Annotated in this window: 221 protein-coding genes, 1 tRNA gene and 1 pseudogene (1 of these 223 cut by a window edge); 140 read left to right on the plus strand and 83 right to left on the minus strand. The window is 60.2% G+C overall.

The annotated features are described in order from the left end of the window. The coding region (locus AC1Q5O_RS00005; protein WP_492561498.1) for an inorganic phosphate transporter at positions 1–783 on the minus strand (783 nt) is incomplete at its 3' end. 131 nt (positions 784–914) lie between these two features. Here AC1Q5O_RS00005 and AC1Q5O_RS00010 point away from each other — a divergent pair. Together AC1Q5O_RS00010 and AC1Q5O_RS00015 are read left to right on the plus strand one after the other, a co-directional pair. Continuing rightward, positions 915–2,039 (plus strand): beta-ketoacyl-ACP synthase III, encoded by a 1,125-nt coding sequence (locus tag AC1Q5O_RS00010; RefSeq protein ID WP_492561499.1) that lies wholly within the window; start codon positions 915–917, stop codon positions 2,037–2,039. A 1-nt stretch (position 2,040) separates the two neighbouring features. Further along, positions 2,041–2,793, plus strand: coding sequence for a YiiX/YebB-like N1pC/P60 family cysteine hydrolase (locus tag AC1Q5O_RS00015; RefSeq protein WP_492561500.1), 753 nt, complete (start codon positions 2,041–2,043; stop codon positions 2,791–2,793). Here AC1Q5O_RS00015 and AC1Q5O_RS00020 read toward each other — a convergent pair. After that, on the minus strand, positions 2,778–3,401 hold the full coding sequence (locus AC1Q5O_RS00020) for a TetR/AcrR family transcriptional regulator (protein WP_492561501.1): 624 nt from the start codon (positions 3,399–3,401) through the stop codon (positions 2,778–2,780). The genes AC1Q5O_RS00015 and AC1Q5O_RS00020 overlap by 16 nt on opposite strands. 91 nt (positions 3,402–3,492) lie before the next feature. Here AC1Q5O_RS00020 and AC1Q5O_RS00025 point away from each other — a divergent pair, with 91 nt between their 5' ends. Beyond that, positions 3,493–4,284, plus strand: a complete 792-nt coding sequence (locus AC1Q5O_RS00025; RefSeq protein ID WP_492561502.1) for a crotonase/enoyl-CoA hydratase family protein — start codon at positions 3,493–3,495, stop codon at positions 4,282–4,284. 7 nt (positions 4,285–4,291) lie between these two features. On the opposite strand, the gene AC1Q5O_RS00030 is transcribed toward AC1Q5O_RS00025, so the two are convergent. The 6 genes from AC1Q5O_RS00030 to aceA all read right to left on the minus strand — a co-directional run bounded on the left by AC1Q5O_RS00030 (position 4,292) and on the right by aceA (position 9,714). Further along, entirely contained in the window at positions 4,292–5,578 is a 1,287-nt protein-coding gene (locus AC1Q5O_RS00030) for an NAD(P)/FAD-dependent oxidoreductase (RefSeq protein ID WP_492561503.1), read from the minus strand. 176 nt (positions 5,579–5,754) lie between these two features. Then, on the minus strand, positions 5,755–7,188 hold the full coding sequence (locus tag AC1Q5O_RS00035; RefSeq protein ID WP_105736357.1) for a glutamine synthetase family protein: 1,434 nt from the start codon (positions 7,186–7,188) through the stop codon (positions 5,755–5,757). A gap of 155 nt (positions 7,189–7,343) precedes the next feature. Further along, a complete protein-coding gene (locus AC1Q5O_RS00040) occupies positions 7,344–7,637 on the minus strand; it encodes an addiction module antidote protein (protein WP_288192023.1) in 294 nt (97 codons plus the stop codon). Beyond that, positions 7,634–7,936: a type II toxin-antitoxin system RelE/ParE family toxin gene (locus AC1Q5O_RS00045; protein WP_492561504.1), complete on the minus strand. Its 303-nt coding sequence runs from the start codon at positions 7,934–7,936 to the stop codon at positions 7,634–7,636. The genes AC1Q5O_RS00040 and AC1Q5O_RS00045 overlap by 4 nt, the downstream gene beginning before the upstream one ends. Before the next feature lie 149 nt (positions 7,937–8,085). Further along, the gene (locus AC1Q5O_RS00050; protein WP_027230260.1) at positions 8,086–8,319 is read right to left on the minus strand and encodes an SMc00767 family acetate metabolism repressor; all 234 of its coding nucleotides are present in this window, start codon (positions 8,317–8,319) and stop codon (positions 8,086–8,088) included. Positions 8,320–8,424: 105 nt separating this feature from the next. After that, positions 8,425–9,714, minus strand: coding sequence for an isocitrate lyase (gene aceA / locus AC1Q5O_RS00055; RefSeq protein WP_492561505.1), 1,290 nt, complete (start codon positions 9,712–9,714; stop codon positions 8,425–8,427). A 250-nt stretch (positions 9,715–9,964) separates the two neighbouring features. Between aceA and AC1Q5O_RS00060 the strand changes: the two genes are divergently transcribed. From AC1Q5O_RS00060 to AC1Q5O_RS00085, 6 genes are all read left to right on the plus strand, one after another. Next, complete coding sequence (locus tag AC1Q5O_RS00060; protein ID WP_492561506.1) at positions 9,965–11,386, plus strand: helix-turn-helix domain-containing protein; 1,422 nt, start codon at positions 9,965–9,967, stop codon at positions 11,384–11,386. A gap of 96 nt (positions 11,387–11,482) precedes the next feature. Further along, on the plus strand, positions 11,483–12,430 hold the full coding sequence (locus AC1Q5O_RS00065; RefSeq protein ID WP_492561507.1) for a DMT family transporter: 948 nt from the start codon (positions 11,483–11,485) through the stop codon (positions 12,428–12,430). A gap of 167 nt (positions 12,431–12,597) precedes the next feature. Further along, a complete protein-coding gene (locus AC1Q5O_RS00070) occupies positions 12,598–13,689 on the plus strand; it encodes a polyamine ABC transporter substrate-binding protein (protein ID WP_464662775.1) in 1,092 nt (363 codons plus the stop codon). 67 nt (positions 13,690–13,756) lie between these two features. Continuing rightward, positions 13,757–14,902 carry an ABC transporter ATP-binding protein gene (locus AC1Q5O_RS00075; RefSeq protein WP_426136737.1) on the plus strand — a complete coding sequence of 382 codons (1,146 nt, stop codon included), beginning with the start codon at positions 13,757–13,759 and terminating at the stop codon, positions 14,900–14,902. A gap of 9 nt (positions 14,903–14,911) precedes the next feature. Beyond that, on the plus strand, positions 14,912–15,823 hold the full coding sequence (locus tag AC1Q5O_RS00080) for an ABC transporter permease subunit (RefSeq protein WP_492561508.1): 912 nt from the start codon (positions 14,912–14,914) through the stop codon (positions 15,821–15,823). A gap of 1 nt (position 15,824) precedes the next feature. Continuing rightward, a complete protein-coding gene (locus AC1Q5O_RS00085; protein WP_223611740.1) occupies positions 15,825–16,643 on the plus strand; it encodes an ABC transporter permease in 819 nt (272 codons plus the stop codon). Between the two features lie 12 nt (positions 16,644–16,655). On the opposite strand, the gene AC1Q5O_RS00090 is transcribed toward AC1Q5O_RS00085, so the two are convergent. Continuing rightward, positions 16,656–18,593 carry an AsmA family protein gene (locus tag AC1Q5O_RS00090; RefSeq protein ID WP_492561509.1) on the minus strand — a complete coding sequence of 646 codons (1,938 nt, stop codon included), beginning with the start codon at positions 18,591–18,593 and terminating at the stop codon, positions 16,656–16,658. A 183-nt stretch (positions 18,594–18,776) separates the two neighbouring features. After that, positions 18,777–21,941 (minus strand): histidine kinase dimerization/phospho-acceptor domain-containing protein, encoded by a 3,165-nt coding sequence (locus AC1Q5O_RS00095; protein WP_492561510.1) that lies wholly within the window; start codon positions 21,939–21,941, stop codon positions 18,777–18,779. A 290-nt stretch (positions 21,942–22,231) separates the two neighbouring features. Between AC1Q5O_RS00095 and AC1Q5O_RS00100 the strand changes: the two genes are divergently transcribed. The 5 genes from AC1Q5O_RS00100 (at position 22,232) to AC1Q5O_RS00120 (ending at position 26,349) form a co-directional block, all read left to right on the plus strand. Continuing rightward, on the plus strand, positions 22,232–22,687 hold the full coding sequence (locus AC1Q5O_RS00100) for a phasin (RefSeq protein ID WP_105736338.1): 456 nt from the start codon (positions 22,232–22,234) through the stop codon (positions 22,685–22,687). A gap of 225 nt (positions 22,688–22,912) precedes the next feature. Next, positions 22,913–22,989, plus strand: a tRNA-His gene (locus AC1Q5O_RS00105). A 207-nt stretch (positions 22,990–23,196) separates the two neighbouring features. Beyond that, on the plus strand, positions 23,197–23,874 hold the full coding sequence (locus AC1Q5O_RS00110) for a response regulator transcription factor (RefSeq protein ID WP_223612394.1): 678 nt from the start codon (positions 23,197–23,199) through the stop codon (positions 23,872–23,874). Beyond that, positions 23,864–25,249, plus strand: a complete 1,386-nt coding sequence (locus tag AC1Q5O_RS00115; RefSeq protein WP_492561511.1) for a sensor histidine kinase — start codon at positions 23,864–23,866, stop codon at positions 25,247–25,249. Before AC1Q5O_RS00110 ends, AC1Q5O_RS00115 begins: the two co-directional genes overlap by 11 nt. Then, positions 25,246–26,349: an ABC transporter substrate-binding protein gene (locus AC1Q5O_RS00120; protein WP_492561512.1), complete on the plus strand. Its 1,104-nt coding sequence runs from the start codon at positions 25,246–25,248 to the stop codon at positions 26,347–26,349. Before AC1Q5O_RS00115 ends, AC1Q5O_RS00120 begins: the two co-directional genes overlap by 4 nt. 1 nt (position 26,350) lies before the next feature. On the opposite strand, the gene xseA is transcribed toward AC1Q5O_RS00120, so the two are convergent. Next, positions 26,351–27,934 (minus strand): exodeoxyribonuclease VII large subunit, encoded by a 1,584-nt coding sequence (gene xseA, locus AC1Q5O_RS00125; RefSeq protein ID WP_492561513.1) that lies wholly within the window; start codon positions 27,932–27,934, stop codon positions 26,351–26,353. An 83-nt stretch (positions 27,935–28,017) separates the two neighbouring features. Here xseA and AC1Q5O_RS00130 point away from each other — a divergent pair, with 83 nt between their 5' ends. Further along, positions 28,018–28,587 carry a DUF2585 domain-containing protein gene (locus AC1Q5O_RS00130; protein WP_472461740.1) on the plus strand — a complete coding sequence of 190 codons (570 nt, stop codon included), beginning with the start codon at positions 28,018–28,020 and terminating at the stop codon, positions 28,585–28,587. 4 nt (positions 28,588–28,591) lie between these two features. Here AC1Q5O_RS00130 and AC1Q5O_RS00135 read toward each other — a convergent pair whose 3' ends face one another. Next, positions 28,592–29,548, minus strand: coding sequence for a LysR substrate-binding domain-containing protein (locus tag AC1Q5O_RS00135; protein WP_492561514.1), 957 nt, complete (start codon positions 29,546–29,548; stop codon positions 28,592–28,594). A gap of 206 nt (positions 29,549–29,754) precedes the next feature. Between AC1Q5O_RS00135 and AC1Q5O_RS00140 the strand changes: the two genes are divergently transcribed. Next, complete coding sequence (locus AC1Q5O_RS00140; protein WP_158531265.1) at positions 29,755–30,042, plus strand: DUF1127 domain-containing protein; 288 nt, start codon at positions 29,755–29,757, stop codon at positions 30,040–30,042. A gap of 111 nt (positions 30,043–30,153) precedes the next feature. Here AC1Q5O_RS00140 and AC1Q5O_RS00145 read toward each other — a convergent pair whose 3' ends face one another. From AC1Q5O_RS00145 to AC1Q5O_RS00170, 6 genes are all read right to left on the minus strand, one after another. Beyond that, the gene (locus tag AC1Q5O_RS00145) at positions 30,154–31,113 is read right to left on the minus strand and encodes a DUF937 domain-containing protein (protein ID WP_464662781.1); all 960 of its coding nucleotides are present in this window, start codon (positions 31,111–31,113) and stop codon (positions 30,154–30,156) included. Positions 31,114–31,372: 259 nt separating this feature from the next. After that, positions 31,373–32,311: a phosphoribosylaminoimidazolesuccinocarboxamide synthase gene (locus tag AC1Q5O_RS00150; RefSeq protein WP_492561515.1), complete on the minus strand. Its 939-nt coding sequence runs from the start codon at positions 32,309–32,311 to the stop codon at positions 31,373–31,375. Positions 32,312–32,386: 75 nt separating this feature from the next. Then, positions 32,387–33,130, minus strand: a complete 744-nt coding sequence (locus tag AC1Q5O_RS00155; RefSeq protein ID WP_492561516.1) for an SDR family oxidoreductase — start codon at positions 33,128–33,130, stop codon at positions 32,387–32,389. 23 nt (positions 33,131–33,153) lie between these two features. Beyond that, positions 33,154–34,527 carry a glutamate--cysteine ligase gene (locus tag AC1Q5O_RS00160; protein WP_105736318.1) on the minus strand — a complete coding sequence of 458 codons (1,374 nt, stop codon included), beginning with the start codon at positions 34,525–34,527 and terminating at the stop codon, positions 33,154–33,156. Between the two features lie 107 nt (positions 34,528–34,634). Beyond that, complete coding sequence (locus tag AC1Q5O_RS00165; protein WP_492561517.1) at positions 34,635–35,369, minus strand: 16S rRNA (uracil(1498)-N(3))-methyltransferase; 735 nt, start codon at positions 35,367–35,369, stop codon at positions 34,635–34,637. 46 nt (positions 35,370–35,415) lie between these two features. Next, positions 35,416–35,853, minus strand: coding sequence for an Lrp/AsnC family transcriptional regulator (locus AC1Q5O_RS00170; protein WP_223611716.1), 438 nt, complete (start codon positions 35,851–35,853; stop codon positions 35,416–35,418). Between the two features lie 133 nt (positions 35,854–35,986). Here AC1Q5O_RS00170 and AC1Q5O_RS00175 point away from each other — a divergent pair, with 133 nt between their 5' ends. Both AC1Q5O_RS00175 and AC1Q5O_RS00180 read left to right on the plus strand, forming a co-directional pair. Further along, positions 35,987–36,886 (plus strand): DMT family transporter, encoded by a 900-nt coding sequence (locus tag AC1Q5O_RS00175; protein ID WP_223611714.1) that lies wholly within the window; start codon positions 35,987–35,989, stop codon positions 36,884–36,886. Between the two features lie 86 nt (positions 36,887–36,972). Continuing rightward, positions 36,973–37,500 (plus strand): GNAT family N-acetyltransferase, encoded by a 528-nt coding sequence (locus AC1Q5O_RS00180; RefSeq protein ID WP_492561518.1) that lies wholly within the window; start codon positions 36,973–36,975, stop codon positions 37,498–37,500. Positions 37,501–37,515: 15 nt separating this feature from the next. Here the strand turns inward: AC1Q5O_RS00180 and AC1Q5O_RS00185 are convergent, their stop codons facing one another. Beyond that, positions 37,516–38,121 carry a hypothetical protein gene (locus tag AC1Q5O_RS00185; RefSeq protein ID WP_492561519.1) on the minus strand — a complete coding sequence of 202 codons (606 nt, stop codon included), beginning with the start codon at positions 38,119–38,121 and terminating at the stop codon, positions 37,516–37,518. A 72-nt stretch (positions 38,122–38,193) separates the two neighbouring features. Here AC1Q5O_RS00185 and AC1Q5O_RS00190 point away from each other — a divergent pair, with 72 nt between their 5' ends. Continuing rightward, positions 38,194–38,892 (plus strand): type 1 glutamine amidotransferase, encoded by a 699-nt coding sequence (locus tag AC1Q5O_RS00190; protein WP_492561520.1) that lies wholly within the window; start codon positions 38,194–38,196, stop codon positions 38,890–38,892. 174 nt (positions 38,893–39,066) lie between these two features. After that, positions 39,067–39,207 carry a hypothetical protein gene (locus tag AC1Q5O_RS00195; protein WP_165401767.1) on the plus strand — a complete coding sequence of 47 codons (141 nt, stop codon included), beginning with the start codon at positions 39,067–39,069 and terminating at the stop codon, positions 39,205–39,207. A gap of 8 nt (positions 39,208–39,215) precedes the next feature. Here the strand turns inward: AC1Q5O_RS00195 and AC1Q5O_RS00200 are convergent, their stop codons facing one another. Together AC1Q5O_RS00200 and AC1Q5O_RS00205 are read right to left on the minus strand one after the other, a co-directional pair. Next, positions 39,216–39,953, minus strand: a complete 738-nt coding sequence (locus tag AC1Q5O_RS00200; protein ID WP_492561521.1) for a metallophosphoesterase — start codon at positions 39,951–39,953, stop codon at positions 39,216–39,218. Further along, positions 39,950–40,732, minus strand: coding sequence for an FCD domain-containing protein (locus AC1Q5O_RS00205; RefSeq protein ID WP_288192005.1), 783 nt, complete (start codon positions 40,730–40,732; stop codon positions 39,950–39,952). Before AC1Q5O_RS00205 ends, AC1Q5O_RS00200 begins: the two co-directional genes overlap by 4 nt. 181 nt (positions 40,733–40,913) lie before the next feature. Here AC1Q5O_RS00205 and AC1Q5O_RS00210 point away from each other — a divergent pair, with 181 nt between their 5' ends. Further along, positions 40,914–42,221 (plus strand): DUF3422 family protein, encoded by a 1,308-nt coding sequence (locus AC1Q5O_RS00210; RefSeq protein ID WP_472461728.1) that lies wholly within the window; start codon positions 40,914–40,916, stop codon positions 42,219–42,221. Here the strand turns inward: AC1Q5O_RS00210 and AC1Q5O_RS00215 are convergent, their stop codons facing one another. Continuing rightward, complete coding sequence (locus tag AC1Q5O_RS00215; protein ID WP_223611704.1) at positions 42,222–43,121, minus strand: LysR family transcriptional regulator; 900 nt, start codon at positions 43,119–43,121, stop codon at positions 42,222–42,224. Positions 43,122–43,153: 32 nt separating this feature from the next. Continuing rightward, positions 43,154–44,353 (minus strand): Tet(A)/Tet(B)/Tet(C) family tetracycline efflux MFS transporter, encoded by a 1,200-nt coding sequence (gene tet, locus AC1Q5O_RS00220; RefSeq protein WP_492561522.1) that lies wholly within the window; start codon positions 44,351–44,353, stop codon positions 43,154–43,156. Between the two features lie 68 nt (positions 44,354–44,421). Between tet and AC1Q5O_RS00225 the strand changes: the two genes are divergently transcribed. The 4 genes from AC1Q5O_RS00225 to glcF all read left to right on the plus strand — a co-directional run bounded on the left by AC1Q5O_RS00225 (position 44,422) and on the right by glcF (position 49,262). After that, positions 44,422–45,063, plus strand: a complete 642-nt coding sequence (locus AC1Q5O_RS00225; RefSeq protein WP_492561523.1) for a TetR/AcrR family transcriptional regulator C-terminal domain-containing protein — start codon at positions 44,422–44,424, stop codon at positions 45,061–45,063. Between the two features lie 117 nt (positions 45,064–45,180). Further along, positions 45,181–46,677 carry an FAD-linked oxidase C-terminal domain-containing protein gene (locus AC1Q5O_RS00230; protein ID WP_492561524.1) on the plus strand — a complete coding sequence of 499 codons (1,497 nt, stop codon included), beginning with the start codon at positions 45,181–45,183 and terminating at the stop codon, positions 46,675–46,677. A gap of 46 nt (positions 46,678–46,723) precedes the next feature. Continuing rightward, the gene (gene glcE / locus AC1Q5O_RS00235) at positions 46,724–47,935 is read left to right on the plus strand and encodes a glycolate oxidase subunit GlcE (RefSeq protein WP_492561525.1); all 1,212 of its coding nucleotides are present in this window, start codon (positions 46,724–46,726) and stop codon (positions 47,933–47,935) included. 1 nt (position 47,936) lies between these two features. Further along, the gene (gene glcF / locus AC1Q5O_RS00240; RefSeq protein WP_492561526.1) at positions 47,937–49,262 is read left to right on the plus strand and encodes a glycolate oxidase subunit GlcF; all 1,326 of its coding nucleotides are present in this window, start codon (positions 47,937–47,939) and stop codon (positions 49,260–49,262) included. A 76-nt stretch (positions 49,263–49,338) separates the two neighbouring features. On the opposite strand, the gene AC1Q5O_RS00245 is transcribed toward glcF, so the two are convergent. Beyond that, positions 49,339–50,133, minus strand: a complete 795-nt coding sequence (locus AC1Q5O_RS00245) for a L,D-transpeptidase (RefSeq protein WP_492561527.1) — start codon at positions 50,131–50,133, stop codon at positions 49,339–49,341. A gap of 195 nt (positions 50,134–50,328) precedes the next feature. On the opposite strand from AC1Q5O_RS00245, the gene AC1Q5O_RS00250 reads away from it, so the two are divergent. From AC1Q5O_RS00250 to msrA, 6 genes are all read left to right on the plus strand, one after another. Continuing rightward, positions 50,329–50,976 carry a DNA-3-methyladenine glycosylase I gene (locus tag AC1Q5O_RS00250; protein ID WP_492561528.1) on the plus strand — a complete coding sequence of 216 codons (648 nt, stop codon included), beginning with the start codon at positions 50,329–50,331 and terminating at the stop codon, positions 50,974–50,976. Between the two features lie 143 nt (positions 50,977–51,119). Continuing rightward, complete coding sequence (gene hisS / locus AC1Q5O_RS00255; RefSeq protein ID WP_492561529.1) at positions 51,120–52,634, plus strand: histidine--tRNA ligase; 1,515 nt, start codon at positions 51,120–51,122, stop codon at positions 52,632–52,634. A 6-nt stretch (positions 52,635–52,640) separates the two neighbouring features. Beyond that, entirely contained in the window at positions 52,641–53,771 is a 1,131-nt protein-coding gene (locus AC1Q5O_RS00260) for an ATP phosphoribosyltransferase regulatory subunit (protein WP_492561530.1), read from the plus strand. Continuing rightward, entirely contained in the window at positions 53,768–54,466 is a 699-nt protein-coding gene (hisG, locus tag AC1Q5O_RS00265) for an ATP phosphoribosyltransferase (RefSeq protein ID WP_492561531.1), read from the plus strand. Before AC1Q5O_RS00260 ends, hisG begins: the two co-directional genes overlap by 4 nt. 112 nt (positions 54,467–54,578) lie before the next feature. Then, complete coding sequence (gene msrB, locus AC1Q5O_RS00270; protein ID WP_472461717.1) at positions 54,579–55,073, plus strand: peptide-methionine (R)-S-oxide reductase MsrB; 495 nt, start codon at positions 54,579–54,581, stop codon at positions 55,071–55,073. Between the two features lie 22 nt (positions 55,074–55,095). After that, positions 55,096–55,782: a peptide-methionine (S)-S-oxide reductase MsrA gene (gene msrA, locus AC1Q5O_RS00275; RefSeq protein ID WP_492561532.1), complete on the plus strand. Its 687-nt coding sequence runs from the start codon at positions 55,096–55,098 to the stop codon at positions 55,780–55,782. Between the two features lie 63 nt (positions 55,783–55,845). On the opposite strand, the gene AC1Q5O_RS00280 is transcribed toward msrA, so the two are convergent. Beyond that, a complete protein-coding gene (locus AC1Q5O_RS00280) occupies positions 55,846–56,253 on the minus strand; it encodes a DoxX family protein (RefSeq protein ID WP_464662804.1) in 408 nt (135 codons plus the stop codon). A gap of 108 nt (positions 56,254–56,361) precedes the next feature. Further along, positions 56,362–57,753 (minus strand): class II fumarate hydratase, encoded by a 1,392-nt coding sequence (gene fumC / locus AC1Q5O_RS00285; protein WP_463011682.1) that lies wholly within the window; start codon positions 57,751–57,753, stop codon positions 56,362–56,364. Between the two features lie 159 nt (positions 57,754–57,912). Here fumC and AC1Q5O_RS00290 point away from each other — a divergent pair, with 159 nt between their 5' ends. The 3 genes from AC1Q5O_RS00290 to AC1Q5O_RS00300 all read left to right on the plus strand — a co-directional run bounded on the left by AC1Q5O_RS00290 (position 57,913) and on the right by AC1Q5O_RS00300 (position 59,530). After that, complete coding sequence (locus AC1Q5O_RS00290; protein ID WP_492561533.1) at positions 57,913–58,689, plus strand: helix-turn-helix domain-containing protein; 777 nt, start codon at positions 57,913–57,915, stop codon at positions 58,687–58,689. Between the two features lie 69 nt (positions 58,690–58,758). Beyond that, the gene (locus AC1Q5O_RS00295) at positions 58,759–59,166 is read left to right on the plus strand and encodes an SRPBCC family protein (protein ID WP_223611688.1); all 408 of its coding nucleotides are present in this window, start codon (positions 58,759–58,761) and stop codon (positions 59,164–59,166) included. A gap of 10 nt (positions 59,167–59,176) precedes the next feature. Continuing rightward, complete coding sequence (locus AC1Q5O_RS00300; protein ID WP_492563040.1) at positions 59,177–59,530, plus strand: VOC family protein; 354 nt, start codon at positions 59,177–59,179, stop codon at positions 59,528–59,530. Positions 59,531–59,539: 9 nt separating this feature from the next. On the opposite strand, the gene AC1Q5O_RS00305 is transcribed toward AC1Q5O_RS00300, so the two are convergent. After that, on the minus strand, positions 59,540–60,220 hold the full coding sequence (locus tag AC1Q5O_RS00305) for a glutathione S-transferase family protein (protein ID WP_223611686.1): 681 nt from the start codon (positions 60,218–60,220) through the stop codon (positions 59,540–59,542). A 71-nt stretch (positions 60,221–60,291) separates the two neighbouring features. Continuing rightward, entirely contained in the window at positions 60,292–60,852 is a 561-nt protein-coding gene (locus AC1Q5O_RS00310; protein WP_492561534.1) for an NADPH-dependent FMN reductase, read from the minus strand. A gap of 92 nt (positions 60,853–60,944) precedes the next feature. Here AC1Q5O_RS00310 and AC1Q5O_RS00315 point away from each other — a divergent pair, with 92 nt between their 5' ends. From AC1Q5O_RS00315 to AC1Q5O_RS00325, 3 genes are all read left to right on the plus strand, one after another. Further along, entirely contained in the window at positions 60,945–61,352 is a 408-nt protein-coding gene (locus AC1Q5O_RS00315; protein ID WP_403170093.1) for a winged helix-turn-helix transcriptional regulator, read from the plus strand. 73 nt (positions 61,353–61,425) lie between these two features. Next, complete coding sequence (locus AC1Q5O_RS00320) at positions 61,426–61,680, plus strand: AbrB/MazE/SpoVT family DNA-binding domain-containing protein (RefSeq protein ID WP_492561535.1); 255 nt, start codon at positions 61,426–61,428, stop codon at positions 61,678–61,680. Next, positions 61,677–62,078, plus strand: a complete 402-nt coding sequence (locus AC1Q5O_RS00325) for a type II toxin-antitoxin system VapC family toxin (RefSeq protein ID WP_492561536.1) — start codon at positions 61,677–61,679, stop codon at positions 62,076–62,078. Before AC1Q5O_RS00320 ends, AC1Q5O_RS00325 begins: the two co-directional genes overlap by 4 nt. A 110-nt stretch (positions 62,079–62,188) precedes the next feature. Here AC1Q5O_RS00325 and groL read toward each other — a convergent pair whose 3' ends face one another. From groL to AC1Q5O_RS00340, 3 genes are all read right to left on the minus strand, one after another. Next, on the minus strand, positions 62,189–63,835 hold the full coding sequence (groL, locus tag AC1Q5O_RS00330; RefSeq protein WP_105736257.1) for a chaperonin GroEL: 1,647 nt from the start codon (positions 63,833–63,835) through the stop codon (positions 62,189–62,191). A 65-nt stretch (positions 63,836–63,900) separates the two neighbouring features. Further along, positions 63,901–64,197: a co-chaperone GroES gene (gene groES / locus AC1Q5O_RS00335; RefSeq protein ID WP_105736255.1), complete on the minus strand. Its 297-nt coding sequence runs from the start codon at positions 64,195–64,197 to the stop codon at positions 63,901–63,903. Positions 64,198–64,436: 239 nt separating this feature from the next. After that, entirely contained in the window at positions 64,437–64,811 is a 375-nt protein-coding gene (locus AC1Q5O_RS00340) for a winged helix-turn-helix transcriptional regulator (protein WP_492561537.1), read from the minus strand. 100 nt (positions 64,812–64,911) lie between these two features. On the opposite strand from AC1Q5O_RS00340, the gene AC1Q5O_RS00345 reads away from it, so the two are divergent. Next, complete coding sequence (locus tag AC1Q5O_RS00345; RefSeq protein WP_492561538.1) at positions 64,912–65,925, plus strand: zinc-binding alcohol dehydrogenase family protein; 1,014 nt, start codon at positions 64,912–64,914, stop codon at positions 65,923–65,925. Between the two features lie 44 nt (positions 65,926–65,969). Here AC1Q5O_RS00345 and AC1Q5O_RS00350 read toward each other — a convergent pair whose 3' ends face one another. The 4 genes from AC1Q5O_RS00350 to AC1Q5O_RS00365 form a co-directional block, all read right to left on the minus strand. Then, positions 65,970–67,214 (minus strand): MFS transporter, encoded by a 1,245-nt coding sequence (locus AC1Q5O_RS00350; protein ID WP_492561539.1) that lies wholly within the window; start codon positions 67,212–67,214, stop codon positions 65,970–65,972. Between the two features lie 96 nt (positions 67,215–67,310). After that, the gene (locus AC1Q5O_RS00355; RefSeq protein WP_288191978.1) at positions 67,311–67,607 is read right to left on the minus strand and encodes an ArsR/SmtB family transcription factor; all 297 of its coding nucleotides are present in this window, start codon (positions 67,605–67,607) and stop codon (positions 67,311–67,313) included. A 5-nt stretch (positions 67,608–67,612) separates the two neighbouring features. Further along, positions 67,613–68,608, minus strand: a complete 996-nt coding sequence (locus AC1Q5O_RS00360) for a cation diffusion facilitator family transporter (RefSeq protein ID WP_492561540.1) — start codon at positions 68,606–68,608, stop codon at positions 67,613–67,615. A 133-nt stretch (positions 68,609–68,741) separates the two neighbouring features. Next, the gene (locus tag AC1Q5O_RS00365; RefSeq protein ID WP_492561541.1) at positions 68,742–69,446 is read right to left on the minus strand and encodes a glutathione S-transferase family protein; all 705 of its coding nucleotides are present in this window, start codon (positions 69,444–69,446) and stop codon (positions 68,742–68,744) included. A 133-nt stretch (positions 69,447–69,579) separates the two neighbouring features. On the opposite strand from AC1Q5O_RS00365, the gene AC1Q5O_RS00370 reads away from it, so the two are divergent. The 7 genes from AC1Q5O_RS00370 to AC1Q5O_RS00400 all read left to right on the plus strand — a co-directional run bounded on the left by AC1Q5O_RS00370 (position 69,580) and on the right by AC1Q5O_RS00400 (position 78,135). Further along, complete coding sequence (locus tag AC1Q5O_RS00370; protein ID WP_492561542.1) at positions 69,580–69,915, plus strand: winged helix-turn-helix transcriptional regulator; 336 nt, start codon at positions 69,580–69,582, stop codon at positions 69,913–69,915. A gap of 227 nt (positions 69,916–70,142) precedes the next feature. Beyond that, positions 70,143–70,991, plus strand: coding sequence for a TIGR01459 family HAD-type hydrolase (locus AC1Q5O_RS00375; protein WP_492563042.1), 849 nt, complete (start codon positions 70,143–70,145; stop codon positions 70,989–70,991). A gap of 12 nt (positions 70,992–71,003) precedes the next feature. Then, entirely contained in the window at positions 71,004–71,984 is a 981-nt protein-coding gene (locus tag AC1Q5O_RS00380; RefSeq protein ID WP_492561543.1) for a bifunctional riboflavin kinase/FAD synthetase, read from the plus strand. Positions 71,985–72,088: 104 nt separating this feature from the next. Then, a complete protein-coding gene (locus AC1Q5O_RS00385) occupies positions 72,089–72,937 on the plus strand; it encodes a MipA/OmpV family protein (RefSeq protein ID WP_492561544.1) in 849 nt (282 codons plus the stop codon). 282 nt (positions 72,938–73,219) lie between these two features. Beyond that, the gene (ileS, locus tag AC1Q5O_RS00390) at positions 73,220–76,138 is read left to right on the plus strand and encodes an isoleucine--tRNA ligase (protein ID WP_492561545.1); all 2,919 of its coding nucleotides are present in this window, start codon (positions 73,220–73,222) and stop codon (positions 76,136–76,138) included. Between the two features lie 191 nt (positions 76,139–76,329). Further along, positions 76,330–77,004: a hypothetical protein gene (locus tag AC1Q5O_RS00395; RefSeq protein WP_472461705.1), complete on the plus strand. Its 675-nt coding sequence runs from the start codon at positions 76,330–76,332 to the stop codon at positions 77,002–77,004. A 144-nt stretch (positions 77,005–77,148) separates the two neighbouring features. Continuing rightward, positions 77,149–78,135: an Lnb N-terminal periplasmic domain-containing protein gene (locus AC1Q5O_RS00400; RefSeq protein ID WP_472461704.1), complete on the plus strand. Its 987-nt coding sequence runs from the start codon at positions 77,149–77,151 to the stop codon at positions 78,133–78,135. On the opposite strand, the gene AC1Q5O_RS00405 is transcribed toward AC1Q5O_RS00400, so the two are convergent. Next, positions 78,132–78,563 carry a nucleoside deaminase gene (locus AC1Q5O_RS00405; protein WP_223612392.1) on the minus strand — a complete coding sequence of 144 codons (432 nt, stop codon included), beginning with the start codon at positions 78,561–78,563 and terminating at the stop codon, positions 78,132–78,134. The genes AC1Q5O_RS00400 and AC1Q5O_RS00405 overlap by 4 nt on opposite strands. A 108-nt stretch (positions 78,564–78,671) precedes the next feature. Between AC1Q5O_RS00405 and AC1Q5O_RS00410 the strand changes: the two genes are divergently transcribed. The 5 genes from AC1Q5O_RS00410 to AC1Q5O_RS00430 are packed head-to-tail and all read left to right on the plus strand — an operon-like array spanning position 78,672 to position 84,859. Then, the gene (locus tag AC1Q5O_RS00410; protein WP_492561546.1) at positions 78,672–80,531 is read left to right on the plus strand and encodes a pseudouridine synthase; all 1,860 of its coding nucleotides are present in this window, start codon (positions 78,672–78,674) and stop codon (positions 80,529–80,531) included. 11 nt (positions 80,532–80,542) lie between these two features. Then, the gene (gene rsmD / locus AC1Q5O_RS00415; protein ID WP_492561547.1) at positions 80,543–81,100 is read left to right on the plus strand and encodes a 16S rRNA (guanine(966)-N(2))-methyltransferase RsmD; all 558 of its coding nucleotides are present in this window, start codon (positions 80,543–80,545) and stop codon (positions 81,098–81,100) included. Positions 81,101–81,156: 56 nt separating this feature from the next. Next, on the plus strand, positions 81,157–82,623 hold the full coding sequence (locus tag AC1Q5O_RS00420; RefSeq protein WP_492561548.1) for a M16 family metallopeptidase: 1,467 nt from the start codon (positions 81,157–81,159) through the stop codon (positions 82,621–82,623). Then, on the plus strand, positions 82,620–83,939 hold the full coding sequence (locus AC1Q5O_RS00425; RefSeq protein ID WP_492561549.1) for a M16 family metallopeptidase: 1,320 nt from the start codon (positions 82,620–82,622) through the stop codon (positions 83,937–83,939). The genes AC1Q5O_RS00420 and AC1Q5O_RS00425 overlap by 4 nt, the downstream gene beginning before the upstream one ends. Before the next feature lie 17 nt (positions 83,940–83,956). Continuing rightward, positions 83,957–84,859, plus strand: a complete 903-nt coding sequence (locus AC1Q5O_RS00430) for a patatin-like phospholipase family protein (RefSeq protein WP_492561550.1) — start codon at positions 83,957–83,959, stop codon at positions 84,857–84,859. 44 nt (positions 84,860–84,903) lie between these two features. Here AC1Q5O_RS00430 and AC1Q5O_RS00435 read toward each other — a convergent pair whose 3' ends face one another. Together AC1Q5O_RS00435 and AC1Q5O_RS00440 are read right to left on the minus strand one after the other, a co-directional pair. Then, positions 84,904–85,074, minus strand: a complete 171-nt coding sequence (locus tag AC1Q5O_RS00435) for a hypothetical protein (RefSeq protein WP_492561551.1) — start codon at positions 85,072–85,074, stop codon at positions 84,904–84,906. Positions 85,075–85,155: 81 nt separating this feature from the next. Next, positions 85,156–86,976 (minus strand): monovalent cation:proton antiporter-2 (CPA2) family protein, encoded by a 1,821-nt coding sequence (locus AC1Q5O_RS00440; protein WP_492561552.1) that lies wholly within the window; start codon positions 86,974–86,976, stop codon positions 85,156–85,158. Positions 86,977–87,119: 143 nt separating this feature from the next. Between AC1Q5O_RS00440 and AC1Q5O_RS00445 the strand changes: the two genes are divergently transcribed. From AC1Q5O_RS00445 to lpxK, 6 genes are read left to right on the plus strand one after another with little or no spacing between them, the layout of a single operon-like run. Next, positions 87,120–88,463 (plus strand): TldD/PmbA family protein, encoded by a 1,344-nt coding sequence (locus AC1Q5O_RS00445; protein WP_492561553.1) that lies wholly within the window; start codon positions 87,120–87,122, stop codon positions 88,461–88,463. Next, the gene (locus AC1Q5O_RS00450; RefSeq protein WP_492561554.1) at positions 88,450–89,259 is read left to right on the plus strand and encodes a 3'(2'),5'-bisphosphate nucleotidase CysQ; all 810 of its coding nucleotides are present in this window, start codon (positions 88,450–88,452) and stop codon (positions 89,257–89,259) included. Before AC1Q5O_RS00445 ends, AC1Q5O_RS00450 begins: the two co-directional genes overlap by 14 nt. Before the next feature lie 45 nt (positions 89,260–89,304). Then, positions 89,305–89,553: a DUF4170 domain-containing protein gene (locus tag AC1Q5O_RS00455; protein ID WP_105736221.1), complete on the plus strand. Its 249-nt coding sequence runs from the start codon at positions 89,305–89,307 to the stop codon at positions 89,551–89,553. A gap of 30 nt (positions 89,554–89,583) precedes the next feature. Beyond that, positions 89,584–90,357, plus strand: a complete 774-nt coding sequence (locus tag AC1Q5O_RS00460; protein ID WP_223611656.1) for a lysophospholipid acyltransferase family protein — start codon at positions 89,584–89,586, stop codon at positions 90,355–90,357. After that, the gene (gene waaA / locus AC1Q5O_RS00465; protein ID WP_492561555.1) at positions 90,354–91,676 is read left to right on the plus strand and encodes a lipid IV(A) 3-deoxy-D-manno-octulosonic acid transferase; all 1,323 of its coding nucleotides are present in this window, start codon (positions 90,354–90,356) and stop codon (positions 91,674–91,676) included. Before AC1Q5O_RS00460 ends, waaA begins: the two co-directional genes overlap by 4 nt. After that, on the plus strand, positions 91,673–92,704 hold the full coding sequence (gene lpxK / locus AC1Q5O_RS00470; protein ID WP_492561556.1) for a tetraacyldisaccharide 4'-kinase: 1,032 nt from the start codon (positions 91,673–91,675) through the stop codon (positions 92,702–92,704). Before waaA ends, lpxK begins: the two co-directional genes overlap by 4 nt. Here lpxK and AC1Q5O_RS00475 read toward each other — a convergent pair. The 3 genes from AC1Q5O_RS00475 to mutL all read right to left on the minus strand — a co-directional run bounded on the left by AC1Q5O_RS00475 (position 92,699) and on the right by mutL (position 95,320). Beyond that, complete coding sequence (locus AC1Q5O_RS00475) at positions 92,699–93,154, minus strand: hypothetical protein (protein ID WP_492561557.1); 456 nt, start codon at positions 93,152–93,154, stop codon at positions 92,699–92,701. The two genes, lpxK and AC1Q5O_RS00475, sit on opposite strands and share 6 nt — an antisense overlap. A gap of 3 nt (positions 93,155–93,157) precedes the next feature. Continuing rightward, positions 93,158–93,394 carry a DUF2093 domain-containing protein gene (locus tag AC1Q5O_RS00480; protein ID WP_223611652.1) on the minus strand — a complete coding sequence of 79 codons (237 nt, stop codon included), beginning with the start codon at positions 93,392–93,394 and terminating at the stop codon, positions 93,158–93,160. Positions 93,395–93,460: 66 nt separating this feature from the next. After that, entirely contained in the window at positions 93,461–95,320 is a 1,860-nt protein-coding gene (gene mutL, locus AC1Q5O_RS00485; protein WP_492561558.1) for a DNA mismatch repair endonuclease MutL, read from the minus strand. A 140-nt stretch (positions 95,321–95,460) separates the two neighbouring features. On the opposite strand from mutL, the gene AC1Q5O_RS00490 reads away from it, so the two are divergent. After that, positions 95,461–96,651 (plus strand): acyl-CoA dehydrogenase, encoded by a 1,191-nt coding sequence (locus AC1Q5O_RS00490; protein WP_492561559.1) that lies wholly within the window; start codon positions 95,461–95,463, stop codon positions 96,649–96,651. 2 nt (positions 96,652–96,653) lie between these two features. Further along, positions 96,654–97,505, plus strand: coding sequence for an MBL fold metallo-hydrolase (locus AC1Q5O_RS00495; protein WP_492561560.1), 852 nt, complete (start codon positions 96,654–96,656; stop codon positions 97,503–97,505). Between the two features lie 3 nt (positions 97,506–97,508). On the opposite strand, the gene AC1Q5O_RS00500 is transcribed toward AC1Q5O_RS00495, so the two are convergent. Next, positions 97,509–98,795: an aspartate aminotransferase type Ic gene (locus tag AC1Q5O_RS00500; protein ID WP_492561561.1), complete on the minus strand. Its 1,287-nt coding sequence runs from the start codon at positions 98,793–98,795 to the stop codon at positions 97,509–97,511. 81 nt (positions 98,796–98,876) lie between these two features. After that, positions 98,877–99,215 (minus strand): protein tyrosine phosphatase family protein, encoded by a 339-nt coding sequence (locus tag AC1Q5O_RS00505; RefSeq protein ID WP_492561562.1) that lies wholly within the window; start codon positions 99,213–99,215, stop codon positions 98,877–98,879. 347 nt (positions 99,216–99,562) lie between these two features. Here AC1Q5O_RS00505 and urtA point away from each other — a divergent pair, with 347 nt between their 5' ends. The 12 genes from urtA (at position 99,563) to AC1Q5O_RS00565 (ending at position 114,259) form a co-directional block, all read left to right on the plus strand. Then, positions 99,563–100,867, plus strand: a complete 1,305-nt coding sequence (gene urtA / locus AC1Q5O_RS00510; RefSeq protein WP_223611646.1) for an urea ABC transporter substrate-binding protein — start codon at positions 99,563–99,565, stop codon at positions 100,865–100,867. Between the two features lie 115 nt (positions 100,868–100,982). Then, entirely contained in the window at positions 100,983–102,605 is a 1,623-nt protein-coding gene (gene urtB, locus AC1Q5O_RS00515) for an urea ABC transporter permease subunit UrtB (protein ID WP_492561563.1), read from the plus strand. Further along, positions 102,602–103,789 carry an urea ABC transporter permease subunit UrtC gene (gene urtC / locus AC1Q5O_RS00520; protein ID WP_492561564.1) on the plus strand — a complete coding sequence of 396 codons (1,188 nt, stop codon included), beginning with the start codon at positions 102,602–102,604 and terminating at the stop codon, positions 103,787–103,789. The genes urtB and urtC overlap by 4 nt, the downstream gene beginning before the upstream one ends. A gap of 5 nt (positions 103,790–103,794) precedes the next feature. Beyond that, on the plus strand, positions 103,795–104,541 hold the full coding sequence (urtD, locus tag AC1Q5O_RS00525) for an urea ABC transporter ATP-binding protein UrtD (RefSeq protein ID WP_492561565.1): 747 nt from the start codon (positions 103,795–103,797) through the stop codon (positions 104,539–104,541). Between the two features lie 37 nt (positions 104,542–104,578). Further along, positions 104,579–105,274, plus strand: a complete 696-nt coding sequence (gene urtE / locus AC1Q5O_RS00530; RefSeq protein WP_223611642.1) for an urea ABC transporter ATP-binding subunit UrtE — start codon at positions 104,579–104,581, stop codon at positions 105,272–105,274. A 65-nt stretch (positions 105,275–105,339) separates the two neighbouring features. Continuing rightward, positions 105,340–106,236: a LysR family transcriptional regulator gene (locus tag AC1Q5O_RS00535; protein ID WP_223611641.1), complete on the plus strand. Its 897-nt coding sequence runs from the start codon at positions 105,340–105,342 to the stop codon at positions 106,234–106,236. Between the two features lie 102 nt (positions 106,237–106,338). Then, positions 106,339–106,812, plus strand: coding sequence for a formate dehydrogenase subunit gamma (locus AC1Q5O_RS00540; protein ID WP_463011657.1), 474 nt, complete (start codon positions 106,339–106,341; stop codon positions 106,810–106,812). Continuing rightward, positions 106,809–108,365 (plus strand): formate dehydrogenase beta subunit, encoded by a 1,557-nt coding sequence (locus tag AC1Q5O_RS00545; protein ID WP_492561566.1) that lies wholly within the window; start codon positions 106,809–106,811, stop codon positions 108,363–108,365. Before AC1Q5O_RS00540 ends, AC1Q5O_RS00545 begins: the two co-directional genes overlap by 4 nt. A gap of 9 nt (positions 108,366–108,374) precedes the next feature. After that, a complete protein-coding gene (gene fdhF / locus AC1Q5O_RS00550; RefSeq protein ID WP_464662838.1) occupies positions 108,375–111,254 on the plus strand; it encodes a formate dehydrogenase subunit alpha in 2,880 nt (959 codons plus the stop codon). 2 nt (positions 111,255–111,256) lie between these two features. Beyond that, a complete protein-coding gene (fdhD, locus tag AC1Q5O_RS00555) occupies positions 111,257–112,192 on the plus strand; it encodes a formate dehydrogenase accessory sulfurtransferase FdhD (RefSeq protein WP_492561567.1) in 936 nt (311 codons plus the stop codon). Then, positions 112,185–112,436, plus strand: coding sequence for a formate dehydrogenase subunit delta (locus AC1Q5O_RS00560; protein ID WP_492561568.1), 252 nt, complete (start codon positions 112,185–112,187; stop codon positions 112,434–112,436). Before fdhD ends, AC1Q5O_RS00560 begins: the two co-directional genes overlap by 8 nt. Positions 112,437–112,603: 167 nt before the next feature. Further along, positions 112,604–114,259 (plus strand): OFA family MFS transporter, encoded by a 1,656-nt coding sequence (locus AC1Q5O_RS00565; protein ID WP_403170177.1) that lies wholly within the window; start codon positions 112,604–112,606, stop codon positions 114,257–114,259. 58 nt (positions 114,260–114,317) lie between these two features. Here AC1Q5O_RS00565 and AC1Q5O_RS00570 read toward each other — a convergent pair whose 3' ends face one another. Further along, entirely contained in the window at positions 114,318–114,509 is a 192-nt protein-coding gene (locus tag AC1Q5O_RS00570) for a hypothetical protein (protein ID WP_492561569.1), read from the minus strand. A gap of 111 nt (positions 114,510–114,620) precedes the next feature. Between AC1Q5O_RS00570 and AC1Q5O_RS00575 the strand changes: the two genes are divergently transcribed. From AC1Q5O_RS00575 to pbpC, 3 genes are all read left to right on the plus strand, one after another. After that, positions 114,621–115,517, plus strand: a complete 897-nt coding sequence (locus AC1Q5O_RS00575; RefSeq protein ID WP_492561570.1) for a LysR substrate-binding domain-containing protein — start codon at positions 114,621–114,623, stop codon at positions 115,515–115,517. A gap of 77 nt (positions 115,518–115,594) precedes the next feature. Next, the gene (locus AC1Q5O_RS00580; RefSeq protein ID WP_492563044.1) at positions 115,595–121,042 is read left to right on the plus strand and encodes an alpha-2-macroglobulin family protein; all 5,448 of its coding nucleotides are present in this window, start codon (positions 115,595–115,597) and stop codon (positions 121,040–121,042) included. Between the two features lie 30 nt (positions 121,043–121,072). After that, positions 121,073–123,157, plus strand: a complete 2,085-nt coding sequence (gene pbpC / locus AC1Q5O_RS00585) for a penicillin-binding protein 1C (RefSeq protein ID WP_492561571.1) — start codon at positions 121,073–121,075, stop codon at positions 123,155–123,157. Between the two features lie 46 nt (positions 123,158–123,203). Here the strand turns inward: pbpC and AC1Q5O_RS00590 are convergent, their stop codons facing one another. The 7 genes from AC1Q5O_RS00590 to AC1Q5O_RS00620 form a co-directional block, all read right to left on the minus strand. Next, positions 123,204–123,530 carry an RcnB family protein gene (locus AC1Q5O_RS00590; RefSeq protein ID WP_288194877.1) on the minus strand — a complete coding sequence of 109 codons (327 nt, stop codon included), beginning with the start codon at positions 123,528–123,530 and terminating at the stop codon, positions 123,204–123,206. A 201-nt stretch (positions 123,531–123,731) separates the two neighbouring features. Continuing rightward, on the minus strand, positions 123,732–124,988 hold the full coding sequence (locus tag AC1Q5O_RS00595; RefSeq protein WP_403170189.1) for a D-amino acid dehydrogenase: 1,257 nt from the start codon (positions 124,986–124,988) through the stop codon (positions 123,732–123,734). A 257-nt stretch (positions 124,989–125,245) separates the two neighbouring features. Then, positions 125,246–125,455 (minus strand): cold-shock protein, encoded by a 210-nt coding sequence (locus AC1Q5O_RS00600; RefSeq protein WP_091881096.1) that lies wholly within the window; start codon positions 125,453–125,455, stop codon positions 125,246–125,248. 363 nt (positions 125,456–125,818) lie between these two features. Further along, complete coding sequence (locus AC1Q5O_RS00605; protein WP_105736820.1) at positions 125,819–126,085, minus strand: hypothetical protein; 267 nt, start codon at positions 126,083–126,085, stop codon at positions 125,819–125,821. A gap of 50 nt (positions 126,086–126,135) precedes the next feature. Further along, on the minus strand, positions 126,136–126,333 hold the full coding sequence (locus AC1Q5O_RS00610; protein WP_346307327.1) for a hypothetical protein: 198 nt from the start codon (positions 126,331–126,333) through the stop codon (positions 126,136–126,138). Positions 126,334–126,551: 218 nt separating this feature from the next. Beyond that, entirely contained in the window at positions 126,552–126,692 is a 141-nt protein-coding gene (locus AC1Q5O_RS00615) for a hypothetical protein (RefSeq protein WP_171974043.1), read from the minus strand. Between the two features lie 46 nt (positions 126,693–126,738). Next, positions 126,739–127,005: a hypothetical protein gene (locus AC1Q5O_RS00620; protein ID WP_464662844.1), complete on the minus strand. Its 267-nt coding sequence runs from the start codon at positions 127,003–127,005 to the stop codon at positions 126,739–126,741. Between the two features lie 345 nt (positions 127,006–127,350). Between AC1Q5O_RS00620 and AC1Q5O_RS00625 the strand changes: the two genes are divergently transcribed. Continuing rightward, positions 127,351–127,539: a hypothetical protein gene (locus tag AC1Q5O_RS00625; RefSeq protein WP_492561572.1), complete on the plus strand. Its 189-nt coding sequence runs from the start codon at positions 127,351–127,353 to the stop codon at positions 127,537–127,539. Between the two features lie 56 nt (positions 127,540–127,595). Here the strand turns inward: AC1Q5O_RS00625 and AC1Q5O_RS00630 are convergent, their stop codons facing one another. Then, positions 127,596–128,525 carry a LysR family transcriptional regulator gene (locus tag AC1Q5O_RS00630; RefSeq protein ID WP_403170198.1) on the minus strand — a complete coding sequence of 310 codons (930 nt, stop codon included), beginning with the start codon at positions 128,523–128,525 and terminating at the stop codon, positions 127,596–127,598. 119 nt (positions 128,526–128,644) lie between these two features. On the opposite strand from AC1Q5O_RS00630, the gene AC1Q5O_RS00635 reads away from it, so the two are divergent. The 3 genes from AC1Q5O_RS00635 (at position 128,645) to AC1Q5O_RS00645 (ending at position 131,709) form a co-directional block, all read left to right on the plus strand. Further along, positions 128,645–129,244, plus strand: a complete 600-nt coding sequence (locus AC1Q5O_RS00635) for an NADPH-dependent F420 reductase (protein ID WP_492561573.1) — start codon at positions 128,645–128,647, stop codon at positions 129,242–129,244. 273 nt (positions 129,245–129,517) lie between these two features. Then, positions 129,518–130,981, plus strand: coding sequence for a Ppx/GppA phosphatase family protein (locus tag AC1Q5O_RS00640; RefSeq protein ID WP_492561574.1), 1,464 nt, complete (start codon positions 129,518–129,520; stop codon positions 130,979–130,981). Positions 130,982–131,001: 20 nt separating this feature from the next. Continuing rightward, positions 131,002–131,709 (plus strand): RlmE family RNA methyltransferase, encoded by a 708-nt coding sequence (locus tag AC1Q5O_RS00645; protein ID WP_346307323.1) that lies wholly within the window; start codon positions 131,002–131,004, stop codon positions 131,707–131,709. Positions 131,710–131,717: 8 nt separating this feature from the next. Here the strand turns inward: AC1Q5O_RS00645 and AC1Q5O_RS00650 are convergent, their stop codons facing one another. Then, a complete protein-coding gene (locus AC1Q5O_RS00650) occupies positions 131,718–133,118 on the minus strand; it encodes an MFS transporter (protein ID WP_464662848.1) in 1,401 nt (466 codons plus the stop codon). Positions 133,119–133,367: 249 nt separating this feature from the next. Between AC1Q5O_RS00650 and AC1Q5O_RS00655 the strand changes: the two genes are divergently transcribed. Then, positions 133,368–134,351 carry an MBL fold metallo-hydrolase gene (locus AC1Q5O_RS00655; protein WP_492561575.1) on the plus strand — a complete coding sequence of 328 codons (984 nt, stop codon included), beginning with the start codon at positions 133,368–133,370 and terminating at the stop codon, positions 134,349–134,351. Here AC1Q5O_RS00655 and AC1Q5O_RS00660 read toward each other — a convergent pair. Next, positions 134,336–135,655, minus strand: a complete 1,320-nt coding sequence (locus tag AC1Q5O_RS00660) for a chloride channel protein (protein WP_492563045.1) — start codon at positions 135,653–135,655, stop codon at positions 134,336–134,338. The two genes, AC1Q5O_RS00655 and AC1Q5O_RS00660, sit on opposite strands and share 16 nt — an antisense overlap. 178 nt (positions 135,656–135,833) lie before the next feature. Here AC1Q5O_RS00660 and AC1Q5O_RS00665 point away from each other — a divergent pair, with 178 nt between their 5' ends. The 3 genes from AC1Q5O_RS00665 to AC1Q5O_RS00675 all read left to right on the plus strand — a co-directional run bounded on the left by AC1Q5O_RS00665 (position 135,834) and on the right by AC1Q5O_RS00675 (position 138,491). Next, complete coding sequence (locus tag AC1Q5O_RS00665; RefSeq protein ID WP_464662851.1) at positions 135,834–136,253, plus strand: lysozyme inhibitor LprI family protein; 420 nt, start codon at positions 135,834–135,836, stop codon at positions 136,251–136,253. Positions 136,254–136,429: 176 nt separating this feature from the next. Beyond that, the gene (gene guaB, locus AC1Q5O_RS00670) at positions 136,430–137,935 is read left to right on the plus strand and encodes an IMP dehydrogenase (protein WP_223611621.1); all 1,506 of its coding nucleotides are present in this window, start codon (positions 136,430–136,432) and stop codon (positions 137,933–137,935) included. 16 nt (positions 137,936–137,951) lie between these two features. After that, positions 137,952–138,491: a DinB family protein gene (locus AC1Q5O_RS00675; protein ID WP_492561576.1), complete on the plus strand. Its 540-nt coding sequence runs from the start codon at positions 137,952–137,954 to the stop codon at positions 138,489–138,491. 20 nt (positions 138,492–138,511) lie between these two features. Here AC1Q5O_RS00675 and AC1Q5O_RS00680 read toward each other — a convergent pair whose 3' ends face one another. After that, complete coding sequence (locus AC1Q5O_RS00680) at positions 138,512–139,570, minus strand: SDR family oxidoreductase (RefSeq protein WP_492561577.1); 1,059 nt, start codon at positions 139,568–139,570, stop codon at positions 138,512–138,514. A 124-nt stretch (positions 139,571–139,694) separates the two neighbouring features. On the opposite strand from AC1Q5O_RS00680, the gene AC1Q5O_RS00685 reads away from it, so the two are divergent. Both AC1Q5O_RS00685 and AC1Q5O_RS00690 read left to right on the plus strand, forming a co-directional pair. Continuing rightward, complete coding sequence (locus tag AC1Q5O_RS00685; RefSeq protein WP_492561578.1) at positions 139,695–140,576, plus strand: LysR family transcriptional regulator; 882 nt, start codon at positions 139,695–139,697, stop codon at positions 140,574–140,576. 54 nt (positions 140,577–140,630) lie between these two features. Next, positions 140,631–141,056 (plus strand): MAPEG family protein, encoded by a 426-nt coding sequence (locus AC1Q5O_RS00690; protein WP_464662855.1) that lies wholly within the window; start codon positions 140,631–140,633, stop codon positions 141,054–141,056. A gap of 34 nt (positions 141,057–141,090) precedes the next feature. On the opposite strand, the gene AC1Q5O_RS00695 is transcribed toward AC1Q5O_RS00690, so the two are convergent. Further along, positions 141,091–142,020, minus strand: a complete 930-nt coding sequence (locus tag AC1Q5O_RS00695; RefSeq protein WP_223611616.1) for a hydrogen peroxide-inducible genes activator — start codon at positions 142,018–142,020, stop codon at positions 141,091–141,093. Positions 142,021–142,166: 146 nt separating this feature from the next. On the opposite strand from AC1Q5O_RS00695, the gene katA reads away from it, so the two are divergent. The 5 genes from katA (at position 142,167) to guaA (ending at position 147,911) form a co-directional block, all read left to right on the plus strand. Beyond that, a complete protein-coding gene (katA, locus tag AC1Q5O_RS00700; RefSeq protein ID WP_403170232.1) occupies positions 142,167–143,663 on the plus strand; it encodes a catalase KatA in 1,497 nt (498 codons plus the stop codon). Between the two features lie 115 nt (positions 143,664–143,778). Beyond that, the gene (locus tag AC1Q5O_RS00705) at positions 143,779–145,068 is read left to right on the plus strand and encodes an RsmB/NOP family class I SAM-dependent RNA methyltransferase (protein WP_492561579.1); all 1,290 of its coding nucleotides are present in this window, start codon (positions 143,779–143,781) and stop codon (positions 145,066–145,068) included. A 43-nt stretch (positions 145,069–145,111) separates the two neighbouring features. Continuing rightward, positions 145,112–145,570 (plus strand): TspO/MBR family protein, encoded by a 459-nt coding sequence (locus tag AC1Q5O_RS00710; protein WP_472461671.1) that lies wholly within the window; start codon positions 145,112–145,114, stop codon positions 145,568–145,570. Between the two features lies 1 nt (position 145,571). Continuing rightward, positions 145,572–146,228 carry a 5'-methylthioadenosine/S-adenosylhomocysteine nucleosidase gene (locus AC1Q5O_RS00715; RefSeq protein ID WP_492561580.1) on the plus strand — a complete coding sequence of 219 codons (657 nt, stop codon included), beginning with the start codon at positions 145,572–145,574 and terminating at the stop codon, positions 146,226–146,228. Positions 146,229–146,348: 120 nt separating this feature from the next. Next, a complete protein-coding gene (guaA, locus tag AC1Q5O_RS00720; protein ID WP_472461670.1) occupies positions 146,349–147,911 on the plus strand; it encodes a glutamine-hydrolyzing GMP synthase in 1,563 nt (520 codons plus the stop codon). A gap of 46 nt (positions 147,912–147,957) precedes the next feature. On the opposite strand, the gene AC1Q5O_RS00725 is transcribed toward guaA, so the two are convergent. Then, positions 147,958–148,203 carry a hypothetical protein gene (locus AC1Q5O_RS00725; protein WP_492561581.1) on the minus strand — a complete coding sequence of 82 codons (246 nt, stop codon included), beginning with the start codon at positions 148,201–148,203 and terminating at the stop codon, positions 147,958–147,960. Between the two features lie 188 nt (positions 148,204–148,391). On the opposite strand from AC1Q5O_RS00725, the gene AC1Q5O_RS00730 reads away from it, so the two are divergent. Together AC1Q5O_RS00730 and AC1Q5O_RS00735 are read left to right on the plus strand one after the other, a co-directional pair. After that, positions 148,392–148,937 (plus strand): DUF2867 domain-containing protein, encoded by a 546-nt coding sequence (locus tag AC1Q5O_RS00730; protein WP_492561582.1) that lies wholly within the window; start codon positions 148,392–148,394, stop codon positions 148,935–148,937. Positions 148,938–149,062: 125 nt separating this feature from the next. Further along, positions 149,063–149,416 (plus strand): hypothetical protein, encoded by a 354-nt coding sequence (locus AC1Q5O_RS00735; protein ID WP_492561583.1) that lies wholly within the window; start codon positions 149,063–149,065, stop codon positions 149,414–149,416. 4 nt (positions 149,417–149,420) lie between these two features. Here the strand turns inward: AC1Q5O_RS00735 and AC1Q5O_RS00740 are convergent, their stop codons facing one another. After that, the gene (locus tag AC1Q5O_RS00740; RefSeq protein ID WP_492561584.1) at positions 149,421–151,055 is read right to left on the minus strand and encodes a hybrid sensor histidine kinase/response regulator; all 1,635 of its coding nucleotides are present in this window, start codon (positions 151,053–151,055) and stop codon (positions 149,421–149,423) included. Between the two features lie 211 nt (positions 151,056–151,266). Here AC1Q5O_RS00740 and AC1Q5O_RS00745 point away from each other — a divergent pair, with 211 nt between their 5' ends. Then, positions 151,267–151,929 (plus strand): response regulator, encoded by a 663-nt coding sequence (locus tag AC1Q5O_RS00745; RefSeq protein WP_346307309.1) that lies wholly within the window; start codon positions 151,267–151,269, stop codon positions 151,927–151,929. 22 nt (positions 151,930–151,951) lie between these two features. Here AC1Q5O_RS00745 and AC1Q5O_RS00750 read toward each other — a convergent pair whose 3' ends face one another. After that, positions 151,952–152,569, minus strand: a complete 618-nt coding sequence (locus tag AC1Q5O_RS00750; RefSeq protein ID WP_492563047.1) for a LysE family translocator — start codon at positions 152,567–152,569, stop codon at positions 151,952–151,954. A 344-nt stretch (positions 152,570–152,913) separates the two neighbouring features. On the opposite strand from AC1Q5O_RS00750, the gene AC1Q5O_RS00755 reads away from it, so the two are divergent. Then, entirely contained in the window at positions 152,914–155,673 is a 2,760-nt protein-coding gene (locus AC1Q5O_RS00755; protein ID WP_492561585.1) for an autotransporter domain-containing protein, read from the plus strand. Here the strand turns inward: AC1Q5O_RS00755 and AC1Q5O_RS00760 are convergent. Then, a complete protein-coding gene (locus AC1Q5O_RS00760; RefSeq protein WP_492561586.1) occupies positions 155,656–156,636 on the minus strand; it encodes an AraC family transcriptional regulator in 981 nt (326 codons plus the stop codon). The two genes, AC1Q5O_RS00755 and AC1Q5O_RS00760, sit on opposite strands and share 18 nt — an antisense overlap. A 123-nt stretch (positions 156,637–156,759) precedes the next feature. On the opposite strand from AC1Q5O_RS00760, the gene AC1Q5O_RS00765 reads away from it, so the two are divergent. Then, positions 156,760–157,653 (plus strand): SDR family oxidoreductase, encoded by an 894-nt coding sequence (locus tag AC1Q5O_RS00765; RefSeq protein WP_492561587.1) that lies wholly within the window; start codon positions 156,760–156,762, stop codon positions 157,651–157,653. Between the two features lie 18 nt (positions 157,654–157,671). Here AC1Q5O_RS00765 and AC1Q5O_RS00770 read toward each other — a convergent pair whose 3' ends face one another. Further along, positions 157,672–158,661, minus strand: coding sequence for a zinc-dependent alcohol dehydrogenase family protein (locus AC1Q5O_RS00770; protein WP_492561588.1), 990 nt, complete (start codon positions 158,659–158,661; stop codon positions 157,672–157,674). Positions 158,662–158,763: 102 nt separating this feature from the next. On the opposite strand from AC1Q5O_RS00770, the gene AC1Q5O_RS00775 reads away from it, so the two are divergent. Beyond that, entirely contained in the window at positions 158,764–159,663 is a 900-nt protein-coding gene (locus AC1Q5O_RS00775; RefSeq protein WP_492561589.1) for a LysR family transcriptional regulator, read from the plus strand. A gap of 9 nt (positions 159,664–159,672) precedes the next feature. Here AC1Q5O_RS00775 and AC1Q5O_RS00780 read toward each other — a convergent pair whose 3' ends face one another. After that, positions 159,673–160,290, minus strand: coding sequence for an NAD(P)H-dependent oxidoreductase (locus AC1Q5O_RS00780; protein ID WP_492561590.1), 618 nt, complete (start codon positions 160,288–160,290; stop codon positions 159,673–159,675). A gap of 92 nt (positions 160,291–160,382) precedes the next feature. Between AC1Q5O_RS00780 and AC1Q5O_RS00785 the strand changes: the two genes are divergently transcribed. Both AC1Q5O_RS00785 and AC1Q5O_RS00790 read left to right on the plus strand, forming a co-directional pair. Beyond that, positions 160,383–161,000 carry a TetR/AcrR family transcriptional regulator gene (locus AC1Q5O_RS00785; protein WP_492561591.1) on the plus strand — a complete coding sequence of 206 codons (618 nt, stop codon included), beginning with the start codon at positions 160,383–160,385 and terminating at the stop codon, positions 160,998–161,000. A gap of 93 nt (positions 161,001–161,093) precedes the next feature. After that, positions 161,094–161,684: a 2'-5' RNA ligase family protein gene (locus AC1Q5O_RS00790; protein ID WP_492561592.1), complete on the plus strand. Its 591-nt coding sequence runs from the start codon at positions 161,094–161,096 to the stop codon at positions 161,682–161,684. A gap of 24 nt (positions 161,685–161,708) precedes the next feature. Here the strand turns inward: AC1Q5O_RS00790 and AC1Q5O_RS00795 are convergent, their stop codons facing one another. Continuing rightward, complete coding sequence (locus tag AC1Q5O_RS00795; protein WP_492561593.1) at positions 161,709–162,656, minus strand: PLP-dependent cysteine synthase family protein; 948 nt, start codon at positions 162,654–162,656, stop codon at positions 161,709–161,711. 78 nt (positions 162,657–162,734) lie between these two features. On the opposite strand from AC1Q5O_RS00795, the gene AC1Q5O_RS00800 reads away from it, so the two are divergent. From AC1Q5O_RS00800 to sbmA, 6 genes are all read left to right on the plus strand, one after another. Beyond that, positions 162,735–163,187, plus strand: coding sequence for a MarR family winged helix-turn-helix transcriptional regulator (locus AC1Q5O_RS00800; protein WP_492561594.1), 453 nt, complete (start codon positions 162,735–162,737; stop codon positions 163,185–163,187). A gap of 247 nt (positions 163,188–163,434) precedes the next feature. Continuing rightward, positions 163,435–164,109, plus strand: a complete 675-nt coding sequence (locus tag AC1Q5O_RS00805; RefSeq protein ID WP_472461659.1) for a response regulator transcription factor — start codon at positions 163,435–163,437, stop codon at positions 164,107–164,109. Next, positions 164,109–165,479, plus strand: a complete 1,371-nt coding sequence (locus tag AC1Q5O_RS00810; RefSeq protein WP_492561595.1) for a sensor histidine kinase — start codon at positions 164,109–164,111, stop codon at positions 165,477–165,479. The genes AC1Q5O_RS00805 and AC1Q5O_RS00810 overlap by 1 nt, the downstream gene beginning before the upstream one ends. 134 nt (positions 165,480–165,613) lie before the next feature. Beyond that, positions 165,614–166,204, plus strand: coding sequence for a class I SAM-dependent methyltransferase (locus AC1Q5O_RS00815; protein ID WP_492561596.1), 591 nt, complete (start codon positions 165,614–165,616; stop codon positions 166,202–166,204). A 108-nt stretch (positions 166,205–166,312) separates the two neighbouring features. Further along, positions 166,313–167,464 carry a YbfB/YjiJ family MFS transporter gene (locus AC1Q5O_RS00820; protein ID WP_492561597.1) on the plus strand — a complete coding sequence of 384 codons (1,152 nt, stop codon included), beginning with the start codon at positions 166,313–166,315 and terminating at the stop codon, positions 167,462–167,464. A gap of 107 nt (positions 167,465–167,571) precedes the next feature. Beyond that, positions 167,572–168,822: a peptide antibiotic transporter SbmA gene (gene sbmA / locus AC1Q5O_RS00825; RefSeq protein WP_346308343.1), complete on the plus strand. Its 1,251-nt coding sequence runs from the start codon at positions 167,572–167,574 to the stop codon at positions 168,820–168,822. Between the two features lie 21 nt (positions 168,823–168,843). On the opposite strand, the gene AC1Q5O_RS00830 is transcribed toward sbmA, so the two are convergent. Continuing rightward, positions 168,844–169,836 (minus strand): polysaccharide deacetylase family protein, encoded by a 993-nt coding sequence (locus AC1Q5O_RS00830; protein ID WP_492561598.1) that lies wholly within the window; start codon positions 169,834–169,836, stop codon positions 168,844–168,846. A gap of 198 nt (positions 169,837–170,034) precedes the next feature. Here AC1Q5O_RS00830 and AC1Q5O_RS00835 point away from each other — a divergent pair, with 198 nt between their 5' ends. The 9 genes from AC1Q5O_RS00835 (at position 170,035) to AC1Q5O_RS00875 (ending at position 177,616) form a co-directional block, all read left to right on the plus strand. Next, entirely contained in the window at positions 170,035–170,616 is a 582-nt protein-coding gene (locus tag AC1Q5O_RS00835; protein ID WP_346308341.1) for an NnrU family protein, read from the plus strand. A 152-nt stretch (positions 170,617–170,768) separates the two neighbouring features. After that, on the plus strand, positions 170,769–171,449 hold the full coding sequence (locus AC1Q5O_RS00840; protein WP_223611588.1) for a tetratricopeptide repeat protein: 681 nt from the start codon (positions 170,769–170,771) through the stop codon (positions 171,447–171,449). A 17-nt stretch (positions 171,450–171,466) separates the two neighbouring features. Next, complete coding sequence (der, locus tag AC1Q5O_RS00845) at positions 171,467–172,939, plus strand: ribosome biogenesis GTPase Der (protein WP_223611587.1); 1,473 nt, start codon at positions 171,467–171,469, stop codon at positions 172,937–172,939. 252 nt (positions 172,940–173,191) lie between these two features. Next, the gene (locus AC1Q5O_RS00850) at positions 173,192–174,307 is read left to right on the plus strand and encodes a cell wall hydrolase (protein WP_492561599.1); all 1,116 of its coding nucleotides are present in this window, start codon (positions 173,192–173,194) and stop codon (positions 174,305–174,307) included. 600 nt (positions 174,308–174,907) lie between these two features. Further along, a complete protein-coding gene (locus AC1Q5O_RS00855) occupies positions 174,908–175,318 on the plus strand; it encodes an AtpZ/AtpI family protein (RefSeq protein ID WP_492561600.1) in 411 nt (136 codons plus the stop codon). 35 nt (positions 175,319–175,353) lie between these two features. Next, the gene (locus AC1Q5O_RS00860) at positions 175,354–176,106 is read left to right on the plus strand and encodes a F0F1 ATP synthase subunit A (RefSeq protein WP_223611584.1); all 753 of its coding nucleotides are present in this window, start codon (positions 175,354–175,356) and stop codon (positions 176,104–176,106) included. 71 nt (positions 176,107–176,177) lie between these two features. Then, on the plus strand, positions 176,178–176,405 hold the full coding sequence (locus AC1Q5O_RS00865; protein ID WP_008125314.1) for a F0F1 ATP synthase subunit C: 228 nt from the start codon (positions 176,178–176,180) through the stop codon (positions 176,403–176,405). Positions 176,406–176,498: 93 nt separating this feature from the next. After that, positions 176,499–177,125: a F0F1 ATP synthase subunit B gene (locus AC1Q5O_RS00870; RefSeq protein WP_223611583.1), complete on the plus strand. Its 627-nt coding sequence runs from the start codon at positions 176,499–176,501 to the stop codon at positions 177,123–177,125. Between the two features lie 11 nt (positions 177,126–177,136). Continuing rightward, positions 177,137–177,616, plus strand: a complete 480-nt coding sequence (locus AC1Q5O_RS00875) for a F0F1 ATP synthase subunit B (protein ID WP_223611582.1) — start codon at positions 177,137–177,139, stop codon at positions 177,614–177,616. A 68-nt stretch (positions 177,617–177,684) separates the two neighbouring features. Here AC1Q5O_RS00875 and rnhB read toward each other — a convergent pair whose 3' ends face one another. Continuing rightward, positions 177,685–178,344: a ribonuclease HII gene (rnhB, locus tag AC1Q5O_RS00880; RefSeq protein WP_492561601.1), complete on the minus strand. Its 660-nt coding sequence runs from the start codon at positions 178,342–178,344 to the stop codon at positions 177,685–177,687. A gap of 137 nt (positions 178,345–178,481) precedes the next feature. Further along, the gene (locus AC1Q5O_RS00885) at positions 178,482–179,633 is read right to left on the minus strand and encodes a PA0069 family radical SAM protein (RefSeq protein WP_492561602.1); all 1,152 of its coding nucleotides are present in this window, start codon (positions 179,631–179,633) and stop codon (positions 178,482–178,484) included. A 148-nt stretch (positions 179,634–179,781) separates the two neighbouring features. Here AC1Q5O_RS00885 and AC1Q5O_RS00890 point away from each other — a divergent pair, with 148 nt between their 5' ends. Then, positions 179,782–180,288 carry a glycosyltransferase family protein gene (locus AC1Q5O_RS00890; RefSeq protein ID WP_464662892.1) on the plus strand — a complete coding sequence of 169 codons (507 nt, stop codon included), beginning with the start codon at positions 179,782–179,784 and terminating at the stop codon, positions 180,286–180,288. 3 nt (positions 180,289–180,291) lie between these two features. Here the strand turns inward: AC1Q5O_RS00890 and moaB are convergent, their stop codons facing one another. The 6 genes from moaB to AC1Q5O_RS00920 form a co-directional block, all read right to left on the minus strand. Then, positions 180,292–180,834 carry a molybdenum cofactor biosynthesis protein B gene (moaB, locus tag AC1Q5O_RS00895; protein ID WP_492561603.1) on the minus strand — a complete coding sequence of 181 codons (543 nt, stop codon included), beginning with the start codon at positions 180,832–180,834 and terminating at the stop codon, positions 180,292–180,294. Between the two features lie 2 nt (positions 180,835–180,836). Then, positions 180,837–181,721 carry a 4-(cytidine 5'-diphospho)-2-C-methyl-D-erythritol kinase gene (locus AC1Q5O_RS00900; protein ID WP_492561604.1) on the minus strand — a complete coding sequence of 295 codons (885 nt, stop codon included), beginning with the start codon at positions 181,719–181,721 and terminating at the stop codon, positions 180,837–180,839. Between the two features lie 6 nt (positions 181,722–181,727). After that, positions 181,728–181,913, minus strand: a complete 186-nt coding sequence (locus tag AC1Q5O_RS00905) for a hypothetical protein (protein ID WP_091880998.1) — start codon at positions 181,911–181,913, stop codon at positions 181,728–181,730. An 85-nt stretch (positions 181,914–181,998) separates the two neighbouring features. Further along, the gene (locus AC1Q5O_RS00910) at positions 181,999–182,856 is read right to left on the minus strand and encodes a S49 family peptidase (protein ID WP_223611576.1); all 858 of its coding nucleotides are present in this window, start codon (positions 182,854–182,856) and stop codon (positions 181,999–182,001) included. A gap of 91 nt (positions 182,857–182,947) precedes the next feature. Further along, positions 182,948–183,721 (minus strand): methyltransferase, encoded by a 774-nt coding sequence (locus AC1Q5O_RS00915; RefSeq protein WP_492561605.1) that lies wholly within the window; start codon positions 183,719–183,721, stop codon positions 182,948–182,950. A 3-nt stretch (positions 183,722–183,724) separates the two neighbouring features. Further along, entirely contained in the window at positions 183,725–183,946 is a 222-nt protein-coding gene (locus AC1Q5O_RS00920) for a putative signal transducing protein (protein ID WP_117282345.1), read from the minus strand. Positions 183,947–184,119: 173 nt separating this feature from the next. Here AC1Q5O_RS00920 and AC1Q5O_RS00925 point away from each other — a divergent pair, with 173 nt between their 5' ends. The 4 genes from AC1Q5O_RS00925 (at position 184,120) to glyS (ending at position 190,514) form a co-directional block, all read left to right on the plus strand. Next, on the plus strand, positions 184,120–185,136 hold the full coding sequence (locus tag AC1Q5O_RS00925) for a polyprenyl synthetase family protein (RefSeq protein WP_223611574.1): 1,017 nt from the start codon (positions 184,120–184,122) through the stop codon (positions 185,134–185,136). 153 nt (positions 185,137–185,289) lie between these two features. Beyond that, complete coding sequence (locus AC1Q5O_RS00930) at positions 185,290–187,104, plus strand: tetratricopeptide repeat protein (RefSeq protein WP_464662897.1); 1,815 nt, start codon at positions 185,290–185,292, stop codon at positions 187,102–187,104. A 180-nt stretch (positions 187,105–187,284) separates the two neighbouring features. Next, positions 187,285–188,220 carry a glycine--tRNA ligase subunit alpha gene (locus AC1Q5O_RS00935; protein ID WP_182548896.1) on the plus strand — a complete coding sequence of 312 codons (936 nt, stop codon included), beginning with the start codon at positions 187,285–187,287 and terminating at the stop codon, positions 188,218–188,220. Next, positions 188,220–190,514 (plus strand): glycine--tRNA ligase subunit beta, encoded by a 2,295-nt coding sequence (glyS, locus tag AC1Q5O_RS00940; RefSeq protein ID WP_492561606.1) that lies wholly within the window; start codon positions 188,220–188,222, stop codon positions 190,512–190,514. Before AC1Q5O_RS00935 ends, glyS begins: the two co-directional genes overlap by 1 nt. A 51-nt stretch (positions 190,515–190,565) precedes the next feature. On the opposite strand, the gene AC1Q5O_RS00945 is transcribed toward glyS, so the two are convergent. After that, the gene (locus AC1Q5O_RS00945; RefSeq protein WP_223611571.1) at positions 190,566–190,994 is read right to left on the minus strand and encodes a hypothetical protein; all 429 of its coding nucleotides are present in this window, start codon (positions 190,992–190,994) and stop codon (positions 190,566–190,568) included. 167 nt (positions 190,995–191,161) lie between these two features. Here AC1Q5O_RS00945 and AC1Q5O_RS00950 point away from each other — a divergent pair, with 167 nt between their 5' ends. The 4 genes from AC1Q5O_RS00950 (at position 191,162) to AC1Q5O_RS00965 (ending at position 195,812) form a co-directional block, all read left to right on the plus strand. Then, positions 191,162–192,154: an L-threonylcarbamoyladenylate synthase gene (locus AC1Q5O_RS00950; RefSeq protein WP_492561607.1), complete on the plus strand. Its 993-nt coding sequence runs from the start codon at positions 191,162–191,164 to the stop codon at positions 192,152–192,154. Then, a complete protein-coding gene (locus AC1Q5O_RS00955) occupies positions 192,151–193,566 on the plus strand; it encodes an FAD-binding oxidoreductase (RefSeq protein ID WP_492561608.1) in 1,416 nt (471 codons plus the stop codon). The genes AC1Q5O_RS00950 and AC1Q5O_RS00955 overlap by 4 nt, the downstream gene beginning before the upstream one ends. Positions 193,567–193,852: 286 nt before the next feature. Then, positions 193,853–194,425, plus strand: coding sequence for a DUF6101 family protein (locus tag AC1Q5O_RS00960; protein ID WP_464662901.1), 573 nt, complete (start codon positions 193,853–193,855; stop codon positions 194,423–194,425). A gap of 94 nt (positions 194,426–194,519) precedes the next feature. Beyond that, positions 194,520–195,812: an aminotransferase class V-fold PLP-dependent enzyme gene (locus tag AC1Q5O_RS00965; protein ID WP_492561609.1), complete on the plus strand. Its 1,293-nt coding sequence runs from the start codon at positions 194,520–194,522 to the stop codon at positions 195,810–195,812. Here AC1Q5O_RS00965 and ubiA read toward each other — a convergent pair. Next, positions 195,809–196,819 carry a 4-hydroxybenzoate octaprenyltransferase gene (gene ubiA / locus AC1Q5O_RS00970; RefSeq protein ID WP_472461640.1) on the minus strand — a complete coding sequence of 337 codons (1,011 nt, stop codon included), beginning with the start codon at positions 196,817–196,819 and terminating at the stop codon, positions 195,809–195,811. The genes AC1Q5O_RS00965 and ubiA overlap by 4 nt on opposite strands. Positions 196,820–196,958: 139 nt before the next feature. On the opposite strand from ubiA, the gene purD reads away from it, so the two are divergent. The 3 genes from purD to AC1Q5O_RS00985 all read left to right on the plus strand — a co-directional run bounded on the left by purD (position 196,959) and on the right by AC1Q5O_RS00985 (position 200,285). Then, positions 196,959–198,239 (plus strand): phosphoribosylamine--glycine ligase, encoded by a 1,281-nt coding sequence (gene purD / locus AC1Q5O_RS00975; RefSeq protein WP_492561610.1) that lies wholly within the window; start codon positions 196,959–196,961, stop codon positions 198,237–198,239. A 167-nt stretch (positions 198,240–198,406) separates the two neighbouring features. Beyond that, the gene (locus AC1Q5O_RS00980) at positions 198,407–199,738 is read left to right on the plus strand and encodes a TolC family outer membrane protein (protein WP_464663209.1); all 1,332 of its coding nucleotides are present in this window, start codon (positions 198,407–198,409) and stop codon (positions 199,736–199,738) included. 109 nt (positions 199,739–199,847) lie between these two features. Next, complete coding sequence (locus AC1Q5O_RS00985; protein ID WP_492561611.1) at positions 199,848–200,285, plus strand: VOC family protein; 438 nt, start codon at positions 199,848–199,850, stop codon at positions 200,283–200,285. 1 nt (position 200,286) lies between these two features. On the opposite strand, the gene AC1Q5O_RS00990 is transcribed toward AC1Q5O_RS00985, so the two are convergent. Both AC1Q5O_RS00990 and AC1Q5O_RS00995 read right to left on the minus strand, forming a co-directional pair. Next, entirely contained in the window at positions 200,287–200,919 is a 633-nt protein-coding gene (locus tag AC1Q5O_RS00990; RefSeq protein ID WP_346305756.1) for a LysE family translocator, read from the minus strand. A 118-nt stretch (positions 200,920–201,037) separates the two neighbouring features. After that, positions 201,038–201,436 (minus strand): VOC family protein, encoded by a 399-nt coding sequence (locus AC1Q5O_RS00995; RefSeq protein WP_492563050.1) that lies wholly within the window; start codon positions 201,434–201,436, stop codon positions 201,038–201,040. Between the two features lie 177 nt (positions 201,437–201,613). Here AC1Q5O_RS00995 and AC1Q5O_RS01000 point away from each other — a divergent pair, with 177 nt between their 5' ends. Continuing rightward, complete coding sequence (locus tag AC1Q5O_RS01000; RefSeq protein WP_492561612.1) at positions 201,614–202,156, plus strand: helix-turn-helix domain-containing protein; 543 nt, start codon at positions 201,614–201,616, stop codon at positions 202,154–202,156. 7 nt (positions 202,157–202,163) lie between these two features. After that, positions 202,164–202,694: a GNAT family N-acetyltransferase gene (locus AC1Q5O_RS01005; RefSeq protein ID WP_492561613.1), complete on the plus strand. Its 531-nt coding sequence runs from the start codon at positions 202,164–202,166 to the stop codon at positions 202,692–202,694. Here the strand turns inward: AC1Q5O_RS01005 and AC1Q5O_RS01010 are convergent. Further along, positions 202,691–204,304: pseudogene (locus AC1Q5O_RS01010) on the minus strand (peptidoglycan D,D-transpeptidase FtsI family protein); the annotation flags it as partial. The gene AC1Q5O_RS01005 and the pseudogene AC1Q5O_RS01010 sit on opposite strands and share 4 nt — an antisense overlap. A 433-nt stretch (positions 204,305–204,737) precedes the next feature. Here AC1Q5O_RS01010 and AC1Q5O_RS01015 point away from each other — a divergent pair. Then, positions 204,738–205,802, plus strand: coding sequence for a calcium-binding protein (locus AC1Q5O_RS01015; protein WP_492561614.1), 1,065 nt, complete (start codon positions 204,738–204,740; stop codon positions 205,800–205,802). Positions 205,803–205,871: 69 nt separating this feature from the next. Here the strand turns inward: AC1Q5O_RS01015 and AC1Q5O_RS01020 are convergent, their stop codons facing one another. Then, positions 205,872–207,122 (minus strand): glycoside hydrolase family 25 protein, encoded by a 1,251-nt coding sequence (locus AC1Q5O_RS01020; protein ID WP_492561615.1) that lies wholly within the window; start codon positions 207,120–207,122, stop codon positions 205,872–205,874. Positions 207,123–207,403: 281 nt separating this feature from the next. Here AC1Q5O_RS01020 and AC1Q5O_RS01025 point away from each other — a divergent pair, with 281 nt between their 5' ends. Both AC1Q5O_RS01025 and AC1Q5O_RS01030 read left to right on the plus strand, forming a co-directional pair. Continuing rightward, on the plus strand, positions 207,404–209,176 hold the full coding sequence (locus tag AC1Q5O_RS01025; RefSeq protein ID WP_492561616.1) for an acyl-CoA dehydrogenase family protein: 1,773 nt from the start codon (positions 207,404–207,406) through the stop codon (positions 209,174–209,176). Positions 209,177–209,185: 9 nt separating this feature from the next. After that, positions 209,186–209,938, plus strand: coding sequence for a crotonase/enoyl-CoA hydratase family protein (locus AC1Q5O_RS01030; RefSeq protein ID WP_492561617.1), 753 nt, complete (start codon positions 209,186–209,188; stop codon positions 209,936–209,938). A 7-nt stretch (positions 209,939–209,945) separates the two neighbouring features. Here the strand turns inward: AC1Q5O_RS01030 and pdxH are convergent, their stop codons facing one another. Further along, positions 209,946–210,566 carry a pyridoxamine 5'-phosphate oxidase gene (gene pdxH / locus AC1Q5O_RS01035; RefSeq protein WP_403177461.1) on the minus strand — a complete coding sequence of 207 codons (621 nt, stop codon included), beginning with the start codon at positions 210,564–210,566 and terminating at the stop codon, positions 209,946–209,948. A 144-nt stretch (positions 210,567–210,710) separates the two neighbouring features. Between pdxH and AC1Q5O_RS01040 the strand changes: the two genes are divergently transcribed. The 4 genes from AC1Q5O_RS01040 (at position 210,711) to AC1Q5O_RS01055 (ending at position 213,725) form a co-directional block, all read left to right on the plus strand. Next, on the plus strand, positions 210,711–211,061 hold the full coding sequence (locus AC1Q5O_RS01040; RefSeq protein WP_464662912.1) for an RT0821/Lpp0805 family surface protein: 351 nt from the start codon (positions 210,711–210,713) through the stop codon (positions 211,059–211,061). 216 nt (positions 211,062–211,277) lie between these two features. Then, positions 211,278–212,192, plus strand: coding sequence for a DnaJ C-terminal domain-containing protein (locus AC1Q5O_RS01045; RefSeq protein ID WP_492561618.1), 915 nt, complete (start codon positions 211,278–211,280; stop codon positions 212,190–212,192). Between the two features lie 110 nt (positions 212,193–212,302). Beyond that, positions 212,303–213,121: an enoyl-ACP reductase FabI gene (gene fabI, locus AC1Q5O_RS01050; protein ID WP_091880942.1), complete on the plus strand. Its 819-nt coding sequence runs from the start codon at positions 212,303–212,305 to the stop codon at positions 213,119–213,121. 13 nt (positions 213,122–213,134) lie between these two features. Then, complete coding sequence (locus tag AC1Q5O_RS01055; protein ID WP_492563053.1) at positions 213,135–213,725, plus strand: histidine phosphatase family protein; 591 nt, start codon at positions 213,135–213,137, stop codon at positions 213,723–213,725. 33 nt (positions 213,726–213,758) lie between these two features. Here AC1Q5O_RS01055 and AC1Q5O_RS01060 read toward each other — a convergent pair whose 3' ends face one another. Beyond that, positions 213,759–214,013: a DUF1344 domain-containing protein gene (locus AC1Q5O_RS01060; protein ID WP_182547647.1), complete on the minus strand. Its 255-nt coding sequence runs from the start codon at positions 214,011–214,013 to the stop codon at positions 213,759–213,761. A gap of 171 nt (positions 214,014–214,184) precedes the next feature. Between AC1Q5O_RS01060 and aroC the strand changes: the two genes are divergently transcribed. From aroC to AC1Q5O_RS01075, 3 genes are read left to right on the plus strand one after another with little or no spacing between them, the layout of a single operon-like run. After that, positions 214,185–215,279 (plus strand): chorismate synthase, encoded by a 1,095-nt coding sequence (gene aroC, locus AC1Q5O_RS01065; protein ID WP_492561619.1) that lies wholly within the window; start codon positions 214,185–214,187, stop codon positions 215,277–215,279. A gap of 24 nt (positions 215,280–215,303) precedes the next feature. Further along, positions 215,304–216,407, plus strand: coding sequence for a 3,4-dihydroxy-2-butanone-4-phosphate synthase (ribB, locus tag AC1Q5O_RS01070; protein ID WP_229490889.1), 1,104 nt, complete (start codon positions 215,304–215,306; stop codon positions 216,405–216,407). Positions 216,408–216,427: 20 nt separating this feature from the next. Beyond that, positions 216,428–216,718 (plus strand): helix-turn-helix domain-containing protein, encoded by a 291-nt coding sequence (locus AC1Q5O_RS01075; RefSeq protein WP_492561620.1) that lies wholly within the window; start codon positions 216,428–216,430, stop codon positions 216,716–216,718. A gap of 155 nt (positions 216,719–216,873) precedes the next feature. Here AC1Q5O_RS01075 and AC1Q5O_RS01080 read toward each other — a convergent pair whose 3' ends face one another. Continuing rightward, positions 216,874–217,332, minus strand: a complete 459-nt coding sequence (locus tag AC1Q5O_RS01080; protein WP_492561621.1) for an Lrp/AsnC family transcriptional regulator — start codon at positions 217,330–217,332, stop codon at positions 216,874–216,876. Between the two features lie 125 nt (positions 217,333–217,457). On the opposite strand from AC1Q5O_RS01080, the gene AC1Q5O_RS01085 reads away from it, so the two are divergent. Further along, on the plus strand, positions 217,458–218,741 hold the full coding sequence (locus AC1Q5O_RS01085) for a cystathionine gamma-synthase family protein (protein ID WP_492561622.1): 1,284 nt from the start codon (positions 217,458–217,460) through the stop codon (positions 218,739–218,741). On the opposite strand, the gene AC1Q5O_RS01090 is transcribed toward AC1Q5O_RS01085, so the two are convergent. Both AC1Q5O_RS01090 and AC1Q5O_RS01095 read right to left on the minus strand, forming a co-directional pair. Beyond that, entirely contained in the window at positions 218,716–219,393 is a 678-nt protein-coding gene (locus tag AC1Q5O_RS01090; RefSeq protein WP_492561623.1) for a hypothetical protein, read from the minus strand. The two genes, AC1Q5O_RS01085 and AC1Q5O_RS01090, sit on opposite strands and share 26 nt — an antisense overlap. Continuing rightward, positions 219,390–220,433, minus strand: coding sequence for a hypothetical protein (locus tag AC1Q5O_RS01095; RefSeq protein WP_492561624.1), 1,044 nt, complete (start codon positions 220,431–220,433; stop codon positions 219,390–219,392). The genes AC1Q5O_RS01090 and AC1Q5O_RS01095 overlap by 4 nt, the downstream gene beginning before the upstream one ends. Before the next feature lie 249 nt (positions 220,434–220,682). On the opposite strand from AC1Q5O_RS01095, the gene AC1Q5O_RS01100 reads away from it, so the two are divergent. The 4 genes from AC1Q5O_RS01100 to dxs form a co-directional block, all read left to right on the plus strand. After that, positions 220,683–221,609: a histone deacetylase family protein gene (locus tag AC1Q5O_RS01100; RefSeq protein WP_492561625.1), complete on the plus strand. Its 927-nt coding sequence runs from the start codon at positions 220,683–220,685 to the stop codon at positions 221,607–221,609. A 4-nt stretch (positions 221,610–221,613) separates the two neighbouring features. Then, entirely contained in the window at positions 221,614–221,868 is a 255-nt protein-coding gene (locus AC1Q5O_RS01105; RefSeq protein WP_105736989.1) for an exodeoxyribonuclease VII small subunit, read from the plus strand. A 65-nt stretch (positions 221,869–221,933) separates the two neighbouring features. Continuing rightward, positions 221,934–222,857 carry a pirin family protein gene (locus AC1Q5O_RS01110; protein ID WP_492561626.1) on the plus strand — a complete coding sequence of 308 codons (924 nt, stop codon included), beginning with the start codon at positions 221,934–221,936 and terminating at the stop codon, positions 222,855–222,857. Between the two features lie 102 nt (positions 222,858–222,959). Next, positions 222,960–224,353 carry the 5' portion of a 1-deoxy-D-xylulose-5-phosphate synthase gene (dxs, locus tag AC1Q5O_RS01115; RefSeq protein WP_346306388.1) on the plus strand. It continues 526 nt past the right edge of the window, so the window shows 1,394 of its 1,920 coding nt (coding positions 1–1,394); its start codon is at positions 222,960–222,962; its stop codon lies off the right edge, out of view.

A 224,353-nucleotide genomic window follows, 5' to 3' on the forward strand; every position in this document is an offset into this window, starting at 1 on the left:
GGCGAAGCTGACACCGGTGCAGGTGAAAATCAGCAGGCCGCGGATCCACAAAGGCGGAGGAGTCTGGCCTTTCGGCGCTTCATAGAGCGCTTTGTTTTTGATCAGCAGCCGCATTGCCAGCAGCAGCAGGGCAGCCATGCCGAAGCCGACGAGCGGCGAAATCAGCAGCGACATGCCGACTTCCGTGGCCTTCGACCAGTCGACGCCGCTGGTGGCAGTGCCTGTCGGGGCCAGGAACTGATTGGCGAGACCGACGCCGACGATCGAACCGATCAGCGTGTGCGAGCTGGAGGCAGGCAGGCCCAGATACCAGGTGCCGAGGTTCCACAGAATGGCGGCGGTCAACAGCGAAAACACCATGGCAAGACCGGCGCTCGAACCGACCTGCATGATCAGTTCCACCGGCAGAAGCGAGATGATACCGAAGGCAACGGCGCCGCTTGCGGTCATGACCCCAAGAAAATTGAAAATGCCCGACCAGATCACGGCGATCTCGGCGGGCAGCGAATTCGTATAGATCACCGTTGCAACGGCATTGGCGGTGTCGTGAAAACCGTTGACGAATTCAAAGCCCAGGGCCGTAACCAGTGCAAGCCCCAGAAGAATCCACGGCACGGCGACCGAGCTGGTCAAATCCTGGGTGAGTGAATATCCAACATAAAAAAGGCCGCCGATCAGGATGGCGACCACCGCATAATTAGGCCAATTGCCTAAATTGCTTGGTTTGTCGAGCGGGTGTTCGTCTTTCAACAGACGTGTGTCAGTCGCATTGCTTACCGTCATCAGAAAATCCCCAGTATTTGCTTCAAACACTAGGGGGAACGCTAAGGCCGGCGCGTGAACTCTTGATGACAACTTGCGCGCGGACGTTTGAGCGTCTAACGCTTGAGACAGATAAAAACTATGGAAACGCCATGCATAAGGTTGTCATAAGTGGTACCGGTGTCTTTACGCCGGAACTCTCCATCAGCAATGCCGAACTCGTTGAAGCATTCAACAGCTATGCCGCGCGGCAGAACGAAATCCATGCCGATGAGATTGCGGCAGGCACGCGCGCACCGATGACGATGTCCGCGGAAGACTTCATCGTCCGCGCATCGGGGATCGAGCGGCGCTACGTGCTCAACAAGTCGGGAATTCTCGATCCGGCGATCATGCATCCTGTCCTGCCGGAGCGCAGTGACGATGAACTGTCAGTCATGGCCGAAATGGCGGTCAAGGCGGCAACCGCGGCGCTGGCCAAGGCTGGCCGAACCGCTGCCGACGTGGATGCCGTGATCTGCGCCGCGTCCAATCACGAGCGCCCCTATCCGGCGATTGCCATCGAGGTGCAGGAAGCGCTCGGGATACAGGGTTTCGGCTTCGACATGAACGTTGCCTGTTCGTCGGCGACATTCGGCATTCAGGCGGCTGCCGACATGATCCGCTCGGGGTCAGCCCGTGCCATCCTCATGGTCAACCCGGAGATTTGCTCCGCCCATCTCGAATGGCGTGACCGCGACTGTCATTTCATTTTCGGCGATGTCTGCACCGCAGTGCTGCTGGAGCGCGACGACCTCGCAACCGCATCGGACCGGTTCGAGATCATCTCGACCCGCTGCCTGACCCAGTTCTCCAACAATATCCGCAACAATAACGGGTTCCTGCGCCGCACGCGCGAGGGCCACATGACAGACCGCCGCGACATGCTGTTCCGCCAGGAAGGCCGCAAGGTGTTCAAGCAGGTCGTGCCGATCGTTTCCGACCTGATCCTTACCCACCTTGCCGACGAGAATATCGCACCGGCGCATCTGTCGAGGCTCTGGCTGCATCAGGCCAACAAGGGCATGAACGATCTGATCGGCTCGAAGGTGCTGGGGCGTGAACCGGAAGCGGGAGAACAGCCGAACATCCTGCAGGACTATGCCAATACGTCCTCTGCAGGCTCGATCATCGCCTTCTCCCAATATTCCGACGACCTTGCACCGGGCAGTCTTGGCGTCATCTGCTCCTTCGGTGCCGGCTATTCCGTCGGCAGCGTGATTGTGAGGAAGGTGTAGCTTGGCGGCATCAGAGCCTGTCACCACGGCGAAAACGTTGCGGCCCGATCCGTCGGAGTTCCAGTCAGGTGATTTTGTGTGGCCGAAGAAGCCGGGCGTTATCGTTCCCTATTCCGCGTCCTACGCGCCTGACATGCGGCAGATTCCAACTGATTTTTACGACAGGCAAAAGTTCGAAGCCGAGAAGAGCGCTTATCTGGAGCAGGTAGCAAAATCCGATCCGGATTTCGCCGCATCGCAAGAAGACCGGCTCAATCGGCTGAGTTTTGAAGCGTTCGCCAGACAATATCACGGGTCGCAAACCCTGAACGCGGCGTCATTGGGGACGGGATCGATCGTCTACGTTGGACATGTGGCTATCCTCGAAATTTGCGATGGCGCGCCGTTTGTGATTGAGGCAGTCTCGGGCCAAGGCGTGATCAGGCATTCCTATGAAGACTGGCTTGCTTCCCGCCCGGGCGAAGAAGTATGGCATGGCCGCGTTGACGACTTGTCGAAAGAGCAGCGGTCCGAAATCCCAGCTGAAGCAAAAAAATATCTTGGCCGCCCCTATGAATTCTTCAATCTGGATTTGAACGACGATTCCGGTTTCTATTGTTCGAAACTCGTTTGGCTGGCCATTTTCCGCAGCCTGCAATTTGCCATCGATGACGATCCGCAGAGCGAGAGATTTTTCTGGTTCTCTCCCAAGCAGTTGATGAATGCCAGGCGAGTCCAGCTTCTCTACAGTCCCGGAAGCTATCTGGACAACTGAGGCTTGTTTGCAAGCGAATATCGCTCGGCATCCCTGATTTCAGACAGGTGAACAAGTGCCGCCGCCGCTTTGCCCGCCGCCTCGACATAGCTGGCATCGCGATGGACAAGCATGATGGAAAAGGCCCCGTCCATCAGCAGCACGATCTGCCGGGCGAGGCCTTGCGGCTCTTCCACGCCGGCTGTTGCCAGAACATCCGCCAGCCACGCCTCGAATTTCTTCTTGTGCGCGGAACCGACCTTGATGGCCGGGTGGCCGGGCATGTTGGCCAGTTCGGCAGCTGTCCGCAGGAAACCGCAGCCCTTCCATTTTTTGTGCCGCGCAGCCCTGGCCAGATGGGTGAAGATCGCTTCGACCTTGTCCGCAATCGTGCCGTCCGCCGCGTTGAACCACTTGGCAAACAGCGCGAGATTGGGATGGTCGCGCGATTGGAGATAGGCGGCAACCAGATCGTCCTTGCTCTTGAAATGATAGTACAGCGTCCGCTTTGTGAGCTCCGCCGCTTCCGCAACGGCATCCACGCTGACAGCACGAATGCCCTCCGCATAGAACAGGCGGCTGGCAGCATCGAGAATGCGGTCGCGGGTCGGGTCGGACGTCTTTGGCATGACGAAAAAGTATACTAACCAGTGAATATACACAATGCGCACGGAGCATTACATCTTCGGCCTTGATCCTTCCCAGTGAAAGGCAAAATCGATGTCCGATCCCGTGCTCTTCGAAATCAAAGGCAATATCGCGTTTCTGACCCTGAACCGGCCGGAAAAGCTCAATGCCCTAAACTACGCAACCAATGATCTGCTGCTGCAGCTTCTCGATCGCATCGAGGATGATCCCGGCATCCGCGCCGTCATTCTGACAGGCGCAGGCGACCGGGCATTTTCGGCGGGCGGAGACATTCATGAATTCTCGCAAAGCATAGGCGAGGGCATCGATATCGCCGTCAGGGCGTTCGTGCGGCGGGGGCAGGCGATGACCGCGCGCATGGAGGCGTTTCGCAAGCCGATCATTGCTGCCGTCAATGGCATTGCCTTCGGCGGCGGTTGTGAAATCACCGAGGCAGCGCATCTGGCCGTTGCGAGCGAGCGGGCCGTGTTTGCCAAGCCTGAAATCAATATCGGCATCCCGCCAACCTTTGGCGGTACCCAGCGCCTGCCGCGCCTCGCCGGCCGCAAGCGCGCGCTGGAACTGTTGTTGACCGGCGATACCTTTTCAGCGGCGAGAGCCCTGGAACTCGGGCTTGTCAATAAAGTGGTTCCCCACGAAGACCTGCTTCCCGCAGCGCTTGAGCTTGCCGGACGTATTCTGCGTCATTCCCCGGTGGTGGCTGCGGGCATCATCACCGCCGTAACACGCGGGCTGAACATGCCCATCGGCGAGGGGCTGCAGATGGAAAGCGAACAGTTTGCCCGTGTCGCCGCCTCGCACGATACGCGGGAAGGGTTGAATGCCTGGATCGGGCGGCGGGCGCCCGTGTACCGGGGAAATTAGCTGGGATTCAGATCCGGTCCATCAGGGCATACCAGCTGAGTGCCAGAAACAGCAGCGGCGCGCGGAAGGTGCGCCCGCCCGGAAAGGCCGGTACTTTCAGCTCTTCCAGCAGTTTCAGGCGGTCGCGGTTGCCGGCGACAGTCTCGGCATAGAGCTTGCCGACATAGTTCGACAGCATCACGCCATGACCGGAATAGCCGCCCGCCGAAATGACGTTGGGCATGACTTCGCGCACGAAAGGCTGCCGGGGCAGGGTGATGCCGACGGAGCCGCCCCAGGCCTGCGTGATTTCCACGTCGGCGAGTGCCGGATAAATCTCGGCGATCTGCCGGCGGATATGGGTGCTGATATCAAGCGGATTGTCTGCGGTATAGGCTTCCCGTCCGCCGAACAGCAGCCGCCCATCCTTGGAGCGGCGGAAATAGCGCACGACAAAGCGCGAGTCATCGACGCTTTCACCGCCGGGCAGGACCGGACTGTTTTCGCCAAGCGGAACGGTGGCGCCGATAAAGGAACGGATTGGCATGACATGCGAAGCGCTGACCGGTTCAAGATTGCCGCCATAGGCGTTGACCGCGATCAGGCATTTGGCGGCCGTCACGTTGCCTTTGGCCGTTGCCACCGTCACCCGTCCGTTCTGCGAGGTGATGCCGGTAACTCTTGTATTCTCGTGAAGATGGGCCCCGGCCCGGGCTGCTGCTTGTGCCGTGCCAACCACAAGTTTCATCGGCTGGATATGACCGGTGCCCGCATCGTAGACGCCGCCGAGATAGCGCGTGGAGCCGAGGCGTTCCGCTGTCTCCGCCGCATCCATGTAATGAATGTGCGGATAGCCGAAACGGGTTGCCATCAGTTCCGCGTGGGCGCGGTAATCTTTCAGATAGCGCTTCTTGTGCACAACGGACATTTGCCCCGGCACGAATTCGATGTCGATCTTGTGCGTGTCGGCGAACTGCAGAAGGTGCGCCTTCGCCTCTTCGGCAAGGTCGAACAGCGCCTTGGCGCGGGTAAAGCCATACTGTCCTTCCAGCTCCTCCGCCCAGGCGCGCTGCCCGGTACCGAGCTGACCGCCATTGCGCCCGGAGGCGCCGTCACCGAAACGGTAGGCTTCCAGCAGGACGACGTCGACGCCCGCCGAGGCGAGGTGAACGGCGGCGGAAAGGCCGGTAAAGCCGCCGCCCACGATGACAACGTCGGCGGTGCGCGAACCGTCCAGTGCCGGATATTCGGTGCGATCCGCAATGGTCGACTCATACCAGGAGACGCCGGGGGAAATCGGGGATTGGTAGGGCATGTTATGAAGCAATCTTGTTTGCTGGCTTGCTGCAAGGCCATAGTGCGTGGTTCGACAAGCTCACCATGAGGGAAAGGTATTGGCTGCAATTCCGATTCTGCAGGCCTTCCTCTTCCTCATGGTGAGCTTGTCGAACCACGCACAGTGCTCCTGCAACCAAAGCAACCTCGCTCAAATCAGACGTTCAACAGCAGATATTCACGCTCCCACGGACTGATAACCTCCATGAAAGTCTCGAATTCTGCACGCTTGATGGCTGCGTAGGTGATGGCAAAGGACTGTCCCAGCATGGCCGTCAGGTCCTTGTCCTGCTCGAACAATATGGTCGCCTCGATCAGCCCCCGCGGCAGTTCGATGAGGTTGTCATTGACCGTTGTCGACGCAGGCGCATCCGGCTCGATCCGGTTGTTCATGCCGAGCAGGCCGCAGGCGAGCGACGCCGCCAGGGCAAGATAGGGATTGGCGTCGGACGACGGAATGCGGTTTTCCACACGCCGGGCATTGGGATCCGAACGCGGCACGCGGAAGGCCGTCGTGCGGTTGTCATAGCCCCATTTGACATTGACCGGCGCAGAAGCCGCCGGTGTCAGCCGCCGGTATGAATTCACGTAAGGCGCGAACATGACCAGAGAGGCCGGAACGTGCTTCTGCATGCCGCCGATGAAGTGGCGGAAGGCCTCGCTTTCACTGCCGTCGGGATTGGAAAACACGTTGCGCCCGGTCTTCTTGTCGACGATCGACTGGTGGATATGCATAGCCGATCCGGGCTGGCCCTGGATGGGCTTGGCCATGAAGGTTGCATACATATCGTGCTTCAGCGCCGCTTCGCGGATGGTGCGCTTGAACAGGAACACCTGGTCCGCAAGCTCGACGGGATCGCCATGGCGCAGGTTGATTTCCAGCTGTGCCGCACCCTCTTCATGGATCAGCGTGTCGATCTCCAGGCCCTGACCCTCGGAGAAATGATAGATATCGTCGATCAGCTCGTCGAACTCGTTGACGCCGGCGATGGAATAGCCCTGGCCACCGCCAATCGCCCGGCCGGACCGGCCGACAGGCGGGGTCAGCGGATAATCGGGATCGGGGTTCTTCTTGACGAGATAGAACTCGATTTCGGGCGCGACGACAGGCTTCAGGCCCTTCTTGTTGTAGGCGGCAACAACGCGCTTGAGCACGTTGCGCGGGGTGAATTCCACCGCGGCGCCATCCTTGTTCACGAGGTCGCAAATGACCTGTGCCGTGGGATCGCTCTCCCAGGGCACGACGGAAAGGGTCGACAAATCCGGCATCAGTTTGAGGTCGCCGTCGTCTTCCGGATAAGAGAAGCCATAGCCGTCTTCGGGATAGTCACCGGAAATCGTCGCCATGAACACGGCGGAAGGCAGCGCCAAGGATGTATTGGAGGTGAATTTCTTCGACGGCATCATCTTGCCGCGGGCAACGCCCGCCTGATCGGGAGTGATGCATTCGATGTCTTCGATATCCCGCCAGGCCAGCCACTCGGAAGCTTCACGCCAGTTTTTTACGCCGCGTGTGGCTTTGACATAGGCAGGCGTGCGCCGCCGCGTTGAGGTCCGTGCGGGTTTCTTCTCAGGGGTTTCAGAAGGCATCAATCACCAGAATTTATTGCGGTTTTCGGATGATAGATCAAAACTCATCGCTATGGGAAGGCTGGCACGAGAAAATTGTGGTCGTGTTTTTTGCCGTCAAAAACCAAAACCGTCCGCAATCGCTTGTGGACGGTGCAAAGGTACGAAGCTGAACTCTATGCGGCGTGTTTCGGCGTAACAGCAAGCTGCACACCCAGCGCCTTCAGGACGCCAAGCAAGGTGGTCAGCTTGGGATCGCCCTTGGCGCTCAGCGTTTTGTACAGGGCTTCCCGCGTGACACCTGCTTCCCTGGCAATTTGTGTCATGCCTTTTGCGCGGGCAACGATTCCAAGGGCGTCGGCAATATAGCTTGCATCGCCTGTTTCAAATGCGTCGCTCAAGAGTTCGGCCTGTGACTCCGGCGTATCGAAATAGCGCGCCGGGTCGAAGGGGGTTGTCCTGATCGTCATTTTTCTTTCTCCAAATCCGCAGCGAGAGCTTTAGCCTTCCGGATGTCTTTCTGCTGGCTACTTTTGTCGCCACCGCACAGAAGAATGATCAACACCGTTCCATGCTGGACAAAATAAAGGCGATAGCCGGGGCCGTGGTGAAGACGAAGCTCGCTGACACCCTCGCCGACAGGCTGCACGTCGCCGCTGTGCCCATGCCGAAAACGCACAATCCTTTGCGCTATCATATGCCTGGCGTGCCTGTCCTTCAGGCGATCCAGCCAATCCGCGAAGACCTGTGTTTGACGTATCTCAAGCATGTAATAATTAGATTACAAATGCGATGACGTCAATCAATCCAGACTTTCGGCTAATTCGCCGTCAAAAACCAAAACCGTCCGCAATCGCTTGCGGACGGTTCAGCGCGCCGTGCTGGTTCCAGACCGAAACCAGAGAAGGCCACGGTGAGCTATTGCCGGGTGACGACCACCGGGATCAGCAGGTCGCCCCAGTTGCCGTCGCCGCCGTGGTGGCGGGCGGAGCGGACCAGCTCCACGGACACGCCGGCATCCACTGCCTTCATGACGGATTGGTTGAGGCGATGCAGATCATTCGCGACCATGCGAATGACAGCCTGCTGGTCTGCATTCATGGCCGATGATTGCTCCTCGGCCCGTTCCTTCACGCGTGTCTGCGGTGCCATGATGATGCTCCTTGTTTCTGGCGTTGCAGTGGGCGGTCCCTGTGACTGCCCGGGGTGGACCGGCGGCATGTAAGGGCCTCGCCGGCGGTCCGGATTGGGTGCCTGTTACTCGGCTGCCGGACGGAACTGTGCCGTCTCGGTCGATTCCTTCATGGCCGTTGTCGACGACTGACCGCCCGTGATGGCCAGCGAGACCGCATCGAAATAGCCCGTTCCAACCTCGCGCTGGTGCTTGGTGGCGGTGTAGCCGTTTACCTCGGCGGCGAATTCCGCTTCCTGCAGCTCCGAATAGGCGGACATCTGACGTTCCTTGTAGCCGCGGGCCAGCTCGAACATGCCGAAGTTGAGCTGATGGAACCCGGCCAGCGTGATGAACTGGAACTTGTAGCCCATCGCACCCAGCTCGCGCTGGAACTTGGCAATCGTCGCTTCGTCCAGATGCTTCTTCCAGTTGAACGACGGCGAGCAGTTGTAGGCGAGCAGCTTGTTCGGATGTTGCTTGCGCACGCCTTCGGCAAAACGCTTGGCCTGTTCGAGATCCGGCTTCGACGTCTCGCACCAGATCAGGTCCGCATGCGGCGCATAGGCGATCGCCCGGGCGATGCAGGAGTCGAGACCGTTCTTGACCTGATAGAAGCCTTCCGTGGTCCGTCCGGCATCATAATCGACGAATGGGCGGTCGCGCTCGTCAATATCCGAGGTCAGAAGCTTTGCGGCTTCCGCATCCGTGCGGGCGATGACCAGTGTCGGCGTTCCCATGACGTCGGCAGCAAGCCGCGCGGCATTCAGGTTGCGGATATGGGCAGCGGTCGGGATCAGAACCTTGCCGCCGAGATGGCCGCACTTCTTTTCCGATGCCAGCTGGTCCTCATAATGCACGCCCGCAGCGCCAGCCTCGATGAAAGCCTTCATGATCTCGAAGGCATTGAGCGGGCCGCCGAAGCCGGCTTCCGCGTCGGCAACGATCGGTGCGAACCATGTATCGACTGACAGACCCTTGCCTTCTGCGGTTTCGATCTGGTCGGCGCGCTGCAGCGTCTTGTTTATGCGTTTCGCAAGCTCCGGCGCAGCGTTTGCAGGGTACAGTGACTGGTCAGGATACATGGCGGAAGCGGTATTGGCGTCGGCTGCAACCTGCCAGCCGGAGAGATAAATCGCCTTAAGGCCCGCACGCACCATCTGCATCGCCTGGTTGCCCGACAGAGCGCCAAGGGCATTGACGAAGCCGTCTTCGTGGATGAGCTGCCACAGTCGGTTGGCGCCGTTTTCAGCAAGAGTATATTTGATCTGAACCGAACCGCGCAGTTTTTTGACATCGTCAGGCGTATAGGGACGTTCAATACCATCGAACCGACCTCCCGGAGCATTGGGTACGAGATTGTAAAAATCAGTCATTATCTTTCTCCAGCTTCTGTTGACGCGATCGCAGACAGGTCGTTTGGGAGTTTCGATGGCTGCGTTCATGTGACTGAATTTACATTGCGATGCAGTAATTCCAATAAATATCGCCGTAATTGGCGGATTTATCGAGTTAGCATGTCGCTGCTTTGACAAATAAGATTTGTAAATCTGTAAATTTTGTAATATTGGTTGATTGCCTGAAATTGTGTAAATTTTGTCAATATTGCTGACTTGAGGAGTGGAAATGGCTGAAGGCAAGATATTCGCCGGTCCCCGCATCCGGCGCATCCGCAACGAGCAGGGGCTGACGCAGACGGCCATGGCCGAAGCGCTGGGCATTTCGCCGTCCTACCTCAATCTCATCGAGCGCAACCAGCGTCCGCTGACGGTGCAGCTGCTGTTGAAGCTGTCATCGACCTACAAGATCGAACTCGATACGCTGCAGGTCGAAACCGGCTCGTCCATGGCGGCACTGAAAGAAGTGTTTTCCGATCCCTTGCTCAATGGTGAATTGCCCGGCGACCAGGAGCTGATCGAGATCGGCGATGCCGCACCCAATGCGGCGGCTGGTGTCATCAAGCTTTATCGTGCCTACCGGGAATCGCTGGAGCGCCTGTCCGACCTCTCGGGAATGCTGGCAAAGGAAGGGCATGTGCCGTCGCTGTCGGCGACGCGTTTGCCGCTCAGCGAAGTGCGCGAAGTGCTGGAGCGCAAGCCCAATCATTTTGCCCGCATTGAAGGGGAGGTCGACAGCTTCATCCATCTGATCAAGCCGGGCGATGATCTCTCAGGCGCCTTGAAGGCATGGCTGAAAAGCGAGCACGGAATCACGGTGCGCGTCCTGCCGGTCGCGACCATGCCGAACTGGCGGCGGCGCTATGACCGCCATTCGCAGCGCCTGTTCATCTCGGAACGGCTGTCGCCATTCGATCAATTGCGCGAGCTGGCCATCGAGGCGGTGCTCATCCGCATGCAGGTGGTCATCGCGGCGGAGATCCAGGAGCTGAAGCTATCCTCCGACGAAGCGCGCCGCATCGCCCGGTTCGAGCTCGCCCGTTATGCCGCTCAGGCCCTGATGATGCCGTATCAGGCATTCCAGACCGCCGCCCTGCGCGCCCGCTATGATGTCGACGTGCTGCGCTCGCGTTTCAATGTCTCCTTCGAGCAGGCGGCCAACCGGTTGACGACCCTGCAAAGACAGGGGGCTGCGGGCATTCCGTTCTTCATGCTGGAGGTGGATCATGCGGGCAACCGTTTCCGCCGGGCCGGGGCGCAGGGCTATCCGCAGTCGCGCTTCGGCGGCGAGTGTCCAAAGCTGGCGGTGCATGCCGCCTTTGCCCAGCCGGGGCAGATTCTGGTCGAAGCCATCGAGATGCCGGGTGGCGCTGAATTCATGACCATTGCCCGCACGCTTGAGGGGCCGCAAGGCAGTTTCAATGAACGCCCGCGGCGCACGGCGATCCTGCTCGGCTGCGATATCGGTTTCGCCGATGAAACGGTTTATGGCGCTGCGCTCGGCGGCAGGAATATTGGTGCGACGCCGGTCGGTCCGGCCTGCCGTCTCTGCGAGCGGTCCGCCTGTCTTTCGCGTGCCGAGCCGCCGGTCACCCGTCCGCTGGGGCTGGATGAGATGGTGACGGGTCTCAGTGCCTTCGATTTTCAATGATGCCGCTGGATTTGCGCGCGAAAACGATGCAGAAAGCGACAATCTCCAGTCGTTTCCCAAACTCACCGCAGATTTGAAATTTGGCATTGTACCCGCATGAGTGTTTCGTCCGTCCCGCTGCCGCCGGTTGCTGCGCCCGATCCCGCCAAGAGCGCGTCGGAGACCGCGGTCGGCTGTCTGCTGGTTGCAGGCTCGGCAATCGCCTGGAGTACGGGCGGCGCTCTGACCCGTTTTCTTGAAACCACGGATAACTGGACCGTGGTGTTCTGGCGGTCCGTATTCGCCGGGCTTTTCCTTTTGTGTTTCATGCTGGTTCGCGATGGTCCGCACGGAACGTTGCGGCTGTTCCGCAACATGGGGCTGGCCGGGGTGGGCGTCGGCATCTGTTTTGCCATCGCGTCGTCCTGCTTCATCGTTGCCCTGTCCTACACGACGGTTGCCAATGTCCTGCTGCTCCAGGCGGCGGTGCCGCTGCTGGCGGCGCTGATTTCCTGGGCGCTCTTTCGCGAAAGGGTCAGCCTTGCAACCTGGGGTGCTATTGCCGTGGTGATCGCCGGCGTTGCCATCATGGTTTCCGATTCGCTGGATGGCGCAGTTTCCCCCATCGGCGACCTTCTCGCCTTGCTGATTGCCATCGCCTTTGCGTCCGCCACGGTGATCACGCGGCGCAAGGCGCACCTGCGCATGACACCCGCGGTTTTTCTCGGCGTGGTGATGGCCGCCTGTGCGGCCTCGGTGATGAGCGGATCATTCTCGGCGAGCGCGCGGGATTTCGGTTTCCTGTTTGCTCTTGGGGCCGTCAATCTTGGTCTCGGCCTTGCCCTTTTCGTCAGTGGCGCCCGTCTTATCCCCTCGGCGCTCGCCGCATTGATCGGAACGCTCGAGCCCGTGCTCGGGCCCGTCTGGGTCTGGCTTTTGCACAATGAAGTCCCGACGCAGCGCACCATCATCGGCGGCGGTATCATCCTTTGTGCGTTGCTCTTTCATCTGGGCTGGGAATACCGGCGCCAGCGTGCGGCTTTGACACGAAAGCCACCAGCCTGACGCCGTGCGCCAAAATGCTGCGATCAAAATTGCGTTGATCTGCAACTTTAGATGAGGGAGTTGCTGCAACCCTGTTGACGAAGTGATCGCAATCTAAAAAGGTAGGGGAAATTTGGGAACCCCTGGCACGGCTGAAAGATCAGGTGCCAGCAGCATGGAGGCATTTTATGGGTATCAAATCCATCCTTTTAACGGCCACTTTCGCCCTTGGGCTTGCCACGGCAGCCGGCGCGCAGGAACGCGTTGTCAATGTCTACAACTGGTCCGATTATATTGATGACAGCATCCTGGCTGACTTCACCAAGGAAACGGGCATCAAGGTTGTCTATGATACCTTCGACTCCAATGAAATCCTCGAAACCAAGCTGCTGGCAGGTGGAACCGGTTACGACGTCGTCGTGCCGACCGCATCCTTCCTGCAACGCCAGATTGCCGCCGGTGTGTTCCAGAAGCTCGACAAGTCGAAGCTGCCGAACCTGAAGAACATGTGGGATGTGATCAACCAGCGCATTGAAAAATACGATCCGGGCAATCTGTATGCCGTCGACTATATGTGGGGCACCACGGGCCTTGGCTATAATGTCGACAAGATGAAGGAAATTCTCGGATCGGATGCGCGTCCGAACTGGGACATCCTGTTCAAACCGGAAATGGCGGCCAAGTTCAAGGATTGCGGTGTCCATGTGCTTGATTCTGCCTCGGATGTCCTGCCGTCCACGCTGGCCTATCTCGGCCTCGATCCGGACAGCAAGAATCCCGACGATCTCGCCAAGGGCGCAGACCTGTTGACAGCGGTTCGCCCGTCGATCCGCAAGTTCCATTCGTCGGAATACATCAATGCACTCGCTGCCGGCGATATCTGTCTGGCACTCGGCTATTCCGGCGACATCCTGCAGGCCAAGTCGCGTGCGGAAAAGGCCAATGCTGGTGTGAAGCTGGACTACGCCATTCCGTCGCAGGGTGCGCAGATGTGGTTTGACGTGATGGCCATCCCTGCCGATGCACCGCATGTGGCCGAAGCCCACGAGTTCATCAACTACATCATGCGTCCGGAAGTTGCAGCGAAGGCCTCGAACTTCGTGTCCTATGCCAATGGCAACAAGGCCTCGCAGGAATTCATCGACAAGGCCATTCTGGAAAATCCGTCGGTCTATCCGGATGCGGCCACATTGGCCAAGCTCTTTACCGTGACGCCTTACGATACGAAAACGCAGCGAACCGTCACGCGGCTCTGGACCAAAGTGGTAACAGGCCAGTAAATCTCGAGAAAACCCCGGCAGAAAATGCCGGGGTTTTTAACGTCAAGACCAAAATGCCGGGGCAATCATGAAATCACTGGGAAGCTTTCGCCGTAAATTCGCACCTTGGAATGATCCTGAAGCAAAACCCTATATTTCCTTCGAGAATGTAACCAAAAAGTTTGGTGACTTTACCGCTGTCGATGACTTGTCCCTGACGATCTACGATCGTGAATTCTTTGCCCTTCTCGGCGCATCCGGCTGCGGCAAGTCCACGCTCCTGCGCATGCTGGCCGGATTTGAAGAACCGACCTCGGGCCGTATCCTGCTTGACGGCCAGGATATGCGCGGCATCCCGCCCTACAAGCGGCCTGTGAACATGATGTTCCAGTCCTATGCCCTGTTCCCGCACATGACGGTCGAGGGCAACATCGCTTTCGGTCTGAAGCAGGATGGCATGCCGAAGAATGAAATCGACGCGCGTGTTGCGGAAATGCTCAAGCTGGTCAAGCTAGAGCAGTTCGCCAAACGCAAGCCGCATCAGCTGTCCGGCGGCCAGCGTCAGCGCGTGGCGCTTGCCCGCTGCGTTGCCAAACGGCCAAAGGTCCTGCTGCTGGACGAACCGTTGGGGGCGCTCGACAAGAAGCTGCGTGAAGAAACGCAGTTCGAGCTGATGGACCTGCAGATGAAGCTTGGCCTGACCTTCGTCGTCGTGACGCACGACCAGGAGGAGGCCATGACCATGGCCGATCGTATCGCCGTCATGGACAAGGGCAAAGTCAAGCAGGTGGCAACGCCCGCGGAAGTCTACGAAGCCCCGAATTCCAAATTTGTGGCGGATTTCATCGGCAATGTGAACATGTTCGAAGGTACGGCCTCGACAGTGATGCCCGGCAAGGTCGACATCGATGTCCCGGCCGACAGGATCACCATTCGCACGGATGCAACGCGCGACTGCTCCACCGGCCAGTCCGTCGGGTTTGCCATCCGCCCGGAGAAAATTCGCCTCAGCCGTAAGGAACCGGCAAACACTGCCGTCAACGCGGCGCATGGCGAACTCTACGATATCGCCTATTTCGGCGACATGACGGTTTTCCACGTCCGGCTTGAAAGTGGCCGGATCATCAAGGCAGCCAGTTTGAACGCGGTGCGCACGGTCGAAGACCCGCTTGGCTATGACGACAAGGTCTGGGTCAATTTCGATACCGACGCCGGCATTCTGTTGACGGCTTAGGGGGCTGCCATGCAAAAACTGATCGCGTCCGTCGTCAGCCGCCTCGTCATCAGCGTTCCCTATCTGTGGATGCTGATTTTCTTCCTCATCCCGTTCATAATCGTTTTCAAGATTTCACTCTCGCAAGTGACGATGGCGATACCTCCCTATACGCCGACGATTGATGTCTGGGCGGGCTGGCAGGGGCTGGTCAACAGCGTGTCGCAGTTCTCCTGGGACAATTATACCTTCCTCGGCAGCGATCCGCTCTATGTCAAAGCCTATCTGTCCAGCGTGATCATTGCCGCCATTTCGACATTCCTGACGCTGCTGGTGGGCTATCCCATCGCCTACGGCATGGCACGCGCGCCAGCCACCGTCCGGTCAACCCTACTGATGCTGGTGATCCTGCCCTTCTGGACAAGCTTCCTTATCCGCGTCTATGCGTGGATCGGTATTCTCAAGCCAGAGGGGCTGCTCAACCAGTTTCTTATGTGGGCCAATGTCATCCACACGCCCCTGAACATTCTCAACACCAATACCGCGGTGCTGATCGGCATTGTCTATTCCTATCTGCCGTTCCTGGTGCTTCCGATCTATTCGACGCTGGAAAAGATGGATTATTCCCTGGTCGAGGCGGCGGAGGATCTTGGCTGCCCGCCCATCACCGCCTTCTGGAAAATCACGTTCCCGCTGTCGCTGCCCGGCGTTGTCGCCGGATGTTTCCTTGTCTTCATTCCGGCCGTCGGGGAATTCGTTATTCCCGATCTTCTCGGCGGGTCGGAGACATTGATGATCGGCAAAACCCTGTGGAACGAGTTCTCCGCCAACCGTGACTGGCCGCTGTCTTCCGCGGTCGCCGTGGTTCTGCTGGCGCTGCTCGTCGTGCCCATCGTGCTGTTCCAGCGGTCGGAAGCCAAAGCCCAGGAAAGCGAGAAGTGACATGAACACCACCTGGTCCCGCTTCAATATCGTCTCGCTGGTCATCGGTTTCGCGTTCCTGTACCTGCCGATCGTGCTGCTGGTTGTCTTCTCGTTCAATGAATCCCGCCTCGTCACAGTCTGGGCCGGCTTCTCGACCAAATGGTATGTGTCGCTGTTCAACAACAAGAGCTTTATCGATGCGGCGTGGGTGACCATCCGCGTCGGGTTGATCTCGGCGACCTTCGCGACAATCCTCGGAACGCTTGGTGCCCTCGCACTCACCCGCTATACGCGTTTCCGGGGGCGGATGCTGTTTTCAGCGATGATCTATGCGCCGCTGGTCATGCCCGAAGTCATCACCGGCCTGTCGCTGCTCCTGCTGTTCGTGGCCATTGGCTTTGACCGGGGTATCTGGACCGTCACGCTCGCCCACATCACATTCACCATGTGTTTCGTGGCCGTCGTGGTGCAGTCGCGCCTGGTCACGTTCGACCGTTCGCTCGAAGAGGCGGCCATGGATCTCGGCGCGACGCCGGTCACCACCTTCTTCAAGGTTACCCTGCCGGTGATCATGCCGGCGGTGGTATCCGGCTGGATGCTTGCCTTCACGCTGTCGCTCGATGATCTCGTGATTTCAAGCTTCACTTCGGGTCCCGGTGCCACCACCCTGCCGATGCGCATTTATTCGCAGGTGCGTCTCGGGGTGACGCCGGAGATCAATGCCGCCTGTACGATCCTGATCGCCGTCGTCGCGGTGGGGGTGGTGATCGCGTCGATTGCCAACAAGCGCCGCGAGGTGCAGAAGGCGCGGGACGAGCAGGCCGCTGCCCGTCACTAACCTCTCGATGCACTAATTTGCCGGTGCGATGATCGGCGAGATAAACGGATTGTCCCAGGAACCGCCGATAAAGAAGCGCGTGTGATTGAATACTGGCGCAGGCTTCTGCTCGGCGGGTGCGGCTTGAGCCGTCGCGTCAGCGGGCGCTGGAGCAGGGGCTGGCGTTGCCGCTGGGGCGGGTGCAGGTGCCGCGGCAGGAACAGGCACCGCATAGTCGCCCGTCAAGGCCAGGCTCTTACCGATAAGGGTGACAATGCCGGCAAAGCTCAGCACACCGGATTTCATCTGGACTTGCGCGGTCTCGAGGGCCGCCACGCCGTCCATGATATTGGCCTTGATCTCCATCCGGTCGAATGCCAGCCAGGCGTCGGTTTTTTCATTCAGGCTGAAAAACCGGTCCGTTTTGGCCCGGTTGAGCAGGTTGTTGAAATCGATGCTTTTGATCTGCCCCGTGCCGAAGCGCATGCTGAGGGTGCCTTTGGCGTTCTCCATGGCCGATGACCACCGGGTGATCGGTCCCTTGAGAACGAGAGACATCGTGCCTTTGCCGAGCTCGAACCGGTTGCCAAGCCCCAGCAGCGGGGCGATGGCCGCGCTGTTCACATCCGTGCCGTTGAGACGCAGTTCACCCGTGGCGCCGCCATCGCCTTCTTCGGCCAGCTGGAAACTTGCGGCGATGGAGCCGTTGAAGGCTGCGGCCTCGCCGATGTCGAAAATGGCCCGGCCGTTGCGAACCTGCGCGGTTGCGGCAACATTCGTCAGATTGACCGAGCCTGCCGTGGCCTTTTGCGTGGAGACGCGCAGGTCCACATTGGCCTGCTTGAGGAAGCGGGTATCGATAACCGCATTGGCGTTGGCCGACCCGTCGGGCAGCGGCATGAAGCCTGATAGCACGGAGCGGAGGTCAAGCGTCTCGAAGGCGAGCGTGCCGGTGATGCTTGGCGTTCCGTCGTTCAGGACGATTTCAATGCCGCCCTTTGCCGGATTGTTGTTCAGCGTTGCCGTCAAACCGTCGAGCTTCATGCGGTTGGCTGAGCCGGAAACCGTGGCGTCGAGGGCGAAGCTGCCAATCGGCGCGCCGGGAATGGATGGGGTCTTCGACCATTCCAGCGTCCGGCGCAGGGACGGGGAGGTCAGCGACAGGGTGCCCTGAAAGAACTGGTTCTTGGCAATATTGGCCGAGCCGTTGAAAGCAAGGGTGAGCGGCGTCGATGTCAGGTTCACCTGCAGCGGGCTGGTGCCGCCGGCCAGCAGCAGCAGCGCCTTGCTGGCGGAGCTGTCGATCTCGGTTTCCTCGCCATGCCAGATGGCATTGCCGCGGAAACTGGCGACGCCCGAGGTCTGCGGCCATTCAAAAACGCCGCTGATGCTGGAAATCTGCTCTTCCGACCCGTTGAGCGGCCGCTTGAACGTCACCATCGCATCTTCAAGCCGGATGCGTCCGAACGGCTGCGACGACACATTGCTCATATCCGGTTTTGCCGGATTGGCCTCGATGGCAGCCCGTGCCTCGCGCATGACGTCGCCGATGCGCCCGTCGGTTTTTGCCAGGGATTCGCCGATCTGCGACAGGCTCTTGATCGGCTCGTCGATGACAAAACGCGGCCGGATAATAGTTGTCTCGGTGAATTCCGTCCGGCCCATCAGCGCGGAAAGCAGCGACAGATCGACTTCGATGCGTTCCGCCTTCATGAAGGGCGTGCCTTCACTCTGCCAGGGATTGCGGATGGTCACGTCGGCGAGCGAGGCGGAAAAGACCGGAAAGAACGAAATTTGCGGCGTCTGCCGCGATTCGACACTGTAGCCGGTCCAGTTGCTGAGTTCCTGAATGAGCCGGGCACGGATGACATCCGTGCTGACGAGATAGGGAATAGCGGCGAGAAGTCCCGCGGCAACGAGAGCCAATGCGATGATTGTCGCGAATATGTTCCTCGGCCGGTACCAGGACATGAATATTCCGATGTCTGCTGTTCTTCCGGCTGCACGCCGGAAGGTTTTACGCTTCTCCATCTACGGTTTAGCGATGATGCGTTGCAATTCAAGGGCCAGAGATCGTCAGGCGCCAATTTGTTGCAGAGCGTTTGCCACCGCATTGCGGACTGAATGAGGCGATGGGAAGCTGTCTTACAATTTTCAGTCGGCGAGGACGCGGGTCGACGGAAAACTGATTTCGACCATCGTGCCGCGCCCCGGCGCGGAATCGATGGCGAAGCTTGCGCGGTTTGCCTCGGCCATGGCCTTTGTCAGCGGCAGCCCGAGACCCGTGCCGTCGGTGCGCGCATGTTTGGGCGTGGTGATCTGCTTGTAGGGGCGCAGGGCCTGTTCGACTTCCTGCCGCGTCATGCCGATACCGGTATCGCGCACCCGCAGGAGCACGTCGCCGCTGGGTTCATAACTGGTCGAAACGATCACCTGTCCGCCCGGCCCGGTAAAGCGCACGGCGTTCGACAGGAGGTTGAGGGCAATCTGGGTGATCGACCGCTGATCGGCGACAATGTCGGGCAGGCGCGAGGTAAGGCTGGAGCGGATGATCACCCGCTCGCGGTTCGCCTGTGGCTGCATGATCGCCACCGCCTCGGTGAGGGCGTCGTTCAGCGAAACCGCTTGGAAGTCGAACTCCACCGCACCCGCCTCGATCTTGGAAATGTCGAGGAGATCATTGACCAGCGACAGAACGTGATTGCCGGAACGGCTGATATCGTGGAGATAGTCGCGATAGCGCTCATTGCCGACAGGGCCGAATTTTTCGTCCGCCATCAACTCGGAAAAACCGATGATGGCATTGAGCGGCGTGCGGATTTCATGGCTGATCCGGGCGAGGAATTCGCTCTTCTGGCTGGAGGTGCGCTCCGCCTCGCGCTTGGCGCTGAGCAATTCTTCCTCGGCCTGTTTCCAATGGGTGATGTCCCGCAACACGACGCAAAAGCCTTTTGACGCATCGAGCTTGCCGATGGTCATAAACAGCGGGATGAACCGCCCCTTGCTTTCGCGGCCGATGACCTCGCGGCCGTCATTGAGAACGCTGGCAACCCCGTTGTCCGACAGGCTGCTGACATAGTCCATGGCCGTCCGCTGGCTCTCGATGGCAAAGAGCAGGGAGAACGCCTTGCCTTCCACGTCTTCCGGATTATAGCCAAACAGCGCCGCCGCCGAATGATTGACCGAACGGATGGCACCGGCGGAATCAAGCAAGATAACCCCATCCGTCGCGGTATCCAGAATCGCGTTCAGCTCGTCGATGCGGGTTTGCAGGAGCTGCCGCTCGCTGTCGTCGAACCGCTGTTCCGGCGATTGCAGCACAGGCGGCTGCGCCTCAGGCGACAAAGCCAGCAGCAGGGCGCGTTCGCCGTCCTCGTCCCAGCGCACGGCCTGAAGATGCGCCTGAACGCGCCGGGTCGTGCCGTCGCTCAGACGCAGGTTCACACCATCCGTTGTCTCGCTGTCGGCCTGTTCCGGATTTTCGGCAAAAAGTGCATTCAGGCCGCCTGCCGCGTTGATGTTTTCGTGCGTTTCATAAAGCGTGGCGTCGAGGAGGGCCCTGTTGGCATAGAGAAGAATGCCATGGCGATGGATGAGGACGGGAAGAGGCAGGGCCGCCAGAACAGCGGTATCGACGCCTTGCCGGGCTTGTGTGCGGATATTCTCGGCAAAATCCGTCTGCGGCGCCGGATCGGCCGCAGTTGCCTTTGCCTCTTTGTCTGCCGACACGGTGAAACCGGGGCCGACGACTTCCGCATCGGGAACCGGGGGCACGACCGGAGCGGGCACTGCCAGCTGATCCGATGGCGCTTCGGCGTTTGTTGCGGCAGCCGCAGGGGCGGCTTCCTTCGGGTTGTCGGCCAGAACTTCGCGGCGCAGCCGTTCGGCGATTTCCCTGAAGGCATTGCGTTCCGCATCGTTCAGGCGCCCGTCATCACGCGGAAGACGGTTGGTCTTCAACGGGATGACATTGCCTTCAATTGCTTCTATTCCGGCTTTGTTGCGGGCGGGCTCGGCCGGTGCGGCGGGTGTGATGGCAATGGCGGGTTTTTCGCCATTGAATACATCGACGGGAGCAATGGGCTTGGGCGCGAGCGCCTTGCCAATCGCCTCGGGATCGGTCGTAACATCACCCATGCGGGCAACGCCGAACCCGCGAAAGCCCATGAACACCCGCTCGCGCGAATAGATCGGCAGGGCCGCCAGTTCGATGGGCACACGTAAATCGGTGCCTTCGATCGGCCACAGGACGGAGCGGCCCGACCACGTGTCGCGCCGTTCGAGAAGTTCTGCAATCTCGCCGCCGCTGTCGAGCCCGTAGACGTTCGCGACGTCGCGGAAGGATTTTCCGATGACCGCCGCCGAGTTGGGGCCTACCGCACCGACAAATTCAGGAGATATTTCGTCGAAATGCGCCTCCGCATCCACCTTCCAGACAAAACGGACGGGGTTGTCGGAGTGCCTGTACTGAAAAGGCCCATCCTCGGGCGCCGCGTTCTCCGCCTGTTGCCCCGCTGGTTCAACGGCAGCGGTGCTGCGCGGCGGTTCCGTCGCTTCGACGCCGCTGTCCTGGACATCATGGACAACGGTGATGGGCGGTACTGCGGGCGGTTCGGGCTGCTTGTCCGCGGCTTTTACCGGTTGCTCTGCGCTTGCATTGACGTCGCGGATGGCAAAGAGAAGATGCAGGGCAGGGCTGTCGGTCAGCCGCGCTATGCCGGCCGGCACAAAACCGTTGGCTGTCTGCACCGGGCGCTTCACCAGCCGGTTGCGTTCGAGGCGCACTTCGCGCACCAGATCGCCCAGCATCTTGTCGTTGAAGCCGATGCTGCGGAACTGCTCGGAGGCTGCCAAGACCGTGCCGGCGGCATCGATCATGGCCGCATGGGTGGCGCTGTCTCCGAAGCCCTTGATGGCCAGCGCGGCGATCTCCGTTTCGGATGTCAGTCGAGCCGTATTGGCGACGGACAGCAGGATGGCGGCTTCACCGCGCGGCAGGGTCAGGTCGCTTGCCTGGAATGTCAGGATGCGGCTGGCCAGGCCGAAGGCCACACGCAATGACACCGTGCGGCCATGGCCGATGGCGGGGAAACCGTCGAGCGCCATGAGCTGGCGTCTTGCCTGTACATTGAGCACGGAGCCGGCATCGAGAATATCGTCGATGGTCGCATAGCCAAGCGCATTTGCACCCTGGCCATTCGCCCAGATGACATTCTCCAGATCCGGCGAAATCACCACAAGCGCATCGCCATTGGCAAAATGCTCGCGAATTTCATCCAGAACGGCAATATCGATGAATGGGTAAGTTCCAGACGTCATCGTTTGACCGGTGCACTCCACAATAAAGCATCCGCTGTCTGCGGATTGTCTTAATACTCTGTTAATAATCGTCTGGCGATCAATCGTCCACTCACAGTCCCTCACGTCACACGTCTTTCTCTTGGTTTAGTTAACTTGGAAGACGCTCCACAAAAATATTTGGATGAAAAATCAGACGTTTGATTGTGCGGTGCAAAAGAAATGTTGCAATGCACAATAAATTGGGTTATACACGGGTCATGAATTCACAAGCAGCCGCATAGACCGGCTGCACATGGAAGGAACAGATTATGAGCAAGACCACCAAACAGACTGCTGATGCGTTCTCGATCCCTGCCTTTGATGCGACCGCTGTAACCGATCAGGTTCGCGAATTCACCGAGAAGGGCGTTGCCCAGTCCAAGGAAGCCTATGCCAAGATCAAGGATCAGGCCGAAGCTGCCCAGAAGACACTCGAAAGCACGTTTGAAACTGCACAGTCGAACACTGCTGCTCTCTCCCTCAAGGCTCTGGCTGCGCTGCGCGCCAACACCGAAGCCAGCTTCGCTCATATCGAAGCCCTGATCGGTGTTAAGTCTTTCGGCGAAGTCATCGAACTGCAGAGCGCGTTCGTTCGCAAGCAGGCTGAAGCCCTGACCGACCAGGCCAAGGAATTCCAGACAGTTGCAACCAAGGCTGTTGAAGAAATCTCCGCTCCGGTCAAGTCGGCTGTCGAGAAGGCAATCAAGGACGTCAAGGTCGCCTGATTTAAAGGCCTTTGATGAAAAAATACTCCGGCGGCACTCCTTCCTCCCGGCCGCTGGACAAGCAAGACCCGATAGTTCCTCCCGTATGGGTCTTGCATTAATGGAAAAGGCCGGTTCCTCCCCCGGCCTTTTCTTTTTTGTTGGTTTTTACCTTTCTGTTGCATCGGGTGCTTGCCAAAAGCATCAATCTTACGTATGTGACCCCTGTCGAAAAGAAGACGGTGCGCGGTCGTAGCTCAGTTGGTTAGAGCGCAGGATTGTGGCTCCTGAGGTCGGTGGTTCGAATCCACCCGTCCGTACCACTTCTTCCAAAACCTTCCCAAAATACAAAGCCGGATCAAACCACCCGCACCAGCGGTCCGGTTGCTTTTGCGCACCGCGGCTGATGCCGCGCGCCGGTAATGGCGCTGTTCTCAAGCCCGCACCGGCCGGCCGTTGCATTCAATCCCTGCATGGTAAAAGCATTCATCGTCAATTGATCCCGGCGGGCGTTCATGTCAATGAAAACCATGCGCATATTGCTGGTTGAGGATACGCATGATGTGGGGGAGGCTATCGCCAAGCGTTTCGAGGCGATCGGCCATGCTGTCGATTGGGAAACTGACGGCCGTGCCGCGGCGGAAATCATCGATTTCACTGAATATTCGCTGATCATCCTTGATGTCATGCTGCCGGGCATGGACGGTTTTGAGATTCTCAAGCGCCTGCGCAGATCCGGCAATGCCGTTCCCGTCCTCGTGCTGACGGCGCGTTCCGAGATCGAGGACCGCGTCGGCGCCCTCGATCTGGGGGCGGATGACTATCTCGTCAAGCCCTTCGATTTTCGCGAGCTTGAGGCGCGCGCCCGCGTGCTGATCCGGCGGCGCACCGGCGGCGAGGCGACCAATCTGATCAAATGCGGCGATATCGCCATCGACCGCGGCGCACGGTCCGTCCATGTCGGCAAGCGCGAAGTCCAGTTGAAGCGGCGCGAACTGACATTGCTTGAAGTCATGGCGGCGCGGCCCGGCCGTGTTTTCAGCAAGGACGAACTGCTCGACCAGATCTTCGGGTTCGACGAGGCCGCCAATGCCAATGCCATCGAGCTCTATGTCGGCCGGTTGCGCAAGAAACTGGAAGGCGCGCAGGCGCGCATCGTGACGGTGCGCGGGCTGGGCTATCAACTGGTGGCCGGCGATGCAGCATGAGCCGTCCCTCTTTGCCCGTCTGGCCCGGCGTATTTCGCTGGTTCTGGGTATCGGTGCGGCGATTCTTGTCAGCGCGGCCTGGTATTACGCGGAAACGGCGGCCGACAAGGCCTATGACCGGCTGCTTGTCGGCGCTGCCCTGCAGATGGCCGAGAGTCTTTCCGTCGAAAGAGGCGCGCTCAGCGCCCGTTTGCCCACATCGGCATTCGAATTGCTCGGTCTTGCCGAACGCGACCGGATTTTCTACCGCGTCATCGATACCAACGGCAAAACCGTGACCGGCTATGACGATCTGCAAAGCCCGGCGCCACCGGATGGCGCGCGCGATGCCGTCAGCATCAGCGAAGGTATCTACAAGGGCGAGGCGGTGCGCATAGCCCGCGCCACCCGCGTGCTGGCCGACCCCTCGGTGACGGGACATGCCTATGTCGTCGTGGCGCAGACCAACGAGGCGCGCTCCGCCCTGACGCGGGAACTGACGCTGCGTGCCACCATCCTTGTCGTCGTCATGAGCTTTCTCGCCTTTGCCGGTGCCATGCTGGCCATCCGCTATGCCTTGCAGCCCGTGGAGCGATTGGGGGCGGCCGTGCGCCGCCGTGACCCGCATGACCTGACGCCCGTCTCGGTCGGCGTTCCGCGCGAGCTTGATCCGTTTGTCAGTTCCATCAATCATTTCATGGGCCGCCTGAATGAACGCGTCGACCTGCTGCAGCGGTTCATCGCCGATGCCGCCCACCAGATCCGGACACCGCTGACGGCCCTGTCCGCGCAGATCGATCTTCTCGGGCATGACAAGCTGGACAAGACCGGACGGCAGCATTTCGAGCGGGTACAGCAGCGCACCGGCGAGCTGGCGCGCCTGACCAACCAGTTGCTCAGCCACGCCATGGTCATCCACCGCGCCGATTCCATCCAGCTTGAGCCGATCAGCCTCGTCGATGTGGCCCGCCGTGCTTACCGCGCCGCCATTCCCATTACCGTGGACCCCGATATCGTCATCTCGTTCGAAGCGCCCGATGACCGCCCCTTTGTTCTTGGCGATGCGGTCAGCCTGCGCGAGGCTATCGTCAATGTCATCGACAATGCCCTGCGGCACGGGACGGATCAGCGGCTTGAGGTGCGGGTGCGCTCCGATGCGCTCGACGCCTATGTCGAGGTCGAGGATGACGGCCCCGGCATTCCGCCGGAGGGTTGGGAAAAAGCCACCCAGCGTTTCGCGACATCGAAATCGCACGAAGGCAGTTCTGGCCTCGGCTTCGCCATTGCCCAGGAAGTCGTCAATGCCCATGGCGGCACGCTAGGTTTTCGCGCACGGGACGAGAAGAGCTTCACGGTTATCCTGACATTGCCGTTGCACAAGGGGCCCGCGAAATGATGAAACGTTTCACGGCTACGATGATTGCCACGATCCTTGCCCTGACATCGCAGGTTCTGGCGGCAACGGACAATCATACACGGTTTCCGGCGCTCCAGACGGAAACCGGCAAGCTGACGATCTATTCAACCACCGATCTGGCTGCCATGAAGCCGCTGATCGACGATTTTCAGCGCACCGCACCGGGCATATCGATTGATTACATTGAGTATCTCACCAATGAACTGCATGCGCTGGCCAGTGAGGCCTGCCGCAAGGACGAGCCGCTCGGAGACCTGCTTCTGTCGTCGTCAGTGGATCAGTTGCTGAAATTGGCCAATGACGGCTGTGCCGCATCGCACACATCGCCGGAAACGCAGCGCGTGGCCGATTGGGCCAACTGGCGCGACGAGGTTTTTGGTTTCACCTACGAACCGGCCGTCTTCGTCTACAACACCCGCAAGGTCCCGCCGGCCGAGGTGCCCCGCACCCACGTGGAACTCGCCGACCTCCTGCGCGAACGTCTTGACTATTATCGCGGCCGCGTCGGCACCTACGACATCCGCCTGTCCGGCGTTGGCTATTTGCTGGCCTTCAATGACGCGCGGCAGACGAACACCGTCTTCGGCCGCTTGCTGGAAAGCATGGCACGCGCTTCTGCGGTGGCGCGATGCTGCACCGGCGAAATTCTCGAGGAGGTGGCGAGCGGCCGCCTCTATATCGGCTACAACATGCTGGGTTCCTATGCCTATGACGTGGCGCGAAGGCATCCGGACCTCAGGGTTGTCGTGCCGCGGGACTATACGCTGGTGCTCAGCCGCGGAGCGCTCATTCCCAAATCCGCAGAGCGCAGCGACCTTGGCGCGCAATTCCTTGATTATCTCCTGTCGGAGCGCGGCCAGTCGATTGCGCGGAGCAACGCCTTCTATTTTTCCGAAACGGGCAGCCTGCCGCCGGATGTCGACGGGCCACAGAACCTGAAGGAATCGGGAATTGCCCAGCCCATCCGCATCGGGCCGGGGCTGCTGGCAGTGCAGGATTGGGCGCAGAGACAGCGCTTCATCGAGGATTGGTCGCGCTCATTGATCGAGCTCAACAGCCCGGAATGGACACGGGAATAAGCTAGAAAAGCGAGCCTTGGTCCGTGCCGGGCGCGGCAGGCTTCTTTGCCGGAGCCGGGCGTTCCGGCTTTGGCCGCATCGGATTGGCTTCACCTTCCCCGGACACGGCTTGAACCTCGCCATCCTGGAAGCGCAGCGTCAGATGATCGCCGCTGGCAATGGCAGCGGCGCGTTTTACAGGAGCGCCCGCCGTGTCGAGCACGATGGCAAAACCGCGCTCGAGTACGCTCTCATGCGAAAGGGTTTTCATCAGCCGTTCGAGTTCGCTGCCGCGTCGCCTTGCCCGGTCCAGCGTGATGCCGATGGCCTGATCCTGCCGCCGTTCCAGCTGGGTCAGCGATTGGCGCCCTCGCACGGCAAGGCGGGCAATCGGTTCAGGCGACAGACGCTGGGTATGACGGGCAAAGACGGCACGCCGGTCACGCAGGAAGACGCTCAGGCTGCGCGGCAGGCGGTCGCCGAAAACGGTGACTTCCCGCTGCTTTTCGCGGAACCGCTGCTGCAGCACACGCGGTGACAATTGCCGGGCGCGGCCATCGAAATGCGCACGCTTTTTCTGGGTGTTCGCCTGCAGGGCGCGGCCGAGCCGGGCGGCGGTTTCGTCGAAATGCCGCCGGGGCAGGGCAAGCAGCTGGTCGGCGGAGGGCAGGGCGCGCGACAGGGCGCGCTGGGCCTGACGGCGATTGTCGAGGTAACGCGACATGCCCGCCGCCAGCCGCGCGCCATAGGTGGCGACGCTTGCCTGCAGGTCGGCCCGCACGGGTACCGCCATCTCGGCGGCGCCGGTCGGGGTCGGCGCGCGGACGTCGGCGGCAAGATCGATCAGCGTCCAATCCGTTTCGTGCCCGACGGCTGAAATGACAGGAATATCGGAGGCCGCAACGGCGCGCACGACGATTTCGTCATTGAAACCCCAGAGATCTTCCAGGCTGCCGCCGCCACGCGCCACGATGAGAACATCGGGCCGGGGCAAGGCGCCGCCCGGCTGCAGGGTATTAAAACCGTTGACGGCGGCGGCCACTTCCGCGCCGGAGGTTTCGCCCTGCACGCGCACCGGCCAGACCAGCACGTGCAGCGGAAAGCGGTCGGTAATGCGGTGAATGATATCGCGGATAACCGCACCCGTGGGCGAGGTGACCACGCCGATGACGCGCGGCATGAAGGGCAGCAATTGCTTGGCGGCCGGATCGAACAGACCTTCGGCACCGAGCTTGCGCTTGCGTTCCTCCAGAAGCGCCATCAAAGCCCCGGCACCGGCCGGTTCCATCTGCTCGATGGCGATCTGGTATTTCGACGAGCCGGGATAGGTGGTCAGCTTGCCCGTCGCGATGACTTCCATGCCCTCTTCGGGCTGGAATTTCAGCCGGCTCATGCTGCCGCGCCAGACGACAGCCTCGATACGGGCCTTGTCGTCCTTCAGGGAAAAATAGGCATGGCCCGAGGAATGGGGGCCGCGATAACCGGAAATTTCGCCGCGCACGCGCACATGGCCGAACGTGTCCTCAACAGTGCGCTTTAGCGCTCCCGAGATTTCGGATACGGAATATTCGGCAACGTTGGACGTCGATTCGGACTTTTCGGTCATTCCCTATTCCTAACGGGGTGATGTATGGCGTCAAGTCTTGGAGGCCTGTGTTGCAGGGCCGGGGGATGAAAAGGGGAATGCTCATGACGCAACGTCTCAGTCTGCGCCATTATCTGATGATCGGCGCTGCGATGATCGCTCTGACCGCCATCATCCTGCTGTGGATGGGCCGCAATCCCATCTGCACCTGCGGAACCGTCAAGCTCTGGGTGGGCGAAGTCAACTCGTCCGACAATTCCCAGCACATTTCCGACTGGTATTCCCTGTCGCACATCATCCACGGCTTTTTGTTCTACGGCCTTTTGTGGCTGGTTGCGCGCAGCAAGCCGGTGGGCTTCCGCCTGCTCCTTGCCATCGTGGTGGAAGCAGCGTGGGAGATTTTCGAGAACACCGACATGGTCATCAATCGCTACCGCGAGGCGACCATTGCGCTCGGTTATACCGGGGACAGCGTGCTGAATTCGGTGTGCGATATCCTGTTCATGGTGATCGGCTTTTTCTTTGCCTCCCGCGCGCCGCTCTGGCTGACGATCATCATCGCCATCGTCTTCGAATTGCTTGCGGGATATGTCATTCGTGACAATCTCACCCTCAATGTCTTGATGCTGGTCTATCCGCTCGATGCCATCAAGGCGTGGCAGGGCGGGCTGTAACCGCCTACCAGCCCGGAACCAGCTCTGTGGAGCGCACCTGCCGCAGGCGCTGGTTGACCTGGTTCGGCGCGGCCGCCGGCGCCATGCTGACCGGGGTTGGCATCGACAGGTTGTCGAGGCTTTCGACGATATGCTGCGCGAGCGCATCCACGATGGCGGAGGGCTTGGTGTGGCCGCGCATGATGCCGATGCCGAATTCCGGCAGGCGGCCAAAGCCGTCGGCTTCGGTGAGCACACGCATGCCGGGGCGCAGGGCGCATTCCGGCAGGATCGAGACCGCAAGGCCGGCAAGCACCGCTGCTGCCAGGACCGTCGCCGACCAGCTGGTGAACAGGATGCGATAGTCGTGATGCATGGTGTCGAGCACGTCGATTGCGGCGGCGCGCCAGATGCAGGTGGGGCGGCCAACGGCAAGCGGCAGCACCCTCTCCTCATGCACCGTATGGTGCGCCGAGGTGACCCAGAGCAATTGCTCGCTTCGCACCACTTCCGAACGGCGCATGTCGTCGCACTGGGTGACCAGCGCCAGATCGAGCTGCCCTTTGCGGATCATCTCGTCGAGATTGACCGTGGGTTCGCACACCACCGAAAGTTCGACACGCGGGTTGGAGCGGGAAAAGCGCGCCATGATTTCCGGCAGGAAGCGGTCGGCATAGTCGTCGGGCGTGCCGATGCGGATATGGCCCTGCAGCTGCGTATCGTCAAAGGCGGCGATGGTTTCACCGTTGAGCTGCATCATGCGCCGTGCATAGGCCAGCAGACGCTCGCCGTCTTCGGTCAGCTTGTTGGTGCGGCCATCGCGCTCAAACAGGGCCTTGGAAACCCGCTCTTCCAGCCGGCGCATCTGCATGGAGACCGCTGACTGTGTCTTGTTGACCGCATCAGCCGCTCTGGTGAAGCTGCCGCTGTCGGCAATGGCGATAAATGTCTGCAATTGGTCAAGATCAAGAGGCGCACTCATGGCTTTGCTCCCGGACGGTTCAATCCATCATTATTATTGAACGTTTACATGAAAAACATTCGTTTGAATAATCAATTTTTGTGGATCATTCTACGGATGTTCAGGAGACGCCTGTGTTGAAACGATACCGGGCGTAATGCGTAGAAAATGGTTTCCACGTGATTCAACCCTTCTTGATCAGCGCCATTCAAAAAAGGAGTAGGGCGATGACGACGACAACGAGAACGACTGAAGTAAATGGATTTGTGCCCGCGATCGCTTTCGCGCTGGCCCAGGCCGCTGGCTTTGTCACCCGAATGATCGTCGCCCGCCGCAATCGCAAAACGATTTTGAGCCTCGGGGAGTGGAATGATCAAATGCTGCATGACATCGGTGTCACGCGCGGTGATCTGCATTCAGCCCTTGGCACGTCGCTGCTTGAAGATCCGAGCGAAAAACTGGGTGCATTGGCCGATGTACGGGCCCGTTTGCGCGCAGCACGCTCGATCAGCTGAGCATCGATTTTGACGGTTTAGCAGGCGTCCCATTCACACCGGAATCCCCTCCCGGTGCCCCGCCTGCCCACTGCCCGGCCTTCTGGCCGGGCTTTTTCTTTATGGGGCAAGCTATTTGTTGCGATCCATGCCGCGCAGATACTGGTCGAAAATCGATTCGACGCCCTTCTGATACTGCTCATTGGTTTTCCGGCCCGTTTCAAACATCTGGTCGAGGACATCCTTGAACGGATTGTTGGCAGCGGGCGGCTGGTCCGGCTGCCGGGGCTGAGGCTCCGGTGCCGTGCGCTGTTGCGCGCCGCCGCCGAGCATATCGCCGAAGATTTTGCCGAGGGGATTGTCGCCGAACGGGTTCTGCGCGTTTCCCGCCGGCTGCTGTCCTTGCGGCGTGGCGCCGGGAAACCCGCCGCGCGTCATCTGTTCGAGGATTTGGCCAAGCGGATTGTTGCCCCACGGATTGGCCTGACCCTGCGGCTGCTGTGGCGCTCCGGCAGCGCCGCCGCCGAGCATGCTTTCCAGAATCTGGCCCCAGGGGTTGGCGGCGCCCGGCTGGTTGGGAGCGGTCTGGCCGCCGATGCCACCGCTTTGCCGCATCATCTGCTCGATGAAATCGCCAATGACATTGCCGCCGCCGAGCCCGGCCGCTGCAAACTGGCCCGTCGACTGCTTGTAGAGCCCGCCCATCGTCATGGATGCGAGCACGGGCAGCATCTGCTGCAGCGTGCTGACGGCGATACCGGTCATCCGCGCGGCATGATCGGCGACGGCGCGTGACAACTCCTTCGAGCCGAACAGATTGTTCAAAATGGCATTGCCGTCGGCAATGCCTGCCGGATTGAAGGCCGCCTGCGGATTATCAAAATAATTGACGTGCTGGCCCGACGACAGCGACTGGATGAAGGCGCCGACACCCATGGGATCGGCGGTATTGCGCTGCAAGCCCTGCGAAAAGGCGGGCATCAATGCCTCAATGGCGGCGATTGTCTGTTGTTGCGAGAGCTGAAACTGGCGGGACAATGCCTCCACGGCCTGCCCACCCTGTCCCTTCAGGAACATGTCTACGAGATTCATGGCGCCGATCCTCCTTCGGGCTGATGCACGAGGGAAGAGTAGCCCTGCCGACAAGCAAAGTTCAATCTTTTTATCGGCTTAGAGCGCGTGGTTCGACAGGCTCACCACGAGGGGGAGTGGTTTGATGCAACACCAATCGCGAAGGTTGCAGAATAAGGCTCCCTGCAATCCTCATCCTCCCTCATGGTGAGCCTGTCGAACCACGCCCGGCGCAGATGCAGTCAGGTCGGTTCAGGGATATGAATCCGGCCATTAAACCTTAAAAATACTGCGCCAGATTCTTGCGGATACGTTCCAGCGGATCGACGGCGGGATCGCCGGGCGTGAATGTTGCACCGGTAATCGTTTCATAGGCCTGGATATAGACCTTGGTCGTCGCGTCGATCATATCCTGCGGGATCTCGGGGATATCGTCCTTGTAGGGATCGCAGCGCTCGACCACCCAGGTGCGGATGAAGTCCTTGTCGAAACTGACTGGACGCTTGCCCGGCGCATAGCTGTCGGCAAACCAGTAGCGGCTGGAATCCGATGTGTGGATTTCGTCAGCCAGCACGATGTTGCCATCCGCATCCGTGCCGAATTCGTACTTGGTATCGGCCAGGATGAGGCCGCGGCTGGCAGCGATTTCCTGTCCGCGCGCGAAAAGCTTGAACGCATAGGCGGAAATCGTATCCCACTGCTCCTGCGTCAGCAGCTTCTGCTCAAGTATTTCCTTGGCGGTCAGCGGTTCGTCGTGGCCGCCATCGAACGCCTTGGATGTCGGCGTGATGATCGGGGCTGGAAGCTTTTCATTGTCCTGCAGGCCATCGGGGAAGGTCGTGCCATACATCTTCCGCTTGCCGGCCTTGTAGAGCGTCAGGATCGATGTGCCGGTGGTTCCGGCGAGATAGCCGCGCACGATGATTTCGACCGGCAGGATATTAAGGCGGCGGGCAACCACGACGTTCGGGTCGGGATAGTCGAGCACATGGTTGGGACAGATATCCTTGGTCTGCTCGAACTGGTAACGCGCGGTCTGCGTCAGCACTTCGCCCTTCAGCGGAATGCAGGCAAGAATCCGGTCAAATGCGCTGATGCGGTCCGTGGCGATAATGATGCGCCGTCCATCCGCCAGATCATAATTCTCCCGGACCTTGCCGCGGTAATAGTTCGGCAGTTCGGGAATGAAGGCTTCAGTAAGCGCTTTGTGTGTGGGCATGGTGTGAAGAATCCGCGTCAGACAATCTGGCTTCCGCATAACACATAAGTCGGGGAACGGGAGTCAAATTCTGAGTTAGCGCCCGCCGGTGACATCGAGAAGCGCCCCGGTCACATAGGACGCGGCATCGCTGAGCAGCCAGACGATGGATTCGCCGACTTCGTCAGCCGTGCCCGGCCGCCCGAGTGGTGCCGTCACGCCGAGGCGCTGGGCCCGGTCGGGCTGGCCGCCGCTGGCGTGGATGTCGGTTTCGATCAGACCGGGGCGGACGGCATTGACGCGGATGCCTTCGGGGCCGACTTCCTTGGAAAGGCCGATGGTCAGCGTATCCATTGCGCCTTTTGAACCGGCGTAGTCGACATATTCCGACGGCCCGCCAAGACGGGCGGCGGCGGATGACAGGATGACGATTGATCCACCTTTGCCGCCGCGAGACCGCGCCATGCGCCGGACACCCTCGCGGGCGCAGACATAGGCGCCGAGAATGTTCACATCGAACATGCGCTTGAGACGTTCGGTATCGATATCCATCAGCTTGGATGCGGGCGCTACGATACCGGCATTGACGACAAGGCCGTCGAGCGGGCCGAGTTCCTCGGTCTGCTTGAACATGGCGATGACGTCGGCCTCGTTGGCGACGTCACCCTGTATGGCCTTGGCCTTGCCGCCCGCCGCGACAATCGCCGCCACTACATCGTCCGCTGCCGCCCTGTTGCCGATGTAATTGACGCCGACCGACCATCCCTTTTTGCCAGCAAGAATGGCCGCCGCGCGGCCAATGCCACGGCTCGCGCCTGTTATCAGGATGGTCTTGCTCATCGCATGTCTCCCAAAGGGTGGAATTAGTAGGCATATTCCAGAAAAGCGGGTTCAACCGAGCCGCCCCAGACCGTGTTGTACTGGCTGAGCATCTGCTCGGCGGAGGTCGTGCCGCGTGCGACAACTTCCTCCAGCGAGGCGAGATAATGCGTCTCGTCAAAGCCTTCGCTGTTCAGCAGCGCGCGGTTTTTCAAGCCGAGGCGCGAAATCGCCAGCACGTCGCGGGAAATGTCGTGCACCGAGCGGTTGCGCAGCGTGGCGCGCAGGCCTTTTGCCGGCACCTCGTCGCGCAGGGCCTGCACTTCCGGGTAGGTCCAGTCGCGGGTGAGGGCTTCCGCGGCATCCAGTGCCTCGGCGTCGTAGAGAATGCCGACCCAGAATGCCGGCAGCGCGCAGATACGCCGCCACGGGCCGCCATCGGCGCCGCGCATTTCAAGGAAGCGCTTCAGCCGCACTTCCGGGAACAGCGTTGAAAGGTGGTTCGTCCAGTCGCCCATATTGGGCGTGGCATCCGGAATGGTATCCTTCAGCGCGCCGTTCATGAACTGGCGGAAGGTCACATGCGTGCAGTCGTGGTAACGGCCATGGCGCAGGACAAAATACATGGGCACGTCGAGCGCCCATTCCACGTAATCGGCAAAGCCGAAATTTTCATTGAAGATGAACGGCAGCACACCGGAGCGGTTGTTGTCCGTATCGCGCCAGATATTGGAGCGCCAGGACAACAGGCCGTTCGGCTTGCCCTCGGTGAACGGCGACATGGCGAACAGCGCCGTGGCGATGGATTGCAGTTTCACCGAAACCTGCATCTTGCGGCGCATGTCGGTTTCCGAGGCGAAGTCGAGATTCACCTGGATGGTACAGGTGCGGTACATCATGTTCAGCCCGTCCTTGCCGACCTTCGGCATATAGTTGGACATGATGTTGTAGCGGGATTTCGGCATGCGCGGCGTTTCGGCCAGGGTCCATTTCGGGCTGCCGCCGAGACCCAGGAAGCGGATGCCGAGCGGTTCGGCTATCTCGCGCACCTGCGCCAGATGCGCATTGGTTTCGCGGCAGGTCTGGTGGATGGTGGAGAGCGGTGCGCCTGACAGTTCGAACTGGCCGCCCGGTTCCAGGGAGATCGCGCCCTGTCCGGTCGGCTCGACCAGGCCGATGATATTGCCTTCGTCAATGATCGGTTCCCAGCCCAGCTTCGACTGCATGCCTTCAAGGATGGCGCGGATGCCGCGCGGACCGTCATAGGGAACCGGACTGTTGTCTTCGGTGTAGAACGGGAATTTCTCATGCTCCGTGCCGATGCGCCATGCCGATTGTGGCTTGGAGCCCTGGGCGAGGTAGGTCGCCAGTTCTTCCGTACCGGAAAGGGGCGTCTCGTCTGTTGTATCGCGCGCCATGGATGGTGCTTCCCCACTAGAATGTTCGAACTTGCGGCGTGATTGGCTGTTTTCGGAAACGAGCGCAAGCAAATTTCGCTGATGCACTCATCAAGAGAATTTGTAACTCACCAATCGCCGATCGTCGCCTGAATAAGCGCGAGTGCGGCAACGGCGGCAGTGTCGGCGCGCAGGATACGTTGACCCAGCGGAATGGCGGTGACGAACGGCAGCTTGCGCAGGGTTTCGCGCTCCGCACCCGAGAACCCGCCTTCCGGCCCGATGAGAACGCCGAGCGGCCCGCGCGGCAGACTTTGTAGCAGCGGCAGCGGGTTATGGGTATCATGACCTTCGTCGCAGAAGATCAGGCGCCGGTCCGGATCCCAGCCATCCAGCAGTTTCTCGAGCCTGACCGGCTCGCGCGTTTCCGGGATGGCCAGAACGCCGCATTGCTCTGCCGCTTCGATCGCGTTGGCCTCGATCCGATCCACGCCGATTCTGGCGACCTGCGTGTGCTGGGTAATCACCGGTTGCAAAATGCCAGCACCCATTTCGACGGCCTTTTGCACGAGGTAGTCGAGCCGTCCCTGTTTGAGCGGGGCAAAGCAGTAGATGAGATCGGGTGATTCCGGCTGCTCCCGCGTCAATTCGAGCGGCTCCAGCGCCAGCTTCTTCCTGCTTTCAAAGCGCAGAGCAGCGCGCCACTCGCCATCCCGACCGTTGAAAACGAGGATTTCATCGCCATCCTTCATCCGCAGCACATTGGCGAGATAGTTGACGGCTTCCGCCGGGGCGTCCGCCCGCCTGCCGGCCGCCAGATCCGCGGTAATATAAAGCCGTTGCATTCTGTAATTTGCGCGCATGGGAGATGGATGCCAGAGAGGGGATGGGGCGGTCAAGCAGGCGATGTCAGCCGAGAGGCGGCAGGCGCCGTTTCACCGGCGAGGATTTGACGATGGAGGTGTTGGTTTCGGCCTTTTCCGCCAGCCGGTCGAGCAGCGTATCCAGCTGTTCCATGGTGCGGAAATGCAGCTTGCCGACAAAGCAATCGTCGCCCGTCACCTTGTCGCATTCGGTGATTTCAGGCATCTCCTGGATCAGCCGCTCGACAATATGCAGCATGCCGGGCAGGGGCCTGACCCGCACGATGGCTGTCAGATTATAGCCGAGCGCCGCCGGGTCGATATCGACGGTGAAGGCGCGGATCACCTTCTTTTCCTCGAGCCGCCGCAACCTCTCGGACACGCTGGGAGACGAGAGCCCGACTTTCTGGCTCAGTTCCTTCAGCGAGATTCGCGCATCTTCGATCAGGATACCGAGGATGGTCTTGTCCATTTCATCGAGCATAGCAACCTCGTAAGGCAGATCAGACGTTTTGCCTGCATTAAGCAGGTCGAGCGAACTTTACGCCTTTTTCCATATATATCAAATTGCCATTGCTCCGAATAGTCTCGTGGTGCGAGACGAAAGGACAGGTGGCATGGAACGGGATATGGCGAGAGGCAGCGTGGAAATGACCGCTGCGATGATGATTTCGGGTACGATCGGCTGGTTTGTGCTGATGTCCGGTCAGCCGGTCTTATCCGTGGTGTTCTGGCGCTGCGCCTTTGGTGCACTGACATTGCTCGGCGTTTGCGCCGCACTCGGTCTGCTGCGTCCGAATGTTATTTCTTTGAAACTGTTCGGCCTTGCTGTTCTTGGCGGCATCGCCATTGTCCTCAACTGGGTTCTGCTCTTTGCCGCCTATTCCCGTGCGTCCATTGCCATTGCGACGACGGTCTACAACGTGCAGCCGTTCATGCTTGTCGTGTTGGGCGCCCTGATCTTCAAGGAGAAGCTGACATTTACCAAGCTGTTCTGGCTGGCGGTCGCATTTGCCGGCATGCTGCTGATCGTTCAGGCCAAGCCCGGCGGCGGTTACACGGGCACGAACTACATGGCCGGTATCGGCCTGTCGCTGGGTGCAGCCTTCCTCTACGCCATCGCATCCATCGTGGCCAAGCGGCTGAAGGGCACGCCGCCGCATCTGATTGCGCTGATTCAGGTCTGTGTTGGCATCGTGCTGATGGCGCCGCTTGCCGATTTCAGTGTCATGCCGAAAGGCGCAGCCGAATGGGGCAGCATCGTCACGATCGGCGTCGTTCATACGGGATTGATGTACATTCTGCTCTATAGCGCCATCCAGAAGCTGCCGACCCATCTCACGGGATCGCTGTCCTTCATCTATCCCATCGCTGCCATTCTGGTTGACTATTTTGCCTTCGGGCATCAGCTGCAACCGATACAGTTCCTGGGTTCCGCAGCCATTCTCGTCGCAGCGGCTGGCACCAGCCTTGGATGGAAGCTGGGCCGGTCGGTGCCGGCAAGCGTCAAAATCTGATCGCGGACACCACTTGATTGCCATGCCACATTTGTTCTATATGCCACTAAAGAGCATATTATGTCTGACGGATATAGAGCAGGAACATGGAACTCCGCGCACTGAAACGCAGCGAGATCGAACAGGTCTGGACCATCGATCGCCGCGAGATCATTGAAAACCTTTATACGCTGCGGGGCGGCAAGCTCGTCCTGCATGCGGAATATTTTGATGTTCCCGGCTGGGAAGAAGGCGAGGCGGAGAAATACACGCCCCTGCTACAGGAAAGTTTCGATCGTGGTGGAAAATTCTTCGGCTTTTTCGACGGCGATACACTGGCCGGCGTTGGGGCCGTGGATACCATCTGGCGTGGCCCCGGGAAGGATCTCCTGCAGTTGAGTTTCCTTCATGTCGGCAATGACTATCGCGGCCGGCGCCTGGGTATGCAGCTCTTTGAACATTGCAAGGATGTTGCCAGGGAAATGGGCGCCAGGGGGCTGTGCGTTTCTGCAATACCATCCGAAAATACGGTCAATTTTTACCGGCGTCTCGGGTGTGTCGTATCGGAAGCGCCAGACGCGGATCTGGCGGCCGTGGAGCCGGATGACATCCAATTGGAATGCATTTTCAAATAGAATAATGCATATTTGTTATATTCCCAGAACGACCGGGATATAACCGGAGGCCAAAGCCCGCACCGTCGAGGGCGGTGTCAGCAGGCTGATATCCTTTGTGGGCGGCGGACAGGCCGCATAGCCATCCCACGACCAGAGATAGGTCTGGCCCCGATGCACCAGATAGGCATTGTCGCCGGAGGCGATCATGCTGCCATCCGGCAGCTCCAGGATCGCCGTTGCAAGCGGGTGGTGTTTCTTGCCGCCGTTCGCCTCGAGGCGCTCCCCGTGCAGCACGCGATCCATTTCCGGTGCCGATGGTTTGGCCGCGCCATCGGCCCATGCCGCCTGAAAAGCCTTCGCCCGTTGCCGCTGGCAATAGAAGCATGGGCGGTGTCCGGCGCTGAGCGCCGTCGCTTCATCGAGGAAGAACAGTTCGGTCCAGCTTTGCCGGGCCATGACGGCACGCCGGACGCTCCTGAATTGGCAGACGCAGATGATCCATGCTCTCGTCGACCAGCGCCGTTTCAGCAGGGAGCGCGTTGACGGGTCGTGGATGATGCCGCGATTGCCCATGAAGGTCCCGCGCTGGGGAACGGCGGTGATATCGCCGAAGGGTGTGACACGGTTTTGCAGGGGCATTTGATGGCTTCCGGCTGTGAGGGGTCCATGCTATCGCAGGATCATCGTCAATGCGATCATCAGGCAGGTAGAATGCGCGTTCTTGTCGTACAGAATTATCAGAATACCGGATTGGGACTGGTTGGACAGGCCTTGGCGGAGGCCGGTGCACAGATTGATCTGGTGCAGGCCCATACCGGTGAACCGCTGCCTGCCGATGATGCCGGTTACGACGCACTGATCTCGCTCGGCGGCGATCAGAATGCCCTTGCCGATGACCTGTTTCCCTATCTTCCCGCGCTTGCCAGGCTGATCCGCCGCTTTGGCGATGCGGACAAGGCGGTGCTTGGCATCTGCCTGGGCAGCCAGCTTGTCGCACGCGGCTACGATGCCGAAAACATTCTCGGACGCCCGCAGGAATTCGGCTGGCATGCCGTCACGGCGACGGCCGAAGCGGCAGCCGATCCCGTGTTGTCCGCTGTTCCCCACACCTTTCCGATCTTCCATTGGCACAGGGATACATTTTCCCTGCCGGAAGGCGCCGTACATCTCGCCTCGAGCGCGATGACCCGCAATCAGGCCTTCCGCATCGGGCGGGCGGTGTACGGCATCCAGTTCCACTTCGAGGCGGACACTGCACTGGTCGAGGAATGGCGGCATGTTTTTCACGACGAGATCATGAGGGACAACCCGGCCTGGCTTGAAAACTATCCGGCGCGGGTCGCGGAAAGTGGCGCTGCCGCCGATGCCGCGGGTCTTGCTTTGGCGCGCGCCTGGGTCGCGCTGATCTAGCGGCGGGCGATTCAGTTGCATCTGTGCAACAGGCAAAATTTGAATCAAATTGCCCCGTCGGTATTCATGGGGAGCGTGGCTTTCGTTCACTTGCTGGAAAGAATTGTGCGCTGTAGTTGCCGGGCCGGTTAGCTGGCATGAAGCCAGGCCGTAGAGACTGATGGAAACGCCCGAATGACTATGAAAAGTGCCGCCCTTTTGACCGCAATGATGCTTGCATCGATCCTTTTCATGGGCGCCGAACTGGTATCGGTTGATGCCGGAGGCCGCACCGTATCGAGCGACGGCTACGGAATCAGCTCCGCTTCGCGTTAAGACTTGTTCTAGACAATCGCTTCCAGAAAAGACTTGCCTTCAGCGTCGATCTTGATGGCGCTGAGGCGCCCGCTGGCATAGGCGCCGGTATCGAGATTGACCCGGTTCTGCCGCACTTCCACATCGCTGGCCGGTGTATGGCCATGCACGACAACCTTGGAATGCAACCGGGGATCATCGAGAAATTCCCAGCGAATCCAGATCAGATCTTCGGGATTTTGCCGGTCGAGATCAACGCCGGGCCTGATGCCGGCGTGACAGAAGAAAAAATCGCCCAGTGTCATCGAGCGCCGCAAGCCGCGCAGAAACTCCACATGGGTTGCCGGCACGGCGCGCAGCAGGGCGGAGCGTCCTGCCGATACCGAGACCGGATCGTCAAAATCGATCGTCACGCCATAGGAGCGCGCCGTCTGCCGGCCGCCATGCCGGGCGAAGATTCCATTGATGTCGCCGGTGGCCAGAAAATCCAGAAATCCGATATCGTGATTGCCCGCCAGCGTCAGCATGCGGTGATTCTTCCTCTGGGCATTGACCAGATAGTCCAGCACCCCCCTGGAATCCGGCCCCCGATCCACATAGTCGCCAAGATGCACCGCCACCCAGTCGAACGGCGGCGACTTGGCGTTTTCAGCCAGAATGCGCCGGTGCATCTCCTGCAGCAGATCGAGGCGGCCATGCACGTCGCCGATGGCATAAACCCGCAGGCGGTCGGGACCGCGCGCATGCTTGAAGTCGACTGTCTTCATGGGCGGTCCAGCTCCCTCTGCCTGCGCCGCAGCCGCGACGTTTCCTGCCAGGCATTGCTGCGTGCCGCGTCCTTTTGTGCCTGCTCGATAAAGTCGATGTGCCTGTGCACGGCAGCCCGCGCCCCCTCGGGGTCTGACGCCATGATGGCATCGGCGATGGATGTGTGCTGTTGCAGCAGCTTTTCCCGGGCGCCGGGAAAACCGTAGATGATCGTACGATTGTAGAACACATCGTCGGCGAGCAGCCGGTAGCACGACCGCAGCGTGTGCAGCAGAATGATGTTGTGGGCGCATTCGCCGATGGTGCTGTGCAGTTCGACATCCAGCTCGGCTTCCCTTTTGAAGTCATCGGTCTCGTAGGCGCGCTGCATTGCGTCAACGATCCCGCGCAAAAGCAGGCGGTCATCATCCGTTGCCCGGCGGGCGGCATAGTCCGCTGCGATGCTTTCAATCTCCCGGCGGTATTCGAGATAGTCCGCCGCGGCCTTCGGATGGCTCGAGATCAGGTCCATGACGGGCTTGGAAAAGACCTCGCCGATGACATCGGCAACGAACGTTCCGCCGCCGTGGCGGACGACAAGCAATCCCTTGGCCTCCAGCACTTTGAATGCGCTGCGCAGGATGGGGCGGGAGACATCGAATTGTACGGCAAGGTCCCGTTCGCCGGGCAAACGGTCGCCCACGCGCAGAACACCCTCAAGGATCAATGTTTCGATCTGGCTGACGATGTCGTCGGCCGTTCGGGAAGAATGGATGCGGGCAAAGACCGGGCTGCTCATGTTGAAAGTCGTCCGCAGGAGTGATGTGTCGTGCCAGCGTATCGGCAAATCACGAAACTGGTCAATTCTTTGATCCAGTGGGCAAGCGTCGCATAGCCGCAGCCTTCCGGCGTAAAGGAGCATTGAAAGGGCCGGCCATTGCGTTCACCATCTTGTGAACAGTCTATACCAAGGGGCCGATATGAAGGGGAAAAGACTGAAAACCGCAGCGGCGTTTTCAAACTCCGCCACGAGTCCGGGTGTGATGGGCTTTCCGGGGCATGCGGAGCGTTCCGTGGCGCTGGGAGAAGTGCATGCGCGGCCCTATCCATTGATCGATACGCCGCGCATTCTTATCCAGCTTGCATTCATGACCGAGGGTGGGTCCACCGTCGATCATGCGGTTCTGGCGGAACTCAGCCGCAGCATAGGTGTAGCCTCTCCGGCGCGCGATGCCCGTCACCACATCATGCCCTGGGGCAATGGCACGCTGCGCTGGGAGCGGCACACGGAATTCTCGACCTATCTGTGGGAAGGTCCGCTGCCGCGCACCGGCCAGGCTGCACAGCATCCCTTCGGAGAGGGCTTCAATCCGCCCGGCACGGTGATCGACGGTGTGCGGCTGGAGATCATCCGCAAGGACGCCGGCGCCGCGGCTTTGATCGAGGCATTCGATCCGACAAGCCTCTGCTACAGCGATGTCGAGAACGGGCTTGCCTCCATCGTGACGGATTTCCGGCAGGATGGCGACGGGATGACCCGCATTCTCATCCTCGACAACGGCCTGTCGCCCGCCCGCGCCGGCGCCTTGTCGCAGCGTGTGATCGAAATCGAGACCTACCGTACCCTTGCCATGCTCGGCCTGCCGCTGGCGCATTCCCTGTCGCCGCGCATTCGTCGCATCGAAGACCGCCTGGCGGGCCTGACGACGGAAATGCGCGCGCCGGATGCCGACAATCACAAACTGTTGGACGAGTTGACATCGCTTGCGGCGGAACTCGAAGCCGATGCGGCCTCGAGCCTCTACCGGTTCGGGGCGAGCCGGGCTTACAATGGCATCGTGCTGGAACGGCTGGCCGCGCTGCAGGAAGAGCCGGTGACCGGTTATGAAACTTGGGCGGCGTTCATCCAGCGGCGCATGGCACCGGCCATGCGCACATGCCATTCCGTCAGCGGACGGCAGGAAAACCTGTCGGAAAAGCTGTCGCGCGCCGCCACGCTGCTGCGCACGTCGGTGGACGTGGAACTGGAACGGCAGAATCGCGATCTCTTGAGCTCGATGGACCGGCGCGCGCAACTGCAATTGCGCCTGCAACGGACGGTGGAAGGCCTGTCGGTGGCCGCGATTTCCTACTATGTCGTTGGTCTGTTCTATTATCTTGCCAAGGGTGCCGAGGCCTATATGCCGGAACTGCACTCGTCGGTTGTCACCGCGGCGTTCGTTCCCATAGCGATCCTCGCCATGTGGTTCGTGGTGAAATCGATCCGCAGATCGCACAAGGATGAATGATCAGACCCGGTCCCACGGCGCCACGGGGCCGTAAAGGCCCGCGAGATAGTCGATGAACACCCGCACCTTTGCCGGGAGAAACTGCCGCGAGGGATAAATCGCATAAATCGCGATATTATGCGAGGCGGCATAGTCGGTCAGCACGCGCACCAGCTGGCCGGCGGCAAGTTCCGGCCCGATATCCCAGGTGGAGCGCAGGGCTATGCCAAGCCCGCCAAGCACCGCGGCGCGCACCACCTCACTGGAATTGGTCAGGATCGGCCCGGTCGGGCGCAGGGATACGCTGCCATCCGGTCCGTTCAACCGCCAGGGGTCGCCGTTGTGGGCGGCCAGGCAGATGTGGTTGTCGAGATCGGCTATGGAGCGCGGGGCTCCGTGTTCTGCGATATAGCGCGGAGAGGCGACAAGATACCGTTGCACCGGCGCGAGCTTGCGCGCCACCAGGCTGGAATCGGACAGTTCGGCAATGCGGATGGCAAGATCATAGCCTTCCCCGACGATATCGACGAATTCATCCGTCAGCACGAGATTGATGGACAGATCGGGATTGGCCCGCATGAAGGGTTCGAGATGCGGCGCAATATGCATGCGCCCGAACGTGGTGGGCGCCGAGACTTTCAGCAGGCCATGTGCCTGTTCGGAACGGCGCGATACGAAAGCTTCCGCTTCCTCGACGCCCGACAGGATCGCCAGGACCCGCTCGTAATAGCCTTGCCCGGTTTCGGTCAGGGCAATTTGCCGGGTGGTGCGCTGCAGGAGGCGCGTGCCCAGCCGTTCCTCAAGCCGCCGCAGCCGCTTGGAAATGACGGCGGGCGATACGCCGAGCTCCCGTCCTGCCGCCGACATGCTGCCGGATGAAACCACGCGCGCAAAAATTTCCATGTCGTTCAGATGATCCATCGGCGCACTCTTTCCGCGGGATCAGTACAAGGTCAAGCCCCTGAAGGGCCTGCCGCCCGGCGATAGGCGATGGCGCGCAGCAACAGAATGCAGGGAATGTACAGCATCGCGCCGGAAATCCAGACAAAGCCGCTCCAGTCGGTCCGGGTGGCCGTGTAGATCGCGGTAAACGCCACCGGCCCGATGATGCCGGTCAGGCTTGTCGCGCTTGCGAGGATGCCCTGGACTTCGCCGAGCCTGGTTTCATCCGCCTGCCGCGTGATGATCGACTGGAGCGCGGGGCTGGCAATGCCGCCCATGGACAGGAAGACAAGGATGGGCAGGACCATCCAGCTCTGGCTGGCAAAGCCCATCAGCACATAGCCGATGCCGTCCATGCCCATTCCAAGGATCAGCGTGCGCCTTTCGCCGAGTTTTTTAGTGATGGGACCGGTAAGCAGCCCCTGGACGAGCGCGTGGCACAGGCCGAATGCGGCCAGTGAAAGACCCACGGCCGAAACGCTCCAGGTGAACCGGTCCTGCGTGTAGATGATCCACAGCGCTGCAGGCACCTGACCGACGAGCTGCATCAGCGTGAACACTGTGACGAGCGGTGTCAGGCTCTTGATGCCGGTCGCCCAGCGGAAACCACCCAGCGGATTGAAGTTTTGGACCGCAAGCGGCGTTTTAACACCTTTGCTGGTTTCCGGCAGGCAGAAGAGCGCGAGCAGGAAGTTGACGCCGTTGAGCGCCATGGCCAGCAGAAACGGGTAGTGGATGCCGAATCCTCCTGCAATGCCGCCGAGCAGGGGACCGGCGATGAAACCGAGGCCGAAACAGGCGCCGATCATGCCGAAGCGCTGCGCGCGGCCGTCTTCCGGGGTGATATCCGCGACGGCAGCGCTTGCGACGGACATGGTTGCGCCGGTGACCCCCGAAATGATGCGGCCGATATAGAGCAGCGGCAGCACCATGGCCGACGCCATGACCAGATAATCCAGCGTCGCCCCGGCCAGGGAGACAAGGATCACCGGCCGCCGGCCGAAGCGGTCGCTCAATGCGCCGAGCAGTGGCGCGCATAGAAACTGCATCAGCGCATAGAGAGCGAGGAGAATGCCGTAATGCGCGGCAACGTTGTCCGCATGCGTCAGCCCCGTCAGCAATTCCGGCAGGACGGGCATGATCACGCCCACGCCGACAGCATCAAGGGTAACAGTCGTCAGAATCACGATCAGGGATTTGTCGAAAGTCATGGATAACTCTTATTTATCATTGATAAGTAACTGGACGCATATCACTTATCGATGATAAATTGTCAAGCATGGCAAAACGAAGTGATATCAAATTGCAGCGCGAGGCGGTCATCAGGGCTGCTCTGGATTTGCTCGGCGAAACCGGGGTCGACGGCCTGACCACAAGACGCATTGCGGCGGCTTTGGGTGTTCAGCAGCCGGCATTGTACTGGCACTTCAAGGACAAGGCCGCTTTGCTCGATGCGCTGGCCGAGGCCATCCTGATGGAAAACCACAGCCGCTCCCTGCCGCTGCCTGATGAAGACTGGCGGCATTTCCTGATCGAGAATGCGCGCAGCTTCCGGCGCGCCCTGCTCGCCTACCGCGACGGGGCCAGGGTCCACGCCGGGTCGCGGCCCAGTCCGGCACTCTATCCCGCTGTGGAAGCGCAGCTCGGTTTCATGGTTGCCGCAGGATTTGATAGTGTGGCAGCCGGGTACATCCTGCAGGCGGCCGGGCATTATGTCGTCGGTTCGGTGCTTGAACAGCAGGCCGCCATGGCAGCAAACGGTCTGCCGGACCACGGGACAGGGGCCGATCTGGCATCGGAAATAGGCACGCAGTTTCCGCTGCTCGGTCAAGCCTTCCGGAAGCTCGAAAATGTCTCGCCGGATGAAGGTTTTGAATTCGGGCTTGTCGCGCTTGTCGCAGGTTTTGAAAGTCTGCTGTGAGACGCGTCACTTTGGCTGTGTGCCACCTCCGTTCAACAGTTTAGACTGTTTACAAACTCGAATGGACACTGGTAAACATAATTTACCAGTTGATGGAGTTTGCTGGGAGGAGGTTTCATGTCCGGATTGGTGATGCCGAAGGCCGATGCGGCGACCATGTCGCGCCGCAAGGAGATCGTTGCTGCCTTGCAGGCCATCGTTCCGGGTGAAGGCGTTGTCGACGTTACCAACGAAATGCGCGCATTCGAATCCGATGCACTGACCGCCTATCGCCAGCTTCCGCTCGTCGTCGTCCTGCCGCAGACTGTGCGGCAGGTTTCGCAAATCCTGAAATATTGCCACGACAACAATGTGAAGGTCGTGCCGCGCGGGTCGGGAACATCGCTGTCCGGCGGCGCCCTGCCGCTCGAAGATGCGGTGCTGCTGGTTATGTCGCGGTTCAACCGCATCCTTGAAATCGATTATCCGAACCGCGTCGCTGTCGTGCAGCCGGGCGTGACCAATCTCGGCATCACCAAGGCGGTGGAGCACGAAAGTTTCTATTACGCGCCGGACCCCTCATCGCAGATCGCCTGTTCGATCGGCGGCAATGTCGCGGAAAATTCCGGTGGCGTGCATTGCCTGAAATACGGGCTCACGGCCAACAATGTCCTTGGGCTTGAAATGGTTCTGATCAGCGGCGAGGTCGTGCGGCTTGGCGGCAAGCATCTCGATTCGGAGGGCTATGACCTGCTCGGCCTGATGACCGGCTCGGAAGGGCTGCTCGGCGTGGTGACGGAAGTCACCGTCCGCATCCTGCAAAAGCCCGCAACGGCGCGGGCCTTGATGGTCGGTTTTCCCTCAAGCGAAACCGCCGGGCAATGCGTTGCCGATATTATCGCTGCGGGCATCATTCCGGGGGGCATGGAAATGATGGATCGTCCGGCGATCCACGCCGCCGAGGATTTCGTCCATGCGGGCTATCCGCTTGATGTGGAAGCGCTGCTGATCATCGAACTCGACGGTCCGGCGGTGGAGGTCAACCATTTGATCGACATGGTCGAGAAGATCGCCGGCAGGAACGGCGCGTCCTCCTGCATCATATCGCAGAGTGAAGAGGAACGGATGACGTTCTGGGCGGGCCGCAAGGCGGCCTTTCCGGCCGTCGGGCGCATTTCACCGGATTACCTCTGCATGGACGGCACGATTCCGCGCAAGGAATTGCCGCAGGTTCTGGCGGGCATGCGCGCGCTTTCGGAAAAATACGGGCTGCGCGTCGCCAATGTCTTCCATGCGGGGGACGGCAATCTGCATCCGCTCATTCTTTACGATGCCAATATTCCCGATGAACTGCGCAAGGCCGAAGATTTTGGCGCCGATATCCTGCGGCTGTGCGTCAAGGTGGGCGGCGTTCTCACCGGTGAACATGGCGTGGGTGTCGAGAAACGTGAGCTGATGCCGGAAATGTTCAACGAGATCGATCTCAACCAGCAGATCCGCGTGAAATGCGCCTTCGATGACAAACATCTGCTCAATCCGGGAAAAGTCTTTCCGCAGCTGCATCGCTGCGCCGAATTGGGGCGGATGCATGTGCATCGCGGCCAGCTGCCCTTTCCCGATATTCCGAGATTCTGATCGATGCTGTTGAAGATATACACGTTTGAGACCATGGCGCGCTGACATGACCATATTGACCCCTTCAACCGAGACCGAAATTGTCGAGGCGGTGCAATGGGCATTGTCCGAGGGCGCGCCGGTAGAAGTCTGCGGCCATGGGTCGAAGCGCGGACTTGGCCGTCCGCTGCAGACCGAGCACACGATTGCCCTGTCGAACCATTCCGGCGTGACGCTCTATGAACCGGATGAGCTGGTATTGAGCGCCAGGGCCGGAACACCCATCGCTGAGCTGGAGGCCCTGCTTGCCTCCAAGGGCCAGGCCTTTCAGTTCGAACCCATGGATTACGGACCATTGCTGGGACAGGCGGCGGGGCAGGGCAGTCTTGGCGGTGTCCTTGCCGCCAATCTGTGCGGTCCGCGCCGGTTGAAGGCCGGGTCCGCCCGCGATCACGTGCTGGGCGTACGCGTCGTCTCGGGGCGCGGCGAACTGTTCAAATCAGGCGGCCGGGTGGTCAAGAACGTGACTGGCTATGATCTGTCCAAGGGCATGGCCAATTCCTGGGGCACCCTTGGCATCGCCACGGAAATCACCTTCAAGGTTTTGCCTGCGCCGGAGACGGAGACAACACTGGTTGTTCGCGGCCTGATGGACGATGAGGCCGCACGAGCCATGGCCATCGCCATGGGGTCGAGCGGCGAGGTGGCGTCTGCCGCGCATTTGCCGGTGAACATTTGCGGACGGGTTATCGAGGGCGTTCTGAAAGGCGAGTCTTCGACACTGCTCCGGCTGGAGGGCTTTGCCCCTTCCGTTGCCGACCGCGTGGCGATGCTGCGGGGCCTGCTGTCGTCCGCCGGTGCCATCGAGGAAATTTCCGGGGAGGTATCGCGCAAGCTCTGGCAGGAAGTGCGCGACGTCATTCCGTTCGCCGATGGAACCGAGCGGCCGGTCTGGCGCGTGTCCATGGCACCGATGGAAGCCCACAAGCTGGTGGCATCCATGCGCATGGGCGCTGCGGCCGATGCCTATTATGACTGGCAGGGCGGACTCATCTGGATGCGGCTCGACGGTGAACCCGAAGCGGAGGCAGTCCGGGCCCTCATCCGCAAATATGGCGGCGGCCATGCCACGCTGGTGCGCGCGCCCGATGCGGTCCGCGCGGCCACCCCCGTCTTCGAACCGCAGCCCGCAGCACTGGCGGCCCTGTCGAAGCGGCTGAAACAGCAGTTTGACCCGGACGGTATCCTCAATCCCGGCCGCATGGTTGCAGGAGTGTAGCATGCAGACCAACTTCACCCCGCAGCAGTTGCTTGACCCCGGTGTTGCCGAATCCGAAAAGATCCTGCGCAAATGCGTCCATTGCGGGTTCTGCACCGCCACATGCCCGACCTATGTCACGCTGGGCAACGAACTCGACAGCCCGCGCGGGCGCATCTATCTCATCAAGGACATGCTGGAAAATGGCCGTCCTGCCGATGAGCAGATTGTCAAGCATGTCGACCGCTGCCTGTCCTGCCTTGCCTGCATGACCACCTGTCCGTCGGGTGTGAACTACATGCATCTGGTCGATCATGCCCGTGCCCACATCGAAAAAACCTATAAACGCCCGGCGATGAACCGTTTCATCCGGGCGCTGCTGGCTTTTGTTCTGCCGCATCCCCAGCGCTTCCGGCTGTCATTGACGGCGGCAAAATTCGGCCGTCCATTGGCGCCGCTGTTCCGGTCCATCCCGGCGCTGAAACCGGTTGCAGCCATGCTTGACCTCGCGCCGAAATCCGTTCCGGCAAAATCACGCTTTGCCGAGCCGGGCCTGTACACGCCGGCGCTGGAAAAGCGGGGCCGTGTCGCCATCCTGACCGGCTGCGCCCAGCCGGTGCTGAAACCCGGCATCAACGAGGCGACGATCCGCCTTTTGACCCGTCTCGGCGTTGAAGTCGTCGTGCCGAAGGGCGAGGGCTGCTGCGGCTCCCTCGTCCACCATATGGGCCGCGACGAGGCTGCGCTGGATGATGCCCGCCGCAACGTCGATGTCTGGACACGTGAGTTGAACGCGGGTGGGCTCGACGCCATCATCGTCACGGCGTCGGGCTGCGGCACGACGATCAAGGATTACGGCCATATGCTGCGGCTCGATCCGGACTACCGTGACAAGGCGGCTGTCATCTCCGGGCTTGCCAGGGATATCACCGAATATCTGACGACCCTCGATCTGCCTGCGCCGTCGCAACCGGCAGATCTCGTCGTCGCCTATCACTCCGCCTGTTCGATGCAGCATGGCCAGAAGCTGACACGGCAGCCGAAGGATCTGCTGAAAGCCGCCGGTTTTACCGTCCGCGAGCCCGCCGAGGGGCATCTTTGCTGCGGGTCCGCCGGGACCTACAACATCATGCAGGCGGAGATTGCCCGCACGCTGCGCGACCGCAAGGTGAAAAATATCGAGGCGACGGGCGCCAGCGTCATTGCGACAGGCAATATCGGCTGCATCACCCAGATTGCCAGCGCGGCGAAGCTGCCCATCGTCCATACGGTCGAATTGCTGGACTGGGTCTATGGCGGACCGCGGCCGGAAGGTGTGCCTGCGCCTGTCTTGCGCGCTGCCGAGTAGGCAAAAGAAAGGCGGTGGCTCCATCGGAACCACCGCCCAGTTTCGGCACCGCCCCCGGTGCCGTCCCCACTAACTCTCACATCACAACGACTTTCGTGCCGACCTTGACGCGTTCGTAGAGATCCGTGACATCCTCATTGCGCATGCGGATACAGCCGCTGGAGACGGCGTGGCCGATCGTCCAGGGCGCGTTGGTGCCGTGAATGCGATACAGCGTATTGCCCAGATAAAGCGCGCGGGCGCCGAGCGGGTTGGCCGGGCCGCCTTCCATGTGAACCGGGAGAACCTTGCCCTTTTCTCTCTCGCGCTCGATCATCGAAGCAGGCGGGCGCCAGTCCGGCCATTCCGCCTTGCGGGTGATGTTGTTGGTGCCGTTCCAGCCAAAGCCTTCCTTGCCGACGCCAACACCATAGCGGCGGGCCTGGCCATCGGCTTCGACAAGAAAGAGGAACCGCTGGGAGGTATCGATAACGATGGTACCGGGCGCCTGCGGGCCACTATAGGCAACGGTCTGCGGCAGGAATTTCGGGTCCATGGCGCGCTTTTTGGGCTGCGCTTCGGCGGCAGGTTCTGCCGGGCGGCGGAATGACACTTCGCGTACGGCCGGGTTGGCCGCCTCTTCGGTCCGGGCGGGACGGCGTGCTTCGCGGCGATGCATGCTTGTGCCGCGTGCCGGCGGGTCGCTCAGGACAACGCGGTCGCGTATATTGACCGAGGTGCCAACGGGGCGTTCCCGCAACTGCATCACCCACGGCGCGGAAAGGTCGGGGCTCATCACCACCGGCGGCCGGGTCGCGTAGCGCTCGCTGGCATTGGCGTGGACTGTAAAGGCGGTCAGGCAGGAGGTGACAAGCAGCAATGCGGTCTTCATCGGGCAATTCTCTTGGCAATCAACGCTCCTGACAGGATTTGTCAGGTTTCGGATTGAGTTTGCGCGCGTGGCGGTAGAAAAAAGTGAACGAGGATCAATAAAAAGCGATTCTTTCCGGAAACTATTTGTTGTGGTTACCGGATGGTTTCGGTCACTGGTTAATGCCAGGTGAACACGTTCCGGAAGGATAGGCAGATGACAGACGAAGCGCCGGTAAAGACGGGTTTGATGACGGGCGAGGACGGCGAGACCAGATGTTCCTGGCCCGGAGCGCTGCCGGAATATATCCACTATCACGATCACGAGTGGGGACGTCCTGTCACGGACGACCGCCGCCTGTTTGAAAAGATATGCCTGGAAGGCTTTCAATCGGGATTGTCGTGGCTGACCATCCTGCGCAAGCGCGAAAACTTCCGCGAGGCGTTCGACGGCTTCGATTTCGAGCGCATCGCCCGCTATGGCGAGAAGGATATCGAGCGGCTGCTGGCCAATGCCGGGATCATCCGCCATCGCGGCAAGATCACCTCGACCATCAACAACGCCAGACGCGTCCTTGAACTCCTTGAGGAGAAAGGTTCGCTTGCCGCCTATTTCTGGAGCTTTGAACCGCCTGTTGAGGAGCGGCCCAGAATTGTCGACTATGGCACGCTGATGGCCAATCCCACGACACCGGCGTCGGTGCGCCTCTCCAAGGATTTGAAGAAACGCGGTTTCAGCTTTGTCGGACCCACCACCATGTATGCGCATATGCAGGCCATGGGGCTGGTGAACGACCATGTGGAAGGCTGCAAGTGCCGGGCGGAGATCGAAAAAATCCGCGCCAATTTCAAACGGCCTGTCTGATCCACCTGTAGTAAACTGAAAACGGCATGCGGGCTTGCTTTGCTGCGGCAATTGCGAGCCGGTAATTCCTTGCCCTCCATGCCCTGATCGGTTAGAGCAAACTCCAATTCAAAGTTGATACTTCAAGGCATCGGATCAAAATCATGACAACGAAGGCAGACAGGTTGAAGGCGCGGCTGCCGCGCGGTTTTGTGGATCGGGTTCCCGATGATCTGCGTGCTGCCGAAACGATGATGGCCGACATCCGCAAGGTCTACGACCTCTACGGTTTCGAGCCCGTGGAAACACCGCTCGTCGAATATACCGATGCGCTCGGCAAGTTCCTGCCCGACCAGGACCGGCCGAACGAGGGCGTGTTTTCCTTCCAGGACGATGACGAGCAGTGGCTGTCGCTGCGCTACGATCTGACGGCGCCCTTGGCGCGTTTTGTGGCCGAAAATTTCGAGAGCCTGCCAAAGCCTTATCGCAGCTACCGTGCGGGCTGGGTGTTCCGCAATGAGAAGCCGGGTCCCGGCCGTTTCCGCCAGTTCATGCAGTTCGATGCCGATACGGTCGGCGCGCCCTCCGTCTCGGCGGATGCGGAAATGTGCATGATGATGGCTGACGTGATGGAAGCTGTCGGCATCAAGCGCGGTGATTATGTCATCCGCGTCAACAACCGCAAGGTGCTGGACGGTGTGCTGGAGTCCATCGGGCTGGGCGGCGATGACAAGATGGGCCAGCGTCTGGTCGTGCTGCGCGCCATCGACAAGCTCGACAAGTTCGGTGTCGACGGCGTGCGTCTCTTGCTCGGTAAAGGCCGTCTCGACGAAAGCGGCGACTTCACCAAGGGCGCGGGCCTCGACGAGGCGGCGATCGCCAAGGTGCTGGCATTTACCTCAGCCGGTGGTGCCAATGGCAGTGAGACCATTGCCAATCTGGAAGCCGTTGTCGCCGGAAACGACAAGGGTGTCGAAGGCGTTGCCGAACTGGCTACCATCGAGGCTCTGTCCTCGGCTGCCGGTTATGGCGCGCGCATCCGCATCGATCCATCCGTGGTGCGCGGCCTTGAATATTACACCGGCCCGGTCTTTGAAGCCGAACTAACCTTCGACGTGACCAATGAGAAGGGCGAAAAGGTTGTTTTCGGTTCCGTTGGCGGCGGCGGCCGTTATGACGGTCTGGTGTCGCGCTTCCGCGGCGAACCCACCCCGGCAACGGGCTTTTCCATCGGTGTATCGCGTCTGATGACGGCGCTGAAGAACCTTGGCAAGCTTGACACGTCGGATAATGTCGGGCCGGTGGTCGTGCTGGTCATGGACCGCGACACGGCAAGCCTCGGCCGCTACCAGAAGATGGTTTCGGACCTGCGGCAGGCGGGCATTCGCGCCGAAATGTATCTCGGCGGTTCCGGCATGAAGCCGCAGATGAAATATGCGGATCGGCGTGGCGCACCCTGTGTGATCATTCAGGGTTCGCAGGAACGTGACAATGGCGAAGTGCAGATCAAGGACCTGATCGAAGGTGCGCGTCTTTCGGCCGAGATCGAGGACAATACCGTGTGGCGTGAAGGCCGTCAGGCGCAGATCACTGCCAAGGAAAGCGATCTCGTCGCGGAAGTGCGCAAGATTCTCGAAGCCCAGGCTGAGGATCGCGCCAACGCCTTGAAGGCTGGCTGATCCGCTATGACCGGTTCCCGCGCTCCTGTCTTTGCCCGTGACCTTGCCGCGCTGATTTCCGCGCGGGATGCGGAGCTTGTGGATATTCCGGTCATTCAACCGGCTGACCAGTTTCTGGACATGGCAGGCGAGGACTTGCGCCGCCGGATTTTCCTCACTGAGAACGAGAACGGCCAGAGCCTGTGCCTGCGCCCGGAATTCACCATTCCGGTCTGCCGCAACCATATCGAGCTCAATGCCGCGACGCCCAAGCGTTATGCCTATCTGGGGGAAGTGTTCCGCCAGCGGCGCGAGGGCGGCAACGAATTCTTTCAGGCCGGGATCGAAGATCTGGGCGATGCCAACCGCGCTCGTGCGGATGCCCGTTCGCTGGCCGATGCCATTGCCTCCATCCGTCTTGTCGCACCGAAGGCCGAACTCGAAACGCTGCTCGGCGATCAGGCGATTTTCGAAGCGGTTCTCGCGGCACTCGGCCTGCCGCGCGGCTGGCAGAAAAAGCTGGCGCGCGCCTTTGGCAATCCGGGTCAGCTGAAGAGCCTGCTCGCCGATCTCTCGTCCAGCCAGAAGAACGGTTCTCTGCCCGAACACCTCACCGCGCTGGTCGCCGACGGTGACGAGACCGGACTTGCCGCCGCGCTGGAACAGGACATGCAGGTGGCGGGTATTTCGCCGGGCGCCGGGCGCAGTCCGCATGAAATTGCGCGCCGTCTGATCGAAAAAGCCAATCTGGCCTCGGTCAAGCTGCCGGCGCAGGCTTTTGCCGCGCTCGAAACATTTCTCGCCATCCGGGTGCCGCTGCAGGCTGCTTCGTCTCACCTGCACACTTTCTCGCGGGCCAATGAGTTCGATCTCGGACCGGCGCTCGACCAGTTCGAAGCTCGGGTTGTCGCCGTGTGCGAAGCCGGGATCGAGCAGGAAAACATCGTCTACGATGCCGCTTTTGGCCGTCCGCTCGATTATTATACCGGGCTTGTCTACGAGACCCGCGCGCTCGCCAGTCCTGATCTTGGCGCCATTGTCGGCGGCGGGCGCTATGACCGGCTTTTGACCATGCTTGGCGCTGTCGATTCCATTCCCGGCGTCGGTTTTTCGATCTGGCTCGACCGGCTGGAGAAAATTGCCGGAGATGCGCGATGACCATTACCCTTGCGCTTCCCTCCAAGGGCCGCCTCAAGGAACAGGCCCTTGAGGTCCTTGAAAAAGCCGGGCTGAAAGTCATCCTGCCCAAGGATCAGCGCAACTATCGCGCACAGGTCAAGGGTGACAGCAGGATCGACATCCTGTTTCTGTCGGCCTCGGAAATCGCCCGTGAGCTTGGCTATGGCAGCGTTGATCTCGGGGTAACCGGCGAGGACCTCATCCGTGAGAGCCTGTCGGCAGCCGACGAGCGCGTGCAGATCGAAGCGCGGCTTGGCTTCGGCCATGCGGATGTGGTCGTGGCCGTGCCCGAGGTCTGGTACGACGTGTCGACGATGGCTGACCTCGACGATGTGGCGGCCGAGTATCGCCAGCGTCACGGCAGGCGTTTGCGGATCGCCACCAAATACTGGCGCCTGACCCAGCAGTTTTTCTCGCAGATGCATGGTATCCAGGTCTACCGCATCGTTGAAAGCCTTGGCGCCACCGAGGGCGCTCCGGCATCCGGCTCCGCCGATATCATCGTCGATATCACCTCGACGGGCTCGACCCTGCAGGCCAATCACCTCAAGGTTCTGGAAGACGGCATCATCCTCAAATCCGAGGCGTGCCTCGTTTCCTCGCGCCGCAGTGCCGATCCCGCGGCGGTTGCGGCTCTGGCGCAACGCATACGGGCGGCGATAGCGCGCGGCTAAGCATCAACTATCCGTGATATCACGTGGCTTTGTAACTTTTACGGCCGCTCATACGTATTTCCCAACGAGATGACTGATATGTTTCGGTCATCCTGTTCAGGGAGACTTTGTCATGATGACACGCCGATCGCTTTTTGGCGGAGCTGTTCTGGGGCTTGGAGCGCTGATTGCCGCGCGCTTTTCCTCCCAGCCCAAAGCCTATGCAGCCGGTACTTTTGAAGTCGAGCATACGGATGCAGAATGGAAGAAGCTGCTCACCGCAGATCAATATGATGTGCTGCGCAAGGAAGGCACGGAGCGCCCGTTCACCAGCCCGCTCAACCACGAAAAGCGCAAGGGTACATTTGCCTGCGCCGGGTGTGATCTGCCGCTCTTCGATTCCGACACCAAATTTGACAGCGGCACCGGCTGGCCGAGTTTCTGGGCGCCGATCAAGGGTGCTGTGACGGAAGTGTCGGACAGTTCCTTCGGCATGACACGCACCGCCGTCAACTGCCACCGCTGCGGCGGCCATCTGGGCCATGTCTTTGACGACGGGCCGCAGCCGACCGGTCTGCGCTATTGCATGAACGGCGTCGCCCTTACCTTCAAACCAGCCGCCGCCTGATATCCGGGAAAGGATTATCGATATGAAATTGCGTCAAATTCTGCTCGCTTCCTGCCTCATCTTCACGCCGGTCACTGCCTTTGCCGAAAGCATCACCATGGTTCCGCCACCCGCCATGGACCAGGCGGCAACCGCGAAGACGGAAACGATCGTTCTCGCCGGCGGCTGCTTCTGGGGCGTGCAGGGTGTCTACCAGCATCTGAAGGGTGTCACCAATGCGGTGTCCGGCTATTCCGGCGGCAAGAAGGAAACCGCGAGCTACGAGATTGTCAGTTCCGGCAACACCGGCCATGCGGAATCCGTCGAGGTGACGTTCGATCCCAAGGTGGTCAGCCTCGGCAAGATCCTGCAGGTCTATTTCTCCGTGGTGCACAATCCGACAGAGTTGAACCGGCAGGGCCCGGATTCGGGAACGCAGTACCGCTCGGCGATTTTCACCACGAATGAGGATCAGGCGAAGATTGCCAGCGCCTATATCGCCCAATTGGATAAGGCAAAGGCCTATTCGGGACCGATCGTCACCAAGATTTCCGCTCTGGACAAGTTCTATCCCGCGGAGGGCTATCATCAGGACTACGCGACGCTGCATCCCTCGCAGCCCTATATCGCCTATTATGATCTGCCGAAGATCGAGGGCCTCAGCAAACTCTTCCCGCAGGACTACCGGGACAAACCTGTTCTGGTCAGCGAGGCGAAAGCGTCAAACTGACGGGCAACCGGGACAATAAAAAGGCCGCGTCAAGCGGCCTTTTCCATGGAAGATGGACCGATTTCAGCGAAGCTTGGCATCGACCGAAAGTGTGCCTGCACCATGCTGGGCCAGAACGAAGAAGCCGCCGGCGATAGCCAGGTTCTTGAAGAACTGGATGCTTTCGAAGGGTGCCCAGTGACCGACATAGGCGGCGCCGAGCGTAAAGAGGCCGAGAAGAATGGCTGCGTAGCGTGTCTGGAAGCCGAAGAGAACGGCAAGGCCGCCCACGAGTTCGACGAGACCGACGACAGCAGCTGTTACGGTTGGCAGCGGCAGGCTCTTGGCTGCAAAATATTCAGCCGTACCGGCCAGGTTGGTCAGCTTGCCATATCCCGCCGGGATGAACAAAAGGGTCAGCAGAATGCGGCTGATCAGTGTGGCGATGGCATTGCTGGACGTTGTTGAGTTGGCAAGTGCGTTGTCTGACATGGGATCGTTCTCCAGAGTTTGTCGTGACAACCGAATACCTAAATTCGATTGTCAAACAAAGCCACTATTTTCTCGACGCATTGTTCACAATGAAATGATTTTCTCTTCTCATTCCGGTGCGATCATGCGTTCTGGACGAACGAGACGGTCATAATCCTCGGCCGAAACGTGGCCGCTGGCCAGTGCTTCCTCGCGCAAGGTCGTGCCGTTCTTGTGGGCGGTCTTGGCGATTTTGGCTGCATTGTCGTAGCCGATGGCGGGCGCAAGCGCCGTGACCAGCATCAGGGAACGCTCGAGCAGGTCCTTGATGCGCACTTCGTCCGCTTCGATGCCCTCGACACAATTGTCGGCGAAGGACACCATCGAATCCGCAAGCAGGCGGATCGACTGCAGGACGTTGAGCGCAATGACCGGCTTGAACACGTTGAGCTCGAAATGGCCCTGGCTGGCGGCGACGGTAACTGTCGTCTGGTTGCCGAATACCTGTGCCGCGACCATCGTCAGCGCTTCCGCCTGCGTCGGGTTGACCTTGCCTGGCATGATCGACGAGCCCGGTTCGTTTTCCGGCAGCTTCAATTCACCGAGGCCGGAGCGGGGGCCTGAACCCAAAAAGCGGATGTCGTTGGCGATCTTGAAGAGATCGGTGGCAAGCGCGTTCAGGCTGCCGTGGAAGTTGGCGAGCGCGCCATGGCTGGCAAGCGCTTCGAACTTGTTCGGTGCTGTCCTGAAGCTGAGACCGGTGATATCCGACACGGCTTCGGCAAAGCCGGTATCGAAGCCAACAGGGGCATTGAGGCCGGTGCCGACGGCTGTGCCGCCCTGTGCCAGCAGGAACACATCGGCAAGGCTCTGTTCGATGCGCTTGCGGGCATATTCCAAAGCGGCGCGATAGCCGGAGAATTCCTGGCCGAGCGTGACTGGTGTCGCATCCTGCGTATGCGTACGGCCGATCTTGATGATGTCGGCAAAGGCCTTTTCCTTCTTCGCCAGGGCAGCCGTCAGATGGTCAAGGGCAGGATAGAGCCGCTTGGTCGCCTCGACGGCAGTGGCGATATGGATGGCGGTCGGGAACGTATCGTTCGACGACTGGCTCATGTTGACGTGATCGTTGGGATGAACCGGCTTCTTCGAGCCCTTTTCCCCGCCGAGCATCTCGATGGCGCGGTTGGAAATGACTTCATTGGCGTTCATGTTCGACTGGGTACCGGAACCGGTCTGCCAGACGACGAGCGGAAAATGATCGTCCAGCTTGCCTTCGATGACTTCTTCCGCCGCAACGGTGATGGCACGGCCGGTCACGTCGTCGAGCTTGCCGAGCGCCATGTTGGTCTCGGCGGCAGCACGCTTGACGATGCCAAGGGCGCGGACGAGCGGGATCGGCATTCTTTCGCCGCCAATCTTGAAATTATGCAGCGAGCGCTCGGTTTGCGCGCCCCAGTATTTGTCCGCGGCGACTTCGATGGGACCAAACGTATCTGTTTCGGTGCGGGTATTGCTCATCGTGCTTTCTATCCTGTTGGAAGTTGCCGGAAGAACTACTGCTAACCTCCGCGCGAGGCAAGGTTTGCCAGGAGAATGTTGTTCTGGAAATCGTTCGGCAATGGGATAAAATCGATTATACGGCGTTCTGCGCAAATGAAAATTTCGGCAAGGTTACCCATGAATTCACCCCAGGAGATGCCTGTTCTTGCCAATTGCTCGGGACAGTATCGTGAGTCGGTGCCCCAGGCGGCGCTGAAGCCGCATTTTCTCTGCGTCTGGAGCCATATAAGCCCGCATGCGGCGGGAAAGCCGGTGACCGTTGTCCCCGATGGTTGCGTCGATATTCTGTGGTCGCAAGGCCGTTTGAGCGTGGCCGGTCCCGATATCGCACCCCATGTGGTTGATCCCGGCATAAAGAGCGTTGTCGGCATGCGTTTCGCGCCGGGCGCTGCCGCAAAATGGCTCGGCCTGCCCATGTCCGAACTTGTGGGATTGCGGGTTGATCTCGGCGAATTGTGGGGTGCAAAAGCCGAGGCGCTTGTGAACACGCTGAGCCCGGCACAATCGGAGACAGAGGCAATGCAACGGCTGGAAACGGCTATTGCCGCAATGGCGGGTTCGATGGACCGGCCCGATGAGGCCATGTCCCGTACCTTTTCGGCGCTCGGCCGGGTGGGTGAGGGGTCGCACGTATCCCGGCTCGCCAGGCTTCTCGATATGAGCGAACGCACGTTGCGGCGGCACTGCCGGACGCATTTCGGCTATGGTCCGAAAACACTCGAACGCATCCTGCGCTTCCAGCATTTCCTCCGTTTGGCACAGTGTACGCCGGAAAGCAGCCTTGGCATGCTGGCATTTGAGGCGGATTATGCCGATCAGGCGCATTTGAGCCGGGAGGTAAAAGCGCTGGCGGGCATATCGCCCGGCGATGTCGTGCAGCAGATGGCGGCCTGATTGGCCGTTTTGTTCAAGACAGGCCGGTGCGATAAGCGATAGGTAACATGCAAATGGGGAGGACAGGCCGTGGTGACGCGTGACTCGCGAACTCTACAGGTTTCCATCGAACGGGATTGGCATGCGGTCTACGACTTCGCGTCCAATCCGGAGAATGTGCCGAAATGGGCATCCGGGCTGGCATCCGGTTTGCAAAAGCTTGGTGATGAGTGGCTTGCGGACGGGCCGGTCGGGAAACTGCGCATCCGCTTCGCCCCGTTGAATGCCTATGGGGTCCTGGATCATTGGGTTATGACGGAAACCGGCGAGGAGGTCTATGTGCCGTTGCGCGTGATCCCGAACAATGATGGCTGCGAGGTCAGTTTCACGCTGTTCCGCATGCCTGACATGAGCGAGGGCAAGTTTGCGGAAGACGCCGCATGGGTTTTGAGAGATTTGACGGCATTGAAAGCCGTTTTGGAAACGCAGCAGATATGAAGGGCGAATGATGGCTCAATCGGGCAGGGACAAACGGATCGACTATATCGAATTCAACGTCAGCGACATCGGCCGCATGCGCGCATTCTATGGCGAGGCGTTCGGCTGGACCTTCAAGGATTACGGTCCGGAGTATTGTGAATTTTCCGATGGCAATCTCACGGGCGGCTTTGCTGCCGGCGGTGACGTGCGAACCGGCGGCCCGCTGGTCATTCTGTTCGCCGATGACCTTGCCGGTGCCCAGAAACGTGTCGAAAGCGCTGGTGGGAAAATCGTCAAGCCTGTTTTTGATTTCCCCGGCGGGCGGCGCTTTCACTTCGCCGACCCGGATGGCTATGAACTCGCGGTCTGGTCCGACAAATAGGCAGCCCGTTCAGGCGGCCAGCTTCAGCATGTGCGCGTCGTAGCGCTCCATGAACTGGCGCAGCAGCTGCGGATATTCCGGCGTGACCGCCGCCTTGACGCTCGGACGTTCCGACAGGGCCTGGCGCCACGCCCGGACCTTCGGGTAAGCGGCAAACACGCCATGTTCCGTGAGTGTGTCGAAGGTGTCGAAATAGCGGAAGACAGGGGCGAACACCGCATCGACAAGACTGAATGTCTTGCCGGCAAAGAACGGCCCGTCGCCGAGAACTTCTTCGAGGCGGGCAAACTTGGCTTTCAGTGTCGCAAGCTTGTCGTTGAACAGCGCGGCATCCCCTGTGGTTTCCAGTGACCAGATATCCGAAAGGATGGTCGAGCCGAATTCCATCCAGCCACGATGGCGGGCGCGCTCGAGGGCATTGTCCGGATGCAGGCGCGGTTCACCTTCAGTCTCTTCGATATATTCGGCAATGACCGTGCTTTCGAACAGGACAGCCTCGGAGCCATCGTCCTGTTCCACCTTCAGCAGCGGGACCTTGCCCAGCGGCGATATTTTGAGGAACCAGTCCGGCTTGGCATTGAGATCAATGTAGATCTTTTCGAAGGGCACGCCTTTTTCCGCAAGTGCAATCGCCGCGCGCTGCACGTAGGGGCAAAGGAGATGGCTGATCAGGGTAAGTTTCTTGGTCATGGCGGGTCTCCCTATTCGTGATGGCTGAACAAGCAAAAAGGGCGACCGTCGAAACGGCCGCCCTTTGGAACTTATGCGGAGCGCGCTGCCTTCAGGGCCTTGCCCCACCAGACGAGCTGATCGAGCTGGTTGGTGGCTGCCTCATTCAGATGGGCATAATCGTCAAGCGTCTTTTCACCCTTGACCACGCTCAGATATTCCGGGAACGAGATGTGGATGCCTGTCTTGACCGAGGCTGCACTCATCTCGACGAAAATCCCGCGCAGGTGCTCGATGGCCCGTGCGCCGCCGACACCGCCATAACCGACGAAACCGACCGGCTTGTGGATGAAGTCGCCAAGATCGATCGCGTTCTTCAGCACGCCCGTTGGCGCGTGGTTGTATTCGGCGACCGTAACGACATAGGCATCGAATTCACGCAGCTTCTTCTTCCAGCGTTCCGCCGTCTCGCTCTGTTCCGTGGTCGCACGCTCTTCACCGAAAAACGCCATCGGATAGTCGATGAGATCGAGGATTTCGACCGCGACATCGTCGCGTTTGCCCGCAACGTCGGCGATCCATTTCGCCGGGAACTCGGCAAAGCGGCCAATGCGCGTGCTGCCAACGATGATGCCGATCTTCAGTTTCGTCATATTCAGAATTCCTCAGGTTTTTTGCTGTGGTAACTATTGGTTACTGGCGCTATATAAGTGACTGTTGAAAATACCCGCAAGGAGGCACTTTTTTGAAACCGAAGCACTTCCAAGTAACCTCTGCCTGTACGGCGGTGAATCACATTCTGGCCCGTGTCGGTGACAAATGGACCGTGCTGGTTATCAACTATCTGGGCAATGGTTCAATGCGCTTTAACGAGCTGAAACGAACCATCAACGGAATTTCGCAGAAGATGCTGACCAGCACGTTGCGCGGGCTTGAGCGTGACGGCTTCGTCACCCGGACCGTCTATCCGACCATTCCGCCGCGCGTGGATTACGAGCTTACCGATCTTGGCCGTGAACTGCTGGTGCCGGTTCGCGGGCTGGCAGATTTTGCCATTCAAAACGAGCAACGTATCGCCAATGCGCGGGCACGGTTCGACAACGCCACCGGCGTGGCTGACATCGCCGCCTCATTCGCGGAAGCGGCGGAGTAACGCGTTCACCACCACTCTTGAAAGTAAGGTAAAAATGCCTTACTTTGTTGTGCGTTAAACAGGTGGCGATGTGATGAGCGTACTGACAGTGACGGCAAAGGGCCAGGTTACTCTTCGAAAAGATGTCCTTCAGCATCTGGGTGTGCAGCCCGGCGACAAAATTGTGGCGGAGCTTCTGCCCAATGGAAAGGTTGAGGTTCATGCCGCCAAGCGGCATGGTTCTATCGAGAATTTTATCGGACTTCTAAGCCGCCCGGATCAAAAACCGCTCAGCGTCGAAGAGATCAATGAGATCATTGCCGACGGATGGACTGGTCTCAAAAAATGAAGGCCACGCTTGATACCAACGTTCTCCTCAGGGCCGTTGTTCAAGACGATCCGGCCCAGTCCGCCACCGCAGCCAACCTGCTTAGAGACGTTGAATTGGTGGCTGTCAGCACGACATCCCTGTGTGAATTCTGCTGGGTGCTCGCCAGAGGCTATAAGTTTGATCGAAGCGATATTGCGCGAGCCGTGCGTGCATTGACCGAAAGCGAAAATGTGGCCTCCGCCAAAGCTGCCGTCGAGGCCGGTCTTGCGGTGCTCGACGCGGGTGGTGACTTTGCCGATGGCGTGATCGCCTTCGAAGGGCAGCGATTGGGCGGTGAAGTATTTGTCACTTTCGATAAAACTGCTGCCACTCTCATTGGAGCAAGTGGCGTGTCGGTAAAGCTCCTATCGGCTTAACAGGCCGTAACCGAGCGATAATCCTCTTCGATAGAACGCTGCTTAAAATACAGACAACAAAAAAGGCGGGCCAAGGCCCGCCTTTTCCGTATGTGATTGGCGTGGACTGATTAGAAGTCCATACCGCCCATGCCGCCCATTCCGCCGCCTGGCATCTGGGGCGCGCCGCCATTGTCCTTCTTCGGAGCTTCGGCGATCATGGCTTCTGTCGTAACAAGAAGACCGGCAACCGATGCTGCGTCCTGCAGAGCCGTACGAACAACCTTGACCGGGTCAACGATGCCCATGACGATCAGATCGCCATATTCACCATTGGCCGCATTGTAGCCGTAGGTTTCCTTCTTGCTCTCAAGGATCTTGCCGACAACGATGGAAGCTTCGTCACCTGCGTTCGTTGCGATCTGGCGAGCCGGAGCCTGCAGCGCACGACGAACGATGTTGATGCCAGCGTCCTGATCGGAGTTTGCACCCTTGAGTGTCAGGTTTGCCGAAGCGCGGAGCAGGGCAACGCCACCGCCGGGAACGATGCCTTCTTCAACAGCAGCACGTGTTGCGTTGAGAGCGTCGTCGACGCGGTCCTTCTTTTCCTTCACTTCAACTTCCGTTGCACCGCCAACGCGGATAACGGCAACACCGCCAGCGAGCTTGGCAAGACGTTCCTGCAGCTTCTCACGGTCGTAGTCGGAAGTGGTTTCGTCGATCTGCTGCTTGATCTGGCCGACGCGGGCGTTGATTTCGCCCTTCTTGCCATGACCGTCAACGATCGTGGTGTTTTCCTTGGTGATCGACACCTTCTTGGCGCGGCCGAGCATGTCGAGCGTAACGCTTTCGAGCTTGATGCCGAGATCTTCGGAAATAACCTGACCACCGGTGAGGATCGCGATGTCTTCCAGCATGGCCTTGCGGCGATCGCCGAAGCCAGGAGCCTTGACGGCAGCAATCTTCAGGCCGCCGCGCAGCTTGTTGACGACGAGCGTTGCAAGAGCTTCGCCTTCGACGTCTTCGGAGATGATGACGAGCGGCTTGGAAGTCTGGACGACAGCTTCGAGAACCGGCAGGAGAGCCTGGAGGTTCGACAGCTTCTTCTCGTGCAGAAGGATGTAGGCGTCTTCGAGGTCAGCAACCATCTTTTCAGGGTTGGTGACGAAGTATGGGCTGAGGTAGCCGCGGTCGAACTGCATGCCTTCGACGACTTCGAGTTCGGTGTCAGCGGTCTTGGCTTCTTCGACGGTGATAACACCCTCGTTGCCGACCTTCTGCATTGCCTTGGCAATCATTTCACCGATTTCGGTCTCGCCATTGGCAGAGATCGTGCCAACCTGCGCAACTTCTTCCGAAGTCTTGATCTTCTTGGCGCTCTTGCCGAGCTGCTTGACGACTTCTGCAACAGCAAGATCAATGCCGCGCTTCAGGTCCATCGGGTTCATGCCGGCAGCAACAGCCTTGCCGCCTTCCTGAACGATTGCCTGGGCCAGAACAGTCGCAGTCGTGGTGCCGTCACCGGCAATGTCGTTCGTCTTCGAAGCGACTTCACGGACCATCTGTGCGCCCATGTTTTCGAACTTGTCTTCAAGTTCGATTTCCTTGGCAACGGTTACGCCGTCCTTGGTGATGCGCGGAGCGCCGAAGGACTTGTCGATAACGACGTTGCGGCCTTTCGGGCCGAGCGTTACCTTGACAGCGTCCGCAAGGATATTGACACCGCGCAGCATGCGCTCACGCGCGTCGCGGCCGAATTTTACTTCTTTGGCAGCCATTTTATCTCTCCTGGGATTGAACCCGGTTTGATCGAAATTCGTTGATTAAAGGGAAAACCGGCTGATTAGCCGAGGATGCCCAGAATGTCGGATTCTTTCATGATCAGCAGATCTTCGCCGCCGATCTTGACTTCCGTGCCCGACCACTTGCCGAACAGGACATGATCGCCTGCCTTGACATCGAGCGGGATGAGCTTGCCGGCTTCGTCACGAGCGCCGGTACCGACGGAGACGATTTCGCCTTCCTGTGGCTTTTCCTTGGCAGTATCCGGAATGATGATGCCGCCTGCAGTCTTTGCTTCGGATTCGATACGGCGTACGACGACGCGATCGTGAAGCGGGCGGAACTTGGTCTTGGCCATGGTTAGAACCCTTGATGTTGGTGTCAAAACGGTGAAGCGAACGAGTGATCGTCCGCGTTATTAGCACTCACAAGTGACGAGTGCTAACTGGGCTCGGAAATAGTGGGCAGCCATGGAAGAGTCAAGGGAGAGGTTTGCCGAATTTTCGGCGAATGACTGAAAAGCAATGCACGCTGGCGCGTCTTCAGCCATGCAAAATCATCCCATGCAATTGTGAACCAATGATGACGCGTCTGCGGTTATGCGGCCCGCGACCGCACCGCTGCAGGCTTTGCCGCTTCGGAACGCAGATGGGTATCTCCCCAGACCTTGAGGGCCGATATGATCGGCTCCAGGCTGCGGCCGTGGTCCGTCAGGGAGTATTCCACCTTGGGTGGTACCTGTGCATAGACCTTGCGTGTGATGAAGCCGTCGGCCTCCAGCTCGCGCAGCTGGTTGGTCAGCATGCGCTGGGTAACGCTGTTCAGGTGACGGCGGATTTCGTTGAAGCGCAGCGTACCGGACATCAGGTGAAAAAGGATCATGCCCTTCCATTTGCCGCCGATGAGATTGAGCGTTCCTTCCACCGGACAACCCGGTGCGCAATCAAAATTCGTATGGCGGATGCGCGGCATCACGGTATCCTTTATGACACTATATGCAATTTATGTGCATTCTTGCACTGTTCGAACATAGCGCGCATTTGAACAGCGTCAACTTATCTGGAGAATGCCTATGCGCGCTGTCGCCTATTATGAACCGCAGCCGGTCACTGCGGAAACCTCACTCGTCGATATCGATCTGCCCAAGCCCGAAGCGCAGGGGCGCGACCTTCTGGTCGAAGTGAAAGCCATATCGGTCAATCCCGTCGATACGAAAATCCGCGCCGGTGCAAAGCCGGAAGCGGGCCAGCCAAGAGTTCTCGGCTGGGATGCCGCCAGCATCGTTACAGCGGTGGGGCCGGATGTCCGGCACTTCAAGGTTGGGGACGAGGTGTTCTATGCGGGAGCGGTGGATCGCCCTGGAACCAATGCCGAATATCATCTGGTCGATGAGCGCATCGTTGGCACGAAGCCGAAGTCCCTCGATTTCAGCGCCGCGGCTGCCCTGCCGCTGACGTCGATTACCGCATGGGAAATGCTGTTTCACCGGCTCCACATCGACATACCGGTGGTTGGCGCAGCCAACGCCATTCTGATTATCGGCGGTGCCGGTGGGGTCGGTTCGATTGCGGTGCAGCTTGCGCGCAAACTGACCAACCTGACGGTGATCGCCACGGCCTCGCGCCCGGAAACCCGCCAATGGGTGGAGGAACTGGGCGCACACCATGTCATCGATCATTCAAAGCCGCTCGCCGCGCAGGTGGAAGCGCTCGGTCTCGGTGCCCCCGCCTTTGTCTTTGCGACGACAAACTCCGATACGCATCGTACGGAGATTGCGGCACTGATTGCGCCGCAGGGCCGGTTCGGCCTGATCGATGATCCGAAAAGCTACGATATCATGCCGTTCAAATGGAAGAGTGTCTCCATTCACTGGGAGGTGATGTTCACCCGCTCGCGTTACGATACCGCCGATATCGAGGAGCAGCACAAGCTGCTCAACAGGGTGGCGGAACTGGTGGATGCCGGCACGCTGCGCACCACCCTTGCCGACGATCTTGGCCCGATTTCAGCAGCCAATCTGAAAAAGGCCCATGCGCTTATTGAAAGCGGGCGAGCCCGCGGCAAGATTGTCCTGACCGGCTTTTAAACAACTGCGGCGGGCAGGGCGTCCATGCTCTGCCCGCTATCGCATTATCGTGCAAACCGCAGCCAGCCGATGATGGCCACCGCAAGATAGGTGCCGCCGCAGATGAGGAGAAGATCGCCGGGGCTGACGCGGCTGCTCATCATCGGGGCAACCAGCATGCCGAAGAGCATGCCGGCGTGTGAGGTCACGATATAGATGCGTGTGGCAGGTGCAATATCGGCTGACGGCAGCAGGGTCTGGCGCAGGGTTGCAAAGGCGACGTCCTTGAAAGGGCCGCCGAAACCCGACACTCCCGAAGCGATGACAAAGCCGACGAGACGCCGGTGCACAGGGATGGGTGCAAGGGCGGCCAGCGCCATCAGCAGGATGCCTGTGCCGGTTGTACACACGCCGAGATAGATCATCCGCGCCGGATGTTCCGGCATGGGACGGTTGCCGACAACGAGATTGGCGATGAGATTGCTCACCCCGAATGCCGCGATCACCAGACCGTAGAGCCCGAAACCGGTTGTCAGCGACGCATCGAACTGGCTGGAGATGATCAGGGGAACAGCGAGGAAGAAGGCCACATACCATGCACCGCCAATGAAGGCATTGCTGTCGAGCAGGAAGCCGAGCAGCGGTTGCCTGTGCATGGCGCGATAACCGTAGGACAGGCTGGCGAGCGGGTGTTTTTTCCGCTGGCTCACGGGCGGCGCGACCGCTGTCGAAGACAAAGGCAATGCCATGATCGCTGCCGCTGAAAGCAGGAAGCTCAGGGCATTGGCGGTGAAGAAATGAATGGGGGCAATGATCGCGCCAGCCAATGCAATCAGTCCGGGACCAAGCAATCGCGCCAGCCGGTTCGTCGCATCGAGCAGCGCATTGGTGCCGGCCAGCAGGCCCGGTTCATTGGCGATCAGCGGCGGCAGAATGGTCTGCAGCGCCGGCAGGAACAGGGCTTCACCGGCGGCAAGAACCGCGACGGCCAAGGCAAGCACCCAGGCGTCCGGTTGTCCTTCGATCATCCAGAAGAGAACCACGAGCACCAGCACGGCGCAGCGGCAAAGGTCGGCGCCGATCATCGTGCGGCTGCGGTCCCAGCGATCCGACATGGCGCCACCCAGGAACAGGACGGCAAGGATGATCGCCGATTTGACCGCGGCGATGTAACCGGCGGCCGGGCCGAATATATCAACGGCAATCCAGCTCAGCGCGACCGTATAGAGCTGGTCGCCAATGGCGGACAGGGCAAGGCCGGACCAGAGCAAGCCGATGGAGCGTCGGCGAAGCAGTGTGATGAATTGCATGGGGCGAAAACAGGCTTGCGGAGGAACGATCCGGCCAGACTAGTGCAAAATCTTTGCAGTGAATATGACGACCCTGACGGTTTGTGTCAGGAGCCTTCAACCGTCCTCGCGCACGTGGTGGGCCATATCCATCAGCATGCCGCTGACATGCGCATCGGAAAGCGCATAGAAGATTTGCCTGGCACGCCGGTCGCCGCGCACGAGGCGGGCGCTGCGCAACAGACGCAAATGATGGCTGACCAGCGATTGCGACAGGTGAAGGCTTTCCGCGATATCGCCGACGGATCGCGGCGCATCGAGGCAATAGAACAGAATGCGCAGGCGGGTCGGATCGCCGAGGAGTTTGAAGGTTTCAGCGAGGCTTGCGGTATCGGATTCCGTTGGCATCGTCATGGCCGTCAATGCTTGTGTCCCGCGTGGCTGTGATCATGGCCGGCGTGATTGCCGTCCGTCTCGTGATCTCCCGAGGCGGAGGCGGGCTGTAGCCCGATTTCGCCTTCGTCATGCGGCATATCCGGCCAATCGATGGCGATGGTGGCATGCTGGATGTCGAAGCGTTTGGCGAGCTCCGCCTCGACGGTCTTCACAAGATGGCGCGGGTCGGTTCCGTCCTTTGGCTGGACATGCAGCGTGGCAAGCGCCTTGCCCGACGTGATCAGCCAGACATGCACGTGCCTGACGGCAGCAAGCCCTGCAACTGCTCCCATGAGATAGGTCTGGATTTCCTCCGGTTTGGCATTTTCAGGTGCGCCTTCCAGCAGGATGTGCAGCGCGTTGCGCAGCAGGGCCCAGGCGCTGCGCAGGATCAGCACGGAAACCAGGATGGAGAGAATCGGGTCGATGGGCGTCCAACCGGTAAAATAGATGATGATGGCTGCGCTGATGGCGCCGACGGAGCCGAGAAGGTCGCCCATGACGTGCAGGACGGCGCCCTTGATGTTCACATGTTCCTTGTCGCCGCGGGTCAGGATCCAGAACACCAGCATGTTGATGAGCAGCCCGACGAAGGCCACGAGGAACATGGGGCCCGCCAGAATTTCACCGGGTGAGCGGAAGCGGTTGATCGCTTCGATGGCGATCCAGACAACAATGGCGAAGAGCGCGATGGCATTGATGAGGCCGGCGATGACCTCGAAGCGCAGATAGCCATAGGTGCGGCTTTGGTCTGCCGCGCGCTGGCCAAACCGGAACGCGGCATAGGACAGGGCAAGCGCACCGGCATCGGTCAGCATGTGTCCCGCATCGGCAATCAGCGCCAGCGAACCGGACATGACGCCGCCGACCACCTCGATGATCATATAGGAGAACGTGATGATGAAGGCGATCAGCACCTTGCGCTGATTGTCATTGGTTATTTTGGGGCCATGGTCGTGCCCTGCGTGCGACTGCGACATTGTTCCGGCTCGTCCCGTTGATGACATAAAACATATAAATACATGTTCATATATTGCACGTCAATCGCAGCGGGTCCGAACGGCAGTGTGCTCGATCCGCCGGAAGGGTCCCGGCGGATCGTCATCGGCGCGATCAGGCGGCCAGCCGCGTTCCAGCCTCATCCAATGTGACGTGGCCGAGAAACTGGCCGCTGGTGACAGCCGGGGTTTCGTCCTCGATGGCATGGGCAAAAATCACGGCCTTGTCGGCTTCCAGCTTCTGCAGATAGGCATGAAGGCCGGGATACTCCGTTTTGAGGTCGAAGAGACCGAGATCCTCGCCCCAGCGGGCGATGCCGATCATGTAGGCGTCGGCAATCGTCCTGTTGGTGCCGACAAGCCAATCCCGCCCCTGCAGATGGGATTGCAGATAAGCATAGCAGGAGACGGCCTTCTCCCGCGCCAGGTCGCGCAGTATCTTGATCGCCGGATCGCCCTCTTTCAGCTTGTAGGCGGTCCAGGCCGACGCAAAGGCCGAGTGAAAGCTGGTGTGCAGATAGGCCAGCATCTGGTTGAGCCTGTCATGCGCCTCGGTGCCCTGGGCAAACCCCAGCTGCTTACCGAGATCGCGTGCGGCGATGTTGTGGAGAATGGCAAAACTTTCGCGCAGGCTGCTGCCGTTTTCCAGAAGCAGCGTCGGTGTCTGGTGCATGCTGTTTACGCGGCCATAGATTGCGCTCTTCGACTTGGCCAGCATGTCGATACGGGCAAGGCGATAGGGTTGGCCGAGCCATTCCAGCGCGACGATTGAACCGAACGAGCAGCCATGCGGCACGCCATAAAACAATACGGGTTCCATTTTCATTTCCTCATTTTTGAATGTCATACCGCGGTGAAATTGAAGATGGCGATATCGGTCACTATTGTAAAGAAGGCACAAAAATGTCATGTTGGTACAAATTTTATACCAACTATCAGATGGAATGGGTGTCATGAAAGACCTGGTTTCCGAATGCCCCGTCGAAAATGCCATGCTGGTGCTGGGCGGGCGCTGGCGCATCCTGCTCGTCTACTATCTGCTGGAGGGGACGAAGCGTTTCAGCGAACTGCGCCGTGACATGCCGAAAATTTCTCAGCGCATGCTCACCCTCGACCTGCGCGCACTCGAAGAGGCCGGCTACGTGACCCGCACGATCATCCCGCAGGTTCCGGTGCGTGTCGAATACAGCCTGACGGATGAGGGGCGGCGCCTCAAGACGCTGGTCGATGTGCTCGGCGAATGCGGTGACCGGCTGGCCAGCCGCGGCTACGTCAAGGCTGCAGCGTAATTACCAGGGGTGCGTGGTTCGACAAGCTCACCATGAGGGAAGTTTGTGGGCTGCAATCAAACCACCTCTCTCATGGTGAGCTTGTCGAACCACGCACGATTGTTCTGCCACGTTCCAGATGAACTGAAGAGCCAGAAGCGACAATCACAGGTGACACGATTGCCGCTATCGGCTAAGCGATGCCATCTTATTCGCTCCGGCAATCTGAAAGGATCGGCATGACCGACATGGTACATTTGCAGCGTCTCGATGCGCTCAGAGACCGATATGATGTTCTCCTGTGTGATGTCTGGGGTGTTCTGCACAATGGTATTGATTCCTTTGCCGCCGCATCCAACGCGTTGCAGCGGGCACGGGAAGCCGGGCAGACGGTGATCCTGATCACCAATGCGCCGCGTCCCTTCGCCGGTGTGGCCCAGCAGATCAAGATGCTCGGTGTGCCGGATGCCGCCTATGACCGCATCGTCACATCGGGCGATGTCACGCGCGACCTGATCCGCAACGCGCCGCGCCGTGTGTTCCATCTGGGGCCGGAACGCGATGAAACGTTGTATGAAGGGCTTGATGTCGAGCTGACCGAAGAGCGTGAAGCGGATGTCGTGGTCTGCACCGGCTTTTTCGACGATGATGCCGAAGGTCCGGACGACTATGCCGACATGCTCACGCGCTTTCGCTCGCGCAACCTGCCGTTCATCTGCGCCAATCCCGACATCGTCGTCGAGCGTGGCGACCGGCTGATCTGGTGCGCGGGTGCCTTGGCGCGCGATTATGGCCAGTTGGGCGGGCGCACGCTCATTGCCGGAAAGCCGCATCGCCCCATTTACGAAGCGGCCATTGCCGCGGCGGAGGCCGTGCGCGGCGGGCCTGTCGACCTTGCGCGCGTGCTCGCCATTGGTGACGGCATGCTGACGGACGTGAAGGGCGCCGATCTCTTCGGAATCGACGTGCTATATATTTCCGGCGGCATTCACGCCGGCGATTATGTGAGAGGCGGCATATTTGATCTGGAAAAGCTGCTCGGCTTTCTCAAGAAGCATGGCAGCAACCCCGTTGCCACCATGCCGGCTCTCGCCTGAGGTACACGCACCATGCCGATTCTACGCCTGACCGACCCTTCGCATCTGCCGCAGCATCTGAAGGGCGCCGTGGTGGCGATCGGTAATTTTGACGGTGTGCATCGCGGCCATCAGGCTGTTCTGGGGCGGGCGCTTGATGCCGCCCACGCCGCCGGAAAGCCTTCGCTGGTTCTGACCTTCGAGCCGCATCCGCGCAGCGTCTTCGTGCCAGATCAGCCGGTCGACCGGCTGACACCCGCGGCGGAAAAAGCCTCCATCCTGGAAGCCCTCGGTTTCGATGCCGTGGTGGAATGCCATTTCACCCGGGATTTCTCGCAGCTCACGGCCGATGTGTTCGTGGACGAGATTCTCGTTGCCGGTCTTGGAGCGAGCCGTATCGTGGCGGGGTTTGACTTCCACTTCGGCAAGGGACGGCAGGGCGGTCCGGCCTTTCTCATGGATGCCGGGGAAAAGCGCGGTTTTCAGGTCACGCTCGTCGATGCGTTCCGCGACGAGGGCGGGCAGGCCATTTCATCCAGCCGCATTCGCGAACTTCTGGGTGCGGGCGACATTGTCGAAGCGTCGGGGCTCCTGGGATACCGCCACCGGATTCGCGCGGAAGTGGTGCATGGCAAGCAGCTTGGCCGCACGATCGGCTTCCCCACGGCCAATATGGTGCTGCCACCCGAGACGCATCTGCAGGAAGGCATTTATGCCGTGCGTTTTCGCCGTACGGACGGCACACTCCATGACGGTGTGGCCAGCTTTGGCCGCAGGCCGACCGTGGATACCGATGGCGCGCCGCTGCTCGAAACCTATATCTTCGATTTCACCGGCAATCTCTACGGCGAAATCTGCGCGGTTTCGTTCTTCGGCTATCTGCGCGGCGAGGAAAAGTTCGACGGGCTTGAGCCGATGATGCAGCAGATCGGGCACGACGAGGAAGAAGCGCGTGCTCTGTTGCAGGGAGTGAAACCGTTATCCGCTCTGGACGACACGATTAATTTTCGATGAAACGGTAAATTGTTTACCATAAGAATAAATCCAATTTTATCTATCCTTCGCTAGCGTCATTCTCAAATCTGCCGCCCTCCCAGGCGAAATTTTGGAGTGATTTCATGCATGTTCGTCTCGTCGCCGCTCTTTCGGGCGCCCTTATACTTGCCGGTGCCGTCCCGGGCTCTGCCGATGATTATTATTACGAAGGCCAGCAGAACCAGACAGCGGCTGCGCCTCGCCAGCATTGGTGGTCGGGTGACTGGTACCTGACCCTCGGCGCGAAGGGCTTCATCGCCCCGCGCTATGAAGGCGCCAAGGATTATCTTCTGCGGGCCGCGCCGGTTATCTCGCTGGGCCGTGCCGGAGCCGCCGCCCGTTTCAGCTCCCTCAATGACAATGCGTCGATCGGCCTGATCGATACGGGCGTGTTCCGCACCGGTATCACCGGCAAGCTGATCACCGGCCGCGACAGCGGCGATGCGAATCTCAAGGGCGTGCATGATGTCGATTGGGGTGTCGAAGTGGGCGGCTTCGCCGAATTCTATCCGACGGACAATATTCGCGGCCGTGTCGAGGTGCGCCGGGGTATCGGTTCGCATGACGGCGTCGTTGCCGACTTTGCCGTCGATGCCTTCAAGGACCTGACGCCGACCGTGCGCGTTTCGGCCGGGCCGCGCGCCACCGTGGCGTCGCGGGATTACTTCAAGCAGTATTACGGGGTGAACCCGACGGAAGCGGCTGGATCCGGCCTGTCGACCTACCGTCCCGATGGCGGCGGTCTGAAATCGCTTGGTCTCGGCGGCCAGATCACCTGGAAGGCGACGGACAAGATCGAAACCAGTGCCTATGCGGAGTATAGCCGCCTGATGGGACCGGCAGCCGATTCCAGCATCGTCAAGGAACGCGGGTCGGCCAACCAGGCGACCTTCGGCCTGCAGGCAACCTACCGCTTCGACTTCGCGCTTTGACCGATATATCGGGCTGATGCGAAGTTTATTGCGTCAGCCCCTTTATTCTGGAAGCAGTGATTGCTAAAAGCGCGCTCATGAAAACTGTTTCCTGGACCCTTGCACAGTCCATACCGCTTCGGACACCACGAATTACTGGCCCGGCCTTCCGGTTTGCCTGAAGCCTAGGCTTGCGGGTGCGGAAGGTCCGGGTTTTCCGGATGCGCCATCGCGCTCTTTTTTGATTTTCGTCACATCTTTGCCTGCTGCGATCACGCGCGGGCCTGTTCACAAGCTGGAAAAATGACCGACACCGCCAACCCACTCGACTATTCGAAGACACTTTATCTGCCGCAGACCGATTTTCCGATGCGCGCGGGCCTGCCCGCCAAGGAGCCGGAATTCGTCAAGCGCTGGGGCGAGATGAATCTCTACAGGAAATTGCGCGAAGACGGGAAGGGGCGCCCGCTCTACGTGCTGCATGACGGTCCTCCCTATGCCAATGGCAATATCCATATCGGCCATGCGCTGAACAAGATCCTCAAGGACGTCATCACCCGCTCGTTCCAGATGCGCGGTTTCGATTCCAACTATGTTCCCGGCTGGGATTGCCACGGCCTGCCGATCGAATGGAAGATCGAGGAACAGTACCGCGCCAAGGGCAAGGACAAGGACGACGTGCCGATCAACGAATTCCGCAAGGAGTGCCGTGAGTTCGCCGCCAGTTGGATCAAGATCCAGTCCGCCGAATTCAAGCGCCTCGGCATCGAGGGCGATTTCGACAATCCCTACACGACGATGGCTTTCCATGCGGAAAGCCGCATCGCCGGGGAATTGCTCAAGTTCGCCATGTCCGGCCAGCTCTATCGCGGTTCGAAGCCGGTGATGTGGTCGGTGGTCGAGCGCACGGCGCTGGCGGAAGCCGAGGTCGAGTATCAGGACTATGAAAGCGACACCATCTGGGTGAAATTCCCGGTCGCAGATGGCGCGGGCGATCTTGGCGCGGCGCATGTGGTGATCTGGACCACGACGCCATGGACCATCCCGGGCAACCGCGCCGTCAGCTATTCCCCGCGCATTGGCTATGGGCTTTACGAGGTCGAAACCGCTGAAAATGATTTTGGACCCCGGCCGGGCGAAAGGCTGATCTTCGCCGACGCGCTTGCGGAGGAATCCGCGGCCAAGGCCAAGCTGACCTTCAAGCGGATCAAGACCGTTGCGGCCGACGAGTTTGCCGCCATGACCCTGGCGCATCCTTTCAAGGGGCTGGGCGGCGGCTATGAATTTGTGGTTCCGCTGGTTGCCGGTGATCACGTTACCGACGATGCCGGTACCGGCTTCGTGCATACCGCCCCAAGCCACGGCCGCGAGGACTTTGACGCGTGGACCGCTGCTGCGCGTGAGCTCGAGGCGAAGGGTATTTCTCCGGCTATCCCGTTCACCGTTGATGATGCCGGTTTCTATACCAAGGACGCTCCGGGCTTTGGTCCGGACCGCGAAGGCGGAGCCGCGCGCGTCATCGACGACAATGGCAAGAAGGGCGATGCCAACAAGGCCGTCATCGAGGAGCTTATCGCGCGCAGTGCGCTGTTTGCCCGCGGCCGGCTGAAGCACTCGTATCCCCATTCATGGCGTTCGAAGAAGCCGGTGATCTTCCGCAACACGCCGCAATGGTTTGTCTATATGGACAAGGATCTGGGCGATCTGACCACATTGCGTTCGCGCGCCCTGGCGGCGATCGACGAGACGCGTTTCGTACCCGCCGGCGGCCAGAACCGGCTGCGTGCCATGATCGAAGACCGTCCCGACTGGGTCCTGTCGCGCCAGCGCGCCTGGGGTGTGCCGATCTGCGTGTTTGCCGACGAGAACGGCAACGTGCTCAAGGACGATGCGGTCAATGCCCGCATTCTCGAAGCATTCGAACAGGAAGGCGCCGATGCCTGGTTTGCCGAAGGCGCGCGCGCGCGTTTCCTTGGCGAAAAGGCAAACGAGCCGTGGGTGCAGGTGCGCGACATTCTCGATGTCTGGTTTGACTCCGGCTCGACCCATGTCTTCACGCTGGAAGACCGCCCTGACCTGAAATGGCCTGCCGATGTCTATCTGGAAGGCTCCGACCAGCATCGCGGCTGGTTCCATTCGTCGCTGCTGGAAAGCTGCGGTACCCGTGGCCGTGCGCCCTACAACACCCTCGTTACCCATGGTTTCACCATGGACGAGGAGGGGCGCAAAATGTCGAAGTCGCTCGGCAATACAGTCACGCCGCAGGATGTGATCAAGGATTCCGGCGCCGATATCCTGCGCCTGTGGGTCATGACCACGGATTATTGGGAAGACCAGCGTCTGGGCAAGAACATCATCCAGACGAACATCGATTCCTATCGCAAGCTGCGCAACACCATCCGCTGGATGCTTGGCACCCTGGCCCACGATGCCGGGGATGAAATCGCCTATGCTGATATGCCGGAACTGGAAAAGCTGATGCTGCACCGTCTCGCCGAACTCGACGAGGTGGTCCGCTCGAGCTATGATGCCTTCGAATTCAAGCGCATCACCCGGTCCCTGATCGATTTCATGAACGTCGAATTGTCGGCGTTCTACTTCGATATCCGCAAGGATGCGCTGTATTGCGACGCGCCGTCCAGCATCAAGCGCCGTGCGTCCCTGCAGGTTGTGCGTCACCTGTTCGACCGTCTGGTGACCTGGCTTGCGCCCATGCTGCCGTTCACCACGGAGGAAGCCTGGCTCGACCAGTATCCCACTGCTGTCTCGGTTCATCTCGAGCAGTTCCGCGCGACGCCGGCCGAATGGAAGAACGAAGCCCTGGCCGAGAAGTGGCGCAAGGTGCGCGATGTCCGGCGGGCCGTCACAGGCGCGCTGGAGCTGGAACGGGCCGACAAGCGCATTGGTTCGTCGCTTGAGGCTGCGCCGGTGGTCTTTGTCACCGATCCGGAATTGTTCGCTGCCGTTTCCGATCTCGATATGGCTGAAATCTGCATCACCAGCGCCATCACGATCAGGAACGAAGCGGCTCCGGCCGGGGCCTTCATTGCCGAGGACGTGAAGGGCGTGGCGGTCGTTCCCGAGCGCGCATCGGGTACAAAATGCGCCCGTTCATGGCGTTATACCCATGATGTTGGCTCCGATCCGGCCTATCCGGATGTGTCGGCCCGCGACGCGGCGGCACTGCATGAACTGGCAAAACTCGGCAAACTCGCCATTTAAGTGTATAAATGCGGATCATTCTCTGGATGATCCGCATTTTGCTTAACAATAGGTTGCTTCGGCTTGCTTATTGGGACGGGCCTCATGTAAAAGGCTTGCCATTGAGTTGCCTGATTTAACAGGCAGGGCATTGATCAAGCATATTGACTCGGCGGAGTCGGCAATACGAGCTTGAGGCGAAAGTGGCGAGTATGGATTTGAACGGACGTATTACGGTTCTTGGTGCAATGCTGGCGTCCTTGACGCTGGCCGGGTGCATGTCGTCACCAACCTATGGCACCAACAAGACATCTGGCAGCCAGTTGCTGGACGACGTTTCCAATATCGCTTCGTTCAGTCCCAAGAAAAAAGACCCGATAACCTATAATCCGCGCCCGGATCTCGTTCGCCCTGTCGCTGGCAAGCCAGGCCAGTTGCCGGCGCCGCAGGAAAATGCCGTCGCCGCGAACGCTGCGAAGTGGCCGGAATCACCGGAACAGCGGCGCAAGCGTTTGCGTGATGACGCTACGGCCAATCAGAACAATCCCAACTATGTGCCGCAGATCGAAAATGACACGCCGCCCGCAACACGGGCTGTCGATAATGGCGAGCATGGCGTCTACAACGACAGAAACCCGCCACCCTCGGGCGTGAGCACGGCAAGCAAGCAGTCTGCGGAATTCCGCGCCCGCCGCCTTGCTTCGACCGCCGGCTCGGCGACCACGCGGCGTTATCTGAGCGAGCCGCCGCTGGCCTATCGCGCCCCGGCGGCGACGGCCGCTGCCGATGAGCTTGGCGAAGACGAAGCCAAGAAGGAACGCGACCGCAAGGCCGCTGCCCGCAAGGACAAGGGCTTCAGCTTCAAAAACCTCATTCCCTGGAATTGATGCCGCCGGAATTTGAACCGCTGCATGACACGTGAAAGGCTCCTTCAGGGAGCCTTTCTTTTTTGGACCTCAGAAAGCGTCTTGCCTTTGCCTTGATGTACCGAGACTATTGCGTCACAGCTTGTCAGTTGAGGGCCACCGATCTTGCGTCTTTTGCGTCTTCCCGGATTGATCATTCTCATTCTCCTGACAGCCTTCGGTTTTTTCTGGGGCGGATTTGCGCTCTGGTATCAACTTCCTCTGGACCTGCCCGGTGTGACCGGCGGTGTGATTGTCTGGGTCCTGATCGGGCTTGTGGTTCTTTGGCTCGAGGTAACGGGGCGGGTGCGGCGCGCCCTGATTGTGCTCATTCCGGTCATGGCGGCCCTCCTGTTCTGGTGGAGCACCATAACTCCGTCGCTCAATCGCATCTGGGCGGATGACGTGGCGCAGACCGTCACGGGAACACTGGTGGGCAATCATGTGACGCTGGCCAATGTCCGCAATTTCGAATGGCGCAGCCAGACGGATTACACACCGCGCTGGGAAGTCCGGTCCTATGATCTGGAAAATCTGGCTTCGGTGGATGTGTTTCTGTCGTACTGGTCGAGCCCGGCCATTGCGCATACGCTGGTGAGTTTCGGTTTCAACAATGGTGATCAGGTGGTTTTCTCGGCCGAGATCCGCAAGAAGCGGCACGAGCAGTTCTCGGAAATCGGCGGCTTTTTCAAACAGTTCGAACTGGCGATGATCGCCGCCGACGAGCGCGACATCATCCGGTTGCGCAGCAATATCCGCAAGGAGGATGTGTATCGGTATCGGGTCAACCTGACGCCGGAAATGCGGCAGGCGCTGTTTCTGTCCTACCTCGACACCGGCAACCGGCTGTCCAAGCAGGCGCAATTCTACAACACGGTGACGGCCAATTGCACGACGGTGATCTTTGACATGATCCGGGCAATCACGCCCGGAGTGCCGCTGGACTACCGCGTCATCCTTTCCGGTTACCTGCCCGGTTATCTCTATGATCTTGGCGCCATCGACCGGAGCAAGCCGCTCGAAGCGGAGATTGAGGCGGCTTTGATCAACCAGCGCGCCATGGATGCCGACAAGGCGGAAGACTTTACCGCCCGGATACGCACCGACAATTAGAGCCGCTTTGCGCGGAAGAATTCCTTGAGGATGGTTTCAGCTTCCTGCTCGCGGAAGCCGGAATAGACCTCCGGCGCGTGATGGCAGGTGGGCTGGGCAAAAAATCGCGCGCCGTTTTCCACGCCGCCGCCCTTGATGTCCTGCGCCCCGTAGTACAATCGCCGGATACGGGCGAAAGAAATGGCGGCAGCGCACATCGTGCACGGCTCGAGCGTGACATAGAGATCGCAACCCGTCAGGCGCTCATCGTTCAGCGCTTCGCAGCCCTGCCGGATGACCAGAATCTCCGCATGGGCGGTGGGATCGTTGCGTTCCCGGGTGCGGTTTCCGGCCTGGGCCAGAACCACGCCGTCCTTCACCAGAACGGCACCGACGGGCACTTCGCCGCGTTTTGCCGCTGCCTTCGCCTCGGCCAGGGCAAGGTCCATGGGTCCCATAGGATCAGTTTTTTGGTTCACGCTGCACTCATGGTCCAGAATTTACTCGCAAGCTGCCGTCATAGCTGGTAGTTAGCCCCGCTGAAAGGCAAACATTCCATGACCAGTTCAAATGATGACGGAAAGGGCGGTAAACGTCCCTTTGAAAAGCGCAGCTTCGACAAGAAGGGCGCCGATGGCGGCCGCGGTGGCCGTCCGGCTCCGCGCAAGTTCGATGACGGAGCGCGGGATCCCGCGACGCGCGGTCCGCGCAGATCATCGCATGAGGAAGCGCCGGTCGACGACAGCGAGCGTATCGCCAAGCACCTTGCCCGCGCAGGCATAGCCTCGCGCCGCGAAGCCGAGACAATGATTGCTGCAGGCCGTATCTCGGTCAATGGCAAGGTGCTTGCCAGCCCCGCGATCAATGTCAAGCGTGAAGACCGCATCGAGGTCGATGGCAAGCCGTTGCCGCAGAAAGAACGCACGCGCTTGTGGCTCTACCACAAGCCGGCCGGTCTGGTGACAACCAACCGCGATCCGGAAGGACGCCAGACGGTTTTCGAATCCCTGCCGAAAGATATGCCGCGTGTCCTTTCCGTCGGACGTCTGGATATCAATACCGAAGGTCTTCTGCTGCTGACCAATGATGGCGGCCTGTCGCGTGCGCTTGAACTGCCGTCCACCGGCTGGCTGCGCCGCTACCGCGTGCGTGCCCATGGCAGCGTGACCCAGGAAAAGCTCGATACGCTGAAGGACGGCATTGCCGTCGAAGGCGTGTTCTACGGCGCGATCGAAGCCACGCTCGAACGCGAGCAGGGCTCCAATGTCTGGATCATGATGGGTCTGCGCGAGGGTAAGAACCGCGAAGTCAAGAATGTGCTCGGTGCGCTTGGCCTGTCCGTCAATCGCCTGATCCGCATTTCCTATGGCCCGTTCCAGCTTGGCGATCTGCCCGAGGGTTCGGTGCGGGAAATGAATGGCCGTACGCTGCGCGACCAGCTTGGCGAGCGCCTGATCGAAGAATCCGGTGCCGATTTCGAGGCGCCGATCATCAATGTCTTTTCCAACGATGCGGTGAAGGGCGAAGCGGTACAGCAGCCGGCTGCCGATCGTCCGGCGCGCCGTCCCTCCGAATGGATATCGAGTGCGCCGGTGGCGAAAAGCCGTGGCCCGCGCAAGTCCAAGGACGAAAGGCGCGAAGAAGGCCTGTCGCGCCTGACGACCGATCGCAGCGAACGGCCAGGAGCCTCGCGCGACGCACGCGGCGGCCGCGACGAACGTCCGGCCCGTGCACCGCGTGCGGACGACCGCAAGCCGCGCGATGCCGCTGGCCCCAAGGGTGCGCGCGGCGCAAAGGCTGAAGAGGCCGCGCCTCCACGTGCCCGTTCGGCCAATGTCTGGATGGCGCCGGGCGCGCGCCCGGTTGGCAAATCCAAGGCAAAGACCGGCGAACCGCGCGGCGAGCGCCGCCATTCCGATGCACCGCGCACGGAACGGCCGCGCCGTTTCGAGGAAGGTTCCGCGCGTCCTGCGGGTGACCGGCCGCAGCGTGAACGTCCTGCCGGTGCCTATGCGGGCGGCGACAAGCCGCGCAGCTATTCCCCGCGCCCGCCTCGCGGCGATGACGAGCGGGCCGAGCGTCCGAAGCGTTCCTTCGGATCGGATCGGCCGGAAGGTTCTCGCGATGGCCCGCGTCCACCGCGCCCGCCACGGGTGGGCAAGCGCGAACGCGCCGAACTGAAGGAGCGGGAAGCCGCCGGCGGCAAGCCGTCCTTCCAGTCCGAGCGCCCCAATCGCGCCGAACGTCCATACGGCACCAGCGGCCGCCCAACCCGGCAGGATGGCCGCTCCGGTGACCGGCCCTATGGCGGACCGAAAGGCGCGGCACCGCGTGGTGCGCCATCGGGCGCTCCCAAAGGTCCGCGCGGCGGTTCCGGCGGCGGCGCAGGCCGTCCGCCACGCAAGCCCAAGCCATAGGCGTGGACTTGATGCGGATTGTCGGCGGCAAATTTCGCGGGCGGGCATTGGCGACGCCGAATACCAATGCCATCCGGCCCACCACGGACCGGACGCGGGAAAGCCTGTTCAACATTCTGGTGCACAATTATCCGGAAAAGTTTGAAGCGACGCGCGTGCTGGATCTTTTCGCCGGCACGGGCGCCCTGGGGCTTGAAGCCATATCGCGGGGCGCGCGCTATGGCGTCTTCATCGAGGAGTCAACGGAAGGGCGCGGCCTGATCCGCACCAATGTCGAAGCTTTCGGTTTGCTGGGCAACACCAAGATTTTCCGCCGCGATGCCGCCAAACTCGGCGATGCCGGCACGATCGAGCCGTTCGATCTCGTTTTTGCCGACCCGCCCTATGGCAAGGGCCTGGGCGAACTCGCCTTCAAATCCGCTCTTGAAGGCGGCTGGCTCAATCCCGACACACTTCTCGTGCTTGAAGAAGAAGCCGAGGCCGTGATCAACCTGGATTCGCGATTCTCGGTGGCCGAAGAACGCCAATACGGCGGAACAATCATACGATTTGTCACGTTGAACGGCTAAGCAAACGACCGGACCGGAAAACTTCCGGCTTTGAACAGAATTGCGAAGGAAGATTGATGTCGCAAATAGTGAGCCGTACCATTGCGGCATTGGTTTTGGCCGGAACAGTATCGACCGCCGGTTTCATTCTTCCCGCACATGCCCAGACGATGGCGCAGCTCACCGCGGAGGTCCAGAAGGCCGATAGTGCCGGTGTCTCGTCCTTCCGTTTGGACAATGGTCTCGAAGTGGTGGTGATACCCGACCATCGCGCGCCGGTCGTTACCCATATGCTCTGGTATCATGTCGGATCAGCCGACGAAGACCCGGGCAAGTCGGGCATTGCGCATTTCTTCGAACATCTGATGTTCAAGGCCACCAAGACCTATCCGGCCGGTGAATTCTCCCGCAAGGTGGCTGAAATCGGCGGCCGCGAGAATGCGTTCACCTCCTATGATTACACCGCCTTCTTCCAGCAGGTGTCGCCGCAGGCGCTTGAAATGGTCATGACCTATGAGGCGGACCGCATGGAAAACCTCATCCTGAACGAGGATGTGGTGAAGACCGAGCGCGACGTGGTGCTCGAAGAGCGCCGGTCGCGCACCGATACCAATCCCGCCGCCCTGCTGTCGGAAGAGGTCAACGCGACGCTCTATCAGAACCACCCCTACCGCTTCCCGGTTATCGGCTGGTTGCACGAGATGCAGCAGCTCAACCTCAAGGATGCGCTCGCCTTCTACGAAAAATTCTACACGCCAAACAATGCGACGCTGGTTGTCTCGGGCGATGTCGATGCGGCGGCGGTCAAGGCGCTGGCGGAAAAGACCTATGGCAAGGTGCCGCGCCGTTCGGAACCCGGCAAACGCATGCGGCCGCAGGAACCGGAACAGAACACCAAGCGCACCGTATCTCTTGCCGACCCGCGCGTATCGCAGCCAAGTTTCCAGAAAATATGGCTGGTGCCATCCTACAACAATGCCAAGCCCGGTGAAGCCGAGGCACTCGATCTCCTGAGCGAAATCCTCGGCGGGTCCACGCGCAGCCGGGTCTATCAGGCACTGGTCGTGCAGGATGGATTGGCCGCCAGCGCCGGCGTCTATTACCAGGGCGGCGCGCTTGATGACGGCACGTTTGCCGTCTATGGCGCACCGCGCGGTTCAGCCTCCCTGCAGCAGGTGGAAGCCGGCGTGGATGCGCAGATTGCCCGCATCATCAAGGACGGCATTACAGCAGATGAACTGGAGAAAGCCCGCAACCGCTTTCTGAAGAGCGTTATCTTTGCCCGTGACAGCCAGGCGGGCATGGCCCGCATCTATGGCTCGACGCTGTCGACCGGTCAGACGATCAAGGACATTCAGGAATGGCCGGATCGCATCCAGGCGGTGAAGGTTCAGGATATTCAGGACGTGGCCAAGCGCTATCTCGTCGATTCGCGCTCGGTGACCAGTTACCTGATGCCGGAGAACGGCAAGCCTGACGAGAAGATACCGTCGACGGGTGAGACCGCGCCGATGCAACCACAGACCGAGGGAGTCATCCAATGATCCGCCTGTTGACACCCGCTTTCAACCGGATGGCCGCCGCCTTGCTGCTGGTCATCCTCGCCGTGGCACCGGTCTATGCCGTGGAAATCAAGGAAGTCGTTTCTCCCAAGGGGATTCGCGCCTGGCTGGTTCAGGATGACTTCGTTCCGCTGATTGCCCTGCGGTTTTCCTTTGAGGGCGGTTCGGCGCAGGATCCCAAGGGCAAGGAAGGCCTCGCCAATCTGATGACCGGCCTTTTCGATGAGGGTGCCGGCGATCTCGATTCCGATGCATTTCAGGAAAAGCTTGACGATATCGGCGCTGAAATGAGCTTCAATGCCGGGGATGACCGCATTTCCGGCGCCATGCGCATGCTTGCCGACAAGCGCGATGAGGCGGTCGATCTCTTGGCGCTCGCCGTCAACAAGCCGCGCTTCGATCAGGCGCCGATTGACCGGATCCGCCAGCAGGTGGTTGCCAACATCAAAGCCGCCGAGCGCGATCCGAACACCATCGCCGGCCGCAAGTTCGCCGAAGCGCTGTATGGCGATCATCCCTATGGCCGCCAGTCGCAGGGCACCGAAGCCAGCCTGGCATCGATCACCCGCGATGATCTCGCCGCTTATCACAAGCGGGTCTTTGCCCGTGACCATCTTATTGTCGGCGTTGTCGGTGCAATCAGCCCGGAACAGCTGGGACCGTTGCTCGACAAGGTGTTTGGCGATCTGCCGGACAAAGCCCAGCTTGATCCGATTGGTGATGCGAAGCTGGCCTTGGGCAAGACAACCCGCGTCGATTATCCCCTGCCGCAGACATCCATTTCCATGGTTTATCCGGGCGTGCGGCGTCAGGATGCGGATTTCTTCCCGGCCTACATCATGAATCACATTCTGGGTGGTGGTACCTTCTCCTCGAGAATTTACAGCGAAGTGCGCGAGAAGCGTGGCCTTGCCTATTCCGCCGGTTCAGCCCTCATCAGCAGGGATCACATGGCCGCCCTGACCATATCCACGGCAACCCGCTCCGACCGGTCCGGGGAAACCCTGCAGATCCTCAAGGATGAGGTTGCCCGCATGGCCAAGGACGGTCCGACCGAGCAGGAACTGGTCGAGGCCAAGAAATATCTCGTCGGCTCCTATGCCATCAACAATCTGGATTCGTCATCGGCCGTCGCCAGCACGCTGATCGGCCTGCAGGATGAGCATCTGGGCCGCGATTATATCGACAAGCGCGCGGATCTGATCAATGCTGTGACATTGGATCAGGTGAAGGCAGCGGCGCGGAAACTGCTTGAAACCGATCCGGCCATTCTGATCATCGGGCCGCCCCAATCCTGATCAGCCGGGGATATGACATGAGCGCACGCGATCTCGAGAGTGTTTCCGGTTCTGCGGGAACCGGCGTCGCCAGCAGTTCGCCAAGTTTTGCGGTTGCTTTTGGCGGCGGCGGGGCGCGGGGACTGGCGCACATCAACGTCATCGAGGCGCTGGACGAGCTCGGCATCAGGCCGGTCGCCATTTCCGGTTCCTCCATCGGCGCCATCATGGGCGCGGGCATGGCAGCGGGCATGTCCGGCCGGGACATACGCGACTATGCGGTGGCAACATTGTCGCGACGCGCCGAAATCGCCGCGCGGCTCTGGCGCCTGCGCCCGGCGACCTTTGGCGAAATGTTCGGCGGCGGCATCCGCTTCAGCCAGTTCAACATTGAAAAGCTGCTCAAGACATTCCTGCCGGAACAGATACCCGACACGTTCGAGGAACTGCCCATTCCGCTCAGCGTCACCGCAACGGATTTTTACGGTCAACGGGAAATTCCCATCCATCAGGGCGATCTCTTCAGCGCCATAGCCGCTTCCGCGGCCATCCCGGCGCTGTTCCGTCCGGTGCGCCGCGACGACCGTGTGCTGATCGACGGTGGCATCTACAATCCGGTGCCTTTCGATCATCTCAAGGACAGGGCCCAGTTCGTCATCGGTATCGATGTGGTCGGCGGCCCGGAAGGCGACGGCCGCAAGTTTCCGTCGTCGATTGACGCGATGTTCGGCGCGAGCCAGCTGATGATGCAGTCGATCATCGCCACGCGGTTACGGACCGATCCGCCGGCAATCTTCCTGCGGCCCAGCGTTGCCCGGTTTGGCGTGCTGGATTTTCTACGGGTCGAACAGGTGCTGAACGAGTCGATCGGTATCAAGGATGAATTGAAGCGCGCTGTTGATGCCGCCATTGCCTATACGGAACATGCCGAACAGGAATAGCGGCTTATAATCAAGAGGTGGCCTGTTCCGTTGGCCGCGTCCATTCACAGGAACGACAATACCTCGAGATAGACGGCCCACCAGAAAGCTATTCCGAACGCTGCCATGCCATACCACAGGAGTGCCATGGCAAGACGGTTGCGCTTTCCTGTCCAAAACCCGCGATACAGGGCGGGTTTTGGTTTGTCGGCGGCTGCAAGTGCGAATGTCACCATGATAAATGAGCCTGACTGAGTGTACGTTCGTCGCTTTTTATCAGGATCACGGTTTCATCAGAATCCGTAGTCTTACCGACCTCACTCCGCCGGCTCGGGATCGGGAAGCATCTCTTCCGTGTCGATGCGCTTGGATTCGCGGGTCGGCTTGATCAGCGGCTCCGGTGTGACCGGGCGTGTCAGCAGCAGGTCATTGCCCGCCATCAGGCCTTCGGCCGCCTGGATGTGCAGCCGATCCTCGTCACGGCGGCGGATGTCCTCCATGATCTCGTAGGCCACATCTTCGCTGGTTCCGAGCTCTTCAAGCGTGCGGCGGCCGAACAGCAGGCCTGATTCAAAGGTCTCGCGCAATTCGTACTGCACGCCGCGGGCGCGCAGTTTCAGCGTGTGGCCCCGGTCATAGGACCGCACGAACAGCTTGATATCAGGATATTCCGACTGGATGAGCTCGACGATCCGGTCGGTGGTCTCCTTCCTGTGCGTGCAGATGGCAACGATTTTCGCCTGGCGGATACCGGCGGCCTCCAGCACTTCCTTGCGCGTGCCATCGCCGAAATAGATGCGGAAGCCGAATTTCGAGGCGGCGCGGATGCGGTCGGCCGAGGCATCGATCAGCGTGACGCTGGTGCCGCCAGCCAAAAGGATCTGCGCGGCGATCTGCCCGTAGCGGGAAAAGCCGATCATCAGCACGTCGGCACCGGCAGCACCGTCGAAATCCTCGTCGATCTGTTCTTCCGCATGGGCGTCGACAAGAAAGCGGTTGCCAAGGGCGACCGACAGCGGCATCACGGCCATGGACAGCGTGACCACCGCGATCATCTCCGATGCCGTCGAGGTGCTGAGCAATCCGGCCGCCGCCGCCGTGGTGAACAGGACGAAACCGAACTCACCGCCCTGCGGCAGGAAGAAGGCGATGCGGGTCGCATCATTGTGATTGCACCGGAAGAGCCGCGCCAGGATGTAGACGACAAGTGCCTTCACCGCCATGAACACGGGCACCGCAAGAAGAATCGCCTCCCAGTCGGCAAGGATGACCTTGAGGTCAATCGACAGCCCGACGGCCATGAAGAACAGGCCGAGGAAAATACCGCGGAACGGTTCGATGTCCGCCTCCAGCTCGTGCCGGTAGGACGATTCGGCCAGCAGGACGCCGGCGATGAACGCGCCCATGGCCATGGACAGCCCGGCAAACTGCATCAGCAGCGCGGCGCCGAGCACGACGAACAGGGCGGCGGCAATCATCACTTCCCGCGCGCCGGTATTGGCAATGAACCGGAACAGCGGATTGAGGAGATAGCGGCCCACCGCAACGATGGCGCCGATGCAGACGATGGCGATGAGGAATTTACCAAGCGGATCCGCCTGATGCTGGGCGGAACCGGGTGCAAGCACGGGAATCATGGCCAGCAAGGGAACGATTGCCAGATCCTGGAACAGCAGGATGGCAAAGGATGTCTGCCCGTGCGGCATATTGGTCTCGCCGCGCTCTTCCAGGATCTGCATGGCGAACGCCGTGGACGACAGGGCAAGGCCAAAACCGATGACCAGAGCCGCCTGCCAGTTGACGAGATGGAAGGCGAGGATGAGCCCGGTCAATGCCGCACCGGAGACGATGACCTGCGCCGCGCCGAGGCCGAAAATCGCATGGCGCATGTTCCACAGGCGCGTGGGTTTCAATTCGAGGCCGATCACGAACAGCAGGAAAACCACGCCCAGTTCGGAAAAATGCAGGACCTGTTCGCCATCGGTGATGAGATTCGCCAGCGGCCCGATCAGCAGGCCCGCCGCGAGATAACCCAGCACCGTCCCAAGCCCGAGCCGTTTGAACAACGGGGCGGCAATGATCGCCCCAGCCAACAGAGCCAGAGCCTGAAAGTAGAGATTGCCGCTTTGTGAAAGCATGAGCCTGACCCAGTCTGTTGCGAATGTTACCAGTGTTTGCCTTGATAGACCCCAATTTGCACCATATAGGAGGCAGTGCATTGTCTGATCATTGGTCAGATATGTCCTTGCATCCTATCATGCAATCAACTCTAGGGATGAATATGATCGAGCCGGCCAATTCCCGCGAATTCGTTGACAACGCTGCTGCGCTTGTCGAAGCCGCCCGCCGGGCCGGAGCCGACGCCGCCGATGCGGTTGTCGTGCGTTCGCGGTCCACGGGTGTCAGCGTCAGGCTTGGCAAGGTCGAGGCGACCGAATCGTCGGAAAGTGACGATTTCTCCCTGCGCGTCTTTGTTGGCAGGAAAGTGGCAAGCATATCGGCAACCGCCGGGTCCGACCCGAAAATTCTGGCCGAGCGCGCCGTCGCCATGGCCAGGGTTTCGCCGGACGATGCGTTTGAAGGCCTGGCTGATCCAGCCAATCTGGTGCGCACCATCCGTGATCTTGATCTCTATGATCCGACCGTCGTTGCGGCAGCGCGGCTGACCGAAGATGCATTGGCTGCGGAGGCTGCCGCCCTTGAAGTTGACGGCGTTACCAATTCCGGCGGTGCGTCGGCTTCCGCCGGGCTCGGCGGCATGGTTCTGGTGACATCGGGCGGGTTCGTCGGCCATTACATGGGGTCGCGTTTTTCCCGTTCGGTCAGCGCCATCGCCGGCACGGGTACCGGAATGGAACGCGACTATGATTTTTCCTCGCGCCAGCATTTCGATGCGCTCGAGGACCCGGCGGCCATCGGCCGTTCAGCCGCCGCGCGCGCGGTCAAACGCCTGGGCGCCCGGCAGGCCAAGACCGGTGTGGTCAATGTGGTTTATGATCCGCGCGTGGCGCGTGGCATCGCGTCCCATCTTTCCAGCGCCATCAATGGCGCATCCGTTGCGCGCAAGACCAGTTTTCTGAAGGACCGCATGGGCCAGAAGATTCTCGCGGACAGCATCAATGTCACGGATGATCCGCTGCGCATCCGCGGCTCGTCCTCGCGGCCCTTCGACGGCGAAGGAATTGAAGGCGAAGCACTGACCATGGTCGAGAACGGTGTTTTGAAGCACTGGTTCCTGTCCACATCAACGGCTGCGGAATTGGGGCTGAGCACCAATGGCCGCGGTGTGCGTTCAGGATCGACCGTTGTTCCGTCGTCCACCAATTTTGCCATCGAGCCGGGGGATGAAACGCCGGAGGCCCTGATCCGTGCTGCCGGCAATGGCTTCTATGTCACGGAGCTTTTTGGTCAGGGCGTCGATATGATCACCGGGCAGTACAGCCGTGGCGCGTCCGGTTACTGGATTGAAAATGGCGAACTGGCCTATCCCGTCAGTGAAGTCACGCTTGCCTCCAACCTGAAGGATATGTTCCTGAACATGGTTGCGGCGAACGATATTGACCGTAACTTTGGCGTCGCCAGTCCGACACTCCTGATCGAAGGCATGACTCTTGCCGGCAAGTGAAAAAAATCGCGATGATCTAGCCCTGATCCGGGAAGCAGCGGAAGGCGCCGGGCGTATCGCCCTGTCCTATTTCCGCCAGGACCCGCAGGTCTGGATGAAGACCGGCAATTCGCCGGTGAGCGAGGCAGATCTTGCGGCGGACAAATATCTCAAGGACATGCTTCTGACGGCCCGGCCTGACTATGGCTGGATTTCCGAAGAAACCCTCGATGACCGCGTGGCGACAGCGCGCCGGCGCTTTTTCGTCGTCGATCCCATCGACGGTACGCGCGCCTTCATCGAAGGGTCGGATGTCTGGTGCGTCAGCGTGGCGGTTATCGAGGATGGCCGTCCGGTGGCCGGTGTGCTGGAATGTCCGGCGCGCGGCGAGACGATCACAGCGCTTCCAGGGCAGGGGGCTGAACAGAACGGCACAGCCATTCATGTCAGCACCAGCGGCGTTCCGTTCAAGGTGGCGGGCCCCGGGCCATTCCTGAAGAAGCTGCCGGACCATTTCCAGCAATCCATGATTGCCGCGCCCTACATCGCCTCGCTGGCCTATCGCATTGCCATGGTTGCCCGGGGCGACATTGCCGGGACCTTCGTCCGGCCGAATTCCCATGACTGGGATCTGGCGGCGGCCGATCTCATTCTTGTGGAGGCGGGCGGTCATGTCCTGACGGCGAATGGCAAGCCGCTGACCTATGGTTTGCGCAACAATGAGACAGGCGATTATCGCCATGGCGCGCTTGTCGCGGCCAGCGGTTTATTGATGGACAACATGTTGGACGTTGTCGCCGAAACCGCCTTCGGCTAAACAGACTGAAAATTCAACGATTGATCACTGAACGGATGGGCGACCATGAGCGAAAATACAGCAGAACCGAAGCAGTTGCTTCACCTGGTTTTTGGCGGCGAACTGAAGAAGCTCGGCGGTGTTGAATTCCGCGATCTGGAAAAGCTGGATATCGTCGGCATCTACCCGAATTTCGAGACCGCACAGCGCGCCTGGAAGTCGAAAGCCCAGCAGACCGTCGACAACGCACATATGCGCTATTTCATCGTGCACATGCACAAATTGCTCGATCCCGACACGGGCAAGGCAAGCTGACCGGTTCTCCGGTCGCGCATTGACAACGGCATGATTGATAACAGCACAGCAACCGCCAAGGCGCCCCGCAAGAAGAACGGGGTGCTGAAACGGTTTTGGCGTTCCATCCGGGGCCCGCTGGCGAAGTCGCGTTTCGTCCGCTTTCTCGTGGTCTGGCTGATCACGCAGTTCTTCCGGCTGGTGAATGCCACCAACCCGCGTCTGCCCGGCTCGTCCGATCTGGAGGATATGAAGCGGGGCGGTGAGCCGTTCATTGCTGTGGCCTGGCATGGCCAGCATCTGATGGCGCCCTTTCTGATGCCGCGCGGCGTGCGCTTCGCCGCCATGTTCTCCAAGAGCAAGGATGCGGAACTCAACGCGCGGGTAGCCGAACGGTTCGGTGTCGAGATCATCCGCGGTTCCGGCGGGCGGGAGCCGACGAAAAGCATCGAAAAGGGTGGGGTAAGGGCCTTGCTCGCCCTGAAAAAGGCATTGAAGGACGGTAAGACGGCGGCAATGATTGCTGATATTCCCCATGGGACACCCCGCGATTCCGGTCAGGGGGTCATTCTCCTTGCCAAACTGTCGGGCCGCCCGATCATTCCCATCTGCTATATGACGTCGCGCAGGAAAATTCTCGAGAAGAGCTGGGATAAGACAACCATTCCCTTGCCATTCGGCAGGTCAGGGTTGATTGTCGGCGACCCGATCTTTGTCCCCGAGGATGCCGATGATGCAATGCTTGAAGCCAAGCGTGTCGAATTGACCGCCAGCCTGAACGCCAATACGGTACGGGTGCAAGCGCTTGTGGATGGCCGGGCATGAGCGAACGGTGGGCGCGCATTGTCCTGAGCACCTATCGCTGGGTGGGTGCCATGGTCTTCCCGGCTGTCGGCGCCTATGTCGCCTTCCGCGCCAGCAAAGGCAAGGAAGAACGCGGACGTCAGGGTGAACGTTATGGCGTGGCCAGCGTTGCACGGCCGGCGGGACCGCTGGTTTGGGTGCATGCGGCGAGCGTCGGCGAAACCTCTGCCGTCACGCCGCTGGTTGAAACCATCGTCGACATGGGAATCAGCGTCGTTCTTACAACCGGGACCGTGACCTCCGCCAAGATGGTGCAGGAACGTCTGGGTGACCGGGTCATCCATCAATATGTGCCGCTCGACCTGAAGCCGGCGGTCGACCGGTTCCTCAGCCACTGGCAGCCCGATCTCGCCGTTATCTGCGAATCCGAGATCTGGCCGATGACCATTCTTGAACTGGGGCTGCGGCGGGTGCCGCAGGTTCTGGTCAATGGCCGCCTGTCCGACAAATCCTTTGCTGCCTGGCAGAAGCGGCCGTCCATCGCGGAAGCGCTGTTTGAAAATCTCGCCCATGTGGTGGCCCAGTCTGACATTGACGGCGAACGGTTCCGTACGCTCGGGGCCCGTCCGGTCACGGTATCGGGCAATCTCAAAGTCGACACCGCAATCCCGCCGGTCGTGGAGTCGGAACTTGAGGCTCTGCAGGGGCAGATCGGCAAGCGCAAGACCTGGGCAGCGATTTCCACCCATCAGGGTGAGGAAGATGTCGTTGCGCAGGTTCATCACATGCTGAAGGTCAGGCATCGCGATCTCCTGACGATCATCGTGCCGCGTCATCCTGACCGCGCCCCGGCAATTGCCGAAGAAATCGAAAAGCTCGGCATGAAGGTGGCATTGCGCAGCCGCGGCGATGTCATCGCGCCGGACACCGACATCTATCTCGGCGATACGATCGGCGAGATGGGCCTGTATCTGCGGCTGACGGAAATCGCCTTTGTCGGGCGGTCGCTCATGGCGCAGGGCGGCCAGAATCCGCTGGAACCCGCCATGTTGAAGACGGCAATCCTTTCGGGCCGCAACGTGCAGAATTTCCGCGATTCCTACCAGCGCCTGATCAAGAATGGCGCGGCCAAGCTCATCCGCGACAAGGACATGCTGGCTGGGGCCGTCAACTACCTCTTCAACAATCCCGCTGAACGCCAGGTGATGATTGATGCGGGAACGAAGACGGTTGAGGACATGCGCGGTTCGCTTGATCTGACCATGACGGCGCTCGAGCCCTTCATCCAGCCCCTGGTGCTGAAGGCGCGGTTGAGCGCGCGTGAAGGTGGCTGGAAATGACCAGCGAAGCGCCTCCTTTCTGGTGGGAAAAGCCGGATTGGCGCGCGCGGGCCCTCAGCCCCCTGTCAAAGATTTACGGTATGGTTGCCGGACGGCGCATCCGCCGCGCCAAGCCGCCTGCCGTTCCCATTCCCGTTCTGTGCATCGGCAATTTCACCGTCGGCGGCGCGGGCAAGACCCCGACGTCCATTGCCTTTGCGCAGGCCGCCGTTGCCGCTGGTCTGAAACCCGGCATTGTCTCACGCGGTTATGGCGGAGCCTTCTCCGGACTGCACCGGGTCGATCCCGATCACGACAGCGCCCGGCATGTCGGCGATGAGCCCATGCTGCTCGCCCGGCATGCGCCGGTGGTCGTATGCGCCGACCGGTTTGCCGGGGCCACTGCGCTGCAGGCGGCGGGATGCGACTTCATCATCATGGATGACGGGTTCCAGAGTGCCCGCCTGCATTTCGACTATGCGCTCATGGTCGTCGATGCGGGGCGGGGTATCGGCAATGGCCGCGTCATTCCCGGCGGCCCGCTGCGCGCGCCACTGACGGATCAGCTGGTGCGCACCGATGCCCTGCTCAAGATAGGGTCAGCCAATGGCGCCGACCATCTCGTGAGGAACGCTGCACGTGCGGCCAAGCCGGTATATGAAGCCTCGCTTCAACCCAAGGCGGTGCTTGCGGTCGCTGATAAACCGCTGCTCGCCTTTGCCGGCATTGGCGATCCCGCCAAATTCTTCCGCACGCTGGAAGAAGCCGGTGGAACGGTCACAGAGGCACGCCCCTTTCCGGATCACCATCCCTATACGGATGAGGAAATCGCCGATCTCATCAAAAGTGCCGATGCGGACGGTTTGACCCTGATCACCACGGCGAAGGATCACGTCCGCCTGCTCGATGGCAGCGAAATCGCCAAGGCATTCGCCGCGAGAACGCAGGTTCTGGATGTGGAGCTGGTTTTTGCGCACCCGCGAACCGTATCGCGCGTCATCAGTGAAACCCGGGAAAGGGCGCGCCTGCGAACGATCCGGCGGCTATAGGCCGCGGCGGAAGTTGCGTATGCGCGGCGGCGTTTCACCCATGGGTATATCCATGGAGCGGCCGGTTGTCTGGCTGTATTGCCGGTCGTTGGAAAAGAGAATTCGCCCTGGCGTACCGATCTGCACGGACAGGGCTACCTTTGGCGCCGATTTCGCCGCCGGGATTTCAATCTCGTAGGCAATGGGGAAATAGCCGCTGCGGCCCAGCGTGAAGCTTGTCTCGCCGATTACCGGCATGGGTTTGGAGTTGCCGTTGGTTGCATCATAGGCGGTGATGTAAACGACGGAACTTGGTGAAAGCCGTGCCAGCGGCGAGCCGCGCAGATAGCCCTTGATCGTCTTGGTCGGTCCGCTATAGGCCGGTTCGCGTTTGGCGCCCATCGTGGTGCAGCCGCCGGCCAGAAGCGCGGTCGCGGCAAGGGCCAAAAGCGTGGACCGGCGATTGATCACCGGTCAGGCCTTGCTGCGCTGGCGCAGCGATGGGTTCATTTCAAGCTCGCGCTCAAGCGAAATCGTCGCATCCGCATAGGCTTCCTGGCGGGCAACGCTCCAGTACCGCAGTTCATCCAGCGCGATCTTTTCCGACGTCACGGCGCACAGCACGTAGGAGCCCGGCGACAGGACCTGAAAGTCACCGTCGAGGTAGCGTATCTTGGCTTCACGTGAGCCGGGGCCTTCAAACCTGTTCATTGTCCGGTGGTTTCCCATTCTTTTCGTCAGCTCATTTAGGCGGCAGATGCCCCGCGGGTCAAGACGTCAGCGCCTGCCGAAAAGCCGCTCGATATCCGTGAGCTTCAGTTCGATGTAGGTGGGCCGGCCGTGATTGCACGTGCCTGAGCCGGGCGTGTCTTCCATCTGGCGCAACAGTGCGTTCATCTCGTCCGGCTTCAGCCGCCGGCCGGAACGCACGGAGCCATGGCAGGCCATCGTGGCGGCAACATGGTCGAGAATGGCCTTCAAACCATCGGATGTATCGTGTTCGGCAATCTCGTCTGCGAGGTCGCGGATGAGCTGCTGCACGTCGATCTCGCCCAGCATGGACGGGGTTTCCCGCACGGCGACCGCACCGGGACCGAAGGCCTCCACGCCTAGACCGAAGCGCAACAGGGTTTCCGCATGGGCCACCAGCCGCTCCACGTCCTCTTCCGGCAGATCGACAATCTCGGGAATGAGCAGCATCTGCGCGGGCAAGGGTCTTGAATGCAGCGCCGTCTTCAATGCCTCGTAGACAAGCCGCTCATGCGCGGCGTGCTGATCGACGATGATGAGGCTGTCTTCCGTCTGCGAGACGATGTAGTTCGCATGTATCTGGGCGCGTGCAGCGCCGAGCGGTGCGGCCAGCAGGGCTTGCGGCACCTCCGCAGCGCTTGCCCGCGTATCGGTGGCCAGCACGTCCGCTTCAGCCAGGAAGCTGCGTATCGGTTCCGAGAAACCATTGTTTGTATAGGATGGTGCCGGGTCCGGTATGATGGGACGAAAGGCAGATTGCTGGGTTGTATAGTTCTGGTTGACCGACGGCGAACCCTGCCAGTGCTGTGCCGGTTGGGCCGGGCGCAAAGGCTCCGCTCCGCCGAGCCGGAAGGACTGCAGCATGGCTTCCGCCCCGCTGGTGGCGGCGCGAATGCCGGACTGGCCGAGCGCCTGGCGGATCGCACCGACGATCAGCCCGCGCACCAGACCCGGATCGCGGAAGCGCACATCGGCCTTGGCCGGATGCACATTGACGTCGACCAGCGCCGGATCAAGGTTGAGGAACAGCACCACGACCGGGTGCCGGTCGCGCGAGATCACATCCGCATAGGCGCCGCGGATGGCGCCCCATATCTGCTTGTCGCGCACCGGCCGCCCGTTGACATAGGCAAACTGATGCAGGCTGTTGGCGCGGTTGAAGGCCGGTATCCCGGCAAACCCGGTCAGGCGCACCCCGTCACGCTCCGCATCGATGGCAAGCGCGTTCTCCGGGAATTCCCTGCCCAGCACCTGCGAAATCCGTTCCAGCATGCCGGCGGAGCCAATGCCCGTCGCCGCAAGCTCGAGCGGCGTGCGGTCGCTGCCCGCCAGAGAAAAGCGGATATGCGGGAAGGCAATGGCAACCCGCTTGACAATATCGCTGATGGCCGAAGCTTCGGCCCGGTCGGTCTTCATGAATTTCAGGCGTGCGGGTGTAGCAAAGAACAGATCGCGCACCTCGGCAATTGTGCCGTTGTTCATCGCCGCCGGGCGCGGGCCATCCATATGGCCGCCATGCACGCTGATCTCGAAACCGGAATCGGCCTGTGCCGTGCGGGATTTGACCGACAGCCGCGAGACCGAGCCGATGGAGGGCAGGGCCTCGCCGCGAAAACCCAGCGCCCGGATATCATGCACGTCATCCGTCAGTTTCGATGTGCAATGGCGCGAAACGGCCAGCGTCAGCTCATCCGAAGGGATGCCCGAACCATTGTCGGTGATGCGGATGAGGTTCTTGCCGCCGCCTGCCGTCACCACTTCGATGCGGGTTGCTCCGGCATCGATGGCATTTTCCACAAGCTCCTTCACCACGCTTGCGGGGCGTTCGATGACTTCACCCGCAGCGATCTGGTTGATGATGGTTTCGGTAAGCTGTTTGATGGTCATGCCATACATATAGGGGATTCGTCCGGCGACGGAAATTGTTCGCTGCCAAAGCGCACCGGAATATATTTTAAGCCAAAACTATCTGGCCATCGACGCGATTTTGGTGCTAGGTCTGGGAAAAGCATTATGGAGGAAATTACATGGCGCATTCCAAAGCTTCCTTTGTCTGGACGGATCCGTTTCTGCTGGAAGATCAGTTGACCGAAGACGAACGGATGATCCGGGACAGTGCGCGCGCCTTTGCGCAGGGAGAGCTGGCACCGCGTATCGAGGAAGCCTATCTTGAGGAAAAGACCGATCCGGCACTTTTCCGTATGATGGGCGAGGCCGGGCTTCTCGGAGTGACGTTGCCGGAAGAATACGGCACCGCTGGTGCGTCCTATGTCGCCTATGGTCTGGTTGCTCGTGAAGTCGAGCGTGTCGACAGCGGCTATCGCTCGATGATGAGCGTGCAGTCCTCGCTGGTCATGTATCCCATCTACGCCTATGGCTCCGAAGAACAGCGCAAGAAATATCTGCCGAAGCTGGCTTCGGGCGAGTGGATCGGCTGCTTTGGCCTGACCGAGCCCGATGCCGGTTCCGATCCCGCCGGGATGAAAACGCGCGCCGAAAAGGTTGCCGACGGGTACCGGATTTCCGGCTCGAAAATGTGGATATCCAATTCACCCATCGCGGACGTCTTCGTAATCTGGGCCAAGTCCGATGCGCATGACGGCCAGATTCGCGGCTTCGTGCTCGAGAAGGGCATGAAGGGGCTTTCCGCTCCGAAGATCGGCGGCAAACTTTCGCTGCGTGCTTCGATCACCGGCGAAGTCGTCATGGACGGCGTTGTCGTCGGCGAAGAACACCTTCTTCCCAATGTTGCCGGGCTCAAGGGGCCGTTCGGCTGCCTCAACCGTGCCCGTTACGGCATTTCCTGGGGTGTAATGGGGGCCGCGGAAGATTGCTGGCAGCGCACGGTGCAGTATGGCCTCGACCGCAAGCAGTTCGGCAAGCCGCTGGCGGCTACCCAGCTGTTCCAGAAGAAATTTGCTGACATGCAGACGGAAATCACGCTGGGCCTGCAGGCGAGCCTGCGGGTCGGGCGCCTCATGGATGAAGACCGGATGGCACCGGAGATGATCAGCCTGGTCAAGCGCAACAATTGCGGCAAGGCTCTGGATATTGCCCGCGTTGCCCGTGACATGCACGGCGGCAACGGCATCCAGATCGGCTATCACGTGATGCGCCATGCGCAGAACCTTGAAACGGTCAACACCTATGAGGGCACGCATGATGTGCACGCGCTCATTCTCGGGCGCGCCCAGACCGGCATTCAGGCATTCTTCTAGGAATGGCTGACAGGCTCGTCCTGCTTGGAACCAAGGGTGGCCCGGCAATCCGTCCGGGCGGCCCGTCGCCAACATCGTCGCTGCTGGACATATCAGGACGGCGGATCGTCATCGATTGCGGTCTTGGTGTGACCCGGGCCTTGGTCAATGCGGATCTGTCACTGAAGGATCTGGATATGATCCTGATCACACATCTGCATTCCGACCATGTGCTCGAACTCGGCCCGCTCATGCATACGGCATGGACGTCGGGGCTATCGCACAAAGTCACGGTCTACGGCCCGGCCGGAATTGAAGACTATTGGTCAGGCTTCCTGCAATCCATGCGCTACGACATTGATCTGCGCATCGAGGACGAGGGGCGGCCCGATCTGCGCGATCTTGTCGATCTGCAGGTCTACGCCGATGGTTTGGCCTATCAGGACGCGAGCCTGACGATCACCGCCTTGCACGTCGATCACCCGCCGGTTGTCGATTGTTTTGCGCTGAAGATCGAAGCGGCAGGCAAATCCATCGTCTTTTCGGCGGATACGGCCTATTTCCCGCCGCTGGCCGGTTTTGCCCGGGAGAGCGATATCCTCGTGCATGAGGCGATGCTGCCAGAAGGCGTGGATCGTCTCGTCGCGCGGACGGGCAACGGCGCACGCCTCAAGGAACATCTTCTCGCCAGTCATACACTCGTTGAAGATGCCGCGCGGATCGCGGTGGCCGCTGAGGTGAAGCATCTTGTGCTGCATCACCTCATTCCGGCTGACGACCCGCAATTCGGCGAAGCCGACTGGGTAAAAGCTCTGGATGGCAAGTGGGATGGCCGTTTGATCGTCGGCCGCGACGGCCTGGTCATCCCGCTTTAGACATCAGTCATTCCGGGCCGAATGCAGCTTTTCCAGTGCCGCCAGCAGAATGCACAGTGCGATACCCTGCGAGGCCAGTTCCACTTCCTGCAGGGAAGGGAATGTCGGCGCCAGCCGCAATGTGCGGTCGTGCGGGTCCTTGCCGTGCGGTGAGGTCGATCCTGCCGGCGTCAAGGTCACGCCTGCCTGCTTGGCCAGTTCGACCACATGCTTGGCCGTGCCTTCCATGGCATCGACGCAGATGAAATAGCCGCCCTGCGGCTTCGACCATTCGGCGACGCCCGTGCCGGCGAGGCGCTTTTCCAGAGCTTCGTTGACCATGTCGAATTTCGGCGCGATCAGGGCGCGATGCGCCGCCATGTGCTTGCGTATGCCGTCCTCGTTCTTGAGGAACCGTACATGCCGTAGCTGGTTCAGCTTGTCCGGTCCGATTGTCCGTTTGCTGGCGCTGGCAAGGTACCAGCGCACATTGGCTGCTGACGAGGCGAAGAAGGCAAGGCCGGCACCCGCCAGCGTTACCTTGGACGTGGAGGCGAAGACAAAGGCCCGGTCGGGATGTCCGGCCTTTTCGCACAGGTCGAGAATATCGGGGATCTGATGCTCGGTTTCCGTGAGATGATGCACCGCATAGGCATTGTCCCAGAACAGGCGGAAATCAGGAGCACCGGTTTTCATCGCGGCAAGACGTTCGATCACCGCGTCGGAATAGGTCTCGCCCGACGGGTTCGAGTATTTCGGCACGCACCACATGCCCTTGACGCTCGGATCGGCAGCGAGTTTCTCGACCATGTCCATGTCAGGCCCATCGCCCTTGAGCGGTACGGGCAGCATGCGGATGCCGTATTCTTCGAGGATGGAGAAATGCCGGTCATAGCCGGGCACCGGGCAGATAAAAGCCGGGGCTTCCGTCTTCTGCCAGGGTTCGGTGCCGCCGGGAACGCCCTTGGCCCAGGCCCAGAGCAGGCAGTCGTGCATCAGCGCCAGACTGGAATTGTCACCGACAACGATCCGATCCGGCGACGTGCCGAGCGTTGGCGCGAACAGCGTGCGCACTTCCGCCAGTCCCTGCAGATTGCCGTAATTGCGGGCATCTTCACCGGCTTCGCTGAAGTGATCGCCATTGCCGGGCAGGGTCAACATGCCGTTGGCGAGCGCCAATTGCTCGGGGCTTGGCTTGCCGCGGGTCATGTCGATTTTCAGTCCACGGGCACGGAAGGCCTCGTATTCCTTCAAAGTCTTTTGGCGCAGGGCGGCGAAATCGTCACTGTTCAGATCGGCAATACGGCTCATGGGAAGGTCAGCTCTGTTGTCTATAGGCTTGGGGAGGTCAGCGGTAAGACGGCTGCGGGGTCCGCAGCCGTCCTTGCAGGGTCAGCCTTTCTGCTGCTGAACGATGCCGTAAATATTGGTCGAACGGGCGCCGGAGCGGCAATAGGCCAGCACCGGGCCTTCCGCTTCTTCGAGTGCGGCGGCCATTGCATCCACGTCGTCCTGGGTCAGCTGGCCTGAAATCACGGGGACGTAGTAGATCGGGATGCCTGCCTTTTCAGCGACCTTGGCGATTTCGGCAAATTCCGGCTGATCCGGCGATTCACCATCGGGGCGGTTGCAGATCAGGGTCTGATAGCCTGCCGCAGCAATATCGCGTACGTCGTCCGGTGAAATCTGCCCGGTCACGGCAAAGCCTTCGTCAATCTGACGGATATCCATTTTCGTTCCTTGAGAATGTGATTGGTGGCAGCACCATACATCAAACGCTGACCAATGCCACATCAAAGCCGATTGATCGGAGCCGCAAATTGCGAGCATTGCTCCATAAATAGGCATATACGACTAATTGATAATAATATAGGCACTTGATTGCCGAAACGGTGCTGGCCGCCCCCTTGTTTCCGCCGCTGCGGTCTTCATAATATTCAAGGCCTGTTGCGCTTGGCCGTTGTAATCTCGGGCTAATCCAAAGATTTCACACGAGCATGACGCTGCAACCCGCAGTTGGCACGGTCGTTGCATAGTATTCCCTCGGTACAAACAACCATAAAGAGGGGTTTACCTGAATGTTCAGTCTAACAGCCAGATTTATTGGAACCTTGGCGGCCGCCGCCGTGGGAGCGACACTGACCCTTGCACCGGCAAAGGCAGCCGAGGACACAATCAAGGTCGGTATTCTGCATTCGTTGTCCGGTACGATGGCGATTTCCGAAACCACGCTCAAGGATACGATGCTCTTCCTCATCGACGAGCAGAACAAGAAGGGCGGGGTTCTCGGCAAGAAGCTTGAAGCCGTCGTTGTCGATCCGGCGTCGGATTGGCCGCTGTTTGCGGAAAAAGCCCGTCAGTTGATCGAACAGGACAAGGTCGCGGCGGTTTTCGGCTGCTGGACATCGTCCTCGCGCAAATCCGTGCTTCCGGTTTTCGAAGAACTGAATTCCCTGCTGTTCTACCCGGTTCAGTATGAAGGCGAGGAAAGCTCGCGCAATGTCTTCTACACGGGTGCTGCGCCGAACCAGCAGGCCATTCCCGCCGTGGATTATCTCGCCAAACAGGAAGGTGTGGAGCGCTGGGTTCTTGCCGGTACGGACTATGTCTATCCGCAGACCACCAACAAGATCCTGAAGGCCTACCTCAACGCCAAGGGCGTGAAGGATGAGGACATCATGATCAACTACACGCCGTTCGGTCATTCCGACTGGCAGACGATCGTGTCCGACATCAAGAAGTTCGGCTCGGCCGGCAAGAAGACTGCCGTTGTTTCCACCATCAATGGCGATGCCAATGTGCCGTTCTACAAGGAACTGGCCAACCAGGGCATCAAGGCCGAAGACATTCCCGTTGTCGCCTTCTCGGTGGGCGAGGAAGAGCTGGCCGGTCTCGACACCAAGCCGCTGGTCGGCCATCTCGCCGCCTGGAACTACTTCGAATCCGTCGATTCCGACGCCAATGCCGACTTCATCAAGAAATGGCACGCCTATATCAAGAACGACAAGCGCGTGACCAATGATCCGATGGAAGCAACGTTCATCGGTTTCAACATGTGGGTGAAGGCCGTCGAAGCCGCCGGCACCACCAAGTCGGATGCCGTCATCGATTCGATCGTCGGCGTCTCCGTCCCGAACCTGTCCGGCGGTTACGCGGCGATGATGCCGAACCATCACATCACCAAGCCGGTCCTCATCGGCGAAGTGCAGGCCGATGGCCAGTTCGACATCGTCTACAGGACGCCGGGCCTCGTCGTCGGCGATGAATGGTCCGACTATCTGCCAGGCTCGAAGGACCTGATCTCCGATTGGCGCAAGCCAATGTCGTGCGGCAATTTCAACGTTGTCACCGGCAAGTGCGGCGGCGCGACCAAGACGAACTAAGCGCTAAAATCAAGCTCCGGCTTCGGGTCGGGGCGACAACGCCGAAGCCAACTCCATCCCCGTCTCGTGGCGGGGATGGAGCTCCTCCCAGGAATTTCAAATGCAGGATTGTTGAATGTCATTGAGCCGCTTCCTGTCCATCATCGCGATACTCGGGCTTTGCCTGTTTCCTGCGGCCGCCGGTGCGCAAGCCATGGACGACGCCAAACTCAAATCGCTGGTGCAGGCGCTGGCCGGTGATAATTTCGACGAGACGAGCAAGGCGGTTTCAGAACTTGCCAAAAGCGGTACGCCGCGCGCCGCTGCCATTCTCAACGCATTGAGTGCCGGCGATCTCTATGTTTCGAAGGCTGACAAAGCGGTGTTTATCGGTACGCGCGATGGCGCGGATTATGCCGCAACCGACCCGCTGAGCGGTGCAAAATTGCCTCCCGTTCCGCGCAATACGGCCGACAAGATCAAGGTCAACAACCGGCTGCGCCGCGATATCGCGGCTGCCATCGGCGGCCTGACACTGATGAGCACCGACGCGGCGGAGCGCCGGTCCGCTGCCGAAGCAATCCTGAAGAACCGCGATCCTGAATCCATTCCGTTGCTGGACCAGGCGCTGTCGGCGGAGAAGGATGCGGGGATCAAGGTGCTGATGCAGCGCGCCAAGGCTGCTGCTGTTCTCAATTCCAGCGCGGCAGACGATGTGAAGATCGCCGCCATCGCCGCAATCAAATCCGGGAACGGGCGCGAGGCGCTCGGTCTGTTGACGCCGCTCGCCGGTGTTCCGGGGCCGGTCGGCGAAGCCGCCAGTGCCGCCATATCCAGCATCAACGCAGAACTCGAAATCTGGAACGGTATCCAGAATGTCATTTACGGCCTGTCGCTTGGCTCGGTCCTGCTGCTCGCGGCTATCGGCCTCGCGATCACATTCGGTGTCATGGGTGTCATCAACATGGCCCATGGCGAAATGGTGATGATTGGCGCCTACACGACCTTCGTGGTGCAGCAGATCATCCGCACATCCATGCCGGGGCTGTTCGAATATTCGCTTCTGTTTGCCTTGCCTGCGGCCTTTCTCGTCTCCGGCGCCATCGGCGTCGTCATTGAGCGCGGGATCATCCGCTTTCTCTATGGCAGGCCGCTGGAGACCCTGCTGGCCACCTGGGGCATATCGCTGGTGCTGCAGCAGGCGACGCGGTCGTGGTTCGGTGCCTCGAATGTTCAGGTCAGCAGCCCGTCATGGATGTCGGGCTCCTTCGATGTCGGCATGCTGACGCTGACATGGTCGCGTCTCTGGATCATCGTGTTCGCCCTGTCGGTCTTTGCCGTGCTGCAGCTGGTGCTGAAGAAAACCATGCTCGGCCTGCGCATGCGGGCGGTCACGCAGAACCGGCGCATGGCGTCCTCCATGGGCATCCGCACGCCATGGGTCGACGCGCTCACCTTCGGTCTTGGTTCCGGTATTGCCGGCATTGCCGGTGTCGCGCTCAGCCAGATCGACAATGTCAGCCCCAATCTGGGCCAAGGCTATATCATCGACAGTTTCATGGTCGTGGTCTTTGGCGGTGTCGGCAATCTCTGGGGAACGCTGGTCGGCGCCATGTCGCTCGGCATTGCCAACAAGTTCCTCGAGCCCTTTGCCGGGGCCGTCCTTGGCAAGATTCTCGTGCTGGTCCTCATCATCCTGTTCATTCAGAAGCGTCCGCGCGGTCTCTTCGCACTCAAGGGAAGGGCCATCGAGGCATGATCACCCAATGGTTTTTCAGACATGGCGACCGGCGCAGCCGGATTGCGATCATCATTCTGGTGGCGGTTGCCTGTCTCGTGCCCGTCCTCAATCTGCTGGTGCCGGACACCTCTCCCCTGCATATCCCGACCTATCTGGTTTCGCTGCTCGGCAAATACCTGACCTATGCGCTGCTCGCCGTGGCGCTTGATCTGGTCTGGGGTTTCTGCGGCATTCTTTCGCTTGGCCATGGCGCCTTCTTTGCCCTCGGCGGCTATGCCATGGGCATGTATCTGATGCGCCAGATCGGCCCGCGCGGTGTCTATGCCGATCCGGTTCTGCCGGATTTCATGGTGTTCCTCAACTGGAAGGAACTGCCGTGGTTCTGGTACGGTTTCGACAATTTCTGGTTCGCGGCCCTGATGGTCGTGCTGGTGCCGGGGGTACTGGCCTTCGGCTTCGGCTGGCTGGCCTTCCGCTCGCGTGTGACGGGTGTCTACCTCTCCATCATCACCCAGGCCCTGACCTATGCGCTGCTGCTCGCCTTCTTCCGCAACGACATGGGCTTTGGCGGCAATAATGGCCTCACGGATTTCAAGGATATTCTCGGCTTCAATGTGCAGGCGGGAACGACCCGTTCAGCGCTGTTCGCAGCAACCGCCCTGTTTCTGGCGCTGGCCGTTCTTGTGTCCAGTTTCATCATTCGCTCGAAGCTCGGCAAGGTGCTGGTCGGCGTGCGCGACGCGGAAAGCCGCATGCGCTTTCTCGGCTATCGCGTTGACCGGTACAAGCTGTTCGTCTGGACGGTCTCTGCCATGATGGCGGGCATTGCCGGGGCGCTTTATGTGCCGCAGGTGGGCATTATCAACCCGTCCGAGTTCGAACCCGCCAACTCCATCGAAGCGGTCATCTGGGTGGCGGTCGGCGGGCGCGGCACGATCATCGGTCCGATCATCGGCGCGATCCTCGTCAATTTCGGCAAGACCTACTTTACCGCAGCGTTTCCGGAGATTTGGCTGTTTGCCCTCGGTGCACTGTTCATCCTCGTCACGCTGTTCCTGCCCAAGGGCATTCTCGGGCTCTACGGCTCCTGGCAAGCCGGCAGAGCCAGCCATGCGGCACGCAAAGACGAGGAGGTGCTGTCGCCCGTGGTGAAACAGGGCGGCAAGCTCGCCCCGGTACCCGAACCCCAGGCTGCGGAGTAGCGCCCATGAAGGCCAAGGACATATTGCTTTATCTCGACGGCGTTTCGGTTTCCTTTGATGGATTCCGTGCCATCAACAACCTTTCGCTCGTGCTTCAGTCGGGAGAGATGCGCGCCATCATCGGTCCGAATGGGGCGGGGAAAACCACCATGATGGATATCATCACCGGCAAGACCAAGCCGGACAGCGGCGATGTCTATTTCAACGGCACGGTCGACCTGACCGGGCATGACGAAGCCGACATTGCCATGCTCGGCATCGGCCGCAAGTTCCAGAAGCCGACGGTCTTCGAAAGCCACACGGTGGAGGACAATCTGGTGCTGGCCCTGTCCGGGCCGCGCTCGGCCCTGTCAGCGCTGTTTCATCGCCAGAGCAGGGATGAAGCCGACCGCATTCACGAAATCCTCTACACGATCCGGCTGTTTGAAAAGCGCCGCTGGCTGGCGGCCAGTCTCTCGCACGGCCAGAAACAATGGCTGGAGATCGGCATGCTGCTCGCGCAGGATCCGAAATTGCTGCTGGTGGATGAGCCGGTCGCCGGGATGACCGACGCGGAAACCGCGGAGACGGCGAAACTCCTGCGCGATATTGCCCGCACCCGCTCGGTGATCGTGGTGGAGCATGACATGCATTTCGTGCGCGAGCTCGGCGTGAAGGTCACCTGCCTGCACGAGGGCTCGGTGCTGGCAGAGGGCTCGCTCGATCATGTCAGCAACGACCCGCGCGTTATCGAGGTCTATCTCGGGCGATGAGGCGGTGTGTGGCACATCAATGGGAGGGAATTTTCTGATGCTTACGGTTGAAAATGCTTCTCTTCACTATGGCGCCGCGCAAGCGTTGCGCGGCATATCGCTCGAGGTGAAGCCGCAATCCATCACCTGCGTCCTTGGCCGGAACGGTGTCGGCAAGACCAGCATGCTCCGGGCGATCGTCGGCCAACACCCGCTATCGTCGGGGTCGATCAGCTTCGATGGTGCGCCGCTCGGCAGGAAGCCGCCCTACGACCGGGCGCGGGCCGGCATTGCTTTCGTGCCGCAGGGGCGCGAGATCTTTCCGCTGCTCACCGTGCGCGAGAATCTGGCGACGGGCTTTGCTGCCGCCAGACGCGGCAACCGTAATGTGCCGCCGGAGGTTTTCGAGCTGTTCCCCGTGCTCAAGACCATGCTGGGCCGGCGCGGCGGGGATCTGTCGGGCGGTCAGCAGCAGCAGCTCGCCATCGGCCGTGCGCTGGTCACGCGTCCACGGCTGCTTGTTCTGGATGAGCCGACCGAAGGCATCCAGCCGTCGATCATCAAGGATATCGGTCGCGCCATCCGGTTTCTGCGCGATCAGACCGGTCTCGCCATCCTTCTCGTCGAACAGTATCTCGATTTCTGCCGCGAGCTGGCAGACCATGTCTACATCATGGATCGCGGCGAGATCGTCCATTCCGGCGATGCCGCAAGTCTCGACAGGCCGGAGGTGCGCAAGTTCCTGACGGTTTGAATCGACCACCGCTCTTGCTGTCAGCGGGTAATCATCGATAGAGTCTTGTCGGAGGACGGATTTCGATGATCGACAAGCTGGAATTTTTTATCGCTCTGGCGCGCAACCAGCATTTTGGCCGCGCGGCGGAGGAATGCGGCGTCACGCAGCCAACCCTGTCGGCTGCGATCCGCCAGCTTGAAGATACGCTGGGTGTCGTTCTCGTTCAGCGCGGCTCACGCTACAAGGGATTGACGCCGGAGGGCCAGCGCGTGCTCGAATGGGCGCGGCGCATTGTCGGCGATACGCGGACGATGCGCGAGGAAATCCGCGCTGCACGCTATGGTCTGTCCGGGCATGTGAAGATAGCGGCAATTCCCACGGCGCTTGCCATGGTTTCGCGCCTGACGACGCCATTTCGCGAAAAACACCCCGATGTGACCTTTTCGGTGACCTCGCGCACCTCGCTGGAAGTCCTGACGCTGCTCAGCAATTTCGAGATCGATGCGGGAATCAGCTATCTCGACAATGAGCCGCTCGGGCGGGTGACATCGGTTCCGCTCTACTCGGAACGCTACCAGTTGATCACCTCGACGGGCAGTACCTATTCGGATCGCGAATTTGTGACCTGGGCGGAGGTTGGTCAGTTGCCGCTCTGCCTGCTCACCCAGGACATGCAGAACCGCCGGATCATCAACAAACACCTGCACGAAGCGGGGGTGGACGTGCATCCAACGCTGGAATCCAATTCGATGATTGTGCTGTTCTCGCACATACGGACCGGCAAGTGGGCGAGCATCATGCCGCTCAACCTTGCGGAAACACTGGGTTTTTCCGAACCGATCCGCGCTATTCCCATTGTCGAGCCCGATGCACGCCATCTTGTCGGGCTGGTGGCGGCTGACCGCGAACCCCATACGCCGCTGGTGTCCGCCCTGCTGCATGAGGCCCGGGCGCTTGCCATCGAACTCAATATGGTTTGATAGAAATCTTCTATCGACCAACGGGACTGGTATATTGATTAGTTGCGTCGTTTTTGATCTGTTCTAGGCTACGAGGAGCATTTAGGGAGGGCGCTGCACGAAATGCAGACCGCAAGTACCGATATCGCTGGGAGAGCGATAGACATTATCAATCAGTTGAAGGGTCAAGAAGGCCCGCTCCTTCCGATTCTGCACGAGTTGCAGGGCGAGTTCGGCTATGTGCCGCAGGAGACTTTGCCGCTGATTGCCCAGGCGCTGAACATATCGCGCGCCGAGGTGCACGGCGTTGTCACATTCTATCACGATTACCGCGATCATCCGGCAGGCCGGCATGTGCTGAAACTGTGCCGTGCGGAGGCCTGTCAGTCGATGGGCGGCGATGCCATGGCCCGAAAAGCCCGCGAACTGCTCGGCATCGACTGGCATGGAACAACCGCCGACGGTGCGGTGACGCTCGAACCGGTCTATTGCCTCGGCCTTTGCGCCTGTGCGCCCGCCGCGATGCTGGACGGTGAGGTCATTGGCCGTCTGGACGACGAAAAACTCGAAGAAATAGCGACAGGAGTGCGGCTATGACGGTCACATTCTTTGTCCCGCGCGATTCCGGCGCGCTTGCCCTCGGCGCCGAAAAGGTTGCCCGGACACTGCAGGATGAGATTGCGGCCCGCAATCTCGATGCGCGCATCGTTCGCAACGGGTCGCGCGGCATGTATTGGCTCGAACCGATGGTCGAGGTGGAAACACCGTCCGGCCGCGTGGCTTACGGCCCGGTCAAACCTTCCGACCTGGCTTCGCTTCTCGATACGGGTATGGCCGAAGGCCGGACCCATCCGCTCTGGCTTGGCTTGACCGAGCACTTGCCGTTTTTGGCAAAACAGACCCGCCTGACCTTTGCCCGTTGCGGCATAACCGATCCTGTCTCGCTCGATGATTACCGCGCCCATGACGGCTTGAAGGGACTGGAGAAAGCGCTTGCCCTTTCGCCGCTCGAAATCGTCACCCAGGTGACGGAATCCGGTCTGCGCGGGCGCGGCGGTGCCGGTTTCCCCACCGGCATCAAATGGAAGACCGTCCTCGATGCGGCGGGCGAACGCAAATACATCGTATGCAATGCCGATGAGGGCGACAGTGGCACCTTTGCCGATCGCATGATCATGGAAGGCGATCCCTTCGTTCTGATCGAAGGCATGACCATTGCCGGTATCGCCGTCGGTGCCACCAAGGGTTACATCTATACCCGCTCCGAATATCCGCATGCGATTGCCGTGATGAACGAGGCCCTTGATGTCGCCCGCAAGGCTGGCGTGCTCGGCGTTTCGGTGCTGGGGTCTGCCCATGCTTTCGACATCGAGGTGCGAGTCGGTGCAGGCGCCTATGTCTGCGGCGAGGAAACCGCGCTGCTGGAAAGCCTCGAAGGCCGCCGCGGCATCGTCCGCGCCAAGCCGCCTCTGCCTGCGCACAAGGGGCTTTTCGGCAAGCCGACGGTCATCAACAACGTGATATCGCTTGCCTCCGTGCCGGTCATTCTCGACAAGGGCGCGGCATTCTACAAAGATTTCGGCATGGGCCGCTCGCGCGGCACCATTCCGCTGCAGATCGCCGGCAATGTTCGGTATGGCGGGCTTTTCGAAACCGCCTTCGGCCTGACACTCGGCGAAATCGTCGATGATATCGGCGGCGGGACTGCGACAGGACGACCGGTCAAGGCGGTGCAGATCGGCGGCCCGCTCGGCGCGTATTTTCCGCGTGAACTCTTCGATACCCCCTTCGACTACGAGGCTTTTGCCGCCAAGGACGGACTCATCGGCCATGCCGGGCTCGTTGTCTTCGATGACAGCGTCGACATGCTGAAACAGGCACGTTTCGCCATGGAATTCTGCGCTGTCGAGTCCTGCGGCAAGTGCACGCCCTGCCGTATCGGCTCGACCCGTGGTGTCGAGGTCGTCGATCGCATCGCTGCCAATATCGAGCCGGAAAAGCAGATCGCGGTTCTCACCGACCTCTGCAACACGATGAAGTTCGGTTCGCTCTGCGCGCTGGGCGGTTTCACGCCCTATCCGGTGATGAGCGCGCTGACGCATTTTCCTGAAGATTTTCGTCCTGCGCCCGTCGCGCAAGCGGCGGAATAGGAGCCCAAAATGTCCCTGATCCACGAAATCGATTTCGGCACGCCAGCTTCCAAATCTGAAAAGATGATCACCCTGACCATCGACGGCAACGAGATCACGGTACCCGAGGGCACCTCGATCATGCGCGCCTCGATGGAAGCGGGCATCAAGGTCCCGAAACTCTGCGCGACCGACATGGTCGATGCCTTCGGTTCCTGCCGTCTTTGCCTGATCGAGATCGAAGGGCGCAACGGCACGCCTGCCTCCTGCACAACCCCGGCCATGGAAGGTCTTGTCGTTCACACCCAGACCCAGCGCCTGAAGGACATCCGCAAAGGTGTGATGGAGCTCTATATTTCCGATCATCCGCTGGACTGCCTGACCTGCGCCGCCAATGGCGATTGCGAACTGCAGGACATGGCCGGTGCGGTCGGCTTGCGCGATGTACGTTACGGCTATCAGGGCGACAACCACGTCTTTGCCAAGGCGGACAACGTCGCCAATGACCGCTGGCTGCCCAAGGACGAATCCAATCCCTACTTCACCTACGACCCGTCGAAATGCATTGTCTGCTCGCGCTGCGTGCGGGCCTGCGAGGAGGTGCAGGGCACGTTTGCGCTGACCATCGAAGGGCGGGGTTTTTCCAGCCGCGTTTCACCCGGCATGCACGAACATTTCATCGACAGCGAGTGCGTTTCCTGCGGTGCCTGCGTGCAGGCCTGCCCGACCGCAACGCTGACAGAAAAGTCGGTCATCCAGATCGGCCAGCCGGAACATTCCAAAGTGACCACCTGCGCCTATTGCGGTGTCGGTTGCTCGTTCAAGGCGGAAATGCGCGGCGAGGAACTGGTGCGCATGGTTCCCTACAAGGACGGCAAGGCCAATCGCGGTCATTCCTGCGTCAAGGGCCGGTTTGCCTATGGCTACTCGACCCACAAGGATCGCATCCTCAACCCGATGATCCGCGAGAAGATTTCCGATCCGTGGCGCGAAGTCTCCTGGGATGAGGCCTACAAGCACGTTGCCAATGAATTCCGCCGCATCCAGTACCAGTATGGCCGCAACTCCGTCGGCGGCATCACCTCGTCGCGTTGCACCAACGAGGAAACCTACCTTGTACAGAAGCTGGTTCGTGCCGGTTTCGGCAACAACAATGTCGATACCTGTGCCCGCGTCTGCCATTCGCCGACGGGTTACGGCCTGAACAAGACATTCGGCACATCCGCTGGCACGCAGGATTTCGACAGTGTCGAGCACACGGATGTGGTTATCGTCATCGGTGCCAACCCGACCGATGGTCATCCGGTCTTTGCCTCGCGCCTGAAGAAGCGTCTGCGCAAGGGCGCCAAGCTCATCGTCATCGACCCGCGCCGCATCGACCTCGTGCGCTCGCCCCATGTCGCGGCGTCGTACCACCTGCCGCTGCGCCCCGGCACCAATGTGGCCGTGGTCACCTCGCTGTCCCACGTCATTGTCACGGAAGGCCTGTTCGACGAAAAATTCATCCGCGAGCGCTGCGACTGGGATGAGTTCCAGGATTGGGCTGCCTTTGTATCCGCACCCGAACACAGCCCCGAAGCGATCGAACAACTGACCGGTGTGCCGCCGCAGACGCTGCGTGAAGCCGCCCGGCTGTTCGCGACCGGCGGCAATGGCGCCATCTACTATGGCCTCGGCGTGACCGAGCACAGCCAGGGATCGACAACGGTCATGGCCATCGCCAACCTGGCCATGGCCACCGGCAATATCGGCCGCAAGGGCGTTGGCGTGAACCCGCTGCGCGGCCAGAACAATGTGCAGGGTTCCTGCGACATGGGTTCGTTCCCGCACGAGCTTCCCGGCTACCGCCATGTTTCCGGCGAAGCCACCCGCGATATCTTCGACAAGCTGTGGGGCGTCAAATTGCAGGACGAGCCGGGCCTACGTATCCCCAACATGCTGGATGCGGCCGTCGATGGCACGTTCAAGGGCATCTACATCCAGGGTGAGGACATTCTCCAGTCCGACCCCGATACAAAGCATGTGGCCGCCGGTCTTGCCGCCATGGAATGCGTCGTGGTCCACGATCTCTTCCTCAACGAGACCGCCAACTACGCCCATGTGTTCCTGCCGGGCTCGACCTTCCTCGAAAAGGACGGCACCTTCACCAATGCCGAGCGCCGCATCAACCGCGTGCGCAAGGTCATGAGCCCCAAGAACGGTTTTGCCGACTGGGAAGTTACCCAGAAACTGGCGCAGACCATGGGCCTCAACTGGAATTATACGCACCCGTCGCAGATCATGGATGAAGTTGCCCTGACCACGCCGAGCTTTGCCGGTGTGTCCTATGATCTCCTGGAAAAGGAGGGCTCCGTTCAGTGGCCGTGCAATGAAAAGGCGCCGCTGGGCACCCCGATCATGCACATCGAGAGTTTTGCTCGTGGCAAGGGCAAGTTCGTCCGCACGGAGTACGTGGCAACCGACGAAAAGACCGGGCCGCGATTCCCGCTTCTCCTCACCACCGGACGTATTCTCTCCCAGTATAATGTCGGTGCGCAGACCCGCCGCACCGACAACGTGGTCTGGCACGAGGAAGACCGGCTGGAGATTCATTCGCACGACGCCGAACAGCGCGGTATCCGCGACGGCGACTGGGTGAAGATAACAAGCCGCTCCGGTGAGACCACGCTGCGCGCGCTGATTACCGACCGGGTTTCGCCGGGTGTGGTCTATACGACCTTCCATCACCCGACGACGCAGGCCAATGTCATCACCACGGATTTCACCGACTGGGCGACCAATTGCCCGGAGTACAAGGTGACGGCGGTGCAGGTGGGTGCGTCCAACGGGCCGAGTGACTGGCAAGTCAAATATGACGAGCAGGCCCGCCAGAGCCGGCGCATCGCCCAGACGCTCGACGCGGCGGAATAACCATGGCCGGGCGCCCCACACGGTTGCAGGTCCCGCGCATCACCCGCCGCCGCAAGGGCGAGGGCGATGTCTACGCGACCGGCAGCCGCATGGTGCCCGAGGAAACGCCGGTCGCATTCAGCTACAATGGCACCACCCACGCGGTGATGATGGCAAGCCCGGCCGACATGGAGGATTTCGCCGTCGGCTTCAGCCTGTCGGAAGGCATTATTGCCCGGCTCGATGAAATCAGCGAAATCGCCGTTGAAGAGCATGGCGAGGGCATCGATATCCAGCTGCGCCTCGCCGATGTCGCCGGACAGGAACTCACCGACCGCCGCCGCCGCATGGCGGGACCCGTTGGCTGCGGGCTGTGCGGCATCGAGTCCATCGAGCAGGCGTTGAAGCCGGTGGCTTCGGTCGACGCGACGCGCCTGCAACTGACGCCGGGCGATCTGGCGCAGGCGGTGCGGCTGCTGTCGCCGCTGCAGCCGCTGCACAATGAAACCGGTGCGGTGCATGCGGCCGGGTTCTATGTTCCCGGCCAGGGTATCGTGGCCGCGCGCGAGGATGTCGGCCGCCACAACGCCCTCGACAAGCTTGCCGGTGCCCTGTGCCGAGCCGGCATCAGCGGTGCATCGGGCGCCGTTGTCATCACCAGCCGCGTCTCCATCGAAATGGTGCAGAAGGCGGCAATCATCGGCGCTTCCGTCCTGATTGCCGTATCTGCGCCGACGGCCTTGGCTGTGCGCACCGCGCAGGCGGCGGGCATGACGCTTGTTGCGCTGGTACGCGGCGATGAATTCGATGTCTTCACGCGTGCCGAGCGTATTCCGATCGCTGTAAATGCAGTGGCGAGTGCAACCGATGACACCGCTGCGTCCGGAAAATCCAACCTGGATCAGGCCTCGCCCACCCTTGTGCAAAGTCCAACCGTTCGATTGGTGCAATATGGATAATGAGAATCACCGGCAGTCGACCGCCGACAAGCTGGTCTATATGGCCAACCAGATCGCCACCTTCTTTCACACCCAGCCCAAGGATGAGGCGGTAGAGGGTGTGGCCGGCCACATCAACAATTTCTGGGAGCCGCGCATGCGTACCCAGCTCTTTGCCATCCTGGAAAAGGATGACAATGGCCTTGACCCGCTCGTGGTCGAGGCGGCGTCCCATATCCGCAAGCCGGCTTCCGCCTCGGCTTGAACGTTGCAAGGGCTGCATTTTGGCCGCTCGACGTGCGTTGCCACTTGATTGCAAGAGCGCCGGAGAACACCCGAACAAGAAGACGATCAGGCCGAACCGGAACCGGCCGATAAACTGAAATATTAAAACATGAATCACCGCCACAAGGGCTTGGAGGAGGAATTCACATGTCAGCAACCGACAGGGCAGAGCCGCGGATTTATGAAAACCCGGGTATTCTCGACCGGGAACGCATCGTTGCCAAAGCGGGTTTCAACCGCTGGCTGGTGCCGCCCGCAGCGCTTGCCATTCATCTTTGTATCGGCATGGCCTACGGGTTCAGCGTGTTCTGGCTGCCGCTGTCGCGCGCCATCGGTGTCGAGCAATCGGTCGCCTGCGCGGATCTCAACCTTCTGACAGCGCTTTTCACCACGAGCTGCGATTGGCGCGTCAGCGATCTCGGCTGGATCTACACGCTGTTTTTCGTGCTTCTTGGCTGTTCCGCCGCCATCTGGGGCGGCTGGCTTGAACGCGTCGGGCCGCGCAAGGCTGGCGTGGTCTCGGCCGTGTGTTGGTGCGGGGGCATGGTGCTGGCGGCCATTGGCGTCATCACGCACCAGCTCTGGCTCATGTGGGTCGGCGCCGGCGTGATTGGCGGTATCGGGCTCGGGCTCGGTTACATCTCTCCGGTGTCCACGCTGATCAAATGGTTTCCCGACCGGCGCGGCATGGCGACCGGCATGGCCATCATGGGCTTTGGTGGCGGTGCCATGATCGGGGCACCGCTGGCCAACCTTCTGATGAATCATTTCAAGGCACCGGATACTGTCGGCGTCTGGCAGACCTTTCTGGTCATGGCCGCCGGCTATTTCGTCTTCATGATGTGCGGCGCCTTCGGCTACCGTATTCCGCCGGCCGGCTGGCGTCCGGAAGGCTGGACACCGCCGACGGACGCCAAGGCGATGATCACCACGCGGCACGTGCATCTGCGCGATGCCCACAAGACGAAACAGTTCTGGCTGATCTGGGCCGTGCTCTGCCTCAACGTGTCCGCCGGTATCGGCGTGATCGGCATGGCTTCGCCCATGCTGCAGGAAATCTTTGCGGGCAAGCTCATCGGCCTGCCTGATGTCAGCTTCACCCAGCTGGATGCGGGCCAGAAAACCGCCATCGCCTCCATTGCCGCGGGCTTTGCCGGTCTGATTTCCCTGTTCAACATCGGCGGGCGGTTCTTCTGGGCCTCGCTCTCCGACCGGATCGGCCGCAAGGCCACCTATTTCACCTTCTTTGCGCTTGGCATCGTGCTCTATGCGCTGGCGCCGACCGCCGCCCATATGGGCAGCCAGGCGCTGTTCGTCGCGATTTTCTGCGTGATCCTGTCCATGTATGGCGGCGGCTTTGCCACGGTCCCGGCCTATCTCGCCGATATTTTCGGGACGCAGTTCGTCGGCGCCATCCATGGCCGGCTGCTGACGGCCTGGGCAACGGCGGGCATCGTCGGGCCTGTCGTGGTCAATTACATCCGTGAGTTTCAGATCAATGCGGGCGTGCCGCGCGATCAGGTCTATGACCGCACCATGTATATTCTCGCGGGTATGCTGGCGCTGGGCTTCATCGCCAACTTTTTTATCCGCCCGCTTGCATCGAAATGGTTCATGTCCGACGCCGAGGTCGCTGCCCTGCAGGCCAAGACCAAGACAGCCGATGCCGGCGCCACCGGCTCGTTCGGCATCGGCCATGGCGGGCTCGATGCCAAGGCGGCGCTCGCCTGGGCCGCCGTGGGTATTCCCATTCTCTGGGGTGTCTGGGTGACCGTGCAGCAGGCGGTCGTGCTGTTCCGATAACAACGTTCATATAGGTCAAGGCAGGCTCCGTTCGCGGGGCCTGTTTTTTGATTCCCGTTCAGCAGCTGCGCAGGCCGTAGGGGTCGAAGGGCAGGTCGGCCAGTTCATCGAGGCCCATGGCCTGCAGGGCAGGATGAGAGAGCGGATCACGGCGCCAGTGATCCAGCGCATCATGATCGACAGGACTGCTCTCCTCGCTGGGCGGAACGAGAGTCTCTGCAAACCATTTTGTTAGCCAGAAAATCTTCATCACACAGCTCCCATGAATCGAGGAATGTGCTATTTTGATCCCGTTCTCTGCGGTCAGCAATCAAGAATGGCGATATCTTGATGTAGAAAAACTGGATGAAGAATTTGCGTGATGAAGAATTTGAATAGGGTTCACATCAACGGATTGCGCGCTGTCGAGGCAATCGGGCGGCTGGGGTCATTGCCGAAAGCCGCCGCCGAGCTTGGTGTTTCGGTCAGTGCGGTCAGTCAGCAATTGATCCGGACGGAAGCACAGATCGGCCATGCGGTGTTCGACAGGACCCGGGCGGGGCTGGTCCCGACCTTCTTCGGCAAGGCCTTCATCGCCCGGCTCGAAGAGGGCTTTCAGCATCTGTCGCGCGCCGTGGCGCTGGCGGACGATGTTGAGCAGACCCTGCTTCTCTCCGTCGCCCCGACCTTCGCGTCAAAATGGCTGGTGCCACGACTGGGACGGCTGCGGGCGGCGCATCCCGAGATGAAGATCCGCATCGATCCTTCGCCTAGCGTGCTCGACCTGAAGAGTTCCGACATCGATCTCGCGATCCGGCTTGGCAGCGGCGAGTGGCGGGACGGCACGCCGGAATGCCTGCTGCCGCAAAGGATGTTCCCGGTCTGCACGCGCGGCTTTGCCGAACGCCTGACCGGACCGGCGGATATTTTCCGCCAGCCGATCATCTGTTACGAGAACCCCATGTTCAGCTGGGACGAATGGCAGGCCGCTGCCGGGCTCGATGGCCCGCTCGCCTTTGATGGCCCGACATTCTCCGATCCATGGCTGGCGGTCGAAGCAACGATCAGCGGGCAAGGCATCATGCTGGCCTGGGAGCTCTTTGTCGAAGACGCACTGGCAGACGGCCGGCTGGTCGCACCCTTTCCGCTGCGCGTGCCCTCCAATATCGCCTATTGGCTTGTTTCGCCGAAGAACCGCAAGCCGACCCAGCAAATGCAGCATTTCCAGGCGTGGATCCGTTCGGAAATCGCCGAAGACAACCGCGCTCCCACCGCATGATCTGTTGACAAGTTATACTGAAGTTTGAACAGTGCGGCTCACCACCATACGGGTTGCGTTGGGAGGACTTCATGTCTATGCGCGCGGTTATCGGCTTTTCGGTTTTTCTTCTCTCAGCCTTGGTTTCAGGGGCACCTGCCGGTGCCGCCGAAACGAATCGCGACATTGTCACGACCAAGGATGGCGACTATTTCGGTTTTGATCTGCGCACCGAACAGGACGTGACCCTCGACCAGTGCGAGGCGGTCTGTCTGGCCGAGACAAGCTGCAAGGCCTTCACCTACAATCCCAAGGTGAAATGGTGCTTCATGAAGTCCGACTTCAATGAACTGCACAGTTTTCCCGGCGCCATTGCCGGCAAGGTGGTCGAAACGACGAGCGAGCCGGATATCGGCGCCCCGCCAAGACTGGCGTTCCTGTCCGACCAGCTTGTGCAGGATGCGCGCCAGGTCAAGGCACGTCTCGCACTGACGGACGAGCAGAAGGGGCAGGGCGCCGCCAGCCTGAAGGAAACGGCCCGCGCGCAGCTCGCCGCCGGCAATATCGAAAATGCGCTGAATGCCTTCAAGGGCGCGCTGGCGGTTTCGCCGGAGGATGCGGATCTGTGGGTGGAGACCGCCCGCGCTGCCAACCGCGCCGACAAGAACACCTATGTTGCCGGCCAGGCGGCGCTGGCCGCCTACAATGGCTATCTCTTGACGCGCACGACCCAGAGCCGGGCCGACGCTCTCGCCGTGCTGGCAACCGCGTTGCAGAATGCCCAGAACTATCGCGCCGCGCTCAACGCCTACAAGGCGAGCCTTGCGCTTGTCGATGCGAAGACCGTCAACGCCGCCTATCTCGATCTGAAGGCCCGCCAGGGATTCCGTATCGTCAATCACACCATCGATGCGGATAGCGCCGCGCCGCGCGCCTGCGTGCAGTTCTCCGAGCCCCTGGTCAAAATGGGTACGGATTATGCGCCGTTCGTGACGCTGGACGGCGTCGCTCCCAAGGCGGTCGAAGCCAAGGGCAGTGAGATTTGCGTGGAAGGCCTGACCCACGGCCAGCGCTACAAGCTGGCGCTGCGTGCCGGCCTGCCGTCTTCTGTCGGCGAAGCGCTGGAAGGCCAGGTTGATCTCGATATCTACGTCAAGGACCGCTCGGCCGTCGTGCGCTTTACCGGCGACAGTTTCGTGCTGCCCAGCACCGCGCGCCGCGGCATTCCGATTGTTTCGGTCAATACCACCAGCGCCAACCTGAAGCTGTACCGCATCGGCGACCGCGGCATCGCCTCGCTGCTCACCAGCTCGCAGTTCCTCACCCAGATTGATAGCTACAACGCCCAGAAACTGCAGGATGAGTCCGGCGAACTGGTCTGGCAGGGGGCGATCGATATCCAGTCCGACCTCAACAAGGATGTCGTCACCAGTTTCCCGGTTGACGAAGCTTTGCCGAAACGCAAGCCGGGCGTCTATGTCCTGACCGCCGTTTCCACCGATGCCCACAGCAATGAATGGGATTCGCAGGCGACCCAGTGGTTCGTCGTTTCCGATATCGGGCTCTCCACCTATACCGGTACGGATGGGCTCAATGTCTTTGCGCGGTCGCTCGCAACCGCCCAGCCATTGATCGGCGTGGAATTGCAGCTCCTGGCCAAGAACAATGAAATTCTCGGCACGGCGATCACCGACACGGACGGGCGTGCGACATTTACCGCCGGATTGCTGCGCGGTACGGCCGCCATGACACCGGCTGTCATCACCGCCAAGAACGGCGACGCGGACTATGTCTTTCTTGACATGACACGGGCCGGTTTTGACCTGTCCGACCGCGGTGTGACCGGCCGCACGGCTCCCGGCGCAATCGATGTGCTCGCCTGGACCGAACGCGGCATCTACCGTGCCGGTGAAACCGTGCACGCATCGGCCCTTGCCCGCGATATCAGCGCCAAGGCGATCGAGAATCTGCCCTTGACCTTTGTATTCCGCCGCCCGGATGGGGTCGAAGACCGCCGCATGGTCAGCGATGGCGCAGCCCTTGGCGGCCACACGCTTGATCTGGCCCTGCAGGCCAACGCCATGCGTGGCACCTGGAACATGCAGATCTACACCGACCCGAAGGGGTCGCCCATTGCCGAAAAGTCCTTCATGGTCGAAGATTTTGTTCCCGACCGGGTCGAGTTCGACCTGACGAGCGAGGCAAAGGCCATCACCGTGGGCACGCCCACGCCGGTCAGTGTCGATGGCCGCTTCCTCTATGGTGCGCCGGCCGCAGGTCTCACGCTGGAGGGCGAGGTCAGCCTCAAGCCGACGCACGAGGATGCCAATTTCAAAGGCTATCGCTTTGGTCTGGCCGATGAACAGGGCAACCAGGATACGCGCATTCCGCTTGAGGATTTGCAGGCACTCGACGAGAACGGCAAGACAACGTTCGACGTCACGCTGAACGAAGTCCCGTCAACAACCCAATTGCTCAACGCCAATATCGTCGTGCGCATGCAGGAAGCGGGCGGGCGGGCCATCGAACGCAATTTGACGTTGCCGGTAAAATCACAGGGCGCGAAGATTGGCATCAAGCCCGAGTTCGACGGGGATCTGGCCGAAAATGCCATCGGCAAATTCCATGTGATCGGCGTTGACAACAACGGCCAGAAGCAGGCCATGAGCGGCCTGAGCTGGAAACTTGTTGCCGTCGAGCGCAATTACCAATGGTACCGGGATGGCAGTTCGTGGAAATATGAGCCCATCATTTCAACCAAGCTGGTTGCCAACGGCACGGTCGATGCAACCGCCGATGGCGCGGAGATTTCTGTTCCCGTGACTTGGGGCCGCTTCCGCCTGGAGGTTGAAACGGCTGATGTGGAAGGCCCGACATCCAGCGTCGAATTCGACGCGGGATATTATGTTGCCGCCACCTCGACCGAAACCCCGGACGGGTTGGAGATCGCCCTCGACAAGCAGAACTATGCGCCGGGCGATACGGCAAAGCTGAAAGTATCGCCGCGTTTTGCCGGGGAGCTTCTGGTGACGGTCGGTGCCGAGAGCCTGGTGGCGACCAAGCGCCAGAGCATTCCCGCTGAAGGTGGCGAGGTGGAAATTCCGGTCACGGCGGACTGGGGTGCCGGTGCCTATGTCACCGCAACGCTCTATCGTCCCGGCAATGACCGGGACAGCCACATGCCGATGCGCGCCATTGGCGTGAAATGGCTGGGGGTCAATCCGGGCGACCGCAATCTCGCGGTGAAGCTGGATACGCCCGAGAAAACATTGCCGCGCCAGCCACTGAACATTCCGGTTCAGGTGACCGGCGCAGGCGTTGGCGATACGGCCTATGTCACGGTTGCCGCCGTTGATGTCGGTATCCTCAATCTCACCCGTTACGAGGCGCCCAATCCCGATGGCTGGTATTTCGGCCAGCGGCAGCTGGGTCTGGAAATCCGCGATCTCTATGGCCGTCTGATCGATGGCTCGCAGGGTGCCGCCGGCCGTCTGCGCACCGGCGGCGATGGCGCACAGATGCCGTTGCAGGGCAGCCCGCCCACGGAAAAGCTCGTTGCGTTCTTCTCCGGTCCGGTCAAGCTTGACGCGGGGGGCAAGGCGAATGTCAGCTTCGATATCCCGCAGTTCAACGGGACAGCGCGGGTCATGGCGGTTGCCTGGTCCAAGGCCGGTGTCGGCCATGCCAGCAAGGATGTCATCATTCGCGATCCCGTCGTGGTAACGGCAAGCCTGCCGAAATTCCTGGCGCCCGGAGACAAGACGGCGCTGCGGCTTGATATCGCCAATACGGATGCCCCGGCAGGCGACTACCAGTTGCAGGTGACGAGCAATCAGGCCGTCGGCGTCGAGCAGCAGGCGGCCGCACAGACCGTCAAGCTGACGGCGGGCGGAAAGTTCAATCTGACACTGCCGCTCAAGGGCCAGCAGCCGGGTGACGGCGTTGTCTCGGTCAAACTGTCAAACGCCGCGGGTATTTCGCTGGAGCAATCGCTGAACATTCCGGTCCGCCCGGCTTCGCTGCCGATCACGGTGCGCAATCCCATCAAGATCGCACCGAACAGCACGCTGAAGATCGACCGCGAACTGCTGGCAAGCAGCCTGCTGCAGGGCGCATCGGTCAGCCTCAACGTGTCGCGGTCGTCGGCCTTCGATATACCGGCCTTGCTCATGACGCTCGACCGTTATCCCTATGGTTGTGCGGAGCAGACGACAAGCCGCGCCCTGCCGCTGCTTTATCTCAGCGAGCTGGCCAGGCAGTCGGGCCTTGCCGACGATGGCGATGTGCAGAAGCGGGTGCAGGAGGCAATCTTCCGTGTCCTGTCCTACCAGTCCTCTTCCGGCAGTTTCGGCCTGTGGGGTCCGGGTTCGGGTGATCTCTGGCTTGATGCCTATGTCACGGACTTCCTGACCCGCGCCCGCGAGCAGAAATATGACGTGCCGGAAAAGGCACTCGTCCAGGCATTGGAAAACCTGCAGAATTCGCTGAGCTACGACGTGAATGTCAAGGATCAGGGCAATCAGATCGCCTATGCGCTCTATGTTCTGGCCCGCAACCGCAAGGCTGCCGTCAGCGATCTGCGTTACTACGCCGATACGAAGCTGTCGGAATTCCCGACGCCATTGTCGCGCGCCCATCTGGCGGCGGCCCTGGCGCTTTACGGGGATGCGCAGCGGTCGCAGAGCATCTTTACCAATTCGCTGCAGATGTCGACGAAGGCGACCAATGTCAGCCTTGTGCGCTCGGATTATGGCTCGTCCCTGCGCGACGATGCGGCGGTTCTGGCGCTCGCCGCGGAAAGCCGGCCAGTCCCGGCCATCATTCCGCAGCTGTCGCAGATCGTTGCCAAGGAATGGGAGCGCAAGATCTATACCAGCACGCAGGAACAGACCTGGATGCTGCTGGCGGCACGCGCCATCCAGGGCGGCGACAACGATCTGAAGCTTGCCATCAATGGCGTGGCGCACACGGGTGGCTATGCCGCGCGGATGACTGGCGACGAGCTGATCGCCCAGCCGGTCAACATCACCAATGGATCGACCGAAGCCGTTTCGGCTGTCGTGACAACCGTTGCCGCACCGGCCCAGCCTTTGCCCGCTGGCGGCGATGGCTTCAACATCCAGCGGACCTACTACACGCTCGACGGATCGGAAGCCAATGTCAGTGAAGCCAAGCAGAATGAGCGCTATGTCGTTGTCCTCAAGGTCACCGAGAACAACAACTGGCCGTCGCGGGTGCTGATCACCGATCTTCTGCCCGCCGGTTTCGAGATCGACAATCCCGGCCTCGTCAACAGTGCACAACTGTCGAATTTCGACTGGATCGGCGAGGTGGAAGCCGCCCACACGGAATTCCGCAGCGACCGTTTCGTTGCCGCCTTCGATCGCAACACCGGCGACAACAGGGAAATCACCCTGGCCTATGTGGTCCGGGCCGTGACACCGGGTACCTACGATCATCCGGCAGCCAGCGTCGAGGACATGTATCGTCCGCAATTCTCCGCACGCACGGCCACGGGCCGGATGGAGGTCGTGGCGGCACAGTAAACAAGCCTTGGCTCAAGACCGGTTGATCCGATGATCACGTGGCGCACATTCTGTATCGGCATCTCCGCCAATCTGGTGGTGGCGACGGCGCTGGCCTTCGGCCTTGATCTTGCTGACAAAAAGTTTCCGCCACCGCTGGAAAAGGCGGTGGAAGTCTCGCCGGAAGTGATCGATGCCAATGGCCAGCTGCTCCGTGCCTTCGCCACATCGGAGGGGCGCTGGCGCCTGCGGACGACGGCCGCGGATGTCGATCCGCAGTTCATTCGCATGCTTGTCGCCTACGAGGATCAGCGCTTCTGGCAGCATCGCGGCGTCGACCCGCGGGCCGTGGCCCGCGCCGCACTGCAACTGGTCCGCAACGGCCGCATCGTTTCCGGCGGTTCGACCCTGTCCATGCAATTGGCGCGGCTGATCGAACCGCGGGAAGGGCGCTCGCTCAGTGCAAAATTTGCCCAGTTGGTGCGTGCGCTGCAGATCGAACGGCGTCTGACCAAGGCGCAGATTCTCGATCTCTATCTCACGCACGCGCCCTATGGCGGCAATCTGGAGGGTATCCGTGCCGCCAGCCTCGCCTATTTCGGCAAGGAGCCGCGCCGCCTGACCGTATCCGAATCCGCCTTGCTTGTGGCGTTGCCGCAATTGCCGGAAAAGCGCCGCCCCGACCGCAATCTCGCTGCAGCCGAGACGGCGCGCGAGCGGGTTCTGGACCGCATGGCCGTTGCCAAGGTGGTGGGTGAGGGTGAGGCCGAACGTGCCGGGCTGGTACCCATTCCTGCCCGCCGCCTGCAGCTCCCGGCCTATGCCGCGCATCTGGCGGAAGCCGCCTTGCGCCGGGAGCCGCAGGTCAACCGGCATCAGACCACGCTGCGCCGCCCGATCCAGCAGGGCCTTGAAGCCGTTGCCAAGGCTGCGGCGGCCAAGCTTGGCCCCAAAGTATCGATCGCCATGGTCATGGCCGATGCCCGCAGCGGTGAAATCGTCGGCGAAGTGGGCTCTGCCGATTATTTCGATGCCAGCCGCTCCGGCTGGATCGACATGACGCGGGTGATGCGCTCGCCCGGATCAACGCTGAAACCCTTCATCTACGGCCTCGCCTTCGAGGACGGGCTCGTTTCGCAGGAGACGATCATCGAGGACCGTCCAGCCGACTTCTTCGGTTACCGGCCGCGCAATTTCGACATGAGCTATCAGGGCGATGTCAGCATCAGGCAGGCGCTGCAACTGTCGCTGAACGTGCCTGCCGTCCGCCTGCTTGATGCGGTAGGCCCGACACGGCTGCTGGTCCACTTCCGCCGGGCGGAGGTGAGACCCGTGCTTCCCGCCAATGAAGCGCCGGGTCTGGCAATCGGCCTCGGCGGTGTCGGCATTACGCTGAAAGACCTGGTGCAGCTCTACGCCGCGCTGGCCAATCGCGGCAGGCCGGTGCTTCTGGGGGATGGCATTCAGGGTAAGCCGCAGCCCATCGAAGCCGAACCGCTGCTGGAACCGGTGGCGGCATGGCATGTCGCCGATATCCTGTCGGGTGTCATGCCGCCGCTGGGCGCGGCGCAGCGCGGCATCGCTTACAAGACAGGCACGAGCTACGGCTATCGCGATGCCTGGTCGGTCGGTTTCGATGGCAATTACGTGCTTGGTGTCTGGGTTGGCCGTCCGGATAATGGCGCTGTGCCAGGTATCACCGGTTTCGGCACGGCGGCACCGATCCTGTTCGAGGGATTTGTCAAATCCGGAGTGCCGGTCACGCCGCTGCCGCGCGCGCCAGGCGGCGCGGTGCGCATCGCGCAGGCGCAACTGCCGATCAGCCAGCGCCGCTTCACCCGGACATCGAACGGTCTGCTGGCTGCAACGACGCGCGAACCGGCACCGCAGATCGTCTATCCGCCGGAAGGCGCGCGGATCGAGCTTGGAGCGAAGACCGGCGGGACCCTGTCACCCCTCGCGCTGAAACTGCAGGGGGGACGCGCGCCGTTCCGCTGGTTGGCCAATGGCAAGCCCCTGCCCGATATGTCGCGCCGTCGTGACAACCAGTGGGTGCCGGACGGAGCCGGTTATTCGACCTTGACGGTCATCGATTCTGCCGGCCGTGCCGCAAGCGTCCGGATCTTTGTCGACTAGAAACAAAAAGCGGCGCCGAAGCGCCGCTCTTGTTTGACCGGGATCATTACCGGCCCTGGATCATCGATGCGATGATGCCGGATGCAATGCTGACCATGACGTAGTCATTGTTGACGCGCACCCAATGATAGCCGCGCGGCGGTGTCTTCAGGTGATAGCGATGATAGTCGCGCACCACGTTGCGGCGATAGTTGCTGGGCAGCTTGTGGCCGCGCACCCAGCGCGTCTTCTTCACGACGGTGCGTTCGTTGACGACCCGCTTCTTGACCATCCGGTCCTGCTGCTGATGGCCATAGCCTTGCTGCTGCTGCGCAAAGGCTGCAGGCGTTGCAATCAGGGAAATGGCAAGGGCTGCCAGGGCGATCTTTTTCATGTTGGTTCCTCGTTCATTGCAGGGTTTATGATCAAACACCATGCTGTTTTACGAGGGGCGAGATGAACCAAAACTGAACGTCAACCTAAACAATTTGTAATGTTTTAAATGGCTTAGCTGACGCATGGATGGTGTCGTGGATTGGTTGCCCTCCGCCCGCGGGCCGCATGCGCGGGGCGGAAGGCAACTGCTTCACAAAGCTCAGGCGTAGCGGCCGATGCCGAGTTCCGATGCGTCGACATCCGGCGTTTTGCCGGAAACAATGTCAGCCAGTACCCGGCCGGAACCGCACGACATGGTCCAGCCAAGGGTGCCGTGGCCGGTGTTGAGGTAGAGGTTCTGGTATCTGGTGCCGCCACCGATAATGGGCGGGCCGTCCGGCGTCATCGGGCGCAGGCCGGTCCAGAAGGTTGCCTTCGACAGATCGCCGCCACCGGGGAAGAGATCGCCGACCGAATGCTGCAATGTGGCTTTGCGTGCATCGCGCAAGGTCAGGTCATAGCCGGAGATTTCCGCCGTGCCGCCGACGCGGATGCGGTCGCCGAGCCGGGTGATTGCCACCTTGTAGGTCTCGTCCATGACCGTGGATTCCGGCGCGCAGCTGGCATCGGCGATGGGCACGGTGATGGAATAGCCCTTGATGGGGTAGACCGGTACCGGTACGCCGATGCGGCGCAGCAGGAATGGTGAATAACTGCCGAAAGCAACCACATAGGCATCCGCCGTCAGTTCTTCTGTCTCCGTCGACACGCTGGCAATGCGATTGCCGCTGGTGTTGATCGAGGTAACAGTGGTGTTGTAGCGGAAGGTCACACCCTTCTCGGCCGCAAGGGCCGCCAGCTTCTCCGTGAAGATCTTGCAATCGCCGGTTTCGTCGCCGGGAAGACGCAGACCGCCGACGAATTTCTCCCGCACATTGGCAAGGGCCGGCTCGGCGGCGATGCAACCTGCGGGATCAAGGAGTTCATAGGGCACGCCGAACTGCTTGAGCACTTCGATATCGCCGCCCGTGCCGTCATACTGGCTCTGCTTGCGGAAGAGCTGCAGGGTGCCCTGACTGCGCTCGTCATAGGCAATCCCGGTTTCCGAACGCAAATCACGCAGCGAGTCGCGGCTGTATTCAGCGATGGGGACCATGCGGATCTTGTTGCGGGCATAGCGCGCCGACGTGCAGTTGCGCAGCATCCGCACCAGCCACAGCGCCATATAGGGGTCGAATTTCGGCCGCACGACGAGCGGTCCGAAATGCATCAGCATCCATTTGATGGCTTTGAGGGGAACGCCGGGACCCGCCCATGGCGAGGAATAGCCGGGAGAGATTTCACCGGCATTGGCAAAACTCGTCTCCAGAGCCGGACCGGGCTGCCGGTCGACCACCACCACCTCGTGGCCCGCCTGGGCGAGATACCAGGCTGACGTGACGCCGACGACGCCACTTCCAAGGACGAGAACTTTCATAAGCGGAACGCTCCTTCAAACAACGCGAGATATGCCAGCCATTTCCGATGCCGGCGCAAGAGTGACTCGCACTCTGGGATGCCGCGGAAATTCTTTCCAGAGTTTTCTTGGGGAATGCGCTGAAATGTCTTGGTTTTTTGGAGTGTGCGCCTGAATTCAGGGCAAAATAAAAGGCCGGGTAAACCCGACCTTCTCAAATTCATCTCTGCTGTCAGTGCCAGTACATCCGTGGTCAAAGACGCGAAGACGAATTATTTTTAGCCAGCCTGAAGCTGGTCAGCAGTCATCTTGCCGGACTTGTTGTCACGAACCAGCTCGAAGCTGATCTTCTGACCGTCATTGAGGCTGCGCATACCAGCGCGCTCAACTGCGGAGATGTGAACGAACACGTCTGCCGAACCATCGTCTGGCTGAATGAAGCCGAAGCCTTTTGTGGAATTAAACCACTTTACTGTTCCAGTGCTCATAATGAACCCTTTCAAGGAATATGTTTTGGTCACCTACCATGCGACTGCACGATAGTTTTAGCTCGATTTTTGAAGAAGGATCGTTGAGAGCGCTTTGGCGCAATAAAACTAATAACAAACTACCAAATACCGATGGTTCATACATAGTGACTGTGAGACATTCCGTCAATGCTGCGCCAGAAAAAATAATTTAATTATAAAAACTTAGCGGAATTCGACTAATGATTCTGATGTTTTTATTGAACAATATTTCGCCAATACCAGCGATCATTTAATAAAGCGCAAGCATTTCCCGATGCGGATAAACGGGTTCCCACGCGGCCGCAAGGCCCCGTCAAAGTCGGGCAGGATACGTATGGGGCGCTATTTGCCTTTGGTGGCGAGCGTCACCTTTGCCTTGGCTTTTGCCGGCTTCTTGGCTGGCTTCAAGGCGTTCTCAGCTTCTTCTTCCGCTTCCTTGGCCAGACGCAATGCCTTCAGGCGCGCGGTCTTGCTTTCCCACTTTGCGGTCTCGTCATTGATAATGGCGGATGCAGCTGCGGTTGTGGCCAGGCTTTTCTGTTCCGAAGGACTGAGAACCCGCTTCGGGCGGACACCAACTTCAGGCAATTGTTTTGGACTGTGTTTCATCGTGTCTCGCATTTTTGAGCCACAATCATCGCACGCGGCGGTTCACAAGTCTATCGTGCATTCCGATTCTGTCCCGGCGTCCAGCCCCGCGCAAAGCCATAGGACATGGCCAGGGAGGCATATTCAATCTCCCGCAACAGGAACTCACGCTCGGCCAGAAGCGCCGCTATTGTCGCCCGGACATCACCCTGATGATAAGCCAATGCCTCGTCAATTTCATCGTCCGGCTGTTTCAATATCGCATTCATTGGATTCTCCTTCGCAATCCAGAATGGCACAATCCGGTCCACGTGAAAAGAAATTTGTTCCTGTTTTGTTCTAATTTTACTCTTGACGCGTGTTTCGGGTTGTATCGCTGGAAGAAGGGGAGCGGCCGCAGGGACAGGGGTATGTATGTGCGGTGCGGCGCCATCATCGGGATGGCGCCGCACCTGAACAATCGGGTGTTGGCGTGCCGGGCATGCCCTTAGCTCTTGGGCTTGCCCTTGCTGGCGACTTCCGTCTGTTTGCCGATCGAACTTGCAAACGGAACAGCGGTCTTTACCTCTACCTTGTCCTTCTTTGGTTTACGTACTTCGCGGTTGCTGCGTTGTTGACCTTTAGCCATGGTGGTTCTCCTTCAGGTTTCGGGTAGGGATCGGGGCGGGAAGTGATTAGCCGGGCCGGGACTGATCCTCGAGAAGCGCAGCTTCCAGATCGAAATGGTCGATCGGGAAAACCTGCTGGGTGCCAAGCTTCGACGACCGGGCCGGAACATGGATGTAGGTGGCCACGCGGCGATATGCAGCGCGGGACAACCCGTCAACGAGTTCTTCATCCTGATCCACGTCGTAATCGCCGGCGGGCAAAGGCTTGTCCACACCCTTCAACACGAATGGTGCGTCGAAGTGGACGATGGAATGTGTCGTGCGCGTGAACATGCCAATCCTCCTTTGGAAGTGGCAAGCAGCGGAAGCTGGCCTGCTGTGTTCTCATCCCGGCGGGTGCCGGAGATCAGTCGTCATGCAACGTTCAAAAAACCGTCGTCATTTTGGAACGAGATTGGCGGGTCGAGAACCTCTGACGCTGCGAAGAGCCAAATCTGAAACGAGGATATCCAAAAGGCGATAGCAAAACAATCGTCATGATTTGCGGTTTATTTGCGGCCCTGTATCTCTGGTGGCGGAACGGTGATAGGGTGCGTCCACTTGCCAAAATGCTGCACGTCCAACCGCTGGATCATCGGTCCACAGCGGCCCTATGGCATTTCCGTTGGAGGAAAAATCATGATGTTATTACGAGTGTTGAGCTTTCTGAAAGGCATGAGGATGCCGGTTACCCAAGCACCGGTTGCCGGTGTCAAACCAGCCAAGCCGATCCCGCCGGTCAAGAGCAAGACGCGGCGCGACATTGCGGACAGTGACGGTAAAATACGGCGTCAAAAGCATATGGTTGAATGCAACCGGCTGATCTGATCTGAAGCAGGGCGTGGCGCCGCTCCCCGGTGGCGCCGTTCTCAAGAGCGTTCATTCTATCCCAGAACGCCCGCAAAGCTTTTCGTCAGCTTTCCCTGCCGGAACGCCTCGGCGATAAAATCAACAAATACCCGCGTTTTTGCGGGCAGCAGCCTGCGGCTGGCATAATAGATCGATACGGCCCCGGCGTCGGCGTACCAGTCCGGCAAGAGGCGCACGAGCTCGCCATTTTCCAGGTGCGGCAGGGCAACGGGGGCAGAGAGGATGGTCACGCCCAGGCCGAGCAGAGCCCCCTGACGCATGGCGGCGGGGTCGTTGACCACAATCCTGTCCCGGATATGCGCCGGCATTTCCATTCCAGCGCTGTTGCGCATCATGCGCACCGGAATGCGCCCGGTGCGCTGCTGGCGCAGGACAATCCCGTCCATCGTCGCCAGCCCGGCCGGATCCGCTGGAAATGCGCGGCCCCGCATGTAGGCCGGAGATGCCACAGCTATGAGATGAAGTGTTGCAAGCGATCGGGACACGACACCGGGCAGAAGTTCGAAGCCGCCGCCGATGGCCGCATCGAAACCTTCCGCGATCAGGTCGACCTGCCGGTTCTCGAAATGCCATTCCGGCCGGATCAACGGAAAGCGCTCGAGAAAGGCCGGGAGCAGCGGCATGACAAACCCGATGCCGAGCGTCGGGCTCATGCTGACCTTGAGCACACCGGCGGGTTCGTCGCGATGCGCCGCAACATTGGCGATCGCCGCCTGCAGATCCTCGAGATTTGTGCGGACCGCCTGCAGGAAGCGCTCGCCTTCCTCCGTCAGGGCCAGATTTCGCGTGCTGCGATGAAACAGCCGCACGCCAAGATTGCGTTCAAGCATGGCCACGTTCCGGCTGACCGCCGCAGGCGTCAGCGACAGGCGCCGCGCCGCTGCCGAGAAACCTCCGGTTTCGGCGCTGCGCACGAACGACTCCAGATTGGCCAAGGTTTCCATATCCATACCTTCAACTGATGATTGAAAATATTTAAAGCTATTACCTGCTTTTCGTCAATGAATGGATAGCCCATTCTTATGTCATGCAATTTCATGCATTCGCAAAAAGGAACAAGATCATGAGCATTGGTATTATCGGAGCCGGGCTGATCGGCACGGCTTTTGCGCGGGCATTGGCCCGGGCCGGCATCGAAGCAACCATTTCCAACAGCCGCGGACCGGACTCGTTGAAGGAACTGGTTTGCGAACTCGGGCCGTCCATCAAGGCCGGCACCGTAGAGCAGGCGGCAAGCGCGGATATTGTTGTGATTGCCGTCAACTGGTCGAAACTGCCGCAGGCTTTGGCCGGTCTGCCCGCCTGGAACGGCCGCATCGTCATCAACGCCAACAATGCCATCGAAGCCCCGTCCTTCAAGCCCGTTGATCTCAAGGGGCGCCTGCCGAGCGACGTCGTCGGCGATCTCGTGCCGGGCGCAAAACTGGTGAAGGCACTCAACCATCTGCCCGCAGCCTTGCTTGCGGGCGACCCCAAGGCCGAAGGCGGTCAGCGCGTGCTGTTCTATTCCGGCGACGATGCGGACGCCAAGGCGAAGGTCGGCGCCCTGTTTGAAAAGCTTGGCTTTTTCCCGCTCGATCTGGGCAGCCTGGCGACGGGTGAGAAGATGGCGGGGTTCCCCGGCGGCCCGCTCGCCGTCCTTAATCTGGTGAAGTTCGGCTGATGACAAGCGAAGGGCCTGTCCCACGGGCAGGCCCTTGCAGAATTATACGGCCGCAAGGCGGCCTGCAGGCCCGCATCGGGCTGGGGCTCATTGCCGCCGATATCGGGTGCATGGAAATGCCCGGTTCCACCTCTCAACATGCTGTCCTGGCCGCCTAATTTGCCTCAGGCACTTTTATATTCGGCAAATGATGTTACATTGGCTTCAACGTTAATGAACAAGCGCCTTGCCTGCGTCCTCCAGAGGTTCGCGCGGCGCCCGAAGGATAAGATTTTGAAAGACCCCGAATCGGGCGCCCGCAAAGCGTCGAACGAAGGGGCGTCTGGCGGTCATACGGTGTCGAATGGCATCCCAGGTCCCGCCAAGAACGGACCCGGACCACAAGGGGATTCTGCGCGTCAACCGCAGGAGAGCCGGTCCGATTCCCGGGAAGGACGCTTCGAGAAAAACCCCAAGAAACGGGCGCGCCGTCGTCGGCGCGGCAAGTCGAAACACGGTGCTGTTTCGGCGCAAAACCCTGTTGCCTCCGCCGCACCTGCGCATCCGGCGGGAGAAGCCGATGCCGCAGCGCCGGTCAAAACCGGCAAAAAGCGCCGCCCCAACCGCCACAGGCGCCGGGGGCGTTCCGGCGCAAAACAGCAGGAAACCGTTGTCGCGGCGACTGTGGAACAGAACAGTCCGGCCAAACCATCCGAACCTGACAACCCGCGGCGCGAACCCAGATATGCCGGTGCTCCGCTCTATGCAGCGCTGGATCTGGGCACGAACAACTGCCGCCTGCTGGTGGCAACGCCGACGCGGCCGGGCCAGTTCCGTGTGATCGATGCGTTTTCGCGCATTGTCCGTCTTGGCGAGGGGCTGGGTGCAACCGGGCGCCTGAGCCCGAATGCCATGAGCCGAGCCATCGAGGCGCTGAAGATTTGCCGCGACAAGCTGGAAAACCACGATGTGCGGCGCGCCCGCCTCATCGCCACCGAGGCCTGCCGCCAGGCGGAAAACGGTGCGGAATTCCTGCATCAGGTCAAACACGAGACCGGCCTTGATCTGGAGATCATCAACCGCCAGACCGAGGCCCGCCTTGCGGTTTCCGGCTGCGGCACGCTGGTCGAGCGCGAAACCGATGCGGTTGTGCTGTTCGATATTGGCGGCGGCTCCTCCGAGATTGCCCTGATCGACCTGTCGGAGCGCCGTTCGCCGCGCCTGGCCGAGCATATCATTGCCTGGACATCGCTGCCTGTTGGCGTCGTCACGCTGGCGGAGCGTTTTGGCGGCCGCGATGTGACGACCGACAATTTCGCCGTCATGGTCAATCACGTGGCGGAACTCCTCAATGATTTCTCCGAACGGCACAAGCTCGGCGATCTCGTCAACAGCCAGAATTTTCACCTGCTCGGCACCTCCGGCACGGTGACGACGCTTGCCGGCATTCATCTTGGTCTCGACCGCTATGACCGGCGCCGCATCGATGGTATCTGGATGCAGAACGACGACGTGACCGAGATGACGAGCAGGCTCCTGTCGTGGAGTTTTGACGAACGGGTTGCCAATCCCTGCATCGGTGCCGACCGGGCGGATCTTGTTCTTGCCGGTTGCGCCATTCTGGATGCAATCCGCAATGTCTGGCCCAGCCAGAAGCTGCGCGTGGCTGATCGCGGCCTGCGCGAAGGTATTTTGACTGAACTCATGTCGCGCGATGGCGCGTGGCGCAATCGGTGGTTTCGCGCCAATGTCGCGTAAAAGAGGGGCGTACATTCCCAATGGCTAAGACAACAACAGGCGGGCGCGGCGGTACGGGTACGCGCGGCCTGCATACCAAGATCAAGAAGAAGGCGGGCACGATCAAGGAATCGTCGCGCCGCTGGCTGGAACGTCATATCAACGATCCCTATGTGCAGCGGTCAAAGGCCGATGGCTATCGGTCGCGCGCGGCCTACAAGCTCATCGAGATCGATGACCGCTACAAGATCCTGAAAAAGGGTCAGCGCATCATCGATCTGGGCGCCGCCCCCGGTGGCTGGAGCCAGATTGCTGCGGGGATTGTCGGCTCTCCCGAGGACGCGCCGACGGTTGTCGGCATCGATTATCTGCACATCGATCCCTTGCCGGGCGTAACGCTGCTCGAGATGGATTTCCTCGACGATGCCGCGCCGGACAAACTGATCGAAGCGCTGGGCGGCCAGCCGGATATCGTGTTGTCGGATATGGCCGCTCCCACCACGGGGCACCGCCGCACCGACCATATCCGCACGACGCATCTGTGCGAAGTGGCGGCGGACTTTGCGGTTTCCGTGCTGCGGCCGGGTGGTCACTTCCTGACCAAGACCTTTCAGGGCGGCACGGAAAACGAAGTGCTGACCCTGCTCAAGCAGCACTTCAAATCCGTGCATCACGTCAAGCCGCCGGCCTCGCGCGCCGAGTCCGTGGAACTTTACCTGCTCGCCCGCGATTTCAAGGGCCGGTCCTAAACGACGGCCTATTCGGCAGGCGCGGGCTTCGCATCCGGGTAATGCCCGGATACTTCGGCGCCCGCATCCGGCTTCATCGGCATGAATAAGAAGAATGCCAGCGACGATATGGCGGCCACCAGGAAGAATGCCGTGTGGAAATCCGAGAGCTGCAACGGCCCGCCATGCAGATTGGTGGACACTTCCAGAATGCCGCCGGCAACCGCAACGCCCAGGGCGATGGATATCTGCTGGGCGACCGATGCGATCGGTGTTGCAAGGCTGGTCTGTTCATTGGGCACTTCCGCATAGGCAAGTGCGTTGGCCCCGGTAAAGAACAGTGAGCGGAAGAAGCCGCTGACCAGAAGCAGGCCAAGAATGAGCGCGGTCGGTGTTGCCGGCGTGAAGAAACCATTCATGGCAATGAAGCTTGCGGCAATCAGCGATCCATACATCAGCGCATTGCGGAAGCCCGTCTTGCGGAAGAACCATTTGGTCACGAATTTCATGCCGATGGCACCGGCGGCCGATATAAAGGTCATGAGGCCGGACTGGAACGGTGTCATGCCGAAGCCGATCTGGAACATCAGCGGCAGCAGGAACGGTGTCGCACCGACGCCGATGCGGAAAAGACTGCCGCCAAAAATCGAGGCTCGGAACACCTGGTTCTTGAACAGGTCGAGCGCCAGCAGCGGTTCCGGCGTGCGCTTGGCATGGATGAGGTAGAGCACCGTCGAAACGATGCCGACGCCGAGCGTCGAGAACCCGACCCATGCGGGGAGCGCCGGCAGGCTGACCACGGAAAGCCCGAACACAACGCCGGATGCGGCGATGCCGCTGAGGAAGAAGCCGGGCACGTCAAGCTTGCGCTGGATCAGCGTTTCCACATCCGGCAGGTAACGTGTTGCGAACCAGATGCCAAGCAGGCCGATCGGCACGTTGATCAGGAAAATCCAGTGCCAGGTGAAATAGGTGGTGAGAAACCCGCCGATGGGCGGCCCGACCAGCGGCCCGACCAATGCGGGCACGGTCAACCAGGCCATGGCGCCGACAAGCTCGCTGCGCGGCGTCGAGCGCACCAGCACAAGCCGTCCAACCGGCGTCATCATGGCACCGCCGACACCCTGCACGAAGCGTGAGACGACGAAGGCCAGCAGCGAGTTGGAGGCTGCGCAGGCGATCGACCCAAGCACGAACACCACGATGGCCGCGCGGAACACATTTTTTGCGCCGAACCGGTCGGCCATCCAGCCGCTGACCGGGATGAACACGGCGAGCGAGACGAGATAGGCGGTCAGCGCGAGTTTCAGCGCGATGGGGCTCGTACCGATGTCGGCGGCAATGGCGGGCAGGGATGTGGATATGACGGTCGAGTCCATCTGTTCCATGAACAGGGCGACAGCGAGCACGAGCGGAACAATGCGATTCACAATGAATTCCAGTTCTCAATAAAGAGCTTCGTCAGCAATCGGGGTCCGTCGCGGGACTCACAATGAAAAGCAACCCTTGCTGGCGCTGCGATAGCACCAGTGTGGCGGGTGCTCAAGCACCGATCAATCAGATGTGATCCAGCACAATACGATTTTCCGCTATGCAAAAGGGAACGGCCCGGCAGCCGTGACGTTGCCTGTGCACGATCTCAACCGCAGACCCCAAGACTGCCAGAAGGAGATGAACTCATGACGTCATACGAGATTTCCCGCCGCGACCTGTTTCTTGCGTCGAGCGCCATAGCCGGTGGGCTCGCCATATCGCAGGTCATGCCGGATGCTGCCGCCGCAACGGTTCCGCTTTCGCCGGTGAAGTCGCCGGGTTTCAAGCGCTTCAAGCTGGGTGAATTTGAGGTCACCACGCTTCTCGATGGCCTGCGCCTCTCCGACGGCCCGTTTCCCACTTTCGGTGCCGATCAGTCGCAGGAGAAGGTGGCAGAACTGATGCGCGCCAACTTTCTGCCCGAAACGAAGTTCGTCAATGGTTTTGCCCCGGTGCTGATCAATACCGGTGCTGAACTGATCCTGTTCGACACGGGTTTTGGCGCTGCAGGGCGCGACAACGGTTTCGGCCAGCTGGAAGCCAATATGAAAGCGGCGGGTTACACGCCCGATCAGGTGAGCGTTGTCGTCATCACCCATATGCATGGTGACCACATCGGCGGCCTGATGAACGGCGAGAAGCCTGCCTTTGCCAATGCGCGCTATATCGCGGGGCAGATCGAATATGATTTCTGGACCGATCCTGCCCGGGCGGGCACGCCGGCGGAAGCGGGCGCCAAGGGTGTTGCGGCCAAGGTGAAACCGCTGGCGGAAAAGACCACCTTCATCAAGGCGGGTGATGCGGTTGTGTCAGGGATTACCAGCGAAGCGGCTTACGGCCACACGCCCGGCCACATGATTTTCCACGTGGAATCCGCGGGCAAGCGTCTGGTGCTGACCGCCGATACCGCCAATCACTACGTCGCAGCCCTGCAGCATCCGGAATGGGAGGTGGCTTTCGATACGGACCGGGCCAAGGGCATCGAGACGCGCAAACGGGTGCTCGACATGATCGCCACCGACCGCGTGCCGTTCATCGGTTATCACATGCCGTTCCCGTCGGCTGGTTATCTCGACCGGCAGGGAAGCGGCTACCGTTTCGTGCCGGTGACCTATCAGTTCGACGTCTGACCCTGTCCAGGCGTTGCCGCTGCGGCTTCGGCGCGCTTGCGCCGGATCGCATCCGCAATGAACACCCGTGACAATGCGTGGTAGAGCGGTTCGTGCGAGATGATGCGTGCCGTGCCGTAACCGAGCATGGATGTGCACATCAGCGCAATGACGCTGTCATGGCTGCCGGTCATTTCCAGAATGATGACAAAAGCCGTCATCGGTGCCTGCACCACCCCGGCGAAATAGCCGGCCATGCCGAGCACGGCGGCGAGGCCGATATTGCTGCCGGTGAGCAGACCGATTGTGCTGCCGAAGCTTGCGCCGACGGACAGCGAAGGCGCAAAAATGCCGCCGGGAATGCCGGAAACCATGGAAAGGAAACTGGCGAGCAGTTTCTCCAGAAAGAAATACCACGGCAGGGCATGGCCTTCAACGGCGCCGCGCGCCTGTTCGTAGCCCGTGCCGAAGGTTGTACCGCCTGAGGCAACCCCGATCAGCGCAACGGCAAAACCGCACACAGCGGCGAGCAGCAGGGTACGGCGAAACGGATCGGGTGTCGTCCAGCGCTTGATCCTGCGCAATGCCCTGACGGCACCGGCACTGAAAAAGGCACCGAACGCACCGCCGCCGACACCGCACAGGATCACCAGAAGCCAATCGGAAAAGCTGGTTGCGACGGCAACGGATGAACCGAAATAGGTGTAGTTGCCGACAAGTCCGATGGCCGCGAGGCCGGAGAGGATGACGGCGGTCAGAACAAGGCCGTTGGTGCGCGCCTCATAGGAGCGGCCCATTTCCTCGATGGCAAAGACGATGCCGGCGAGCGGCGTATTGAACGCCGCGGCAATACCGGCGGCGGAGCCTGCAAGGATGAGCCCGCGCGCCTGCGCCATGCCGCCCCAGCGCGCCACCTGCAGCATCAGCGACGCGCCGACCTGGACGGTTGGGCCTTCGCGGCCGATGGAGGCGCCGGAAAACAGGCCGACAACAGTCAAAAGGATTTTGCCGAAAACCATGCGCAGGGAAAGCAGCCTGACGCGATCCTCGTGATCGTTGAGATGACGGGCCGCGATGGCCTGCGGAATGCCGCTGCCCTGGGCATTGGGGAAGAAACTGTAGGCCATATAGGCGCAGAAGATGAAGCCGAGCGGCGTGATGATCAAGGGCAGGAATGTCGTCCAGCCGCTGGTTCCGATCACGCCATGAAACGTTTCCTGGGCAAGATCCGCCAGCTTGGCGAAGAGGACGCTGATCACACCAATGGCAACCGCCCCCGCCCAGAACACCAGGCGCGGCCGCCAGACCCGCGTATTGCCCCACATGGCACGGGACCGGCGCAGGAAGGAAACTTTTCGGTAAATCGGGCGCACCATATCTCCTGCATTCAACCGTCCAAGGGGTCGTATGGTCCTAACATGCGGGAAAACGATGGGCCAGTCTCAACAATTCACCCTTTTACTGCCAAGATGCATAGGGCATTTTGCCACCAAGGAGGACGCCATGAAACGATTCTTTGCCATGCTTTGTGTCTCACTGTCGCTCGGGGCTGTGTCGTCAGCGGTTGCCGCTTCACCGGAGGAAAAGGTCGATCCGATCGACAAGGCGGCAACGGAATGTCTGAACAGCCCGGCAGGACAGACGACTTCAGGAATGGTCGACTGCTCGCACAAGGCCTTTGTCGCCTATGACAAGCAGCTGAACGCTGTCTACAAGAAAGTCCTGGCATCGGTCGATCCGGAATCAGCCAAACAGATTCGCGATGCGCAGCGCAAATGGGTGGCGTGGCGCGAGGCCCAGATCAAGGCCGACAACGGCCCGTGGCGCGCCGACCGGGGTTCCATTGCCAGCATGGATATTGAGGCGCTGAATGTGGACGCCGTGCGGGCGCGCATCAAGGAACTTCAATATTATGCGCAGTAAGGCCGGTTTCCATCCACCCCTAGAGGGAGATCGCGTATCGCTGATTGCGGAATAAATACGTTTCCACCTTTCCAAACCGACATATCCATGTTACCAGCCCGTGCCAATTCACCGGAACATTACTGACTCGGCGCACCGCCATCGTGGTGCGCTTGTCGCATTTTAAGGAATTGGTTATGGCAAAAATTGTTGAATCCGCGACGGGCGCGCTGGCACTGACATTTGACGATGTCCTGCTTCAGCCGGGTCATTCCGAAGTCATGCCCGGCCAGACTGACATTCGCACCCGCATTGCTCCCGATATCGAACTGAACCTGCCGCTGCTCTCCGCTGCCATGGACACCGTTACCGAGTCGCGCCTGGCCATTGCCATGGCTCAGGCTGGCGGCATGGGCGTCATCCATCGCAATCTCACACCGGAACTGCAGGCCGAAGAGGTCCGGCAGGTCAAGAAGTTCGAATCCGGCATGGTCGTCAACCCGGTCACCATCGGCCCGGACGCAACGCTTGCCGATGCGCAGGCATTGATGCGCGCCCATGGCATTTCCGGCATTCCGGTGGTCGAGAACGCCGGCGAGGGCAGCCGCAAGCCGGGCCGTCTCGTAGGCATCCTGACCAACCGCGACGTGCGCTTTGCGTCCGATCCCAATCAGAAGATTTACGAGCTGATGACGCGTGAAAACCTCATCACCGTGCGCGAAAACAATGTCCAGCACGAGGAAGCCAAGCGCCTGCTGCACCAGCACCGCATCGAGAAGCTGCTGGTGGTGGACAGCAAGGGCCATTGCGTCGGTCTGATCACCGTCAAGGATATGGAAAAGTCGCAGCTGAACCCGAATGCCGCCAAGGATGCACAGGGACGCCTGCGGGTTGCGGCTGCATCCAGCGTCGGCGAAGACGGTTTCGAGCGCGCCGAACGGCTGATTGCCGCCGGTGTCGACGTGCTCGTCATCGACACGGCCCACGGCCATTCGCAGCGTGTCCTGGATGCGGTCACCCGCGCCAAGAAGATGTCGAACGCCGTGCGCATCATTGCCGGTAACGTCGCAACGGCTGCGGGCACGCAGGCGCTGATCGATGCGGGTGCCGATGCTGTCAAGGTCGGTATCGGACCGGGCTCGATCTGCACCACGCGCATCGTTGCCGGTGTCGGCGTGCCGCAGCTTTCCGCCATCATGTCGGCCGTGGAAGCCGCGCACAAGGCCGGTGTTCCGGTCATTGCCGATGGCGGCATCAAATATTCCGGCGATTTCGCCAAGGCGCTTGCGGCCGGTGCCGCCGCTGCCATGGCAGGTTCCGCCCTTGCCGGAACCGAGGAAAGCCCCGGCGAGGTCTATCTCTACCAGGGCCGTTCCTTCAAGGCCTATCGCGGCATGGGCTCGGTCGGCGCCATGGCCCGTGGTTCGGCGGATCGCTACTTCCAGGCGGAAGTCCGCGACGAGCTCAAGCTTGTGCCGGAAGGCATTGAAGGCCAAGTGGCCTACAAGGGGCCGGTGTCAGGCGTGCTGCATCAGCTTGCCGGCGGTCTTCGTGCATCGATGGGCTATGTCGGTGCCAAGAACCTGGAAGAGTTCCGCGACAAGGCGACCTTTGTCCGCATCACCAATGCGGGCCTGCGGGAAAGCCACACCCACGACGTGACGATCACGCGCGAAAGCCCGAACTATCCGGGCGGCAACTGATCGGGGCGCGGAGGCCATGTCTGACAACGCCCTCCGCGACCACTTCTCGGCCATGGCGCGCAACAGCGCCTGGTCGAACCATCGGCTACTCGGCGCCTGTGCCGGGCTGACGGATGCGGAATTCGCGCAGGAGCGGATCAGTTTCTTCCCGTCGCTGCAGATGACGTTGAACCACAATCTCATTGTCGATCACATCTATCTGGCTGACATGACCGGCGTCGGGCGCAAGAACATCAGCCTCGTCGGGGATATTCCCTTTCCAAACCTGGCTGATCTCAGAGTAGCGCAGGAGGCGTTCGACGCCGATCTGATCGCCTTTTGCGACAGTCTGAGTGCGCCGGATCTCGACCGGATCGTTATGATCGAATGGCAGGACGGGCAGGTTTCACAGGAGCCGATCCGGCTTGTTCTGTCCCATCTGTTCGTGCACCAGATTCATCATCGCGGGCAGGCGCATGCGATGCTGGCGGGAACAAAAGTGCCCCCGCCGCAGCTCGATGAGTTTTTCCTGAACTACGATATTGCGCGCCGCAAGGGCGAACCTTTCGCGACTTGACCTCCCTAAAGGGAGGCTGTTCACGGAATAATCTTCCGCGCCCGCAGATCCCGGAAGACGTTCAGGAACATTTCTTCCGTATCGATATGGTCGTGGAAGCCGGCGCGCCGCAGTTTGCTGCCGTCGGCGAAGAAATCGTAATTCCAGCCGAACACCGCATCGCCAAATCCCCATGACGAGACATCCCTGTAGGGGACTGCCGCAAGACCGTGCTTTCCAACCATTTTCTCCCAGAGCGGTTCCTTGTCGGCCATCACCACGTTCAGGGACATGGGCAGCGGCGGGGCAACCTCCAGATCGAAAAACTTGGCAATTTTCGGCCACATCTCGCTCCAGCGGAAGAGATCGCCATTGTTGATGTTGTAGGCCTGATTGCCTGCAGCCGGATCGGTGGCGATGAACACCGTCGCCCGCGCCAGCAGACCGGCATCGGTCATTTCAAGCAGGCTGTCATAGGCCCCGGGCTTTCCGGGGAAGCGCAGGGGAATGCCAAGTTCCTTGGACATCGAGGCATAGACGGCGATTACCGAGGCAAGGTTCATCGGGTTGCCCAGCGCGTATCCGATAACGACGGACGGGCGCAGCGCGGACCATGTCCAGCGTTTTCCCTTTTGCGCGGCTTCTAGAAAATCCTGCTGATCGATGTTGAATTCCGGCGGCATGTGATTGGCATCGCTCTCGCGCGCCGGTGTCTTGAACGGGCCGAGATGTGCACCGTAGACCTTGTATCCCTGCATGAGGCTGATGTGCCGGAGGCCGGGTGCGATGGGTTCGATGGCATTGACCACGTTGACCAGCATGGCAAGGTTCGGCGGCACCAGCTCCGCCCAGGTCGGACGGTCCTGATAGGCCGCATAAAAGATATGGGTGACATCGGTGAGGTGCGCGAGCTTTGCCTTGGCATCCGCCGCATCAAGCAGATCGACGGCGATGTGGCTGAGCCTGCCATCCGCTATCCCGCCGCGCCGGGACAGGCCGACGATCTGCCAGTCACCCAATTCCTTGAGATATGCAATGAGGTTGCCGCCGATGATGCCATTGGCACCCACAATCACGGCCTTTTTCATGTCCTGCGTCATTTCAACAGCTCCATATTTGTTGGTGCCGTCAGCATCATCCATTTGCATAGGTTTGCGTAGTCTATCAATGGTGATATCATTCATAAGAAAATATTTGAGGTGATGAGTGGATCGCTTTGCTGCAATGAAGACGTTCGTACGGGTGGCGGAGCTTGGCTCGCTGTCGGCGGCGGCGCGGGAACTGGGGCTCACGCAACCGGCCGTAAGCCAGCAGATGGCGGCGCTGGAGCGTCATCTGAACATGCGGCTGCTGCATCGCTCGACACGCCAGCTGGCCCTGACCGACAGCGGCGAGACCTATTACCAGCGGGCGCGGCATATCCTGCAGAGCGTCGAGGAGGCGGAAGAGGCGTTGGCTGGCCTCACAGCTTCGGTTCAAGGCAACCTTCGCGTGCACGCGCCTGTCGGTTTCGGCCAGCTGCACCTGACGCCGATGCTGATCGATTTTCAGCGCCAGCACCCGGATTTGACTGTCGAATTCATTCTCGATGACCGCTTTGCCGATCTGGTGGCCGAGGGTGTGGACGTTGCCATCCGGTTCGGCGCGCTGGCCTCCTCCGGGCTGGTGGCACGGAAACTGGCGACGTTCGAGCGTATTCTCGTGGCTTCGCCGGACTATCTCGCGCGCCATGGCAGCCCCCTGCTGCCGGAGGAACTGTCAGAGCACCGGCATGTCAGGTTCATCTGGTCGCCGCAGGGCGAGGCGGTGCCGCTGATCGGCCCGGAGGGGCCGATTGTCGTGCCGGTCAAATCAGGCTTTCTCGCCAACAACGCTTTCGTGCTCAATCAGGCTCTGTGTGCGGGCGTGGGCATTGGCGGGGCGCAGGTGCCGCTGGTCCAACCGTTTCTCGACGACGGCACGCTGGTTCGCGTGCTGCCCGCTTACCGCTATGCCCCCATGGATATGCACGTGGTCTATGCCTCGGCCAAGTTTCTGCCGCGCAAGGTAAAGGCGTTTGTCGATCATCTCGCGGCTGGCCTGTCCGCAATTCCCGGGTTGAATTAACAGCTTGCGAAAAAAATGAACGTAAACGTAAGATGCGCCAACCTTGGAGGAACCATGTCGCAGACCGCAATTTTCTGGCCGATGATCGCACTGACCGCGCTGATCTATATCGTCTACGGCCTGGTATTCCTTCGCCGGATGGAGGCGGTCAAGAGCGGCCAGGCGTCGCCCCGCGATTTCAAGCTGCCGCTGAAGGAGCCGGAGGTCAGCGTCACGGTGATCCGCAACCTGATCAATCTTTATGAGCTGCCCGTCCTGTTCTACGCCGTCTGCATTTCGCTTTATGTGGTCAATGGCTCATCGTTCCTTGCCGTCATTGTTGCCTGGCTGTTTGTGGCAGCACGCGTCGCCCACACCGTCGTGCATGTGACGTCGAACCGTTTGAGGCTGCGCCAGCCGATTTTCACCATCGGCTATCTCTTGAACGGTATTCTCTGGCTCATTCTCGCGCTGCATCTGGCGATACCCGCAACGGCTTAGAAGCGGTGAGGGGATTGCCGGGAACGGTCAGGAACTAAGCCGCCAGATCGTCCAGCTCTTCGGCTGAGATCAGCAATCGCCTGCCGCACTCGACAATCGTTGCGGCAAGGGCCTCGAAATCGTCGCGTCTTTCGCTTTGCCGGCGCCAGATCAGGCCGATCTCCCGCGAGGGTTCGGGATCGGCAAAGGCAAGGATGCGCACATTGTTGCGGCTGGCCTCCGTGCGCACGGCAATTTCCGGGATCAGCGTCAGGCCCATGCCATGACTGACCATCTGCAGCAGGGTTGTCATGCTGGTGGCGCCATAATTGACCAGCTGCCGCTGCTTGACGCTGGTGCACACCGCCAGGGCCTGATCGCGCAGGCAGTGGCCTTCTTCGAGCAGCAGCAGCCGTTCCAGCGCCACGCTCTCCTGGGTCATCGGCGAGGTGAGAATGTCGGTATCATTGCTCGACGTGGCAATCAGAAACCGGTCGCGGAACAGCGGTTTGGCGACAATGCCATCGCTGTCGATCGGCAAGGCGGCGATCAGCGCGTCGAGATCGCCGAGCCGCAGATCCTCGACCAGCTTTGACGTCACCGCCTCGCGCAACTCGATGGTCAGCTCCGGATAGGCTTCGCGCAGTTCCGGAATGAGAATGGGCAGGAGATAGGGCGCTATTGTCGGGATGATCCCCAGCCGCAGGCGGCCCTGCAGAATGCCGCGCCGCTGCGACGCCAGTTCCTCCAGCGATCGGATGCCGTTCAGGATGCCGCGAACCCGCGGCAAAAGCCGCTTGCCCATATCGGTCAGAACCACTGTGCGGCGCGTCCGCTCGAACAGGGGGGTTCCCAGCCGCTGCTCCATCTCCGCGATCTGCGCCGAAAGCGCCGGCTGCGAAATGCGTGCGAGTTCTGCCGCCTTGCGGAAATGCAGGGTGGTGGCGAGGATATCGAAATAGCGCATCTGACGGACGGAAAACATGATAACCAAATCCTATCAATAATAATTCTAAATTCAATTGGAAACTATGATTGGAATAGTTCTATGGTCACCCCTGAGATCGCAGAGAGCCCGCGCGCCGTGCGATTCTGAAAATAGTGTCAAAAACGAAATTCAAGGAGAAGCCAATGGCTGACCGTCCGACGTTGACAACAACTGCCGGTGCACCGGTATCAGACAATCAGAATTCGAGGACTGCGGGCGAACGCGGTCCTGTTCTCCTGGACGACTATCAGCTGCTCGAAAAGCTTGCCCACCAGAACCGTGAACGCATTCCGGAACGTGTTGTTCACGCCAAGGGCTGGGGCGCATTCGGCACGCTGAAGATCACCGGCGATATCTCCCGCTACACCAAGGCCAAGGCCTTGCAGCCGGGCACCGAAACGCCGCTGCTGCTGCGTTTTTCCACGGTTGCCGGTGAACTTGGCGCCGCCGATGCCGAGCGCGACGTGCGCGGTTTCGCCCTCAAATTCTACACGAGCGAAGGCAACTGGGATCTGGTCGGCAACAACACGCCGGTGTTCTTCGTGCGCGATCCGCTGAAGTTCCCTGATTTCATTCACACGCAGAAGCGCCATCCACGCACCAACATGCGTTCGGCCACCGCCATGTGGGATTTCTGGTCGCTGTCGCCGGAAAGCCTGCACCAGGTTACAATCCTGATGTCGGATCGCGGTCTGCCGGTCGCGCCGATGTACATGAACGGTTACGGCTCGCACACCTATTCCTTCTGGAATGACAATGGCGAGCGCTTCTGGGTAAAATTCCACTTCAAGACCCAGCAGGGCCACAAGCATTACACCAATGCTGAAGCTGAAACCCTGATCGGCAAATCACGCGAAACCTACCAGGAAGAGCTGTTTGGCGGCATTGAACGCGGTGAATTCCCGAAATGGACCGTTCAGGTTCAGATCATGAGCGAAAGCGATGCGGAAAAGACTTCCTACAATCCGTTCGATCTGACCAAGGTCTGGCCGCATGCTGAATTCCCGCCGATCGAAATCGGTGTCATGGAACTCAACCGCAATGCCGACAACTATTTCGCCGAGATCGAGCAGGCTGCCTTCTCGCCGTCGAACGTCGTTCCCGGCATCGGTCATTCGCCGGACAAGATGCTGCAGGCGCGTGTGTTCTCCTATGCGGATGCGCATCGCTACCGCCTTGGCACGCACTATGAAGCACTGCCCGTCAACCAGCCGAAGTGCCCGGTCCATCACTACCACAAGGATGGCCAGATGAACTTCTTTGGCCAGAAGACCGGCAATGTCGATGCCTATTACGAGCCCAACAGCTTCTCGGGCGCCGTCGAGCAGCCGTCGGCAAAAGAGCCGCCGCTGGCTCTTTCCGGCAATGCGGATCGCTACAACCACCGCATCGGCAACGATGACTACGGTCAGGTGACGGCACTGTTCAACCTGTTCGACGCCGGTCAGCGTGCACGCCTGTTCTCCAACATTGCCGCGGCAATGGGCGGTGTTCCCGGCGCAATCATCGAGCGCCAGCTGGCACACTTCAAGCGCGTTCATCCCGCGTATGAAGCCGGCGTGCGGGCTGCCCTCAAGGAAGCGCATGGCTATGAAGCCAACGCGATTTCCAACGAAGAAAAGCACGCCGCGGCCGAGTAATCGCTGCCTGCAACAACTTTGTTGTTCAATGTGAAAGCCGGAGCGTGATGCTCCGGCTTTCTTTTATTGGCTTTGCCATGTATGCGAAGCCGGTAGACAACAAGAAGGAATTCCCATGCGACTTGGCGGACGCCTGCAGGCGGCAATCGAAGTACTGGACGATATTGAGACCCGCAAACGCCCGGCTTCCGATGCGCTCAAGGATTGGGGACTGTCGCACCGCTTTGCCGGTGCGGGTGACCGCGCGGTCATCGGCAATATCGTTTATGATGCCTTGCGGCGGAAATTGTCGCTCGGCTGGCGCATGGACAGCAACGCGGCCCGTCATATTGCCTTTGGCGTGCTCTTGTCCGATGCCGAACTGGTTATCGATGAAATCAATGCCGCGCTGGACGGCGACAAGTTCGCGCCCGCACCGCTCGAAGCCGACCGCATGGCCATTTGGCAGGAGCGTGACCTCGCGGCGGCGCCCGATCATGTGCGCGCCGACACGCCAGAATGGTGTGTGCCGCATTTCCAGTCAATTTTCGGCGATGCCTGGGTGGGTGAAGCCGCTGCCCTCAGCGACCGCCCGCCGGTCGATCTGCGCGTCAACACGCTGAAGGCCGATCGCGAAAAGGTGCTGAAGGAACTGGTTCGCGCCGGAGCCAGCGCCGCGCCGCTGCTGGAAACCGCCGTCCGGGTGCCGCCGCTGCGCGCCATGGGCCGTCATCCGAACGTGCAGGCGGAACCGGCCTTCCAGCGTGGCCTTTTCGAGGTGCAGGATCTCGGCTCGCAGATCGCTGCCAAACTCAGCGGTGCCAGGCCTGGCGAACAGGTGCTCGACTACTGCGCCGGAGCTGGTGGCAAGACGCTGGCGCTGGCGGCCCAGATGGGCAACAAGGGGCAAATTCACGCCTATGACGCGGAACGCGCCCGGCTTGCCCCCATTTTTGACCGGCTCAAACGGGCAGGGGTGCGCAATGCGCAGGCCCACGCCAATTCCAGCGAACTCATTCCGCTTGAAGGCCAGATGGATCTCGTTCTGGTCGATGCGCCTTGCACCGGTTCCGGCACCTGGCGGCGCAGGCCGGACGCGAAGTGGCGCCTCAGCGAGCAGCAGCTGGAACGGCGCGAGGTGGAACAGCGTGAGGTGCTTGACGCGGCCAAGGCCTATGTGAAACCGGGCGGGCGGCTGGTCTACATCACCTGCTCGCTGTTTGCGCCGGAAAACGGCCAGCAGGTCGCTGCGTTCCTGGGGGCAAACCCTGATTATACCCCGGTCGATACCCGCCCGCTCTGGCAGGAGGCGGTCTCGGCGAGCGACGGTCTCGGGCCCTTGTTCAAGGATGGCAACACGATCCTGTCGCCATTGTCGACGTCGACAGACGGCTTCTTCATTTCTGTTCTCAGACGCGAGAAATAACGGTACAACCATCCGCGACATTGTCCGCAGGAAAGGTTCTACCATGTCCCGGTCCGTAGGGTTTCTCTTGTTTCTCGTGTTGACTGTCGGTGGCGGGCTTGCCATCGGCTATATCACGCTGCCTGGCGAATGGTATGCCGGGCTGGTCAAGCCTTCATTCAACCCGCCGAACTGGATTTTCGCGCCGGTGTGGACGATCCTGTATGTCCTGATCGCCGTTGCCGGATGGCGTGTGTGGGATCTCGATATGACCTCCGCCCAGCAATTCTGGTGGGCGCAGCTCGTCCTGAATTTCCTGTGGTCTCCGACCTTTTTCGGCTTCCAGCAGATGGGATTTGCCTTGCTGGTCATCGCGCTTTTGCTGGTCTCGATCATCGCCTTCATCCGGGTGACATGGGAGCCTGAACGGCCCGCCGCGCTCATGTTCATTCCCTATCTCGTCTGGGTCGCCTTCGCCACGCTTCTCAACGCATCGCTGTATCTGCTCAATCCGGTGTCCTGACATGAGTTTGCCCTATCAACTGGCCGCTATTGGCGGCAAACAGGTGCTGTTCGTCATGGCGGTGGACGCGGAGTATGGGGCGCATCTGCAGCGGCTGTTCCGGCCGCTGATGACCGGTGTCGGGCCGGTGGAGGCAGCGGTCAGCCTTGCGGCCAATCTCGCCGCGCTGGAACGGGATGGAATCGTACCGGACCTCGTTGTATCGCTAGGATCAGCCGGGTCGCGGACGCTGGAGCAGACCGAAGTCTACCAGGCGACAAGCGTCTCCTATCGCGACATGGACGCTTCGCCGCTTGGCTTTACCAAGGGGGCAACGCCGTTTCTCGATCTGCCGGTCACCGTACCTTTGCCGCTGCGTATCCCGGGCGTGAAGGAAGCATCGCTTTCAACCGGCGCGAACATCGTCTCGGGCAGCGCCTATGACCGGATCGATGCGGATATGGTGGAGATGGAAACCTTCGCCATATTGCGCGCCTGCCAGCGTTTTGGCCTGCCACTGATCGGGCTGCGCGGCATTTCCGACGGTGCTGCCGACCTGCGCCATGTCGGTGACTGGACCGAATATCTGCATGTGATCGACGAAAAACTGGCGTTGGCCGTGGAAGCCATGGGCCAGGCACTGGAGACCGGGGCGATCACGCTTGGGACAACCGAATAAATTGGCGCAAACCACGCAGATGCAACTCATCCCACCCAAATTGTGAACAAATGCAATTGGCATCCGCGTGTGGTGGAGTGACCCATTGCATCGACTCGGCAATTGCTTTAAAGGCCCGCCATGAACACACCCACTCATCCCGATACAGTCCTCATCGTCGATTTCGGCAGCCAGGTAACGCAGCTGATTGCACGCCGTGTGCGCGAAGCTGGTGCCTATTCCGAGATCGTTCCTTTCCAATCCGCTGACGAAGCATTCCGCCGCATCAAGCCGAAGGCGGTCATTCTATCCGGCAGTCCGCATTCCACCGTGGATATCGGCAGCCCGCGCGCGCCGCAGGCCGTGTTTGAATCGGATATCCCGGTTCTTGGCATCTGCTATGGCGAGCAGACCATGTGCGCGCAGCTTGGCGGCAAGGTCGAAAGCGGCCATCACCGCGAGTTCGGCCGCGCTTTCCTCGACATTCAGGAAGAATGCGCCCTATTCGACGGCATCTGGGCCAAGGGGACACGCCATCAGGTCTGGATGAGTCATGGCGACCGCGTCGTTTCCATCCCTGACGGTTTCAAGGTTGTCGGCACATCGACCGGCGCGCCGTTCGCGGCCATCGCCAACGAAGCCAAGAAATTCTATGCCGTGCAGTTCCATCCGGAAGTCGTGCACACGCCCGACGGCGCCAAGCTTCTGCAGAATTTCGTGCATCGCATTGCCGGCATCAAGGGCGACTGGACCATGTCCGCCTATCGCGAACAGGCCGTCGCTGCGATCCGCAAGCAGGTTGGCGACAAGAAGGTGATCTGCGCCCTCTCGGGCGGTGTTGATTCCTCCGTCGCTGCCTTGCTGATCCATGAAGCGGTTGGCGATCAGCTCACCTGCATTCTTGTCGACCACGGTCTGATGCGCAAGAACGAGGCAGCCGATGTGGTTGCCATGTTCCGCGAACATTACAACCTGCCGCTCATTCTTGTGAACGCGCAGGATCGTTTCATCGACGCGCTGGAAGGCGAATCCGATCCGGAGAAGAAGCGCAAGACCATTGGCCGCCTGTTCATCGAAGTGTTCGAGGAAGAAGCCAAGAAGCTTGGCGGTGCCGATTTCCTCGCACAGGGAACGCTCTATCCCGACGTGATCGAAAGCGTCTCCTTCACTGGCGGCCCTTCGGTGACGATCAAGTCGCACCACAATGTCGGCGGTCTGCCCGAGCGCATGAACATGCAACTGGTCGAGCCGCTGCGTGAGCTGTTCAAGGATGAAGTACGCGTGCTTGGCAAGGAACTCGGATTGCCCGATTCCTTCATCGGCCGCCATCCGTTCCCCGGTCCCGGCCTTGCCATCCGCTGCCCCGGTGGCATCACCCGCGAGAAGCTGGAAATCCTGCGTGAGGCCGATGCGGTCTATCTCGATGAAATCCGCAAGGCGGGCCTTTACGATGTGATCTGGCAGGCATTCGCCGTGCTTCTGCCGGTGCAGACCGTCGGTGTCATGGGCGATGGCCGGACCTACGAATTCGTCTGCGCCCTGCGTGCCGTGACCTCTGTCGATGGCATGACAGCCGACTTCTACCACTACGACATGAGCTTCCTTGGCCAGGCGGCCACGCGGATCATCAACGAAGTCAAGGGCATCAACCGCGTCGTCTATGACGTCACGTCGAAGCCGCCAGGCACGATCGAGTGGGAATGATTTAACCCGTCCAGACACCGTGCTTGGTGAATTTTTCAAAGCACCGTCACGGCCATTGATGCTCGCGGCGGTGCTTTTTGCTTCGAGCCATTGACAGAGAGATTTGCCTTCGCAAGTCTTCGAAATTATGCTGACGATACGTTTCGGTAATCAGCGGGAAGTTTGACCGCGATGCAGGCCGGTTATTCGCGGGACCAGCCAGGGTCGACGCCTCGCCAAAGATCACGATCTTTATGCCGAAACACTCGCCGGACTTTACATCGTCGCGTTCGCCGTCCTTCTTGTAGCGCACGTCCACGCCCTGCTATATTGTCTGAGCGTGCTGAACGTCGAGGAAATCGTCCTCACGCTTTCGGTGATGTTCGCCAATATCAGTATTTATCTGGAGGACTTGCAGGGCTGAGGCCTCGTTAAGGTGACCCGCTTATAGGCACCCACCTCGATCACGTATCGCACGCATGACCAGGTTAGGAGTTTCGTATGAACGTCGTTGAATGCGATGTACCGTCTGGCAGCTTGCTCAGCCGCGAGATTATCCAACAGGCTTATTTCCGCGACTCGTATGGGGTGCCGCTGAGATGCAAAGATCTTGCCATTGTCGATGTCTTCCGCAGCATTTTCGCGCATCGTCCGCTGTGGATGAAGCTTCTCCTGATCGTCCGCAACAGGATCGCCTCCCTTTCGGGCCTGGATGCGCCGACCGCGTCCGAAATCCTCCATGTCGAGATCAAAGATCGCTACGTCGTCGGTGAAACGATCGGCGTCTGGCCGATCTTCGCGCTCAGTGAGGATGAAGTCATTGCCGGGCGCAATAACAAACACATGGATTTCAGGCTATCGGTTCTAAAGGTTTCCGATGGCGACAGAATGCGCGTAGTTGTCTCTACCATCTGCATCGTCCACAATCTGTACGGCAAACTTTATCTTCTGGTGGTCATTCCGTTCCACAAATATGGCGTCCGGAAGCTGATGGCGAACGCGCTTGTGGCGGGAAGACTGTCGTGTCCGGAAAAATCACGTCGTTAGATCAATGTGTTATCATTTCTCAGAACAGTCGAGTAGAGTAAGGACAATCGACGCCATCGTGTCCCTTTGGCAGGAGTGCGATGAAGCCGTGATTTAATCGTTCGGCGCCATACGAAAGAACAGTCATGAATGAGTCTGAACAGGATATTGCTGAAATAGCCAGGAATTTTGAGGCTATGGGCAATTTCATCGAGCATTTTGGCATCAACAGGGATAGGGGCGAGCGGTGCCGTTTCGATGCCGATGTCATCTTCCAAAGCACGCGTCTGGCGCACGAAAACACCCGAGTATATCTCAGTTTTCGCGACGACGATGTTTCGTCCGTGCGGTTTGCAGAAAAAGGCGAGCTCAATCCGGTCTTTGTCCATACGGAATTCCGGGTCACGTCCTCGCATTTCCAGTTTGAAAACAATGAGCTGCAGATTACCGGTTCCTCGCCCAAAGTAGGCACGTACAAGGTCCGCATCATACCAGCATAGCTGATCAGGAAAGGCTCTGAGGCATGTTCCGGTGCACGGCTTTGTCGATAGCGGCCTGAAGAGCGTCGCCATCGACGGGTTTGTTGAGCATTTGCAGGCCGCTTTCGGCTATCTGTTTCAGGACGGACGGGGATGTATCGCCTGTCAGCAGGAACGCCGGAACCGTATAGGTCAGATGGTTGAACAGGTCGGCAATCGCCTCCAATCCGGTTGTTCCTGTCGCCAGTCTGTAATCGGCGATGATCAAATCCACCGGCGTCCGTTCCGGTGCCGAAGCGTGGAGCCGTATCACAGCCGCCGCAGATTTGTCCGCGTAAACCCTATGCCCCAGGACCGTCAGCAACTGAGTGATGGCGTCGAGAACATCAGGTTCATCATCGACCACCATGATGCAGAGAGAGCCGGAAAGTGCAGCCCGCCGCGCGGGGAGAGACGCCGGCGGGCGCGACGTCAGCGGAACAAGGATCGAAAACATCGAACCGCGACCCTCCCGCGACACGAGCCTCAAGGGATGACCGAGCAATTGCGCCGTGCGGCGGACGATTGCCAGACCAAGGCCCAGCCCCTTTTCGCGATCCCGCGCCGGATTGTTCAACTGGTGGAATTCGTCGAACACCGTTTCCTGCTGGTCGGGAGGAATGCCGATACCGGTATCGAGCACCTGTATCTCGACATTTGAACCGCGCTTGCGGCAACCCAGGAGAATTTTCCCGTGGTCGGTGTAGTTGAATGCGTTGGTGAGAAGGTTTGCCAGGATACGCCGCAGCATCATCGGGTCGGTGTAGACCCAGAGATCGCGATCAGCCAGACGCCATTCGAGGTTGCGCTCCCGCGCGGTTCCGCTGAATTCGTCATGCAGATCATCGAACAAGCGCGACAGTGAAACGGGTTCTCTAGCGGTTGTGACGATGCCGGCGTCCAGGCGCGACATGTCGAGCAATGCATTCAGCAAGCCGCTGAGGTTTCCCGTGATCGATTTTACCCGCTTCGCCAGCGTGCGTGCGTCTGCACCGCGGACGTCGCCCCGTTCGCCCAGCGTGGCCAGCGTCGAATTGAAGAGGCTGAGCGCGTGCAGGGGCTGGCGCAGGTCATGGCTTGCCGCAGCCAGAAAACGCGACTTGGCGCGATCGGCCGCCCGGGCCTTGTCCCGCTCTTCCTTCAATTGGGTAATGAGTGTCACGTTCTCGAAACGCAGCAGAACGGTCTCGACCATCGATTTGTACGACACACGGCTGTAGTAAAGATTGACACCGGCAAGACAAACAACAAACACCAGATAAACGTCATTGATCGCCGCCTCCGCCGTCAGCGCGCGGATTGCCATGGGCAACAGCATGGCAATCAGCGAACCCGCATAGGCCGGTGGAAATGCGGACAGTGATGGAATGGCGCCGCATACCAGGCCGGTGAGCACGATGGTGGTGAAAGCCTGCATTTGCGGCTCTGCCGATAAAAATCCGAACCAGCCAAGCAAACCCCACAATGCGCTCGATGCCCAGGACAGGATCGTGAAACGCCAGGCCCAGGCCGACAGAGCCGTGCCGGATTGTTCCGCCTCGGATTTAGGGCGCCCGAAATAGCGTCTTGATGTCAGGACACGGGCGATTGTCAGGCAGTAAATCGCCCCCACCCACGACACAAGAAGCTCGCTTTGTACAAAATTCCAGAGAACATACAAAACCGGAAGGGGAATAATGAAGTTGGCAAATAATACTGCGTAAGATTGTCGGTATAAAAGATCGATAAGATGGGGTTGTAAATGTTGATCAATTCTCATTGCTGTTTTAACTCTGGCTCGGGAATGCGAGCATGATGCACGCCGTTGGTTTTTTAACAAGAAGGTACGCCTTATGCTCGAGTTTTCGCGGGTCATCCTTGCTGACGATCATGCTCTTGTGCGTGAAGGGCTCAAGCTCCTGCTTTCGACCATCGACGGCGTGACGGTTGCCGGCGAAGCGGCGGATGGCGACACGGTCGACCGCCTGCTCCGGGAAACGGCCGCCGATCTTCTCATTCTTGACCTTGGCATGCCGGGCGTGAACGGATTTCAGTTCATCAGGAATGTGCGAGCGGCCTGGCCCGAGCTGAAGATTCTGATTGTAACGGCAAATCTGGAACCGCGTTCTGTTCGCGCCGCCTTTGATGCCGGCGCGAACGGCTATTTGACGAAAAGCGGCGACGCGACAGAATTTCTGGCCGCCATCGAGGCCATGCGGTGCGGCGAACCCTATGTTGCCGAAGAAGTGCGCTTTGCCGTCGACCAGCACGGCAAGCAAGACGGCTTCCATGAGCCCAAACCTGCTATTGCCTCTCCGGTCGAACTGACGCGGCGCGAGCAGCAAATCCTGACCCTTATTCCTCACGGCATCTCCACACGTGATATTGCCGAGCGTCTCGGGATCAGTCCGCTCACGGCACGCAAACATCGCGAAAACCTCATGCGTAAACTCAATCTGCACAGTGGAGCCGAACTGACGGCCTATGCCATCCGTCTTGGACTGTCCGCGGGCTGAACGCCGGCAAGGCCGTGTCCCGTCAGATATTCTTGGTTGCCAATGTGACGCCCAGACCGATCAGAATGGACCCGCAGACCTTTGGAACAATCCATCCTGATCCGGCTTTCGTCATCCGGCCAAGCGTGACCGAGGCAATGCCCACAGCCGCAACGTCAGCCGCTGAAAAGGCGAGATTGACGATGATGCCAAGCAGCAGAAACTGCAGCCAGACCGGTGCACTCAGATTGGCGTCGATAAACTGTGGCAGAAATGTCAGGAAGAACAGCGCCGTCTTCGGGTTGAGGACCTCAACGACGACACTGTCGCGAAAAACACCGGGACCCGCGGAAACGGTGTCCTTGTGCCCGCCTTTTCCGCCCATGAACATGGTGATGCCCAGCCAGACGAGATAGGCGGCGCCAGCAAACTTGATCACCGTGTAAAGCAGTGGTGCGCTATGAAGGAGTGCTGCCAAGCCCAGCGCCGTCGCGACAATGTGCACGTAGCAGCCGAGATGAATACCGCAGGCAGCCTTCAGTCCGGCACTGGTTCCATGCGTCAGCGTCTGGGCGGTCATGTAGAGAATGGCCGGCCCCGGCATACAGGCAAAGAGCAATGTTGCCAGGACAAATGGCATCAGTTGTTCGAGCGGCAACATCATTATTCCTCCAGCAGATGGGACCGCTCTCATTATCCGGAGCGATTTTGGACGATCGCGACATTGATCGAACCAAGCGACGACATCATGCGGAGGGACAATTACGCCCGGAAATGCGCAGGGAACATACGGCACTCGCCGTACTTCGACAGCACGGGCGCCGGAACAGAACGACAGGGTTAACAGTCTGCAACGGAAAGCGCGGGGAGCTTCCTCGCCGTCTGTATGGCACGAAATACGGCAAATGCCGTATGGCTGATCGAATGGCCGGACGATATCCCTCCAACAATTAGAAGTTGTGCTGTCGTTCCCAGGGGGGCACGGTGGGGTTGGGGGAAACGACCATGAAACTTGCCAGCAAGTGCCGGCAGCACGTCGCCGTGTTGCTTTTAGCCGTATGCTTTTCCGGGACAGCATTCGCGCAAACGGCAGGCGATCCCACCGATCCAGAAACGTGGCGGACACCTGAATACAAGACTCAGTTTTGGCTCGATTACATTTTCGCCGATTATGCCTATGCCATGGGTGTGGATGGCAGCGGCGTCAAGGTTGGTGTTATCGATTCAGGTTTTGCCAGGGATCACCCCGAATTTGCCGGACGATATGAAGAAGGGATCACCGTCCAGCCCGACAAGCCCTGGTATGTCGATTCAAGCTCGGTGACGCACGGTTCTGCTGTTGCAGGTGTGATTGCAGCAAACAGGGACGGCAAGGGAATGCATGGTGTTGCGCCAGGCGCGACGATCGTTGCCGTGAATGCTGAAGAGGAAGACGGGTACATCGATGCAAAGGCTGCCGTTGCGGGGATATATGGTTTGGTTTCCCGCAACGTGCATATCATCAACAACAGCTATGGCACGGAAGCTGGCATCACGGATTATCCGCCCGATGTCGTCGCTTCGACGTACAAGGCCGAAATCGCCGCGTACAGGCACGCCGTAGCCAACGACACCCTGCTTATCTGGGGAACCGGCAACGACAGTCGTAGCCAGCCCTCCATTGAAGCTGGGTTGCCCTATCTCATTCCGGAGCTGAAACGCGGCTGGCTGGCGGTGACCGGTTATGATTATGAATATGGCAATCAGTGCGGCGTTGCCAAAAACTGGTGTCTGACTGCGCCCGCTTATTCCGTCATTACCGTGGACGGACGAGGCGGGTATCAGGAGATCAACGGAACCTCCTTTGCGGCGCCGCACGTTGCCGGTGCCGCAGCCCTGGTCAAACAGATGTTCCCCTACATGACGATGGATCAAGTCAGGCAGGTCCTGCTTGGAACCGCCATCGACATTGGCGCTCCCGGCGTCGATGATGTCTACGGATACGGACTTCTCAATGCCGGTCGTGCCGTGCTTGGGCCGGGGAAATTTGATTGGGGCGATTTCAACGTCAAATTTGACGGTGGTCAGAGCCGATGGTTCAACGACATTACCGGCGCAGGCGGCTTGGTCAAATCAGGCGATGGCGCGCTGTTGATGTTTGGCGACAGCACCTATGCCGGCAAAACCCGGATTGATGGTGGTACTCTGGCGCTGGCAGGCAGTATCGCATCCGATACGCTGGTGGCGCGTGGCGGAACTCTTTCCGGTGACGGCATCATTTATGGGAACGTCGACAATCAGGGCATCGTCTATGGCGGTTGGGGCGGCGCCGGCGGAACGCTGACAATTGATGGCAACTATCACCAATCCGCCGATGCCAGCATGCGGGTCAAGATCGGCGCAGCGGAGGGTACCAGCCGCGTCGAGGTGACGGGCACGGCGCAGCTTGACGGTGGCACAGTTGATGCTTTCCTCAATCCGGGCACGTTTCGCGGTGATGCCCGATACACGATCCTTGCTTCGGGCGGGCTTACCGGAACGTTCAGCCGTGTGCAGGCTGACTACGCCTTCCTCGACCTGACACTCGGCTACGATGCCACCAATGTCTATCTGAGCGTTTTGCGGAACAAGACGGCTTTTGCCGATATTGGCACGACGAAGAACCAGAGATCGATGGGTGCCGGTGTGGAAAGTCTCGGCGGGCTGGTGCTGTCCGGTACTGCCGGGACAGGCAATCCCGCCGCATCCATCTACGACCTGATCATCGGGTCGAATGCCCATGATGCGCGGACAATATTCGACTCGCTCTCCGGTGAAATCCATTCGAGCGTCAAATCGGCATTGCTCGACGAAAGCCGGTTTGCCCGGGATGTCATCTCCGCGCGGCTGCGCGCGGCATCGGGGACTGCACCGTCTCCGTCGATGCCTCTGCTGGCCTACGGTCCGGGTGGTCAGATCCCGGCCGCACCCGATGCGTCCTCGGCAGTCTGGGGGCAGGCCTACGGTTCATGGGGGCACCTGTCCGGCAATGCGAATGCTGCGAAACTCGAACGCTCCTCGGGCGGATTCTATATGGGGGCTGATGGCGAATTCGGGCAGTCATGGCGCGCAGGCTTTGCCGGAGGATATGGCAGCAGTTCGCTTGACGCTCCGGCACGCGCGTCCTCAGCATCCGTCGACAGCTATACGATCGCTGCCTATGCCGCTACGCAGATGGATGCGCTGGCCTTGCGTTTTGGCGCGGCCCACACGTGGCACACGGTGGAAACAAGCCGTTCCACGGCATTTGGTGCATCCGCTGCCGATTACACCGCGAGAACGGTGCAGGTTTTCGGGGAGGCAGGCTATGCCTTCGATTACAATCGTGTGGCATTGGAGCCATTCGCAGGTCTCGCCTATGCAAACCTTCACACCGACGGCATCGGGGAAAGCGGGACTGCAGGTCTCAAATCCCGCGGCGACAATGATGACAACGTCTATGCAACGCTGGGCCTGCGTGCCCGGACGGATATTCCCGTCGGTGACACGGCCAAGCTGGCGGCAAGGGGGATGCTCGGATGGCAGCATGCCTTTGGCGATGTTGCTCCGGATACGACATTCGCCTTGGCCGGAGGGTCGCCATTCCCGGTCGAGGGTTCACCCATTGCGCGGGATGCTCTCGTTGCTGAAGCCGGACTGGATTTCTCGGTGACGAAGACTGTCACGCTGGGTGTTTCCTATACCGGCCAGATGTCGTCGGCGGTGCAGGCGCATGGGGTGCGTGGTGATCTAAGCTGGCGATTCTGAAAGGGCACGCCGCACGAGGGGCGATGCGAGGGGGCTCTCCGATGATAAGGCGGTCCTCCCGCTATGGCCGTATTGGCGCGGCGAACAGCCCATGACCCGCTTGAAAGCGGTACTGAAGGCGCTTTCGGAGTCATAACCGAGCGACAGGGCAATGGCGGACACGGGATCGCTTGAATTCTCCAGCCTGTCTCCCGCCACCAGCATGCGCCAGCGTGTCAGATATTCCATGGGGGACTTTCCGACGGCCTGCTTGAATTTGAGTGCAAAGGTTGAGCGCGACATGCCGGCCCGTTCCGCCAGTGTCTGCAATGTCCAGTGGCGCGCCGGATTGTCATGCATGGCGTTGATTGCCGCGCCCATCTGCTTATCCGCCAGAGCGAACAACCAGCCGACGCCGCCTTGCAATCCTCCGGCCAGATGCAGTCGCAGGGCCTCGATAAGCATCATATGGGCGAGGTGCTGCACGAGGAGAAAGCCGCCGGGCTGCCGTTCGCGCAACTCCCGCATCATCAGTTCCACAGGCCAGCGCAGCACGGACTGATCGGTGTCCTTGCGGATATGCACGATCGGCGGCAGCATTCCCAACAGCACGCTGGCATGATTGCCGGTCAGGGCAAAACGGCTGCTGACAAGAAAGCAATCGCCGCCGCCTTTGTGTACGGCGATGCCGCCATTGCGCGCAGCGGAAAAAACCGTGACAGCCTCGACGGATGACAAAGTCAGATCGCTTGTCAGGCGAAACGACCGGCCGTACGGCAACAGGAAGCAGTCGCCCGTGCCGAGGTGCACGGCATCGGCAACGCCCTCCACGGACAGCCAGCATTGACCGGAAACCACGGCGCCGCATTTGATACTGTCCCGGCTTTCAGGAAACTGGATCGACCATTCGCCCCCGGCATCGAAGCCGGCGGACATGTAATTATGCGGTTTCAGCAGGGACAGGACGTCTGAGAGCGGATCCATGGTCATTCCGGACGATTGCGAAGATAATGCGGACTTTACAGCATAGATCGTATTTCTCCAACCGCCTATCTTCTCCACCACGGCCGAGATTGCGGTCGTGTCATTTTAAAATGGAGAAGTGGAATGCGTGTCTTCGTTACCGGTGCCACAGGCTTTGTCGGCTCTGCCGTCGTGGAGGAACTCGTCAAGGCGGGCCATCAGGTGCTCGGCCTTGTCCGCACGGACGCGGCGGCCAAATCGCTTGCCGCCCTCGGCGCGCAGGCGCATCGCGGCGATCTCGACGATCTGCCAAGCCTGCGCGATGGCGCTGCTGCCGCAGATGGGGTGATCCACACGGCGTTCAATCATGATTTCTCGAAATTCGCGCAGAACTGCGAGATGGACCGCCGCGCCATCGAGACACTTGGCGCTGTGCTCAAAGGCTCGGATCGCCCCTTGCTTGTCACCACGGGAATGGCACATCTGGGACGGGATCGCCCGGCGACGGAAGAAGACCTGCCCGGCCCGGCTTCCGCGGCTGTGCCTCGCGTTTCGGAAGCGACTGCAGCGGCACTGGCAGACGATGGCGTGCGGGCGTCGGTGGTTCGTCTTCCTGCATCGGTTCATGGTGACGGCGACCATGGCTTCGTACCGCACCTCATCAACCTCGCGCGCGAAAAAGGCGTGTCGGCCTATGTCGGCGAAGGGCTCAACCGCTGGCCCGCGGTGCACCGGCTAGATGCGGCTTTGGTTTACCGGCTTGCCCTTGAACGGGGAACCGGCGGCGACCGTTATCATGCGGTTGCCGAGGAGGGTGTGCTGTTCAAGGACATCGCCACGCTGATCGGCCGCCGGCTGAATGTGCCTGTTGTGGCCAAGACTCCCGAGGCGGCGGCCGAACATTTCGGCTGGTTCGCCACCTTTGCCGGTATGAATGCGCATGCCGTGAGTACGCGCACCCGCGAACTGTTGAACTGGCAGCCGAACCAGCCCGGGTTGATGTCCGATCTCGACCGGTTGCGCTATTTCGAAACGTGAGGGAGGAGCCCTGTTTGCTCAAATTGTCACGACGATCTTGCCGAACTGCTCGTTCGATTCCAGAAAGCGATGCGCATCGACGATCTGGTCGAACGGGAAGGTTCTGGCGATGACCGGCTGCAGGGCGCCGGATGCCAGCCCATCCAGGATGAAAGCCTTGGCCGCTTCCAGCCGCTCGGGATCACCAATGATCTCGTGCACGAGATAGCCGCGCAGCGTCAGGGATTTGCTCAGCACCGTAAACAGCGGGAACGGGGTCGGTTCCGGGCTCAAGCCGCCATATTCCACGAGGATGCCGCCCGGTGCCATGGCGGCAGTCAGCGGGCCGAATATCGGACCGCCGATGGGGTCGAGCACCACGCGCACACCGTCGGGCCCGGTAATGTCCTTCAGCCGCGTCTCCAGGTCTTCCTCGGCGGTGGCAATGACATGGGCAGCGCCGAAAGCCAGCAGTTCCTCTTTCTTGCCGGAGGTGCGCGTCACGGCAATGGCCGTCGCGCCAACCCTGTTGGCAATCTGGATTGCAGCCAGTCCCACGCTGCTCGAGGCCGCGGTGATGACGACGAAGTCTCCCCGGTGCAGCTTGGCGATATCGATCAGCGCGCCGTACGCGGTCAGGTAAGGCATCCACAGCGCCGCCGCCTTTTCCCAGCTGAGCCCTTGCGGGTGTTTGACAACCGATCCGGCCGGGAATGTCACCAGTTCACCATAGGCCGGCCAGCGCACCATCGATTTGGGCGGTATGATGCTGACCGTATCACCCGGCGCAAAGTTCTCGACGCCTTCGCCAATCGCTTCAACGATACCCGCTGCCTCAAGGCCAAGACCAGACGGCAAAACCGGCGTTTCGATGTAGGTGCCGGTGCGCAGAAGCGCTTCGGCACGGTTCAGCCCCACGGCCTTGACGCGGATTTGAACCTCGCCCGGGCCGGGCTGGGGAAACTCGACGTTCTCGATGCGCAAAACCTCGGGACCACCGAATTCATGGAAACGAACAACACGTGCCATAGTCATAACTCCAAACGATTTGAACGGAATAGGCTATGCCAGTAGGAGAAATGCGGATAAATGGCGCATAATGAAGTTCTGTAGAAGCCAGGAGTTTCGAATATGGATCGCCTCGCCAGCATGGCCGTGTTTGTCAGGGCCGTTGATCTCGGCTCCTTTGCCGCGGCTGCGGACGCGCTTGGCCTGTCCGGCCCGATGGTCGGCAAACATGTCCGGTTTCTGGAAGAGCGGCTGGGCGTACGCCTGATCAACCGTACGACACGCCGCCAGAACCTGACCGATTTCGGGCGTGCCTATTATGAACGTTGCCGGGCGATACTGGCCGAAGCTGAAGCGGCAGATGCGCTCGCGGATGATCAGCTGTCCGAACCGCGCGGCCGGCTGCGCGTGACGATGCCCGCGCATTTCGGCCGGCACTGCGTCACCCCCGTACTGCTCGGGCTCGCCCGGCAATATCCCATGCTGGAACTTGACCTGTCGCTGAGCGACCGCTTCGTCGATCTCGCCGAGGACGAGTATGACCTTGCCATCCGGACCGGCACTCCCGATGACAGGGGCGGCGTGATTGCGCGGCGGATCGCCCGCCAGCGCATGGTTGTCTGCGCCGCGCCCGCCTATATCGCGAACCATGGCGAACCACGCGTGGTCGATGACCTTGCCGGGCACCAGGCCATCATGTATCGCCGGTCGGGCCGCATCCGCCCATGGCTGTTTCCGCGCGGCGACCAGCCGCCGGCCGAGGCGATGCCGGTCAATCGCGTGCGCCTGGATGATCTCGACGCGATTGCCGACGCTGCCACGGCGGGCATGGGGCTGGCCTGGCTGCCGTCCTGGCTCATCCGCGACCGGATTGCCGCGGGAACGCTTGTGCGACTGCTGCCGGATCAGCCGGATTTTCTCTACGACGCCTATGCATTGTGGCTGCCGGTGCCGCATTTGCCGCTGCGGGTCCGCCTTGCCGTGGACGCACTCGCCGCCGCTTTGCCCCGGCTGATGGGGTGAACGGCGCCCTCAGGCTGCCTGCATCCCGCATTGCGGCGATGCTTCAAACAGCCTGCTGCCGATGGTTCGCGCCCTGTCGAGGTGTATTGCCGGATCCTGCGTTTCCGAATCGAGCAGCAGCTCCGACGTGACGACACAGGCACCGCAATAATCGAAGATGCCGTGATCGATCTGCGTCTTCATGGCATCGAAGTAACCGCGCCGGGTATAGGTTCGCGCATCGGCGCCTCCAACGCCGATGAGATGCACCTTGAGGTGGCGGAGCTTCTTTTCCAGGCCGCCGTCCAGGCTGAAGTCGAAAGCCCAGCCATTGGAAAAGACGCGGTCGATCCATCCCTTGAGCAGTCCCGGCATCGACCACCAGTAGACGGGAAAGACCAGCACCACAGCATCGGCTCGGTCGATCCGCGCCTGTTCGGCGGCGACATCGGCGGGCGGTACAGCCCGGGTGCGGTGAACGGCGAGATCGGCAGCGGAGAAGCGCGGATCGAACCCTTCGGCCGCAATGTCGGCGATTTCGGGGGTGTTGCCGGGAGCCGACAGGGACAACCCCTCCGCGATCTGTGCGGCAATGCCGTGGGTGAGGGAGGCGGGTTCGGGATGTGCGACAACGATGAGGGCGTGCATGACAAAACTCCTGTCAACGGATTGCAGATGGCGGGTTGATGTTATATACTTTTGGTAAGTTATAATCTGCAAGTTACTTTTGGTACATAGCGATGTCAAGCATGCGAACGAGGGATGAAACGGCGGCTGTCCGTCCGCGCCGGCGGCTGACGCGGGAGGACCGCTTCCGCCAGCTCCTGGATGTCGCCTGGCGGATTGTCCGTGAGGAGGGGACAGAAGCCTTGACGCTCGGCTGGCTTGCCGAAAAGGCTGGGGTGACGAAGCCGGTGGTCTATGATCATTTCGGCACGCGCGCCGGTTTGCTGGCAGCGCTTTACCGGGACTTCGATGCCCGCCAGACAATGCTGATGGACGCGGCGCTCGCCGCGAGCAAACCGGCGCTGGCGGACCGGGCTGCGGTCATCGCCTCGTCCTATGTGGACTGCGTGCTGGTGCAGGGGCGCGAAATCCCCGGTGTGATCGCGGCCCTTGCCGGATCGCCCGAACTAGAGAAGATCAAGCGTGAATATAACGGCGTCTTCATCGAGAAGTGCCGGGTGATGCTCGCGCCGTTTGCCGGAGCCGGGACCATTGCGTCGGCGGGCTTGTGGGCGATGCTCGGTGCCGCCGAAGCGCTGTCCTATGCCGCCGCAACGGGCGACATCACCGCTGCGCAGGCGGAGCACGAGCTGTTCGAGACCATCATTGCCATGGTTGCCAGGAACGGGTGACCAGACGAGCATTCGCAAAAATACTTGCGGATTGTTCCCTTTTTGTTCTAAGCTGTCCGATCGGAAATGCGGTTGCATTTCGGGAGGTCGGCCATGCAGGGCGAATTGAATCTGGGCGATAACTGGCAAAACCGGCCGAAACGGCCTGCTTTGCCGGAGCGGCTTTTCTTCGGCATCATGCTCGATGGCGATGTGCAGGAGATTGTCGATGCCCGCAGGACCGGCGTAATCAACGATTATCGTTTGACGCGAAAGAGCCTTACCGGGTCTTGCCGGTTTCATATTTCACTGTACCACCTGGGGGATTACTCGCGTCTGCCCAGTCCTGTCCTTTTCGCGGCCAAGCGGGCCGGGAGTGCCGTGTCCACACCGCCGTTTGAGATGGCGCTACGCTCACTTAAGAGTTTCGAGGGTGGCCAGCCGGGCCGGAAGCCGCTGGTGCTGATCGGCGAGGGGGAGGGGTTGACCCGGCTCCACACGATTCTCGGCGCCTGCCTCACGCGCAACGGGCTGCCGGGAAATCGCGGCGCATTCACCCCGCATTTGACGCTTCTCTACAATTCCCGAACGATCAGCGAACAGCCGATTGAGCCGATCCGCTTTGTCGTCAGGGATTTTGTCTTGATCCACAGCAAGCGGGGGCTCTCCGAATACGAGATACTGCAGCGCTGGACGCTGCATTGACGCGCCCCGTTGGGGTCCGCATTCCTATTTCCTGCTCAGATATTTCATGCCCGTATCGCACATGACGGTGACGACGATTGCACCTGGGGCAAGCGTATCGGCCAGTCGCAGCGCCGCAACCACATTGGCTCCGGTGGATGTTCCGGCAAACAGTCCTTCTTCGCGCGCCAGCCGCTTGGCCATGGCGCTGGCTTCCTCCGTCGACACCTGTTCGATCCCGCCGGCGATGCCGTCCTGCCAGAGCGGCACGACATAGCCCGCGCCAATCCCATCAATTTTATGCGCGCCGGTCTTGCCGCCGGACAGGACAGGCGATTCCGCCGGCTCCACCGCAACGATGCGGATCTGGTCATTGTACCGGCGCAAGGCCTCGCCGGTTCCCCGGAGGGAAGCCGCCGTGCCGACACTCTGCACAAAGCCATCGATGCGTCCGTTTGTCTGGTCCCAGATTTCGGCGGCCATGGCGTGATAGGCCGCCAGCTGATCCCTGTTGCTCATCTGGTCTGTCCAGAAACTGCCGGGGGTTTGCTGCGCGATGATACGCGCCGCCTCGATCATGTCGCGTGTCAGTTTCTCGGTCATGCGTCCGCTGTCGCTTGGCACGATGTGCAGTGTGGCGCCAAGAATTGCCATGTGGTCGAGTTTTTCCCGGGCAAAGGCGTCCGAGGTGACGATGTGCAGGGGATAGCCTTTGACCGCGCAGACGAGCGACAGGGAAACACCGGTGCTGCCGCCGGTATATTCCACCACGGTGCCGTTGGCAGCTAGCCGCCCATCCGCCTCTGCCGCTTCGATCATGGCAAGCGCCATGCGGTCCTTCATGCTGCCGGTTGGGTTTTCGCTTTCAAGCTTCACGAGGATGCGGGCGCCGTTGGCGGGGCGGATGGTCCGCAGGGCCAGCAGCGATGTGTTGCCGATGGTGTCAAGGATCGTTCGTTGCGAGGCGTGCATGGTCTCGATACTCCGCGTCAAACTGCACTATCCGGTTCGGGGGCGGGTACGCAAAAACCGGTTTCCATGTAGATACATATTATGTATATGCATATATCCATGACCTTGGCAAAACAACCGAAAAAAACCTTGCGGACCGACGCCCGCGCGCTGGTTGAGAATTGCGCGGGCTGGAACAGCCGTCTGGCGGCGCGCCGCATCACGGCTTTTCTGGATCGCGAATTGGCGGATCTTGGCCTCACCGCGGCGCAGCTTGGCCTGATGGCGCAGATTGCTGCCCTGACCGATGATACGCTGGGCGCGCTGGCCCAGCGCAGCGGCCTGGAGCAATCGACCCTGTCGCGCAACTTGCGCACGCTTGAGCGCGAACAGCTGATCGAAATCACCCTGGTGGAAACCGACCTGCGTCGCCGCGCGGTGTGGCTGACGGAAACCGGCGCGCGCCGTCTCGAAGCGGCAATACCCGTGTGGCGGGAAGCGCAGGCCAGGCTCGCGCAAGTCGTGCCGACGGATATTGTTCGCCAGCTGGTGGATCAAAGCGAGGCGCTCTGAGGCGGGAAAAGCCTGCCCGGCGCGCAGTTGCCCTGATGTTGCAGGGCGCAACCTTGGTGCAATGTGAGTGGCCTAATTGTGTTGCAGCGAATGAAGAGTGCGGGCAGGGCACAGCGATTGCGGCGTATGAAATGGGAACGGGCCTCGCCATGGCGGCCTGAACGGTACTATTTTGCCAAAGCAACGGCCGGTGTCCAAATTCCTTGTGTCGCCATGTTTTAACCCCGTACATGACTGGTCCTGAATAGTGCGTATTTTGCTGGTGGAAGACGAGCCTGAAATGGCCGCTGCCCTTGGGGAGGCTCTCAAGAATTACGACATGATCGTTGATCACGTGGGCTCGCTCGCCCATGCCGAGGAGGCCGTGTCGCTCAACGCCTATGCCGCCATTCTGCTGGACCGGCAGTTGCCCGACGGCGACGGCCTGACCATCGTGCCGCGTCTGCGGGCAAAAGGTGAGGGCGTTCCGGTCATCGTGCTGACGGCGCGCGGTGAATTGGCGGACCGTGTCACCGGTCTCGACAAGGGGGCGGACGATTATCTTGCCAAGCCCTTTGCCGTGGAAGAACTGCTGGCGCGGCTGCGCGCAGTGCTGCGCAGGCCCCTCAACATGCCCTCGGAACCTCTGAATGTCGGCAACCTGTCCTTTGACCTGATCAACCGCGAAGCCAGCATCGGCGCCAACCGGTTCGACCTGCCGCGCCGCGAACTTCTGGTGTTGGAAACGCTGTTGCGGCGCATGGGGCGCACGGTGCTGCGTTCTTCGCTGGAAGAAGCAGTCTACGGTATTGACGATGAAATCCAGTCGAACGCCCTCGACACCCATGTTTCCCGGCTGCGCCGCAAGCTGACGGAATCCGGCGCCGGCGTTGAAATTCACGCCATTCGCGGCGTCGGCTACCTGTTGAAGCGCCTCTCCTGATGGCGCAGGCAAGGCCGCATTCATTGAAATGGCGGCTCGTCAGCCGCCTCGTCCTTCTGCAGGCGGTCATGCTGACGCTGTTCGTGGTGCTGGTGCTCTGTGCGCTCTGGTACACCGGATTTCTCGGGTCGATCGATCCTGAAGATACGACGATCAACGCCGTGCGCGATTCCATCGGGCGCAGTGCCAATGGCGCTCTCGTCCTGCGCGAAACACCCGCATTGGCGCGCGAGCGGGCGACAAGCCCGAGTTTTTGGTTTGTGGCGCGAGACATGCAGGGACAGACCTTGTCGGAGGGCGAGGTCCCGCCGGAATATGCGCGCATCGGCGATGCCTTGAGCGCCGTGGGACAGGCGCGATTTGGCTGGAATCTCGGTGATCCGCCCCGTTCCAACGCCCGGTTCAAACGCGTGACAACCACCGCAGGCGTGGTCCAGATTCTTGCCGGACCCGGAAGTACAGTCCCCTTCGGCTTTTATCTCTCGGCGCTCGGTACGGTTCTTGCAACCATCATTGTCCCGCTCATCCTTGTGATGGCGCTGGCGACGCTCCTGGTAACGCCATTTGTCGTGCGCAGGGCCCACAGGGGCCTGGGGCATGTGGCGACCCAGGCTGAAAAGATCAATATTGACGAGCGTGGAACGCGCTTGCCGCTGGATGATGTGCCGCAGGAGGTCACGCCGCTGGTGACGGCTGTCAACAGCGCGCTCGGCCGGCTCGATGACGGCTATGAACGGCACAAACGGTTTCTGCTGGATGCAGCCCATGAATTGCGCACACCGATCGCCATCCTGCAAACCCGCCTGGAATCGCTCCCGGCCAGCCCGGTCAACGGGCGTCTGCTGGAGGATGTCGCCCGTCTTGGCATTCTCGCCGAACAATTGCTGGATCTGCAGCGTCTGAGCCAGAACGGAATGCAATTTGCTGCCGTTGATCTTGTCGCCGTCGGACGGCGGGTGGCGGCCGATCTCGCGCCGCTTGCCATCGCGGCGGGTTATGCCATGTCGTTTGAACCCGAAATCGCGCGTGTTGCCGTGCGGGGCGATCAGGCGGCGCTGGAACGGGCCATGATCAACCTTGTGCAAAATGCCATCCAGCACGGCGGACGCAAGGGCACCATCACCATCCGGGTGAAGCCGGATGCGGCCGTCGTGGTGGAAGACGAGGGGGCGGGCGTGCCGCCCGATCAGCGCAGTGCCATCTTCGAGCCGTTCCGGCGCCTGCGTGCCCGGGATCGCGGCGTCGGTCTGGGCCTCAACCTTGTCCAGGAAATCGTGCAATTGCATCGGGGGCAGGTTGTGGTAACAGAGGCATCTGGCGGCGGCGCCTGTTTCACCATGAAGTTTGCTGCGGCATCTATAATGCCGTAATAACTTACCGATAGTTCAGTCCTGTTTAAGCCATTTTGCTGTGGGTATCGTTGCCGCAGAAGGTGCACGCAACCTTCCCTCAATATTGGCGCGCCATACAGGTGCAGCCTTAAGAACGTTGGAGCTTGATTTTTATGACGACGGGAAGTGTTTGGACTTTCGTGCGGGCACTGCTGACCGATCCGTTTCGCGTCAGTGCGATTGCCCCTTCGGGAGCGGCCCTTGCAAGATTGATCACCAGCGAAATCACCCCGGCCTCGGGTCCCGTGCTTGAATTGGGACCGGGCACCGGCGTGTTCACCGACGCGCTGCTTGCCCGCGGTGTTCGCCCCAAGGACCTCACCCTGATTGAATACGGTGCCGAATTTGCGCGGCTTTTGCAGGCGCGCTTTCCCGGCATGCGCATCCTGCAGATGGACGCGGCCCAGCTCGACCTGCACGAGTTCTTCGACATTCAGCCTGCCGGTGCCGTTGTCAGCGGCTTGCCGCTTCTCAGCATGACGCAGGAAAAGGTGGCGGCAATTCTCGGCGGCGCATTCAGCAATCTGCGGCCGGAAGGCGCCTATTACCAGTTCACCTACGGCTTCCGCTGCCCGGTGCCAAAGCCGGTGCTGGATCAATTGCAGCTGGAGGCCGTCTGCATTGGCCGGGCATTCCGCAACCTGCCGCCTGCGGCGGTCTACAGGGTCACCCGCAGGGGCGTCACCACACCTGTCGCCATCTGACCCCCGTCCGGCGGACAGGTGGTGGGTGACCCGAACGATCACCGATCGTCATCGGTCGATCAATTTTATTGTCTTGTCATGCTGCATCGCAGCGATAATGTCCGCGGCATGACCCCACCAGCCTCTTCTCCTGTTCGTTACGCCCTTGGCGGATTTGTCACGATGGCCGTCGCAATGGGGATCGGCCGTTTCATTTTCACGCCGATCCTGCCGGCCATGATGACCGATCTCGGCCTGTCGCCGGGTGATGCCGGAATCATCGCTTCGGCCAATTATGTCGGCTATCTCCTCGGTGCGATCATTGCGGGTTACGGCTGGGCGTCAGGCATAGAGCGCGCCGTGGTTCTGGCCTCCCTTGCCGCCAGTGCGGCACTGTGTCTCGCCATGAGCCTCGGCGACGGCATCATCGTCTTCTCGATCCTGCGGTTCCTGGCCGGCATGGCCAGCGCGTTCATGCTGGTGCTTGCTGCAACCATCGTCTTCAGTCACCTCGCTGCGGCCAACCGTCCGGGTTTGCAGGCACTGCATTTCGGCGGCGTCGGTGCCGGCATTGCACTCTCCTCCGTGCTGGTGGCGGCAAGCGCCGCAAGCGGTTACGGCTGGCGTCAGGATTGGATCGGCGCGGCTATCCTCTCCATCCTCGGGCTGTTTGCCGTGCTGTGGCTGTTGCGCGAAGGTCCGGTGCGCACGGGCGCTGGTGTCAAGGAGCCGCCCGTCCGCTGGACGCCGGCCTTCCTCAAGATCAACATCGCCTACGGGGTTTTCGGCTTCGGCTACATCATCACCGCCACATTCATCATTGCCATCGTGCGCACCAGCCATGGCGGCGCGTCCATGGAAGCGCTGGTCTGGTTTGTGACCGGCGTGAGCGCCGCCCTGTCCGTCTGGTTGTGGGGGCCGCTGCTGCGCCAGGTCGGCCCGTTTGCCGTCGTGGCGCTCGGCATGCTGGTACAGGCCGTGGGCGTGGCCGCCAGCGTGGTCCTGCCGCCCCCCGTGGGGCCGCTTCTCGGAGGCGTGCTCCTGGGGGTGACCTTCATCGTGATCACCGCAGCCGGCTTTCAGGCGGGGCGGGCCATTCTGCCGCAGTCGCCGCGCCGGGTCATGGCCGTCATGACGGCGGCCTTCGGCATCGGCCAGATCATCGGGCCGCTCGTCGGCGGCTATCTCGCCAATATCACCGGCAATTTTACCATCGCGACCCTTGCCGCCGCCGCCAGCCTCGTCGTCGGGGCGGCCTTTGCGTTTCTTTCCAGACCGTGAACATTACAGCAATTTAATTGCTGGCGTTCATTCTTTGCCCTATTCGTGGTGGTAGGCTCACATCAAATCAACCCTGATTTGTGTGTTTATGCGAGGGTCCATCTGCCGTGTTTGTCTCATTTTTTCCCAAGCCGAAGTTGTTTTTCATCTCGGCGCTTCTGTGGGCCTTGGCCGCTGTTCTGCTCTGGTATGCCGGAGGTCAACAATTTGGTTCCTACGTGGGACTGGCTCCCGCTGACCCGGCGGTACCTCCCATCGTTGGCATCACGGTCTTCTTCACAAAGCCCTATCTTTGGGTCTATGTCTATTTTGCTGTATTCATTGGTATTTTTTATGCGTTCTGGGCGTGGTATTCGCCTCACCCGTGGCAGAACTGGTCAATTCTGGGCTCCGCCCTTATCCTGTTTTCGTCGTATTTTTCCGTCCAGGTCGATGTTGTTTTGAACAACTGGCGCGGCTCGTTTTTCGACATGGTTCAAAAGGCAATGGGCGGTAAAAATGTTGTTGCTGCCCCGGATCTTTACGCCGGCGTTATCACATTCGCGGTGATCGCCTGCGTGGCAATTGCGGTAGCGGTCGCAACGCTTTTCTTTACCAGCCATTACGTCTTCAGATGGCGCACGGCCATGAACAGCTACTATATGGAACATTGGGAAAGGCTTCGGCATATTGAGGGTGCCGCACAGCGCGTTCAGGAAGACACGATGCGTTTTGCATCGATTGTTGAAGGTCTGGGTATCACCTTCATACAGTCGGCCATGACACTGATAGCGTTCCTGCCCTTGCTCGCACAGCTCTCCAGCCACATCGTCGCCTTGCCTGTTGTCGGCGTCATACCACATCCCTTGGTTTTCGCGGCCATTGCTTGGGCAATCTTCGGAACCGGCTTGCTGGCAATGGTCGGTGTAAAGCTTCCGGGTTTGCAGTTTCGCAATCAGAGAGTTGAAGCGGCCTACCGAAAGGAACTTGTTTATGGTGAAGATCATGGAGATCGTGCCCAGCCGCTTGCCGTGAAGGAGCTCTTTGCAAACGTCCGGAAGAATTACTTCCGTTTGTATTTCCACTACGTCTACTTCAACGTCTTCCGCTACGTCTATCTGCAGGCCGACAATGTCTTTGGCCTTTTCCTGCTTGTTCCGACATTGGCAGCCGGCACGATCACCCTGGGTATCTTCCAGCAGATCTTGTCAGCGTTCTCGAATGTGACGAACTCTTTCCAATTTCTGGTCAATTCGTGGACGACAGTCATCGAACTGCTTTCAATCCAGAAGCGTTTGAAAGCCTTCGAGGCTACATTGGAGGGCGAGCCTCTGCCGTCCATCGATCAGCTTTATCTGGAAACAGGAACTGAGCGCTAAGAATGCAGTGACGGGCGGCGGTCAGATGCCGCTGTCCGTTACCTTCCTCCGGCTGACTGCCGGAGCGGCGGCGGAGGGCGCTTCGGCGCCGGTCTGTTTGAGATAATCGCTATAGGTCGTGCAGCGCACGTCAGGCTTCGTGCAGACGTCGGATGTGAAGCGTTCCAGTGCCCGCCAATAGGCGTCGCCGTTCATCAGCGTAAAATGGATGCCGATCTGGAAGGGAATGCGCTCACCCCTGTACTGGCGGTCAAAGGCACCCTTGAACGCGTCATAGGCGCGATTTTCAAATTCGTTGAGGTGATCCGCCCGCTCGAAGCCGCCGGAGTGGCGCACGAACATGTTGTAGTCCATCGCCACCACCGGGCGGTGTTCCGGGCCTTCGCTGATGGTGGGCAGCGCAAACTGATATAGCCCGCCCGCATGGATCGGCAGAGCCGGACCCTTGGAAACGCTGCTGGCGTCAAAGGCATAACCCATGTCTTTCAATGCCGACAGCAGGGCAGGGCTGGCGGAGAGATATGGAGCCCGGAAGCCGCGCACTTCTGTGTCGACAAAGGCTTTCCAACCCTCCGGCTCGGGATCGCTGCCATACTTTGCCCAGGCCGTGCGCAGCACCTGCTTGTAGGCGGTGAATTCCCTGATCCAGTCCGCCTTCGACCAGGTGCGTCCATCAAAGTGGCCGCAGGCGTGGCTGGCAATCTCATTGCCCTCATTGCGCGCCCGCCAGATATTGTCGAGCCGTTTGGCAATGTCATCCTTCGATGCGGCATAGCCGATATTGGAGCGGCCATTGGATTCGCCGGGGGCCTGATAGGATTTGCGGTCAGCGCGGTCGATCAGAAAGACACAGGAGAGAAAGTAGGTGAATTTGGCGTTGGAGCGCTCGGCGAGCGCCCGGCTGCGCTCCCACAGGGCATTGCTGCCGGAATTGTCGAAGGAGATCAGCACATATTGCGGCTTGCTGCCAAGGGAACCGCGCAGTTCCGTGCCTTCGCTGGCAAAAGCGGGCATGCATGCCGTGAGGGCAAGGGACGCGGCAAGGGCACAAGAAATCAAACGCATAATGCTGATACGACGCTATCAATGGGAGGAACGATTCTCGCTACAGGGGAATTGTGGCGATGATCGGACGCGTCGATCCACCGCAAGCACCTGTCTTGGAACTGTTCTGAAGCCGCTGTACTCTCCCGGAAAACGGGGGAACCGGTCATGCTGGTGCTGATTCTGGGTATTGTTGTCTTTCTGGGAATTCACTCGGTCCGCATCGTTGCGCCGCAATGGCGTCTCGACAAGATCGCCGCATGGGGCGAGAACAAGTGGAAGGGGTTTTACTCCGTCATTTCCTTCCTAGGTTTGATACTTATCATCTGGGGGTATGTGCTGGCGCGGCCTTATTCGCTGTTCATTTATGAGCCGCCGGTCTGGCTGAAGCACATCACCCTGCTTCTGATGCTGTTTTCGTTCATCTCGCTGATGATTTCGAATTTCAAGCCGGGAAAGCTGAAGCCCATTCTCAAGCATCCCACGCTGATTGCCGTCAAAATCTGGGCGCTGGCGCATCTCATGGCCAATGGCGATCTGGCGTCGCTCGTCCTGTTCCTGTCATTTCTGGCCTGGGCCGTGGTCGATCGCATTTCCATCAAGCGGCAGGAGCGGGCGGGCCTGATGCGCACGGTGATTGTGCCCGGACCGGTTTCCAACGATATCATGGCCATTGTCGCCGGTGTGGTGCTCTACGCCCTGTTTGTCTGGAAACTGCATGCCTGGCTGATCGGGGTATCACCAGTTTAAACAGCCGGCTGAGGGCTATTTTTCACTTGGCCCTTACATCCCGAGGATTTTCCGACTAAAAGCGCTCTAACTGTGTGCGCGGAGCGGCGAGGGCTGCTTCGCGCATCTGCAATTCATTTCATCGCAGGCCCCAAGGGCACCAATGAGGCACTATGACTGACGACGGCTTTTTCCGTGAGGTAAATGAGGAACTCCGCTCCGACAAGATGCGGGCGTTTTGGAAGCGCTTTGGCGGCCTGCTGATCGGCGCTGCCGTGGCCCTTGTCGTCGGCACGGGTGTTTTCGCCTTCTATGAATATTGGACCGAAAAGCAGGCGTCGAAATCCGGCGACCAGTTTCTGGCTGCGCTCAATCTTGTCCGGGACGGCAAGAATGATGAAGCGCTGAAGACGCTGGGTGAACTGGAAAAGACCGGTTACGGTGCTTATCCCGTGCTGGCCCGCATGCGCGCTGCCGGCGTGCAGGCGCAAAAGGGTGACCCGGCGGCCGCAGTGGCTGCGTTTGACGAAGTTGCGGCGGATGCCTCTGTTCCCCAATCCCTCCGGGATCTGGCAAAACTGCGCGCCGCCCTGCTGCTTCTCGACACAGGCTCCTACGACGATGTTGCCAAACGCGTCGAATCTCTTTCGTCCGACGGCAATCCGATGCGCCATTCCGCGCGTGAGGCCCTTGGCCTTGCCGCATGGAAAGCTGGTCGCGGCGGTGATGCGGAAAAGCTGTTCAAGCAGATTTCCGATGATCAGGCCGCTCCCGCCAATATTCGCCAGTTTGCCGACACGATGCTCGACATGCTTCGCAGCACTGGCGCAGCACCCGCTGCTGCTGCCGGTTAACACAGGAATTTGAGTCTTTGAGTTTCACCCTCGCCATTATCGGCCGTCCGAATGTCGGTAAGTCCACCCTCTTCAACCGGCTTGTCGGCCGCAAGATCGCTTTGGTGGATGATCTGCCGGGCGTTACGCGCGACCGTCGTGTCCATGCCGCCAAACTGTACGACCTGAAGTTCGATGTCATCGATACCGCAGGTCTTGAGGAGGTCCCCAGTGATTCGCTGGAAGGCCGCATGCGTGCCCAGACGGAACTGGCCATCGGGGAGGCTGATCTCATCCTGTTCCTTGTCGATGCCAAGGCCGGTATAACCCCCACCGACGTAACCTTCGCCGACCTCGTCCGCCGTTCCGGCAAGCCGGTCATTCTGGTTGCCAACAAGGCCGAGGCGCGCGGTGCCGAATCCGGCATGTACGATTCCTATCAGCTGGGACTGGGCGAACCTTGCCCGATTTCGGCCGAGCACGGGCAGGGCTTCCCTGATCTGCGCGACGCGATCGTCGAAATACTGGGAGAAGAGCGCGTTTTCCCGGATGAGTACGAGACGAAAGATCCCGAGAGCGACGCGGTCGCCGTCACCATTCCCGCCGTTGCGGGACCGAAGGACGATCTGATCGGCGACGATATCGACGATCCGGATGCCGAAGACATCCCGGCCTATGATTCCAGCAAGCCGCTCCGCATCGCCATCGTCGGGCGCCCGAATGCCGGTAAATCGACACTGGTCAACACGATGCTTGGTGAGGATCGGCTGCTGACAGGGCCTGAAGCGGGGATCACGCGCGATTCCATTTCCGTCGACTGGGAGTGGAATGGCCGCAAGATCAAGCTGTTCGATACCGCTGGGCTGCGCCGCAAATCCCGTGTTCAGGGTAAGCTCGAAAAATTGTCCGTGGGCGATGCGCTGCGGGCCATTCGGTTTGCCGAGGTCGTCATTATCGTGCTTGATGCGACGATCCCCTTCGAAAAGCAGGATTTGCAGATCGCCGATCTGATCATCCGTGAGGGCCGCGCACCGATCATCGCCTTCAACAAATGGGATCTGGTCGAAAACCGCCAGATGGTGCTGGCCGATCTGCGCGAAAAGACCGAGCGGCTGCTGCCGCAGATTCGCGGTATCCGTGCCGTCCCGATCTCGGGTGAACGCAACCAGGGCATCGACAAGCTGATGGCCGCCGTTGCCTCGACGGACGAGGTATGGAACCGCCGTATTTCCACCGGTCGCCTGAACCGCTGGATGGAAGGTGTGACGACGCATCACCCGCCGCCCGCCGTCGCCGGCCGCCGCCTCAAAATCAAGTATATCACGCAGGTCAAAACCCGCCCGCCGGGCTTTGTCATCTCCTGTTCGCGGCCGGAAGCGTTCCCGACCTCCTATGTGCGCTATCTGACAAACGGACTGCGCGAGACGTTCGATATGCCGGGTGTTCCGCTACGGCTGGTCCTGCGCACGTCGGATAATCCGTTTGCCGGACGGGCAAAAAAGAAGCGCTAACCTATTCCTCCGCAACAAATCCTGCCGCCCTCGTGTTTTTGCACGGGGGCGGTTTGCATCTGCACTGGTCCGCCAAACCAACCGGCTACACGCTTTCGCGAGGGCTGTTAACTCTCCATCAAGGTTAATGCTTCATTTTTGCAACCAGTATTGTTCGGTTGTGAGTGGGGTATCGGCGTGCGTTTCTCTGAGTTTTCGAGGGCATTGAAGCCCCTGCAAAAGAATCGGACAAACAGGAATTTTATCGGTCCGGTGATTATCGGCACGGCCATCTATCTGTTCTCGCCCACGATCGTCGCCTATCAGGATATGGCCAGCATGCTGTCGGGTGCCGAATCCGGCAAGGGCCGCTGGACGGCCTATCTGGAAAAGTCACCCGCCGGCTCCATCCAGAAAGCCAATATGTCCCTTGTCGATGACAAGGCCATCACATCGAGCATTCCCGCCAGTGGTATCGACGTGCCGGGCATCGGTCCGATCGTTGTCAACGGCACCGGGAAATCACCCGGCGCGACACCCGATGAAGATCGCATCAACCGGGTCGAGAAGCAGGGGCGCATCGTCACCATCAGCAAGAAGGCTCCGCCCAAGGCGTTCAGTGCAGGTTCCATCCTCCAGCGATCGAGCATGCTGATCCGCCCGACCCATGGCGTCGAAGTCGAAATGGCTTTTGCCAAGCCGAAGATCGCCGGCAAGGAAATCCAGATCGCTCTGGCATTTCATAATCGCGCACCGGCCAAGGCCGATCCGCAGGTCTCGCCCATGCTGGCCAGCCTGATCACCAACAACACGCCGGATGTCCTGGCATTGGGCTATGCGCCGGCTGAACCCGACTACGCGAAAACCTCGCCTTTCGACAACATTCTCAATGAGCCAAAACAGCCCGGGCGATTTGTCCCGCAGCTGGGGGCTGGCGATCATGCCTGGCTGGCATCACCGCTGCCGCCGGTCGTTTTCACCAAGGAAGAACAGAAATGCCTGGCGACGGGCATTTACTTTGAGGCGAGAAGCGAAAGCCTGAAGGGGCAGGCCGCCGTTGCGCAGGTCATTCTCAACCGCGTCCGCAACCCTGCCTATCCAAAGACCATTTGCGGTGTCGTCTACCAGAACGACGACTGGATCAACCGCTGTCAGTTCTCGTTCGCCTGTGAAGGACGCAAGCTGGTCGTGACGGAGCCGAAATACTGGAAAATGGCGCAGGAAATCGCGATGGCTGTTACGTCAGGGCGCATCTTCCTGCCGGAGGTCGGCTCGGCCACCCACTATCACGCCGTCTATGTCCGGCCAAACTGGGCGCACACCATGAAACGCGTCGACAAGATTGGCCAGCACGTTTTCTACCGCACCTATGGCGGTGGTTGGATTTGACGGCCCTTGGAAGCCAAACAAAAACTGCTATACTGTCCTTGGAGTGAGGGACAGGCTTTCGCCCGCCCCTCCTTCCTGATTATGTGAATTGAACCCGGATGGTGAGTTGCCAGCTCGTCCGGGTTCTTTTCAATATCAGGGTGATACTAAGTGGCAGGTACCACATAGTATCACCTCCAAGTTTGAGGGCAAGGCCATTGCCATGGTCGGGAGGCCCATCGTCCCGATACACCGGCTGGCTCGGTGCCTTCTGCTTCGCCCTCAAAACCGTCAGTATTGGTATCGTCATTTATTTTCTGATTTGACGAACGCCGCAAGAAACGCAGGGTTGCGTTGCGGCGTAATTGGCCATCGAAAGCTGTGTTGGGATGCTGCTGGAATGCGTCTGAACACCTGTCTCATCCACAGGATTCGCGCGCGATTTTTGCCCTCAGAGGTGAGACATAAAGTCATATTTACCTAAGGTATTGAAATTTCCCGCGAAAATTACCCTTGAGACTCCTGCTTCTGCGCCTTGACTAGCGCGGATCGTAACAATATGTTGCGCGCGACTTCGAAGCGGGGGTGAAGCCTCGCATTCAGCGTGTAAAGGACATGCCATTGGCCACGGGAAACAAGCCCGATCAGTCAGGTTCTGTCGGTAATACGCCGGATGCCGGAAAGCCGCTGACTTCGGATGAACTGGAAAGTCGCCGCCGCGATCTGGAAGCAAAACTGGCTTCAAAGGGCGTAGGCGGGAAACCCGGTTCGAAAGACGAGGGGACGGGGACCGCCTCCGGTGTCGCGCAGGCCATGAAACTGTCGAGCGAATTTATCGCCGGCGTTCTGGTTGGTGCGGGGTTGGGCTGGTTAGCTGACCGATTTTTGGGCACTTCACCCTGGGGGCTGATCATTCTGCTCCTTCTGGGTTTTTGTGCCGGAACGCTGAACATCCTGCGCTCCGCAGGACGTGTGGCGGAGAACCGCGGATTTGAGCTCGACAAGAGCGATGACCGTGAGAAACCGGAATAAGCCTGCGGGCATGGAACGATATAGACGAGGTTAGCGTGGCCAACGATCCGATCCATCAATTCCAGATTGCACGATGGATTCCCATTGATGTCGGTGGAATTGACCTGTCCTTCACCAATTCGTCAGCCTTCATGGTTGCGACGGTTGCGGTTGCTTCGGCGTTTCTCTATCTGACTTCTTCCAATCGCGGTCTGATCCCGACCCGTTTACAGTCGGTTTCCGAGATGGCCTATGAGTTCGTGGCTTCCACGCTGCGCGATTCGGCCGGAACCTCGGGAATGAAATTCTTCCCGTTTGTCTTCTCGCTCTTCATGTTCGTGCTTGTGGCCAATATGCTCGGCATGTTCCCGTATTTCTATACGATTACCAGCCAGATCATCGTGACATTCGCGCTTGCGATCCTCGTGATCGGTACGGTTCTCGTTTACGGTTTCGCCAAGCACGGCTTCAAATTCCTTGGTGTTTTTGTGCCGTCCGGTGTTCCGGCGCCGCTGCTGCTTCTCGTTGTGCCGATTGAAATCATTTCTTTCCTTTCCCGCCCGATCAGCCTTTCAGTTCGTCTTTTCGCCAACATGCTTGCTGGCCACATCACGCTGAAAGTGTTTGCTGGTTTCGTGGTGTCGCTGAGTGCGCTCGGAGCTGCCGGTATTGGCGGCGCGATTCTGCCGCTCGCCATGACGGTCGCTTTGACCGGTCTCGAATTCCTGGTGGCTTTCCTGCAGGCCTACGTCTTCACCGTGCTGACATGCATGTACCTGAATGACGCAGTGCATCCTGGCGGTCACTGAGAACGAACTTCGCCGGCGGGGCTCCGCCAAACGCAATCGATCAATAACTATTCTATCCAAAGGAGTTTAACATGGATCCCGTAGCAGCAAAGTACATCGGTGCAGGTCTCGCCTGCTTTGGTATGGCCGGAACGGCCCTCGGCCTTGGCAACATTTTCGGCAGCTACCTCTCCGGTGCATTGCGCAACCCATCCGCAGCTGATGGCCAGTTCGGCCGTCTGGTATTCGGCTTCGCCGTTACTGAAGCTCTGGGCATCTTCTCGCTGCTCATCGCTCTTCTGCTTCTGTTCGCTGTTTAATCAGCAAGCAATTCATACTGGCTGCGCTCTGCGCGGCCAGTATAATATTTAAAGTCAGCAGATCGGGAAATGCCCGAACCAAGGGGACAACATATGTTTGTGTCTTCGGCTCATGCCGCATCCACAACCGCTCAGACCGAGACACCTGCGCATGCCGACACGGCTGCAACGGGTGGCGCGTCTGATGCCCATGCCACTGCGACCCACTCCGAAACGGGTGTGGCGCATAAAGGTGTTTTCCCGCCTTTCGACTCCAGCCATTTTGCTTCGCAGCTGCTCTGGCTGGCACTGACATTTGCATTTTTCTACCTGTTCCTGTCGCGTGTGGTTCTGCCGCGTATCGGCGGTATCATCGAGACCCGCCGCGATCGCATCGCAACCGATCTCGATCAGGCTGCCCGCATGAAGCAGGAATCGGATGAGGCGCTCGCCGCCTATGAGCAGGAACTTGCCGAAGCCAAGAAAAAGGCCGGCAGCATTGCTCAGACCGCCCGTGATGAATCCAAGGCCAAGGCAGACGCTGAAACAGCGGAAATCTCTGCTGCCCTGGAAAAGAAGCTGGCTGAAGCCGAGGCAAGCATTGCGTCCATCAAGGACAAGGCAATGGCTGGCGTCGGTGCCATCGCCGAGGAAACGGCGGCGGAAATCGTCAAGAAGATCATCGGTGGAACTGTCGATACGGCAAGTGTTTCCGCTGCGGTCAAAGCCGTGCGCGGTTAAGGAGAAGCATGATGGACGCAACATTTTGGGCCCTGATTGCGCTGGTTATCTTCCTGGCGCTGATGGTTTACCTCAAGGTTCCGGGCGTTGTCGGCAAGTCGCTTGACGGCCGCGCCGAGCGCATCCGCGACGAGCTGGAAGAAGCCCGCCGCCTGCGCGAGGAAGCGCAGTCGCTGCTGGCCGAGTATCAGCGCAAGCGCAAGGAAGCCGAAAAGGAAGCTGGCGAGATCGTTGCCGCTGCGCAGCGCGAAGCCCATGCTATCATTGAGGAAACCAAGCAGAAGACGGAAGAATATGTTGCCCGCCGCAACAAGCTTGCCGAGCAGAAGATCGCCCAGGCCGAGACCGAGGCAGTCAACGACGTTCGCGCTTCCGCAGTCGATATCGCTGTTGCCGCTGCTGGACGTATCCTCAAGGACAAGGTTGATGCCAAGACATCGGCTGACCTGTTCAAGTCTTCCTTGAGCGAAGTGAAGACCCGCCTGAACTGATTGAGGGCAAATGGAATTAGAGAAAGCCGCCGCGAGGCGGCTTTTTCTTTTGGGCGCGTGACCCCGCCCTAAACGTCCCGGTTCTTCAGCGGTGCAAAACTGAAACGGTGCAGGCCAGCCACCGGTCCGTGGGTTAGCATCGCGCTGCGATGAAACGCTGTACCGTAGCCCGCATGGGTCTCAAGCCCATAGGCCGGGTAGTGGCGGCCGGCCTGTGCCATCATCCGGTCGCGGCTGACCTTGGCGAGAATGGAGGCCGCGGCAATGGAGACCGAACGCTGGTCGCCCTTGATCATCGCCGTGCCGGGGCAGGGAAGGCCGCGCGGCACATCCCGCCCGTCGATGAGCGCGTGGCCCGGCAGGATGGAAAGGCCGCAGGTGGCGCGGCGCATGGCCTCCAGCGCGGCTTTCAGAATATCTGTGGCATCGATTGCCGGCGCGGCGACACTGGCAATACCCGATGCCAGCGCTGTCTGCAAAATGATATCGAACAATTCCTCGCGCTTCCTGGCGGTCAGGCGTTTTGAATCGTCAAGACCATCGGGAATCCGCTCGGGGTCAAGGATGACCGCCGCAGCGACAACAGGGCCTGCCAGTGGCCCGCGACCGGCTTCGTCGATCCCCACGATATGGAGCACGCCGTCGCGCATGAGCCGGCGCTCCGTCGCAAAATCGGGTTTGCCGGTATCGAGAGGAAGAAGCAGAGAATCAGAACGCAATCGAGCCATGTTGCGGCGAGACTCGCATTCGTTCTGATTCTCTGCAAGGCCCCGATGCGGATGGGGTAGGGCATCGGGACTTCCGTCAGCGGGATGGGGGGCGCTCGACGGATTTTCAGAAACAGGTCGAAGACCCGTTTGATTGGTTAAAACAGCGACAACTGTTCGCTGCCTGCGGTTGGCACGAACAAGTCGGTGCGCAGACGGCGCTTGGCGAGATTGATGCCGAGGCGCTTGGCGGCGATTTCGAACCGGCGTCCGATCTGCCAGGCATAGGGACCGTCGCCGCGCATGCGCTTGCCCCATTCCGCGTCGTAATCCTTGCCGCCGCGCATGGAGCGCACGAGGGAAAGAACATGGCGATAACGGTCCGGGTAGTTGCGCAGCAGCCATTCCTTGAAGATGGGACTGACCTCGAGCGGCAGGCGCAGGAGCACGTAGCCGGCTTCGCGCGCGCCCATCGCATACACGCTGTCAAGCACGCGCTCGATCTCGTGATCGTTGAGACCCGGAATGATCGGGGCCACCAGGGTTCCCGTCGGAATGCCCGCGTCGGAGAGTGCACGCAGCGCTTGCAGCCGCCGCGTCGGGGTTGAGGCCCTCGGTTCCATCGTCCGGGCAAGCTTGCCGTCCAGCGTCGTGACGGAAAGGCAGACCTTGGCAAGACCCTTATCGGCCATGCGGGCGAGAATATCGATATCACGCATGATCAGCGCCGATTTGGTGACGATGCCGACGGGGTGCTGATGCTCTTCGAGCACCTGCAGAATCTCGCGCATGATGCGCCACTTCTTCTCGATCGGCTGATAGGGATCCGTATTGGTACCGATGGCAATCGTTTTGGCGGTATACCCCGGTTTGGACAGTTCGCGGTCGAGCATCCTGGCGGCATCGGGCTTGGCAAACAGTTTCGATTCAAAATCGAGCCCGGCGGACAGACCCATATAGCTGTGGGTGGGACGGGCGAAGCAATAGATGCAGCCGTGCTCGCAGCCGCGATAGGGATTGATCGAGCGGTCGAAGCCGACATCCGGCGAGTCATTGCGCGTGATGATCGTGCGCGGCTTCTCGATCTGCACCTCGGTCTTGAAGGCGGGCAGGTCCTCGATTGTTTCCCAGCCATCGTCAAAGACATGGCGGGTTTCCGGCTCGAAACGCCCGGATGGGTTCATGCCTGCGCCGCGTCCGCGCCGGCGTCCATGGTCGATCCGCAACCCGGCTTCGTCGACCAGCACATTGGCATGTTCGGCACGGCCTTGCCCGAAAGCGGCCTTGTCCGCCTGCACCATGATGTTCATTGACATTCTCCTTGAGACCGGAGCGAAACCGAGTCGCTCATACCGTCGCAACATGAATGTATTCCTAGCAAATTATGAGAACAAATCAAGAACAATCTGCTGAAAAAGGATGATGGAAATTTCAATAATAATACTATAACTGAAATGAATGATTTCCGTCCTGATCGAAACCCGCAATGCCGATGAACCCTTGGCCAGAACGCTCGGCGGACTGGTGGGCGGAGCTGTCGAAGGTGTGTTGAGCGATGTCATCGTCATCGATCACGGATCGACCGACCAGACCCACCGCGTGGCCGATGCGGCTGGGTGTATTTTCCTGCAGGACCAGACATTGATCGACGGTCTGCGCCGCGCGCGCAGCGACTGGATTTTGTTCATCGAACCCGGTGCGCGGCTGATCGACGGCTGGATCGAGGCTGTCTCCCTTCATGTGGAACGCATGCAGGGGCCAGCCTGTTTCACCCGTTCCCACGCGCATCGGAAGCCGTTCTTCGCGCGGGTTTTTGCGCCCGGAAATCCTCTCGCCAACGGGCTGCTGATTTCAAAGCGTCAGGCGATGGCTTTGTCGGCTCCGGGCAAGAGTGCGGCGGACCTGGCGCGCGGTCTCGCCATGAAGCGTCTGCGGGCGGAGATTATTCCCGGCGCGTCGAAATAGCTGTTAGCCCCGTTTGAGATGTTCGTCCAGCCGAGGCATGATCTCGACGAAATTGCAGGGCATATGGCGGTAGTCGAGCTGGAACTGGAGAATATTATCCCAGGCATCCTTGCAGGCGCCGGGTGAGCCCGGCAGCACGAAAACGAACGTGGCATTGACCACACCGCCGGTTGCCCTGGACTGGATGGTCGACGTGCCGATCTTGTCGTAGGAGATCCGGTGGAATACCTCGGAAAAGCCGTCCATGCGCTTTTCAAAGATCGGCTCCAGTGCTTCAGGTGTTACGTCCCGGCCGGTAAAGCCCGTACCGCCGGTGGTGATAACGACATCCACATCGGGGCTGTTTGACCAGGCAAGCACCTTGTCGCGTATCGCGTCGCGGTCATCGGTCACGATGGCTCGGTCCACCAGGCGGTGTCCTGCTGCCGTGATGCGGTCGGCCAGCGTCGTGCCGGATTTGTCGTCATCGAGCGTGCGCGTATCGGAAACGGTCAGCACGGCAATCCCGACGGGTACAAAGGGGCGTGTCTCGTCAATGCGGGCCAAGATCAGTTCCCTTCCATAGTGCTGCTGGTGGCGACGATAAACCACGCGGGCTGGCTTTGGCGCAACCGCGTTGCGGCTGCATCAGCCGCCGCGTCATCGCTGTAGAGTGCAAAGCAGGTGCCGCCCGAGCCGGACATGCGCGCGAGCAACGGGTTGGTGTCCAGCAATGCCTGCATGCTTCCGTTGATCGAGGGCGCAAGCTTTTGCGTGGCTGCGAAAAGATGGTTGTCCGTCTGCCGTAGATAGGCGCAAACCTCCGCAAGGCATGTCAGGGGAGGCAGCGCGGGCAGGGGAGGATTGTCGCGGCGGGTCAGTGCGGAAAAGACCTGCGGTGTCGACACTGTCACCCCATTGTTGACGAGGACCATGGGCAGGCGCGGAAAGGCTGCGATGCGCTCGATCTCTTCGCCGATGCCGCGCGCGATCAGCGCCTCGCCGTGCAGGCACATCGGCACGTCGGCACCCAGCGGCAGGCCGAGTGCGGCCAGGTCCGTCAGGCTGGCATCGATAGCCCACAGGGCAGCCAGAGCACGCAGGGTGGCCGCTGCATCACTGGAGCCGCCACCGATGCCGGAGGCGACGGGCAGATGTTTCTCCAGATGAATGGCGACCGGCGTCGCCCGTTCGCCATACCGCTGGCGCAGGGCGTCCCGCGCCCGGAGCACCAGGTTCGTATCGTCGGCGGGAAGGCCCATGCCATAGGGACCGGACAGGGTGAAGGAATCCGCCGCCGCTTTCGTCACGCTCAGCCGGTCGCCGAAGCGGGCAAACACGACGAGACTGTCGAGCAGATGGTAGCCGTCGTCACGTCTGCCGGTCACATGCAACGCAAGATTGATCTTGGCCGGGGCGGTCAGGCTGATTGTATGGTCAGGACTGGCAAGCATGGACGCTCAGTCTTTGCGCAGGCGGTATTCACCGGTTTCGGGATCCTGGACCAGTGTTCCCTGTGCACGATTCTGTGCCTCTTTTTCGGCCTCGCGCACGCGCTGCGAGACGCGCTGTGCTTCCTTCTTGAACGAACGATAGCCGTAATAGGCGGCGGCGCCGACAAGAGCAAAAAAGATCAATTGTGGCATCGTCTGTAACCCTCGACTACCGATATCATTCCTATCCGCATTCATAGCACGGAGTTCCGGCCTTGCCAAAAAATCCTGCGCCGGTTTACAGTCCGAAACGCGACCAGAGCGCCCGTTCCTCGGCTGCGTCCATCAACCCATTGGCCAAACCGCTGCCAAGCCCTTCGATCTGCACGCTGGCGGATGGTATTCTGCGCCCGAACAGGCCGCGCGGCTGCGAGATCAATTTTAGCTTGGTTTTGGGGCCATATTGCGACTGGAGATAGGAGCGCATGTCGCCAAGACCGTCGACCAGACCGAGTTCAACACCGCGTGTTCCCGTCCAGAACTGGCCGGTGAAGAGATCGGCGCTGTCGCTCAGCTTGTCGCCGCGCCGTTCCTTGACCAGATCGATGAAGGTGTCATGGATTTCCAGCTGCAACGCCTTCAGATGTTCGATATCAGCCTTGTTTTCCGGCTTGAAGGGGTCGAGCGTCGCCTTGTTCTTTCCTGCCGTATAGACGCGCCGTTCCACGCCGATCTTCTTGATCAGTTCCGTAAAGCCGAAACTTGCCGAGACAACGCCGATCGAGCCGACGATGGATGATGGATCGGCAATGATCTCATCACCGGCAACGGCGATCATATAGCCGCCGGAAGCCGCGACGTCCTCGACGAAGACATAGACCTTCTTGTTTTTTTCGGCTGCCAGGTCTCGGATGCGCCGGTAAATCAGGCGCGACTGCACCGGTGAACCGCCCGGCGAATTGACCGAAATCGCCACCGCAGGTGAATCCTTGTCGTCAAAGGCTTTTTCCAGAACCGATGCGACGGACGCAAGGGAAAGATTTTGCCGGAATTGACCACCGCCAGACATGATGGCGCCGTGCAGGCGAACCACCGGTATCTCCACGAAATCGGGGCGCCAGCGGCGCGGCAGCAATTTTCGGATCAATCGGGCCAATGCTCTCTCCTTCTATACGTTCGGGCACGGGGTTGGGTCATGCGCATGTAAGCGGTGCACATCAAATCACAATGGCACCGTGCGGAAAATGCTACAAAAGTGACGTCAGGCCATTGTTTATCGCCGTTGCACGCTCGGTAAAGCCGTTGCCGGTCTCGTGATGCATGATCAGGGCCGGGGCAAGCGTAAGGCCCGCACGGCTGCCGCGAATACCTTTGATAATGATACGGATGGCCGCGTCCTGCGGTCTTGGCTGCACCGGCACGATGACCAGCCCGCCAAAGCGGCGCTGCAAGGCGCCGAGCAGTTCGGCTATCGAAGCCGGGCGGGCGATGATGGCCAGCGCGCCGCCGGGTTTGACGATGGCAGCGGCCGTGCGGATCCATTGCTCCATCATGCCGTCGGTCATGACATGGGCTTCCGCCTTCACCGGATCGGGCGTTGCGCGGTCGGTGGGCCGGTTGAAGGGCGGGTTCATGATCACGAAGTCAAAGCTATTGTCGGCAAGCCCTGCCGCAACCCGCGCCTTGCCGGTCAGGGTGACATCCGCCTGCACAAGTTCGGTGCGCGCAGCGATGGCGGCATTTTCCGGCAGCGCGAGCGATCTGCGGGCGAAATCGGCCATGAAATCGGACCGTTCGATCAAGACCGCCTTGGCCTTGCTGCAGCGCGCGAGCACGGCAAGACCTGCCGCCCCGGCACCGGCGCCAAGGTCGGCGACACGGCCGGAAAAATCATCGGGTACGGCACTGGCAAGCACCATGGCGTCGACCCCGGACCGGTGCCCCTTCAGCGCGGGCTGGAGCAGGTGGAACCGGCCGCGATGGAATGCATCCAGCGTATGGGGCGTATCGGTCGATGGCATGGATCAGCCGCGCAGCTCGCGCTCGAGGCAGGCGTCTTTGAGCAACCGCCGGACTTCGTCCTCCCGGTTGGCATCGACCAGCACCCGGCGTGCGAGAATGCCGACCGAACCTTCAAGGACGCTCATGTTGGAATCGGCGATAAAGTGCCGGATGCCGGCATCCTTGAGCAGTGATTCGACAAAGGAGATGAGAACAGGATCGTTTGTACGCATGATTTCGATCATTGCCATTACCCATATGACTGGCCCGGAAGTGCCGTAAGTCCTGTAGCATATGTGTGGGCTTTATCACGAATTTGTAACCCCTGCCATTTTTGCGCGCCAATTCGCCGCTTGCGGGTTATAGCCTGTCAAAATAAGGTGTCGCCGCATTATGCGAGAAGTTTAGGAGTTTCGTTTTGGGCGTTGTTGTCAGTCTGGACGATAAGAAGAGCAGCACGGGATCGGTGCAGCCGCTGATTGATCTTACCAAGGCCGACATGGCCCGTGTCAACGAACTGATCCTGTCGAAAGCAGGTTCGGACGTCGAGATGATTCCCGAAGTGGCGAACCATTTGATCTCGTCCGGCGGCAAACGCCTGCGCCCGATGATCACGCTCGCGGCTGCCCGCATGTTCGGCTACCAGGGCGATGGCCACGTCAAGCTCGCCACCAGCGTCGAGTTCATGCACACGGCAACGCTGCTGCACGACGACGTGGTTGACGAGAGCGACCTGCGCCGGGGCAAGAGCACGGCGCGCATGATCTGGGGCAATCAGGCCAGCGTTCTCGTTGGCGATTTCCTGCTCGGCCAGGCGTTCAAGATGATGGTGGATGTCGGCTCGCTCGAAGCGCTCGATGTGCTGGCAACCTCCGCCTCGGTCATTGCCGAAGGCGAAGTCATGCAGCTTGCGGCGGCAAAAAATCTCGAGACAACCGAAGATGAGTATCTGGCGGTGATCAAGGCCAAGACAGCCGCGCTGTTTTCCGCCGCGGCGGAAGTGGGGCCGATCATTGCATCCTCCTCGCGCACGGATCGCCAGGCACTGCGCTCCTATGGCCTCAATCTCGGCCTCGCATTCCAGCTGGTTGATGATGCGCTGGATTACGGCGGCAATGCCAAGGATCTCGGCAAGAACACCGGCGATGATTTCCGCGAAGGCAAGATTACCCTTCCGGTGGTTCTGACCTATCGTCGCGGCACGGCGGAAGAGCGCCTGTTCTGGAAGGAAGCGCTGGAGAACGGTGTCAACGACGACAAGGCTCTGGAAAAGGCCAAGGGCTTGATGACCCGCTATGGCGCCCTCAGCGATACGATCCAGCGCGCCCGGCATTTTGGCGGGATTGCCCGCGATGCATTGGCCCCGCTCGATCAGTCGCCGCAGAAGGATGCCCTTCTGGAGGTCATCGACTTTTGCATCAGTCGGGTGAACTGATCCGTTGTGGATCGAACGCCTGCCATGGCCTCTGGCAGGCAATTGCCTTTATTCTTTCGATGAAACTTGAGAGTGGACCGTAAAAAGGCCATGCTTTTCCTGAGGATTCGGGCGATCATTTCATCATGACGACAATGAAGAGGGATTTTGTATATGCAGCGCAGTAAATTGCTTGGCTCCGTGATGGGCGCAACACTCGCTGCCTTGACCATCAGTGTCATTTCCGCACCGGCCGCGACCGGCAAGGATCTGGTAACTGCTGCGGGATCATTGTCCGGCGCCTTCCTCTCTGCCCGCACCGCTGAACGCAGCAATGATTTCGACAGCGCCATTTCCTTCTACCGGCAGGCTCTTGCCTATGATCCGAAAAACAAGGAACTGCGCCAGAGCCTCCTGCTGGTTCTCCTGACCGACGGTCAGTTCAAGGAGGCATTGCCGATTGCGCAGGAACTGAAATCGGTTCCGGAGATCGAACGCTTCTCGCGCCTGGCGCTTGGCATCGATGCCCTGAACAAGAAGCAGTACCAGAAGGTGGATACCCTGATGATGCTGTCGCTCCAGTCGGATCTCGACAGAATGATCACCGGTCTGATTTCGGCCTGGGCCAAGGCCGGAGCCGGCAAGCCCAATGAAGCGCTGGCCATGATCAGCAAGCTGAAGGGCCCGGACGGTTTTGCCCTGTTCAAGATCTACAATTCGGCTCTCATCGCCGATATGGCTGGACAGAAAGACAAGGCGGCAGCGTTCTATCAGAGCGCTCTCGAGGACCGCCCGAGCCTGGCTGCCGCGCCAGATACCTATGAGCGGCTGATCGAGGCCTATGCCTCGTTCAAGATGCGCAATGGTGACAAAGCCGGCGCGGAAACGCTGATCAAGGACGCATCGGAAGTGCTGTCCGGCCGCATGGTTCTGGTCGAATTCGGCAAGCAGCTTTCGTCCGGCAAGGCCGTCAAGCCGCTCGTAGAGACCCCGCAGCAGGGCGCGGCGGAAGTGCTCTATACCTTGGCCACCGCGATCAACCGCAGCGGAGCGGAAGCCTTTTCCAAACTCTATCTGCAGATGTCGCTGCCGCTGCGCCCCGATCACGATGCAACCCTTTTCCAGATCGGTGACATCAGTGCCAAGCTGGAGCAGCCGGAAAAGGCTGTCGAGTACTTCACGCGCATTCCTGCCGATTCCGCCTATAACCGCGATGCGGAAATGCAGATTGCCATCAATCTTGCCATTTTGAAGCGCCATGACGAGGCGATCACGCATTTGAACGGACTTCTGGCGGCCGATCCGAAGGATATCCGCACCTACCTTGCCATCGGCAGCATCTATGCGCAGGACAAGAACTACGCCAAAGCCGCTGAAACCTATGACAAGGCTGTTGCGGCGATCGAAAAGCCCGAACGCAACGACTGGATGATTTTCTACCAGCGTGGCATTGCCTATGAGCGGCTGAAGCAGTGGGACAAGGCGGAGCCGAATTTCACCAAGGCGCTTGAACTCTATCCCGATCAGCCACAGGTGCAGAATTACCTCGGCTATTCCTGGATCGACATGAATATCAAGCTGGAGCAGGGGCTGGACCTGATCAAGAAGGCCGTCGCCTCCCGTCCGCAGGATGGCTATATCGTCGACTCGCTCGGCTGGGCCTATTACCGGATGGGCAATTATGCCGATGCTGTCATCCAGCTGGAGCAGGCGGTGAAGCTGCGTCCCGAAGATGCAACCATCAATGATCATCTGGGCGATGCCTATTGGCGTGCAGGGCGCAAGCTGGAAGCGACTTTCCAGTGGGCCCACGCCCGCGATTCCAAGCCTGAGCCGGAAGATCTGGTCAAGATCGAGGAAAAGCTGAAGAACGGCCTTCCCGATGCAAAGGAGCCGGGCGTTGCCAAGAATGGTAGCGATGCCCCGAAAGCACCGGAACCTCCAGCGCCGCAACCGGCTCCTGTCCCGGCTCCGGACAACAAGGGCTGATCATCGTGGGAAACAGGGGTGCTGTTCAAGGCACCCTTGCCATGATTTCCGCTGCGGGTGCCTGCGAAAGCCATTGTCATGGCTTCCTTTCTCTTGACCGGCCAGACGGCACGTCTTAGGACGGGCACTCCATTTCCCGTCAAAAAGGCCTGACCGGTGACCGTCCCATTGCCCGATCATATGCACCCGACCCGTTCGTTCCAGGGTCTCATCCTGACGCTTCATAATTACTGGGCCCAGCATGGATGTGTCATCCTGCAGCCCTATGACATGGAAGTCGGCGCGGGTACGTTCCACCCGGCGACAACATTGCGTTCGCTCGGTCCCAAGCCGTGGAAGGCAGCCTATGTTCAGCCATCGCGCCGCCCCAAGGATGGCCGTTACGGCGAGAACCCCAACCGCTTGCAGCACTATTACCAGTATCAGGTGATCATGAAGCCATCGCCTGCCAACCTGCAGGAGCTTTACCTCGGCTCGCTGGCGGCCATCGGCCTTGATCCGCTGCTGCATGATGTGCGTTTCGTCGAGGATGACTGGGAAAGCCCGACGCTCGGCGCCTGGGGTCTGGGCTGGGAATGCTGGTGCGATGGCATGGAAGTGTCGCAGTTCACCTATTTCCAGCAGGTCTGCGGCATTGAATGCGCGCCCGTTTCGGGTGAGCTGACCTATGGTCTGGAGCGGCTCGCCATGTATATCCAGGGCGTCGACAGCATCTACGACCTGAATTTCAATGGCCTCGAGGGCGATGAAAAGGTCACCTATGGCGATGTGTTCCTGCAGGCGGAGCAGGAATATTCGCGGCACAATTTCGAACATGCCAACACCTCGGTCCTGCTGCGGCATTTCGAGGATGCGGAAGCCGAGTGCGCAGCGCTTCTGCGCGCGGGCGCACCCAAGGACGGCGACAACAGCCCGGTGCACCGCATGGTCCTTCCGGCCTACGACCAGTGCATCAAGGCTTCGCATGCGTTCAACCTGCTCGATGCGCGCGGTGTGATCTCGGTGACGGAACGGCAGAGCTATATCCTGCGGGTCCGCAATCTCGCCCGGCAGTGCGGCGAGGCGTTCCTTCTGACCGAAGCCGGCGGCGTCAATTTCAAGAGTGAGTCCGTATAATGCCCGATCTTTTGCTCGAACTTCGCTCGGAAGAAATTCCCGCCCGCATGCAGCGCAAGGCGGCCGGCGATCTGAAAAAGCTCGTCACCGATGGCCTGGTCGAGGCTGGCCTCACCTATGAAGCGGCTGGTGACTACTGGACGCCGCGCCGTCTCACGCTCGATATCCGCGGCCTGACCGCACGGTCGAAAGACGTGCATGAGGATCGCAAGGGACCGAGCGTCAGCGCGCCGGAGGCAGCCATTGCGGGCTTTCTGCGTTCCGCTGGCCTGACCGATATTGCACAGGCCCACGTGCACACCGACCCGAAGAAGGGTGATTTCTACGTCGCCCATCTGACAAAGCCGGGCCGGCCCGCCGAAGAAATCATCGCGGAACTCCTGCCAAAGATCATTCGCGAATTTCCATGGCCGAAATCCATGCGCTGGGGGGCAGCCTCGGCAAAGGCCGGCAGCCTGCGCTGGGTGCGTCCGCTTCAGTCGATCGTCTGCATGTTCGGCGGTGAGACCGAAGAACCGGTTGTCGTCGATTTCGAGGTGAGTGGCCTGCGGTCCGGCAATATCACCTACGGGCACCGGTTCCTGAGCGACGGCCAGCCGATCACCGTTCGCCGCTTTGACGATTATGTCGCCAAGCTGGAAAAGGCCAAGGTCGTACTCGATGCGGATCGCCGCAAGGAGATCATTCTGGCGGATGCGCAGAATATAGCCTTTGCGTCGGGCCTTGAACTGGTCGAGGACGAAGGCCTGCTGGAAGAGGTGTCGGGTCTCGTCGAGTGGCCCGTCGTGCTGATGGGCGAATTCGAGGACAATTTCCTTGCCATTCCGCCGGAGGTCATTCGTCTCACCATCAAGACGAACCAGAAGTGCTTTGTCACGCGCAAAGCCGGCGAGACGGACAAGCTCTCCAATAAGTTCATCCTGGTTTCCAACATCGTGGCCAGCGATGGCGGCAAGGAGATCGCCTACGGCAATGGTAAGGTCGTCCGTGCCCGTCTTTCCGACGCGCTCTATTTCTGGACGACCGACCAGCACGATCTGCCCGATATGGAAAAGCTCGCGGCTGCCGCCATCCGCTTCGATCTCGATCTGAAGAAGCCGCTCGATCAGCGCATGGCGCGGCTCGACGCCCTGAATGTGACCTTCCACGCCAAGCTCGGCACCCAGGGCGAACGCGTCACGCGGATCAAGGCGCTGGCACGCGATATCGCGCCGCAGGTCGGGGCCGACCCGGTACTGGCCGCCCGTGCGGCCGCACTGGCCAAGGCCGACCTTACGACGGAAATCGTCGGCGAGTTCCCGGAACTGCAGGGTGGCATGGGCCGCAAATATGCGCTGCTGCAGAACGAACATCCATCGGTCGCAGCCGCGATTGAAGAACATTACAAGCCGCAAGGGCCATCCGACTTTGTGCCGAGCGATGCGGTTTCCGTGGCTGTCGCGCTCGCCGACAAGCTCGATACGCTGGTCGGTTTCTGGGCCATCGACGAAAAGCCGACGGGCTCGAAAGACCCCTACGCCCTGCGCCGTGCGGCGCTTGGCGTCATCCGCCTGCTGCTTTCAAGCGACTGGCAGATCGCGCTTCTTCCGCTCTTCCAGGCCGCCTTTGCGCAGCTGCGCGAAGACGCCGTTGAAAAGCATGTCGAGCGCTACGAGGCGCAGCAGGCCGCCCAGAATTCCGGCGATGTCGATGGTGAGGAAGATGTCACCAACGCCATTTCCGGTTTTGAAAAGCGTTTGCGCGGCGAGGTGGCCGAGCACGCGCAGCCGGTTCTGCTCGACCTTCTGGCGTTCTTCCATGATCGCCTGAAAGTGCATCTGCGCGAACTCGGCGCACGGCATGACCTGATCGATGCGGTGCTGACTGACGGCGCCGATAATCTTCTGCTGATCGCTCGCCGCGTTGAAGCGCTGGTGGTCTATCTCAACTCGGAAGAGGGCAAGAACCTTCTGGCCGGCACCAAGCGCGCAGCCAATATTCTGAGTGCCGAGGAGAAAAAGGGTACGGTTGTCGCCGATACGGTTGACCCGGCGCTGCTTGCACTCGATGCGGAAAAGACGCTCTTTGCCGCGGTGAATCAGGCTGAGAAGGACGCGGCGCAAGCGATTCAAAAACAGGATTTTTCCGGCGCCATGATCGCATTGAGTGCTTTGCGTGAACCGGTTGATTCATTTTTTGAAGATGTACTGGTTAATGACGAGAATCCGGCCGTTCGAGCCAATCGCCTGGCGCTGCTTGCCCGTATCCGCACAGCCACGAACACGGTCGCTGATTTCTCGAAAATTGCTGGATAATCAACGGGCAGGCGCGAAAACCTCGCGCTTGTCCGCTGGCCTTGCGCTGGCTTATTGCATGCTGGCGCGCAGCGGCGTCGCTTCGACTGCAAGCAATCCGCTGGCGGCGGCGGGTGCCGCCGGTGCCGGCGTTGCCGTGGTTTGCGCGACCGGTGCTGCGTGTGCTGCCGGCAGTGTCGCTGCATTGGCGGTGGCGATAAAAGAGTCCGGTTTGGGGCCGTTGCCCTGAAGGCGGGCCATGTACTGGCGCGAGCGTTCGCGGCGTTCCAGATAGGCCTGAAGCTTGGCGGCTTCCGCCGCGCGCTGCTCGATGCAGGGCGTGCAGACAGGATTGCCATTGGCATCGAAACTGTCATAGCCGACAAAGGTGACCGAGTTTGGCCGTGCCGACGGGCCCTTGAGCTTGATGGATTCTCCGGCATGCGCAATGGCCGGTGCGATAAGGGCAGCAGCTATGATGGCAAGCAGATGGCGGAACATGTGGCTCTATCCTCGTTGACCGCCCATCTCTATCAGCCAAACCTTGCTAATTTTTACCATGGGTGGATTCAATTTTACGCATCACCTCATACGGTGAGTTCATCAGCGCAGACTTGCGGCGAGCCCTGCCCATCGTGTAGGCAATGCGCACGATCGGAGAAGCGCCCTTGGCCGAGACAATAGCACCAGATGAACAGGCAATTCAGAAGGCAGCCCAGACGCTGGCTGCAGGCCAGCTTGTCGCCATTCCGACCGAGACAGTCTATGGCCTGGCGGCTGACGCCACCAATGGCGATGCCGTTGCCGGTATCTTCGAAGCGAAGGGCAGGCCGCATTTCAATCCGCTTATCTGCCATGTCTCGGATATCGCCATGGCGGAACGCTATGCGGCGATCGATCCGTTGTCTCGCAAACTGATGGATGCGTTCTGGCCCGGTCCCCTGACACTGGTCCTGCCGTTGCGGCCCGACACCCATATTCATCCCCTGGTGGCGGCCGGTCTCGATACGGTGGCACTGCGCATGCCGCGCGGTATCGCCGGAAAGATCATCGCAGCGCTCGGTCATCCGCTGGCCGCCCCCAGCGCCAACACATCCGGCAGGATCAGCGGCACCAGTGCGCAGGCCGTTGCCGATGATCTCGGCAGCAAGATTGCCCTGATCCTCGATGCCGGACCGTCCGAGGTCGGATTGGAATCGACCATCGTCAAGGTGGATGGCGATGCGGTACTGTTGCTGCGGCCCGGCGGGCTTGCCGCCGAGGATATCGAAGCTCTCATTGGTCAATCGCTGCGGCGCATGGATCAGCGTGCCGCGATCGAGGCGCCCGGCATGATGGCCTCGCATTACGCTCCTGCCGCCGGTGTCCGCCTCAATGTGCACGAGGTGCGGGATGGCGAGGCACTGCTGGCCTTCGGTCCGCACCGCGCTGCGGATGCCCATAGGGCGAGCGCGCGTCTCAACCTCAGCGAGACGGGCAATCTGCGGGAGGCCGCCACCAATCTTTTCGATTACATGAAGCGTCTCGACCGTCTCGGCGGTGCCGTCATTGCTGTCGAGCCGATCCCCTTCACCGGACTGGGCGAAGCCATCAATGACCGCCTTGTCCGCGCTGCCGCGCCGCGCGTGCCTCCCATAGAAGAGTTGGAACAGATCAAATGACCCTGACGCCAGACCTTGTTGCCCGTTTTACTGCCATCGTGGGTGAGAAAAACGCCTTGCATGACGCGCGGGACATCGAACCCTACCTGATCGAACCGCGGGAAAAATTCGGTGGCAAGACGGCGCTGGTCCTGCGGCCGTCCACCGTGGATGAAGTATCGACAATCCTGAAGCTGGCCACCGAGACGGCAACAGCCATCGTGCCACAGGGCGGCAATACCGGCCTTGTCGGCGGCCAGATGCCCGATGGGACAGGCCAGCAGGTCATCCTGTCCTTGTCACGCCTGAACAAGATCCGCTCGGTCGAGCCCGCCGGCAACCTCATCATCGTCGAAGCCGGTGTCGTCCTGCAGAAATTGCAGGAAGCGGCAGAACAGGCGGGGCGCCTGTTTCCGCTTTCGCTGGGCTCGGAAGGCTCCTGCCAGATCGGCGGCAATCTCTCCTCCAATGCGGGCGGCACGGCGGTGCTGGCTTACGGCAACACGCGTGAACTCTGCCTTGGCGTCGAGGTGGTGCTGCCGACCGGCGAGATTCTCAACGATCTGCGCTACGTCAAGAAGGACAATACCGGGTACGATCTGAAGGATCTGTTTGTCGGCGCGGAAGGCACGCTCGGCGTCATTACCGCGGCTGTCATGAAGCTCTTCCCGCTGCCCAAGGGCAAGGGTGTTGCCTATGCCGGGCTGAACAGCCCCGAGGACGCCCTGAAACTTCTGGGGCTGGCGCAGAGCCATGCGGGTGCAGCGTTGACCGGCTTCGAACTGATGCCGCGCATCGGTGTCGAGTTTTCGGTGGCGCATACGGAAGGTGTGCGCGATCCGCTGCAGGGCGTGCACAACTGGTATGTGCTGATCGATATTTCCTCGTCGCGATCCGCTGAAGATGCGCGCGAGACTATCGAGGCCATTCTGACGGAGGCGTTTGAGGCGGGGCTGGTTGAAGATGCCACGATTGCCGACAGCACCGCGCAGGAAAAATCCTTCTGGCATATGCGCGAAGCCATGTCGATGGCGCAGAAGCCCGAGGGCGGCTCGATCAAACACGACATTTCGGTGCCCGTGGCCCGCATCCCGGAATTCATTGCCGAAGCCGACGCGGCCGTGCTCGCAATGATACCCGGTGCGCGCATCGTTTCCTTCGGCCATATGGGTGACGGCAATCTGCATTATAACATCACCCAGCCCGCCGGTGCCGACAAGGAAGCCTTCCTTGCGCGCTGGGGCGAGGTGAATGCCCGCGTGCATGGGATCGTCCGCGCCTACAAGGGATCGATTTCCGCCGAGCACGGCATCGGCCAGTTGAAGCGCAAGGAATTGTCGGAAACCAAGTCGCCGGTGGCGCTGGATCTGATGCGCCGGATCAAGGCATCCTTCGATCCGGCCGGCATCATGAATCCCGGCAAGGTCATCTGAGCGCGCTGTTTCATGGTTCTGTCGATGGCGGGGACGCGTTTCGATGCAAGTCGAGCTTCCCCGTCAGTCTTTTGTTTATCTCTCTTTTTGAAACCTTACCGATGGTCGAATTTCGATAACCATTCCCCGCGATGAGAAACGGTTAACCGCGTTCGTTAAGCGGAAGCGGGGGGATTGGCGCCTATTGTTTCCCCATACGAGACCAGAAAAAATTGGTCCGCTTCTACAGGGAAATACAAAAGAGAAGACCGGAAAACCGGCTCTCAGGATCGACAGAAGGCGTCACATGAAAAAAGCCGGAGCAAAGCCGGTTTGGGCAGGCCAGGAATTCCGGCTCGACCCATTCCACCTGCCACAGACCGTCACCTACGCCACGCGCGATGACCGGGGTGACATTACCTTCTCGCTGCATGAGCGCGGCGCGGTGGTCAAACGCGTACTGCCGAACAGCAACCTGCCGGTGTCGCTGGCCCTGCCGGTCTGCGCCTTTCAGGGCGTGACGGCCCGTGCCGCTGAGGACGAGCTCGGCGACATCACCGTGACGCTCGAACTGATGCACAGCGATCCGCATCTTTCGGTGCCGTTGCTGGTCGCCCACGATCTCAATGACATCGCCGCAGACTGGCGCGCCTGGTCCAATCTGTTCAAGCTGCCGATGATGCTGGTCGAGGAAGACGGCGAAGCCCGCCAGCTTGAGCAGAGCATCGGGCCGGTTGCCGTGGGCGAACCCGTGGAACGCCGCCAGGGCCGTGAACCGCGCCGCCGCCGTCCGCGTTTTCTGGCCCGCCGCAAGATGGGCAATCTCGGATTGCGTCTCGTCGTCGGCGGTGAGGAAATCATCGCCTCCGGCAACCGCTGAACAATCGGCTTCACCGTCAATTCCTTCATGCAGCTGTGACATTGGAGTCCTAATCAGGAACCAGATGGAACACAGCGCGTGAAGGATCGGTCCGATGCCAGGTATAGAACGTCGTCATTTTCTGATGGGCAGCGCGGCAACCGCGCTCGCCGCAACAATCGTCAAGGCATCAGCCATGGAAACAGCGGTGCTTCCTGCCGCCAATGACACGGCCATTGCCACGGACCGCGCCTATTGGGCCGCCGTGAGCGATCTCTACGATGTGGAGCGCTCGATCGCCAATCTTGAGAACGGCTATTGGGGCATCATGGCCCGCCCTGTGCTGCAGGCCTATCTGGAAAACACGCAGCGCGTAAACCGGCAGAATACGGTCTATGCCCGCAATGCCTTTGGCAAGGACGCCGAGGATGTGCGCAACCGGGTTGCCGGGGCGGTTGGTGCAGCGCCGGAGGAAGTCGCCCTGACGCGTGGTGCCACTGAAGCCCTGCAAAAGCTGATCACCGGTTATAACAAGCTGCAGCCGGGCGATGCTGTGATCTATTCCGATCTCGATTATGATTCCATGCAGTATGCCATGAATGCGCTGGCGGGCCGCAGGGGTGTCGAGGTCAAGACCTTCGCCATTCCGGAGCCGGCGACGCGGGAAGCCGTGCTGGATGCCTATCGCACCGTGCTGGAGGCGACTCCCAAGGCAAAGCTGCTGCTTTTGACCCATCTGTCCCATCGCACCGGGCTTGTCATGCCCATTCGCGAGATAGCCGACATGGCCCGTGCCCGCGGCGTGGATGTGGTGGTCGATGCAGCCCACTCCTGGGGGCAGATGGATTTCAAGGTAAGCGATCTCGGCGCGGATTTCGTCGGCTTCAACCTGCATAAATGGATCGGCGCACCGGTTGGCATGGGCTTCCTGTACATTCGCAAGGAAAGGCTGGCCGATATCGACCGCGATCTGGCCGATGAAGACTGGCCGAAGGACGATATCCGCTCGCGCGTTCATACCGGCACCACCAACTTCGCCGCGACCTTGAGCGTGCCCGCCGCGCTCGATCTGCACGAGATGATCAGCTCGAAGCGCAAACAGGCACGCCTGACCTATCTTCGCAACTATTGGGTGAAACAGGCGCGGGCGATCGAAACTGTCGAAATCCTCACGCCCGACGACGACACCATGCATGCCGGCATCACGTCGTTCCGCATCAAGGGCAAGATCAGCAAGGACGACAACAATGCCTTGATGACGGCATTGCGCGACAAGCATCGTGTCCTGACAGTCCGGCGCACCGGGGTGGCCAAAGGCCAATGCCTGCGGGTTTCGCCAGCGCTCTACACGACAGAGGCTGAGCTTGACCGATTGGTTGAAGGCTTGAGTGCGATCAGTTCAAGCTAAAAGAACGGTTTGACCACCGTCCACAGCGCGCCGAGCACCAGCCCGGCAAAAATCAGCCAGCCGACAACTTTGTTGGAGTGGAAGAGGCGCAGGCATTGTGCGGGATCGTCGATGTCGAGCACCATGATCTGGCGGTACATATGTGCTCCTGCCGCCAGAAGACCGGCGACGGCGGGCATGGGCACTTCCGCCACGGCAAACGCCCCGAGGAACAGCACCAGCGCGCCGCCATAGAGCACCATCAGCGCTTCGCGGGTGCGGCTGCCGAACAGCCGCGCCGTCGAACCCACGCCGACGAGGGCATCGTCTTCCTTGTCCTGGTGGGCGTAGATCGTGTCATAGCCGATCACCCAGAGGATCGAGCCGGCATAAAGCAGCAGCGGCGGGAGAAAGTCTTTCAGCGTCGCTGGTGCCCCGAAATGCGCAGACCAGCCGACAAGGGCACCCCAGGAGAAGGCGAGCCCGAGCACAAGCTGCGGCCAGTTGGTGATGCGCTTCATGAACGGATAGATCGCAACGATCACCAGCGAGGCGATGGAGAGAAGAATGGTGAAGAGGTTGAACTGGATGACCACCAGCAGCCCCACAAGCGCTTGCAGCACTATGAATATTTTGGCCTGTTTGCGCGTCACCTGGCCCGAAGGCAGCGGACGCGAACGGGTGCGCGCCACCTGATTGTCGATGTCCTCGTCGGCCAGATCATTGTAGGTGCAGCCCGCGCCGCGCATGGCGACCGCACCGATCAGGAACAGGGCGAGGTGCCAGGGGGAAGGAATGATCGACCAGACGGAATCGCCCACCTTGGCGCCGGCACTGGACGCCAGGGCGACGGACCACCAGCAGGGCCAAAGCAGGAGCCACCAGCCGATGGGGCGGTCCCAGCGCGCCAGCTGCGCGTAGGGCCACAGCCAGGCTGGCAGTGCACGATAGACCCAATGTCCCGACGGCGCGTCGAAAACGCGGCCCCGGCCTTGGCTTGACTGTATGATGTCTTTTTCCGGTGTCATGGCGTGACCTTGCAGCGGGCGCTGCGCCAGTCAAGTAAATTACGCCTGAATTCAGGGCAAATCTGTGATTGCGTGCTTGACCCTTCGTGCCCGAGGCCATACCGACACAGCAACCCCTTCATGCACGGAGCAGAAAACGATGAACGTCTTGCTTATTGGTTCCGGTGGCCGCGAACACGCTCTCGCCTGGAAGATCGCGGCGTCTCCCGTGCTGACAAAGCTCTACTGCGCCCCTGGCAATCCCGGCATTGCGCATGAGGCCGAATGCGTGGCGCTCGATCCGGCCGATCACGCCGCCATCGTTGCATTCTGCAAGGAAAAAGCGGTTGATTTCGTCGTCGTCGGCCCGGAAGCACCATTGGTTGCCGGTATCGCCGACGATCTGCGCGCCGCAGGCATTTCCGTATTCGGCCCGTCCAAGGCGGCCGCGCAGCTGGAAGGCTCAAAGGGCTTCACCAAGGATCTCTGCGCCCGCTTCAACATCCCGACCGGCGCCTATGGCCGCTTCAGCGATGCCGCAGCCGCCCGGGCCTATGTGGAAAAGCAGGGCGCGCCCATCGTGGTCAAGGCCGACGGTCTGGCTGCTGGTAAAGGCGTCGTGGTGGCCATGACCGTACAGGAAGCCCTCGATGCGGTGGATGCCTGCTTTGACGGCGCCTTCGGTGGCGCCGGCGCCGAAGTGGTGGTGGAAGAATTTCTCGATGGCGAGGAAGCCAGCTTCTTCTGCCTCTGCGATGGCAAGACAGCCCTTCCTTTCGGCACGGCACAGGATCACAAGCGCGTCGGCGACGGCGATACCGGTGCCAATACCGGCGGCATGGGCGCCTATTCGCCCGCACCTGTAATGACGCAGGCGATCATTGACCGCACCATGCGCGAACTGATCGAGCCGACCATGCGCGGCATGGCGGAAATCGGCGCGCCGTTCAGCGGCGTGCTGTTTGCCGGCCTGATGATCACCGGGGAGGGCCCGAAGCTGATCGAATACAACACTCGCTTCGGTGACCCGGAAACACAGGTGCTGATGCTGCGGCTGAAGGATGACGTGCTCCTTTTGTTGAAGGCCGCCGCCGATGGCGCGCTGGACCAGATGTCGGTGCGCTGGAATGACGATCCGGCGCTGACCGTCGTCATGGCCGCAAAGGGCTATCCCGCATCTCCGCAGAAGGGCAGCGTGATCCGGGGTGCCGATGCGGCGCAGTCAGATACGGTAAGAATATTCCACGCGGGCACCGCCGAGAAAGACGGCGCGCTTGTCGCCAATGGCGGGCGTGTGCTTAATGTCACATCCAGCGGCAAAACGGTGCAGCAGGCGCAGGACGCCGCCTATGCTGCGATTGCCCGGATCGACTGGCCGGAAGGCTTTTACCGGCGTGATATCGGCTGGCGCGCTATCGCCCGCGAGAAGGGTGAGGTATAGTAAAAACGCCGCTCATCCGGTTTTCAACATTGACATCGGCGGTTCGTAGCGCAATGTCTCTTGCAAATCGGAACGAACGGTTCGCTGAGCCGAGTCCTCTGTTCAAACTGTCGGAGAAATTCACCGTGTCCATAACAGCCAAGCGAAGCCTCACTGCGATCCTGCTGATGACTTCGGTTCTGACAGCAACGCCTTCCATGGCCGAAACGATTTTCGGCGCGATGTCGAAGGCCTATCAGAACAATTCGACGCTGAATGCGAACCGCGCCGGTGTGCGGGTGACGGACGAGAACGTGGCGATTGCCAAATCCGGTTACCGCCCGAGGGTAACCGGCCAGGTCTCGGTCAATACAGAGCGCAGCAAAATTGATGGCCAAAGGGCAGGAACGAAAAGCTCCTCCACCGAAGGTGTCGAGGTTGACCAGATGCTGTTCGACGGTTTCCAGACCAGGAACAACGTTGCGGCGGCAGAGACCGGTGTGCTTGCGGCCCGCGAAAACTTGCGCGGCAGTGAGCAGACCATTCTGGCGACGACCGTGCAGGCCTATATGGATGTCTACCTCAACCGCCAGATTGTTGCCCTGCGCGAAAAGAACCTGGCATTCCTCAACGAACAGGTGCGCTCCAACCGTGCACGGTTCGACGTGGGCGAGGGCACCCGCACCGACGTCGCCCAGGCAGAAGCATCGCAGGCGACGGCGGTCAACGACCGCAATACCGCCCGTGCCAATGTGAAGATTGCCGAAGCCACTTACGTCCAGACCGTCGGGGCCACTCCAGGGTCTCTGACGGCGGCGGCAACCGCCAAATCCTTGCCGAAATCGCTTAATCAGGCCTATTCCATCGCCGATGCCAATCATCCGCTGATTGGTGCGGCGAAACTCAACACCGACGTTGCCGGGTATCAGGTCAAGGTGAACGAGGGTGTGCTGCTGCCGCAGGCCGGGGCAACGGGCACGCTCAGCCGGACGGATGTTTTCCAGGGCGGATCGGCGACGACACCCAACAACTCCGCGGCATCGGCCAAACTGAACGTGACGATTCCGATCTATGGAGCCGGTCGAACAGCGGCAGCAGTGCGCCAGTCGAAGGAGAATCTCGGCCAGCGGCGCATCGAGGTGGATGTGTCGAAAGACAGCGTCCGTCAGGCCGTTGCCGCCGCGTGGTCAAAACTGGATGCCGCCAGGGCCTCCATCGTGGCGCAGAGGAGCGTCGTGGCCGCAGCCCAGCTTGCGCTCAATGGCGTGATAGAAGAACGCAAGGTCGGGCAGCGTACCACCCTCGACGTCTTGAATGCTCAAGCCGATGTCATCACGGGCCAGCTCGCGCTGGTACAAGCGGAGCACGACAGTGTCGTCAGCAGCTATCAGGTTCTTTCCGCCATGGGCCGCCTGACGGCAAAGCAGGTTGGCCTGCAGGTTGCCGAATACAAGCCGGAAGAGCATTTTGACGCCGTGAAGGACAAATGGGGCGGTACAAAAACCCCCGACGGCCGCTGAACAGGCCCTTTGAGTATTACAGTTCCGGAGCGCCCTGGCAGGGGCGTTCCGGATTTTGCTTTATGGGATGCGGTTTACACGCAGGATATCAGAACCCGAGGAGACATCCATGCAGGCAGCGAGTGTTCCGTTTTCTCTGGTGGGCATCGATCATGTGGTCTTTCTCGTCGACGACATGCCGTCCGCGCTGAAATTCTACTACGAGGTTCTCGGCTGCCGGCCTGGCTATATCTATCCGGCGCTCGGGATGGAGCAGGTCTGGTGCGGGGCGGCGCTGATCGTCCTGTGGGACATTACCCACCCCGGCGCCGCCAGTGCTGTTCCGCCGGTGACGGGCGGGCGCAACGTCGATCATGTCTGCATCGCAACCGGGCCGTTCGATCACGATGCGCTGCGCGCCCATCTCGATGCCCATGGGGTCGAGATCGAGCGGGAGGCGATGCATGGCGGGGCCCGCGGTATGGGACACTCGTTTTACATCCGCGATCCCTTCGGCAACAAGATCGAGATCAAGGGACCGGCGGTCTATCCGGACGGACGAGGCTAGATCAGCTCTTCTGCAGGGCGAGATGCACACCGAGCCCTACCAGGATCGTTCCGCCGGCACGCTGCATCAGCCGCTGGGCATGGCTTGAGCGTTTCAGGCGCGTGACCACGGCTCCCGCCAGGATCACGCAGACCAGATCGGCGGAAGAGAACATCAGATTGACCATGGTTCCGAGCAGCACGAACTGCAGCCAGACCGGAAACGCCGCAGAAGTATCGATGAACTGCGGCAGGAACGCCATGAAGAAAATCGCCGTCTTCGGGTTGAGAACCTCGACGCTGATGCTTTCAAGAAAGGCCCGGCGGGCGGATTTCTGCTCTACACCCGGCATGGTGACGTCGCCATTGACCTTGGCACGAAACAGCGAAATGCCGAGCCACACCAGATAGGCTGCGCCGCAGAATTTGACCGCGAGATAGAGCACCGGCACGGCATGGAACAGCACCGACAATCCGGCCGCCGCAGCAAACACGTGCACATAGCCGCCGAGATGAATGCCGAATGCCGCCATCAGCCCGGACCAGCGGCCGCGCGCAATGGTTTGCGCCGCCGCGTACAGCATGGCGGGGCCGGGAATATAGGCAAAGATCGCCGTGGTGATGAAAAAAGCGATTAAAAGTTCGGTGGATGGCATGTGCGGCTCCGGACGTGGGTCCCAGGGTAATGGAACTGGAACTATAGACAAAAAGCGCTCTGGCGGAAGCGGCATTCGGTCCTGGTCCGGATGTCATGTCGCCTATCCGTCACTCCGATCATTCCGGCTGATTGAAAACGGCCTCGATGCGGTGTCCGTCGGGATCGATGACAAAGGCTGCGTAATAATGCGCGCCGTAATGAGGCCGCAAGCCGGGTTTGCCGTTGTCGCTGCCATCATGGCTGAGGGCAGCCGCATGAAACCGGTCGACAGCTCGCCGATCCGGTGCGGCAAAGGCAAGGTGAAAGCCGGGGCCGGGCACGTGCCTGCCTTCCGGCCGATGCTTGATCGCCAGCTTGTCGCCGCCACCCGGCGCGCCATAGCCGACCGCCTGATCCGCTTCACCCGGCCGCAAATCCTCCCAGACCCTGACATATCCAAGCGGGGCAAGCGTCGCATCGTAAAAAGATGCTGCGCGCTCGATATCGGCAACGCCGAGCGAAATGTGATGAAGCATGTGCATGGCGGGGAACTCCGGCGCAGTTTGATAGGATGTGATGAAATGCTAAGCGCCCATCGATTGGGGCACAAGCGGCGCCAACATCCGGAATACCTCCACGAGACGCGGTTGACATGTTTCCTATATAGAGATAATTTCTCATATATGGAAAACACCTCGATTGATACCGCTGCTATGGATCAACGCATCGCCAAGCGCCTCAAAGGATTGCGGGCGGAGCGCGACTGGTCGCTGGATGAGCTTGCCCGCCGCAGCATGGTGAGCCGTGCCACGCTGTCCCGGCTCGAAAATGCCGAGGTCAGTCCCACCGCCCAGGTGCTCGGCAAGCTGTGTTCCGCCTATGGCCTCACGATGTCGCGGCTGATGCATATGGTCGAGGATGAGTTCGCGCCGCTGATCCGCCGCGAGGCGCAAGCCGTGTGGATTGATCCGAGTGTCGGCTTCAAGCGCCGTTCCGTATCGCCGCCGGCACAAACCCTGGCGGGCGAGATGCTGGAATGCGAGCTCGATCCGGGCGCCCGCATTTCCTATGACAACCCGCCACGCCCGGGTCTCGAACACCATTTGCTGCTGATCGAAGGCCAGCTTGAGGTGACCGTCGATGGCCAGACCCATGCTCTCAATCCCGGCGACTGCCTGCGCTATCAGCTGTTCGGGCCCAGCGCCTTCGCCACATCCGAACATTCCGGTGCACGCTATGTGCTTTTCATGCTGTGAGGCCCCATTGACCAACGATATTGCTGTTTTTGATGCCGATGACATCGAGGCCCATGTGCAGGCGCTCGGCGCGCTCCTGCATGCCTGCGTGCATGGCGGTGCCAGCATCGGCTTCGTCTTGCCGTTCTCGCAAGCCGACGGGGAGGCGTTCTGGATGATGAGCGTGCTTCCAGCGGTCCGGCAAGGCAAACGATTGTTGGTCGTGGTCCGTAAAGACGGAAGGATCGCGGGAACCGGCCAGCTTGATTACGATACGCCGCCCAATCAGCCGCACCGGGCCGAAATCCGCAAGGTGATGGTGCATCCGGATTTCCGCCGCCAGGGAATCGCCAAGGCGTTGATGGTCGAGCTGGAAAGCGCGGCGCACCGGTTGGGGCGGGGTTTGATCACCCTGGACACGCGGACCGGCGACAAGGCGGAACCGCTTTACCTCGGCCTGGGCTATCAGATTGCCGGAATCATTCCGGACTACTGCCGTGATCCGTTCAAGGATCATCTCGACGCCACCACGATCATGTTCAAGGCCATCCCGGCCTAATCCTCTGCCGTCTCGAACACCGGAAGCACGCCGAGAATATTGGCCGAGCGCCGGATGATTTCTGCAGCCATCGGCGCCGCGTTGAGGCCGGCGCCCGCGGCGACCTGCCCGTCGACAGGCTTGGGTTCATCGATGATCGTCAGCACGACATAGCGCGGGTTCTCGATGGGGTAGGCGGCGATGAAGGTGTTGAAGCGCACGTCCTTGGAATAGCGTCCGTTGATGACCTTTTCGGCGGTTCCGGTTTTGCCGCCGACGCGATATCCGGGAACCTGCGTCCGGCTGGCGGAGCCGCCCGTGCCCTTCTGGGCATTGAGCCGGTAGAGATAGCGCAGATCATCGCTGGTCTTCTTGCTGACCACCCGTTTGGCCATGGTCCGCGCTTCTTCAATGCCACGCGGCAGGAATGTCGGCGCGATCAGCATGCCGCCATTCAGCAGAGCCGCGGCTCCGACTGCGGTCTGCAGCGGCGTGGTGGCCATGCCATGGCCGAAGGAAATCGTTATCGAGTGAACCTTCTTCCAGACTTTCGGCTCTGTCGGCCGCGCCACCTCGGGCAATTCCGTCTGCATCCGGTCGAGCAGGCCGAGCCGGACCAGGAATTCGCGATGCCCTTCGATGCCGACCACATCCGCTTCCTTGGCCGAACCGATATTGGAAGAAAACAGGAACACTTCCGGCAAAGTCAGCACGCGGCGTTTGCCGTGGAAATCGTGGATGGTCTGGCGGCCGATGGTGATGGGGCGGGTGGCGTCGAAAGTGCTGTTGAGATCCACCTTGCCGGAATCGAGCGCCATGGCCGTGGTGAAGGTCTTGATGGTCGAGCCCATCTCGTAGACACCGGCCGACATGCGGTTGAGCCGGTCCTTCTCCAGCGCGTTGAACGGATTGTTCGGATCAAAATCCGGCACCGAACCCATCGCCAGGACTTCGCCGGTGTCGGCGTCGAGTACCACGGCGCCCGCGGCAATGGCGCGGTAACGTTCGACCGCATTGACCAGCACGTCGCGCACCACGTGCTGAACCCTGAGGTCAATGGAAAGCTTGACCGGTGCGAGCTTGCGCGCATGGGCAAGGCCGACATCGCGCAGGTCGGACAGACCCTGCGAGTCGATATATTTCTCCATGCCGGCAATGCCCTGATTGTCGACATTGACCAGGCCGAGAATATGCGCCGCCGTCGGGCCGCCGGGATAGAAGCGGGATTTCTCTGTGCGAAAGCCGATCCCGGGTATGCCCAGCGCCATGATCTGGCTCTTGTGTTTCGGCGTCAGGCCGCGCTTGAGCCAGGCAAAGCCGGCCTTGCCCTTCAGGCGGGCGTAGGTCTGCTCGAAATTGAGATCGGGCAGGACGGTGGCAAGCAGCTCGAACGCCTCATCCGGGTCGATGATCTTGCGCGGTTCGGCATAGAGCGAGACGGTGTTGATATCGGTTGCCAGCACCGCACCATTGCGGTCGAGAATGTCCGGACGGGAGGCCAGAATGGAGCCCGTCGGTCCATTGAAATCCACCGGATCGTCCTTCATGCCGTAAAAGACCAGCCGCCCGCTGATAATGCAGAAAATCCCGATGAAACAGGCCATGATAATCAGGATACGGTTTTGGGCGCGGGCGCTGCGTGGGGTCATTATCTCATTGTGAAACTGAGGATTGGGGCTGATCGCGCAAAGGTAGCATCGTTTGATCAGCTGCAATTCTCACGATTTCCGGAATGTCTTGTTAACCTGAACAGATGCTTAACATCGGTTTTTAGCGTGGATAACTCCGGGAAAATGCCGGTCACCTCTGGTCAAAATCCGATGGCAGCCGTTCCGCGAAAACGGGTTTTGCACGGGCCTCCGCCGCAGGCCGCGGGGGGCACGATGCGGGAAACTCATTCGTGCGCCTTGATCCCATAACATCAGAAATTTTACTTATAAATTTGAAATATATTACAAGTAAAATAAGTATACATACTATGTTTTGTTTTTCCAAAACGACACTTGCTTGTCACATGTCCTTACATATACTCCGCCATCACAGGCTTTTTGGGAGATCATTTCGATGGCGAAAATAGTGGGTGGTGGCACAAGCGATGTTCTGCACGGGACGGACGGGAACGACAATCTCTGGGGTCTTGGCGGCAATGATATTCTCGACGGCGGCGCGGGCAATGACTTTCTCTATGGCGGGGCTGGAAATGACATCCTGACCAGTTCGAGCGGTTTTGACCAGCTTGAAGGCGGCGATGGAGACGACAGGCTGGTGTTCAACGGCGTTGGCGGCGCAGCACGCGGCGGCGCGGGTATCGACACCCTTGCGGTCGATCTTTCCCACTCTGCCGAACCGGTCACCTTCAACGGTTCCAGCGGCCACCTCTTTTTCGGGGATGCGACGGTTCCGGCCAATCATCTCTATTTCGTCGACCTGGAGCGGCTTGAGCTGACGACGGGAGCGGGCAATGACAAGATCATTGCGACGAATTTTTCCCATATCGATGTCAACGCCGGCGCCGGTGACGATCGCGTCGAAGGCGGCGATGGCAACGACCGCATATTTGGCGGCGACGGCAACGACACGCTGTTCGGCGGCGGCGGCAATGATGAGATGCATGGCGATGCCGGCAACGACTATATCGACGGCGGCAATGGCGATGACAGAATCTGGGGCGGTGACGGCAAGGATGTTCTCTTCGGCGGCCGCGGCAATGATTACCTCGATGGCGGTGCCGGCAACGATACGCTCAATGGCGGCGACGGCAATGACACGCTGCTGGGCGGTGCGGGTGACGACATCCTCAAGGGCGGGTCGGGCAACGATTTTCTCGACGGTGGCACCGGGACAGACCATCTCTTCGGCGGAGCGGGCGCGGATACATTCATATTCGATGCCAAAACCCTTGGCGGTGTCGACCACATCGCGGATTTCAATGTGGCGGAAGGCGATGTGATCAATCTCCGCGATTTCACCGCGGGCAGCACCGGCATTCACGATTTCGACAGTTTTCTCGCCGCGTCGCACGACACGGCTGACGGCGTCTATGTCAGCTTTGACGGCGATTCCAGCGGCATTCTGATCGAGCATGTGTCTCTTGCCGATCTCTCGCCGGATGACGTTGTTTTTTCTTGAGATTGCGCAAACACGCGAATGAGCTTTGAAGCAGGCGCATGCGTTCACGTGCCTGCTTCTCTCTGAAGATCAGCGCTGCATGGCATAGGCCGGCAGATGGCTCATGTCCGTGCTGGTTTCATCAAAGCAGAAACCGACCAAGCCGGCGATCAGATGGCTGTCCGGGTGGTCATCGGGTGTTGCCATTGGTGCTCGCAGGCTGGTCCCGATCGTTTCCAGTGTCAGTTTTTCACTTGCATGTGATTTGGCAATACGGATGACGGACGCCGTCACCATGGCATCGACCGCCTGCGGTGTGTCGCCCAGGTCATCGATAGAGGCTTGCACGGTAGCAACCAGTCCTTTCGCAGCGGCGATGAGCAGGTCCGGTATCTGCCGCAACCCGCTATAATCGACAAGTGGCGGCTCCATCGACGCCATCAGAATATCGCTGGGCAAGGCAGGCCGCTCGCCGGGTTTCGGCATGTCGTCGGGCAGCACCGCCGGTACGAGGGTGTCGAACGGCCAGGCGCGTTTCAGTTCCGCAACGGTCATATCGGCGATGTTCACATCGATGTCGCGGTTCGTGCCATTGGGCCGGTAGGGGCAGCGCGTCTTGCTGCAATTGTTCTGCGAGGCAAATTGCCAGAGCGCATAGTCCTGCCAGTTGCCTTTCGGGAAATGCGGGGCGATGTCGGCCTCATACCGCGCATACCAGAGCGGCAGGCGCGACAGGATCGGCAATGCCAGCCGGTGATCGGCAATGTATTTGGCCGTGGTGCCATTGGTGTAGAGCACGGGATAGCGGCCGGTGCGCAGTTTGATCTGGGCAACGAATATCTCGCCGTCCGCCAGCGACATGAACCGGGCGGGGTCATTGTCCTCGATATCGATGGCCATCAGTTCGTCACTGGTCGGCTCGGCATAATCGATGAAATGGTTTGCCTGTTCTATCGGGTTGCCGGGACGAGCCAGGTGGTAGGAGCCCCATTTCAGGCCCAGCGCTTTGGCCAGAACGCGCCGCGTCTGGTAGAGCTCGCGCGACACCGCGTAGTTGCGCCAGATGCGGCGGCATATTTCCTGATCCTTCACATCGGCGATGCGTCCGCAATGATAGGCGGCAGGCATGCCATCGGATGCCTTGTGAATGAAGGCGGCAATGCGCGGATCCCTGACGATTTCCGGGAGATTGAACGAATTGTGCTCATAGCCGTCGAGAACGATGGCGCGCTGCTGGTTGGACCAAGGGGTCTGGAACTGGGAGTCCGCACGGGAAGGGGCGCTGGACATCAACGCGGTGACAAGGGCAGCAAGGGCGAAAACCTGCGCTCGGATTGTCAAATGCCTGTCCCTTCACACCTCGTGGTCTGCGGCTTCCGATACAAGCGCCCATGATCGCTGGTTCATGGTTAAAATGCCGTAAAGCACAAGGGTTGATCGGCGTGAACGCCCGTCGGAGTCGCGGGATCATGTGTCTGCGGTGCCGAACAGACCGCGCCGCAGAAGGGTTAAAGGGCACGTTTTCTTACGTTTACGTAAAAATCCACTTGCCTTGCCAGGCTGGGGGCGGCAATGTCTATCCGCAACGACGCAGTATCACTGGATGAGGAGACTTGTGATCAATGTACCGGGCGCCCGTCGAGGAAATCGCACACACGTTGAAGAAAATTGCCGGTCTGGACGAGGCCATCGCCGCCGGGCGTTTTGCCGAGCTCTCCGACGATCTGGTCGATGCCATCCTGGAAGAGGCGGGCAAATTCGCGTCCACGCGCGTTGCGCCGCTCCTGGAGGTTGGTGACAAGCACGGAACACCGCTGAAAGATGCCGAAGTCACCATGCCGCCCGGCTGGAAAGACGTTTACAGCGACTGGATCGGCGGCGGCTGGAACGCCCTGACCGGCAAGGAAGAGTTCGGCGGACAGGGTCTGCCGATGATGCTCGCAGTGGCGGCGCTGGAAATGTGGAATTCCGGTTCCATGGCTTTCGGCATCGGACCGACATTGACGCTTGGCGCCATCGAGGCGCTCGAAGCCCACGCGACGGACGATCTGAAACACACCTACCTGCCAAAGCTCGTCTCCGGCGAGTGGATGGGAACCATGAATCTCACCGAACCGCAGGCCGGTTCCGATGTGGGAGCATTGCGCTCGCGGGCCGAGCGGGCCGATGACGGCACCTACCGCATTTTCGGTCAGAAGATTTTCATTACCTATGGCGAGCATGACCTTACGGACAACATCATCCATCTGGTTCTGGCGCGCCTGCCCGATGCGCCTGCGGGAACCAAGGGGATATCGCTGTTCCTGGTGCCGAAATTCCTGGTGAATGCCGATGGTTCGCTCGGCGCCCGCAATGATGTGTTCTGCAGCGGCGTCGAGCACAAGATGGGCATTCACGGCTCGCCCACCTGCACGATGATCTATGGCGATGGTTTTGCCAGGGACGCCAAGCCGGGCGCCATCGGCTGGCTTATCGGCGAAGAAAACCGCGGTCTGGCCTGCATGTTCACCATGATGAACAATGCAAGACTGGCCGTGGGCATCCAGGGAGTTGCGGTGGCGGAGGCCGCCTATCAGAAATCCCTGTCTTATGCGCAGGAGCGCCGCCAGATGCGCGCGCCGGGTTGGACGGGTGAGGGCATGAGCCCGATCATCGAACACCCCGACGTGCAGCGTAACCTCCTGACCATGAAGGGCCTGACCGGCGCGGCCCGCTCCATCGCCTATGCCTGCGCCCACGCATTGGATATGGCGCGGACCGGCGCGGACGACGACAAAAAGCACTGGGCAGATCGCGCCAACCTGCTGACGCCGGTCGCCAAGGCATTTTCCACCGATGTGGGTGTGGATGTCGCGTCCATCGGCATCCAGATCCATGGCGGCATGGGCTTCATCGAAGAGACTGGCGCCGCACAGTTTTTGCGCGATGCCCGCATTGCCCCGATCTATGAGGGAACCAACGGCATCCAGGCCATCGATCTCGTCCAGCGCAAGCTGCCGCTCGATGGCGGCAACCACGTCAAGGCCTATATCGCCGAGCTGCGCACGGTGGCCGAAGCCGTTTCGCTGAGCAACAGCACCGATTTCGGCAACACGGCGGAGCGCCTGCAGGCCGGTCTTGACGATCTGGAGGCAACGACGCTCTGGCTGCAGCAGACCCTTGCCGGCGGTGACATCAGCAAGGCGCTTGCCGGAGCGACGCCCTATCTGCGCCTCTTCGGCCTGGCTGCCGGTGCAACCTATCTCGCCAAGGGTGCGCTGGGTGGCGACAATGCCGGCCGGACGGCCCTTGCGCGATTCTTCGCCGAAAATCTTCTCAACGAAACGTCGGCGCTGAGAGATCGCGTCATCAACGGTGCGCCGAGCCTGCTCGGTGCCCGTGCCGCATTGCAATAGGGAAACTTCATGTCAGATCATATCGTCATCGAGCGCCACGGCGCCGTCCAGACCATCCGGATGAACCGCCCGGACAAGAAGAATGCCCTGACGCGGGCCATGTATGCGGCCATGACCGGAGCGCTGGTGGAAGGCGATGCGAATCCGGATATCCGCACGCATGTATTCCTGGGGGTGCCGGGCGCCTTCTCCTCCGGCAATGATCTGCAGGATTTCATGGCCTTTGCCACGTCGGGTACGATGGGCACCGAGGTTGTTGACTTCCTCATCACATTGACCAACAGCAGAAAGCCGGTTGTTGCGGGTGTGGATGGGCTTGCCATCGGAATCGGCTCGACGCTCAATTTCCATTGCGACTTGACCTTCGCCACGCCGCAATCCCTGTTCAAGACGCCCTTCGTCGATCTGGGTCTTGTACCCGAAGCGGGTTCGAGCCTGCTCGGACCTGCCCTGATGGGCCGTCAGCAGGCCTTTGCCTTCCTGGCGATGGGTGCCGGGTTGAACGCGGCCGAAGCGAAGGACGCCGGTCTTGTCTACCGGATCGTCGAGGCGGACCAGCTGGAAAGCACTGTTCTGGCCGTGGCGACGGAAATTGCCGCCAAGCCGCCGGAAGCCATGCAGATCTCGCGCGATCTCCTGCGCATGCCGCGCGCTGAAACGGTCGAGCGCATCAAACTGGAGGCTGGGCATTTTGCGGAACGGCTCCAGTCGGAAGAAGCACGGGGCGCCCTGATGGCCTTCCTGACGCGCAAGAAGGGCTGAAGAGCCCTTACGGGTACAAGCGGGTTTTGCCCCAGTCGCCATCCGGCGTCGCGCGGCTGAAAACCACGCGGTCGTGCAGGCGGAAAGGCCGGTCATGCCAGAATTCAATGGATGTCGGGCGAATGCGGAAGCCCGACCAGTGGGCGGGCCGGGGTATCTCGCCGATGGCATAGCGGGCCGTGTATTCTGCGACAGCTTTTTCCAGGGCAAAACGGCTTTCCAGCGGCCGCGATTGCTTGGAAGCCCAGGCGCCGATACGGCTGCCGCGCGGGCGGGTGGCGTAGTAGGCATCGGCTTCCGCATCGCTGACAATTTCCACGGGACCGCGCACACGCACTTGACGGCGCAGCGTTTTCCAATGAAAACACATGGCGGCCTTCATTGAGCCCAGTATTTCCTGACCTTTCTGACTTTCAAAATTTGTATAAAAAACAAAGCCTTGCTCGTCAAAACCTTTAAGAAGAACCATGCGGACATCCGGCAGGCCATCACTATCCACCGTTGCCAGAGCAACAGCATTCGGGTCATTCGGCTCGGATTTGGTCGCATCTTTGAGCCATTCGTCGAAGAGCGCGAAGGGTTCGGTTTTTTCTGTGAAGTCACCGGTTGTTAACTTCATTTCACCCATAGTCATAGCTGGTTGACCTTGTTAAAGAGAGATATGCGTTTGGCATTGGCAATACCAGATATCAAGAACCTTGGGGCGAAAATTCCGGTGCGGACTGCGCCGTTCGCTGCTGTTTTTGTGCTCTGTCTTCTCTCCGGCTGTGCCATGAAAAGCTTCAGCGTCGAGAGCGCGGTCCCGGACAAGGCGACGGTGACGGGTTCGGTTGCTCCAGCGCCGCAGGTGGATGCCAAGGGTGCCGCCGACCAGTCGACGGTCCGCAATATCGTCTCCGCGCTGAATTTCACCCAATGGGGCAACAAGCCGCTGCCATGGTCCAATCCGGAGACCGGCAGTCAGGGCACGATCACGGCAATCGCCGAGAAGAAGACCGAGACAGGGCTCTGCCGTGAATTCCAGACATCGCGCGAATCTTTTGACGGCGTCATGCTCTACAAGGGTGAGACCTGCATGCAGGATGGCGGACAATGGACGCTGAAATCCTTCGCGCCGATTTGATTCTCTGCAACTGAATGATATTTTCGATGGAACCGGGCAGCGATTGCAGATTTCTTGACAGAAAGTCTGGAATTTCTTCCTATTGATGCGCATATAACGGGCAAATCCCCAACGCACCCCGTTTATGCCAGTGGAACGAATGTGACGTTCGCATCCCATTGTACATGACGAGGAATATGCGAATGTCACATTCGTTCCACTAGGAAGGGCACACACATGCGCGATCCTTATACCGTGCTGGGCGTCGCCAAGACGGCGAAGCCTGAAGAAATCAAGTCGGCGTTTCGCAAGCTCGCCAAGAAATATCATCCTGACCAGAACCAGGATGACCCGAAGGCGCAGGCAAATTTCTCCGAGATCAACCAGGCCTATGAGATCATCGGCGACAAGGAACGTCGCGGCCAGTTTGACCGGGGCGAGATCGACGCCGAGGGCAAGCAGCGGGCGCCGCAGGGTTTCGAAGGGTTTTCCGGCGGTGGCGATCCCTTCGCCGGTTTTGGCGGTGCACGCGGTGCGCGGTCCGGCGGATTCGACTACCGCAGCACGGCCGGTTTTGGTGCTGAAGATATTCTGAGCAGCCTCTTCGGCGAGGGCGCCGGCGCTTTCGGCGGCGGACAGCGCCGCGCAGGACCACGCAAGGGCACGGACCTCCAGGCCACCATCGACGTGACGCTTGAGCAGGCTGTCGGCGCCGAGAAGGTTGAAGCGGTTTTTCCAAACGGTAAAAGGCTGGCGATCAAGCTGCCCGCGCAGGTTGAAAATGGTCAAACGATTCGCCTGAAGGGGCAGGGCGAGGCCATTCCCGGCGGAACACCCGGCGATGCGCTGGTCACGATACGTTTCAGGCCGCACCCGAAATTCAAGGTGGAAGACCACGACCTGCATCTCGACCTGCCGGTGTCGGTGCGCGATGCGGCACTCGGTTCCCGGCAGGAAGTCGAGACCCTGAATGGCCGTGTGGCGGTGAAAATAGCGCCGTGGACCAGTTCTGACCGGGTTTTGCGCCTGAAAGGCAAGGGTTTGCCGAAAAAGCCGGATGGTCACGGCGATCTCTTTGTTCATGTTCGCGTCATGTTGCCCGAGCATGGTGATGCGGCATTGGAAGCATTTCTGCGCGATTCGAGTCTCTGAAAATCAACGGTTCCCGAAAATCCTTGACGAAACTGACACGATGCTTGAAGCCCGGCGCGGGCTGTGCGATACCGCAAATCAATCATATGTCTTTCGTGAAGGGTTGGTAAATGACCGCCAAAACTGGTTTGATGCAAGGTAAACGCGGACTTATTATGGGCGTTGCCAATAATCGGTCGATCGCCTGGGGCATTGCCAAGGCGGCCCATGATGCCGGTGCCGAGCTTGCTTTCACCTATCAGGGTGATGCGCTGAAGAAGCGTGTCGAGCCTCTGGCGCAGGAACTCGGGGCTTTTCTGTGCGGCCATTGCGATGTTTCGGATGCCTCGACCATCGATGCGTGCTTTGCCGCTCTGGAAGAGAAGTGGGGCAAGATCGACTTTCTGGTGCATGCCATCGGTTTCTCCGACAAGGACGAACTGACCGGCCGCTATGTCGATACATCAGAAGCGAATTTCACCAAGACCATGCTGATTTCGGTGTTCTCGCTGACGGCCGTTGCCAAGCGCGCGGAAAAGCTGATGACCGATGGTGGCTCGATCCTGACGCTGACCTATTACGGCGCGGAAAAGGTCATGCCGAATTACAACGTCATGGGCGTTGCCAAAGCGGCGCTGGAAGCCAGCGTGAAATATCTGGCTGTGGATCTCGGCCCGGACAATATCCGCGTCAATGCGATCTCCGCCGGTCCGATCAAGACGCTGGCCGCGTCGGGCATCGGTGATTTCCGCTACATCCTCAAATGGAACGAGTACAACGCCCCGTTGCGCCGTACCGTTACCATCGAGGAAGTCGGCGATGCCGGCCTGTATTTCCTCTCCGACCTGTCCCGTTCGGTCACGGGCGAAATTCACCATGCCGACAGCGGCTATCATGTCGTCGGCATGAAGGCTGTGGACGCGCCGGATATCTCTGTCGTCAAGGACTAGCTCCAAAGTGCATCTGCCGGACTCGATTGTTTATTTCTCGCGTCACGGCGAGACGGACTGGAACGTGTCCGAGCGAATCCAGGGGCAGGAAGACGTCGATATCAATGCGCGCGGCCAGCAGCAGGCCGCACGCAACGGCGATATGCTCAAATCCCTGATCGGGGAGGGAGCGGGGTTCGACTTTGTCGCCAGCCCCTTGCGCCGCACGCGCGATACGATGGAGCGCATCAGAACCCGCATGGGGATCGATCCCTGGACCTACCGCACCGATGCCCGCCTCATGGAGGTGAATTTCGGTGCTTGGCAAGGTTATATGCTGGAAGACATCGAAGCCCGGTCTCCCGACCTTGTGGCCGCACGCGCCCGGGACAAATGGAACTTTGTTCCGCCGGGGCCTACGGCCGAAAGTTACGCCATTCTGGCAATACGGATAGGGAACTGGCTGTCAGAAGTGCGGGAGCCGACGGTATGCGTGACGCATGGCGGCTGCATGCGCACGATTTTCCAGATGGTGGAGGGCCTTGATGGCCATGATGCGGCGAACCTTGCCATCACCCAGGATAAAATTCTGCGCCTTGAGAAGGGCAATCTGACCTGGATGTAACCATCCAGGCCTCGGCTTGTGAGGAACAGGTGCTTATTGCACCGATTCTTCGATATCAGTGATGAAGCGCTCTTTGTTGACCAGGTCGAACATGATCGTAACCTTCATGCCCTTGTCGATGGCGCTGAAGTCGAATTCGCCCGGCAGCTTGTAGACCTTGCCATCGTCGAGCGTAATGGTCGAATTGTCTTCGTCGATTTTGGTGATGGTGCCCTGCGCATCGTCAGCGAGCGCGCCGACCGGAAGCAGGGAAGCGACGAACATGAAGGTCGCGACGATGAAACGCATTTTGATATCCTCTTTAATCAAAATCTGGTGGTCGATTTGTCCGTCACCTTAAAGCGCGCATTTGTGGCAAAACAATTGCTTTTTTCGTGGTGGACGAAGGAATTTCAGCGGCGGGTTTGACCACAGGCGTAAACGCTCATAAAACCCCCTGACATAACGCCGGGTAATCTCATGTCGCATAATACTTTCGGTCATCTTTTTCGTGTCACCACCTGGGGTGAAAGCCATGGAATCGCGCTTGGTTGCGTGGTCGATGGTTGTCCGCCCGGTATCAGCTTTACCGAAGCCGAGATTCAGGCCTATCTGGACAAACGCAGGCCCGGCCAATCGAAATACACCACCCAGCGGCGCGAGCCGGATCAGGTGAAAGTCCTGTCCGGCTTCATGCTGCAGGATGACGGCGTCACCATGGTCTCCACGGGCACGCCGATTTCGATGATGATCGAGAACACCGACCAGCGCTCCAAGGATTATGGCGATATCGCCCGCCAGTACCGTCCCGGCCACGCCGATTACACCTATGATGTCAAATACGGCATCCGCGACTATCGCGGCGGCGGGCGCTCGTCGGCGCGCGAAACCGCGGCGCGCGTTGCCGCCGGGGCCATTGCCCGCAAGGTTGTGCCTGGGCTGATCGTGCGCGGCGCGCTGGTGGGCATGGGCATTCACACGATCGACCGGGACCGCTGGGACTGGGACGAGGTGGACAACAACCCGTTCTTCACGCCGGACCCCGGCTCCGTCGACCTCTTCGCCGGTTATCTCGACGGTATCCGCAAGGCGGGTTCCTCCATCGGCGCCGTCGTTGAAATCGTCGCTGAAAACGTGCCGGCCGGGCTCGGCGCCCCCGTCTACGGCAAGCTCGATCAGGATATTGCCAGCTATCTCATGTCCATCAATGCGGTAAAGGGTGTCGAAATTGGCGATGGTTTCGCAGCGGCCACGCTGAGCGGCGAGGAAAACGCCGACCAGATGCGCATGGACAATCACGGCAAACCGATTTTCCTGTCCAATCATGCAGGCGGCATTCTCGGCGGCATTTCCAGCGGCGCACCCATCGTCGCGCGCTTTGCTGTCAAGCCCACCTCATCCATCCTCACCCCGCGCCAGAGCATCGACGCCGATGGCAAACAGGTGGATGTGATGACCAAGGGCCGTCACGATCCCTGCGTCGGCATTCGCGCTGTCCCCATCGGCGAAGCCATGGTTGCCTGCGCGATTGCCGATCATTATCTCAGACATCGCGGCCAGACCGGCCGCATCTAAAGCATCTAATCAAGAGGCGCATACATGGCTTACAATCAGAAACGGGTCGTCGATGCGCTGCGTGCGTTCGAACGCGGTGAAATCGTCGTTGTCATGGATGATGACGGGCGCGAGAACGAGGGTGACCTGATCGTAGCGGCGGTGCACTGCACCCCGGAGAAGATGGCATTCATCGTGCGTCACACCTCCGGCATCGTCTGCACGCCCATGCCGCGCGACCACGCCAAGCGCCTCAATCTGGCGCCGATGGTGGCCGAGAACGACGCGCCGCATTCCACCGCCTTCACCGTGACCGTCGACTACAAGCACGGCACCACCACGGGCATTTCCGCCGATGACCGCACCCTGACCGTGCGCAACCTCGCCAATCCCAATGCCGGCGCTGCCGATTTCGTGCGTCCGGGACACATTTTCCCGCTGATCGCGCGCGAGGGCGGCGTGCTCATGCGCTCCGGCCACACGGAAGCTGCCGTTGATCTGTGCAAGCTCGCCGGCCTGCCGCCGGTCGGCGTCATCTGCGAACTCGTCAACGACGACGGTTCGGTGATGCGCGGCCCGCAGGTGGCAAGCTTTGCCGAAACGCATAAGCTGCACCAGGTGACGGTGGCCGATCTCATCGCCTACCGCCAGCGCAAGGAAACCCTGATCGAGCGCATCGGCGAATATGAGATCGATACCTGCGCCGGGCAGGCAAAGGCGATCACCTATGCGCTGCCGTGGGAGCCGATGCACCACGCGGCCATTGTTTTCGGCGATATCCGCGACGGCGAGGACGTGCCTGTGCGCCTGCAGCGCGAGGACATTCTCAGCGACGTCTTTGGTGCGCGCAACACGCTCGACAGCATCATGAAGCGCATTGCCGAGGAAAAACGCGGTGTCATCGTCTACCTGCGTGAAGGCTCCGTCGGTGTCGGCCGCGATGACGACCGCAACCGCGCCACGCTGCAGGACCGCGAGGCGCATGCGGAAGCCAAGGTGCGCGAGGAAGAATGGCGCCAGATCGGTCTCGGCGCGCAGATCCTGAAAGATCTCGGCATCACCTCGATCCGTCTCTTGTCGTCCCGTGAGCGGCACTATGTCGGTCTCGAAGGCTTTGGCATCCAGATCACGCGGACGGATATTATCTGACACGTGGCTTCCTGCCTCTTATGGACATCAAGAAGCGATTTGGTCTGGCTGTGAAGGAAAGACGGGGTGCCCTGGGCATCTCGCAGGAAGAACTGGCGATGCGCATTGGCGCAGACCAGGCTTACGTCAGTCGCATGGAAGCGGGCCGGATGAATGTTACGCTGGAAACCGCCGAGCAGGTTGCAACAGCAATGCATTGCGACGTTGCAGCGCTGCTTGGCGAAGCCGGATGGCGTGTTGGTTCGATCTTTGTTTATTCATGGGCTGCAAACTCCTCTTGCGTGGTGCGTGGTTCGACAAGCTCACCATGAGGGAGGGAGTGGTCTGCAAAGCTAATCTTAGACGTTGCAGAATATAGCTCCCTGTAATCCTCACCCTCCCTCATGGTGAGCTTGTCGAACCACGCACCAATGTGCTTGCTGAGCTTATGGAACCATGAACTGTTATGCCCTGCAACAGGAACCCCCTAAACCCGCCGCTCCTTGATTGTGTTCATGACAAAGCTGGTCTCGATGGAGGCGACGCATTTCAGCCGGGCGATCTTTTCCTTGATGAAGCGCTCATAGTGTTCCAGCCCGGCGCACATGACTTTCAGCACATAATCGCGCGAGCCGGTGACAAGGTGGCATTCCAGCACCTCGTCCCAGCCGCGGATCGCCTCCTCGAACATGACGATCTCATCCTCGTGCTGGCGGCTGAGCCGGATCGTGGCAATGGCGGCCATGGTCCAGCCCTCGATGATGGGATCGACAAGGGCGGTGTACCCCCGGATGATTCCGGCGTCCTCCATCCGCCGCAGCCGGCGCAGGCAGGGGGAAGGGGACAGTCCGACCCGCTCGGCCAGATCGTTGTTGGTGATCCGCGCATCCGCCTGCAATTCCCTGAGAATGCGCCGGTCGGTCTCGTCAGCAATTTTCTGCGTCATAATCTCTCATTCGTGGCAATTGTTAGCGTCAATCAATGCAATTTGATCGTAAAAAGCAAGGATTGATCCCAGCATTTGATATAATTTGCTTGATAGCACCCCACCCCTCACGCGAGGAGATTCGCATGGCCGCTCCCCATCCGTCCAAAACCCATATCGGCAACCACAAATTGCATCCTGAAACATTGATGCTGAACTATGGCTACGATCCGGAACTGTCGGAAGGTGCGGTCAAGCCGCCGGTGTTCCTGACCTCGACCTTCGTGTTCAAATCCGCCGAGGAAGGCCGCGATTTCTTTGATTTCGTCTCCGGCCGCAAGGAGCCGCCGGCCGGCGTTGGTGCCGGCCTCGTCTATTCGCGTTTCAACCACCCCAACAGCGAAATCGTCGAGGACCGCTTGGCTGTCTATGAGCGCACGGAAAGCTGCGCGCTATTCTCCTCCGGCATGTCGGCCATTGCGACGACCCTGCTGGCCTTCGTGCGCCCGGGCGACGCGGTGCTGCATTCGCAGCCGCTCTATGGCGGCACGGAAACCCTGCTGGCGAGGACGTTCCTCAATATGGGCGTGGCTGCCGTCGGCTTTGCCGATGGCGTCAACGAAGCCTCGGTGCAGGCGGCTGCCGATGAGGCGATGAGCAAGGGCCGCGTCTCCATCATCCTCATCGAAACGCCGGCCAACCCGACCAACAGCCTGGTCGATGTGGCGATGATCCGCCGCATTGCCGACGCCATCGGCAAAAAGCAGGGGCACACGCCGGTGATCGCCTGCGACAACACCCTGCTCGGACCGGTTTTCCAGCGCCCGATCGAGCACGGCGCCGACATCTCCCTGTATTCGCTGACCAAATATGTCGGCGGCCATTCCGATCTGATCGCCGGTGCGGCGCTCGGCTCGAAGGCCGTGATGAAACAGGTCAAGGCGCTGCGCGGTGCCATCGGCACGCAGCTCGACCCGCATTCCTGCTGGATGCTCGGCCGCTCGCTGGAAACCCTGAGCATCCGCATGGAAAAGGCCGATAACAATGCGCTTGCCGTCGCGGATTTCCTGCGCGATCATCCGAAAGTGGAAAAAATCCACTATCTGCCCTATCACGATGCGAACTCACCGCTCGGCCGCACCTTTGCCGCACAATGCACCGGTGCCGGTTCCACCTTCTCGTTCGATATTCGCGGCGGCCAGCCCGCAGCCTTCAAGTTCCTGAATGCGCTGCAAATCCTCAAGCTGGCGGTCAGCCTCGGCGGCACCGAATCCCTCGCCAGCCACCCCGCCACCATGACCCATTCCGGCGTGCCCGTGGATGTGCGCCAGCGGATCGGCGTGCTCGATTCGACCATCCGGCTGTCGATCGGCATCGAACACCCCGACGATCTGATCGCCGATCTTACCCAGGCCCTGGCGGCGGCCTGACCGGCGGAGCCTCGATCACTTCCAGCGGGAAGGGCGTTGGCTCCCAGAATTTCTCCAGTTTGCATTTCTGGACAGCCAGCGCCTCCCATTCGTGCAGAATCCTGGCGATTTCGACACGGTCCCGCGCCAGTAGGGCCGGGCAGAAGGACGGCGCCAATCGCGCGAGATAGTGTTGCATGCCCGGCAATGGTTCGACGATGGATTGAGCAAGGTCCAGATTGCCTGTCGCCGTCGCAACCAGCATTTCAAAGAAGCGATCCCAGTCATAATAGTCACCGGAAGCCTCGTACTGTGTTGCCAGTGCTCGATAATGTTCAAATGTCGTTGTGGAACGAAGCTTTGGCAGAATCTTTTCTTCGAGCAGATCGAAAAGCCGCTGAACGGAGTCCGGATTCGTAGCGTCCCAATATCCTGTTTTGGGATCAGAAAGGAAATCGCCAAACCCCAATGTGATGACGTCACTTGGCGGAATCAGGAGAGCAACGACGGTTCTTGGATCAAACATCCACGGATTTCTGCAATAATCGATGTAGACGCCGCGTCGAAAGTGGTGAATGGGTTTGACGACCATGAAACGCCCGACCATTGCCAGATCATCGTGACGTTCGAGCAATGGTTTTACCATCTTGCGAATTTCAGCGCCTGTTGTCATGGTCGAGCGCCCCCCTTGTGGGCTTTTTGTTTTGGCCTCATTTCAATGATCGTGAAACCGAATGGTCCGAAGTTTTTGGCAACGGCATAGGAAATCTCCTTGATGCGGCGCAGACTTAAGCGAGTGGGACCAGTTTTAACGTCGTAAACACAGACCAGTTTCGGACTGGCCTTTTCAAAGACATCTATCCGAAGAGAATCAGCCTTCCCGCGGGTCACCTCGCCATGGTGGTATGATCCCTTTGGCATCTCGTCGTGGTACTTCATGTACGATCTTTCAGCCTGCAAGTCGGGATCTTCCATTGCTCTTATTTGGTGTTCGAGATGGGTATGGACCGCAGTGCCGTAGGTTGCAGGGCTTTTGTATGTTGATCTTGGCCCGGCCGCAAAGGCTGCAATATCGGTCTGTGTTTGGACGGTCGTGTACTTGGGGCAAAGTTTACTGGCTTCGTCCCGCTCAAGCTCCTTCATGGTGGCAAACACGCGTTGCGGGCTGCTGCCGGTATCAAACGCGTGCGCACGAAATGTGATCGACGGAATTGTGTCGTTGTCCTTGACCGCGACCGCAGAATTGTAACGGTCAAGAGCCTCTTCCAGCGGGTAGGCAAATTCTGGATCATTCAGAAATTCGAATGCGGTGATAAGGCCGCCCCATAGTCCCATTTTAGGGAATCTCAACAGGGGAAACTTCGCAGCATTCCCGCCATTCCCGTAAGGCGTAGGCTCTGGAGGAACTGGATCGCTGCCCTGAACAAAACGACCGGCCGCAGCACCTCCCCCAATACTGATCCACTGTCCACCCTCCGGTACTCCGGCTGGCTCGCGCGGCTGGTCGGGATCGTATTTCCGCAGGAGATCGATTTCCTCCTGCAGCCTGAGTTCGGCCTCCAGCAAGGCGCGCTGATAGTCGAGCTGGCGGTACTGATCGCTGCGCAGGCTGTTGGGCGGTGCGAGTTTCAGCGCCTTGAGCTGGAGCGCGTTGGCGGAAAGATGCCAGCGGAGCCGGAGGTGTCTGGAAGAATGTTCATTGTGCAAATTCATGAATACTATCCTTTAAAGGGATAATATTCCTACATCGGGTGGGAGGCCGTCAATTAGACATTGGTCGAGGTTTTCGCTGAAATATGCAAAATTTCAGGCGTGGTGGCGCCATTGATCCCGCCCGAAGTTCGGGAAAACCATGCAAGGTCCGCTGCTTTGGCTCTTGTGCGAAGCGCGGTGTCTGTGCACATTCTCCCGGCGCAACCCAAGCCTTGTGCCGATGTCCATTTACAGTTGCAGAAAGCCGATATGGTCACCCGTCTTTATACGCACCCGATCTATCTCGAGCATTTGACGCCCGTTGGCCATCCCGAGCGGCCGGACCGGCTGCGGGCGCTGAACAAGGTGCTGGAGGACAGTGTGTTCGATGCCCTGGACCGGGCGCTGGCGCCGCCGGGCGACGCGGCAACCATCCTCTACGCCCATCCGGATCATTATCTCGAGCGGGTCCGTGAGGCCATTCCGGACGCGGGAATCACCCGGGTCGATGCCGATACCTCCGTCAGCCCGAAAAGCTGGGAAGCGGCGCTTGCCGCCATCGGCGCGGCCAATGCGGCGGTCGATGATGTCTTTACCGGCCAGGCGGACAATGTCTTTGTCGCATCGCGCCCGCCGGGCCACCATGCGGAGCGCAATCGGGCCATGGGCTTTTGCCTGTTCAACAATGCGGCCATCGCCGCCCGCCACGCCCAGAAGGCGCATGGGGCGGAGCGGATCGCCATCGTCGACTGGGATGTGCACCACGGCAATGGCACGCAGGACATTTTCTGGGAAGACCCGTCCGTGCTTTACTGCTCGACCCATCAGATGCCGCTCTATCCCGGCACCGGCGCCCGGGATGAAACGGGCGCAGGTAATATCGTCAATGCGCCGCTCGCCCCCCAGACCGGGAGCGAGGATTTCCGCGAGGCGTTCAAGACGCGTATCCTGCCGTCGCTCGACAGCTTCCAGCCGGACCTGATCATCATTTCGGCCGGTTTCGATGCGCATCATCGCGATCCCCTGGCCGAGATCAATCTGGACGAGGATGATTTCGACTGGGCCACCGGCGTTTTGCTGGAAAGAGCTGGGAAGTACGCGTCGAACCGGCTTGTCAGCCTGCTGGAAGGCGGCTACGACCTCAAGGGCATGTCGCTGTCTGCCGGCGCACATATCAAACGTTTGATGAAAGGTTGAAACCATGGCCGATGTACAACCCAATGCCGATATCGCCGCCATGAGCTTCGAGCAGGCGCTCGATCAACTGGAAAAGATTGTCGATGATCTCGAGCGCGGCGATGTGCCGCTTGAGCAGTCGATCCGCATCTATGAACGCGGCGAAGCCCTGAAAAAACATTGCGATACGCTGTTGCGCGCCGCGGAGGACAAGGTCGAAAAAATCCGGCTGGGCCGCGACGGCCAGCCCGCCGGCACCGAGCCGCTCGACCCGGAATAGACCGCGGCTGTTCAGCCGGGCTGCGAGACGCTATGATGCGGCTCCGATGAGTTGGAGCAGCGTTGATGAGCTTTTTTCCCGGCAATGATCCGCAACCCGGCGACACCACGGCCGTTGATTCGATTGAAACGCTGATCATCCCGCGCACGAGCGATGTCGGCGGCCTGCAGGTTCGCCGCGCGCTGCCCACCGCCAAGCGGCGGCTTGTCGGCCCGTTCATTTTCTTTGACCGCATGGGACCGGCCATCCTGCGTCCCACCGATGCGCTCGATGTCCGGCCGCACCCGCATATCGGCCTGTCGACGGTCACCTATCTCTTTGACGGCAATATCCGTCATCGCGACAGTCTTGGCACCGAAATGGTCATCCGGCCGGGCGACGTCAATCTGATGACCGCCGGCCGCGGCATTGTCCATTCCGAACGCTCGCCGGAAGAGCTGCGCACCCAGCCGCTGCCCATATCGGGCCTGCAGACATGGCTGGCGCTGCCCGATCATCTCGAGGAAATCGACCCCACCTTTGCCAATACGGCGGCGGGCGAACTGCCGGTGCTGCGCGAGGCCGGCACGGAAGCCCGCGTTGTCATGGGAACATTCCATGGCGCGGGATCGCGGGTAAAGCAGCATGCCGAGACACTCTACGTCGATATCCGCCTGCAACCGGGCGGGCATATCCAGATACCGGCGGATGCGGCGGAAGAGCGGGCAATCTATACGCTGGATGGGTCGGTAGAGATTTCGGGCGAGAGTTTTCCTGCCGATCGCCTGCTGGCCTTCCGCGCCGGAGACGAAATTGTCGTATCGGCACCGCAGGGCGCGCATTTCATGCTGTTCGGCGGCGCGACCATGCCATCCAAGCGCTATGTCTGGTGGAATTTTGTCTCGTCATCGAAAGAGCGGATCGAACAGGCGAAAGAGGAATGGCGCTCGGGCCGCTTCGATATCGTGCCGGGCGACGAGGAAGAATTCACCCCTCTGCCTGAAAATTGACATGCGCAGCGGGAAGGCTGGACTGCTTGCTGCTTCGGCGGAATTCATCTAGGAAGCGCCAGCCTTCTGGCAAGAATTGACCTTGGAACTGGAACCTGTGCTTTGGCGAAAAAACTGGAAACACCGCTGCTCGACCGCGTCATAATCCCCGCGGATTTGCGCGCCTTGCCGGAGACCGACCTGCCGCAACTGGCACAGGAGCTGCGGGCGGAGCTGGTGGATGCCGTTTCGACCACCGGCGGCCATCTGGGAGCCGGTCTTGGCGTTGTCGAGCTGACGGTTGCGCTGCATCACGTTTTCGATACGCCGCATGACCGGATCATCTGGGATGTCGGCCATCAGGCCTATCCGCACAAGATACTGACAGGCCGCCGCGACCGTATCCGCACGCTGCGGCAGGAGGGCGGGCTTTCCGGTTTCACCAAGCGCAGCGAAAGCCAATACGACCCGTTTGGCGCCGCCCATTCCTCGACGTCCATTTCCGCCGGCCTCGGCATGGCGGTTGCCAGCGATCTCTCGGGCATCAAGCGCAATGTGATCTCGGTCATCGGCGATGGCGCCATGTCGGCGGGCATGGCCTATGAGGCGATGAACAATGCCGGCGCGCTCGATGCGCGGCTGATCGTGATCCTCAACGACAATGACATGTCGATTGCGCCGCCCACGGGCGCCATGAGTGCCTATCTCGCGCGGCTGGTCTCCGGCCGGACCTACCGCTCCATTCGCGAGACCGCCAAGCAGCTGGCGAAGAAACTGCCGAAATTCCTGCAGGAAAAAGCCCGGCTCTCGGAAGAATATGTGCGCGGTTTCTGGACCGGCGGCACGATGTTCGAGGAACTCGGCTTCTACTATGTCGGCCCGATTGACGGGCACAATCTCGATCACCTCCTGCCGGTTCTGAAAAATGTCCGCGATACGATGGATGGCCCCGTGCTGGTTCACGTGGTCACCCAGAAGGGCAAGGGCTATGCCCCGGCGGAAGCCGCCGCCGACAAGTATCATGGCGTCAACAAATTCGACGTTATCACCGGCGCTCAGGCCAAACCGCCTGCGAACGCGCCGAGCTATACCAAGATTTTTGCCACGAGCCTGATCGAGGAAGCCCGCCACGACGACAAGATCGTCGCCGTCACCGCCGCCATGCCGGGTGGCACCGGGCTCGATCTCTTCGGCGAAGTCTTTCCGGACCGGGTGTTCGACGTCGGCATTGCCGAGCAGCACGCCGTCACCTTTGCCGCGGGCCTCGCGACGGAAGGTTTCAAGCCGTTTGCAGCGATCTATTCCACCTTCCTGCAGCGCGGCTACGACCAGGTCGTGCATGACGTTTCTCTGCAGAATCTCCCCGTGCGTTTCCCGATTGACCGCGCGGGTCTGGTCGGCGCCGACGGCGCGACCCATGCAGGCTCGTTCGATACGGGCTTTCTCGCAGCCCTGCCGGGTTTCGTGGTGATGGCAGCCTCCGACGAGGCCGAGCTGCGCCACATGGTGCGCACAGC

Source organism: Phyllobacterium sp. MT110, from assembly GCF_058792715.1.

Excerpts from the sequence above, each read along its gene's own strand:
- AC1Q5O_RS00425 (WP_492561549.1), top strand. The coding sequence starts at position 82,620 with ATGATCCGCCTGTTGACACCCGCTTTCAACCGGATGGCCGCCGCCTTG.
- AC1Q5O_RS00705 (WP_492561579.1), top strand. The coding sequence starts at position 143,779 with ATGCGACTTGGCGGACGCCTGCAGGCGGCAATCGAAGTACTGGACGAT.
- fabI (WP_091880942.1), top strand. The coding sequence starts at position 212,303 with ATGACCGCCAAAACTGGTTTGATGCAAGGTAAACGCGGACTTATTATG.
- lpxK (WP_492561556.1), top strand. The coding sequence starts at position 91,673 with ATGACCAGCGAAGCGCCTCCTTTCTGGTGGGAAAAGCCGGATTGGCGC.
- AC1Q5O_RS00905 (WP_091880998.1), bottom strand. The coding sequence starts at position 181,913 with ATGCCACAATTGATCTTTTTTGCTCTTGTCGGCGCCGCCGCCTATTAC.
- AC1Q5O_RS00070 (WP_464662775.1), top strand. The coding sequence starts at position 12,598 with ATGGGTATCAAATCCATCCTTTTAACGGCCACTTTCGCCCTTGGGCTT.
- AC1Q5O_RS00210 (WP_472461728.1), top strand. The coding sequence starts at position 40,914 with ATGAAGGGGAAAAGACTGAAAACCGCAGCGGCGTTTTCAAACTCCGCC.
- AC1Q5O_RS00645 (WP_346307323.1), top strand. The coding sequence starts at position 131,002 with ATGGCTAAGACAACAACAGGCGGGCGCGGCGGTACGGGTACGCGCGGC.
- AC1Q5O_RS00025 (WP_492561502.1), top strand. The coding sequence starts at position 3,493 with ATGTCCGATCCCGTGCTCTTCGAAATCAAAGGCAATATCGCGTTTCTG.
- AC1Q5O_RS00535 (WP_223611641.1), top strand. The coding sequence starts at position 105,340 with ATGATCGACAAGCTGGAATTTTTTATCGCTCTGGCGCGCAACCAGCAT.
- AC1Q5O_RS00355 (WP_288191978.1), bottom strand. The coding sequence starts at position 67,607 with ATGACGATGCCAACGGAATCCGATACCGCAAGCCTCGCTGAAACCTTC.
- AC1Q5O_RS00875 (WP_223611582.1), top strand. The coding sequence starts at position 177,137 with ATGGACGCAACATTTTGGGCCCTGATTGCGCTGGTTATCTTCCTGGCG.
- fdhD (WP_492561567.1), top strand. The coding sequence starts at position 111,257 with ATGGCCGGGCGCCCCACACGGTTGCAGGTCCCGCGCATCACCCGCCGC.
- AC1Q5O_RS00305 (WP_223611686.1), bottom strand. The coding sequence starts at position 60,220 with ATGACCAAGAAACTTACCCTGATCAGCCATCTCCTTTGCCCCTACGTG.
- AC1Q5O_RS00370 (WP_492561542.1), top strand. The coding sequence starts at position 69,580 with ATGAAAGACCTGGTTTCCGAATGCCCCGTCGAAAATGCCATGCTGGTG.
- mutL (WP_492561558.1), bottom strand. The coding sequence starts at position 95,320 with ATGACCATCAAACAGCTTACCGAAACCATCATCAACCAGATCGCTGCG.
- AC1Q5O_RS00020 (WP_492561501.1), bottom strand. The coding sequence starts at position 3,401 with ATGCCAAAGACGTCCGACCCGACCCGCGACCGCATTCTCGATGCTGCC.
- AC1Q5O_RS00185 (WP_492561519.1), bottom strand. The coding sequence starts at position 38,121 with ATGCCCCTGCAAAACCGTGTCACACCCTTCGGCGATATCACCGCCGTT.
- AC1Q5O_RS00410 (WP_492561546.1), top strand. The coding sequence starts at position 78,672 with ATGACCAGTTCAAATGATGACGGAAAGGGCGGTAAACGTCCCTTTGAA.
- rsmD (WP_492561547.1), top strand. The coding sequence starts at position 80,543 with ATGCGGATTGTCGGCGGCAAATTTCGCGGGCGGGCATTGGCGACGCCG.
- groES (WP_105736255.1), bottom strand. The coding sequence starts at position 64,197 with ATGGCCAAGACCAAGTTCCGCCCGCTTCACGATCGCGTCGTCGTACGC.
- AC1Q5O_RS00040 (WP_288192023.1), bottom strand. The coding sequence starts at position 7,637 with ATGACGATCAGGACAACCCCCTTCGACCCGGCGCGCTATTTCGATACG.
- AC1Q5O_RS00300 (WP_492563040.1), top strand. The coding sequence starts at position 59,177 with ATGGCTCAATCGGGCAGGGACAAACGGATCGACTATATCGAATTCAAC.
- AC1Q5O_RS00445 (WP_492561553.1), top strand. The coding sequence starts at position 87,120 with ATGATCGAGCCGGCCAATTCCCGCGAATTCGTTGACAACGCTGCTGCG.
- AC1Q5O_RS00655 (WP_492561575.1), top strand. The coding sequence starts at position 133,368 with ATGACGTCATACGAGATTTCCCGCCGCGACCTGTTTCTTGCGTCGAGC.
- AC1Q5O_RS01105 (WP_105736989.1), top strand. The coding sequence starts at position 221,614 with ATGGCCGATGTACAACCCAATGCCGATATCGCCGCCATGAGCTTCGAG.
- AC1Q5O_RS00420 (WP_492561548.1), top strand. The coding sequence starts at position 81,157 with ATGTCGCAAATAGTGAGCCGTACCATTGCGGCATTGGTTTTGGCCGGA.
- hisS (WP_492561529.1), top strand. The coding sequence starts at position 51,120 with ATGACAACGAAGGCAGACAGGTTGAAGGCGCGGCTGCCGCGCGGTTTT.
- AC1Q5O_RS01000 (WP_492561612.1), top strand. The coding sequence starts at position 201,614 with ATGGATCAACGCATCGCCAAGCGCCTCAAAGGATTGCGGGCGGAGCGC.
- AC1Q5O_RS00170 (WP_223611716.1), bottom strand. The coding sequence starts at position 35,853 with ATGCTCGATGAAATGGACAAGACCATCCTCGGTATCCTGATCGAAGAT.
- ribB (WP_229490889.1), top strand. The coding sequence starts at position 215,304 with ATGGCTTACAATCAGAAACGGGTCGTCGATGCGCTGCGTGCGTTCGAA.
- AC1Q5O_RS00745 (WP_346307309.1), top strand. The coding sequence starts at position 151,267 with ATGCTCGAGTTTTCGCGGGTCATCCTTGCTGACGATCATGCTCTTGTG.
- AC1Q5O_RS00955 (WP_492561608.1), top strand. The coding sequence starts at position 192,151 with ATGACCCTGACGCCAGACCTTGTTGCCCGTTTTACTGCCATCGTGGGT.
- AC1Q5O_RS00595 (WP_403170189.1), bottom strand. The coding sequence starts at position 124,988 with ATGAAAGTTCTCGTCCTTGGAAGTGGCGTCGTCGGCGTCACGTCAGCC.
- AC1Q5O_RS00260 (WP_492561530.1), top strand. The coding sequence starts at position 52,641 with ATGACCGGTTCCCGCGCTCCTGTCTTTGCCCGTGACCTTGCCGCGCTG.
- AC1Q5O_RS00195 (WP_165401767.1), top strand. The coding sequence starts at position 39,067 with ATGACTATGAAAAGTGCCGCCCTTTTGACCGCAATGATGCTTGCATCG.
- AC1Q5O_RS00665 (WP_464662851.1), top strand. The coding sequence starts at position 135,834 with ATGAAACGATTCTTTGCCATGCTTTGTGTCTCACTGTCGCTCGGGGCT.
- AC1Q5O_RS01025 (WP_492561616.1), top strand. The coding sequence starts at position 207,404 with ATGTACCGGGCGCCCGTCGAGGAAATCGCACACACGTTGAAGAAAATT.
- AC1Q5O_RS00010 (WP_492561499.1), top strand. The coding sequence starts at position 915 with ATGCATAAGGTTGTCATAAGTGGTACCGGTGTCTTTACGCCGGAACTC.
- AC1Q5O_RS00540 (WP_463011657.1), top strand. The coding sequence starts at position 106,339 with ATGCAGACCGCAAGTACCGATATCGCTGGGAGAGCGATAGACATTATC.
- AC1Q5O_RS00570 (WP_492561569.1), bottom strand. The coding sequence starts at position 114,509 with ATGAAGATTTTCTGGCTAACAAAATGGTTTGCAGAGACTCTCGTTCCG.
- AC1Q5O_RS00165 (WP_492561517.1), bottom strand. The coding sequence starts at position 35,369 with ATGCGCGCAAATTACAGAATGCAACGGCTTTATATTACCGCGGATCTG.
- AC1Q5O_RS01095 (WP_492561624.1), bottom strand. The coding sequence starts at position 220,433 with ATGAATTTGCACAATGAACATTCTTCCAGACACCTCCGGCTCCGCTGG.
- AC1Q5O_RS00965 (WP_492561609.1), top strand. The coding sequence starts at position 194,520 with ATGCCAGGTATAGAACGTCGTCATTTTCTGATGGGCAGCGCGGCAACC.
- rnhB (WP_492561601.1), bottom strand. The coding sequence starts at position 178,344 with ATGGCTCGATTGCGTTCTGATTCTCTGCTTCTTCCTCTCGATACCGGC.
- katA (WP_403170232.1), top strand. The coding sequence starts at position 142,167 with ATGGCTGACCGTCCGACGTTGACAACAACTGCCGGTGCACCGGTATCA.
- AC1Q5O_RS00245 (WP_492561527.1), bottom strand. The coding sequence starts at position 50,133 with ATGAAGACCGCATTGCTGCTTGTCACCTCCTGCCTGACCGCCTTTACA.
- AC1Q5O_RS00490 (WP_492561559.1), top strand. The coding sequence starts at position 95,461 with ATGGCGCATTCCAAAGCTTCCTTTGTCTGGACGGATCCGTTTCTGCTG.
- AC1Q5O_RS00615 (WP_171974043.1), bottom strand. The coding sequence starts at position 126,692 with ATGGCTAAAGGTCAACAACGCAGCAACCGCGAAGTACGTAAACCAAAG.
- AC1Q5O_RS00675 (WP_492561576.1), top strand. The coding sequence starts at position 137,952 with ATGTCTGACAACGCCCTCCGCGACCACTTCTCGGCCATGGCGCGCAAC.
- AC1Q5O_RS00930 (WP_464662897.1), top strand. The coding sequence starts at position 185,290 with ATGCAGCGCAGTAAATTGCTTGGCTCCGTGATGGGCGCAACACTCGCT.
- fdhF (WP_464662838.1), top strand. The coding sequence starts at position 108,375 with ATGTCCCTGATCCACGAAATCGATTTCGGCACGCCAGCTTCCAAATCT.
- AC1Q5O_RS00495 (WP_492561560.1), top strand. The coding sequence starts at position 96,654 with ATGGCTGACAGGCTCGTCCTGCTTGGAACCAAGGGTGGCCCGGCAATC.
- AC1Q5O_RS00990 (WP_346305756.1), bottom strand. The coding sequence starts at position 200,919 with ATGCCATCCACCGAACTTTTAATCGCTTTTTTCATCACCACGGCGATC.
- AC1Q5O_RS01080 (WP_492561621.1), bottom strand. The coding sequence starts at position 217,332 with ATGACGCAGAAAATTGCTGACGAGACCGACCGGCGCATTCTCAGGGAA.
- AC1Q5O_RS00790 (WP_492561592.1), top strand. The coding sequence starts at position 161,094 with ATGCAGGGCGAATTGAATCTGGGCGATAACTGGCAAAACCGGCCGAAA.
- AC1Q5O_RS01100 (WP_492561625.1), top strand. The coding sequence starts at position 220,683 with ATGGTCACCCGTCTTTATACGCACCCGATCTATCTCGAGCATTTGACG.
- AC1Q5O_RS00375 (WP_492563042.1), top strand. The coding sequence starts at position 70,143 with ATGGTACATTTGCAGCGTCTCGATGCGCTCAGAGACCGATATGATGTT.
- AC1Q5O_RS00630 (WP_403170198.1), bottom strand. The coding sequence starts at position 128,525 with ATGGAAACCTTGGCCAATCTGGAGTCGTTCGTGCGCAGCGCCGAAACC.
- AC1Q5O_RS00380 (WP_492561543.1), top strand. The coding sequence starts at position 71,004 with ATGCCGATTCTACGCCTGACCGACCCTTCGCATCTGCCGCAGCATCTG.
- AC1Q5O_RS00885 (WP_492561602.1), bottom strand. The coding sequence starts at position 179,633 with ATGAACATCATGGTGCAGGCGGACAAGGCCGCTTTCGGGCAAGGCCGT.
- AC1Q5O_RS00620 (WP_464662844.1), bottom strand. The coding sequence starts at position 127,005 with ATGTTCACGCGCACGACACATTCCATCGTCCACTTCGACGCACCATTC.
- pdxH (WP_403177461.1), bottom strand. The coding sequence starts at position 210,566 with ATGGGTGAAATGAAGTTAACAACCGGTGACTTCACAGAAAAAACCGAA.
- AC1Q5O_RS00140 (WP_158531265.1), top strand. The coding sequence starts at position 29,755 with ATGACGACGACAACGAGAACGACTGAAGTAAATGGATTTGTGCCCGCG.
- AC1Q5O_RS00765 (WP_492561587.1), top strand. The coding sequence starts at position 156,760 with ATGCGTGTCTTCGTTACCGGTGCCACAGGCTTTGTCGGCTCTGCCGTC.
- AC1Q5O_RS00480 (WP_223611652.1), bottom strand. The coding sequence starts at position 93,394 with ATGAACAGGTTTGAAGGCCCCGGCTCACGTGAAGCCAAGATACGCTAC.
- AC1Q5O_RS00100 (WP_105736338.1), top strand. The coding sequence starts at position 22,232 with ATGAGCAAGACCACCAAACAGACTGCTGATGCGTTCTCGATCCCTGCC.
- purD (WP_492561610.1), top strand. The coding sequence starts at position 196,959 with ATGAACGTCTTGCTTATTGGTTCCGGTGGCCGCGAACACGCTCTCGCC.
- AC1Q5O_RS00900 (WP_492561604.1), bottom strand. The coding sequence starts at position 181,721 with ATGCTTGCCAGTCCTGACCATACAATCAGCCTGACCGCCCCGGCCAAG.
- AC1Q5O_RS00810 (WP_492561595.1), top strand. The coding sequence starts at position 164,109 with ATGGCGCAGGCAAGGCCGCATTCATTGAAATGGCGGCTCGTCAGCCGC.
- AC1Q5O_RS00780 (WP_492561590.1), bottom strand. The coding sequence starts at position 160,290 with ATGCACGCCCTCATCGTTGTCGCACATCCCGAACCCGCCTCCCTCACC.
- AC1Q5O_RS00980 (WP_464663209.1), top strand. The coding sequence starts at position 198,407 with ATGACTTCGGTTCTGACAGCAACGCCTTCCATGGCCGAAACGATTTTC.
- AC1Q5O_RS00115 (WP_492561511.1), top strand. The coding sequence starts at position 23,864 with ATGCAGCATGAGCCGTCCCTCTTTGCCCGTCTGGCCCGGCGTATTTCG.
- AC1Q5O_RS00110 (WP_223612394.1), top strand. The coding sequence starts at position 23,197 with ATGCGCATATTGCTGGTTGAGGATACGCATGATGTGGGGGAGGCTATC.
- tet (WP_492561522.1), bottom strand. The coding sequence starts at position 44,353 with ATGACTTTCGACAAATCCCTGATCGTGATTCTGACGACTGTTACCCTT.
- AC1Q5O_RS00840 (WP_223611588.1), top strand. The coding sequence starts at position 170,769 with ATGACTGACGACGGCTTTTTCCGTGAGGTAAATGAGGAACTCCGCTCC.
- AC1Q5O_RS00755 (WP_492561585.1), top strand. The coding sequence starts at position 152,914 with ATGAAACTTGCCAGCAAGTGCCGGCAGCACGTCGCCGTGTTGCTTTTA.
- AC1Q5O_RS00710 (WP_472461671.1), top strand. The coding sequence starts at position 145,112 with ATGTCCCGGTCCGTAGGGTTTCTCTTGTTTCTCGTGTTGACTGTCGGT.
- AC1Q5O_RS00890 (WP_464662892.1), top strand. The coding sequence starts at position 179,782 with ATGATTTCCGTCCTGATCGAAACCCGCAATGCCGATGAACCCTTGGCC.
- AC1Q5O_RS00215 (WP_223611704.1), bottom strand. The coding sequence starts at position 43,121 with ATGGATCATCTGAACGACATGGAAATTTTTGCGCGCGTGGTTTCATCC.
- AC1Q5O_RS00460 (WP_223611656.1), top strand. The coding sequence starts at position 89,584 with ATGATTGATAACAGCACAGCAACCGCCAAGGCGCCCCGCAAGAAGAAC.
- AC1Q5O_RS00715 (WP_492561580.1), top strand. The coding sequence starts at position 145,572 with ATGAGTTTGCCCTATCAACTGGCCGCTATTGGCGGCAAACAGGTGCTG.
- AC1Q5O_RS00830 (WP_492561598.1), bottom strand. The coding sequence starts at position 169,836 with ATGCCCGCTTTTGCCAGCGAAGGCACGGAACTGCGCGGTTCCCTTGGC.
- urtE (WP_223611642.1), top strand. The coding sequence starts at position 104,579 with ATGCTTACGGTTGAAAATGCTTCTCTTCACTATGGCGCCGCGCAAGCG.
- fumC (WP_463011682.1), bottom strand. The coding sequence starts at position 57,753 with ATGAGCAATACCCGCACCGAAACAGATACGTTTGGTCCCATCGAAGTC.
- AC1Q5O_RS01030 (WP_492561617.1), top strand. The coding sequence starts at position 209,186 with ATGTCAGATCATATCGTCATCGAGCGCCACGGCGCCGTCCAGACCATC.
- AC1Q5O_RS00045 (WP_492561504.1), bottom strand. The coding sequence starts at position 7,936 with ATGCTTGAGATACGTCAAACACAGGTCTTCGCGGATTGGCTGGATCGC.
- waaA (WP_492561555.1), top strand. The coding sequence starts at position 90,354 with ATGAGCGAACGGTGGGCGCGCATTGTCCTGAGCACCTATCGCTGGGTG.
- AC1Q5O_RS00690 (WP_464662855.1), top strand. The coding sequence starts at position 140,631 with ATGTCGCAGACCGCAATTTTCTGGCCGATGATCGCACTGACCGCGCTG.
- AC1Q5O_RS00435 (WP_492561551.1), bottom strand. The coding sequence starts at position 85,074 with ATGGTGACATTCGCACTTGCAGCCGCCGACAAACCAAAACCCGCCCTG.
- glcF (WP_492561526.1), top strand. The coding sequence starts at position 47,937 with ATGCAGACCAACTTCACCCCGCAGCAGTTGCTTGACCCCGGTGTTGCC.
- AC1Q5O_RS00985 (WP_492561611.1), top strand. The coding sequence starts at position 199,848 with ATGCAGGCAGCGAGTGTTCCGTTTTCTCTGGTGGGCATCGATCATGTG.
- AC1Q5O_RS00290 (WP_492561533.1), top strand. The coding sequence starts at position 57,913 with ATGAATTCACCCCAGGAGATGCCTGTTCTTGCCAATTGCTCGGGACAG.
- AC1Q5O_RS01090 (WP_492561623.1), bottom strand. The coding sequence starts at position 219,393 with ATGACAACAGGCGCTGAAATTCGCAAGATGGTAAAACCATTGCTCGAA.
- AC1Q5O_RS00545 (WP_492561566.1), top strand. The coding sequence starts at position 106,809 with ATGACGGTCACATTCTTTGTCCCGCGCGATTCCGGCGCGCTTGCCCTC.
- AC1Q5O_RS00500 (WP_492561561.1), bottom strand. The coding sequence starts at position 98,795 with ATGAGCCGTATTGCCGATCTGAACAGTGACGATTTCGCCGCCCTGCGC.
- AC1Q5O_RS00385 (WP_492561544.1), top strand. The coding sequence starts at position 72,089 with ATGCATGTTCGTCTCGTCGCCGCTCTTTCGGGCGCCCTTATACTTGCC.
- urtB (WP_492561563.1), top strand. The coding sequence starts at position 100,983 with ATGTCATTGAGCCGCTTCCTGTCCATCATCGCGATACTCGGGCTTTGC.
- msrB (WP_472461717.1), top strand. The coding sequence starts at position 54,579 with ATGATGACACGCCGATCGCTTTTTGGCGGAGCTGTTCTGGGGCTTGGA.
- AC1Q5O_RS01060 (WP_182547647.1), bottom strand. The coding sequence starts at position 214,013 with ATGCGTTTCATCGTCGCGACCTTCATGTTCGTCGCTTCCCTGCTTCCG.
- urtD (WP_492561565.1), top strand. The coding sequence starts at position 103,795 with ATGAAGGCCAAGGACATATTGCTTTATCTCGACGGCGTTTCGGTTTCC.
- AC1Q5O_RS00120 (WP_492561512.1), top strand. The coding sequence starts at position 25,246 with ATGATGAAACGTTTCACGGCTACGATGATTGCCACGATCCTTGCCCTG.
- AC1Q5O_RS00865 (WP_008125314.1), top strand. The coding sequence starts at position 176,178 with ATGGATCCCGTAGCAGCAAAGTACATCGGTGCAGGTCTCGCCTGCTTT.
- AC1Q5O_RS00440 (WP_492561552.1), bottom strand. The coding sequence starts at position 86,976 with ATGCTTTCACAAAGCGGCAATCTCTACTTTCAGGCTCTGGCTCTGTTG.
- AC1Q5O_RS00815 (WP_492561596.1), top strand. The coding sequence starts at position 165,614 with ATGACGACGGGAAGTGTTTGGACTTTCGTGCGGGCACTGCTGACCGAT.
- AC1Q5O_RS00190 (WP_492561520.1), top strand. The coding sequence starts at position 38,194 with ATGCGCGTTCTTGTCGTACAGAATTATCAGAATACCGGATTGGGACTG.
- aceA (WP_492561505.1), bottom strand. The coding sequence starts at position 9,714 with ATGACTGATTTTTACAATCTCGTACCCAATGCTCCGGGAGGTCGGTTC.
- AC1Q5O_RS00945 (WP_223611571.1), bottom strand. The coding sequence starts at position 190,994 with ATGTTCCGCCATCTGCTTGCCATCATAGCTGCTGCCCTTATCGCACCG.
- AC1Q5O_RS00915 (WP_492561605.1), bottom strand. The coding sequence starts at position 183,721 with ATGCCATCGACCGATACGCCCCATACGCTGGATGCATTCCATCGCGGC.
- AC1Q5O_RS00600 (WP_091881096.1), bottom strand. The coding sequence starts at position 125,455 with ATGAGCACTGGAACAGTAAAGTGGTTTAATTCCACAAAAGGCTTCGGC.
- ubiA (WP_472461640.1), bottom strand. The coding sequence starts at position 196,819 with ATGACACCGGAAAAAGACATCATACAGTCAAGCCAAGGCCGGGGCCGC.
- glcE (WP_492561525.1), top strand. The coding sequence starts at position 46,724 with ATGACCATATTGACCCCTTCAACCGAGACCGAAATTGTCGAGGCGGTG.
- AC1Q5O_RS00050 (WP_027230260.1), bottom strand. The coding sequence starts at position 8,319 with ATGGCACCGCAGACACGCGTGAAGGAACGGGCCGAGGAGCAATCATCG.
- AC1Q5O_RS00155 (WP_492561516.1), bottom strand. The coding sequence starts at position 33,130 with ATGAGCAAGACCATCCTGATAACAGGCGCGAGCCGTGGCATTGGCCGC.
- AC1Q5O_RS00250 (WP_492561528.1), top strand. The coding sequence starts at position 50,329 with ATGACAGACGAAGCGCCGGTAAAGACGGGTTTGATGACGGGCGAGGAC.
- AC1Q5O_RS00365 (WP_492561541.1), bottom strand. The coding sequence starts at position 69,446 with ATGGAACCCGTATTGTTTTATGGCGTGCCGCATGGCTGCTCGTTCGGT.
- urtC (WP_492561564.1), top strand. The coding sequence starts at position 102,602 with ATGATCACCCAATGGTTTTTCAGACATGGCGACCGGCGCAGCCGGATT.
- AC1Q5O_RS00580 (WP_492563044.1), top strand. The coding sequence starts at position 115,595 with ATGCGCGCGGTTATCGGCTTTTCGGTTTTTCTTCTCTCAGCCTTGGTT.
- hisG (WP_492561531.1), top strand. The coding sequence starts at position 53,768 with ATGACCATTACCCTTGCGCTTCCCTCCAAGGGCCGCCTCAAGGAACAG.
- AC1Q5O_RS00735 (WP_492561583.1), top strand. The coding sequence starts at position 149,063 with ATGAATGAGTCTGAACAGGATATTGCTGAAATAGCCAGGAATTTTGAG.
- aroC (WP_492561619.1), top strand. The coding sequence starts at position 214,185 with ATGTCGCATAATACTTTCGGTCATCTTTTTCGTGTCACCACCTGGGGT.
- AC1Q5O_RS00035 (WP_105736357.1), bottom strand. The coding sequence starts at position 7,188 with ATGCCTTCTGAAACCCCTGAGAAGAAACCCGCACGGACCTCAACGCGG.
- AC1Q5O_RS00310 (WP_492561534.1), bottom strand. The coding sequence starts at position 60,852 with ATGACGAAACTGAAGATCGGCATCATCGTTGGCAGCACGCGCATTGGC.
- AC1Q5O_RS00455 (WP_105736221.1), top strand. The coding sequence starts at position 89,305 with ATGAGCGAAAATACAGCAGAACCGAAGCAGTTGCTTCACCTGGTTTTT.
- AC1Q5O_RS01045 (WP_492561618.1), top strand. The coding sequence starts at position 211,278 with ATGCGCGATCCTTATACCGTGCTGGGCGTCGCCAAGACGGCGAAGCCT.
- AC1Q5O_RS01040 (WP_464662912.1), top strand. The coding sequence starts at position 210,711 with ATGAAAAGCTTCAGCGTCGAGAGCGCGGTCCCGGACAAGGCGACGGTG.
- pbpC (WP_492561571.1), top strand. The coding sequence starts at position 121,073 with ATGATCACGTGGCGCACATTCTGTATCGGCATCTCCGCCAATCTGGTG.
- AC1Q5O_RS00085 (WP_223611740.1), top strand. The coding sequence starts at position 15,825 with ATGAACACCACCTGGTCCCGCTTCAATATCGTCTCGCTGGTCATCGGT.
- AC1Q5O_RS00695 (WP_223611616.1), bottom strand. The coding sequence starts at position 142,020 with ATGTTTTCCGTCCGTCAGATGCGCTATTTCGATATCCTCGCCACCACC.
- AC1Q5O_RS00280 (WP_464662804.1), bottom strand. The coding sequence starts at position 56,253 with ATGTCAGACAACGCACTTGCCAACTCAACAACGTCCAGCAATGCCATC.
- AC1Q5O_RS00145 (WP_464662781.1), bottom strand. The coding sequence starts at position 31,113 with ATGAATCTCGTAGACATGTTCCTGAAGGGACAGGGTGGGCAGGCCGTG.
- AC1Q5O_RS00760 (WP_492561586.1), bottom strand. The coding sequence starts at position 156,636 with ATGGATCCGCTCTCAGACGTCCTGTCCCTGCTGAAACCGCATAATTAC.
- AC1Q5O_RS00870 (WP_223611583.1), top strand. The coding sequence starts at position 176,499 with ATGTTTGTGTCTTCGGCTCATGCCGCATCCACAACCGCTCAGACCGAG.
- AC1Q5O_RS00560 (WP_492561568.1), top strand. The coding sequence starts at position 112,185 with ATGGATAATGAGAATCACCGGCAGTCGACCGCCGACAAGCTGGTCTAT.
- AC1Q5O_RS00180 (WP_492561518.1), top strand. The coding sequence starts at position 36,973 with ATGGAACTCCGCGCACTGAAACGCAGCGAGATCGAACAGGTCTGGACC.
- AC1Q5O_RS00065 (WP_492561507.1), top strand. The coding sequence starts at position 11,483 with ATGAGTGTTTCGTCCGTCCCGCTGCCGCCGGTTGCTGCGCCCGATCCC.
- AC1Q5O_RS01110 (WP_492561626.1), top strand. The coding sequence starts at position 221,934 with ATGAGCTTTTTTCCCGGCAATGATCCGCAACCCGGCGACACCACGGCC.
- guaA (WP_472461670.1), top strand. The coding sequence starts at position 146,349 with ATGAACACACCCACTCATCCCGATACAGTCCTCATCGTCGATTTCGGC.
- AC1Q5O_RS00325 (WP_492561536.1), top strand. The coding sequence starts at position 61,677 with ATGAAGGCCACGCTTGATACCAACGTTCTCCTCAGGGCCGTTGTTCAA.
- AC1Q5O_RS00610 (WP_346307327.1), bottom strand. The coding sequence starts at position 126,333 with ATGAATGCGATATTGAAACAGCCGGACGATGAAATTGACGAGGCATTG.
- AC1Q5O_RS01015 (WP_492561614.1), top strand. The coding sequence starts at position 204,738 with ATGGCGAAAATAGTGGGTGGTGGCACAAGCGATGTTCTGCACGGGACG.
- AC1Q5O_RS00680 (WP_492561577.1), bottom strand. The coding sequence starts at position 139,570 with ATGACGCAGGACATGAAAAAGGCCGTGATTGTGGGTGCCAATGGCATC.
- groL (WP_105736257.1), bottom strand. The coding sequence starts at position 63,835 with ATGGCTGCCAAAGAAGTAAAATTCGGCCGCGACGCGCGTGAGCGCATG.
- xseA (WP_492561513.1), bottom strand. The coding sequence starts at position 27,934 with ATGACCGAAAAGTCCGAATCGACGTCCAACGTTGCCGAATATTCCGTA.
- AC1Q5O_RS00995 (WP_492563050.1), bottom strand. The coding sequence starts at position 201,436 with ATGCTTCATCACATTTCGCTCGGCGTTGCCGATATCGAGCGCGCAGCA.
- AC1Q5O_RS00230 (WP_492561524.1), top strand. The coding sequence starts at position 45,181 with ATGTCCGGATTGGTGATGCCGAAGGCCGATGCGGCGACCATGTCGCGC.
- AC1Q5O_RS00405 (WP_223612392.1), bottom strand. The coding sequence starts at position 78,563 with ATGGACCTTGCCCTGGCCGAGGCGAAGGCAGCGGCAAAACGCGGCGAA.
- AC1Q5O_RS00200 (WP_492561521.1), bottom strand. The coding sequence starts at position 39,953 with ATGAAGACAGTCGACTTCAAGCATGCGCGCGGTCCCGACCGCCTGCGG.
- AC1Q5O_RS00350 (WP_492561539.1), bottom strand. The coding sequence starts at position 67,214 with ATGCAATTCATCACACTGCTTCGCCGACGCTCCATCGGCTTGCTCTGG.
- AC1Q5O_RS00685 (WP_492561578.1), top strand. The coding sequence starts at position 139,695 with ATGAAGACGTTCGTACGGGTGGCGGAGCTTGGCTCGCTGTCGGCGGCG.
- AC1Q5O_RS00360 (WP_492561540.1), bottom strand. The coding sequence starts at position 68,608 with ATGTCGCAGTCGCACGCAGGGCACGACCATGGCCCCAAAATAACCAAT.
- AC1Q5O_RS00205 (WP_288192005.1), bottom strand. The coding sequence starts at position 40,732 with ATGAGCAGCCCGGTCTTTGCCCGCATCCATTCTTCCCGAACGGCCGAC.
- AC1Q5O_RS00730 (WP_492561582.1), top strand. The coding sequence starts at position 148,392 with ATGAACGTCGTTGAATGCGATGTACCGTCTGGCAGCTTGCTCAGCCGC.
- AC1Q5O_RS00660 (WP_492563045.1), bottom strand. The coding sequence starts at position 135,655 with ATGTGGGGCAATACGCGGGTCTGGCGGCCGCGCCTGGTGTTCTGGGCG.
- AC1Q5O_RS00095 (WP_492561510.1), bottom strand. The coding sequence starts at position 21,941 with ATGACGTCTGGAACTTACCCATTCATCGATATTGCCGTTCTGGATGAA.
- AC1Q5O_RS00395 (WP_472461705.1), top strand. The coding sequence starts at position 76,330 with ATGGATTTGAACGGACGTATTACGGTTCTTGGTGCAATGCTGGCGTCC.
- AC1Q5O_RS00920 (WP_117282345.1), bottom strand. The coding sequence starts at position 183,946 with ATGATCGAAATCATGCGTACAAACGATCCTGTTCTCATCTCCTTTGTC.
- AC1Q5O_RS00505 (WP_492561562.1), bottom strand. The coding sequence starts at position 99,215 with ATGGATATCCGTCAGATTGACGAAGGCTTTGCCGTGACCGGGCAGATT.
- AC1Q5O_RS00320 (WP_492561535.1), top strand. The coding sequence starts at position 61,426 with ATGAGCGTACTGACAGTGACGGCAAAGGGCCAGGTTACTCTTCGAAAA.
- AC1Q5O_RS00060 (WP_492561506.1), top strand. The coding sequence starts at position 9,965 with ATGGCTGAAGGCAAGATATTCGCCGGTCCCCGCATCCGGCGCATCCGC.
- AC1Q5O_RS00800 (WP_492561594.1), top strand. The coding sequence starts at position 162,735 with ATGACCTTGGCAAAACAACCGAAAAAAACCTTGCGGACCGACGCCCGC.
- glyS (WP_492561606.1), top strand. The coding sequence starts at position 188,220 with ATGCCCGATCTTTTGCTCGAACTTCGCTCGGAAGAAATTCCCGCCCGC.
- urtA (WP_223611646.1), top strand. The coding sequence starts at position 99,563 with ATGTTCAGTCTAACAGCCAGATTTATTGGAACCTTGGCGGCCGCCGCC.
- AC1Q5O_RS00135 (WP_492561514.1), bottom strand. The coding sequence starts at position 29,548 with ATGAGTGCGCCTCTTGATCTTGACCAATTGCAGACATTTATCGCCATT.
- AC1Q5O_RS00935 (WP_182548896.1), top strand. The coding sequence starts at position 187,285 with ATGCACCCGACCCGTTCGTTCCAGGGTCTCATCCTGACGCTTCATAAT.
- AC1Q5O_RS00090 (WP_492561509.1), bottom strand. The coding sequence starts at position 18,593 with ATGTCCTGGTACCGGCCGAGGAACATATTCGCGACAATCATCGCATTG.
- AC1Q5O_RS00345 (WP_492561538.1), top strand. The coding sequence starts at position 64,912 with ATGCGCGCTGTCGCCTATTATGAACCGCAGCCGGTCACTGCGGAAACC.
- AC1Q5O_RS00590 (WP_288194877.1), bottom strand. The coding sequence starts at position 123,530 with ATGAAAAAGATCGCCCTGGCAGCCCTTGCCATTTCCCTGATTGCAACG.
- AC1Q5O_RS00750 (WP_492563047.1), bottom strand. The coding sequence starts at position 152,569 with ATGTTGCCGCTCGAACAACTGATGCCATTTGTCCTGGCAACATTGCTC.
- AC1Q5O_RS00075 (WP_426136737.1), top strand. The coding sequence starts at position 13,757 with ATGAAATCACTGGGAAGCTTTCGCCGTAAATTCGCACCTTGGAATGAT.
- AC1Q5O_RS00785 (WP_492561591.1), top strand. The coding sequence starts at position 160,383 with ATGTCAAGCATGCGAACGAGGGATGAAACGGCGGCTGTCCGTCCGCGC.
- AC1Q5O_RS00150 (WP_492561515.1), bottom strand. The coding sequence starts at position 32,311 with ATGCCCACACACAAAGCGCTTACTGAAGCCTTCATTCCCGAACTGCCG.
- AC1Q5O_RS01075 (WP_492561620.1), top strand. The coding sequence starts at position 216,428 with ATGGACATCAAGAAGCGATTTGGTCTGGCTGTGAAGGAAAGACGGGGT.
- guaB (WP_223611621.1), top strand. The coding sequence starts at position 136,430 with ATGGCAAAAATTGTTGAATCCGCGACGGGCGCGCTGGCACTGACATTT.
- AC1Q5O_RS00960 (WP_464662901.1), top strand. The coding sequence starts at position 193,853 with ATGAAAAAAGCCGGAGCAAAGCCGGTTTGGGCAGGCCAGGAATTCCGG.
- AC1Q5O_RS00770 (WP_492561588.1), bottom strand. The coding sequence starts at position 158,661 with ATGGCACGTGTTGTTCGTTTCCATGAATTCGGTGGTCCCGAGGTTTTG.
- AC1Q5O_RS00775 (WP_492561589.1), top strand. The coding sequence starts at position 158,764 with ATGGATCGCCTCGCCAGCATGGCCGTGTTTGTCAGGGCCGTTGATCTC.
- AC1Q5O_RS00225 (WP_492561523.1), top strand. The coding sequence starts at position 44,422 with ATGGCAAAACGAAGTGATATCAAATTGCAGCGCGAGGCGGTCATCAGG.
- AC1Q5O_RS00635 (WP_492561573.1), top strand. The coding sequence starts at position 128,645 with ATGAGCATTGGTATTATCGGAGCCGGGCTGATCGGCACGGCTTTTGCG.
- AC1Q5O_RS00080 (WP_492561508.1), top strand. The coding sequence starts at position 14,912 with ATGCAAAAACTGATCGCGTCCGTCGTCAGCCGCCTCGTCATCAGCGTT.
- msrA (WP_492561532.1), top strand. The coding sequence starts at position 55,096 with ATGAAATTGCGTCAAATTCTGCTCGCTTCCTGCCTCATCTTCACGCCG.
- AC1Q5O_RS00565 (WP_403170177.1), top strand. The coding sequence starts at position 112,604 with ATGTCAGCAACCGACAGGGCAGAGCCGCGGATTTATGAAAACCCGGGT.
- AC1Q5O_RS00160 (WP_105736318.1), bottom strand. The coding sequence starts at position 34,527 with ATGGCGCGCGATACAACAGACGAGACGCCCCTTTCCGGTACGGAAGAA.
- AC1Q5O_RS00340 (WP_492561537.1), bottom strand. The coding sequence starts at position 64,811 with ATGCCGCGCATCCGCCATACGAATTTTGATTGCGCACCGGGTTGTCCG.
- AC1Q5O_RS01085 (WP_492561622.1), top strand. The coding sequence starts at position 217,458 with ATGGCCGCTCCCCATCCGTCCAAAACCCATATCGGCAACCACAAATTG.
- AC1Q5O_RS00835 (WP_346308341.1), top strand. The coding sequence starts at position 170,035 with ATGCTGGTGCTGATTCTGGGTATTGTTGTCTTTCTGGGAATTCACTCG.
- AC1Q5O_RS00175 (WP_223611714.1), top strand. The coding sequence starts at position 35,987 with ATGGAACGGGATATGGCGAGAGGCAGCGTGGAAATGACCGCTGCGATG.
- AC1Q5O_RS00130 (WP_472461740.1), top strand. The coding sequence starts at position 28,018 with ATGACGCAACGTCTCAGTCTGCGCCATTATCTGATGATCGGCGCTGCG.
- AC1Q5O_RS00820 (WP_492561597.1), top strand. The coding sequence starts at position 166,313 with ATGACCCCACCAGCCTCTTCTCCTGTTCGTTACGCCCTTGGCGGATTT.
- AC1Q5O_RS00030 (WP_492561503.1), bottom strand. The coding sequence starts at position 5,578 with ATGCCCTACCAATCCCCGATTTCCCCCGGCGTCTCCTGGTATGAGTCG.
- AC1Q5O_RS00430 (WP_492561550.1), top strand. The coding sequence starts at position 83,957 with ATGAGCGCACGCGATCTCGAGAGTGTTTCCGGTTCTGCGGGAACCGGC.
- ileS (WP_492561545.1), top strand. The coding sequence starts at position 73,220 with ATGACCGACACCGCCAACCCACTCGACTATTCGAAGACACTTTATCTG.
- AC1Q5O_RS00605 (WP_105736820.1), bottom strand. The coding sequence starts at position 126,085 with ATGAAACACAGTCCAAAACAATTGCCTGAAGTTGGTGTCCGCCCGAAG.
- AC1Q5O_RS00575 (WP_492561570.1), top strand. The coding sequence starts at position 114,621 with ATGAAGAATTTGAATAGGGTTCACATCAACGGATTGCGCGCTGTCGAG.
- AC1Q5O_RS00625 (WP_492561572.1), top strand. The coding sequence starts at position 127,351 with ATGATGTTATTACGAGTGTTGAGCTTTCTGAAAGGCATGAGGATGCCG.